129 protein-coding genes and 4 tRNA genes are annotated in these 169,091 nt (G+C 59.8%); 60 read left to right on the top strand and 73 right to left on the bottom strand.

What is annotated here, in order from left to right:
* Window positions 1-599 precede the first annotated feature (599 nt).
* Window positions 600-1,319 carry a glutathione S-transferase C-terminal domain-containing protein gene (locus tag R3175_RS06835; RefSeq protein ID WP_318943125.1) on the bottom strand — a complete coding sequence of 240 codons (720 nt, stop codon included), beginning with the start codon at window positions 1,317-1,319 and terminating at the stop codon, window positions 600-602.
* 56 nt (window positions 1,320-1,375) lie between these two features.
* Window positions 1,376-2,224, bottom strand: coding sequence for a LysR family transcriptional regulator (locus R3175_RS06830; RefSeq protein ID WP_318943124.1), 849 nt, complete (start codon window positions 2,222-2,224; stop codon window positions 1,376-1,378).
* A 114-nt stretch (window positions 2,225-2,338) separates the two neighbouring features.
* On the opposite strand from R3175_RS06830, the gene R3175_RS06825 reads away from it, so the two are divergent.
* Entirely contained in the window at window positions 2,339-3,223 is an 885-nt protein-coding gene (locus tag R3175_RS06825; RefSeq protein ID WP_318943123.1) for an NmrA/HSCARG family protein, read from the top strand.
* A gap of 608 nt (window positions 3,224-3,831) precedes the next feature.
* Window positions 3,832-4,239: a GFA family protein gene (locus R3175_RS06820; protein WP_318943122.1), complete on the top strand. Its 408-nt coding sequence runs from the start codon at window positions 3,832-3,834 to the stop codon at window positions 4,237-4,239.
* A 72-nt stretch (window positions 4,240-4,311) separates the two neighbouring features.
* On the opposite strand, the gene amt is transcribed toward R3175_RS06820, so the two are convergent.
* Window positions 4,312-6,615, bottom strand: a complete 2,304-nt coding sequence (gene amt, locus R3175_RS06815) for an ammonium transporter (protein WP_318943121.1) — start codon at window positions 6,613-6,615, stop codon at window positions 4,312-4,314.
* Between the two features lie 513 nt (window positions 6,616-7,128).
* Here amt and R3175_RS06810 point away from each other — a divergent pair.
* Together R3175_RS06810 and R3175_RS06805 are read left to right on the top strand one after the other, a co-directional pair.
* The gene (locus R3175_RS06810; protein ID WP_318943120.1) at window positions 7,129-7,650 is read left to right on the top strand and encodes a hypothetical protein; all 522 of its coding nucleotides are present in this window, start codon (window positions 7,129-7,131) and stop codon (window positions 7,648-7,650) included.
* A gap of 185 nt (window positions 7,651-7,835) precedes the next feature.
* The gene (locus R3175_RS06805) at window positions 7,836-8,696 is read left to right on the top strand and encodes a sulfurtransferase (RefSeq protein ID WP_318943119.1); all 861 of its coding nucleotides are present in this window, start codon (window positions 7,836-7,838) and stop codon (window positions 8,694-8,696) included.
* Window positions 8,697-8,716: 20 nt separating this feature from the next.
* Here R3175_RS06805 and R3175_RS06800 read toward each other — a convergent pair whose 3' ends face one another.
* On the bottom strand, window positions 8,717-8,956 hold the full coding sequence (locus tag R3175_RS06800; protein WP_318943118.1) for a hypothetical protein: 240 nt from the start codon (window positions 8,954-8,956) through the stop codon (window positions 8,717-8,719).
* A 117-nt stretch (window positions 8,957-9,073) separates the two neighbouring features.
* Here R3175_RS06800 and R3175_RS06795 point away from each other — a divergent pair, with 117 nt between their 5' ends.
* On the top strand, window positions 9,074-10,033 hold the full coding sequence (locus R3175_RS06795) for a LysR family transcriptional regulator (protein WP_318943117.1): 960 nt from the start codon (window positions 9,074-9,076) through the stop codon (window positions 10,031-10,033).
* Between the two features lie 14 nt (window positions 10,034-10,047).
* On the opposite strand, the gene R3175_RS06790 is transcribed toward R3175_RS06795, so the two are convergent.
* A complete protein-coding gene (locus tag R3175_RS06790) occupies window positions 10,048-11,262 on the bottom strand; it encodes a winged helix-turn-helix domain-containing protein (RefSeq protein WP_318943116.1) in 1,215 nt (404 codons plus the stop codon).
* A gap of 184 nt (window positions 11,263-11,446) precedes the next feature.
* On the opposite strand from R3175_RS06790, the gene R3175_RS06785 reads away from it, so the two are divergent.
* The 3 genes from R3175_RS06785 to R3175_RS06775 all read left to right on the top strand — a co-directional run bounded on the left by R3175_RS06785 (window position 11,447) and on the right by R3175_RS06775 (window position 13,791).
* Complete coding sequence (locus R3175_RS06785; RefSeq protein ID WP_318943115.1) at window positions 11,447-12,028, top strand: rod shape-determining protein MreB; 582 nt, start codon at window positions 11,447-11,449, stop codon at window positions 12,026-12,028.
* Window positions 12,029-12,061: 33 nt separating this feature from the next.
* Window positions 12,062-12,817: a pirin family protein gene (locus tag R3175_RS06780; RefSeq protein WP_318943114.1), complete on the top strand. Its 756-nt coding sequence runs from the start codon at window positions 12,062-12,064 to the stop codon at window positions 12,815-12,817.
* Window positions 12,818-13,209: 392 nt separating this feature from the next.
* Entirely contained in the window at window positions 13,210-13,791 is a 582-nt protein-coding gene (locus R3175_RS06775) for an SGNH/GDSL hydrolase family protein (RefSeq protein ID WP_318943113.1), read from the top strand.
* A gap of 277 nt (window positions 13,792-14,068) precedes the next feature.
* Here the strand turns inward: R3175_RS06775 and R3175_RS06770 are convergent, their stop codons facing one another.
* The 3 genes from R3175_RS06770 to R3175_RS06760 form a co-directional block, all read right to left on the bottom strand.
* Window positions 14,069-14,854 carry a substrate-binding periplasmic protein gene (locus R3175_RS06770; RefSeq protein ID WP_318943112.1) on the bottom strand — a complete coding sequence of 262 codons (786 nt, stop codon included), beginning with the start codon at window positions 14,852-14,854 and terminating at the stop codon, window positions 14,069-14,071.
* Window positions 14,855-15,283: 429 nt separating this feature from the next.
* Window positions 15,284-16,258, bottom strand: coding sequence for a tetratricopeptide repeat protein (locus R3175_RS06765; RefSeq protein WP_318943111.1), 975 nt, complete (start codon window positions 16,256-16,258; stop codon window positions 15,284-15,286).
* A gap of 192 nt (window positions 16,259-16,450) precedes the next feature.
* Window positions 16,451-17,101, bottom strand: a complete 651-nt coding sequence (locus R3175_RS06760; protein ID WP_318943110.1) for a TIGR02117 family protein — start codon at window positions 17,099-17,101, stop codon at window positions 16,451-16,453.
* 232 nt (window positions 17,102-17,333) lie between these two features.
* Between R3175_RS06760 and R3175_RS06755 the strand changes: the two genes are divergently transcribed.
* Window positions 17,334-17,768 (top strand): DoxX family protein, encoded by a 435-nt coding sequence (locus R3175_RS06755; protein ID WP_318943109.1) that lies wholly within the window; start codon window positions 17,334-17,336, stop codon window positions 17,766-17,768.
* Between the two features lie 232 nt (window positions 17,769-18,000).
* The gene (locus R3175_RS06750; RefSeq protein WP_318943108.1) at window positions 18,001-18,957 is read left to right on the top strand and encodes an oxidoreductase; all 957 of its coding nucleotides are present in this window, start codon (window positions 18,001-18,003) and stop codon (window positions 18,955-18,957) included.
* Window positions 18,958-18,994: 37 nt separating this feature from the next.
* Here the strand turns inward: R3175_RS06750 and R3175_RS06745 are convergent, their stop codons facing one another.
* Window positions 18,995-22,756 carry a DUF1631 family protein gene (locus R3175_RS06745; RefSeq protein WP_318943107.1) on the bottom strand — a complete coding sequence of 1,254 codons (3,762 nt, stop codon included), beginning with the start codon at window positions 22,754-22,756 and terminating at the stop codon, window positions 18,995-18,997.
* Between the two features lie 454 nt (window positions 22,757-23,210).
* On the opposite strand from R3175_RS06745, the gene R3175_RS06740 reads away from it, so the two are divergent.
* The 3 genes from R3175_RS06740 (at window position 23,211) to R3175_RS06730 (ending at window position 25,676) form a co-directional block, all read left to right on the top strand.
* Entirely contained in the window at window positions 23,211-23,588 is a 378-nt protein-coding gene (locus R3175_RS06740; protein ID WP_318943106.1) for a nuclear transport factor 2 family protein, read from the top strand.
* A 439-nt stretch (window positions 23,589-24,027) separates the two neighbouring features.
* Window positions 24,028-24,570 carry a YqhA family protein gene (locus R3175_RS06735; protein WP_318943105.1) on the top strand — a complete coding sequence of 181 codons (543 nt, stop codon included), beginning with the start codon at window positions 24,028-24,030 and terminating at the stop codon, window positions 24,568-24,570.
* Window positions 24,571-24,596: 26 nt separating this feature from the next.
* The gene (locus R3175_RS06730) at window positions 24,597-25,676 is read left to right on the top strand and encodes a calcium/sodium antiporter (RefSeq protein WP_318943104.1); all 1,080 of its coding nucleotides are present in this window, start codon (window positions 24,597-24,599) and stop codon (window positions 25,674-25,676) included.
* A gap of 64 nt (window positions 25,677-25,740) precedes the next feature.
* Here R3175_RS06730 and R3175_RS06725 read toward each other — a convergent pair whose 3' ends face one another.
* Window positions 25,741-26,430, bottom strand: coding sequence for a glutathione S-transferase family protein (locus R3175_RS06725; protein ID WP_318943103.1), 690 nt, complete (start codon window positions 26,428-26,430; stop codon window positions 25,741-25,743).
* 140 nt (window positions 26,431-26,570) lie between these two features.
* Between R3175_RS06725 and R3175_RS06720 the strand changes: the two genes are divergently transcribed.
* Window positions 26,571-27,470 (top strand): LysR family transcriptional regulator, encoded by a 900-nt coding sequence (locus R3175_RS06720; RefSeq protein ID WP_318943102.1) that lies wholly within the window; start codon window positions 26,571-26,573, stop codon window positions 27,468-27,470.
* Window positions 27,471-27,711: 241 nt separating this feature from the next.
* Here R3175_RS06720 and R3175_RS06715 read toward each other — a convergent pair whose 3' ends face one another.
* The 10 genes from R3175_RS06715 to R3175_RS06670 all read right to left on the bottom strand — a co-directional run bounded on the left by R3175_RS06715 (window position 27,712) and on the right by R3175_RS06670 (window position 40,191).
* On the bottom strand, window positions 27,712-29,367 hold the full coding sequence (locus tag R3175_RS06715; RefSeq protein WP_413231740.1) for an NADP-dependent glyceraldehyde-3-phosphate dehydrogenase: 1,656 nt from the start codon (window positions 29,365-29,367) through the stop codon (window positions 27,712-27,714).
* Between the two features lie 89 nt (window positions 29,368-29,456).
* On the bottom strand, window positions 29,457-30,266 hold the full coding sequence (tpiA, locus tag R3175_RS06710; RefSeq protein ID WP_318943101.1) for a triose-phosphate isomerase: 810 nt from the start codon (window positions 30,264-30,266) through the stop codon (window positions 29,457-29,459).
* Window positions 30,267-30,326: 60 nt separating this feature from the next.
* Entirely contained in the window at window positions 30,327-31,628 is a 1,302-nt protein-coding gene (gene eno / locus R3175_RS06705; protein WP_318943100.1) for a phosphopyruvate hydratase, read from the bottom strand.
* Between the two features lie 173 nt (window positions 31,629-31,801).
* Window positions 31,802-33,808, bottom strand: coding sequence for a methyl-accepting chemotaxis protein (locus R3175_RS06700; protein ID WP_318943099.1), 2,007 nt, complete (start codon window positions 33,806-33,808; stop codon window positions 31,802-31,804).
* Window positions 33,809-34,025: 217 nt separating this feature from the next.
* Entirely contained in the window at window positions 34,026-35,774 is a 1,749-nt protein-coding gene (locus R3175_RS06695; protein ID WP_318943098.1) for an ABC transporter substrate-binding protein, read from the bottom strand.
* Between the two features lie 252 nt (window positions 35,775-36,026).
* Window positions 36,027-36,302 (bottom strand): DUF2160 domain-containing protein, encoded by a 276-nt coding sequence (locus tag R3175_RS06690; protein ID WP_318943097.1) that lies wholly within the window; start codon window positions 36,300-36,302, stop codon window positions 36,027-36,029.
* Window positions 36,303-36,313: 11 nt separating this feature from the next.
* Entirely contained in the window at window positions 36,314-37,114 is an 801-nt protein-coding gene (locus R3175_RS06685; protein WP_318943131.1) for a carbohydrate ABC transporter permease, read from the bottom strand.
* Between the two features lie 16 nt (window positions 37,115-37,130).
* Window positions 37,131-37,997 carry a sugar ABC transporter permease gene (locus tag R3175_RS06680; RefSeq protein ID WP_318943096.1) on the bottom strand — a complete coding sequence of 289 codons (867 nt, stop codon included), beginning with the start codon at window positions 37,995-37,997 and terminating at the stop codon, window positions 37,131-37,133.
* Window positions 37,997-39,097, bottom strand: coding sequence for an ABC transporter ATP-binding protein (locus R3175_RS06675; RefSeq protein ID WP_318943095.1), 1,101 nt, complete (start codon window positions 39,095-39,097; stop codon window positions 37,997-37,999). The genes R3175_RS06680 and R3175_RS06675 overlap by 1 nt, the downstream gene beginning before the upstream one ends.
* A complete protein-coding gene (locus tag R3175_RS06670) occupies window positions 39,097-40,191 on the bottom strand; it encodes an ABC transporter ATP-binding protein (RefSeq protein ID WP_318943094.1) in 1,095 nt (364 codons plus the stop codon). The genes R3175_RS06675 and R3175_RS06670 overlap by 1 nt, the downstream gene beginning before the upstream one ends.
* A gap of 363 nt (window positions 40,192-40,554) precedes the next feature.
* Here R3175_RS06670 and R3175_RS06665 point away from each other — a divergent pair, with 363 nt between their 5' ends.
* Window positions 40,555-42,495 carry a sigma-54-dependent Fis family transcriptional regulator gene (locus R3175_RS06665; RefSeq protein WP_318943093.1) on the top strand — a complete coding sequence of 647 codons (1,941 nt, stop codon included), beginning with the start codon at window positions 40,555-40,557 and terminating at the stop codon, window positions 42,493-42,495.
* A 12-nt stretch (window positions 42,496-42,507) separates the two neighbouring features.
* Here the strand turns inward: R3175_RS06665 and glpK are convergent, their stop codons facing one another.
* Window positions 42,508-43,980, bottom strand: coding sequence for a glycerol kinase GlpK (gene glpK, locus R3175_RS06660; RefSeq protein ID WP_318943092.1), 1,473 nt, complete (start codon window positions 43,978-43,980; stop codon window positions 42,508-42,510).
* 211 nt (window positions 43,981-44,191) lie between these two features.
* Here glpK and R3175_RS06655 point away from each other — a divergent pair, with 211 nt between their 5' ends.
* Window positions 44,192-44,950: a DeoR/GlpR family transcriptional regulator gene (locus R3175_RS06655; protein ID WP_318943091.1), complete on the top strand. Its 759-nt coding sequence runs from the start codon at window positions 44,192-44,194 to the stop codon at window positions 44,948-44,950.
* Between the two features lie 228 nt (window positions 44,951-45,178).
* Entirely contained in the window at window positions 45,179-46,705 is a 1,527-nt protein-coding gene (glpD, locus tag R3175_RS06650) for a glycerol-3-phosphate dehydrogenase (RefSeq protein ID WP_318943090.1), read from the top strand.
* A gap of 174 nt (window positions 46,706-46,879) precedes the next feature.
* On the opposite strand, the gene R3175_RS06645 is transcribed toward glpD, so the two are convergent.
* Window positions 46,880-48,052, bottom strand: a complete 1,173-nt coding sequence (locus R3175_RS06645) for a porin (protein ID WP_318943089.1) — start codon at window positions 48,050-48,052, stop codon at window positions 46,880-46,882.
* Between the two features lie 492 nt (window positions 48,053-48,544).
* Between R3175_RS06645 and R3175_RS06640 the strand changes: the two genes are divergently transcribed.
* From R3175_RS06640 to R3175_RS06630, 3 genes are all read left to right on the top strand, one after another.
* A complete protein-coding gene (locus R3175_RS06640; protein ID WP_318943088.1) occupies window positions 48,545-50,224 on the top strand; it encodes an ABC transporter substrate-binding protein in 1,680 nt (559 codons plus the stop codon).
* Between the two features lie 276 nt (window positions 50,225-50,500).
* On the top strand, window positions 50,501-51,097 hold the full coding sequence (locus tag R3175_RS06635; RefSeq protein WP_318943087.1) for a TetR/AcrR family transcriptional regulator: 597 nt from the start codon (window positions 50,501-50,503) through the stop codon (window positions 51,095-51,097).
* Window positions 51,098-51,111: 14 nt separating this feature from the next.
* Window positions 51,112-52,737, top strand: a complete 1,626-nt coding sequence (locus tag R3175_RS06630) for an NAD(P)/FAD-dependent oxidoreductase (RefSeq protein WP_318943086.1) — start codon at window positions 51,112-51,114, stop codon at window positions 52,735-52,737.
* A gap of 104 nt (window positions 52,738-52,841) precedes the next feature.
* On the opposite strand, the gene R3175_RS06625 is transcribed toward R3175_RS06630, so the two are convergent.
* Window positions 52,842-53,654: an alpha/beta hydrolase gene (locus R3175_RS06625; RefSeq protein WP_318943085.1), complete on the bottom strand. Its 813-nt coding sequence runs from the start codon at window positions 53,652-53,654 to the stop codon at window positions 52,842-52,844.
* A gap of 291 nt (window positions 53,655-53,945) precedes the next feature.
* Window positions 53,946-54,242, bottom strand: coding sequence for a hypothetical protein (locus R3175_RS06620; RefSeq protein WP_318943084.1), 297 nt, complete (start codon window positions 54,240-54,242; stop codon window positions 53,946-53,948).
* A 175-nt stretch (window positions 54,243-54,417) separates the two neighbouring features.
* Between R3175_RS06620 and R3175_RS06615 the strand changes: the two genes are divergently transcribed.
* The gene (locus R3175_RS06615) at window positions 54,418-55,314 is read left to right on the top strand and encodes a LysR family transcriptional regulator (RefSeq protein ID WP_318943083.1); all 897 of its coding nucleotides are present in this window, start codon (window positions 54,418-54,420) and stop codon (window positions 55,312-55,314) included.
* A 7-nt stretch (window positions 55,315-55,321) separates the two neighbouring features.
* Here the strand turns inward: R3175_RS06615 and R3175_RS06610 are convergent, their stop codons facing one another.
* The gene (locus tag R3175_RS06610; RefSeq protein ID WP_318943082.1) at window positions 55,322-56,542 is read right to left on the bottom strand and encodes a PQQ-dependent sugar dehydrogenase; all 1,221 of its coding nucleotides are present in this window, start codon (window positions 56,540-56,542) and stop codon (window positions 55,322-55,324) included.
* Window positions 56,543-56,834: 292 nt separating this feature from the next.
* On the opposite strand from R3175_RS06610, the gene R3175_RS06605 reads away from it, so the two are divergent.
* Window positions 56,835-57,212, top strand: a complete 378-nt coding sequence (locus R3175_RS06605; protein WP_318943081.1) for an MAPEG family protein — start codon at window positions 56,835-56,837, stop codon at window positions 57,210-57,212.
* 37 nt (window positions 57,213-57,249) lie between these two features.
* Window positions 57,250-57,966 carry a class I SAM-dependent methyltransferase gene (locus tag R3175_RS06600; RefSeq protein ID WP_318943080.1) on the top strand — a complete coding sequence of 239 codons (717 nt, stop codon included), beginning with the start codon at window positions 57,250-57,252 and terminating at the stop codon, window positions 57,964-57,966.
* Here R3175_RS06600 and R3175_RS06595 read toward each other — a convergent pair.
* Entirely contained in the window at window positions 57,963-58,529 is a 567-nt protein-coding gene (locus R3175_RS06595) for a TetR/AcrR family transcriptional regulator (RefSeq protein WP_318943079.1), read from the bottom strand. The genes R3175_RS06600 and R3175_RS06595 overlap by 4 nt on opposite strands.
* 100 nt (window positions 58,530-58,629) lie before the next feature.
* Between R3175_RS06595 and R3175_RS06590 the strand changes: the two genes are divergently transcribed.
* The 3 genes from R3175_RS06590 to R3175_RS06580 all read left to right on the top strand — a co-directional run bounded on the left by R3175_RS06590 (window position 58,630) and on the right by R3175_RS06580 (window position 62,750).
* The gene (locus tag R3175_RS06590) at window positions 58,630-59,112 is read left to right on the top strand and encodes an HPP family protein (protein WP_318943078.1); all 483 of its coding nucleotides are present in this window, start codon (window positions 58,630-58,632) and stop codon (window positions 59,110-59,112) included.
* Window positions 59,113-59,412: 300 nt separating this feature from the next.
* Window positions 59,413-60,720 (top strand): ArgE/DapE family deacylase, encoded by a 1,308-nt coding sequence (locus R3175_RS06585; RefSeq protein WP_318943077.1) that lies wholly within the window; start codon window positions 59,413-59,415, stop codon window positions 60,718-60,720.
* Complete coding sequence (locus tag R3175_RS06580; RefSeq protein ID WP_318943076.1) at window positions 60,717-62,750, top strand: CocE/NonD family hydrolase; 2,034 nt, start codon at window positions 60,717-60,719, stop codon at window positions 62,748-62,750. Before R3175_RS06585 ends, R3175_RS06580 begins: the two co-directional genes overlap by 4 nt.
* Here R3175_RS06580 and R3175_RS06575 read toward each other — a convergent pair.
* Window positions 62,747-63,769, bottom strand: a complete 1,023-nt coding sequence (locus tag R3175_RS06575; RefSeq protein WP_318943075.1) for a hypothetical protein — start codon at window positions 63,767-63,769, stop codon at window positions 62,747-62,749. The genes R3175_RS06580 and R3175_RS06575 overlap by 4 nt on opposite strands.
* A gap of 157 nt (window positions 63,770-63,926) precedes the next feature.
* On the opposite strand from R3175_RS06575, the gene R3175_RS06570 reads away from it, so the two are divergent.
* Window positions 63,927-65,690, top strand: coding sequence for a BamA/TamA family outer membrane protein (locus R3175_RS06570; protein WP_318943074.1), 1,764 nt, complete (start codon window positions 63,927-63,929; stop codon window positions 65,688-65,690).
* A gap of 152 nt (window positions 65,691-65,842) precedes the next feature.
* Window positions 65,843-68,083 (top strand): OsmC domain/YcaO domain-containing protein, encoded by a 2,241-nt coding sequence (locus R3175_RS06565; RefSeq protein ID WP_318943073.1) that lies wholly within the window; start codon window positions 65,843-65,845, stop codon window positions 68,081-68,083.
* A gap of 117 nt (window positions 68,084-68,200) precedes the next feature.
* Here R3175_RS06565 and R3175_RS06560 read toward each other — a convergent pair whose 3' ends face one another.
* Complete coding sequence (locus R3175_RS06560; RefSeq protein WP_318943072.1) at window positions 68,201-70,411, bottom strand: putative bifunctional diguanylate cyclase/phosphodiesterase; 2,211 nt, start codon at window positions 70,409-70,411, stop codon at window positions 68,201-68,203.
* Window positions 70,412-70,423: 12 nt separating this feature from the next.
* Window positions 70,424-71,434 carry a phosphate/phosphite/phosphonate ABC transporter substrate-binding protein gene (locus R3175_RS06555; protein WP_318943071.1) on the bottom strand — a complete coding sequence of 337 codons (1,011 nt, stop codon included), beginning with the start codon at window positions 71,432-71,434 and terminating at the stop codon, window positions 70,424-70,426.
* Between the two features lie 1,136 nt (window positions 71,435-72,570).
* On the opposite strand from R3175_RS06555, the gene R3175_RS06550 reads away from it, so the two are divergent.
* The 12 genes from R3175_RS06550 to R3175_RS06500 all read left to right on the top strand — a co-directional run bounded on the left by R3175_RS06550 (window position 72,571) and on the right by R3175_RS06500 (window position 92,347).
* Window positions 72,571-73,116 carry a phage tail protein gene (locus R3175_RS06550; protein ID WP_318943070.1) on the top strand — a complete coding sequence of 182 codons (546 nt, stop codon included), beginning with the start codon at window positions 72,571-72,573 and terminating at the stop codon, window positions 73,114-73,116.
* A 244-nt stretch (window positions 73,117-73,360) separates the two neighbouring features.
* Entirely contained in the window at window positions 73,361-80,671 is a 7,311-nt protein-coding gene (locus tag R3175_RS06545) for an Ig-like domain-containing protein (RefSeq protein ID WP_318943069.1), read from the top strand.
* 10 nt (window positions 80,672-80,681) lie between these two features.
* Entirely contained in the window at window positions 80,682-80,963 is a 282-nt protein-coding gene (locus R3175_RS06540; RefSeq protein WP_318943068.1) for a hypothetical protein, read from the top strand.
* A gap of 542 nt (window positions 80,964-81,505) precedes the next feature.
* On the top strand, window positions 81,506-83,383 hold the full coding sequence (locus R3175_RS06535) for a sensor histidine kinase (RefSeq protein ID WP_318943067.1): 1,878 nt from the start codon (window positions 81,506-81,508) through the stop codon (window positions 83,381-83,383).
* Between the two features lie 41 nt (window positions 83,384-83,424).
* Complete coding sequence (locus R3175_RS06530; protein WP_318943066.1) at window positions 83,425-85,662, top strand: putative bifunctional diguanylate cyclase/phosphodiesterase; 2,238 nt, start codon at window positions 83,425-83,427, stop codon at window positions 85,660-85,662.
* A gap of 486 nt (window positions 85,663-86,148) precedes the next feature.
* A complete protein-coding gene (locus R3175_RS06525; protein WP_318943065.1) occupies window positions 86,149-87,957 on the top strand; it encodes a S8 family serine peptidase in 1,809 nt (602 codons plus the stop codon).
* 30 nt (window positions 87,958-87,987) lie between these two features.
* Window positions 87,988-88,467, top strand: coding sequence for a PaaI family thioesterase (locus R3175_RS06520; protein WP_318943130.1), 480 nt, complete (start codon window positions 87,988-87,990; stop codon window positions 88,465-88,467).
* 193 nt (window positions 88,468-88,660) lie between these two features.
* Window positions 88,661-89,158 (top strand): DUF3291 domain-containing protein, encoded by a 498-nt coding sequence (locus tag R3175_RS06515; RefSeq protein WP_318943064.1) that lies wholly within the window; start codon window positions 88,661-88,663, stop codon window positions 89,156-89,158.
* A 218-nt stretch (window positions 89,159-89,376) separates the two neighbouring features.
* Window positions 89,377-90,081 (top strand): hypothetical protein, encoded by a 705-nt coding sequence (locus tag R3175_RS06510; RefSeq protein ID WP_318943063.1) that lies wholly within the window; start codon window positions 89,377-89,379, stop codon window positions 90,079-90,081.
* A 72-nt stretch (window positions 90,082-90,153) separates the two neighbouring features.
* The gene (locus tag R3175_RS18100; protein ID WP_413231737.1) at window positions 90,154-90,408 is read left to right on the top strand and encodes a cysteine-rich CWC family protein; all 255 of its coding nucleotides are present in this window, start codon (window positions 90,154-90,156) and stop codon (window positions 90,406-90,408) included.
* Window positions 90,405-91,184, top strand: a complete 780-nt coding sequence (locus R3175_RS06505; protein ID WP_318943062.1) for a hypothetical protein — start codon at window positions 90,405-90,407, stop codon at window positions 91,182-91,184. The genes R3175_RS18100 and R3175_RS06505 overlap by 4 nt, the downstream gene beginning before the upstream one ends.
* Before the next feature lie 128 nt (window positions 91,185-91,312).
* Window positions 91,313-92,347: a class I fructose-bisphosphate aldolase gene (locus R3175_RS06500; RefSeq protein ID WP_318943061.1), complete on the top strand. Its 1,035-nt coding sequence runs from the start codon at window positions 91,313-91,315 to the stop codon at window positions 92,345-92,347.
* A gap of 39 nt (window positions 92,348-92,386) precedes the next feature.
* Here the strand turns inward: R3175_RS06500 and R3175_RS06495 are convergent, their stop codons facing one another.
* From R3175_RS06495 to R3175_RS06470, 6 genes are all read right to left on the bottom strand, one after another.
* On the bottom strand, window positions 92,387-93,355 hold the full coding sequence (locus R3175_RS06495) for a tRNA dihydrouridine synthase (RefSeq protein ID WP_318943060.1): 969 nt from the start codon (window positions 93,353-93,355) through the stop codon (window positions 92,387-92,389).
* 388 nt (window positions 93,356-93,743) lie between these two features.
* Window positions 93,744-93,962 carry a DUF2835 domain-containing protein gene (locus tag R3175_RS06490; RefSeq protein WP_318943059.1) on the bottom strand — a complete coding sequence of 73 codons (219 nt, stop codon included), beginning with the start codon at window positions 93,960-93,962 and terminating at the stop codon, window positions 93,744-93,746.
* A gap of 24 nt (window positions 93,963-93,986) precedes the next feature.
* Window positions 93,987-95,879: a molecular chaperone HtpG gene (htpG, locus tag R3175_RS06485; RefSeq protein WP_318943058.1), complete on the bottom strand. Its 1,893-nt coding sequence runs from the start codon at window positions 95,877-95,879 to the stop codon at window positions 93,987-93,989.
* Window positions 95,880-96,002: 123 nt separating this feature from the next.
* Window positions 96,003-96,437 carry a PaaI family thioesterase gene (locus R3175_RS06480; RefSeq protein ID WP_318943057.1) on the bottom strand — a complete coding sequence of 145 codons (435 nt, stop codon included), beginning with the start codon at window positions 96,435-96,437 and terminating at the stop codon, window positions 96,003-96,005.
* Window positions 96,434-96,904, bottom strand: a complete 471-nt coding sequence (locus R3175_RS06475; protein WP_318943056.1) for a PaaI family thioesterase — start codon at window positions 96,902-96,904, stop codon at window positions 96,434-96,436. Before R3175_RS06475 ends, R3175_RS06480 begins: the two co-directional genes overlap by 4 nt.
* Window positions 96,901-97,665, bottom strand: a complete 765-nt coding sequence (locus R3175_RS06470) for a DUF599 domain-containing protein (protein ID WP_318943055.1) — start codon at window positions 97,663-97,665, stop codon at window positions 96,901-96,903. Before R3175_RS06470 ends, R3175_RS06475 begins: the two co-directional genes overlap by 4 nt.
* Before the next feature lie 245 nt (window positions 97,666-97,910).
* Between R3175_RS06470 and R3175_RS06465 the strand changes: the two genes are divergently transcribed.
* The gene (locus R3175_RS06465) at window positions 97,911-99,191 is read left to right on the top strand and encodes a M48 family metalloprotease (RefSeq protein WP_318943054.1); all 1,281 of its coding nucleotides are present in this window, start codon (window positions 97,911-97,913) and stop codon (window positions 99,189-99,191) included.
* Here R3175_RS06465 and R3175_RS06460 read toward each other — a convergent pair.
* The gene (locus tag R3175_RS06460; protein WP_318943053.1) at window positions 99,188-100,150 is read right to left on the bottom strand and encodes an alpha/beta hydrolase; all 963 of its coding nucleotides are present in this window, start codon (window positions 100,148-100,150) and stop codon (window positions 99,188-99,190) included. The genes R3175_RS06465 and R3175_RS06460 overlap by 4 nt on opposite strands.
* 201 nt (window positions 100,151-100,351) lie before the next feature.
* On the opposite strand from R3175_RS06460, the gene R3175_RS06455 reads away from it, so the two are divergent.
* The 3 genes from R3175_RS06455 to R3175_RS06445 all read left to right on the top strand — a co-directional run bounded on the left by R3175_RS06455 (window position 100,352) and on the right by R3175_RS06445 (window position 103,110).
* On the top strand, window positions 100,352-100,897 hold the full coding sequence (locus R3175_RS06455; protein WP_318943052.1) for a hypothetical protein: 546 nt from the start codon (window positions 100,352-100,354) through the stop codon (window positions 100,895-100,897).
* Complete coding sequence (locus R3175_RS06450; RefSeq protein WP_318943051.1) at window positions 100,897-102,084, top strand: iron-containing alcohol dehydrogenase; 1,188 nt, start codon at window positions 100,897-100,899, stop codon at window positions 102,082-102,084. Before R3175_RS06455 ends, R3175_RS06450 begins: the two co-directional genes overlap by 1 nt.
* A 234-nt stretch (window positions 102,085-102,318) precedes the next feature.
* Entirely contained in the window at window positions 102,319-103,110 is a 792-nt protein-coding gene (locus R3175_RS06445) for a substrate-binding periplasmic protein (protein ID WP_318943050.1), read from the top strand.
* 42 nt (window positions 103,111-103,152) lie between these two features.
* Here the strand turns inward: R3175_RS06445 and R3175_RS06440 are convergent, their stop codons facing one another.
* Window positions 103,153-105,639: an ABC transporter permease gene (locus R3175_RS06440; RefSeq protein WP_318943049.1), complete on the bottom strand. Its 2,487-nt coding sequence runs from the start codon at window positions 105,637-105,639 to the stop codon at window positions 103,153-103,155.
* Window positions 105,639-106,313 carry an ABC transporter ATP-binding protein gene (locus tag R3175_RS06435; protein WP_318943129.1) on the bottom strand — a complete coding sequence of 225 codons (675 nt, stop codon included), beginning with the start codon at window positions 106,311-106,313 and terminating at the stop codon, window positions 105,639-105,641. Before R3175_RS06435 ends, R3175_RS06440 begins: the two co-directional genes overlap by 1 nt.
* A 92-nt stretch (window positions 106,314-106,405) precedes the next feature.
* On the opposite strand from R3175_RS06435, the gene R3175_RS06430 reads away from it, so the two are divergent.
* The gene (locus R3175_RS06430; protein ID WP_318943048.1) at window positions 106,406-107,050 is read left to right on the top strand and encodes an arylesterase; all 645 of its coding nucleotides are present in this window, start codon (window positions 106,406-106,408) and stop codon (window positions 107,048-107,050) included.
* Between the two features lie 17 nt (window positions 107,051-107,067).
* Here R3175_RS06430 and R3175_RS06425 read toward each other — a convergent pair whose 3' ends face one another.
* Window positions 107,068-108,075 (bottom strand): YheT family hydrolase, encoded by a 1,008-nt coding sequence (locus R3175_RS06425; protein WP_318943047.1) that lies wholly within the window; start codon window positions 108,073-108,075, stop codon window positions 107,068-107,070.
* Window positions 108,076-108,176: 101 nt separating this feature from the next.
* On the opposite strand from R3175_RS06425, the gene R3175_RS06420 reads away from it, so the two are divergent.
* Window positions 108,177-108,252: transfer RNA gene (locus R3175_RS06420), tRNA-Asn, on the top strand.
* A 138-nt stretch (window positions 108,253-108,390) separates the two neighbouring features.
* Here R3175_RS06420 and R3175_RS06415 read toward each other — a convergent pair.
* Window positions 108,391-109,686, bottom strand: coding sequence for a M18 family aminopeptidase (locus R3175_RS06415; RefSeq protein ID WP_318943128.1), 1,296 nt, complete (start codon window positions 109,684-109,686; stop codon window positions 108,391-108,393).
* A 118-nt stretch (window positions 109,687-109,804) separates the two neighbouring features.
* On the opposite strand from R3175_RS06415, the gene R3175_RS06410 reads away from it, so the two are divergent.
* Both R3175_RS06410 and R3175_RS06405 read left to right on the top strand, forming a co-directional pair.
* The gene (locus tag R3175_RS06410; protein WP_318943046.1) at window positions 109,805-110,290 is read left to right on the top strand and encodes a hypothetical protein; all 486 of its coding nucleotides are present in this window, start codon (window positions 109,805-109,807) and stop codon (window positions 110,288-110,290) included.
* Window positions 110,291-110,444: 154 nt separating this feature from the next.
* On the top strand, window positions 110,445-111,071 hold the full coding sequence (locus R3175_RS06405; RefSeq protein WP_318943127.1) for an outer membrane beta-barrel protein: 627 nt from the start codon (window positions 110,445-110,447) through the stop codon (window positions 111,069-111,071).
* A gap of 30 nt (window positions 111,072-111,101) precedes the next feature.
* Here R3175_RS06405 and rlmKL read toward each other — a convergent pair whose 3' ends face one another.
* Complete coding sequence (rlmKL, locus tag R3175_RS06400; RefSeq protein ID WP_318943045.1) at window positions 111,102-113,273, bottom strand: bifunctional 23S rRNA (guanine(2069)-N(7))-methyltransferase RlmK/23S rRNA (guanine(2445)-N(2))-methyltransferase RlmL; 2,172 nt, start codon at window positions 113,271-113,273, stop codon at window positions 111,102-111,104.
* A 356-nt stretch (window positions 113,274-113,629) separates the two neighbouring features.
* Between rlmKL and rmf the strand changes: the two genes are divergently transcribed.
* Entirely contained in the window at window positions 113,630-113,839 is a 210-nt protein-coding gene (rmf, locus tag R3175_RS06395) for a ribosome modulation factor (RefSeq protein WP_318943044.1), read from the top strand.
* Window positions 113,840-114,103: 264 nt separating this feature from the next.
* Here rmf and R3175_RS06390 read toward each other — a convergent pair whose 3' ends face one another.
* Complete coding sequence (locus R3175_RS06390) at window positions 114,104-115,123, bottom strand: quinone-dependent dihydroorotate dehydrogenase (RefSeq protein WP_318943043.1); 1,020 nt, start codon at window positions 115,121-115,123, stop codon at window positions 114,104-114,106.
* 404 nt (window positions 115,124-115,527) lie between these two features.
* On the opposite strand from R3175_RS06390, the gene R3175_RS06385 reads away from it, so the two are divergent.
* Window positions 115,528-116,691, top strand: coding sequence for a cation diffusion facilitator family transporter (locus R3175_RS06385; protein WP_318943042.1), 1,164 nt, complete (start codon window positions 115,528-115,530; stop codon window positions 116,689-116,691).
* A gap of 41 nt (window positions 116,692-116,732) precedes the next feature.
* Here the strand turns inward: R3175_RS06385 and R3175_RS06380 are convergent, their stop codons facing one another.
* A complete protein-coding gene (locus R3175_RS06380) occupies window positions 116,733-118,226 on the bottom strand; it encodes a RimK family protein (RefSeq protein WP_318943041.1) in 1,494 nt (497 codons plus the stop codon).
* Window positions 118,227-118,519: 293 nt separating this feature from the next.
* Between R3175_RS06380 and R3175_RS06375 the strand changes: the two genes are divergently transcribed.
* Entirely contained in the window at window positions 118,520-119,587 is a 1,068-nt protein-coding gene (locus tag R3175_RS06375; protein WP_318943040.1) for a GNAT family N-acetyltransferase/peptidase C39 family protein, read from the top strand.
* A 5-nt stretch (window positions 119,588-119,592) separates the two neighbouring features.
* On the opposite strand, the gene uvrB is transcribed toward R3175_RS06375, so the two are convergent.
* Window positions 119,593-121,653, bottom strand: a complete 2,061-nt coding sequence (uvrB, locus tag R3175_RS06370; protein ID WP_318943039.1) for an excinuclease ABC subunit UvrB — start codon at window positions 121,651-121,653, stop codon at window positions 119,593-119,595.
* Window positions 121,654-121,891: 238 nt separating this feature from the next.
* On the opposite strand from uvrB, the gene R3175_RS06365 reads away from it, so the two are divergent.
* Window positions 121,892-123,076, top strand: coding sequence for a pyridoxal phosphate-dependent aminotransferase (locus tag R3175_RS06365; protein ID WP_318943038.1), 1,185 nt, complete (start codon window positions 121,892-121,894; stop codon window positions 123,074-123,076).
* A 69-nt stretch (window positions 123,077-123,145) separates the two neighbouring features.
* Window positions 123,146-123,221, top strand: a tRNA-Asn gene (locus R3175_RS06360).
* A 165-nt stretch (window positions 123,222-123,386) separates the two neighbouring features.
* On the opposite strand, the gene pyrF is transcribed toward R3175_RS06360, so the two are convergent.
* The 12 genes from pyrF to purU all read right to left on the bottom strand — a co-directional run bounded on the left by pyrF (window position 123,387) and on the right by purU (window position 137,881).
* Window positions 123,387-124,097, bottom strand: a complete 711-nt coding sequence (gene pyrF / locus R3175_RS06355) for an orotidine-5'-phosphate decarboxylase (RefSeq protein WP_318943037.1) — start codon at window positions 124,095-124,097, stop codon at window positions 123,387-123,389.
* A gap of 35 nt (window positions 124,098-124,132) precedes the next feature.
* The gene (lapB, locus tag R3175_RS06350; protein ID WP_318943036.1) at window positions 124,133-125,302 is read right to left on the bottom strand and encodes a lipopolysaccharide assembly protein LapB; all 1,170 of its coding nucleotides are present in this window, start codon (window positions 125,300-125,302) and stop codon (window positions 124,133-124,135) included.
* Window positions 125,302-125,604, bottom strand: a complete 303-nt coding sequence (locus R3175_RS06345) for a LapA family protein (protein ID WP_318943035.1) — start codon at window positions 125,602-125,604, stop codon at window positions 125,302-125,304. Before R3175_RS06345 ends, lapB begins: the two co-directional genes overlap by 1 nt.
* Before the next feature lie 65 nt (window positions 125,605-125,669).
* A complete protein-coding gene (locus R3175_RS06340; protein ID WP_318943034.1) occupies window positions 125,670-125,966 on the bottom strand; it encodes an integration host factor subunit beta in 297 nt (98 codons plus the stop codon).
* A 132-nt stretch (window positions 125,967-126,098) separates the two neighbouring features.
* Window positions 126,099-127,790, bottom strand: coding sequence for a 30S ribosomal protein S1 (rpsA, locus tag R3175_RS06335; protein ID WP_318943033.1), 1,692 nt, complete (start codon window positions 127,788-127,790; stop codon window positions 126,099-126,101).
* A gap of 130 nt (window positions 127,791-127,920) precedes the next feature.
* Window positions 127,921-128,601: a (d)CMP kinase gene (cmk, locus tag R3175_RS06330; protein ID WP_318943032.1), complete on the bottom strand. Its 681-nt coding sequence runs from the start codon at window positions 128,599-128,601 to the stop codon at window positions 127,921-127,923.
* Window positions 128,602-128,604: 3 nt separating this feature from the next.
* The gene (locus tag R3175_RS06325) at window positions 128,605-130,800 is read right to left on the bottom strand and encodes a bifunctional prephenate dehydrogenase/3-phosphoshikimate 1-carboxyvinyltransferase (RefSeq protein ID WP_413231739.1); all 2,196 of its coding nucleotides are present in this window, start codon (window positions 130,798-130,800) and stop codon (window positions 128,605-128,607) included.
* A gap of 22 nt (window positions 130,801-130,822) precedes the next feature.
* Window positions 130,823-131,953 carry a histidinol-phosphate transaminase gene (gene hisC, locus R3175_RS06320; RefSeq protein WP_318943030.1) on the bottom strand — a complete coding sequence of 377 codons (1,131 nt, stop codon included), beginning with the start codon at window positions 131,951-131,953 and terminating at the stop codon, window positions 130,823-130,825.
* Window positions 131,954-132,040: 87 nt separating this feature from the next.
* On the bottom strand, window positions 132,041-133,138 hold the full coding sequence (gene pheA / locus R3175_RS06315; RefSeq protein WP_318943029.1) for a prephenate dehydratase: 1,098 nt from the start codon (window positions 133,136-133,138) through the stop codon (window positions 132,041-132,043).
* A 2-nt stretch (window positions 133,139-133,140) separates the two neighbouring features.
* On the bottom strand, window positions 133,141-134,223 hold the full coding sequence (gene serC, locus R3175_RS06310; RefSeq protein ID WP_318943028.1) for a 3-phosphoserine/phosphohydroxythreonine transaminase: 1,083 nt from the start codon (window positions 134,221-134,223) through the stop codon (window positions 133,141-133,143).
* A 61-nt stretch (window positions 134,224-134,284) separates the two neighbouring features.
* The gene (gene gyrA / locus R3175_RS06305) at window positions 134,285-136,888 is read right to left on the bottom strand and encodes a DNA gyrase subunit A (protein WP_318943027.1); all 2,604 of its coding nucleotides are present in this window, start codon (window positions 136,886-136,888) and stop codon (window positions 134,285-134,287) included.
* Window positions 136,889-137,026: 138 nt separating this feature from the next.
* Complete coding sequence (purU, locus tag R3175_RS06300; RefSeq protein WP_318943026.1) at window positions 137,027-137,881, bottom strand: formyltetrahydrofolate deformylase; 855 nt, start codon at window positions 137,879-137,881, stop codon at window positions 137,027-137,029.
* Window positions 137,882-138,104: 223 nt separating this feature from the next.
* Between purU and ggt the strand changes: the two genes are divergently transcribed.
* Window positions 138,105-139,844: a gamma-glutamyltransferase gene (ggt, locus tag R3175_RS06295; RefSeq protein ID WP_318943025.1), complete on the top strand. Its 1,740-nt coding sequence runs from the start codon at window positions 138,105-138,107 to the stop codon at window positions 139,842-139,844.
* A gap of 35 nt (window positions 139,845-139,879) precedes the next feature.
* On the opposite strand, the gene R3175_RS06290 is transcribed toward ggt, so the two are convergent.
* Window positions 139,880-140,212, bottom strand: a complete 333-nt coding sequence (locus R3175_RS06290) for an SMR family transporter (protein WP_318943024.1) — start codon at window positions 140,210-140,212, stop codon at window positions 139,880-139,882.
* Between the two features lie 62 nt (window positions 140,213-140,274).
* On the bottom strand, window positions 140,275-143,394 hold the full coding sequence (locus R3175_RS06285) for an EAL domain-containing protein (RefSeq protein WP_318943023.1): 3,120 nt from the start codon (window positions 143,392-143,394) through the stop codon (window positions 140,275-140,277).
* Between the two features lie 291 nt (window positions 143,395-143,685).
* On the opposite strand from R3175_RS06285, the gene R3175_RS06280 reads away from it, so the two are divergent.
* Window positions 143,686-145,365, top strand: coding sequence for an AMP-binding protein (locus tag R3175_RS06280; protein ID WP_318943022.1), 1,680 nt, complete (start codon window positions 143,686-143,688; stop codon window positions 145,363-145,365).
* Between the two features lie 35 nt (window positions 145,366-145,400).
* Here R3175_RS06280 and R3175_RS06275 read toward each other — a convergent pair whose 3' ends face one another.
* Together R3175_RS06275 and edd are read right to left on the bottom strand one after the other, a co-directional pair.
* Complete coding sequence (locus R3175_RS06275) at window positions 145,401-146,036, bottom strand: hypothetical protein (protein ID WP_318943021.1); 636 nt, start codon at window positions 146,034-146,036, stop codon at window positions 145,401-145,403.
* A 101-nt stretch (window positions 146,037-146,137) separates the two neighbouring features.
* The gene (gene edd / locus R3175_RS06270; RefSeq protein WP_318943020.1) at window positions 146,138-147,958 is read right to left on the bottom strand and encodes a phosphogluconate dehydratase; all 1,821 of its coding nucleotides are present in this window, start codon (window positions 147,956-147,958) and stop codon (window positions 146,138-146,140) included.
* 164 nt (window positions 147,959-148,122) lie between these two features.
* Between edd and gap the strand changes: the two genes are divergently transcribed.
* Both gap and pyk read left to right on the top strand, forming a co-directional pair.
* Window positions 148,123-149,127, top strand: coding sequence for a type I glyceraldehyde-3-phosphate dehydrogenase (gap, locus tag R3175_RS06265; RefSeq protein WP_318943019.1), 1,005 nt, complete (start codon window positions 148,123-148,125; stop codon window positions 149,125-149,127).
* A gap of 103 nt (window positions 149,128-149,230) precedes the next feature.
* Window positions 149,231-150,679 (top strand): pyruvate kinase, encoded by a 1,449-nt coding sequence (pyk, locus tag R3175_RS06260; RefSeq protein WP_318943018.1) that lies wholly within the window; start codon window positions 149,231-149,233, stop codon window positions 150,677-150,679.
* A 13-nt stretch (window positions 150,680-150,692) separates the two neighbouring features.
* Here the strand turns inward: pyk and R3175_RS06255 are convergent, their stop codons facing one another.
* Genes R3175_RS06255 through zwf form a run of 3 tightly spaced genes read right to left on the bottom strand, consistent with a single transcriptional unit; the run spans window position 150,693 to window position 153,555 of the window.
* On the bottom strand, window positions 150,693-151,352 hold the full coding sequence (locus R3175_RS06255) for a bifunctional 4-hydroxy-2-oxoglutarate aldolase/2-dehydro-3-deoxy-phosphogluconate aldolase (protein WP_318943017.1): 660 nt from the start codon (window positions 151,350-151,352) through the stop codon (window positions 150,693-150,695).
* Window positions 151,353-151,373: 21 nt separating this feature from the next.
* Window positions 151,374-152,093 (bottom strand): 6-phosphogluconolactonase, encoded by a 720-nt coding sequence (gene pgl / locus R3175_RS06250; RefSeq protein ID WP_318943016.1) that lies wholly within the window; start codon window positions 152,091-152,093, stop codon window positions 151,374-151,376.
* Window positions 152,074-153,555 carry a glucose-6-phosphate dehydrogenase gene (zwf, locus tag R3175_RS06245; RefSeq protein ID WP_318943126.1) on the bottom strand — a complete coding sequence of 494 codons (1,482 nt, stop codon included), beginning with the start codon at window positions 153,553-153,555 and terminating at the stop codon, window positions 152,074-152,076. The genes pgl and zwf overlap by 20 nt, the downstream gene beginning before the upstream one ends.
* A 273-nt stretch (window positions 153,556-153,828) precedes the next feature.
* Between zwf and hexR the strand changes: the two genes are divergently transcribed.
* Window positions 153,829-154,701: a transcriptional regulator HexR gene (gene hexR, locus R3175_RS06240; RefSeq protein WP_318943015.1), complete on the top strand. Its 873-nt coding sequence runs from the start codon at window positions 153,829-153,831 to the stop codon at window positions 154,699-154,701.
* A gap of 139 nt (window positions 154,702-154,840) precedes the next feature.
* Here hexR and R3175_RS06235 read toward each other — a convergent pair whose 3' ends face one another.
* The 5 genes from R3175_RS06235 to clpP all read right to left on the bottom strand — a co-directional run bounded on the left by R3175_RS06235 (window position 154,841) and on the right by clpP (window position 162,114).
* The gene (locus R3175_RS06235; protein WP_318943014.1) at window positions 154,841-156,703 is read right to left on the bottom strand and encodes a SurA N-terminal domain-containing protein; all 1,863 of its coding nucleotides are present in this window, start codon (window positions 156,701-156,703) and stop codon (window positions 154,841-154,843) included.
* 256 nt (window positions 156,704-156,959) lie between these two features.
* A complete protein-coding gene (locus tag R3175_RS06230) occupies window positions 156,960-157,232 on the bottom strand; it encodes an HU family DNA-binding protein (RefSeq protein WP_318943013.1) in 273 nt (90 codons plus the stop codon).
* A 237-nt stretch (window positions 157,233-157,469) separates the two neighbouring features.
* Window positions 157,470-159,887 (bottom strand): endopeptidase La, encoded by a 2,418-nt coding sequence (lon, locus tag R3175_RS06225; RefSeq protein WP_318943012.1) that lies wholly within the window; start codon window positions 159,885-159,887, stop codon window positions 157,470-157,472.
* 229 nt (window positions 159,888-160,116) lie between these two features.
* On the bottom strand, window positions 160,117-161,400 hold the full coding sequence (clpX, locus tag R3175_RS06220; RefSeq protein ID WP_318943011.1) for an ATP-dependent Clp protease ATP-binding subunit ClpX: 1,284 nt from the start codon (window positions 161,398-161,400) through the stop codon (window positions 160,117-160,119).
* Window positions 161,401-161,478: 78 nt separating this feature from the next.
* Entirely contained in the window at window positions 161,479-162,114 is a 636-nt protein-coding gene (clpP, locus tag R3175_RS06215) for an ATP-dependent Clp endopeptidase proteolytic subunit ClpP (protein WP_318943010.1), read from the bottom strand.
* Between clpP and R3175_RS06210 the strand changes: the two genes are divergently transcribed.
* On the top strand, window positions 162,113-162,307 hold the full coding sequence (locus R3175_RS06210; protein WP_318943009.1) for a hypothetical protein: 195 nt from the start codon (window positions 162,113-162,115) through the stop codon (window positions 162,305-162,307). The two genes, clpP and R3175_RS06210, sit on opposite strands and share 2 nt — an antisense overlap.
* On the opposite strand, the gene tig is transcribed toward R3175_RS06210, so the two are convergent.
* From tig to R3175_RS06195, 3 genes are all read right to left on the bottom strand, one after another.
* The gene (tig, locus tag R3175_RS06205; protein WP_318943008.1) at window positions 162,304-163,608 is read right to left on the bottom strand and encodes a trigger factor; all 1,305 of its coding nucleotides are present in this window, start codon (window positions 163,606-163,608) and stop codon (window positions 162,304-162,306) included. The genes R3175_RS06210 and tig overlap by 4 nt on opposite strands.
* A gap of 146 nt (window positions 163,609-163,754) precedes the next feature.
* Complete coding sequence (locus R3175_RS06200; RefSeq protein WP_318943007.1) at window positions 163,755-165,848, bottom strand: putative bifunctional diguanylate cyclase/phosphodiesterase; 2,094 nt, start codon at window positions 165,846-165,848, stop codon at window positions 163,755-163,757.
* The gene (locus R3175_RS06195) at window positions 165,848-166,504 is read right to left on the bottom strand and encodes a YfiR family protein (RefSeq protein WP_318943006.1); all 657 of its coding nucleotides are present in this window, start codon (window positions 166,502-166,504) and stop codon (window positions 165,848-165,850) included. Before R3175_RS06195 ends, R3175_RS06200 begins: the two co-directional genes overlap by 1 nt.
* A gap of 314 nt (window positions 166,505-166,818) precedes the next feature.
* On the opposite strand from R3175_RS06195, the gene R3175_RS06190 reads away from it, so the two are divergent.
* Window positions 166,819-168,750, top strand: a complete 1,932-nt coding sequence (locus R3175_RS06190) for a TonB-dependent receptor (protein WP_318943005.1) — start codon at window positions 166,819-166,821, stop codon at window positions 168,748-168,750.
* Between the two features lie 79 nt (window positions 168,751-168,829).
* On the opposite strand, the gene R3175_RS06185 is transcribed toward R3175_RS06190, so the two are convergent.
* A tRNA-Leu gene (locus R3175_RS06185) sits at window positions 168,830-168,914 on the bottom strand.
* 96 nt (window positions 168,915-169,010) lie between these two features.
* A tRNA-His gene (locus tag R3175_RS06180) sits at window positions 169,011-169,086 on the bottom strand.
* Window positions 169,087-169,091: the final 5 nt, after the last annotated feature.

Below are 169,091 nucleotides of genomic sequence, written 5' to 3'. Positions count from 1 at the left end.
GAGCACTGAATCGAGTCGTCGATGAGCTCAATAATCGCCCCAGGAAACGACTGGGGTATCGGACACCGGCAGAGGTGTTCTGGGGTGAATATTCCGGAGCACTACAAACGAGCGGTGCTGCACTTATTGTTTGAATTCAGGCCCCCTGATTCGTATGACCTCTCCTTCTGAATGGTCGAGTAGAGCAATTGTTGATTGGCCGTCAGGTAGGGAACTCTTTGCAAGTTGGATCCTCCTGTTTGGTATCTTGCCCATTGACCGGCACAAGTTCTATTTCCAAAGCATCGATGGCCAAAAGGGTTTTGCGGAAGAGTCCAACTCTTTAACAAATAGATTTTGGCATCATCGGCGGGCTATCTCTAGAAATGGGGAATCATGCAGGATCACTGATACCGTTGAATTTCAATGTAGGTTGCCCTTGCTGACATTTGTTTTGGCACCGATTTACCGAGCCGTCTTCAGGCATCGACATAAAATCCTGAGGGCACACTACGGGGGCAGCACCAGTTAAATAATAGAATATAGGGAGGGATGTTCAGAACGATTTAATAATATTTTAGGTGTCCCAAGGAAAGAGTAAGAAAGCCAACATCACTGCCTTACGAGGCATTAAAAGCCAGCTCTGGACCGCGAGGTACAATCCGTCTGGGGTTGATAAAATCGTGACTGTAATAGTAGTGTGACTTGATGTAGTCCATATTCACGGTCTCCGCCACTCCTGGATATCGGTAGAGCACACGGAGATACTTGGAAAGATTGGGATAGTCGTCAATTCGTCGAAGGTTTTTTTTGAAGTGTATGTAGTACACGGCATCGAATCGAACCAGCGTAGTGAACAAGCGCCAGTCACATTCTGTGAGACAATCCCCCAGTAGATAATTCTGCTTGTCGAGCCGTCGCTCCAATTCATCAAGCGCGTTAAAAAGCTCATCGAAGGCTTGATCGTATGTCGACTGATCTATCGCGAAACCGCAACGATAAACACCGAAATTCACGCTCTTCTGAATACCTTCGTTCAAAGTGTCGATCTCTGCCGCCCTCCCCTTATCAAAAAACCAAGGCCTGTCGTTGAACGCAAGATCAATCATTCTCATTATTTCAGCAGAGTCGTTACTGACGATGGTATGATTTTTCTTGTCCCATAGTACCGGGACACTCACACGCCCCGAATAGTCCGGCTTCGCCTTCAGGTAAATATCCCGTAGGTATCGATGCCCAAATAGCTCGTCGCAATATGCCGTGTCGGGCTCGAAAGTAACGGGGTCAGGTCTTGCCTTTTGCCCTTCCGGCCTGAGTAACAGCCAAATAGCAAAAGGCAAGATCTGACCCCAAGCTGTGCATGAGGGGGTAGCACGCCGCCGATAGCCGACCGGGACTATAGGTTGAGTAAGGTTTCTGTTTCCTCAACAAAGGCTCTGATGATCGCCTTGTTGCGATGACGCTTCGGGTAAAGCGCATGGACGGGAACGTCATTGAGCTTTGCCTGGGGGATCTTGGCGAGTTCACCTGAATCAATAAACTCTTGTACCAGGTGGGGTGGCATCTTGGCGTAGGCCAGCCCAGCGAATAAGCAGGGTAATGCGGCGGTAAAGGTAGTTAGCCTGGCAAGAACGGGCGGGTTTACATCAAACGGGGTGCCCTCCCAATGGCCCGCAACACCTGACGATATACCAAAAAACTCGATAATGGGCGTGGAAGAGAGCCTCTGCGGACTCGTAATGGTGTTCACTAAGGTCGGAGATGAGACTAGGACGAAACTGCTTGTCGTTAGCTGCTTACCGATGAGGTTAGGATCATTTATTACCCCTGTCCGGATGGCAAGATCAAAATCTGACTCAATCAACCCGAGGAGTCGATCGTCTCCCAACAGTTCAACCACCGTTTCAGGGAAGCGTTTCTGAAACCTGGGAATGGCCTTAGGAAGAAGTGAAATGGTCATTTCAAGTGGCGCGGTGACCCTGAGCCTTGTCATTGCCGAGCCTGGCGCGTAGCAATCGTCCAGCGCCAGTATGGCTCCTCTTAGTTTCAAGAGTGTTTCATGAGCTTCTTGCGCAGGGCGAACACCCCGCCCGCTGCGTACCACTAACCGTCTGCCCAGCTCAGCCTCAAGTTCCTTGACTCTCCGGCTGATGGTCGATGCCGGAACACCAAGTTGAGCGCCCGCCGCTGAAAAGCTCCCTAACTCAATTGCCAGTAATACAGTACGAATGGTGACGGTGTTCATGGGGCACTCTTCTTTTGCGCTTTACGCAAACCTTGTTTGCTCTATGACATATTACGCAAAGCCCGAGGAGATTGGTACTGTAATACGGTGATACTAACTGCTCGGAGAAAAAACATGTCGGTTCCAACTATTGCTGTATTCGGTGCAACGGGGTCTCAAGGTGGTTCGGTGGTGCATTACCTTAAAAGCAGTGGCCAGTACCATGTCAGAGCATTAACCCGTAACCCAGCCCGATACGACGGTCCGGCCGATGAGGTTGTTGCGGCAGACCTGAATGATGAACAATCCTTGTCGCAGGCACTGGAAGGGGTTTACGGCGTTTTTCTTGTTACCAACTTTTGGCAAGAAGGCACCGACGAGATCGCTCAGGCGAAGGCAGCTATTCGCGCTGCGAAGGCCGCCGGTGTAAAGCACTTGGTTTGGTCCTCGTTGCCGGACGTGGCGGCAATATCTGACGGAAAATGGAACGTCCCTCACTTTACCAACAAAGCGCAGATTGACCCCATTGTGCGCGAGGCGGGGTTCCCAGTTCATACCATCGTACAACCGGCCTTTTATTTTGAGAATTTGCTCGGCGCTATGGCGGCAAGTGATTTAGGTGACGGGACCAAGGGGTGGGCCATTCCCATCGACCCGAATGCACGGGTTATTCACATGGGGTCCGTGGCACAGATGGGGAAACTGGTAGAGCGGGCCTTCTCAACGCCTGAAAAGAGCCACGGCAAAACGCTTTCAATGGCGGCCGGCCTCTACAGCTTCTCTGATATTATTGCGGCCTTTAATAACGCGGGCAAATCATATTCCGTTGTACAGGTAACACAGGAGACATTTGCTGATCTGTTCCTGGGCGCCAAGGAAATCGGTCAAATGATGGGTTATTTCGAAGATCACACGTATATGGGGCCCGAGGCCAATGAACACCTTGCGGTAGCCGAACAGCTCAACGCAACGCCGTTGACGCCTTTAGAGCAATGGGTGAAAACCGCATTACAGGCTTGATGACTGCGAAAGGGGTCTGCTAATGAGATCGCGATTTCGGGGTCAGGTCTTGCCTTTTGCCCCCTCTCAGTCTGAAGGCCAAGCGACAAAAAACAAATAACAAGACCTGACCCCGGAAGCTGTCCACCGTTTTATAACGTCCGTGGAAACGGGGTAGAACCCATACAGGGCAAGAAGCCAAAACTCATTACAAAAATAACTCCAGCCTCAATGCGGATACGGCCAAGCTTAGCGATTGCCAATTCGGTTCTGTGGCCTGCGAGCAAGGAGCCCAAGGATCTGATACCTTCAGAGATCTTTAAGTCCCACATTAAAAAAAATAAAGAAAGTTCGTTGGCAGCAAAGGTTGCTCGTGCGGCGGTGTCTTTACCTGGTGCTATGGAGAAGGGTCTGGAGTTTGACTATAAAAATAACATGTACTGAGGTTATTCTTGCTCACCACGTAACAATTTCTGGCTCAAAATTTCTGGGTCAGATCTTGCCTTTTGCCCATCCCGAGCTGAAGCCAAACAAATATCCGGGACAGGTGTATATTGCAGCCCCTCAAGCTAGTTCGACTAGCGCTGCCCCGTTTCTTCTTTAACGATTTAAAAACTTCGGAGATAGAAATGACGTATCCGATCGACGGCTCATGCCAGTGTGGCGGGGTAACATACCAATTGTTTTCGGCTCCTCTGATGGTTGTTGCGTGTCACTGCAAAGAATGCCAAAAACTCTCTACAAGTGCGTTTAGCATCACGGCGATTGTAGATGCTGATGCCGTAGAGTTTCAGGGCAATATGGTTGAGTGGAGCAGGGTCGCGGATAGCGGCAATACAAGTGGCGCAAAGTTTTGCCCAACCTGTGGAAATCGGATTTATCATTTTGATCCGAAGGAACCCGGAAAAATCAAACTCAAACCATCAAACCTGTCAAATACCAGCATCATTCAACCGACTGCTCATGTATGGGTGAGCGAGAAGCAAGACTGGTACTCCATACCAGAAGGTGTAGCCGTGTATGACAAACAGCCATAATTCAGCTGTCGCTGTGGCCCAGCCTGCTTTCGCTCTTAGGCGTCATGTACGGACCGGCGCTGCCAAGCGGCCTCAGGCAGCGTCCTCTTTGCCCCCCTTGGCCGCACCGGGCATCTTGTCGCTCAGCTCCATCAGCGCCGAGCCGTAGAAGTCCACCTGGTCCTCAATGGGTTCGCCGAACTGGAATTCGGCGATCATTCCATTGAGTTCATTGGCGAATTTCAGTAACTGTTCGGTCTGTGCAGAGCTTTCTTTCGCCCTATCGGACGAGGTTCGGGAGATTGCGCTGATGTGCTTGATGTCCGTGTTCACCTTGCCGGTGACTTGGTCGTAACGGGACGCGGTCTCGGCAAACTGCCCCGTTACCTCACTCAAGGCCCCGATGCTCGAGAGAATCCGGTCGAGGGTCTGCTTCAATTGACCGGTTTCTTCCATACTGCGCTCGGCCTCACCGCGGCCATCGCCCATGGTTTTCACCACCTCATCGACGCTACTGACCACCCGGTCGATGGTGTCCTGAATCTGCTGGGTGGACTCCTCCACCTTAAAGGCCAGGCTACGCACCTCTTCAGCCACCACGGCAAAGCCCTTGCCTTGCTCGCCGGCTCGGGCGGCCTCGATGGCGGCATTGAGAGCCAGCAAGTTGGTCTGCCCGGCAATACCCTTGATGGCGTTGAGGATGTCCACGATGCTTTCGGTGTCCTCGCCCAACCGGTTGACCACGTCACTGGCGTGCTGGACCTTCTGACCGAGTTGATTGACGTTCTGTATGGCCTGGTCCGCCACCCTAAGGCTCTGACTGGCTTCCCCGTGGGTTTCCTCGCAGTCGCTTTTGGCCTGCTGCGAGCGGGTGCTGTAGTCACGGACCATGCGATTGAGGTCTTCCACCGTCCCCGAAATCTCGTCGAACAGCTCCAACTGCTCCGACGAACCTGAGCGGATGTCATGGGAGGATCGTTCGAGCTGGTCGACCACGGCCAACACCGCCTGGATCTGGTCGTGCAATTTCTTGACGGTGTTGTTGTAGGAAGAAACCAGGATATTAAACAGCGTACCAATGTCCCCGGCCTCGGTGCCCACTTCCACAGGGACACGCGCCTGCAGGTTGCCTTCGCCACCATGGTCCTTGGGCAGAACCTTCTTCATCGCGTCCATGATCTCCATCAGCCCGGTGGAGGTACCGTGCTCGTAGATATTGAGGCCGATTCTTTCGGCATCGGGGGGGACCCGCAGCAGCCCGGCCTGCTTCAGCAGCAAAAAGAGCACCAATCCTGTCCCGAAGGCCCATGCGAAGACGCTGGCGGCTCCCATGAGCTGGATACCAAGTTGCTCCATGAAGGTACCGGAGAAGGCCCCCTCCTCGGCAAAGAACACCAACCCGACTGTGCCCCATACGCCGGCAAAGCCGTGGGCCGGCACCACATTGATGGGATCGTCGATTTTCCAGACGATGGCCATCAGCCACTCAAAGAAATAGGCCACCACGCCACCGAAGAAGCCCAGCCACAAGGCACCCCAGGGGCTGACAATATGACAGCCGGCCGTGATCCCGACCAGGCCGCCGATGATGCCGTTGAGCAGACGGCCGATGTAAACATCGCCACCGCTCAGGGTATAGGAAAGCAGGAATCCGGCCACCCCGCCGGCTGCGGCGGCAATGCTGGTATTGACGATAATCCGGGGTACGCTTCCGTCCGCCAGCAGGGTGGAACCGCCGTTGAAGCCGAACCAGCCGAACCAGAGGATCAACACGCCGATCACCGCCATCACCTGGTTGTGCCCCTGCATCCGCACCACCCGTCCATCCTCGTTGTAGCGGCCGATACGTGGGCCCAGGACGATGGCGCCAGCCAGGCCAATCCAGGCGCCCACTGAGTGCACCACCGTAGACCCGGCAAAATCGATGAAGCCCTGCTGGGCCAGCCAGCCTTCTCCCGACCAGATCCAGTAGCCGGAGATGGGGTAAATGAAGGCGCTGGTAAACAGGGCGACGATCACGTAGCCGATGAAGCGGATGCGCTCGGCCACCGCCCCGGAGATGATGGTGGCCGCCGTCCCGGCAAACGTCGCCTGGAAGATGAAGAAGGCGTAGTCCATCGGCTCGACGGCCTCACTGAGGGCGAAATTTGAGGCGCCGAACAGGCTGCTGTTACTGGCACCGAACATCAGCCCGAAACCGAGCAGGAAATAGACCACTGTCGCGGCGGTGAAGTCGAGGATGTTCTTGAGTGCTACGTTGATGGTGTTCTTGGCCCGGGTGAGGCCAGATTCGAGCGCGGCAAAACCGGCCTGCATCAGGAAGACCAGAGCCGCCGCGAGGATAATCCAAATCAGGTTTAGGTGCTGCTGAATCGCTTCTGCCGAAGAGGGATCCACTTCAAACCTCCATAAGTCATCGCGTCCGAAATCAGAGGCCATGTCCCTATGAAAGTTCTATTGCTAAGAACCAACTTGCATCGCATTGCAACCATTTAGCAAGATTAACAACGTCTTCCCTGCTTTGCATCAGGAAAACCGGAGCCGATCTAATTTTAGGCCCGTAGAGTCAAGAAAAATTAAATCTGTCCCGGCCTCACTGTTGCGTGATGCGCCACTTGCTACGCAATTAAAGGGCCAGATTGCTTTTCCTCTGATCGATCCACCTCTCCCCCTCCTATCCTGCCAACATCGTCCCCGTCCGGTTTCCCGCTGGGAGCTAAAGGTTGACAACCAAGCCTCCCATCGACAATGATCGTGAAATGAAAACAAACTCTCAGCACCACACAGTCCGAATTACCATCATTCCATAGGAATGGTGGGCTGCGTGATGCGCTTTTGAGTTATCAAACCCACCCTTGAGGTGGGTTTTCTGTTTCTGCCTCATGGGAATGATCCATTTCAGGAGACAGCATGAGGAAGATCGCCGTATTTGGTAAGCCGGGAAGCGGAAAATCCACGTTGAGCAAAGCGCTGGCGTCAGCGACAGGCATTCCACTGCACCAGCTCGATTCGATCGTCTACAAGAAAAATGGTGAGCTGGTGGATCGCCAAACCTACGACGAGGCGCATGAGGCTATCCTGTCGTCGGACAGCTGGATCATTGATGGATTTGGCCCCATGGATTCGTTCAATCAACGCCTGAACGCTGCCGACACGCTGGTCTATATTGATCTCCCCTACTTAACGAGCTACTGGTTTGTAACTAAACGCTTGCTAAAAGGGCTGGTCGCAAAACCGGAAGGCTGGCCGGATGGCAGCTCGGTTCTCAAAGGCACGCTGGAAAGTTATAAGGTGCTACGACTGTGCCCGAAATTCTGGAACGCGGATTTTAGGGGCCGATTGGAGAAGCTATCGGCTGATAAGTCCATTCACATCGTTAAGTCGGTTTCTGAGCTGGATACGTTTATTACAGGGGTTAGATCGTCTTTTTAAAGGGCCCATCTTTCAGGGTCAGGTCTTGCCTTTTGCCCTTCCCGGCCGGAAGTCAAAGGATAGAAAGCAAAGGACAAGACCTGACTGCCGACACGTAACTTCATCAAAAATGCCCCTTTCCAGCACACCCTAGGCGTTGTAACGTCTTAACAGCGCGGTCCTATCCATCTAACCCGGAGAATGCCATGGCCTCCCCCCTCGTGACCACCGATTGGCTGCAAGACAACCTGGATAACGAACAGCTGGTGCTGATCGATGCGAGTATGGCCAACGTCGTTGGCAAGGAGCCGATCACCTATGACAGCCCCGTGTTGATCCCGGGTAGCCGCCGGGTCGATCTGGAGGGCACGCTATGCGATACCGGATCCTCCCAGATTCATGCTTTCCCGACGGAAGATCAGTTCACTGAGGAAGCCCGGCGACTGGGTATTGGGCCGGAGAGCCTGGTGGTGCTCTACGACAACCAGGGCATTTACTCGGCACCTCGCGCCTGGTGGATATTTCGGGCGATGGGTTTGAGCAATGTTTTTGTCCTGGATGGCGGTCTTCCACAATGGCTGGCCGAAGGGCGGGCCACCGTGGCCGCGCCAGTTGCGGACGCGACCACGCCTGGCCGTGTGGCAGGCAATCTCGACCCCAGCCGGGTACGAGATTCCGCCTACGTATTCCAGCATTTGGAGAACGGTCAGGTAACGGTCATCGACGCGCGCTCCCGGGCACGTTTCCTGGCTCAGGCGCCAGAGCCCCGGCCCGGTGTGCGCGGTGGGCACATTCCTAATTCCCTCAGTCTGCCGTTTACCGAGGTGCTGGATGGCTATCGCTTCAAGCCCGCCAACCAGCTGGCGGCAACCTTTGCCAACCTCGCTCCCCATCTCAAGCCAAACCTCACCCCCAACAGTGGGCACCAACTGGTCTTCTCCTGCGGCTCCGGTATCACCGCCTGCATCATCCTGATGGCGGCCGAGTTGGCCGGGTTTGAAAAGCTATCGCTGTACGACGGTTCCTGGGCTGACTGGGGAAGCGATGAGTCGTTGCCGGTGGCATAGCGCCTTCCCTACTCGCATTCTCAGCGCCGGTGCCACAGATTTCCAAGACGTTGCAGCATCGCCCGCACAACCTCTTGCCGGGCCCGGCGATGATCACGCTTGACCTGCTCAAGGTTAACGCCCCCCATGCCATCCCGATACCTGGGCGATATGCTGGACGCTGGCGAGTCAACGATGCTCCGCTCTGATACGTCGTCCTTCTCGCGGAAGACTAACGGGTTGCGGGCATGGGTGTACGCCATCTCTGCTGAAATCAACATGTCTCTGTCCTCCCGGAGCCGCACCGGATTGCGGGGCTCCCTGGTTATCTTTTGAGTTCAGGTACATGGTAATGTTGTTCTAAACTGCAAACTATTCCCTAAGTGTGAGAACAGACATTGCAAAAACGTACAGATAAACAGCCTGACAATTCCTCCGCTGCAACACAGAAAACGCGGAGCAATCTGGCGTGGAATGACTTTGAGCTGGTGCTCGCCATTGCAACGGCGGGCTCGCTGTCTGGCGCATCACGGGCATTGGGCGTAAGCCACGCCACGGTTTTCCGAAGGTTGGGCGATGTTGAACAGCGCCTGGGCGTGACCCTCTTCGAGCGAAGCCGGAGCGGTTACCGGCCGACGCTGGCCGGGGAAGAACTTGCCGACACCGCACGGATTATGGACGAGGCCGCCCTGGCCGCCGAGCGAAAAGTGGCCGGTCGCGACCTGGAGCCCAGTGGCGAGATCTGGACCACGACCACAGACTCCCTGCTGATGGGGCTACTCGCACCGCTGTTCACGCAGTTCCGGAATAAATACCCCGGCATCGTGCTGGACGTTGCAGTGTCCAACCAGTTGTTCAACCTCACACGCCGGGAGGCGGACGTTGCTATCCGACCGTCCAACCGTCCCCCGGAAAACCTGATTGGCCGGCCGCTGGCCTCCATCGGTCAGGCCGTTTACGGACACAGGGATCTCGGCCTGACGCCTGGCACCCCCATCGAGACCCTGGCCCATCAGCCCTGGATTAGCGCCGGGCCACGACTGCAGGATTCACAGGTGAACCAGTGGATGGAGACTAACGCGCTGAAGGAAGCCTGTGTCTACCGTGTTGATACCCTGGTGAGCATACTCAGCGCTGTTCGCTCCGGTATGGGGCTGGCCGTCATTCCCTGCTATCTCGCTGACAAAGACCCCGATATTATCCAGCTCACCGACCCCATCCCCGAGCTGGAATACCGCCTTTGGTTCCTGATGCACCCAGACCTGCGAGGTGTGGTGAGGATTCATGCGCTGATGGACTTCCTGACGGATGCTGTCCGGGCGCAGGAACAGCACCTGGCCGGGCGGCTTTTAGGATGATCGGCCCTAAGCCCTCAGCCCAATGCTTCCAGGGCACTGCATACGGCTTGGGTTAACTGCTTCGGATAAACCTGGGTCAGTGTGACCGAATCACAGTTCTGAAACTGACGGAACTGCCCAACGGCGTCGACCAGGGCCGAGATCACCGCATCCTGGTCATGACTGTGGGGTTCCAGATGCAGTGACTTGATTTCCAACAGCCTGATTTTCCGGTGGGCCTTGCAATCCATCCGGCCTATAAATTCATCGCGGTACAGCAAGGGCAAGCAGAAGTAGCCGTACTGTCGCTTGGCTTCGGGCACGTAACATTCGATCTGGTAGTCGTACTGGAACAGGGCCTTGAGCCGGTCACGCTGAATCACAGTGTTGTCGAAGGGCGACAGAATCTTTACCCGGTTATTCAGCCTTGGAAGGGGGGACTCAAAGGCGCCCGCTTCCATCAAGAACACGTCGCCACCATTCACCTGGGCCTGTTCCAAGGCACCCTCCGCCAGTCGGTCACTGACCTGAGCCTTCACCGCCTTGCGCAGTGCCGTATTGCGGCGAAGGTAAGTCAACCCCTTCAGTGACACCAGCCCATGGCAACGCAACTGTTGGTCAATGAGGTGCTCGGCAAACTCCTCTATGCTCGGGAGTTCTGTATTGACGTGCGCGGGCAACACCCGCTCGGTCAGATCGTAGGTTTTCTGGAAACCATCGCGGTCGCTGACCATCAGGTCACCTTCCATGTACAGCTGTTCCAAGGCCTTCTTCGCAGGCTTCCAGTCCCACCAACCGGCCTGTTTGCTGGTGCCGGTTTCCAGATCCCGTGACCTGAGAGGACCATCGAAACGGATGCGAGCCAGCAACTCCGCCATCAGTTTCCTGTCCGGGCTTCGGTACCAGTGGGTTTGCCCGCTCTTGATGGCCTGTTTGTAGGGTAAGGAAAACCGAAAATCGTCGATTGGCAGGAATGCGGCCGCGTGAGACCAGTACTCGAAGATGTCGCGGTTGCGTAACATCCGGTCGACCATCGCCGGTTCGAACCCGGGTACCCTCGAGTGAAGCACGTGGTGATGGGCGCGCTCCACCACCGAGATGGTGTCGATCTGCACATAGCCCATGTGGCTGATCGCTCTTCGTGCCCCTGCCAAGCCACTCCCGAAGGGTTGTCGCTGCAACAACCCCTGGGCGCTCAGGGCCAGGCGACGCAGTCGCGCAAGATCCTTTGGTCGTCGAACTTCAATCATAGCCCTGCCACCTTAACGTTGGCCTCACAGCCTGTTGGTATCATCACTGGGTAATTGCATAGTGATCTTACTAGCTGAAGGTCTCCCTGACTTGCAACGTGTTGGCAATTGGGCCAGTTTTGCCCTGCCCCCAGGATTAAACCCAACTCCAAGTCGCCGTCGCGAAGCATCCTCGTGAGGACAAATGTTCAGAAAATGGTTTAATCATCTTGGTACCACACTCTACGTTCAGCTGTGGGAAAATCGACTCAAAGTCACTGATAGCGGTACTGGCAGGACGTTTGATGAGACTCCCAAGATCAAGATCGTCACGAACCAAAAGGGTGAGAAAATCATCTCTGCAATTGGTACCTTGGCGGATAACACTCAGGAACCAAACTCGGCGGTGATCAATCCGTTCTCTCATCCCCGGACGTTGCTGGCAGATTTCACCGCCGCCGAGAAGGTTCTGCAACATGCGTTCAAGACGTTATCCGGTAACAAGTATCTCTCCCCCTCACCCGCCGTTGTTATCCAGCCAATGGAAAAGGTGGACGGAGGGCTAACCCAGATCGAGCACAAGGCCTTCAAAGAACTGGCTCTTGGCGCCGGCGCCCGCGATGCGATTGTATACGAGGGGGAAGAGAGCTCTCCCTCGAGCATCAACTTTGCCAAGATGGCCAATGAGCACACAGCGACGCCGGAGGCTCAAAAGTCGACGCTTCCTGCAACAGTGGTCACGGTCTTAATGGTGACGGTCTTGTTATTCATCGTTTTAGCAGGCTGAGTTCCCAGTTGAGGGAGGGATAAGCCGGACAGATTGAAGCAGTACCGGTTTTCCCCTGATTCGTTAACCCAGACAGTGAAGCCGATTTGTAAAATGCGCACTCTTAACTACTCATCAGTCGATATTTCAGGCTTTGCGGGCATCCGTGAGCGGGTTCTGGTACGGGATCGTGGCCACTTTGGCCACTCCCAGGTTGATGAGGTGCGCGATGGCTTCGGCGCCTGTGTCTATTTGGCGCATGCCTATTTTACCCCTGGTGGCAGTACCGGCCTGCATCACCACCAGGATGTGGATATCGTTTCCATTTTCACCAGGGGCGAGGTGGTTCACAAAGGGACCTTGGGCGATGGTGATCGCTTTACCCCTGGCCAGGTGTTGGTGCAATGCAGCGGCCCGAAAAGCTTTAGCCACAACGAAATCAATGCCCTGCGCGACATATCCGGCATGGTGCAATTATGGTGTGTGCCCAGCAGCGACAGTGCCAGGCAGCAAAAGCATGAGGTGGTCACCCTGCCTGAGAGCGGGCTACAGCGAATCTATGGGGGAGCGGCAAACGATCCCCTGACCCGCATTGCCAGTGATACGCAACTGGATATTGCGGTACTGACGGGCGATAGCCTCCTGGAAATCAAAGGCCCAAGCCGTCTGTATGTATTTGATGGTGAAGCACGGGTGAGTGAAGACCGGCAGCAGATTACGTTACCCCGAGGAACCTTATGTGATGGCGAAGATTTGACCCTCGAAGGTGAATGTAATGTGCTGATCCAACGACGGCTTTATCAGTCTTAGCGAATTGACCAGAAGAATGCATCGGGCTCAGGTCGTTAAATCTTTGTCGAAGACTTGAAGGATCCATGAATCCGGGATAGACCGATTCTAGGGACGGCGAAAATAGGGTCTAGTTTCCAGTAACCATCCGGCGGGTCCTACCGTTGTTATCACGGCACGACTTTGACGCTGTTGAAGCGCAAACGCTTTCCCAGAAGGCAATGAGCTTCCTAAGGTTTGCAATGCCACGGATTTAATGAGTTTATAGCGCTATGCACGTTCCTTTCTGGCTAACCACTGCCCTGCTCTTCCCGGTCCTCCTGTATCAGGGCTGGCGCACCCGGAAGAAAACGCCCCGGTTGCCTGAAGCCCAGGGGGCACCTTGCGGCCAGTACGGTGAAGGCGCACCGGATATGCGTCTTTTGATTCTCGGCGAGTCCACGGCCGCTGGCGTAGGCGTCACCAGCCATGATCAGGGCCTGGCCAGTCAGCTTGCCCGGAATTTGCATAAGCAATCCGGCCAAACCGTTGCCTGGCACACTGTCGGCCTGAACGGAATCCGTATGGGCCAGCTCAACCGGAAACTGGCAAACCTGCAGTTACCGCAGGCCGACGTGGTTTTGCTGAGCATGGGCGTCAATGACACCACTGGCTTCACGCCCCGATATCGGTTTCGACGGCAACTGTTGGCGCTTCGCAGCAGGCTTGCCGCGTGGCACGCTGGGCCGGTCTACCTGTTGAGCGTGCCTCCCATGCACCTGTTCACGACATTGCCCTCCCCGCTCCGGCAAATCCTTGGGTGGCGGGCGCGGCAGCTAGATCGGGTCTATAAGCAGTTGGCCAGACAGTCCCCCGGGGATTTTCAGTACCGAAGTTACCCGCCTGGCACCGATGCCTCGCTTCTGGCGAGCGATGGCTATCACCCGAGCGACAAGGGTTACCAGGCTATTGCAGAAGCTCTGGCTAACGATTACTTATCAATAAAGGTGCCGTAGTTTTGCAAGACGTTGTAAAACCCGAACCGATTGATTTGAAGGGATAATGGCATTGCACTGGCTTGCGCTCGGACCCGCGAGGCGTGGTGAGGATTCATGCCCTGATGGATTTTCTGACGAATGCCGTCCGGGCGCAAAAACAAAAATCCGGGACAGAGCTAGTTAAAAGCCATTCGCCATCTAGGCCAAAAACAGCTCTGTTCCGGTTTTCGACATTAGACCTTAATGCTTTTTTGGACGCTGAGTGCTGGCGTCTAGCCCCCCAAACAGGCCCTGGTCACCAGGCTGCTTGGGCTGTTGACTGTGTTGTGTTCATAATCACGAAGTTTTTCAGGAATGAGCTATAAGGTTCCATCCTACGAAGGGCTTGCTCGTATTCGGCAATGACCTCGGCGGGAACATTGCTGGAAAAAACAGTGTATAGGCCGGTTGCTTGTTCGGGCAGCTCGATGATGCGGACGTTTTTCTGGAAACCGTAGATGGCTGCGTTGCTATACAAGTCAAGGCTATCAGCAGAATACACGGCGTCGAGCCGCCCCCATTCCATAATTTGGTAGCCACGATGAATGACTTTCTCGCCATGGATACTGAAGGTTGCCAGACCCTCCAGCATCGGAGATAAATAGCCATCCGCGTAGACCCCAATTCTCAGGTCGGCTAGTGCGTCAAAATCCGTGATGTCCTGTATTCGGGAAGGTTGCATGACCATTAAGGCCGGGCGCATTTGGAAGAAGGGCTTCTCGGGAAATCGAAACATGCCGTCCCGCACCGGATTCTTCGCCATAGCCAGTGCAACGTCTATCTCGCCCATAGCCAAAGCATGCACTAGTCGGGAGAGCGGTAGCGCCCTGCTTTGAACCTCCAAGGTTACTCCCATTGAAGCGGCAATCTTGTGCAGGTATTCGATGGCTGGACCTTGCGCATGGTTCCCTGCCGATTTTGCACCGTATACATGCGGAGGCAACTCGAAAAAGCCAACTTTGAGCGACCGGCCCGCCGAGGTGGAATGCCAGCCTCCAATGGCCGCAGCCAGGACGACAATCAATAACTTTTTAAACAACATGTCGGAGTATCCCGGAGTCGCGGTCAAGGTGATGCGATACGGATCAGTTTATACTCGGGTGGTGTGGCTACCCAGAGTTTTTTTGGCATTAACAGCCTATAAAGACTCTGATTAATTCCGGATCTTCGCCCCATGCGCTTCCCACCCTGGGAACAATACAACCCACACCCGCCACAGGCACTGCAGTGCGGCTCAAGGTTCGCCTTGGCGTAGGTTGCCCGCAAACGTACGGTCGAGCAGAGCCTGTAACCACGGGAGCGGAGGCATTCCACGGCAAACCAGTATGGCCCCGGTTTCCCTCATCGCTGGCCGCGGAAAAGGTCCCTGCCCTGATGGTCCTTTTGACGAATGCCGAACGAACGCAAAAGCAGCGCCTGGCCAGGCAGTCTTTACGCCAAGCTGCCCGGCCAATAGCGAACTAAGGCCTTCCTACTCCAGCGATTCCCGAAGGCGATTCGAGGCCCGCAGCAGCAGGGCCTCTTCGGCACTGATGGCCGTCATGCCCCGGGTCTTCTCCAGCAGGGCCAGCGCCTCTTTCTCCTCGTCAAGTTTCAGCTTTGCCCGGGCGTACTCGTAATACACGCCCGGAAAATCCGGTGCTAACTGCATGGCCCTTTTGAACAGCTCTTCCATCGACGATTCTTTCGCACCGTAGGTCATCCGGGCAATCAGGCTTCCGGCCTTTTCGATGATGCCCGACTGAACGCCACCGAATAAAGTGACGGCATAGATGTTGTCGGGATCGTCCTCCAGCAGCGCTTCCAGAGTGTCGATGACCTCCGAGGTATAACCGGTACCCATGGCTTCGGAGGCAGACAGGTTCTCCAGTATCCGAGCCTTACCGTAGGCGTTGCCAAATCGGATCATCGGATGGTCTGGCGCCATGGGCATGATGTCCTCCGTCAGGGTGATAACCTCTTTGAGCAGCCGTCTTCGCGACTCCTCATCGCTTTCGATCAGCGTTGCGTAAAGCGCCTGGGCATAAAGCCCCGGGAAGTAGCCGGCCGGACCGAGGGCCAGGCCCAGGTCCCGCGCTTCCCGGAACTGACCGTTAAACAGCAGCGCCCAGGCCCGGCGCAGTTCTCTGGCGTAGGCATCAAAGGAACTGCGCAACTCACCGTCTGAAAGGGCTGCCAGGTCCGGGTGGGAACGGGCTGTCGTTTTAAGATGATTCTGGGTGAAGTCGTACATTTCGGGCCAACGTTCAGCGTCTGCCCGCAGGCTCTCAGCCGTGGGTAAAGGGCCACGAAATCCGTCGGTCAGATCCTGCCAGTGTTCAGCAAGATCCTGTTCTGTGTAACGGAAGGACTGGAGCTCGTCCGGGTAGGGTTGCCAGGTTTGGTCAGCGAAAAGCTGGGGACTGACGATAATAAGCAGGACCAGAGACAGGGCTTTTTGTAGCATTATTGTTTCTCCATGGTTTTTCACAATTCCATCACAGGAGAGAAGGTCGCCCATTGGCTCAGATTCAGGTACGCGGTGCATAAACGTCAATGCTGACTAGGAACATAAAAGGGCTCGACCTTTTGCCGACCGCGACCTGAGGGCCAAAAGACAACAGCTGACCCCGGAAGCGCCGGTTCGCCCCGGGAATCGTCACATCGCGCAGTCCTTACGATTCTCTTTGACAAACGCCATGACACTGTCCGCCGTCAGGTTGAACATCGGCCAAATCTCCATGCCGGCACTCTTCAGCCCCTTCGCGGCCCATTTGTTACTGGTGTTGAGCAAGTGATAGCGGCCCTCCCCCTCATAGAATTGGCTATCGCCATAGAGCCCGCGCTTCAGTTCGATCAGCCTACCAGCGTCATCCCGGCTAAAGCCGCTGGCCAGGTAACGCGTCAGGGACTCGGCTTCCTGGTTGGTGAGGCAGGTGTCGACCACATCGGCCACAGGAAAATACTCCACGGGTGATACCGGTATCGACGCAACATGCATGACAGCACCCCGTGACCAGAAGATTGCCTGCAGTGTTAAGCCCGTTGTGATTTCTTGGGCTTGGTAAAACGCCTCATCGCCCCACCCCAGCTCGTAGTAGGCCGCCTCATGAAATCGATCCTTGAGCTGCGGAACCATCGGATCGAGGTGGTCGGCGGCCAACATGAGCCCCACATGCCAGCCATGGCCGACCACGTACAACCTGATCGTACGGGCATCGCCTGCCCGAGCGTCCGGTTCGATGGCATGGGGTAGTCCGGTGCACCCCGAGAGGCCGAACAACATGAATAGAACGCCGATGGCTTTCATTCCGGTCCTTCATTGAGGCAGGTTCCCGTTTCCTACACTAACACCGAATTAACGGCGCACGTATCGGGGAGAGATGCCCAGGAAGCAGCCCGAGGAGGCCTGGCGGGAATAATCGCGGAAAATCCCGGTCCATACACTGATGACCTCGGTCACAACCGTTACACGCACAGTGTGCAAGCTTGCTGCGTAAGTTTGCCTGAAAAACAGACCCACCGACGCAGGGGGATATCCCATGAACTTTTTCCGGAAAATCAATCTGGCAGTTGCGGAGACATTGGCACTACCGGCCCTTGGAGGCCTCGTGGCGGTCGCCGCGAGGGTGCTAATGGCCCATATATTCCTGATCGCCGGCTACGGGAAGATAACAGGGTATGAAGGAACCATCGGCTACATGGAGTCCATGGGTGTTCCAGGAGGTTTATTGCCTCTGGTGATCATTGTTGAAATTGGCGGTGGGCTTGCCTTGCTATTTGGGTTTCAGGCACGCCTTGCGGCACTGGGATTGGCGGTTTTCTCTGTGCTCGCAGCGTTTAGCTTCCACGCTGCTGACGACATGAACCAGCAGATCCACTTCATGAAGAACCTGGCGATGGCCGGCGGGCTACTGGCGTTTTTCCTGCATGGAGCCGGACCTTTCAGCCTGGACGCTGAAGACCAGAAAGACTGACCTTAGCTTCGAACGCCAGGCCATTCCAGTGGTTGTCCATCGTCGATCAGGCCACCTACTCACAACGGACAGCCCGGTCTAACCTTCAACCACCTTGGACACACGCGCTGACTGCGTCGTGCTCTTTGACGCAACCTGGTCCGGGTAAAGGAAGGGTTACGGGGATTGACTTCGATAATTATCGAACTAACATGCAAAAACAAGTTCGACACTTATCGAAATGAGGTGAGATATGGCCAAGCAATCCCCAATCCCGTTCTGGGCGGCACAGCATGTTCCGGATCAAACCGGCAAGACCTTCCTGATTACCGGCGCCAACAGCGGCATCGGCTTTGAGGCGGCCAAAGCGCTGGCGGCGAAGGGAGGCAAGGTCATCATGGCTTGCCGCAATCTCGCCAAGGCGGAGGAAGCCCGCACCGCCATCCTACAGGCGGTCGGGGCAGCCGACCTCGACCTGATCGAGCTGAACCTGGCGGACCTGACGTCCGTGAGCGCCTGCGCCGACCAGCTCAACCAGCAGTACGAACGCATCGACGTGTTGATCAATAACGCCGGCATCGGCTGGATTCAGCGTCAGGAGACCGCGGATGGCTTTGAGATGCAGCTTGGTACCAATCACCTGGGTCATTTTGCGCTCACGGCCCAGCTGATAGGACTGCTGCGCAAGTCACCGGATGCCCGTGTGGTCTCCATTGCCAGCCTGGCGCATTGGGTGGGCAAGATCCACTTTGATGACCTGCAACCGAACCGGAAGTACAACGGTGCCACCGCCTATTGTCAGAGCAAACTGGCCAATCTGCTGTTTGGCCTGGAACTGCAGCGTCAGTTTGATAACCAGGGGGTGCCGATTCGCTCGATCATCGTCCACCCGGGCATGTCCGCCACCAGTCTCGCCAACGCAGCCCTGGCCGAACGTCACGAAGCCCTGATGAAGATTAGCGAACGCGTCGCGCCATTTGTCGCGCAGGACCCGGCCATAGGCTGTTTGCCAACGCTGTATGCTGCCACCTCGGACAAGGTCCAGGGCGGAGACTACATCGGGCCAAAACACTTCTTTGAGATATTCGGGACGCCGGCCAAGGCCAGAATTGCGCGCCATGCCAAAGACCCGCACATCGCGGCCCAGCTCTGGTCGGTGTCAGAATCGCTGACTGGCGTAAACTATCAGACGGCGCTGGCGGCAACCTGAGTCCTGCGACTTCAAAATACTGTTTATGAACAGCGCCTTAAGTGGCCGTCACAGCGACCAACCGGTCCAGCCTGCGAGGCTTGGCAATGCCATACCCCTGGGCGAAGTCGACCTGAATTTGCCGCAGGGCATCCATTATTTCCAGGTCTTCCACGTATTCGGCGATGGTTTGCATGCCAAGGAAGTGACTCAACTCGTTGATGGATCTGACCAGGGCATGATTGGTCGGGTTGGTCGTCATGTCCTTGACGAACACGCCGTCAATTTTAACGAAGTCCACTGGCAGCCTCTGCAGGTAGGCGTAGGAGGACAGGCCGGTGCCGAAATCGTCGAGGGCGAACCGGCAGTGCAACCTCTTCATCTCACTCATGAAATCCGCAGCGTAGTGTAAGCTGGCGACGGCGGAAGTTTCGGTCACCTCGAAGCACAGCTTGGGGGTCAGTTCGCGATGGCGCTTGAGGCGATATTCCAGCTCATACAGGAACGTGTCATCGCTCAACGATGACCCCGACAGGTTCACGTTGAGGGTGTGAATCCGGCTCATCTCACCAGGGTGATGGGTCATCCAGTTCAGAACCTCATCCACCACCCAAAGATCAACGCGGGAGCTGCGCCGGAACTGTTCGGCCGCCTCGATATAGCCCTGCGGTGATATTTCACGACCGGAGGCATCGGTCAGGCCCAGCAGGAGCTCGTACCGGTCGCCATTTCCTTGACTGCCGGTATCCTCCGCCAGGGCGACGATTTTCTGGGCGCGCAGGTAGAGACTACCGTCGCGAATGCTGCTGTCGATCCGGGACACCCAGGCAATGCCTTTTGCGGTGTCCTCCTGGTCCTCCGCCTTGCGTATTTCAACCCGGTTGCCGCCGAGGCGCTTTACCGCCTTCAGTGAATTGCTGGCCTCGCTCAGCAGGCTGCCGGCGGATACGCCGACGTCTTCCACCGGGCAGACACTGGCGCTCAGGGTGCAGGTATATTCCCCCTCGCCATGGCGGAACGTTTCCGTCTCAAATTGCTGTCGCACCCGGTCGGCAAACCCCTGGCTGTCTTCCGGCGTCATGGGATGAGCGACTACGGCAAACTCATTGCCACCCAGACGGCCGACCGGTGTCTCCAAGGGCAGCTCGGTGCAGGCTTCCTGAAGCAGGGTTGCACAACGTTTGAGCAGGGCATCACCAGCGTCGGTGCCGTAACTGGTATTGATCACCTTGAACTCATCGATATCAAAAGCAATCAACACACAGGCCTCTTCCCCGGAGAGATCCCCCAGGGTCTGGGACAGGTGCTTCTCGAATTCATGCCGGAGCAGACAGCCGGTCAGCGCGTCGTGGGTGGCTTCGAAATTCAGCTTCCGATATACGTCCTGCAGGACATCAAACAGGGCCTGGTCGACGAACGGGATGTCGCCCTGGTCCACCAACATGGCATCCCCGTTGGCCAACTTGGCCACGAACTCCGAAAAGCCGTAGCTCTCCTCACCCAGTCCCCGGGGCGAGAGGAATACAAAGCGAAACACGTCCTCGCCACCCCAAACCAGGCGCATACGGCGCAGTTCGCCATTGTCCAGCTTGACCTCCACCCAGTCGCCGACCTGGATCTGCCGTGCCCGCCGGGACCAGCGACCATCGACCGAGGTCTCGGGCACCGCTGCGCTATCGTGATGACCCGGCGGATAGGCCGTCAGGAAAACCGTTGTCACCTCCTTGTGGTGACGGAGCTGGTCGGTCAGCGTGGATACCACCTCGCGAACCCGGGCTACCTCACCCAGGTTGCGCAGCTCCCGTTCCACCAGGCCCAGGAGCGCATCACTCTCCAGTTCCCGCTCAAAGGCCAGGTGCGCACTGACTTTCCCTGGCACCAACCATAACCGCAGTTGATCAATCACGTTCAGTAGCTCAGTGCAGCCTTGGCTCTTCGGCCCTTCCCTCAAAGAAGCCAGCACAATGAGTTGCTCCCAGCCGCTTTCCAGGAGTTCCAGCAGCACCGTCGGTACTTCGGAGTTGCCGAGCATGGCGTTCAGGCGCCGGCGGACGTCGTTCTGGGCCTCCTTGAGCCGTTGCTTGCCCTCCAGGGTCTTGGAGATGCGCTCGGCATTCCGGATGAACGAGCGGTCCTGGCGTTCCACCAGATGCTTCAATTTCTTGCCGATGGCCTGATACCGCGCCTCGTCGGGCTCTTCCGACTGCATCAGCTCGTCGATAATGGTCGCAACCGTCTCCTCCAGGTTTTTGCTGGAACTGCGCTCGGCAAGACACAATCGCATCAGGTCGTTCACTATCTCCCGGGTAATATGGTGATCCTGGTCCAGGAAATCCGGTGCCTGCAGGAGCATCTCGAACACTGGCAGCCTCAGCTTCTCCAGCTGGCCACGCAGTGACTCGGCCAAGCCAGGCTGTTTTTCCAGCGAACTGAACAGGCGGTCCACCAGCTCCACTTGATCCCACGCTGACTCGTCCAGGGCATCGGCCAGGTCGGCATCCAGGCTGGCAAGGTTACGGATCGCCGCCTGCATGCTGGGGCCGGCCTGTTTCAGGCTTTGGATCAAATCTGATCGGTGGGGCTTGAGGCTTTGGGAAAGCTTCGGATTGGTGGCCGGCCATTCGTCGCTGGCGTGCGCCGCATCCCGCTGCAGCCTCATCATGCGGATAACCGAACGGCTGCCAATGCCGGAAGGCAAATCGGTTGGGGCCCCAGGAACATCTCCCGCTACGCTTGTCCCACCGGGCCGCTCTTCATTCTGAGCCCGTGTCTCTGCCGCCGTGACGCCCTCCGTTTCACGTTGGGACCAGTTGGGAGGCAGGTTGATCAGGTTCAGGGCGTGAAGGCCGCCCCGGAACAGGTCCTTAACCAGCGAATCGGCGGCGGGCCGCCAGACGTCCTTCAGACTGGTCTCAAAGGCCGCGTAGAGTATGCGCCGATGACGCGGTTCAATCCCCAGCCGGTCCAGGGCGAACTGCAGACAATGGCACAGGGACCAGGGTGAGATCGGGTTGATGGCGTCGTTGATGTCCCGGAACGATAGCTGGTTGAGCAACTGGTTCAAGATGAACAGCGTGTTGGTGCTGGCGACCTGTGAGGCCACGGTCTGCAATGTAAGCCAATCCTCAAAATCCGTTTTTTGCAGAACCGTTAACTCTGACGATTTGGCGGGCGCGTTCTCTGGCCTGAGGTGTTGATTGGCCTCCTGAAATTGCGCCGTAAAATCCTGAACAATCTGCGCTTCCCTGCTGCCCAGGAGAAAACGCATATCCTTTAACCGGTTGATTTCCCTGATTTCTGCCGCCGCCTCCAGTTCTTGGTCAATGCCGGTATGGGCCCCCTCGAAGAAGCTGTAAAGCAGGTGCTTGATCATGCGTGAGATGTGTTGCTGGTAAAGCTGTTTCAGGGCTCCCAGTGCCGATGGGTCGGACAAAATGGAAGCTCCGGAGTTCAATAGCGTACTGTCCAGTATCCCCATGCCAGGTACACTGTCTGCGGCGTTGACGGCGTTCTCACAGATCAGGATCAGATCGCCGTCTTTAGTGGGGGTTGTCAGTCCGCATACATGGATGTAGTCGTCCGAATTGCCCTGGTGGGGAAACAGGTAGAGATCAGCCTTAATGGCCTGGCCTTTCTGGAAATGGGCGCGAGCGGAGGGGGACGTCAGGGTGGTGATTGTCAGGGCTGTCGAGCCTTGATTTGGGGATGTCTCGCCGTGATTGCCAATGGCCCTAATAACGCAACCTCCTGGGGGCAGCCCCCGGGTGACGATGATGGCATCCTGCTTGAATCCTGCATTCGGGGATCTATTCTGCACCATTGATCGCTTCCCTGCGCACGCCGCGGGTAGATGTCCAGCTTGTGGGACCTTGCCCCTAACATAGACCACTGGCCTGAAAATTTCCGGTACCACTTGTGACACGGATGGCTGTGGGAGCCCCTGCCGGAGACTCCCACAGGCGACTTTTGCCGCTTCGTGTACTAGATTCCATAGGCGTTGCCCGTTTCTCGAGGGGATATCCGGGGGAACACCATCCTCCTTGCGTGCAGGTTGATGCCACGGTTATGACGGTGCGCAACGGTGTAGAATCTAACAATGGCCTCCTACAGAGCGATGCTCACACTGGGATGGCAGTCTGATTGCCAAGCCCGAGGAGCCGTGGGGAGGTCATTATCGGCGCCAGGCCGCTGAGTGCCCTCAGCGCAAGCGACTCACGCTGGCGAATGACAATGCTTCAATTCCGGCGATCAGGAATTGGAAATGGAGTTAATACATGCAGCCCAAGGACATCGTTGCGCAGTTCATTGCCGATATCCAGGCCCAACGCTTTGAAGAGGCAAGAGCCTCGCTGGCTACCGAGGGGTTTGAGTATGTGGGGCCGAACATGCGCTTCCTCAGTCCGGATGACATGCTCTCCTACCAGTTCGGCATGGCTGCCATTCAGAAAGACCTCATCGTCCGTCAACTCAGTGCCGACGGGGAACACGTTTTCGCGATTCTGGATTACCGGACCAACTTTGAGCCCATCGGGGATGTCCGGCTGGCCATCTGGTTTCGTGTCCGGCGCGATAGGATCCAGACGGTGGAAACCTTCTATAACGCCGCCGTAGTGGAAAACATGCTGGGGGGTATCCTGCCCTCGGCTGGCTGAAGCTGACAGGATATGGAGACTGGTCTTGCGTTACCCCGTTCCCGGCCGTGCAGGTCAGCAGCGAGGCCTGCTTGAAGCCCCCTCAAAGTACGCCTAGGCTGAAGCTATCCGGTTGCCTGGTGTGCCTCGTGGAAGGATCGGCGTTGCACCTCCTCGACGAACGTCATGGGGGCGTTACCGGCCCCCTCCTTGAGCGGCATACCACTCCGTTACGCTGACGCCGTTGCCATGCGCTCGACAACGACCTTTAGAGAACCTGGAGAGCCCTGCACCGGACCCCGATGAAGAAGCACCGAGCGACCTGAAACGCAGGCCCTGCCCTGGCGAACCCAGGGTTCTAAGCGGACGAATGGAGCCTGGGCGCCTAGCGGGCTTGGTTGGGTCCTCTAGTCAGGACAGATAGAAGCGAAGCCAAGTTTGCCAGTGGGAGCAGTGTTGAATGAACAAGCACAAGGAATCCAGAGTACCTGGTGAACGGCAGTTTGAATCCTTACTCTGGGGGTCCCGTGTATTGGTGATGCTTGCCGTCATTCCCAGCATCTTGGGGGCGACCGTGCTGTTTCTGGTCGGCACCATCGACATCATTAAATTAACCGCGGACACGTTTGTCTATTACCTCGCCGGCGGCACCGAAGACATACACGACACCGTGGTGCCCATCATCGTCACAGCCGTGGATATCTACCTTGTCGCCGTGGTGCTTTTGATATTTGGTGCCGGAGTCTACCGGCTATTTGTGTCCCCCATCGACAAGGCGGAAGATCACGCGACGAGCCATCCATTCAATGTTCAAACCTTCGATGAACTCAAGGACAAGATCGCTCGGGTAGTCATCCTGGCCGTGATCATCGAATTCTTCCGGGCGGTGGTCGATATCCGGTTTCAGACACCACTCGATGCGATCTATTTGGCGATGTCGGTACTGGCACTGGCTGCAAGTCTTTATCTGATGCGTCGTATGCACCCATCGGAGGAACACTGACGCAATAAACCTGTACAGAGGTCTGTATGGCGTTGATTCTGTTTCTTGCCGGGTTGGCGTTCTTGATTGTCGGGGCGGAGCTGCTGGTGCGGGGGGCCTCCCGCCTGGCGGCCCTGTTTGGTATCTCGCCCATTGTGATTGGTCTCACCATCGTGGCCTTCGGCACCAGTGCGCCGGAACTGGTGGTCAGCGTGAAATCCGCCTTGGCGGACCAACCGGGCATTGCTTTGGGCAATGTGGTTGGCAGCAACATTTTCAATGTGCTGTTCATACTTGGCTTGACCGCGCTGATCGTACCGCTGACGGTGTCCCAACGCCTGATCCGCCTGGATGTGCCGCTGATGATCGCGCTCTCTGTCGTCGTTTTGCTTTTTTCACTGGATGGGCAACTGGGACTCCTGGAAAGCGGGCTGCTGGTTCTGGCGCTAGCGAGCTACGTCGGTTTCACGATCTACCAGAGTCGGCGTGAAAGTGCCGCGGTGAATGAAGAATACAGCAGCGAGTTCGGGCGGGAAGGCATAGGCCCCTGGCCGCTCAACGCCGCATTCGTGGTTGGCGGACTGGCGTTGTTAATCGTCGGGGCTGGCTGGTTGGTAGATGGCGCGGTTCGAATCGGCCAGTACCTTGGTGTCAGCGAACTGGTGATCGGATTGACCGTGGTGGCGGCCGGCACGTCGATGCCGGAGGTGGTGACCTCGGTCGTTGCCGCCATCCGGGGTGAGCGCGATATTGCTGTGGGTAACGTCGTGGGCAGTAACCTATTTAACATTATGGGTGTGCTGGGCGTGACTGGCCTGGTCGCGCCCCAAGGCATTGCGGTTTCCAGTGCCGCCCTGAGTTTTGATATCCCGGTGATGATCGCCGTCGCCATTGCCTGTCTGCCCATCCTCTTTACCGGCGGCGTCATCAGCCGCCAGGAAGGCCTGCTACTGCTGGGCTATTACGTCGCCTATACGTTGTACCTGGTGATGGCGGCCACCCACCACGCCGCGCTGGCGCCGTTCAGCAGTGTGATGCTGTTCTTCGTGATTCCGTTGACGGGTATTACCATCCTGGTCATCACGCTACAGGAACACCGCCGTAATGCCCGTCAGTTCAAGCGTTAAAAAGCCAGGGCGTGCTTCTGCCCTGCACGGGCTTTACCAGCAACACCTGCAACATCAACAGCCCCTAGCAAGCCCGAACCTGCTCCGCCCCTGCGATTCGCGTGCTCAGGTGGGAGGCCCGGCGCAGCAGGAAATCCTTCAGTTGGATGGGGTAGTCATCTGCCACTGCGTTCTGAACCGACGGCCTGCGGGCCAGTTCCCCACGCCAGGCCTGCACGGAAGGGCTCCCCTCAAATGGATTGAACGGCAGGTAGGAATCCAGGGTATCGAAATAGCGGAAGATGGGACCATAAGCCGCATCGACCAGGCTGAATCGTTCGCCATTGAACCACGGTCCCTGAACCTCGGGCTCCAGTCGCTTCAGCTTACCGTGAATCACTTCCACGCCATCGTTGAATGTCGCCTCGGTGCCGGCGTTGTATAGCCGGGCAATGTCGCCGAGCAGTTGGGAACCAAACTCGATCCAGGCCCGGTGCCGAGCTTTGCCCAGGGGCTCGGATGGATGCAGGGAACCGGGTGTCACCTCATCCAGGAACTCACAGATCACCGCCGACTCGAACACCGTGGATTTGCCGTCGACCTGAAGCACTGGCACCTTCCCCAGCGGCGACAGTTGTAGGAACCACTGCGGTTTGTTGCTGAGATCCACATACCGGCGCTGGTGGGCTATGTTCTTTTCGGCCAGCGTAATCAAGGACCGCTGGACATAGGGACACAGGTGATGGCTGATCAGGAGCAGTTCATCGTGATGCATGGCTTATCCTCCAAAAAGAAACTCGACGGCCACAACCTTAGCGCTTGACCTGGCATGCCAGAACCGCAATAACTGCAAACGCTGTTTTGAGGTTTGGCGAACGACCGGCAAACCGAACTGTTGGAAGGAGTCCCAGTACAATGGAATTGCCCGAACTGAACTGGAGTGACCTGAAGTATTTCCTGGCAGTAGCCCGTTTCGGCTCACTGGCCCGGGCGGCTGAGCGGCTAAAGGTGACGCACTCCACCGTGTTCCGGCGAATCAACGCCCTGGAGTCGTCAGTGGGAATCAAGCTGTTCGCCCGGCTACCGGAAGGTTACCGACTGACCGATACCGGACTGGAAGTCCTCGCCTATGTGGAGCGGGTGTCCGATCGCATCGACGACCTGCAACGCCTGCTGGACAACCGCAATGACAGGCTCAGTGGCGTGATCAATGTGACCGCCCCGCACAACCTTGCCTATCGTTACCTGCCGCCGCTGCTGAAGGAATTCCAGGCCACATACCCCGATATTCATATCAACCTGCTGGTGGGTAACGAGGACCTCAACCTGTCCCGTCGCGAGGCGGACATAGCCATCCGCGCCACCCCGACACCCCCGGACTACCTGGTGGGTCACAAACTGGTGTCGCTCGCCTGGGGGGCCTATGCCGCCCCGACTTACCTGGACCAGCACGGTCGCCCCGATACCCTGGCGGACCTGGAGGGGCACCGGATCATTTCCTCCCGACTCGACCTGTTGCGGCTGCCCGCCTTCGACTGGGTAGAACGGAACATAGCGCCAAGCCAGATCGTCGCCCGCGGCAGCGACCTGCCCGCCCTTTCCGCCCTCGCCGTGGCGGGCGTCGGCATCGCCCCGCTGCCCGACGACCAGGCCAAGGCGGAACTGCAACGATTGTTTACCTTTGATCCCGGCCAACACAGCGATATCTGGCTACTGACCCACCCAGACCTGAGGGAGAACCGCCCGCTGCAGACACTCAAGGGGTTCCTGACGGAGCGGTTACAGGCCGACCTCCTGGCTGTGGCCGTGCCCTGAACCACTCTTTGCGCCCCGTCACCGATCAAGGGCCGGCACGATGGAGCTACACCGGCGCGATCACCACCTTTGCTCCGGTTTCACGCACAATCCCGCAAGCGATGTGTCGTCAGAGTGCCCCTCAACCTTTTCGCCGACGATTGCTGCCTGACAATCGCCTGGGTGCTGGGCAGGTATTACGCAAACGGTCCGCTCCCCTTATCACCACCAACCTCCTGGAGATCGGTGGATGGTGGCGTATTCACAAAATATAGTCCGTGGTCAGGAAGCCCGAATGCCGGTTCCTGATGATGTCACTGATCAGGTCCTTGTTTTGGGTATCCGAGCTGGAGGCCACCGTGGTGCGGATGGAAAACACCCGCAGGGCATCGGAGACCGACAGGGTACCCTCGGCCGAATCCTTGCGCCCGTTGAACGGCAGGATATCGGGACCGCGCTGGCATTGGGTGTTCAGGTTGATCCGCCCCACCTGGTTGGCGAACACATCCACCAGTCTGGCCAGTGTTTCGGGCTGGGTACCGAACAGGCTGAGTTGCTGCCCAAACTGGGACGCCTGCACATAACTCACCACCTCGTCGAGGTCCCGGTAAGGCACCACGGGTATCACCGGACCAAATTGCTCTTCATGATACACCCTCATGGTGGGCCCAACCGGATAGAGCACGGCTGGGTGGAAGTAGGTGCCGCACACGGTGCCGCCCCCTTCGTTGACGATGTAAGCGCCCCTGGCCAGGGCATCGTCAACCAGGCCCTTGAGGTAATCGGTCTTGCCCGGCTCCGGCAGCGGTGTCAGCGATACGTCCGGCTCCCAGGGCATGCCCGGTACCAGTTGGGCAATGGCCAGGGAAAGCCGGTCCACGAAGGTATCGACAATGCTTTCGTGCACAAACAGCAGTTTCAGGGCGGTACACCGCTGCCCGTTGAACGACAGGGCTCCGGTTACACATTCCCGGATGGTTCGGTCCAGGTCGGCGTCCGGCAGGACGATGGCGGGGTTCTTGGCGTCCAGGCCCAATACCGCCTTTAGCCGATGGGGCTTGGGATGCATCTTCTTCAGTGCCGCCGCCCCCTTATGAGTGCCGATAAAGGCGAACATATCCACCTTTCCGCTCTGCATCAAAGGCCCGACCGTGTCCTTGCCCCGTCCAAAAATGACGTTGATCACGCCGGCCGGGAAACACCGCTGGAATGCCGCCAGCAAGGGGCCAATGAGCAGCACGCCATATTTCGCCGGCTTGAACACCACGGTATTGCCCATGATCAGGGCCGGGATCAGCGTGGTAAACGTCTCGTTCAACGGGTAGTTGTAAGGCCCCATGCACAGGGCCACCCCTACCGGCAGGCGGCGGGTCTGTGCCACCACCCCCATCACCATCTGGAGGCGCGTGGCTTCCCGATCCAGGGTCTTGAGCTCATGGATGGTGTCCACGATGTAGTCGCAGGTCCGGTCGAACTCCTTGCACGCATCCTTGCGGGTCTTGCCGATTTCCCACATCAGCAGGTCCACGACAGCCTCACGCTGGGTTCGCATCTCGGCCAGGAATGACTCGACATGATCGATCCGCTCGGACACCGACAGACTTGGCCAGTAGCCACTTCCCTGGCCATAGGCCTCCACGGCGGCATCCAGCGCTCCCAGAGCCGCGGAGGCGTCCATCAGGGGCGTCTTGCCGATGGCCAGGGGCCGTGGCCCGTTGTTGCCCTCCCCGCTCCCCTCGTTACGAAGGCAAACCGGGCTGACCACTTCGACGTAGGCGCCGCCCCAGTCCCGGAGTTCTCCGGCAACCAGATACTGCTGCTGAATGATTTCGTTTCCCGGCCGAAACCGTTCCGGTACATCCTTGAGCGTGGGAAACAGTTCGTCCAGTCGTGCATTCATGTTCAAGCTGCTTTCCATGTTCGGGGCGTTTTCCATATCTGGGGTGTTTTTCATCTTCGGGGTGCTTTCCTTGACCGAGGTTCTTTCTTCCATTTAACAGCCTCCATTTAACCGGGTGTGCAAGGTTCTGCATTGCGGGTCACGGTGGAGTCCACCAATGCCTGGGCAATACCGGCAAACTCCTCCGCCTGCAACGACGCCCCGCCGACCAGCCCACCATCGACATCCGCGGACTGGAACAATTCGGCGGCATTGCCGGCCTTGATGCTGCCGCCATACACAAGGCGGACATCCTGGCTGGCACTCTCATCATGGGAGGCGAGAAACCGACGAATCCCCCCGTGGGTTTCGGAGACTTGCCCGGCGGCGGCCGTGCACCCGGTCCCAATGGCCCATACCGGCTCATAGGCGATAACGCCCCGAGCCAGGTTGGCAATGCCAACGGCGCTGATCACCGCCTCCAGTTGCTGTTCGATAACCTCCTGGGTGAGACCGGCTTCCCGCTGCTCCAGGGATTCCCCGACACAAAGCACCGGAATCATGCCCGCCGCCAGGACTGCTCGGAACTTGTCGGCGGTGTCGTCTGCGCTCTCGTAGTACAGGGAACGGCGCTCGGAATGTCCGACCAACACAAGGCGGCACCCCATCTCATGCAACATGGATGTACTCACCTCACCGGTGAAGGCACCCGAAGTATGGCTACTGGCGTTCTGTGCCCCAAGATACATTCCCGTGTAACTCAGCAGGTCCCGCACCTGGAACAGATAGGGCGATGGCGGGCAAACCGCCACATCAATAGCGGGGCGTAGTGGTCGCAGTTTGGGCAGCAGGCGGGTGAGCAGGGCCTGATTGGCCTCAATGCTGCCGTTCATTTTCCAGTTGGCAATCAACAGGGGTTTTCTTTTGGTGTCGTTCATTTTCTATCTCCAATCGCCGGGCATTGGTCAACGCCGTTGCCGGCATCAGGTATCGGGGAATCACGTATCGAGCGCGCAGCGAATGGCACTGACCCCGGGATAGAAAGCATGGGCGCCAAGGTCCTGCTCGATACGCAACAGGCGGTTGTACTTGGCGACCCGGTCGGAGCGGCATAGCGAGCCGGTCTTGATCTGGCCTGCGCGGGTGGCCACCGCCAGATCAGCAATGAAGGTGTCTTCGGTTTCGCCGCTGCGATGGGAAATGACCGCGGTATAGCCGGCATCCTGAGCCATGCCGATGGCGTCCAGGGTTTCCGACAGGGTGCCGATCTGGTTGAGTTTGATCAGTACCGAATTGGCGACCTCCTGACTAATGCCCGAGGAAATCAACTCGGTGTTGGTCACAAACAGGTCATCGCCAACCAGTTGGACGCGGTCTCCCAATTTCCTGGTCAGCAGTTGCCAGCCATCCCAGTCACTTTCATCCATACCATCCTCGATGGAGGCAATGGGGTACTGCATGGCCAGTGACAGCAGGTAATCGGCAAACCCGGCGGAGTCGTAGCTCTGCCCCGCACCAGTTAGGTGGTAGGCGCCATCCCGGTAGAACTCTGACGCGGCGCAGTCGAGGGCCAGCACAATGTCAGTGCCAGGGCGGTAACCGGCTTTCACCACCGCCTCAAGGATCAGCTCGAGGGCTTCCTCACTGGACCCCAGATTGGGAGCGAATCCGCCCTCGTCACCAATCGCGGTGGACAGGCCTCGCTTTTGCAGCAGGGATTTCAGGGCCTGGAAGGTTTCCGCCCCCATGCGCAGCGCCTCGCCATAACTCGGGGCCCCCACTGGCTGGATCATGAATTCCTGCAGGTCGACGGTGTTGTCCGCATGGGCGCCACCGTTGATGATGTTCATCATCGGAACCGGCAGTACACAAGGCCCGGGGCCACCGTAGAGTTCGGCCAGGTAACGGTACAGAGGCTGTTCGCGAAATTTCGATGCGGCATCGGCCACCGCCAGGGAAACGGCCAGGATCGCGTTGGCGCCAAACGCGGATTTGTTGTCAGTGCCATCCAGGTCACGCATCAGGCGGTCGATGCCGCCCTGATCGAACGATTCCTTGCCCTGCATAGCCGGCGCAATGTGGTGATTGACCGCCTCAACAGCCCCCAGCACCCCTTTTCCGTTATAGCGGGCCTGATCCCCATCCCGCTTTTCCAGCGCCTCACGGGAACCCGTGGACGCACCGGATGGTGCCCGCCCGTGCCCAACAAGGCCGTTGTTCAATTCAACGTCCACCTCCACTGTGGGAAAACCGCGGGAGTCCAGGATTTCCCGGGCAATGATTGTTTTGATACATGCCATAACACAACCTACCTAACTGCGATTTTTGTTGTTTACGAATGCGATAGCGCCATATCGAACAGCCACCACTATATTAATATTCGTTTGCGAACATTTACAAGCGAAAAAGAACACAAAATCCAGATGAATTTGTTATATAGAAAATCACCCAGATGAGTTTTGGTTGCAGCGGCCTAGACCCGGAACTTGCCGATCAGGCTTTCAATGTCTCCCATGGACGCCTTCAATTGATCGCCTGTGGCCACCAGCCGCTCGATCTCCTGAAGGCTTTCCGAAGAGGATGCACTGATCTCATTGACGTGCTGCGATACTGAGCGGCTGACGTCTTCCTGTTCGTCCATACCCGAGCGGATGTGTTCCGCGCCGTCATGAATCCGTGCAACCGCCTCACGAATTTTCTCGACACCGCCCGACGCATCGTTGATCAAGGTCTTCACCGATTCCAACCGCTCAAAACTGTCTTCCATGGAGGTGACCGCCTCGCCGGCCTCCCCCTGCAACCGGGTCACCAGCTCGCGGATGGTATCGGTGCTCTGGGTGGTCTTGTGCGCCAGTTGCCGCACCTCATCGGCGACGACTGCAAAGCCCCGGCCAAACTCCCCGGCACGCGCCGACTCGATGGCGGCATTCAGGGCCAGCAGGTTGGTCTGGTTGGCGATTTCATCGATCGCCTCGGTGATCTTGCCGATGTCGTAGGATGCGGTTTCCAGGCGCTTGAGCTGATCGGAGGTTTGCCGTACCTGGCTTTCCAGCTCGTTGACGCATTGCATGTTGGCCTCGGCGGTGGACTTGCTGTCGTCCACCTGGACATTCACCGCCGCCACCAGCTCGTGGGTGTCCCTGACCGCGCCCGCAACATTGTGGGCCGAGGCCTCCATTTCGGTCATCGCGGTGGCAATGGAGCTCAACTCGTCGGACTGGCCCCGGATCCGCTCACTGAGACCGTGGGAGAACTCGGCGTTGCTGGTGGCAATGCCGGCAATCTCACCGCCTGCCTTTTGCAGGCTTCCCAGCACCGTGCGCATGGCCTCCGCCAACTGGTTGACCGAACCGCGCAGGGCAATGAATTCCCCTTTTGCGGCAAAGTTGAGGGAGCCGCTGTAGTCGCCGGATGCCATGGCGGAAAGGTGACTCACCGTGGCCCTTAGCGGCACACTGATCAGCCGGCCGAGCCAAACCGAGATCACCAGCGCCAACACCAGCACCAGCGGCAGCAGGTAATACACCAGACGCTCGGAGAACTGCGCCGTGCTGTCCAAACGGTCCACGGTCTCAATCGCCGCTCGCTCAGCCGCCGCGACCATCGCTGCGATGCGTTCGTCCAGTGTTGCCAGCAGGGATTCCGCCTCGGTCACCGCCTGGGTGACCGCCAACACGTTCTGGCGGTAATCGTAGTACCGACTGACCATCCCTTCGTCGCTGTTCACCGAATAGAAGAACTCTTCGGCCATCGGCGCCAGGCCTTCCAGGCGGGGCACCTCATCGATGATGGCGGCAATGTCCTGCTCAACGGTCACGGTGTTGAACCGGAGATTCTCCACCACGGCCTTGAGTCGCTCGGGATCTTCCGTGCTCACCAACTGCATGATCAGCAGTTCCATGTTAGACAGATTTCCCATCACCGTATTGAGCAGGTTCTTGATGTAGATATCCGACCCGGCGGGCGCGGCGGCCTCCCGGATCAGCAGCTGTTTCATTTCCGCAGCTTTGGCCAGGAAATCCGACAGGCCGGTGTTGACCGCCTCCGCAACGCTGATCACCTCCGACTGGTACTGGTTCAACTGGCTGACCTGGTCTTTCAGGCGGGCCAACTGATCGGTAAATCCAACGGCGGCCTCGTCGAACCCCGCAAGCAGCTGGTTGTCACTCGCCTCTTCGACCAATGTGCTGACCTGGGCGTCCATCTGCGACATCAACTCGTCGACTTCGGCAAACCGGGAAGCCAGTTCGTCATTGTCCGATACCACGGAGAGCGATATCACCGCTGTTCCCGCGTTGCCGGTCATGGCCTCAACCGACTGCACGGTACGCTGAAAAGGAAAAATGTCATCCTTGACGTGGGCCGTTCCCTCGGACATCGACTTCATCATGACACCGTTGAATACGCCCCACCCCGCGATGATGAGGCACAACAGGCCGAAGCCGAGATAAAGCCGATGGATGATCGAGATATTTTGCATACCGCCCTCTTGCAACCGCACATCAGGAAGAACCGATGCTTTAAGGCTAGTACAGATTGATTTGTATAAAAAAAGGGCCGGTAGGGTGTTCCACGGAACCCCTGAACTGCGTTCGGGGGTAGGAAGAGCAGCCGGCCCTAACCCATCGTTTCATCGGTGCTTGCCTAGCGGCCTGGCAAAAGCCAGACCGCCAGGCGATCAGGGTTGGTTCAGGGAATTACGCTTCTCGTGCGTTTTCCCAACTTTTCAGGAGTTCATCGTAAGGCACGGTTCGGCCCTGGGGCTTCTCATTCTCAAGCTTGGCCTTGGGGGCACCCGGCTGGTCCAACCAGTACTGCGGGTCACGGGGTTCGTTCAACTGGGGACCACAGTTCGGCATCACGTTGGCGCGCTCCAGGCGCATCATCACCCGGTCCTGGGCTTCCGCCAGGCCGTCCAGTGCTTCCTGGGGAGTCGCTTCACCGCTTGCAGCCTGGGCGATGTACTGCCACCACAGCTGGGCCAGCTTGGGATAATCCGGAACATTGGTGCCGGTCGGGCTCCACTGGACACGGGCCGGGCTGCGGTAGAACTCAACCAGACCGCCCAGCTTGGGCGCCGCTTCGGTCATTGCATCGGAGTAGATGTCAGACTCGCGAATCGGTGTCAGGCCAATCAGGGTCTTTTCCAGGGAGACGGTCTTGGACACGGTGAACTGGGCATACAGCCACGCCGCAAGACGACGGTCTTGTGGGGTGGAATCGAGGAAGGTCCAGGAACCCACGTCCTGATAACCCAGCTTCATGCCCTCTTCCCAGTAAGGCCCACGGGGAGACGGCGCCATGCGCCACTTGGGCGTGCCGTCCTCATTAACCACGGGCAGCCCATCCTTGACCATGCTGGAGGTAAATGCGGTATACCAGAAGATCTGTTGCGCCACCTGGCCCTGGGCCGGTACCGGACCCGCCTCGGAGAAGGTCATGCCTTGGGCTTCGGGCGGCGCGTACTGGCGCAGCCAGTCAACGTACTTGGAGGTGGCGTAGACAGCAGCCGGACCATTGGTCGCACCACCGCGGGACACACTGGCACCCACTGGACGGCAATCTTCCACCCGGATACCCCACTCGTCCACCGGTAAGCCATTGGGCAGCCCCGTGTCGCCAGCACCGGCCATGGAGAACCAGGCGTCGGTGAAGCGCCAGCCCAGGGACGGATCCTTCTTACCGTAGTCCATGTGGCCGTAAACACGCTGGCCATCGATTTCCTGGACATGCTCGGAGAAGAACTCGGCAATGTCTTCATAGGCCGACCAGTTCACCGGTACCCCGAGATCGTAGCCGTAGATTTCGCGGAATTGATTCTGCAGATCCTCACGTTCGAACCAGTCCGCCCGGAACCAGTACAGGTTGGCGAACTGCTGGTCCGGCAACTGGTACAGCTTGCCGTCCGGGCCGGTGGTGAAATCGAGTCCGATAAAATCGTCCAGGTCCAGGGTCGGTGAAGTCAGTTCCCGGCCATCGCCATTCATCATGTCTTCGACAGCCACCACCTTGCCGTAGCGGAAGTGGGTGCCGATCAGGTCGGAGTCGTTGACGTAGGCGTCGTAGATGTTCCGGCCCGACTGCATCTGGGTCTGCAACTTCTCAATGACGTCCCCTTCCTGGATCAGGGTGTGATTGACCTTGATGCCGGTAATCTCGGTAAAGGCTTTTGCAAGCACATTGGATTCGTACTCGTGGGTGGCTATGGTCTCCGAAACCACGTTGATCTCCATGCCCCGAAAGCGCTCGGCTGCCTGGGTAAACCAGGCCAGTTCTTCAAGCTGTTCTTCCTGGCTCAGGGTGGAATTCCTGAAAGACTGTTCAACCCACCGTTTGGCGGCGTCGGAATACTGATCCGCGCTCACCTGAAGGCTGACCCCCATCGCCGTGGCGCCGACAGCGGCACTTAGGAGCAGGGCTTTCGGATAGTTATTGTTTTTGAACATATCCAACCTCGTTCGTCTTGCTTTGGGTTTGAGCGAAACTTTGTCTCGCCTTTCGTTAGCGTCGCTTGGCCGCTAAATTCCAAACCGGAACAGATCGAATGATCGATTCCGATCATTTCAGTCAAAATAGTTCGATTGCGAACCCATTACAATCTTTTTTTGCTGATCCGTTGCACGCCTCCGTTCCTGACGGGTTCGCCAAGCCATCCCGGCAACACCCCCGAAGGGGTGCCCATGCCGGGTTACTTTTCGTCAGCCCCAACGCAGCAGAACCAACAGCCAGATCACTGAGATCGTCAGCGCTATCCACAGGCTGACATCACTCACGGCCAGGAAGGCCAGATGGATGTAGGCTGCCGACAGCAGGCCGATAAACAGCCGGTCGCCCCTGGTGGTGGCAATCGGGAGGAACCCCTTTCGCTCGGTACAGGGAGAGACAATTTCGAACACGGTCATGACCACGAGAATTGCGGCAATCACCGCAAAGAATATGGCAACCGATGGTGTCCAGTTCATCCACTCAATCATCGCAATTCTCCTTACACTCGGCCCAGGGCAAAGCCTCTGGCGACATGGTTCCTGACGAACCAGATAACCAGGACGCCCGGAATGATGGTCAGTACGCCGGCGGCTGACAGCACGCCCCAGTCAATACCACTCGCCCCCACGGTTCGCGTCATGATGGCCGCGATGGGTTGCGCGTCCACTGACGTCAGCGTTCTTGCCAGCAGCAACTCGACCCAGGAGAACATGAAGGCAAAGAAGGCCGAGACACCGATACCCGAGCGAATCATCGGCAGAAATATCTTCACGAAGAACTTTGGAAAGCTGTAGCCATCAATATAGGCCATTTCGTCGTATTCCCGGGGCACACCGGACATAAAGCCCTCCAGGATCCAGACCGCCAACGGTACGTTGAACAGGCAGTGGGCCAGAGCCACGGCGATGTGGGTGTCGAACAGGCCGATGGATGAGTACAGCTGGAAGAACGGCAACAGGAAGACCGCCGGGGGCGCCATACGGTTACTCAGCAGCCAGAAGAACAGGTGCTTGTCGCCAAGGAACTTGTACCGGCTGAACGCATAGGCCGCTGGCAGTGCCACCGAGAGCGTGATCACCACGTTGATGGAAACGTAGATCATCGAGTTGATGTACCCGGAGTACCAGCTTGAATCGGTGAAGATCACCGCGTAGTTGGCCAGGGTAAAGTTCTCCGGCCACAGGGTCAGGCCACCGAGGATTTCCTCGTTGGTCTTGAACGACATGTTGAGCAGCCAGTAGATCGGCGTCAGGAGCAACACGATAAAAACCGTGATTCCGACCCCTTTGGAGCGTGTCATTTTCATCACTCTCTCCTTATTTTTGTTTGTCGAGGTGCGTTATGGCGGTAAAGAACAGCCAGGACACGAGCAGTACGATCAGGAAGTAGACCAGCGAGAACGCAGCCGCCCGACCTATGTCAAACTGGCCGATGGCCATGGTGGTCAACGTCTGGCTCAGGAAGGTTGTGGAACTGCCCGGGCCACCACCGGTAAGTACGAAGGGCTCGGTGTAGATCATGAAGCTGTCCATGAAACGCAACAGCACCGCGATCACCAACACGCTTCTTAGCCGTGGCAGCTGGATGTAGCGGAACACCGCCCACTTGGATGCCCGGTCGATCTCCGCAGCCTGGTAAAACGCCTCGGGAATCGCCCGCAGGCCGGAGTAACACAGCAGGGCCACCAGCGGCGTCCAGTGCCACACGTCCATCAGCAGTACCGTTAGCCAGGCATCCACCGTGTCTCCGGTGTAGTTATAGTCGAGTCCAAGTTCGTTCAGGCCCCAACCAAAAAGCCCGATGTCGCCCCGGCCGAAGATCTGCCAGATGGTGCCCACCACGTTCCAGGGAATCAGCAGGGGAATCGCCAGCAGGATCAGGCACAGCGAAGCCTTGATACCGGACTTCGGCATCATCAGGGCAACACCGATGCCCAGGGGAATCTGGATCAAAAGCACCGCTCCCGAGAACAGGAACTGTCTGATCAGCGAGTCGTGGAGCCGCTCGTCGCTCAGGACACTCTCAAACCACTCGGTGCCCACGTAGTAGGCATTGCCGGGGCCAAAGATGTCCTGCACCGAGTAGTTCACCACGGTCATCAACGGAATCAGCGCCGAGAAGGCCACCAGGATAAAAACCGGCAGAACAAGCCACCAGGCGCGATTGTTAGGGATCTTGTCCATTACTCCTGCTCCTCTACCAGAAATTCATCCACATACAGTTTCAGCCACTGCCCGGGGAAACTGAGATGAACGTCGCTGCCAACCTGTGCCTCATGGTCTTCGGTGAGGCGCACCTTGAGCTTTTGAGTACCCAATTGAACTGTCATGATCTTGTAGGTCCCCAGGTCCTCCAGATCCAGCACCTGAGCCTCAAAGGTATCGTCGGAGGCCATGCCCGAGGCCTGGATAAACTCCGGGCGGATACCAATCTTGATATTGGTGGATGGCGAACGCTTGAGGACCTCCACCTGCCAGGGGGCCATGGGCACCTGTATATCGTCGAAGCAGACGCCCCCCTGGCAACGGGTCACCTCGATCAGATTCATGCCGGGGCTGCCGATGAAGAACCCGACAAAGGTGTGGTTGGGCTGTTCGAACAGCTCCGTGGGCGTGCCGAACTGGACGATCTGGCCGCCATACATCACCGCGATCTTGTCAGCAAAGGTGGACGCCTCGAGCTGGTCATGGGTCACATAGACCATGGTGATGTCGAACTGCTCGTGGATCTGCTTCAGCTTGCGGCGCAGCTTCCACTTGAGTTGCGGGTCGATGACCGTCAATGGCTCGTCGAACAGGATGGCGGAGACGTCGTCCCGAACCAGGCCACGGCCCATGGATACCTTTTGCTTCTCATCGGCGGTGAGGTTCTTGGCCTTCTTGTTCAACTGATCCTCGATCTCGAGGATCTCGGCAATCTCATGCACCCTGGCACGGATCTGGGACGCGGGTACCCCTGTGTTCTTCAATGGGAATGCCAGGTTCTGGTATACAGTCATGGAGTCGTAGATCACCGGGAACTGGAACACCTGGGCGATGTTGCGGTCCCGGGGAGACAGTTCGTTGACCCGCTTGCCGTCAAACAGCACGTCCCCTTCCGAGGGCTGGACCAGCCCGGAAATGATGTTCAGCATGGTGCTCTTGCCACAGCCAGACGGTCCGAGCAGGGCGTACGCCCCCCCCTTCTGCCACACGTGATCGAGGTGGCGAATGGCATAATCATCCGGTCCGGACGGAACCTCACTGTAGCTGTGCGCCAACGATTTCAGGTGAATTTCAGCCATCAGGCATGCCCTCCTTTCGCACGGGTCGGGGTGTGCACCAACGTTTCGTTACAGTCAAACACGAACAGTTTGTTGATGGGCAGGTAGACCTTGATGGGGGAACCGGTGTGGTACTGGTGCACCCCCATCAACTGCAACACCATCTCGAAATACCGGTTGCGTACGTGCATGAAAGTTTCTGAGCCGCTGATCTCGCTAAGCTCCACATCCATGGACATTTCCAGGTCGTCCCCATTGGTGGGAACCAGGCCGATGTGGCTGGGCCTGATGCCAAACCAGTAGTCACCGGGCGACAGCTTCGCCAGCTCGTCGGTCAGCGCATGGTGGGAATATTCGTCGAACGTGACTTCCGTCTCCGTCACCCGGCCCTTGATCATGTTCATCGGGGGTTCGCTGAACAACTGGGCGGCCAGGGTGTTAACGGGCGTCCGGTAGACATCGGTCACCGGGCCCGACTGGACAATCCGGCCCTCATGGAGCAGCGTGGTGGAGCCACCCAAGGCCAGGGCCTCATTCGCTTCCGTGGTGGCGTAGACGGCAATGCACTGGCGCTGCCGGAACAGTTCCCGCAGCTCGGCACGCAGTTCTTCACGCAGCTTGTAATCGAGGTTGACCAGGGGTTCATCGAACAGGATGAGAGTGGCGTCCTTGACCAGCGCCCGGGCCATGGCCGTCCTTTGCTGCTGCCCTCCTGACAATTCCAGGGGATAGCGTTTCAGCAGTGGATCAATGCGCAGCATGGCCGCGGTTTCCCTGACTCGCCGGTCGATCTCGTCATTCTTCATTTTCGCCAGCCGCAGGGGCGATGCGATGTTCTCGTAGACGGTCAGGTTCGGGTAGTTGATGAACTGCTGGTAGATCATTGAGACATTGCGTTGCTGCACGCTCTGCCCGGTCACATCATCGCCGTTGTAGAGAATGCGGCCGGTGGAGGGCTTGTCGAGCCCGGCCATCAATCTCATCAGGGAAGTCTTTCCGGCTAGTGTGCGCCCGAGTAGAACGTTGAACGAACCCGCCTCAAACGTGATGTTCGCATCTCGGATATAGTCAACACCATCCACGACACGGGAGACATTCTCCAGGATTAAGGACATAGGTTTACCTTTTTGTTCTTGTGGAAACGGTTTCCGTCGAACCAGTCGACCTGGCCGGCAGAAATTCGATTTCGAATATATAAAGGCAATGCACGTACCAACCTTTCTTTAAAAACTTATCTAAACCTTATCTTATTGTTTATAAACGATTTAATAAAACTGAAGTTTTCTCAAAAGAACACCATTATGTTCGTTATCAAACTTTTTGTTCATTATGAACATTGACCTGAACACCGGTTGAGCACATTATTGAACACTGTTATGAACGGCCCTGAGGGGTCGAACACCTCCCCGTTGACGCTTTGGTGCCCATAAAAGGCCTCTGGCGCCGATAAGAGAACAAAACGAAACAGGAGGGAAAGCATGAGACGCCAGGACCAATACTCCGAATATCGCAGCGTCATTGCCGACTCATGGAGCCGGTGCATTGCCTATGGACTGGATCACGACCATCAACCAGACACCGTCTCACTCAATGAGGCTGAGCTGGCGGCACTGGAAGACAGCCACAAAGAGTTGCTGAGCACCACGGAAACCGAGGTTCTGCCCTACTACAACAACATTATGTCCAACAGCCGTTGCCTGATTCTGTTGGCTGACTGCCAGGCCAGGGTATTGCGCAGCTGGGGCGACAAACGTATTACCGAGACCCACCTGAAACCCTATTTCGAGGTGGGAAGTAACTGGCAGGAGCGTAACAGCGGCACCAACGCCATCGGCACTGCGATCGCTATCGGCGCATCGATCCAGGTTCAGCGCAACGAGCACTTCCTCAAACTCAATCGCAGCATCATTGGCTCGGCCGCCCCCATTTTTGATACCGACAAGGCCCTGGTGGGCGTACTCAGCGTTTGCAGCGATGCCTACCTGCCCCAGGCCCATACCCTTGGCATGGTACGGCTGCTGTCCCAATCGGTGGAAAACCGTCTGCTTATCCGGCGACTCGGTGGTCAGTTCTTCATCCTTACGCTCAACACGACAGCGGATAATATCGACAGTCCGTGGTCAGGGCTGATGGTTATCGACAAGACAGGACAGGTGGTGGCCTCCAACCAGCGCGCCGATCAGCTGCTGGGCGAAACCATCACCGGGCGCAATGTTGACCAGCTGTTCATTGAAAGCCGTAACCGTGTACTTAACCAGCCAGAAAACAGCCCCATCCAGCTGACCACTTCCAGGAAAGTCCGGTTCTCTGGCCTGCTGAAGCGCCCGGTTGCAAACCATACAGAAGTGCCTGGAGCCAGCCCGGCGAAGCGGGCACCAAAAGCAAAGCCCAAAAAGCGGGAGGCCGCTGCCGGCCCACTGTCCCTCGAGGATATCGAGCATGGAGAACCCGCGGTTCGGCGCTGCGCCAACCATGCCATGAAGGTATTGGACCGGGATGTCCCTATCCTGATTACCGGAGAAACAGGGGTGGGCAAGGAGGTTCTGGTCAAGGCGCTGCACGGCGCCAGCCGGCGTCACGACCAGCCCCTGGTGTCGGTCAACTGCGCGGCCATTCCCCCGGAGCTGGTCGAGTCCGAACTATTCGGTTACGAGCCCGGCGCGTTCACCGGTGCGAGATCACAGGGCTCCCTGGGGCTGGTCAGGAAAGCACACAAGGGGATTCTGTTCCTGGATGAGATTGGCGAGATGCCACTTTCGGCGCAGTCGCGCCTGCTTCGGGTGCTGCAGGAGCGGGAAGTCACGCCGGTGGGGTCCACCGAGCGTATCCCGGTGGACATTCTGCTGGTTTCCGCCACCAACCGCCCGCTGGCCGCCAAGATTGAACAGGGGGACTTCCGAGCGGACCTGTACTACCGGATAAACGGTCTTTGCGTGGAACTGCCGCCCCTGCGTAACCGCAAGGACAGGAAGGCACTTATTCAAAGGGTTTACCGGGAATACCGGGACGACACCCAGCCCGCGGAGCTGGCTCCCCAGGTCATGTCGGCCCTTGAGAACCACTCCTGGCCGGGCAACATTCGCCAGTTAGTCAATGTCGTGCGGGTGGCTGTTGCCATCGCCGATGGTGAGGAAGTGCAACTCTGGCACCTGCCTCAGGAATTCCTGGCCGAGTATGAACAGGGCGCGGAAAGGCGCGACAGACCAGAGCCTGGTGTCACGCCCCTCCCGGACTCTCCCCATACCGACGCCCCCGTTACCGACTCATCACGGGCCACCGATGCGGATCAATCCGATACGATGTCCCAGACCCTGGTGGTCTATCAGCAGTGCATGGGCAACATTTCCCGCGCCGCCAGGCAACTGTCGATCAGCCGTAACACCCTGTATAAGCGGCTAAGGGATCTCGGGGTGCGCTGAGCGAAGCATCGACTACAGTTTCTGAATCGCCTGGATCCACCCGTCATAAAGCTTGTCTCGCTGGGGTTTGGTCATCTGCGGTTCAAACTTGCGATCACACCGCCACAATTTGGCCAGGTCCTCCAACGAGGCGTACACGCCCGCCTGCAGGCCGGCCAGATAGGCTGCGCCCAATGCCGTGGTTTCGACCAGCGATGGCCGGTCTACCCGGGCGCCGAGCACATCCGCCAGGAACTGCAGTACCCAGTTGTTAGCCACCATGCCCCCATCCACACGTAAGGTGGTGGGTCGCAAGCCGTCCTTCTCCATGGCCTTTTGCAGATCCTTGGTCTGGTAACAAACGGATTGCAGCCCCGCGGTAACGATTTCCTTGATACCGGTGTCCCGGGTCAGCCCAAAGATGGCGCCGCGAGCATTGGGGTCCCAATAAGGTGCCCCCAATCCGGTGAACGCAGGCACCAGGTAAACGCCATGGTCCATCGGGGTACCCTCCGCCAGGGGTTCGGTTTCACTGGCGGCCCGAATCAGTTGCAAGCCATCCCGCAACCACTGGATGGCCGCGCCTGCAATGAAGATACTGCCTTCCAGCGCATAGATGGGAACGCCATTCAGGCGATAGGCCACCGTCGTCAGCAAGCGGTGTTCCGATTCAAGCGCCTGGGTACCGGTATTGAGTATAAGGAAGCAACCGGTACCGTAGGTACTCTTGGCCATACCGGTCTCGAAACAGGTCTGGCCAAACAGGGCCGCCTGCTGATCCCCCGCCATGCCCAGCACTGACGCGCCGGTCAGGGCACCGCGGTCCACAATTCGGCCGAAGTCCGCCGCGGAGTCCATCACTTCCGGTAACAGGGATTCCGGTATCTCGAACAGTGCCAGCAACTCGTTATCCCATTGCTGGTCGTGAATATTGAACAACATGGTACGACTGGCATTGGTGGCGTCGGTCCGATGCACCTTGCCACCAGTCAGGCGCCACAACAGGAAGCTGTCTATGGTGCCGAAGGCCAGTTCGCCATTCTCGGCTCGCCGCCGGGCGCCGGGCACATTTTCCAACACCCAGCGGATTTTCGTTGCCGAAAAATAGGGGTCTATCAGCAAACCGGTTTTGCCGTTTACCCAAGTCTCATGATGCTCTTGTTTCAGGGACTCACAGTAGGACGCGGTGCGGCGATCCTGCCAGACGATCGCCGGATACACCGGCTCTCCCGTATTGCGGTCCCACAGGACCGTAGTTTCCCGCTGGTTGGTAATGCCTACGGCCACCACCTCATCCGAGTCGGAGCACCCGGATGCCATCACCTGGTCACAGGTTTCGCATACCGAGCGCCAGATATCCTCGGGATCATGCTCCACCCAGCCATCATCGGGAAAATGCTGGGGAAACTCCTTTTGGCTGGTGGCGTGGATATTGCCATCCAGGGTGAACAGGATGGCACGAGAGCTGGTGGTCCCCTGGTCGATTGAGAGAATATATTGAGTCATAGCAAAACACGGCCTCTTCCGTTCTTATTTTTTCGTATTTTTACCTTTCTGAACATAAAAGCCAACTTTTTTGGCCTGTTTCGATCGATTCAGCGAGCCCTGAATCCCGTAACATGCTGCACAAACAGCACAAACCCTCTAAAATGTGGGTAGATTTTATTCAGGCTATAATCGTTCGTTACTGAAAAAAGATTCACCGGAGGGCAGTTGAATGGCACAGCTACGTCGGCAGGACCAGATCATGGAGCTGATCCAGCAGAACGGCTTCGTTACCACCGAGCAACTTGTTGATCAGTTTAAGGTCACCCCACAGACCATACGCCGGGACCTGAACGAGCTGGCCCGCCAGAAGAAACTTCGCCGTCACCACGGTGGTGCCGGTATCGACTCCAGCACCGTGAACACGGCCTACCAGGCCCGCAAGATCATGGACCTGGAAGCCAAGGAACGCATCGCTGAAGCCCTGGTGAAGATGATCCCCGACAATGCCTCCATGTTCATTAACATTGGTACCACCACCGAAACCATCGCCAAGGCGCTGCTGGAAAAGAACAACCTGCAGGTGGTCACCAACAACCTGCATGTCGCCTCCATTCTCTCCGCCAAGGAAGACTTCCACGTGATCATTGCCGGCGGTGAAGTGCGTAACCGGGATGGCGGCATCGTTGGCGAGGCCACACGGGATTTTATCAACCAGTTCAAGATGGACTTTGGCATCATCGGCATCAGCGGCATCCATAGCGATGGTTCCCTGCTCGACTTTGACTACCGTGAAGTCCGCGTCGCCCAGGCCATCATCGAGAACTCCAGCCAGGTTCTGCTGGCAGCGGACCACAGCAAGTTTGGCCGCAATGCCATGGTGCGCCTGGGCAGCATCACGCAGGCGGACCACGTATTCACCGACGAAACCCCTCCCGCCGAGATCCGGCACCTGCTGCGGGATCACAACGTGGAACTGCACATCGTCTGAGGCTCCCTCCCCTAACCCGCCCCCGGCTTTCAACTCAGGAGCAGGCCTATCCAGTCCGATCTGCAGTCGCAGCTGCGGTTCTCTCTCTTCGCCCTGCCCTGTTCGTTTATTTTCTTTTTTTCCTTTACGAATATGTCAAGTTTTCGCATAATACGGTTATGAGATAATTTGAACATCGGGAGGCTCACCAGAAGGCAGCCTTCCATGGGCGTCAGGAGATGACCAAAAATGACCAAGGAACAAAACGAATTTGACGTTGTAGTTGTTGGCGGCGGCGTCAACGGAACGGGCATTGCCATGGATGCGGCCGGACGGGGACTCAAGGTCCTGCTTTGCGAAATGAATGACCTGGCTTCCGCCACCTCCTCCAACAGCAGCAAGCTGATCCACGGCGGCCTGCGCTACCTGGAACACTACGAGTTTCGCCTGGTGCGTGAGGCGTTGGCTGAACGGGAATCCCTGCTCCGGAACTCGCCCCACATCATGCGGCCAATGCGGTTTCGCTTGCCCCATCGCCCTCACCTGCGCCCAGCCTGGATGATTCGCACCGGACTGTTCCTCTACGATCACCTGGCCAAGCGTGAAATGCTGGCAGGCTCCCGGTCAATCAGGTTTAACGAGTCAGACCCGCTCAAGCCTGAGATCCGCAAGGGCTTCGAGTATTCCGACGGCTGGGTGGACGACGCGCGACTCGTCGTATTGACTGCGAAAAAAGCGCAGGAGAACGGCGCCACCATCCTCACCCGCACCAAATGCATCAAGGCCGAACGGGGCGCTGACGCCTGGCAGGTATCCCTGCAGGACACCACTGACGAGTCTGTCCGCACCGTTAGCGCCAAGGTGATCGTCAACGCCTCCGGCCCCTGGGTCAGCAAGCTGTTCGACGAAACCCTGGCAATGCCGGCCCCGAAAATGATCCGTATGGTCAAGGGCAGCCACATCGTGGTGCCCAGACTGAACAAAGAGAGCGAGGCCTACATCCTGCAGAACGAGGATGAGCGCATCGTATTCGTCATCCCCTATGAAGATGAGTTTTCGCTGGTCGGTACCACTGACGTGGAGTACGAAGGTGACCCCCGCAAGGCAAAAATCTCTCCCCAGGAAACCAGATACCTGCTGGATATCGTGAATGCGCACTTCAAGCGCCAACTCTCAGAGCAGGAAGTGGTCTGGTCCTACTCCGGGGTTCGCCCGCTGATGGATGATGAATACGAATCAGCCCAGAAAGCCTCCCGGGACTACAGCTTCGAGGTCGACAACGAAGCGGGCAAGGCGCCGATTATTTCGGTATTTGGTGGCAAGATCACCACTTACCGCAAGCTGGCAGAGGCGGCTACCGATAACCTTTGCCAGTTCTTCCCCGGAGCCGGCACCGCCTGGACAAAAAGCGCAGTGTTACCGGGCGGCGATTTTGACAACAAGGAAGCCCTCAAGGCCGAGCTGGAAAAAGCGTTCCCCTGGGCGCCAGGCATGCTGATCAGCCGCTATGTACGAACTTACGGCACGGCTTCGTTCGAGATCCTCCAGGGCCTGAACTCGATAGAGGATCTCGGGCAGAAGTTCACCGGTAATCTGTACGAGCGGGAGGTGGAATACCTGGTCAATAACGAATGGGCGATGACGTCGGAGGACATTCTCTGGCGCCGGACCAAACAGGGGCTCCACGCCACCGGGCAGGATATCGAGTTGCTGGATCGTTACCTGGCGACCCACGCGACCCCTCACCCCCAAACGATTGCTCTCCACAGCGCCTGATTCACACTCAGGCATTTTGCTCCGGCCGGTTTTCCGCCCGGAGCCTTTTTGTATCCTCAGCAGTCAGTCCCCCCCGGTAAGCGGTTTTTGCTGCCTCCCCTCACTTTTCCAAAAAATTGAAAACGAAAAAAGGCCGGACACTGCGTGCACCCGGCCCCTCTTCTACCCGGTTACTCAGAAGGTAAACTGCGATCCCAGGATTAAGGCACTGTAGTCGGAGTCAGGTGCGTCGCTGGAAAAGTCCTGCAGCTCCACCATCACCGTCCAGGCGTCGGTCGCCCGGTAACGGGCAAACAACATGGCCAGATCGGTATCCACGTCAGTCAGGTCGTCCGAGCCTTCGCCATAACTGCCCCCCAACGTGGTGCGGTTGAAGTCGTACGTACCCTCAATGTACCACTGATCGGCATCCTCTTCCTGGGCGCCACCGGCCACGCCATGGCCACCAACCACGAAGTTACCGGTACCCTGGGTCATGGAGTAGTTGGCTCGAACGCCAAAACCGCCCGCCGAAACAGCACCTCCGACGTCCACACCGGACATGGTGAAATCATCAACGGCGGGATCGTTCACATCTACCGCCTGGGTAAAACCGCTGGACCAGAATGAGAGCAAGTCGCTCGACCAGACCACACTGGCTTCCACCCGAGGGCTTTCGGTACCCACGGTGGCATCAACCGCAGTGCCGTCTTTCGGCTTCTCCGGCTGGAACAGACCAACCTTGAACTGCAGCCCGCCCATGCTGGGTGTGGTGTAGATCACCCGAGGGTTGAAGTTGGCATAGAAGTAACCGTTACCGATACGCCCCGCTGTCGCATCACCCTGATTCGGGCTGAACAGACCAACACCCAGGGCGCTGCCATTGTCGCCAATGGCGGGTACACCAAAGACGCCAAAGCCCTTACCGATGTTCAGGGTGCCGAAGTCGCCGGCTACCGCCAGTTCGGCTACCCGGCTCTCGACACCGGACTGGCGGCCGAAATCCACCCGCCCAAAACCGGAGTTCTGAACGCCATCCGCACCCGAGAGATGGCTGTTCAGCTGGAAGTGACCAGACACATCGATACCACTCTGGGTCGGTGCATGAATATTAAATTGGGCGGTCGCTGGGTTGAAACCGGTGGTGATGCGAAACGCATCCTCTTCCAGGTTGTCGTTATCGCTTACCAGGGCGAAAACGGGAATATGTCCATTAACGCCGAAGGTCCAGCCACTGGCGGATTCAAAAGATACTTCAGCGGACGCGGGGGCGGCGATACTTCCGGCAATGAGTGCCATGGCAACGGCCAGGGGAGCCTTGCGATGAAAAGTCTGTTTGTTGTTCTCGGCTTTGTTGTTATCGATCATGGTAGCTTCCTGTTTTTGTTTGTGACCTGCATTGCGAGAGTTGCGCACTCACATAATTCCCATTTAATTTCAGCACCTTGCATAAACATAAGAATGCACACCTCGTCGACTACGCGAACACTCTTCATGCTCAACAGAGTACAAAGAGAACGTTCGCATTCCCCAAATTTAGCTCGCAAAGGAACATTTTGGAAGCTTTAGAACCCTAATAACCACATTTTTTTGGCGAGTCAGCGACCAAAAAACACCAAAGATACCGTTTTATCATTGTTTTTATTGGACTTTGGCATCATTTGCCAACTAATTGCGCGCGTTCGTTGACGAACATTTAAGCGAAAACTATCATCAGTAAGGCTTGCTTTCTAACAATGACCAAGGCAAGCACAGCAACCACATAGCAAAAAAACAAAAAGGTGCCCTATGACGATCTGGCAACGAACAGTCACCCTGCTCCTGCTTGGAGTGGCTTCTGCTGGATCCAGCGCGGAGTACATGGATGCTCTTTCGATCGAAGAACAGGACAGGATTCTGCACTGGATTGACACAGCCTTCCCCGCATCCACACTGAGCCCCGAACAGCAGGCCGAGGAACTGGCCTGGTTTGCACTGGCCGCCAGGCCTTTGCAGGGACGGGAAATCTCCGTCCTGTCGGAACAGCTGGCTACTCACCAATATGAGTCAGAGGTACTCGCCAGGGCGTTCACTGACATTACCGGCATCAAGGTCACCCATGACCTGAAATCCGAGGGGGAGGTCATCCGCCGGATCAACCTGCAGCGAATCATGGCCGCCAAGGGCCAGTACGACGCCTTCGTCAATGACTCGGATATGATCGGCACCCACACTCGCACCGGCTGGGCATTGGCGCTGAGCGACTATATGGAGGGCCCCGGCGAGGCCTTTACCTTGCCCACCCTGGATCTGGAGGACTTTATTGGCCTGAGCTTCGTCACCGGTCCGGACGGCAAGCTCTACCAGTTGCCGGACCAGCAATTTGCCAACCTCTACTGGTTTCGCTATGACTGGTTCCAGCGGCCGGAACTCCGGTCACGATTCAGGGAGATCTATGGCTATGAGCTGGGCGTACCATTGAACTGGTCCGCCTATGAAGACATTGCCGAGTTTTTCAGCGTTCACGTCAGGGAAATTGATGGTGAACGAGTGTATGGGCATATGGACTACGGCAAACGCGATCCGTCCCTGGGTTGGCGATTCACCGACGCCTGGTTCTCCATGGCCGGCGCCGGCGACAAGGGCTCGCCTAATGGCCTGCCGGTGGACGAATGGGGTATCCGTATGGAGGGTTGCCACCCGGTCGGGTCGTCGGTGGCCCGTGGCGGTGCCGTCAATGGTCCGGCAGCGGTCTACGCCCTAAGCAAGTACATCGACTGGTTGAACGACTTCGCTCCCCCCGAAGCCAGCTCCATGAGCTTCTCCGAGGCAGGTCCAGTGCCGGCCCAGGGCCAGGTGGCCCAGCAGATTTTCTGGTATACCGCCTTCACCTCGGATATGACCCAACCGGGACTGCCGGTGGTTCACGACGATGGTACACCGAAGTGGCGCATGGCTCCCTCTCCCCACGGCGCCTATTGGTCCGAAGGCATGAAACTGGGCTATCAGGACGTGGGTGCCTGGACCATTCCCAAAGCCATGAGCGACGAGCAGCAAAAAGCCGCCTGGCTCTACGCCCAGTTCACCGTGGCCAAGGCCGTGTCACTGCAGAAAACCCTGGTGGGGTTAACCCCGATCCGGCAATCGGATCTTGATTCGCCCGAGATGCAGCAGCTGGCTCCCAGGCTTGGGGGCCTGGTGGAATTCTACCGCAGCCCTGCCCGTGAGGCCTGGTCGCCCACCGGTATCAACGTGCCCGACTACCCCAAGCTGGCCAAACTCTGGTGGCCCAATATTGCCGACGCCATTACCGGAGAAAGCACGCCCCAGCAGGCACTGGACCACCTGGCGGAGAGTCAGGATCGGGCCATGGCGGTGATGGAGCGAAACTTCACCATGCGCACCTGTGGCCCCCGGATCCTGCCGAATGATCAGGCCCGGGGAGCGGAATGGTGGCTGAACCAACCAGGCGCTCCCAAGCCGAAACTGGCCAACGAGAAGCCCCAAGGGGAAACCATTCGCTACGAGGCGCTGTTGCGGGAGTGGGAAATGGCGCACTAGAGCCATTCCCGCTCACTCGGCATGCCCCCCTGGGCCGGTGTCTCGGCCGGTGGGCGCTTGAGGACCGTGTAGCCCACGCCGGCAGCACCGCTGGAGACCACGACACGTCCCCATGGCCATGGTCCGATGTGCGACCCCTGCCTGGTCGTCCAGGGAATCAGGACGTGGCCGGCCCACTTCTCGGCATTCTTTTTTCATTGACACCCCTCCCTGTCCATGATGTTATCTACGTTAACTTTGTTAACACCGATAACTTTGGAGAGTATCAGGTACACCATGTCCCGACCGGCCTACCACCACGGCGACCTTCCCCAGGAGGTCCTCCAACTGGCGTTGGATACCCTGCGGGCGGAGGGTGACACCGCCATCAGCCTGCGCGCCATCGCCAAACGCATCGGCGTCAGCGCGCCAGCGCTCTATCGCCATTTTACGGACCGGGAAAGCCTGCTGGCCGAAGTGGCGATTACCGGGTTCCAGTGGTTGAGGGACCGGTTGCGGCGGGTGGATCAGGCCGATCCCCGCCACGCGCTGCTGCATATCGGGCTGGAATATGTTGCTTTCGCCGAGGACGAACCCAATCTGTACCGGCTGATGTTCGGCGGCCGGATACTGCCCCGGGGCGCTCACCCGCGACTGGACCAAGCCGGGCTCGAGGCGTTTCGGGTGCTGGAGGAAACCGTCGCAATGGGCCAGAGCGTGGGCTATCTCAAGCCCCTGCCCTTACCACTGATGATGGCTACCGCCTGGTCGCTGGTGCACGGGCTCTCCGAACTGACCATCGACGGCCATCTGCCCGGTGGCGACATCGAACCTGCGTTGGCCGAAGGTGTTCTCACACTTCTCCTAGACGGCTCCCGACAACAACCCCAATAAGAGGAATCCATCCCATGAGCAGCCCCAAACCCAGCACCATCCGAGTCGGCCGCCGCTACCGGGCCAACCGCCTGGACGGCCCTTACGACGCCATCGTCATCGGCTCCGGCATCGGCGGCCTGACCGCCGCGGCCTGTCTGAGCAAACTGGGGAGGAAGGTGGTGGTGTTCGAACAGCACTACACCGCCGGTGGTTTCACCCACAGTTACGACCGCAACGGCTACGAGTGGGATGTGGGTGTGCACTACATCGGCGATATGGGCGCCGATCACACCCTTGGCAAGCGACTGTTTGACCACATTACCGACGGCCAGCTCAGTTGGGCGCCGATGGACGCCCATTACGACCGTATTTTCCTGGGTGACAAGCACGTCGACCTGGTGGCCGGCCCGGAGGCCTTTAGCGCCGAATTGAAGGCGGCGTTTCCCGGTGAGGCACAGGCCATCGACACTTACCTGGGCTACCTCAAGCAGGTGTCCAACGCCATGCCCGGCATCGTACTCGGAAAGGTCCTGCCTAACCTGCTGTCCGGCCCCTTCCGAGCACTGGCCAAGCGCAAGGCCCCGGAATTCCTGAACCGCACCACCCGGGAGGTGCTGGAAGGCCTGACCGACAACCAGGAACTGATCGCCGTGCTCGCCGGCCAGTGGGGCGACAACGGCCTGCCCCCGGCGGAATCCAGCTTCATCATCCACGCCCTGATCGCCCGCCATTACCTGTACGGCGGCTACTACCCCATCGGCGGGGCGTCGGAAATGGCCAAGACCATCATCCCGGTGGTTCAGCAAAGCGGCGGAGAAGTCTTCACCTACGCCGACGTTACCGACATCCTGATCGACGATGGCAAAGCCGTCGGCGTCCGTATGAAAGACGGTGAAGAGGTGCGGGCACCGCTGGTGATCAGCAACGCCGGCGTGTTCAACACCTTTGGCAAACTGCTGCCGGCCAATGCCCCGCATCGCGACTACTACCAGCAGAAGCTACAACACGTAAAACGCTCCATGGCCAGCGTCTGCCTGTACGTGGGCATTGAGGACACTGCCGAGAACCTGGAACTGCCAAAGACCAACCTGTGGATCTATCCCGGCCCGGATTACGAAGGCCAGGTGCAACGCTTCCTGGACGACCCGGATCACACCGACATTCCGCTGACCTACACCTCCTTCCCCAGCGCCAAGGACCCGAGCTTCGCAGAGCGGTATCCCGGCCGGGCCACCATCGAGATCGTCGCGCCCGGCCCCTTCGAATGGTACCAGGCCTGGGCTGACAAACCCTGGGGCAAACGGGGCGACGACTACGAGGCCAAGAAAGAAGCCTATGCCCAGAGACTGCTGGAGAAGCTCTATGAAAAGATGCCGCAGGTTCGCGACAAGGTGGACTACTACGAGCTGTCCACGCCGCTGTCCACGGACTACTTCTGCCGCTACGAGCACGGTGAAATCTACGGCCTGGACCACACGCCGAAGCGATTCGAGCAAGACTGGCTGAAACCGAAAACCCGCATCCCCGGTCTGTACCTGACGGGGCAGGACGTGATGACCTGCGGGGTGGTGGGCGCCATGATTGGCGGGCTGCTGACCACCGTTGCCGTCAGTGGGCTAAAGGGCTTGCCCCTGGCGAAGCGGATGTTTGTGGGTTAGGGCCGGGAAGCCGACATTCCGGTGCAGGCCCTGACTTTCGCCTTCCGCCTTAAAGGGAAAGCCAGGGCCCGGCGGCAAAACGGTCCGGTTCAGGCCTCTCTCAATCAGTACTGAATGAACTCCCAGATCTTGTAGGCCGTCGTAAAGGGCCTGGTCTCAGGCAGGAAGTGCCCCGCCAGGTACACCACTTCCAGTTCTGCGTCTGGAATGGCCTCCACGATAGCCTTGGTGTGATCGAAGCGGATGATTTCCTGCTTGCCGACCATGACCAATGTCGGCGCGTTGATGCTTTCCAGTGGCTCCAGGCAGTACTCGGGGTTAACGGGCAAATAGCAATCGGTCCGCCAGAGTGCGTAGAGCTTGTCCCTGAATACCGGCCAATGCTCGGGTTCAGGGTTAATGGCTTTATACTTCATGCCAAAGGTGGTGTCGGCGAAGGTTTTGAAGAGGAGCTCATTGCCCAGGACAGAAGAAAATAGCGGCACATAGGTGTCCCCCCCAAATGCAGCGCCGATCAGCACCAATCTGTTCACCCGTTCCGGGTGAAAGGCGGCTATCTGAGCGGCAATCACCGCCCCATCACTCCAACCGGCAAAGTGGGCATTGGAAATGCCCAACTCATCCAACAGCTTCAACGTGTCGTCGGCCATCAGCTCATAGGTGATTGGCCCATCACCATCGGTTGAACGGCCATGACCGCGACTGTCGATCTCGATCACCTGAAACGCGCTGGCCAGAATCCCGGTTTCAATGGTCCACACATCGGAATCCGTGTAACCGCCGTGCAGCATCACCAGGGGCGTCCCTTCACCGTGGATTTCGTAGTACATATCGATGCCATTGATGTTGGCGTATTCGGCCCTTGCGACACCGCTGACCAGCAGCAGGAGGGACAGAAAAGGGACCAGGATGCGCATAGAAAATTCCTTTTAGAGCGTTGTTTTCATTGTTGTCGGATTCGATGTGCAAAGAGGGAGAAACCAACGTCTCTGTTAACGTAGTTTCACTGATAACTTAATTTCACTGATAACATAGTAGAAGACCCGCCAACCTCCACGCTGACAACGGTAACGGGCCAAGTCTTGCCATTTGCCCTGCCCTTGCCAGGAAAGCAAGAAAACTCTCGAGGGCAGAACGCAGGACTGACCCCCGAAGTAACCGAAACAGTGGGGGATACTTCCCCCATGTTCCGTGCCATCAAGTCGCGCTCAGGAATTCCTCCCACCTTTCGACCGCTGCTCCCGCCATTCAATCAGCTTCGCAACGGCATCAACTCGCAGCGGCAGTCGGCTTGCCCTCAGCAGGTCTGACCGGCGGTGTCCGATGTCCTCCAGCAGGAAGTCTTCGTATTCCAGCAAACGGCGCAGCAGGCGTCGGTTGCGCCAGTGTCTGACCCGGGTTTCAAGGGCCGTAATCAACCCCAAAGGGGGCATGGCCGGCATCAGGAACTCAGGGTAGGCATTGTTCGGATGATCTGTATTTTTCGGATGGTCTGTGTTAGCCATGACGACATCTCCTCCGGTTAGCCGCCGGAATGGGCGGCTCTCCTGGTTAATAAGGTTTGATGGGTGAGTGTCGCGACCTCGGATTACAGTATGTTGCCCTGCGCATTGTTTAATCAAACTAATAAATCTAAACTCTACTTTAATATTTTCTGAACGGTGATCTGGGAGACACAGCATGGCCCTCACGACATCGACGCCGATTCCAACCAGCCTGCCACTGCTGGACACCGACGTTCTGCGTACCTTTGTCGCCATAGCCGAGCACGGCAGTTTTACCCGCGCAGCCGAGCAGGTATACCGCACCCCTGCGGCACTCAGCATGCAGATCAAACGACTGGAGGAAACCTTGGGCCAGAGCCTGTTTGTGAGGGAGACCCGCAAGGTCAGGCTGACCCCGGAAGGTGAAGTGCTGCTGAGCTTCGGGCGGCGGCTGCTCAAACTGAATGAGGAAGCGGTGGCACAGTTTCTGACGCCCCCGGTGGAAGGAACGGTCCGCTTCGGCATGCCGGATGATATCGGTACCCGCATCCTGCCCGGCATCCTTGCCCAGTTCGCCCGGACCCATCCCGCCGTGCAGGTGGATGTGGTCGTCGGCCGCAGTGTGGAGATGCAGGCTCGTATCGACCGTGATGAGTTGGACCTGGTATTGGTTTCCGAGGGTAGCGATGGCCTCGAACCTGGCCGGGGCGACCTCGTCCATTCAGAGCCCCTGGTATGGGCCGGACGCGAGGGCGGCATTGCAGTTCAGCGCTCGCCTCTGCCGGTGGCCCTCGCCAGTCACGGCTGTGCCTGGCGCGCCATGGCGCTGACCGCACTGGATCGGGCCAACATTCCCTACCGGATAGCCTATACAAGCGAAAACTGCACCGGTCAGGAAGCCGCAATGATCGCGGACCTGGCCATCGCCCCTTTCCCACTGAGCCTGATTCGGCCCCCTTTACGCCGGCTCGACCAGACTACGGACCTGCCGCCCCTGGGCCACTCCCGTATCGCGCTGATCCGCCGGGAAGGAGCCGGCCCCGCCAGTGAAGCCCTCGCCGGTTATGTGGTGGACGCATTCAGGCGCGATTAGCTCCCGCTCATCCACCCTGTGACAGTCGAGCGGCGCTACTGAAGCGGATACAGCCGTCGCTCGAATCCGCCGGATCGATCCGGAACAGGCCGGTGAAGGTAATCAGGTATAGCTCCCCAGCATTGTCTTCGGCGAACGAGGCCACATTGCGGCCGCTTTCCAGCAAGGTACGGCGCCGGTAGCTGCCATCAGACTGGGGCTCCAGGGCCCAGAGGGTTCCGGAGCCGAAATCCGAGAACAGGTAAGCGCCCTGCAGACCGGGAATTTCACTGCCCCGATAGACATACCCTCCGGTGACCGCGCTGCCCTCGCCGTGGTCGTACTCGGCAACGGGATCAATGAACGGCCCCGGATCGTCACATCCGTTGCTGGTTCGATGAAAGCCCTCGAAGCATCGCCAGCCATAGTTACCCCCCCGGGAAATCCGGTCCACCTCTTCGAACCGGTTCTGGCCCACATCGCCGGCCCACAATACGCCGGTGGCCCGGTCGAAACTCCAGCGCCAGGGATTGCGCAGGCCGTAGGCGTAAATCTCCGGCAGGGCTCCCGGAATGCCGTTGTTGGCGGGGCTACCATCGGCGTTGATGCGCAGCATCTTGCCCAGCCGGGTCGACAGCGACTGGGCCCGGTTGCCAGGGTCATTGGCGGAGCCGCCATCCCCCAGCCCGACGTACAACAGGCCATCGGGACCGAAGGTGATATGACCGCCGTTGTGGTTGGCAAAGGGCTGGGGCTGTTCCACCAGATCCATCCGCAGCAGCTCACCGGCACCACTTTCCCGCAGGCGCCGGCCATTGTCGGCGGACTCGAAACGGCTCACGAACGAGACCATGCCACTCTCGGTTTGCTCGGTAAACGACAGGTACAGGAGGCCGTTGGCCGCGAAATTCGGATCGAAGGTCATTCCCAGCAGCCCGCACTCATTGCAGCCACTGAGGGAGTAATGGTCGGTCAGGTCGACCAGCTCGCTGCGGCTGTCGGTGATCAGGTCGAGGCGGTGGATGCGGCCGCCCTGCTCGACCACATAGAACACCTCCGCTAAGGAGGGATGGGGCAGCATGAGCAGCGGAGCGTTGAAGGTAAAGTTCGGGGCAAACGCAGTGAGCTTTACCTGAAGCGACCCCGGACAATCGTCATCGTCCGATTGATCGCCGAAGCTGATAAAAAGGAAGCCACCATCACAGCCACTGACCGCCAGCCAGACCAGCAGAAGCAGGCATCGTCGCATGGGCCCCGTCCTCCTCTGGCAGAGGACTTAAGCATAGATCACTAGCTTGATGAGTGCTGAGGTTCGCTTTGTTCACCCATGGTGTCTGACCATGATTCGAACTCGGTGAGCTAGCCATTGGTCAATACCGGCCGCCTGTTCACAGGAACGGCCAGAGCCACCGCAAGGCCTTACCCCGTCACACCCTCGTTCATTGTGGCCGGCCTGCGCTGGGTTGCGGTTTTTCTGGGGAAGCAGACATAATGCCGGAGCTGTCCAGAATTGCGTTAATACACTCAATGTACGGGGAATTATGAACATATATGGAATTTACCTGGCCCTCGCCATACTACTGATTGTTCTGTTGGCCATGAATATTTCCCGGCTACGCATATCAGAAAAAATTGCGAATGGGGACGGCGGCAACAGGAAACTGATCAAGGCAATCCGGGCCCACATGAATACCCTGGAGCACATCGTTCCATTTTCGTTGTTACTGTTTTTCCTCGATTCCCAATCTCTGTCCTCTCTTCTTTTTTCCTCTCTGGCTTTTGGCTTTCTGGCGATCAGGTTCCTGCATAGCTACAGCATGTTAAGTTCAAAATTCCGGTTACGTCAGATGACGGCGGCTTTAACATACTTTGCTGAGGTGGTTGCCTGTTTGCTGGTACTTGTAACGTCGGTGGCATAACGCCTTCACACAAAGGTGAGATAGGGGGTAACGGAAGATGGACGGGTTCTCCGATGAAGCGATCATTGAATCCTGGCGTAAGAATGCCATCCCCTGGATTAATGCAATCAGGAACTCAGCGATCTCTTCGCGGGTGGACGTTACCGACAACGCCATCGTGACGGCGGTGATGAGGGGCAACCCAAAAACTGTGCTTGATGTGGGTTGCGGCGAGGGATGGCTGATACGAGCGCTTTCAGCTTTCGGCATAGACTGCACCGGTATTGATGCTGTGCCCGAGTTTTCCGAGTGCGTAGAAAAATCCGGAGGTAGGTTTCTGCACCTCCCCTACGAACTGTTTGGAGCGGAGTCTTTTACTGGGGAATTCGATGCTGTGGTGTGCAACTTTTCCCTGCTGGGGAAAGAATCGGTGGAACGGGTTATCGAGCACTCGCCACACATACTGGCGACGGCCGGGACACTGATTATTCAAACCCTGCACCCGGTTGAGGCAAGCACCCCAGAAACCTATGTGGATGGTTGGAGGAAAGGTGACTGGCGTGGTATTGGCGGAGGCTTTGTTGAGCCGGCTCCCTGGTACTTCAGGACGCTAGGAAGCTGGGAAGAACTTTTATCACAAGCGGGTTTCACCCACCTGAAAGTTACCGAGCCCCGCCACCCCAACACCGGCGCAAGGATGTCTGTCATCTTTGAGGCCACCCGTTCGGATCAATCATCCGATCGGGCCCCCCATCTGATATCCCCACACGGCTAACCACCCAACAGCCCTTGCAAACTCTTTCCTGCCTCCCTCGCCGCGTCCAGGTTGCCCTGTACATGCGCCACCGAGATGGCACCTTCTTTCAGCAGTACGATTAAACGGGCCAGATCCTCTACCCTCTCCTCTGACACAGACATTGCCTCGACGTGGCTACGAATCAGCTCCGCGACCTTCGCTTTGTGCTCAGCACAGGCCTGGTGAATGGCGCTGTTACGGTCACCATACTCTGCGCTGGCGTTGATAAAGAAACACCCCCGAAAGTGATCAATTTCCGGGACCCGGTCATGGAACCAGTCATCCAGGGCGTTGAACAGTTCGAGGATGGCCGACTCGCCAGAAGGAACAGAACCCAGGCGTTGACTAAGCCACGCCAAATAGGTGTCGTCGCGATGACGGATGGCAGCGGCAACCAGGGCCTCCTTACCGGAAAAGTGGTGATAGAGGGTTTTCTTGGCAATACCGGTTTCCTGTAGCACCAGGTTAATGCCCACTGCATGGATGCCTTGCTCATAGAACAACCTGAATGCCGCCCGGACCAGCTGTTCCCGCTTGTCCATCGTCACTCCTCCCGCCGGATTCATTCAATCCCATGTTGACAGAAGTAGACCAATCTGTCTACTTTAAGTAGACCGTTCTGTCTACTTAAGGAGACCCAGCATGTTAAAGCCATGGACGAATTCCCGTTATTTCCCCCCGCTAGTGGCCGGCATGGGAGCAATGTTGTGCATCACCGCGCTGAGCAGTTTGAGTGCCATGGAGCCATCCATGGTCTGGTTGATGGCTCCGTTTGGCGCCACGATGGTCATCCTGTTCGGGCTGCCCGCAAGTCCCCTGGCTCAACCCAGGAACATCATCGTGGGCCACCTGTTAACGACGACCATTGGCCTGGTGATCGCTTCGCTGATTGGGGTGAATGCCTGGTCAATGGGGTTGGCGGTCGGACTGGCCGTGGCCTTGATGCTGCTCACCAACACAACCCATCCACCAGCGGGGGCCAACCCCCTGGTGGTGATGCTGGCCGGTGAGCATTGGGACTTTCTGCTCATGCCGGTAGCGATTGGCGCCTTGCTGATTGTTGGGTTTGGGCTGCTCTATCACAACCTGATCTCGGGACACCGTTATCCCCAGCGATGGTACTGAAACGAGCAATCCCGGGGCACAACCGTTCGGGTTCCGCAAAGCCAGTTGAACCACCTTTCGAAGCGCCACTGGGACTACCAACCATGATCGGCGTTCTGCCGGCAATGAGGTAGAAGACGCCGGGGTGGCCGACGCCATCGACACCAGAAGCCAGATTCGGTCGGACCGACCTTGTAACCCATTCCCACAACCCCTCACTTTGGCGTTTTCCGGAATGGGTTTTTATACTGAATACAGGTACCCGAAGTCGCATTGAATAGGTCCGTTCACTGCCCATGCCGACTAGAGAGGGCTGCCACTATGGTCCGGCGTACGTCCTTTATCGATATTGACCGCATTCGCGAGAACCTCGTCTCGCTTATCCGCATTCCGTCCATCACCGGGCAAGAGGATGCGATCATCTCCCACATCGCCAACTGGCTGCAGCAGTTCGACGCCGAAATCGATTACTGGAACGACGGCATTGCCGCCCTGCAGCGCGACAAGCACTATCCCGGGCATGGGGTGGAGCGTGCCTGGGCGCCGGTGGTGGTGGGCGTCTTGCGGGGGGAGCAGCCAGGCCCGTCCGTGCTGTTGACCGGGCACGTGGATGTGGTGCCCCCGGGTGACTACGCACACTGGAGCGATGAGCCGTTCTCGGGTGTGATGCGGGGCGACCGGATTTTTGGCTGCGGTGCTTCCGACATGAAGGCCGGGCTGGCGGCGGCGATGGCGGTGTTCGAGGCGTTCGCCGAGAGCGGGCGCAATTTTCCGGGGCGGCTGATCCTGGCCGCGGTGCCGGCGGAAGAAGACAGCGGTCTGGGGACCCTGGCCGCCATTCGCGGTGGCTGGGATGCCGATGTCGCCATCATTCCCGAGCCGACCACCGGTGCCGATGGGGTGCCAGAGCTGGTGATCGCCCACGCTGGCGCCGCCTGGCTCAAGCTTCAGGTGCCCGGCCGGTCGGCCCATGCCAGCAAGCGGCTTCAGGGAGAAAGCGCCCTGGATCATTTCATCACCGTCTACCAGGCCATGCGCGAGCATGAACGCGCGATGAACCAACGGGAAACCCATCCATTGATGAAGGTGCACAAGCTGCCCTATGCCACCAACATCGGTACCATCCGTGGCGGATTGTGGGCCTCGTCGGTAATGGATTCCCTGGAAGCGGAGGTACGTCTTGGCGTGACACTGGATGAGTCCATCGAGCAGGCGATCGACGGCTTTCGGAACGCCATTCTGGACCACGTCAAGGATGACCCCTGGCTCAGCCAGCATCCGCCTCAGATCCAGCCGCTGGCGTCTGGGTTTGGCTCCGCGGAGATCCGACAGGATCACCCGCTGGTCACCTTGCTGGCCGAGGCCGCCGAGGAGGAGTTCCGCAAGGAAACCCGAATTGCCGCCGCCCCCTACGGATGCGACATGGCCGGCTGGGTGCGTCTGGCCAATGTACCCACCGTGGTCTACGGACCTGGGGAAATTGAGCTGGCCCATGCTCCCAACGAATCGGTGTCTCTGGAAGCCACCTATCGGGTGGCACGTACCCTGGTGAAGGTCACCGAGTGGTTGCTGGAGACGGACAGGGACGAACTCCGGATGCATAAGGATTCTGGAGGAATGACCCAATGAGGGTTGTTGAAACCTTCCCCGAACCGGTCAGGGTCATTGAAAACGCCTGGATTCCGATGCGGGACGGTGTCCGCCTGGCTGCCCGTGTCTGGATGCCGGAGGACGCGGAACAGAACCCGGTGCCGGCCATCCTGGAGTACATGCCTTATCGCAAGCGGGATTTCACCCGATTGCGGGACGAACCCCTGCACCACTACTTCGCCGGCCACGGTTACATCGGCGTACGGCTGGACGTGCGGGGCACGGGGGATTCGGAAGGTCTCTTGCGGGACGAATACCTCGCCCAGGAGCAGGACGATGCCATCGATGCCATTGAATGGCTCACGCAGCAGCCCTGGTGCGATGGCAAGGTGGGCATGATCGGCCTGTCCTGGGCCGGTTTCAACTCGCTCCAGGTCGCCGCACGACGTCCGGCCGCGCTCAAGGCGATTATCACCATGTGCTCCACCGACGATCGCTATGCCGACGATGCCCATTACAAGGGCGGCTGCCTGCTCAATGAAAACCTGACCTGGGGCTCGGCGTTTTTCCTGCTGAATGCCTATCCCCCCGATCCGGAAATCGCGGGCGAATCCTGGCGCGAGCGTTGGCTGGACCGCATCCGCAACAACCGGCTCTTCCCGAAGCTGTGGATGCAACACCCCCATCGAGACAGCTACTGGAAACACGGCTCGGTCTGTGAGGATTACGGGGCGATCGAGTGCGCCGTCTATGCAGTCGGGGGCTGGGCGGACGGCTATGTGAATGCGGTGGCGCGGTTGTTGGCAGGCCTGAGGGCTCCCTGCAAGGCCCTGATTGGGCCCTGGCCCCATGCCTTTCCCCATGCAGCGGTTCCGGGTCCGCGGATTGGTTTTTTCCAGGAAGCTGTTCGTTGGTGGGACTACTGGCTCAAGGGGCGGGACAACGGCATCATGGACGAACCACCGTTTCGGGCCTGGATGGAGCACTGGACAGAGCCCGCCCCCTATGTGGAGGACAAGCCGGGCCACTGGGTTGCCGAAGAGAGTTGGCCGTCGCCGCGAATCCACTGGCAACGCTGGTATCTCAATGTTCTGTCGCTGGGCGACACGCCCGACCCGGAGGATGCCATGCGGGTGCGCTCCCCCCAGACGACGGGGCTGAAAGGCGGTGATTTCTACGGTTTCGGCACGGCCGGCGACGCCCCCCTGGACCAACGCGAGGACGACGGCCGATCATTGGTGTTCGATTCGGACCCACTAGCAAAAGCGCTGGACATACTCGGAGCGCCGGCGGTCGAACTGGAACTCGCGGCGGATCGACCGGTGGCTTACGTGGTGGTGCGACTCAACGACGTCGCACCGGACGGGGCCTCCGGCCGGGTCAGTTACGGAGTGCTTAATCTCACCCACCGCGACAGCCACGAGTTCCCCCAGCCGCTGGTGCCCGGCAACCGTTACCGGGTAACGGTGCGACTCAACGATATCGCCTACCGCTTCCGTTCCGGGCATACCCTTCGGGTCGCCATCTCGACCTGCTACTGGCCGATGTTATGGCCACCGCCGGAGCCGGTCGAGCTCACGGTTTACACATCGGTCAGCGAACTCCACCTGCCCATCCGACCGTCCCGTTCCGAGGACAGAGAGCTGCCCGACTTCGAGCCTCCTGAACGCGGTCCCCGGCCTGACACCACCCCGCTGGAATGGGCGCCCTCCCACCGCCTGGTGGAACTGGACCTGACCACCGATGAAACCGTGTACACCACCTTCAGCGACGGTGGCGACTTTGGCGGTGCCGCCGTGGCCCGACTGGACGACATCGATCTGACCATCGGGTACACAATACGGCGAGTCTTCCGGATTAACGAGCAAAACCCGCACTCAGCCCATGCGCAAATCGAACAGCAGACGCTGATGAAACGGGGCGACTGGTCGGTACGCATGGAATGCCACACCGATCTCACCGCGGACGCATCGTCCTTCCACATCAAGGCAACGTTGGACGCCTACGAAGGTGAAGCGCTCATTGCCAGTCGCCACTGGGACGAGCGCCTGCCACGCAACCTGCTCTAGAGGCCATAACGCACTCGAGCGGCATCAAGCACCATGCCCAGCAGATCGCCATAGGAGTAGCCCGCCCACTCAGCCATGATCGCCATCTTGCCATCGTAGTGCCAGGTGGGATTGAAGTTGGCGTCCAGCAACCTGGGAACACCGTCCCCGCCACACCGGTAATCGATGCGGGCATAGTCCCTCAGGCCAAGCCGTTCAAAGAGCCAGACACTGTGCTCCGCCATCTTTGCATAGGTTTCCTCATCAAGAGCGGCCCGCTGAAAACGCAGGTCCTGCCAGTAGCTGGACTCCGGGTCCGCCTTCGAACCGTAAGTCAGAATGGGGGGGAGAGTCGGGTCCAGCCGGCTGTAGTCGATCTCCAGCGGTGGCAGAATGATCAACCCCTGCCCCGGATTGCCGACCAACCCCATGGTATACTCCGGACCGGTCAGGAAATCCTGGCTCAGGGCCCGTAGCCATTGCGACTCGGTGGCTAGGCGTAAGAGGTAGGCCTCTGCTTCGGCGGCATTGTGCACCACACAATCCGGCGTAATGCCCAGGCTGCCGCAGCCCGCGTTGGGCTTGATGATGGCCGGGTAGAGTTCGGGCCGGGTCAGCGGATCCGCCCGCAGGTCGATGAGCGTTTCATTGGGCACCGGAATGCCATTCGCCGCAGCCAGCAACCGCACCATGGCCTTGTCATTACACCGGTGCATGGCAGCGGGGGCGGCACCGGTGTAGGGGATATCGAGCAGTTCCAGCAGGGCCGGAACGTTGGGCTCGTTGCTCAGCCGGTTGAGATATCCCGTATCGCAGAAATTCAGGGCCAGGTCCGGGGAGTGCTCGCGCAGGTCATCGATCAGTCGGCGATGATCGCCGAAATGCCGGACCTCATACCCCTCCAACGCCTCGAGTGATTCAAGGACACGCTCGACGGCGGCAACCTCTTCCCGGCTGAAGCGACCATCCAGGCCATACTCGTTCGGCAGGCTCGCATCACCAGTGAGGACGGCGATGGTCAGGGTGCTCTTCGGTTCCATAGCTGTCACTCCTCGTCGTCGGCTGCGACGCCGGGCGCCACATTCATCGGATTGGAACACCAGGATATCTCTATTGTATCTGACGCACGCGATTACCGGCGCTATAGTTGAACAACGCACAGAACATACTGAGCCTCTTACTCGCCGGGGCCATTCCATGCCCCCCACCACGATGATCGAACAGCCAGGTACCAAAGTACGACGGACTTACTGCGCCTTGAAGGCCTTCGGTTACGCCCTTTTTGCTTCGACAACCGCCCTGTCCAGTCCGGAGGCGGGAGCACAGCCTTACCCTGGCGAGTGCATCAGCAGCGAAGTCCAGCCGGAGGCCATTGACCTGGACCAGCCCCGGGATCAGCTGCAACGCCAGGGTGACCTGTTGATTCCGGAGGGCGCCCGAATCGGGTGGGTTCGTATCGTTCGCCGGCCCATCTTCGACATCTCCGACCCGGAGCAGGACAACGTGCTGTACCGGGCACTGAACACGCTCAATACCCCCACCTGGGAATCTGCCCTGCGTGCCCAGTTGATATTTGACGAGGGCGATCTCTATCAGCCGGACCTGATCTCAGAATCTGAGCGCATTCTCCGTCAGCGCGAATACCTGGCGGCCGCCTGGGTCGGTGTGACCCGGGTCTGCGAAAATGACGTCGAGGTGAGTGTGCTGGTGCGTGATACCTGGACACTGCTGCCCAGCGCCGGAGCTTCACGGGCCGGCGGTGAGAACACCACCAGCGCCGGACTCTCCGATCCTAACGTGTTTGGTTCCGGCAAGAGCCTGGGGGTCTCCCACGCGCGGGGACCGGACCGGACCGAGACCGGAGTCAATTTCGATGACCCCAATGTTATGGGCTCCCACTGGCGAACCGGCTTTGCCTACGCAAACCGCAGCGACGGACACGGGTACAGTGGCTACCTCGAGCACCCCTTCTACAGCGAACGCACCCTCTGGCGTGTTGGCCTCAGTGGCGTGGACGACGTTCGAGAGCAATCCCGTTTTGTCGGTGCTAAGGCCATCGCGGATTACCGCCGCAACCAACAAGCCGCAAGCATCGATGTGGGTAGGCGACTGGCGGAGCGCGGTGTTCGCAAATTGCGTTTGCTTGCCGGCTACCGCTACGAGGCGCTGGAATTTGAACGCCTGCCGGACGAGCCGGCTCTGGACGTGCTGCCAGACAACCGCACCCTGAGCTACCCGTGGCTTGGCTTCGATTACCGCGAGAACCGGTTCGTTGAAATGGCGAACCTGACCCGACTGCAGCGAGTTGAGGACGTGCGGGATGGCATGGTGTGGCGAACCGAGCTGGGCTATTCGTCCCGCGGACTCGGCGCCACAGAGGACCGCATAGTTCTGGCCACGGATTTCCGCGATGCGCTGCTGGCCACCGACGCCAGTTACACCAGCTACGGCCTGAGCCAGAGCGGTACTTACCGGCTCGATGAACACCGTTTCGAAAACCTGCAGGGAACGCTCAGCCTGGACTACTTCTATGGCGGTGCGGTGCGCTCGAAACGCTGGTACACCAACCTCTCTTTTACCGCAGCGCACAACCTGACCGCAGACCAGCAGCTGTTGATTGGCGGAGACACCGGCCTACGGGGCTATCCAAGCGAATACCAACAGGGTAACCGGCGAGCGATCTGGACACTGGAACGGCGGTATTTTCCGGACTGGCACCCCTTCAAGCTGTTCCGAGTGGGCGGCCTGCTGTTCGTGGAGGCGGGACGAGCCTGGTTTCATGACGGCCGGAACAGTGGTCCGGATGACGGGATACTTAGAGACGTTGGTCTTGGGATAAGGCTGGGATCGAGCCGGATCGAAGTCCAGACCATGCTGCACCTGGACGTGGCCTTCCCTCTGGATGGCGATGACAGCATTGACCAGGTACAGGTGCTGCTTAGGGGTGGGTCGCGGTTCTAGTCGATTTCTGCTCACACACCATGTGGCTGGATCGGGGACAGACCGGCCCTTAATTTTCTCGCCACTGCCGAGACGAACGGCGGTAAAAACTGGATAATAGTTCGCCTCGGCTCGTTAGCCTGCCCAATTCTCAAAACCCGGTAGTCCCCCCAATGGAAATCAACGTCAACTTTCTCGACAACCTCCGACTGGAAGCCAAGTTTGACGACTTCACCGTCATCACCGACCAGCCCATTCGCTACAAGGGCGATGGCTCGGCGCCCAGTCCGTTCGATTACTTCCTGGCGTCGTCGGCACTGTGTGCGGCCTACTTTGTGCGGGTGTACTGCAAGGCCCGGGACATTCCCACCCACAACATCCGCCTGTCACAGAACAACATCGTTGACCCGGAGAATCGCTACAACCAGATCTTCAGGATCCAGGTGGAGCTGCCGGAGGACATCTCCGACAAGGATCGACAGGGCATTCTGCGCGCCATCGACCGCTGCACCGTGAAGAAGGTGGTACAGACCGGCCCCCAGTTCGAGATCGAGACCGTCGAGAACCTGGACGAGGACGCCCAGGCCCTGTTGATGGTCGAGCCCGATGCCGAACACCGCACCTTCATCGAGGGCAAGGACCTGCCACTGGAGCAGACCATCGCCAACATGACCGGCATCCTGGAAGAGCTGGGCATGAAGATTGAGATCGCCTCCTGGCGCAACATCGTGCCCCACGTGTGGTCGCTGCACATTCGCGATGCCGCCTCCCCCATGTGCTTCACCAACGGCAAGGGCGCCACCAAGGAGAGCGCATTGTGCTCGGCGCTGGGCGAGTTCATCGAACGGCTGAACTGCAACTTCTTCTACAACGACCAGTATTTTGGCGAGGAGATCGCCAACAGCGAGTTCGTCCACTACCCCAACGAACAATGGTTCCAACCCGGCCCCAATGACGAGCTGCCCGAGGGCATTCTGGATGACCACTGCCTGGCCATCTACAATCCGGACGGCGACCTGGGCGGCTCCCACCTGATCGACACCAACTCCGGTCGGGTCGACCGCGGGATCTGCGCCCTGCCCTTCGTACGCCAGTCCGACGGCGAGGTAGCGTACTTCCCCTCCAACCTGATCGAGAACCTGTACCTCAGCAACGGCATGAGCGCGGGCAACACTCTGTTCGAGGCCCAGGTGCAGTGCCTGTCGGAGATCTTCGAGCGGGCGGTGAAGAAGCAGATCATCGAAGAAGAGATTGCGCTGCCGGACGTGCCCCAGGCCGTGCTCGCCAAATACCCCAGCATCGTGGAAGGCATCGAGGCACTGGAGAAACAGGGATTCCCGGTGCTGGTCAAGGACGCCTCCCTGGGTGGCCACTTCCCGGTGATGTGCGCGACCCTGATGAACCCGCGCACCGGCGGTGTGTTCGCCTCCTTTGGCGCGCACCCCAGCTTCGAGGTGGCGCTGGAGCGTAGCCTGACCGAGCTGCTGCAGGGCCGCAGTTTCGAGGGCCTGAACGATGTGCCGGCACCCACCTTCAACAGCCTGGCGGTATCCGAGCCCAACAACTTTGTGGAGCACTTCATCGATTCCACCGGCGTGGTGTCCTGGCGCTTCTTCAGCGCCAAAGCCGATGTCGAGTTCTGTGAATGGGACTTCTCCGGCAGTAACGAAGAAGAAGCAGCCACCCTGTTCGGGATTCTCGAAGACCTGGGCAAGGAGGTGTACATGGCCACCTACGAAGAGCTGGGGGCGCCGGTGTGCCGAATCCTCGTGCCGGGCTACTCCGAGGTGTACCCGGTGGAGGAACTGATTGAGGATAACACCAACGTCGCCCTGGATTATCGGGAAGACATTCTCAACCTCCATGCCTTGGATGACGAGCAGCTGGCCGATCTGGTGGAACGCCTGGAAGCCAGCCAGCTCGATGACTACATGACCATCATCACCTTGATCGGCGTGGAGTTCGATGAGAACACCGTCTGGGGTCAGTTGACCGTCCTGGAGCTGAAACTGCTGATCTGCCTGGCCCTGCAATGGCATGAGGAAGCACTGGAGTTCGTCGAAACCTTCCTGCAGTTCAACGACAATACCGTGGAGCGGGGGCTGTTCTACCAGGCGGTTCGAGCCGTGCTGGAAATCACCCTCGACGACGAGCTGGAGCTGGCCGACTACATCGTCAACCTTCGCCGCATGTTCGGCGAGGACACCATGGATGCCGTCGTGGGCTCGGTGGCGGGCAGCGTGCGCTTCCACGGCCTCACTCCGACCAACATGCAGCTCGAGGGCCTGGACAAGCACCTGCGGCTGATCGAGAGCTATAAAAAGCTGCACGCGACCCGCGCCGCGCGCTGGGGCAAGACCAAGGAAGCCCCGGGCTCAGACACCGGGAACGGTTGCCAATTAGCCGCCCCTTAGCGAACCGTATCCACCGGCAAGATCGAGTGGCAGCAGGAGGGAGCCGGCCTACGGGGCAAAGCGGCCAGTGCCCCGACCTCCAAGGCGATGGGCTGCCACCCGATGGGTGCTGCAGCCCTAGCCTTTGATTGACGCGCCCCCGCATTTTACGGTCACGCAGCTTGCCCCACGTCTGTTGGTCTCAGCTAGCAGTAGCGACTCGAATTCACAAGCCGGCAGCGGTTTGTGATAGTAGTATCCCTGTACCAGGCTCCCTCCCCAAGCCCAAATCATCTCGCATTGGGCCTTTGTCTCGACGCCCTCGGCAATAATTTCAAGCCCCATTGTCAAACCCAGATTGATAATGGAGCGCACGAGAGCCTGATCATGGTCAACTTTCTCCAGGTTACTGACAAAGCTTTGGTCAACCTTGATACCCGCCAACGGAAACTGCTGCAGGTGGCTTAACGAAGAATACCCCGTGCCGAAGTCATCCAGCCAAATGGCAAACCCGAGTTCGCACAGCCGATTGAGGATGCCAATGGCCTTGTCTTTGTCCTCGATCAGCATGGTCTCGGTGATTTCCAGGTGCAGGTCACCCGGCGCAATGCCATGAACGTTAACAGCCGTGATGAGATCGTCCACCAGTTCCTCATGGTAAATCTGCTGCGCCGACAGATTGATACCAATATGAAACGGTACGTCGGTTTGGCTTTTCCAGGCCGCGATCTGCCTGGCCGCCTTGTTCAGGACCCAGTGGCCAATCTTCTGGATCTGTCCGCTTTCTTCCGCCACTGGAATGAACACCGCGGGCGAAATGAACCCATGCTCCTGGTGGTGCCAGCGGATGAGCGCCTCTGCGCCGACAATCGTGCCACTGTCCAGTGCGACCTGCGGTTGAAAGTAAAGCTCAAACTCGTCCTGTAACAGGGCCTTGTTCAGGTCTTCGCGAATCTGGGCAACCAATCGGAATTTTCTTGACAGGTTTGGATCGAAAAACTGGTAGTTGTTCTTGCCAAGCCCCTTGGCCTGATACATGGCCTGGTCTGCGTTCTTTAGCAAGGTTTCAACGTCCTGCCCGTCAGTCGGGGCCATCGTGATGCCAATGCTGGCACCAACATGCACCGGCTGCTGGTATATATGAAAGCACCGCTGTAACGACCGGATCACCCGCTGGGCAATTGCTGCGGCATGCGAGTGACAGCGTAAGCCATTCACCAGGATGGTAAACTCATCACCTCCCAGACGACACACCGTTGCCCCATAATCTTGTCTGGTCCCGGATGTGACCGATATTAGCTGATCTTCCCCCTCCCGCAGACAACGGGCAATGCGCCGTGCCACCTGTTTTAACAGATGGTCTCCTGCTTCGTGGCCGAGGCTGTCATTGATATGTTTGAAGTCGTCCAGATCGATGAACATCAACGCCGTCAGGGCATCGCTCGAATCGGGATGATGCAACGCCTCTTCAATTTTTTCTTTCAACAGCAGGCGGTTGGGAAGCTCAGTGAGTGAATCATGATAGGCAATACGTTTCAGATCGGCTTGGTGCGCTCGAATACGCCGATTCATGCCATTAAAGGCCCGCGCCAGATCGCCCAGCTCATCTTGCCGGTTGAGCTGCACTTCGTTCTTATAGTCACCGCAGCCAATCTGGTCAGCCGCCTCCGCCAGTTGCCGGATGGGACGTGTAAAGCGCCGGGACAGCAGGGCCGTTACGCCCCCGATGGCAATCAACAGGATGATCATCAGGGTGGCGGAAGCGTAAAGCAGATTGCGTAACTGCGATTGCTTTATATACTCAAGTTCAGCCTGGAACGACTGTACCTCCTGCAACTCTGGCTCCAACGTCAATTTAAACAGCGCGGCGCCAATCAGCTTATCGCCCATCATGATCGGGAAGGCACCCAGCACAAAACGGTCATCCAGTAGCAGGGAGGCGGTATTGGTCGCGCCAAGGCTCCGGATCAACGGTGCCCGCTCGTGCAGCTGGCCAAACTGAGCAATATCAGACCTGCCATCGTGGAGGATACTCCCCTCAGGGCCGGTGATGATAATCGAGTGCACGCCATAGAGGGAGCGAAACACGCTCAACTGGTCACCAATGGCAGTTAAATCGTAGGAATAGACGGGACGGGACAGGTCATTTGCCAGCATGACACCGATACTCTCGGCTCGTTCCTTGACCCGTTGTAGAAGACGTTCACGCATGGCTGCGACACTTTCCTCCTGCACCTCATCCGCCAGCTTGTGGCTGTACACCAGCCAGGTTGAGGACAGGAGCACAACCGTTGAGGCCAGAACAAGAGTGACAAACAGCTGATGTTGCGTCTGCAGGCGTAGTCTCATTTGCTCACTGTCCTATTCCAGTTCGTGTTTAACACGGCGCATCAGTTCGGCGACATCGGTGAGCATCTTCTCCGCTTCCCGATCAATGGCGGTAAACCGCGTTAGGTCTTTGAATCTCTGGATGATTTCTCTGCCTTCAGGGTCTCGGTGGGCGTTGAGCAATGCATCTTGCAGGTGCTGCCGAAACTGGTCGTTGCGTTGGGCGGTGACGAGTTCCACGGACCGGGGCACATTGTCGGTACGGAAGATAATGCGTAAATCCCTTTTCATCGCGGGGGGAACGATACCCTCGTCTTCCCAGTCCAGGTTGCTGAGCGCCGCCGCACTGACCAGCCGCTTGTGTACCCAGGCGGTTGAATTGGCCTCATCCAGAGAGAAGACGTAGTTGGTAAACGCTGGCTTGGGGGATTGCCGTACCGAGGCCAATGGCGAAAGTCTATGCCCGTTCAGTCTGAGCGATGCCGCGGGCAAAAAATACGCCGAAGTGGATCCCGCATCCTCAAAGGCTATGGTCTCACCGACCAGGTCCTGCAGCGATGAAAGTCCACTGTCCTTATGGACAAAGACCACTGAATGGTACAACTTGACGCCACCGCGCCAGCCAATGGCAACCGGCACAGCGTCGGATGCCTCTTTCAGATAAGTGGCTGAAAATGGTGACTCGGTCACCAGGTCGACGGTGCCATCCCTCAGCCAGTGCGCCATGGTCGTATTATTGTCCGCTAACAGAACCTGGCACCGGGAAATGCCCTGCGCTTGCATTTGACGAGCCAGATAACAGGCGATGTCCGCTAGTGGCGGTACGCTCTTGGCGGGATCGGAGGCAACTCTGCCGATAACCAACGTCTGTTCCCGCTGGGCATCATTCACCTCACCGGTCGGTACGAACGTCGCTTCCGCGTGTACCGGTAGCGTCGGCAGTGTGAGAAGCCAAGCCAGCAGTCCCAGGCTTAATGCCCAGGGCCTGGGCACACAGCGCAGGCTGACGGTGAGTCGTGAACAGAGTTTGGCCAGATCCTGCATGATTGGCCCTCCTTATCCTTCGCAAGGATAAAAGCGAGTGTAGGGGTGGTGCCGAAAAGCCACACCAACCAACCCTTACCGACATTGCCATGAACCTGATCACAATTCCCGGCAATTCGGGTTGATTTTGAGAATGGCAGAATTGTCTCCAAGAAGCCGTAATCATTATTTCCAATATGATGCTTATTTGTAACCGTCACCGAGCGGGTTTCTATCCGAGGTCACTTTCAATGAACCTCTCAATTACCCCCGGAAACGAAGAGCCTACCTATAGGTAAATTGCCTCAAAAACGTCGACAAACAGTCCACAATCATGCATAAATGAATAATAACGCAAATCAAATACCAAAAGGAAATAAAGCCAACCAATAAAACAAAAATAATGACGACGCCATGTTCATTTTTACTGCCCCAATAAGATAATAAACCAACATTTCTACAGAACAATTAACCAAACACATAAACACCAGGTATTCGCTTGTTTTACCTGCGTTTTAACATCCTTCTTTCACGATTGACTTAGGCGTACCTACCGCCTTTCCGAGGGCGGCGCTACATACAACTAGACCTTGTCTTACACTTTGTCACCTCCCGGTAACCGACACATTCACACTCGACCAGCCTGAGTTACCTTTAGACCTAAAGACCTATATCACTTTATAAAAGTGAGGTATTTGTAACTATTGTCGAGACCACGGTTATTATTTAACCGTATATCACACTTCCATAACCGAGCATTACCAATCTCATAAAGTAGACAAGCCTTATGTGGGGTAACTTGGCGATTACTGGATACAGGAGTTGCTGAATTACTCCTGGATTCACCTTGGAGTTTGCAGTCTCAAGCGCACAGTTTGACGGATTAACGAGTAAGGAGTGCCGCTTGTCTACTTATCACCCTCATTTCGTTTCGAGCCGGCCGCGTTCCGACGCTTCATTGCCGGCCCCCAACGTTCGACCTACCCCAGTGTTCCGCTCTACCACGGGTGAGCGGACGGCGGCTTCACTGCAGTTCAAATCAAACCTCATGAGCACCGGCGGCCAGCACCATCCGGCAGTGCCCGTGAGTCTGTTTATCTGCAACCAACCTAAGCAGGACCTTGGAGAAGATTATGGCTTTTTTAGGCGAAATTCGTATGGCGTGCTTTAACTATGCTCCCCGCGGTTGGGAGAAGTGTGACGGGCAGTTATTGATGATCAGCGACTACCAGGCACTGTTTTCCCTGCTAGGCACGCAATTTGGCGGGGACGGCAGGACCACTTTCGCATTGCCGGACTTACGGGGCCGGGTGCCCATTCACCAGGGCCAGGGAAAAGGCTTACCCGCTTTCTTTCCCATGGGCCAGTTCGGGGGGCAGTATACCGAAGAGCTGACAGCGGCCCAGCTACCCTCCCACACCCATAACCTGGCGGATGGCACCCAGGTGACTTTTCCGGCATTCAGCCAAGGTGGGAATACCGGCACCCCTGGGCCCGGAGCCGTCATGGCGGAAATCAATTCCGGGTTCTCTCCGCTGGAAGCCTACAGCACCGAAACGCCGGATACCCGCTTGAAACCGGGCTCACTGAGCGGACAGACAACGGCAACCGGAGGCAATAAGGATTTCTCCATCACGCAGCCCTATAGCGTGGTCAACTTCATTATCTGCACCGACGGTGGAGAGTATCCCCCCAGACAATAACTTCCCAAAAAGACGGCCGTCCGGTTGGCGGCCGCCTCCCTTTTAAGCTTCAGTCGATCCGCCCTCGCATGCTCGGTCAGAGCGAGAGTGGCTGTTCGGCTGCACCGTGACATGAGGCTTGAACCGATGTTGGCAATCGTTCCGATCATTCTCCCTTCCTGCTTTGTGGCCTGCAGCACAATGCGCGGCCATGGCACATCCAGTGCCTCGATCAAAGGCTCCTTGTCCCACAGTGGGGTGACCTATGTTTAAGCAAGGCATGTTTGGCCGAGTTTCCCGTATCCTGACGATTGCCTGCATTACAGCGCTCTTTAGCCAGGGGGCAATTGCCGCGCAAAGTTCCTACGAGTTCTCCTCTGGAGATAAAGCCACCCTAACGGGCGCCGCAGCCACCCTGTCAGGCAATACCACCTTTACCATCGAATTCTGGGTAAACTTTGCCGGCGCCCCCTCGAGTACGGTAAACCTGATCGACTTTGATGTGGAAGGCACCGTCTATGGGGATGCCGGTGGCATCGTCATGTTCAACGACACCATCACGGTGGACCTGGGCAGCAACTTCGCCAGCCTGACGCAAAGCATACCCCTGACACTGAGCAGCGGTACCTGGTATCACTTCGCAGTGGTCTTTGATAACGGCTACTGGGATTTTTATGTCGATGGCGCCGCCCAAGGAACAGATGTTCAGGATCAGGGAGCAAATACCAGTGTTCCTGGCTACTCCACCGTCGAATTTGTCCTGGGTCCTCAAGACCTTAGCACTGTGGATAATTTTACCGGCAAGATGGACGATGTCCGGCTCTGGTCCACGGCCCGCACCCAACAACAGGTCCAGGACAATAGAAGTGTCGAGTTGGCTGGCAACGAAGCGGGCCTGGTCGGTTACTGGAAGTTGAATGAAGCCAGCGGCACAACGGTGACCGACAGCCAAGCCAGTGGCCTGTACCACGGCAGCCAGTCCGGGGTGACTCTGGGAGTAGACGGCGCCTTCGTCGCGGGGGATAGCACCCCTCCAAGCTTTGAAAACAGTACGCCTGCCGTTTCGGGCACGACCCTCTCCCAAACCACGCTAACGGTACGCCTGAACGAAATCGGCACTGCCTACTACGTAGTGGTGGCCGATGGCGCCGGGGGGCCCAGCAGCGCCCAGGTCAAGGCCGGCCAAGACAGCGGCGGCAGCGCGGCGCTGGCCAGCGGCAGCCTCAATGTCAGTTCCGCCAGCACCGACTTTACCGACACGGTTACCGGCCTCAGCGCTGCCACCGCCTATGACATTTATGTGGTGGCGGAGGACGATGAGGGCACTCCCAACCTCCAATCCAGTGCCACCAAGGTGGATGTGACCACCGACGCTCCGGACAGCGATGGCGACCTGACCGCAGCCGGGTCGGTCAGCGAGCCGGTGGGACTTGACACCACGGTGGATACCGTCGGCGAAGCAGTGGACGTGTTCGACTTCACCCTGAGCGACGGTGGCACCAGTGACGGCCTGCCAATGAGTGTGTCCCAGCTTGTGGTCAATGTCTCAGGCACCAGTACCGACACTGAGCGAAGCCAGATTACCTGGCGCCTGAACGGCCCGGATGCCAGCAACGTCGCCGGTACCTATAACGCCGGGGCCGATACCCTGACCTTCTCGGGCCTGGGCATTGCCATTGCCGACGGCGGCAGCGAAACCTATACCGTCAACGCCTACTACAATGACAACACCAACCTGACCGAAGACCACACAGTCATCCTCTCCGTGGACGGCGACACCGATGTAACCTTGGGTACTTCCGGCACGCTGATGGGCGCGACAAGCGCCGTCACCAACGGCACCGGTACCACCCTGGATGTGGTCGCCACGCAACTGGTCTTTACCACCCAGCCTGCCGGCTCGGTGTCCGGCAGCGCGTTGACCACCCAACCGGTGGTGGCCGCCCGGGACGCCTTTGGCAATACCGACGTGGACTTCAGTGAAACCATTGCGCTGACGGAAACCAGCGCCGGCGTCTTGAGTAATACCACTCAAACCGCGACCGGTGGTGTGGCCACGTTCACCAGTGTTACCTACACCGCCACGGCCGACCAGCAAAGCTTTACTCTCACCGCCAACGACCAGGACGGCGTGGGCACCGATCTCAGCACAGTCGACGCCAACTCCGTCACTTCCGATGTGGTGGCCACCAAGCTGGTGTTCGGTACCGAGCCGGCGCCTACCAGCATGGTTAGTGAGGAAATCACCCACTTCAGTACCGTGCCGGTGATCCGGGCGGTGGATGCCTTGGGCGCAGTGGATACCGGGTACAGCACGACTTTCACACTCAACGTAACCGACCCCAACGACGGCACCCTGGACGGCACCGTCAACAGCATGACGGGCACCGGCGATACCGATGGCAACGGAATCACCGTCACCCTGTCGCCCAGTTCCGGCCAGGCAACCTACACCGGATTGTCGCTGACCTACACCAACAGCGGCCCAACCGAGACCCTGGCGTTGAGGGCGACGTCAGGCGGCCTTACCGCCACCAACAGCACCGAGATCACCTCAACCGTCAATAACGCGCCGGTTATCGCCAACCTGGGGGGCGACAACGTCGCCTGGGCGGGTAACGGAGACACCGTGACCCTGGATGTCGATGGCAACGCAACCATCACCGATACCGAACTGGATGCCCTCAACGGCGGCAACGGCGACTATGCCGGTAGCTCCATGACCTTACAGCGGTCCGGCGGGGCGGTCGCCAACGATGTGTTCGGGTTCGATAGCAGCGGCGCCTTGTTCACCGTCAGCGGTAGCAGTCTGCAAGATGGTGGCCAGACCTTTGCCACCTTCACCAGCGACAACGGCGTGCTGACCATCGATTTCGACAGCAGCCAAGCCACCGCGACCAGCGCCCTGGTTGCCGAAGTCGTCCAGCGCGTTACCTATCGCAACGACACCCTGACAGACGATGCCACAGTCCGTTTCACCCTGAGCGATGGTTCCCGGACAGCCTTCGCCGATGTGCTGGTGGATGCCGTTCGACCTTCCGTCAGCACGGTCGGCGTGCCTGTCGACAGCACCTATGTGGCCGGCGACAACCTCGACCTGACGGTCAATTTCGACGACAACGTAACGGTAAACACCGACGGCGGTACGCCGCGCATCCCCCTGACCATCGGTGCCACCATCCGTTATGCCGACTATCAGTCCGGCTCTGGTAACAGCGCGATGGTGTTCCGCCATACCGTGCAAAGCGGCGATCAGGACACGGATGGCATTACCCTGGGTGGGGCCATCGACGCTAACGGGGGCACGCTGGAAGACGCCGTCGGTAACGATGCGCAGTTGACCCTGAACAGCGTCGGCAACACCAGCGGCGTGCTGGTGGATGCAGCGGTGCCCAGCGGTCACAGCGTGAGCTTCGATGACGATTCCCTGAACGCCAGCGAGGCCATCGGCACCAGCTTTACCTTTGCCAATGCGGAAGTCGGGGCCAGCTACAGCTATACCATCAGCAGCAGCGGCGGGGGCACCGATGTAACCGGCTCCGGCACGATCGCCAACGCGGACCTGCAGGTCAGCGGCGTTGATGTCAGCGCCCTGGGCGATGGCACCCTGACACTGTCCGTGGTGCTGACCGATGCGGTGAACAATGCCGCCAGCGCCGTCACCGACACCACTGCGCTGGACACCACCGGGCCGGCCCTGCAAAGCTCGACGCCGCTGAACAGCGCCAGCGATGTCCCTTACGATACCGGCCTGACCCTGGTGTTCAACGAGTCTGTCCAGGCGGGCAGTGGTCAAGTGGCGGTTTACGATGCGGCGGACGACAGCCTGCACGAAGCCATTACCATCGCCAACGTTGAGATAGCGGGTCAAACGGTCACCGCCACCCTGAGCGAGTCGTTGACTCCCACCCACACCTACTATGTGACCGTCGACAGTGGTGCCCTGACGGACGCAACGGGCAATGGCTTTACCGGATTCGCCGACTCAACCGGTCTGCGCTTCACCGTCCAGAACAGCGCCCCCACGGCGGCGAACGATGCGGTGGCGGTCCGCCAGGGTGAATCCCTCGCCATTGAGGTATTGGCCAATGACGGCGACCTGGAGGGGCTGTTGACCCCCGCCAGCACCCAGGTCACCGCCCCCCCCGCCCATGGCCGGGTGTCGGTGGACATCGGGACCGGTGTGATCACCTACACGCCGGATGCCGGCTACAGCGGCGCTGACAGCTTCGCCTACCGGGTTGAGGACGAGTTTCAGGAACTGTCCAATGTCGCGACGGTGGCGCTGGACGTTACGCCGTTGAACCAGTCTCCCCTCGCCTGGCCCGATGTGGCTACGGCGGCACCGGGCCAATCGGTGGTCATCGACCTGCTGGCCAATGACGAATCCGGTGACAGCGGCGATCCCCTGGATGCGGCCAGCATCCAGCTGGTTAACCGGCCCCTGAATGGCACTGCCAGCCTCGATGGCAGCGAATTGAGCTACACACCGAACGAAGGGTTCAGCGGCACCGAGAGGATGCGCTACACCGTACTCGACCAGGACGGACTCGAGTCCAATATTGCCGACGTACTGATCAACGTGTCTGCCGGTAACCAGCCACCGGCCGCCAGCGATGACAGTGCGGCCACCCCCGGCAACACGCCGGTAACGGTGGACATCCTGGCCAACGACAGTGACACCGACGGCACCCTGGCGCCGAACTCCGTGCGGGTACTGGTACACGCGCGTCACGGGTCGGTTGAGTTGGACAGCACGACGGGCGAGCTGACCTACACACCGGACGCGGGTTACCGGGGCGAAGACAGGGTTGCCTATAGCGTCAGTGACGACCAGGAAGCGGTATCCGAAACCGCGGTAGTCACTCTTTCCGTAGGAGCCAGCGATGCACCTATCGCCCGAGATGATCGGGTCCAACTGGTGGGCGCCCGCCAGCACACGCTGAACGTGCTGGGGAACGACCGGGGTGCGAATGCGCTGGTCCCGGGCTCACTGAGTGTGACCTCCGGACCGGCCCAGGGCAGCGTGCTGGTCGATGCCACCACCGGCCAGTTGCGGTACACGCCGGATGAGGGCTTCAGTGGAACCGACCAGCTGAGCTATACCGTCAGTGACGATCAGGGGCGGGTGTCCAATACTGCCACGGTCACCATCGGCTTCGAGCCGGTGAACCACGCGCCGATCGCCAATGCAGACTGGATCGAGCTGGACGAAGAGACGTCGGCTGTGCTGCCCCTGACGACCAACGACCAGGATATCGAGGGGAGCCTGGATACGGCCAACATCACCCTGCTGACGCAACCCACTTCGGGGCAGGTCAGTGTGGACGACGGAGGCAGTCTGATTTACACGCCGGATGAACACTTCGCCGGGGAAGACCGCTTCACCTATCACATTGCCGATGCCGCGGGTTCTGAGTCCCACTCTGCGATCGTGCGTCTGCGAGTCACCCCCGTGGCCGATGTTCCCCTGATCAGCGGTACCCCGACAACCACCGTGCCTGCCGAGGAGTCCTATCGGTTCACCCCGGTAGCCAGGGACATTGATGGCAACCCACTGACCTTCAGCATCGGCAACAAGCCGTCGTGGGCCAGTTTCGATGCCGTCACCGGCCGGCTTGCCGGCACCCCGGGCCTGGAAGACGTGGGTTTGACGGAAGGCATCGTGATTACCGTGAGTAACGGTGACAAGAGTGCCACGCTGCCCACCTTCAGCCTGCGGGTAACGGATAACTCCGGCGGCTCCCAGGTTGTCGAGGACGACAGCGAGCCCAGTGGCCCGACCGGCCCCAACGGCGACGAGCAAGGTGGCGAGCTGTTCCAGGTGAATCCGGACATGCCGGTACTGGCGACACCGGACACCGGCTGGCCGGACCTGGGCGACGGGCAGTCCACTGCCCCCGCCTACAGCATCGCCTTTATCGACCAGTACGGGGCCCCTCGGCGGGTCCAGGTGACACAGGGTGAAGGCGTTGCCGCACCCGTACCCTCGGGGCCCGACGGTGATGGCCGCCAGCACCTGGCGTTCACCCAGGCCGACGGCAGTGAGCAACGGGTGACGATCACCCCGCAAGGCGAGACCCTGGTCAGCGTTTACGCCCAGGGTGGCGATCCGGCACCGGTCAGTCGTCTGACCAGTGAAGCGGCAACACTGCAAACCACGGTCACTGACGGTGGCGATGTGATTAGCCGCACCACCGTGGCGCTGACCAGCGGAGGCCTGGCCAAGGTCGCCCTCACCCAGTCCACCGCCAGTGGCGTGCTGCTGACGATCACCCCGGTCTCCACAAAAGGCATTGACGCCGCACCCACCCGATTCCAGTTTGACGTGGTGCCGGCGACGATACGGCTGGCACGGGATGGTACTGTCACCGCCAAAGCCGAATCCACCAATGGGACTGGGGACACCGTCGCGCTCAGCGTGCGCCTCGACGCACGCGGCTACCTGACCGCAAGCACCACCGTGGACGATGGCGCGGGTGATCCCGGCACAAGCGCTGTGGTGGCCTCGCTGGTCGGCGTGGTGGGTGAATTCGACACCGACGCCAATCTGCTGGTGGCCCCCGACCTTGCCGCACTGGCGGAACAGGTGGTCACCGTGGACAGTGAAGGCGTCCTCCGCTATGACGACGATGGCACCCCGGTAGCCGGGTCCCTGGGGACCAGCGTTGTGCTGGGATCGGACGGTGTCAGTACCATCACCCGCAATGGCGACCCGGACCTGAATGGCCTGCGCCGCGCTGCTGAAATCGGCTCCTCGGCAGGCGGCACCGCCACCCTCAGTCGCCTGGAGGTGACCGATGTCGCCAGTGGTAACGCCGACGTGCACATCGAGCCCGCCGGGGACGGCGATGGCTACAGTGCCACCCGAGACCTGGGCGACGGCCTGCTGCAGTCCCTGCTCAGGCTCGATGGCAGTGCCGTGCACCAATTCTCACGCCCGGGGCGGCAAACCAACGAAGCCAGGGCCCTGGTTGCCAACACCCTGTCAATCCTGTTCGAAGACCGAGCAGTCTCGGTGGCCGAGCATGCCGCCTCCACGTTGTATGTGGAGGCGCATACCGATGGCAGTGTCCGCCACGAAGTGGCCCGCGCAGGATGGACAACCCAGGCCATCAGCCGGGCCTCCGGATCCCGCACCCGGCTGGAGAGCGTGGACGACTCCACCGATGTACAGGTGGTAACCGAGGCCGAGCTCGAGGGGCGGCAAATCCGCGTGATCGCTCGCGCCGATGGCTCCGCCGAGCATCGCCTGGTTAACCAGGCCGGCCAGGTTACCGAATCGTCGTTCGACCTGGCCGGGACCACCACCTCCATCTCCCCTCTGGGCAACCTGAAGAGCCGGGTACGGCTGGGCGATGGATCGGTGTGCGCCTGGGTGGAGACCTTCAGCAATGGCGAAACCAGCACCGGCTTTGGCCGATACGGCTCGGACAGCGCAAGCTGCATTGACATCCAGCGGCCCACGAACCTGGACAGCGCCTTCGAGGCGGGTAATCAGGTGGAGGTGAGAAACGATGGCGCAGGCTACTCCATTATTGTTGAAACCCAGCTAACCCGCCCGATCCGGTTCTAAGGAGAAGACGATGACTCACAGTAAGCGCAGACTGAACATAGCGGCCATCGGCTTGCTGGTGGCGGCCCTGGCACTGACCGGCTGCAGCAGCGATGACCACACCGCCTCCCCGGCATCAAAGCAAGAGGCGGTCGCTTTGGCACTGGGTGAGGAGACCGAGGTGTTTTCCGGCGACCAGGTCCTGGACACTGGGGGCGATACCAGAATACGGGTGCGCCACGACGACGCCAGCGACCGGAAGTTTGTCACATTGCTGTCCGGCTCCGCAGAACTGATCCAGGCCTCGGATTAACACCGTTGTGCCGGCCAGGCAACATCGTGGTTGGGCGAGGCGCAGTGGGACAGCGATCACTCTTGCCGTTGTCGTTCTAGCAATCGGTGCGGGCCCTGGCCATTATTCGGCCCATGAGTTTATTCGCAACCTGGCGGACACTGGCTGACTTGGGCTTTTGCGTCTAAGTTGACTAGGGAGCCTTGATTCCGGATCGCCTTCGGCTTCCGGGGCCATTTCCCATCAAGTCGTGACTCTGCGGGGGGATCTCGAGACCATGCAAGAAGTCGCAACCGGAGTGGGGATGGCTCTGAAAGCCCCGCGGGCCCGCTCTGAAGGCCGCACCTGCAACGTTGCGGCTCCTGCCAAGGACTCCGGCCATTAGCCGCGAACCGAGGCGGTGTGCCGTATCACTGGCAGCGACAGCCTTCCGGGCACGCAGAGGCGTTTTGGGGGGGGAACCAGAGGCTCCCTGGTATCCATGGAGGGCCTTGCCCGCCAAGCGCTGAATACAGGGCGAACAGATGGCGGAGGCTTCCAATCCTGACGAGTAGCAAGTGTCAATGGCTAAATCAGACGCCGTTCGGGTATCGATCAGCACTCGCTTCCTGCTGATGGTGTTGCCGGTCATGTTGTTGGTGTCGCTGGTATTTATGGGCGTGCTGGCCCACACCGAGCTGCGCCATATCGAGCAGTTGAATCAACAATCGGGGCAGGCATCAACCCGACAGCTGGCGGCGATGCTGTCCGGTCCAGTCTGGACGATCGATTTGCGGCAGGCCGGCCTGCTGCTCGAAACCGCTTTGGAAGAAGAGTCCCTGGTTTGTGCCCAGCTTCAGTTCACCAACGATATAAAAGTCATCAGCAAGGGTGACTGCCCCGCTCCAACCGACACCGTGGAATTCTCAGCTCCGATCGAGCATGCCATTGGCGAGGAGGCCGACACGATTGGCACCCTGTCCCTCCACATAAAGGTTGCGTCACGCTGGGCGGGTATCGCCGACGAGTTGGGTAACATTGCCGTCATCACGGTGATTCTGTTCGTGGCGCTGATCGTGTCCGCCGGCTTTGCCTTCCGCATGACCATCTTCCGCCCCCTGCAGCGGGTGTCCGATTCGCTGCGGGAGTACAGCAAGACGGGGATCCGTCAGTCGGTCGATTGGCAGGCCCGGGACGAACTGGGCTTGTTGATCCGAGAGTACAATGACAGCCTGGAACGCCAGGCTGAAACGGAAAGGAGCCTGGAGAACCAACTCCGATTTGAGCAGACTCTCAAAGACACCCTGCCCATCCCCATTGCGGTGGTGACCCTGGACCAACATCTCCGGGACATGAACCCGGCGTTCCACCGGCAATTGCACTTGGCACCGGACCACAGTGAGCCGCTGCTGGTCACCGACTACCTGCCCGGGTTGGACTGGGAGGCCATGCTTGCGACGCCGATGAACGAAATCATCCAGCTTGAGACCACACTGGATAGTGGACCGTTAACTGGCCAGACCTGGATTGTGCACGCCTCACCGGTAACCGGAACCGCAGGCTTTCGATTCGGTATCGTTGTTGCGTTACTTAACATTACCGAGCGAATGGCCGCCGAGCGGCAGGCCCATATCGCCAGACAACAGGCTGAGCAGGCCCTGGCCGAACTGGAAGAGGCGCAGGAGAGCCTGGTTCAGGCCGAGAAGATGGCTTCACTGGGCAGTTTGGTAGCCGGTATCGCCCATGAGATCAATACACCGATTGGCAATAGTCTCACGGTGGCCACCACCCTTGAGGACCGAACCCAGGACTTTCGCCAGGAACTGGCCAGCGGGGCACTGCGTAAGTCCAGCTTGGAATCGTTTCTGGAGAATATCGACGAAGCAGCAACGATTCTGATCACCAGCCTGCGAGCCGCCGCTGAACAGGTTAAGAATTTCAAACAGGTGGCGGTGGATCAGGCCAGTTCCCAGCGTCGCGAATTCAATTTGGCGGATGTCATGGACGAGGTCATTTATACCCTGCGTCCGCGCATCAAGCACACACCCCACCGGGTGGAACTCGACATTCCGGACGATATCACCATGGACAGCTTTCCCGGTCCCCTGGGTCAGGCGATCACCAACTTGTTCAACAATTCCCTGGTCCATGGGTTCGAGGGCGTCGAGCATGGTGTGGTGAGTATTTCCGCGGAACGGGTCGGTGAGTCTGAGGTGTTGATCAGGGTACAGGATGACGGCTGCGGAATTCCGGAGTCGTGCCAGCACCGGGTGTTCGACCCGTTCTTCACCACCAAGATGGGGAAAGGGGGGTCGGGGCTCGGGCTGAATCTCGTCTACACCCTGGTAACCGGGGTCCTGGGCGGTGAAGTTAGCCTCACCAGTGCGCCCGGCGAAGGTTGCTGCATTGAACTCAAACTTCCCCTGCAAGCACCCGAAGCCATCCAGGTGGCGGAGGAATAACAGCCAGGGATGACTAACAGGTTTTGTCCGAGGAGATGCCTATGCCGGACGTGGAAGATGAAGAACTCGTCCAATTCGCGGACGATGACGACTTCAGTGCTGCCTCGACAGCCGAGGATGCGCCTTGGCGGATACTGATTGTTGACGATGAAGAGCAGGTGCACCAGGCCACACGGTACGCCTTGAAGGACACCCTGATCCTTGGGCAGCCCTTGCATTTCGTCAGCGTGTACTCCGCAGCTGAGGCCAGACAGGTACTGGCAGACGAGGCGGGATTCGCCGTCATCCTGCTGGATGTGGTCATGGAGTCCCCCGACGCGGGGCTCGGGCTGGTGAGCTTCGTTCGCGATACCTGCAACGACCCATGCGCCAGGATCATATTGCGCACCGGGCAGCCGGGGTATGTCCCCGAGCTGGAAGTGATTCAGAAATATGACATCAACGACTACAAGTCCAAGGAAGAACTAACCCGGGTACGGTTGGTTACCACCGTCACCGCCGCTGTCCGCGCCTTCCAGCAGCTGCAGACCATTGAAGCCAGCCGCCGCGGCCTGACTGAGATAGTCAGTGCCGCCAATCAGCTATTCAAGGAACGGGGGTTGCGCACTTTCTCCCAGGGAGTTGTCATGCAACTGTGCGCCCTTCTGCACATCCGGGAAGAAGGTTTTGCCTGCTGTCACTTCGAAGGTGCCGATATTAACACCCTGAACGTTTTGGCCGGTGGCGGACAGTATGCGGCCGGGATGGACCTGGACCTGGACGAGTCAGGAGATGACCCCCTGATACAGCACATCCGGGAGGCCTACCGGGCAAAGCAGAGCAAGATTCTACCGGACCGAGTGGTGCTCCATGTCATGTCGCCCCAGGGTGACGAACTGGTGATTCACGTGCAGACCCGGAAACCCTTGAACGACATCGACCAGCAACTGCTGGAGTTGTTCTCGGTGAACATCGCCGTCGGCTTTGACAATGCCCGCATGTTCGAACATATCGAACGGCTGGCCTATACCGACACCCTGACCGGTCTTCCGAACCACGCGTCCCTGTCCGACGCCCTGGGCGTGCGGCTGAAAAAGGAAGCGCCCTGTATCCTGGTGCTCACCGACCTGGATAATTTTCAGGGTATCAATGACGGGCTTGGCCGGCAGGTGGGGGACAGTGTCTTGCGAGAGGTCGCCGGCCGGCTGCGGCAGGAATTTGAAGATGGCGGTGGTCTGGTTGCCCGTGTCGCCGCCGACAGTTTTGCGGTGCTGATTCCCAGTGACGACCGGACTGCCGCCGAGCGGAGGCTGCAACGCCTCATCAAGCGGTTCGAAAGGAATCTGGAAATCGCAGGAAACGAGATTCCGGTCAGCCTGACGGCCGGCCTGGCAATCGCGCCGGAACACGGTAAACGGGCCGAGGCCCTGCTGCGAAACGCCGGCATTGCCCTAAAGCAGGCAAAACGTACCCAGCGCTCGTCCTATTGCACCTTCGATCCCAGCTATGAGGCGGCCCTGAAGCATCGCCTGCATATCGGTCGGGAACTGCGTCATTGTGTGGAGCAGAATGAATTGCGGCTGTATTTCCAGCCCCAGATTTCCTTGCGTCGGCAGCGGGTGATCGGAGCCGAGGCGTTGGTGCGCTGGCACAAACATAATCGCGTCCTGGCGCCGTCGGAATTTGTGCCGGTGGCCGAGGACTCCGGCCACATCATTGCCATCGGCGCCTGGGTCCTGGAAGAGGCCTGTCGCACCCAAGTGGCCTGGCGGGAACAGTTGGACCAGGACATGGTGATGGCGGTCAACGTTTCCATGCGCCAGCTCACGGATCCGGATTTCTTCAGCGTGCTGGACGATGTTCTAGCCCGCACCGGTATTGCTCCACAACAGCTGGAACTGGAAGTAACCGAAACGATGATGATGACCGATGCCGAGACCTTGAAGGAGATTCTGTCGTTGGTGCGTGAGCGGGGGATCAAGGTGGCGATCGACGATTTCGGGACCGGCTATTCCTCCCTGGGATACCTGCAACAGTTGCCGGTGGACCGCCTGAAGATTGACCGCTCCTTCGTGCAGGGCCTTGATGAGCGTTCGGAAAGTCAGGTGATTGCGGCCCTGGTGGTGGAAATGGGCCACCAGCTCAAGCTCGAGGTGATCGCCGAGGGCGTGGAAACAGAATCGGAACTGGCTCTGCTCCGCCGTTTGGGCTGCGATGACGCCCAAGGCAACCTCTATGCGGAGCCCCTAGCCAAAGACGAAGTCGTCACCTTCGTGCAGCAGTTTGGCCAGGTTTGGTAGGCACTGAAGCGCAGCCTGGCGGCATCCGAGCCCAACAACCTTGTTGAGCCCTTCGTCGATTCAACCGGCGTGCTGTCCCGGCGCCGCTTCAGTGCCAGATCGGATACGGCGTCCCGCGAACGGGAGTGGTCCGGCAGCAACCAGGAAGAAGTGGCCCCCTCATCCCACTCCGGAGCCAGCCCCGGAGATTTTCTGATGATGGGTCATAGTGCACGGCGCCATGGCAATACCGTCTCCTGTACCACCTGTTTAGTTTGGTTAACAGCGTTTGGGAAAACGTCGAGTAAATATACAGGCCCCATCGATGGTCCTCTCAAAGGATTCGATAACCCCTTAAATCACTGTCGAACATTCCAGGGTGACACGGAAATTGCTGTCTTAATTTGGTAGTGAGCTGACGGGAATCGAAGCCATCCGGCCGGTGAGCTCATTCCGTAGTCCACAGCGGTGAAGACCCGGGCCGGTCCAGTCTTGTGGGGAGGTCGTATGAAACGCAGTGCTGTTATCGGATTACTGGTGGCGGGCGTCGCTGTCAGCGCCATGAATACCATGGCCAAGCCTCTGGAACGCGATCGTTATATCGTGGTGCTCAACCCCGATGCTGGGCCGCCAGCCGCCGTGGCCGAAGCGGTTGCCCGGAGTCACAACGGACGGGTGGGATTCGTCTACCAGCATGCCATCCAGGGCTTCTCCATCCTGCTCCCGCCGCAGGCCCTGCCCGGCCTCCATCGGGACGGGCGCATCAAGTACGTGGAAAGCGACGACCCGGTGCAACTGTTTAGCCAGCTCACCCCGACCGGCATCGACCGCAGCTACGATCCGGACACCAGCAGCTCCGATGCAGCGGGACTCTCCATCAATGGCATCGATGATTACCGCGTGGATGTGGACGTGGCCATCATCGATACCGGAATCGACTACCAGCACCCGGACCTGAACGTGGTGGCGGGCACCAACTGCACCTATCTCAGCGGGGGCGGTCCCCCCTGGATGCGTAATGCCTACTGTGTCGACGGCCTGGCCGAGGGTGACGACGATCATTACCACGGCACCCATGTGGGCGGTTCGGTCGGCGCTCTGGATAACGGCATCGGCGTGGTGGGCGTCGCCCCGGGCGCCCGCCTCTGGGCGGTGAAGGTGCTCGACAGCAGCGGTAGCGGCTACGAATCCAATATCGTGGCCGGCATAGACTGGGTCGTCAGCAAGGCCGGGGAAATCGAAGTCGCCAATATGAGCCTGGGCGGGGCTGGCCACAGCCAGGCGGAACAGGACGCCATCACCAGCGCTTACGATGCCGGGGTGGTTGTCGTGGTGGCCGCCGGGAACAACAACGACAACGCCGCCAACTACAGCCCGGCCGGATTGGACAATGTAGTCACGGTTTCGGCACTGGCGGACTTTGATGGCCGCTCCGGCGGCAGCAGCGCCTCCACCTGCCGCGACGACCAGGACGACACCCTGGCGGATTTCAGCAACTGGGGCAACAGCGTCGACATCGCGGCCCCCGGCGTCTGCATCACCTCGACCTATCCCATTGAGAAGGGGGAATACGGCACCATCAGCGGCACCTCCATGGCCTCGCCCCATGTGGCCGGCGGCGCCGCGCTGCTGGCCAGCGGCAATGCCCCCACCAACGGTGGTCAGGTGGATAACCTGGTCTCCACGCTGATCAGCAGCGGTAATTTCAATTGGACCGACGACTCCGGCGACGGAGTCCTGGAGCCGCTGCTGGAAGTGACCAACTTTCAACCCACCCTGGTCGCCGGTGGTGGCGGCAGCGGAGGCGACACCTCAAACACTGCGCCCACGGCCAGCTTTACCTACAGTTGCAATGAGCTGGCCTGCGGCTTCGACGCCGGCGGCTCCAACGACAGTGATGGCACCCTCACCCGCTACGACTGGGATTTCGGCGATGGCACCTTGGCCTCGGGAGTGAACGCTTCCCATACCTACGCCACTGACGGCACCTATACGGTCACCCTCACGGTCACCGACGATGACAGCAGCACCGACACCGATGTTCAGGAGGTAACCGTCAGTAGCGCTGCATCCGGCGATTTCAACCTGACCGCCTCTGGCTACAAGGTTAAGGGGCTGCAGAAAGCGGATCTGGCATGGAGCGGCGCGGACGGCGCCAACGTCGATGTCTACCGCGACGGTGCGCTGATAACCACAACCGTCAATGACACGGGGCACACAGACCCGATCGATCAGCGCGGCGGTGGCGATTACCGGTACCAACTGTGCGAGGCGGGCACCAGTACCTGCTCCAATGAGTCTCTGGTCACGTTCTAACCGGGGGAATCAGCAAGCCGAAGGTGTTCAATCGACTGTAAGCCAGATTACAGGAAGGAACTAGAAAGGATACCCCAACAATCCAGGGAGACCCGATATGAGCGAACTGTTCGATTTTGGCCAACGCATACTGGCGTCCCAGCCCTTCAGCCGCCTGCTGGCACCCGGCTGGACTCCTTCGAGTCCGGCAAGGCCGTTCTCACCCTGCCGGTTCGGAAAGAACTCAAGCAGCAGCATGGCTTCGTCCATGGCGGTGTGGTCAGCTACCTGGCCGACAATGCCCTCACCTACGCCGGCGGGTCCGTCCTGGGGGATTCGGTCACCTCGGAGTACAAGATCAACTACCTGCGCCCTGCCCTCGGCGACACGTTGATCGCGAGGGCTTCGGTGCTTTCTGCTGGCAGGAAGCAGGCAGTCTGCCAATGCGAAGTCGTCGCCCTTCACCAGGACGAGGAGCGGATGGTGGCCTTTGCCCAGGGCACCATCAACCGGGTTGGAGCGAGGGAGTAAGGTCCAGGTAGGAGAAGTGACGGCCCAGAGAACCCCATTCCCCACCACCCGCTATTCTCGAACCAGGGAAAGTGAGGTAGGGTTAACGATTACACGCAGGCTCGGCAGCGCACGGTTCAAGCATTGCCCCACGGCGATGCAACAACGTTTTGTCAGAGTCAGGGATCCGTTGCCATGTTTCAAGGAGGAGACCATGCCCCAATACCATCTGGCCCAGCTCAATATCGCCAAACTGGCTGCGCCCCTCGATTCGCCCCGGCTCGCGGATTTTGTGGCCAACCTCGATCGCATCAACGGATTGGCCGACCAGGCGCCCGGCTTCGTCTGGCGCTTGCAAACCGAAGAAGGCGACGCCACCGGCATTGACGCCTTCGGTTCGGATTACCTGGTCAACCTGTCGGTCTGGGACTCGATCGAGTCGTTGCACGATTATGTGTACCGGTCCGCCCATGTGGAGATCATGCGCCGTAAAAAGGAGTGGTTCCATAAACTGGGCGAGGCCCACATGGTGCTGTGGTGGGTACCCGCCGGCCACCGGCCAACCGTTGCAGAAGCCTCGAGCAAGCTGGACCAGCTGCGTAAGCTGGGCCCAAACGGAGAAGCGTTTACCTTCAAAAGACCGTTCGCCCCCCCACACCAGGCACCGGATACGTTGCCTGACGTCCGGGGCGGGGAATGTCCTGCCACCTGAGGCAACCGCAAGGACGGAGCCTGAAAGATGGAACCTTGAAAAAACGAGCGGAGTTCCCCCACCCTACTGCGCACCGCCGACGACCCTGACTTGCGGGACTCCTCGCGCGCGTTACGAAGCCAAGGGAATGGCACCGGTTGGACGCTACCATGCGCCGCCCGACCCAATGTTTCCGGTGGCACCAAGCACCGTTTGCCTTTATTCAGATGAATGGCCCGATGAATCAACTCGAATCACAGTCGTCGTTTCTTACAACCGTTATCAGGGAACAGGCGCCCCAGGAAGTCCTGCAGGTAGGCCTGGGCAACTTTGACCTGACCCTGTCCGTGTGCCGGGCACTCAATGACCTGGACAATTCAGCACTGACCCTGCTCACTCCGAACCTGATCCAGCACTCGGATTTCCTCAAGGAGGTAACGAAACGGGGGGTGGAGACCCTGATGGAGCTGGTGGAGCTGAACCGGACACCCGCCGATGAGGTATTGCCGGACCTGTACTTCCAGAACCGCTCCATCAACATGGCCATCGTTAACGACATGGGGCAGTTCGACCAGGCCCTGGTTGCCCTGTATTACGTCGACAAGATGCTGGTGTCGCGGGGCACGCTGGTCATCAACAACGCCAACAATCCGGTGATGAGAAAGCTGTGCCACTACCTGGTAGCAGAGCGGGAATACAGCCTGCAGCGAACCTTCGGCGGTGCCAAGGGCGAAGCCCTGCTGCCCCGGCTGCTTCGCAGCCAATTCCATAAAGCGCCCGAGTTTGTGAAGAATACCATGAAGACCCTCATCAACCCGGATCTGCTCAGGCTGGATGAAGACCCCAGGCTTCAGGGCTCCATGGTGGTGCTGACAAGGCGCGTTGAGGAGGGTGAGATCGACATGGATTTTGATACCCTGCTGGAATCCATTATGAACGAGTGAATCCGGACAAATCGATACCCCAGGCAATGACAGCCGTTTGCGGGGGGCACGAACTCTGCGACACTGATTGCCATGACAATGCACTCACCTTCACATCACGCTCCCTGTAACGCCGAGGCGGCTCACTGCCCCCTGTGCGGCCAGGAAAATCGCTGTGCCGTTACCGCCGGCCGGGAACCCGCCAGTTGCTGGTGTTTCGCACCAGACATCGAGTTTACCGAAGCGGTCAAAGCGGCCATTCCACCGGCAAAGCGGCTGACCGCATGCCTCTGTGCAGACTGCGTCGTCCGCCTGACTCGCCCAGCCCCAACGGAGCCAACCCCATGAAAGACCACATACTGCAAATCGCCGATTCGTTCTGGAACATTCGTGGCGAATTCAAGGTGGGCGGCATCGTGAACATCGGGACCCATGCCTCACTGGTGAGGCGCGGGAACGGCAAGTTCCTGTTACTGGATGCCTATACCCTGAACGAGGACATCAAAGCGAGGGTGGACGGGATGACCCACGATGGCGCCGACATCGAGGCCATCATCAACCTGCATCCCTTCCACACGGTGCACGTACAGGCCATGCACCGGCAATACCCCCATGCCCGGCTGTACGGCACCAAACGGCACCTGGAGAAATTCCCGGACCTGCCCTGGGAGCCCGAGCGTTCCGAATCCGAGGCCTGTGCGGCCCTGTTTGCGGATGATCTGGAATTTTCCGTTCCCGCCGGCGTCGACTTCATTTCCAGCAACCAACACCTGCACTTTTCATCGGTTTTGGCTTACCACCGGGCCTCGAGCACCATTCACTCGGATGACACCCTGATGTACCTGCGTTTGCCGGGTCCCTTGGGCAAGCTCAAGCAGCCGGAAATCACCTTCCACCCGACCCTGTCGAAAACCCTGGAGCGGCGGGCCGGCGCGGCGGGAGAGTTTCGCCAATGGGCCAAGGCCCTGGCCGAGCAATGGAGCGATGCCGAGAACCTGTGTGCCGCCCATTCCGCCACCCTGCTGGCCAGTGAGAACCGGACAGAGTCGATTGCCAACCGGATTCTGTCGGCCCTGCAGAGGGTGGAGAAAACCCTGCAGGCCCACGAAAGAAAATTTGGCTAGAAGCCCTGCCATGCGCCCCCCTGCCCGGCTCACTGCCGATTGCCGTTGATCCATATCCATTCATGTCGTCCTGGCCGCGTCTATACTTTGGCCTATAGACACCTGCCCTAATGCCCAGGAGGTACGGTATGACCATTCAGGATCAACTCGAGAGCACCATCAAGGCCCTGGTCCAGGACGGCAAGGGTATCCTCGCCGCCGACGAGAGCAGCCCCACCATTGCCAAACGGTTTGCCGCCATCAACGTGGAATCCACCGAGGAGAATCGCCGCGCCTACCGCTCACTGATCCTGTCGACCCCAGACCTGGGGCAGTACATCAACGGCGTGATTCTGTTTGAGGAAACCCTGGGGCAGAGAGACGAACAAGGTACGCCCCTGCCGGACGTGGCCGAGCGTCAGGGCATTGTGCCCGGCATCAAGGTGGACAAGGGCAAGGTGGCGCTGGCCAACGCGCCGGGGGACGAGATTACCCGGGGGCTGGATGGACTGGAGGCCCGCCTGGAGGGGTACATCGAGCAAGGTGCCCGCTTCGCCAAGTGGCGCTGTGTCTACCACATCGGTGGCCACAACCCGGGCCGGCTGGCGGTGGAGGCCAATGCCAACGTACTCGCCAGCTACGCCGCCATCTGCCAGGCTCAGGGGGTGGTGCCCATTGTCGAACCGGAAGTGCTGATCGATGGCGACCACACCATCGAGCGCTGCGCGGACGTGATGGAGGATGTGCTGCACGAAGTCTTTCACGCCCTGCACCGCCACCGGGTGAGCCTGGAGCACATGCTGCTCAAGCCCAGCATGGTCACCCCCGGCAAGGACCACCGCCCTCAGGCGACGCCGGAACAGGTGGCCGACTATACCCTGCGGATCTTCCGCCGCACCGTGCCCGCCGCGGTACCGGGTATCAATTTCCTGTCCGGTGGCCAGACTCCGGAGGAGGCCACCCGCAACCTCAACGCCATCAACTGCCTGTCCGACCGGCCGTGGAACCTGAGCTTCTCCTACGGCCGCGCCCTGCAGGAACCGGCGCTGAAAGCCTGGCAAGGCAATCCCGGCCAGGTACAGGCGGCCCAGCAGGCCCTGTTCCACCGGGCCCGCATGAACGGCCTGGCGGTACAGGGAGAGTATGGCGATACCGCCGAAAAAGACGCTTCCTGGGAACTGTAGCGGCGTATAGCTGAAGATGGGGACCTGACCAGGCTGGGATCAGGCCGCCGAACGGGCAATCTGGGCAGACTCCGCCAGAGCGGCGTAGAAGGGAGCCACATCGCGAATCTTGCGGGCCCTGGGCCACACCTGTTCGGCTTCGCAGTAGCCGCGGCGAAGGTAGTTGAGCCACTGTTTGAGCCGCCCGGTGACGTAACGGTCCCCCAGCCGCGGCTCCAGCTCGGTGCCGTAGGCCTTGATCAGGCCAACCACCTCGGCCCAGGTCATCTCCGGCACCGACTCGCCCTGCTGGCTGGCCTTGATCTGCCGCGCCAGGTCTGGCCGGGTAATCAGGCCACGGCCAATCATCACGTCGTCGCATCCGGTCACCTCGCGACAGCGCCAGTAATCCGCCACGGTCCAGATCTCGCCGTTGGCAATCACGTGGCTGCTCACCGCCTCCCTCACCCGGGCGATCTCCTCCCAGTAGGCGGGCGGCTTGTAACCGTCCACCTTGCTGCGGGCGTGAATCACGATTTCCGCGGCACCGGCCGCGGTCAGGGCCTCGCCACAGGCTACGCCCATGGAGCGGTCGTCGTAACCGAGGCGCATTTTTGCGGTCACTGGAATGTTCCGGGGCACGGCCTCACGCACGGCGGCGGTGATGGCATGCATCAACTCCGGCTCGCGCATCAGCACGCACCCGCCCTTATGGCGGTTGACGGTCTTGGCCGGACAACCGAAGTTGATGTCCACCTGTCGGGCGCCCAGTTCCACGGCCTTGACGCCGTGCCGGGCCATCATCGCCGGGTCGGAGCCCAACAACTGCACCGCCACCGGCACCCCTGAACGGGTCAAGGCATCCTGGTGCAGCTCCGGGGCGTACTTGTAGAAGATCCGCGGCGGCAACATGCCCTGGGTGACCCGGATAAACTCGGTCACGCTGCGGTCGATTCCGCCTACCCCGGTAAGGATTTCACGAATGGGGGCGTCGACCAGCCCTTCCATCGGGGCGAGGATAATTCGCATGGGTGCTCCGCAAACCGATCAAATGATGAACAGGCGCGCATTCTAACGGTTTTCGGATCAAAAGAAAGCCGCAACCCCGTTCCGGGTCATGGCTTGAGGGGATTGGCGGCGGGCTACTGGCCCAGGGCGTAGTTGACCCAGTAATCCAGCATCAAGGCCATGGATGAGCGAGTTTTGGCAGGCTTGGTGTGGTCGTTTCTCTTCATGACAAAGTCCTCTTCATCACTGTCAGCCGGGACAGGGTTCTACGATAAATCTAGAAGAGAATGGAGAGTTTGTGTAATCGAAGAAATCGGGCCAGACGAAAGGCCCTGGCTATCAGGGATGGTAGTGGGGGGCACGGATAGGCAATCTGTCTCCGTGAAGCTCGTAAGCTTGCAGTCCCGGTTTAGAGCCGATCGATGCCGGCAAACTTGCCCTGATCGTCGAACCGGATGCGAAAACTGCCGTGAATGCCGTCGCGGAGGAAGTACGGGGAGAGAATGCGGGCCGGGAAGCGGACGGACCGTCCGTCCCGGGCCCGGGCATGGACATCCCGGGCAGCCCCCTGATAGAGCTTGATCCACTCATCCGGGCTGATCGAGATGTCCACGACGACTTGCTGCATGATCGCTCCTGACCAGGAACCCGATCAGTTGGCCAGCTCAAGCAGCAGGCGGTTCAGCCGGGCCACGTAGGCACCCGGGTCCTGGATTTGCTCGCCGCTGGCCAGGGTGGCCTGGTCGAACAGCACCGCGGACAGTTCACCGAAGCGCTCCTCGCCCTGCTCGCTCTCCAGGCGCTGGACCAGCGGGTGCTCCACGTTGATCTCGAAGATCGGTTTGCTGTCGGGCACCTTCTGGCCCGCCGCCTCCATGATCTTCTTCATCTGGGCGCCCATGTCGTGGTCACCCACCACCAGGCAGGCCGGCGAATCGGTCAGGCGGTTGGTGACACGCACTTCCTGCACCCGGTCTGCCAGGGCCTTCTGGATACGCTCCAGCAGGTCCTTGTGGGCCTCGGTGGCCTCTTCCTGATGCTTCTTGTCCTCTTCGGTCTCGGTCTCACCCAGGTCCAGCTCGCCCCGGGCCACGTCCTGGAACTGCTTGCCGTCGTACTCGTTGAGGTAGCCCATCATCCACTCGTCGATGCGGTCGGACAGGATCAGCACCTCCAGGCCTTTCTTGCGGAACACTTCCAGGTGCGGGCTGCTCTTGGCCGCGACGTGACTGTCGGCGGTGATGTAGTAGATCTTCTTCTGACCTTCCTTCATCCGGCCGATGTAGTCATCCAGGGAAACGTTCTGGGTGGCCTCGCCGGTGTGAGTGGAGGCGAAACGCAGCAGGCTGGCGATCTTCTCCCGGTTGCTGAAATCCTCCGCCGGACCTTCCTTGAGCACGGTGCCGAACTCGTCCCAGAACTTCTGGTACTGCTCCGGCTCCTTCTTGGCCAGCTTGGACATCATGTCCAGCACCCGCTTGGTCAGGGCGGACTTGATGCTCTCCACCGTCTTGTCGTTCTGCAGGATCTCGCGGGACACATTCAGCGACAGGTCGTTGGAGTCGATCACACCCTTGGTGAAACGCAGGTACAGCGGCAGGAACTGCTCGGCGTCGTCCATGATGAACACCCGCTGCACGTACAGCTTGAGGCCACGGGGCGCTTCCCGGTTGTACAGGTCAAACGGCGCGCGAGCCGGCAGGTACAGCAGGCTGGTGTAGTCGAGCTTGCCTTCCACCTTGTTGTGGGACCAGGTCAGCGGGTCCTCGAAGTCGTGGCCGATGTGCTTGTAGAACTCCTTGTACTCTTCGTCCTTGATCTCAGTGCGCGGCAGGGTCCACAGCGCGGTGGCGTCGTTGACGGTCTCGTCCTTCGCTTCCTCGCCTTCTTCGGTGGTCTCCGCCTTCATGATGACCGGGAAGGAAATGTGGTCGGAATACTTCTTCACCAGGGAGCGCAGACGCCAGCCGTTGGCGAACTCTTTCTCTTCCGCCTTCAGGTGCAGGACGATCTGGGTACCGCGGGTTTCCCGAGTCACCGGTTCGATGGAAAACTCGCCGTCGCCGCGGGACTCCCAGTGCACGCCCTCTTCGGCCGGGGCACCCGCCTTGCGGGTAAAGACTTCCACCCGGTCCGACACGATGAACGCAGAATAGAAGCCCACCCCGAACTGACCGATCAGCTTGCTGTCCTTCTGCTCATCGCCGGAGAGCTGCTTGAGGAACTCGGCAGTGCCGGACTTGGCGATGGTGCCCAGGTTGGCGATCACATCGTCCCGGGACATCCCGATGCCGTTATCGGTCAGGGTGATGGTGTTGGCCTCCTCGTCGAACTCCAGACGAATGTTCAGGTCAGGGTCACCCTCATACAGGCTGTCGTCCTTGAGGGCGGCAAAACGCAGCTTGTCTTCCGCGTCGGAGGCGTTGGAAATCAGCTCACGCAGGAAGATTTCCTTGTTGGAATACAGGGAATGGATCATCAGGTGGAGCAGTTGCTTCACCTCGGTCTGAAATCCCAGGGTTTCTTTCTGTGATTCAACCGTCATGGCTTGAAGGTCTCCTGACTGCAGTGGAACACATCGAAGGCGGCCGACAGGCATCGGTCTACCGCCTCCATCATGATTCAATGCAATCAAAAGTGGGGCCGGGTTCGGGCTTTTCAAGCCCCGCTAATCTTCCAGCAGGAAATGGGCCCGGGCGGTGGCGATGGGTTGGTTGCGGGATTTCTGCCAGGCCGTGATCATCACGTTGGCCACCCGGTTGCCCTGGCGGGTGAGCCGGCATTCGGCGAAGGTCTCCCGGTCCAGCCCGGCCCGCAGGTAATCCAGGGAGAAATCGACGATGCGGGGCATCCGCAGCACCTCCTGGGACATCATCAGGTAGATGGCCGCCGACATTTCCATGAAGCCACCGATCACCCCGCCGTGGATGGCCGGCAGGATCGGGTTGCCAATGTTGGACTCCTTGCGAGGCAGGCGGAAGATCAGGTCGTCGCCAAAGCGCTCGCACTGCAACCCGATGAAAGTGGCGTAGGGAATGTCGCCGAGCAGGCGGGAGAAATCCCCGGTTTCCTGGGTATATTGCAAAACCTCGGCGGTGGTCATGCCTCACCTCCAATGATCAGGTCGCGAAAGGATTTGGGGGTGGCTTCCTGGCCGATGCGCATGAAGGTGCCGACGCAGTGGGCAATCACCTTGTCGTTGTCCTGGTAGGCCTCACAGCGGGTAAAGATGATGTTCTTGGTCACCCGGTAGGCCTCGGCCCGGGCATACACGGGCCGGCGAGGCTCCGCCGGTCGCATGTAGTCCACCCGCAGATCCAGTGTCGGGCACAGCTCGAACTCCGGCAGGGCACAGATCATCACCGAGCCGGAGGCGGTGTCCATCAGGGTGGTGATGGCACCACCATGGATGACGCCGGTGTCCGGGTTGCCAACAATCTGTTCGCTGTAGGGCAAACACAGCACCAGCCGGTTCTCCTCGGCGTCTTCCACGGTCAACCCGAGCGCCCGCGACTGGGCCAGGGTCTCGATAAACCGGGTAACCCGGTCCATGCGTGTGTGATCGGTCATGGTTGTCGGCCTTCAGGTCTTTTTTTAACGTCAGCTTTCGCCGCCTTGTCGGTGGCACTCTCCGGCTCCTCGAACACCTTGCCGGAGCGCAGGGCCGTCAGTGCCTCGGAACGGAATTCCCGGCGGTAGAGTACGATCACCACCCAGGTGGAGGCGGCAATGAACGCCGCCGGGTGGATAAACCAGGCCACCACCGCCAGCGCGTAATAGTAGGAACGCAGCCCCAGATTGAAGGTGTCCCCGGCCATGTTGCACACCCGGGCGGCGCTGCGGGCAAAAGCTTCCCGGCCCGCCGGGCTGACCTGCCTGTCCCCGGGCGGCGGCGCCCCGCCGATCAGTACCGAGACAAAGTTGTACATTCGCATCGACCAGGTGAACTTGAAGAAGGCATAGATGAACACGATGAGCAGCACCACCATGCGCAGTTCCCAAATCTCCCGGCTGGGCAGGTTGCCAAAGGGCATGGTGCTGAACACTTCCATCACTTCCTGGGTGTACCCCAGCGCGGTGATGATACCGGCCAGGATCAGCAGGCTACTGGAGGCGAAGAAGGCGCCGTTGCGCTCCAGGTTGCCCACCACCGAGGCGTCGGAAATGCGATTCTCCCGACGCAGCATCACCCGCATCCAGTCCTCCCGGTAAAGGTCGAGGGTATTGGACAGACAGGGACGGTCATCGGCCCGGCGTTTGGAATAGGCGCTGTAACCCAGCCAGCAGATCAGAAACCAGACAAGCGCCAGGACATCCAGATATTCGGTCATCACAACAGGTTCCGGGGCCAGAACTGAAACTTTGGGGGCGAGGCGCGCATCATACCCGAAGGGGCCACGCCACTCCATACGGGCCCGGGCGTTCCTCTTACCTCTTCCAGGAATGTGGTATAAAACGCCGAGGGTGCGTTGGATTCAGGGCGTCTTTGACCATGGCGAAGTGCCTCTGCGCGCCTTTCTCTCACCTTAGATGGTGACTGGGGACAATACCAATCGAAACGGAAGGGAGTACGGGAGTGAGAAACCGCGTTTACCTGCGCTGGATAGCGCCGATATTTGCCTTGGGACTGGTCACCGGGTGCGCCGTCAACCCGGTCACCGGGGAGAGCCAGCTGTCGCTGATCCCGGAAAGTCAGGAATGGGCCATGGGGGCCGAACAGTATGTCCCCACCCAACAGACCCAGGGCGGCCAGTTCTATCTCGACCCCGAGCTCTCCGTCTACGTCCGGGAAGTGGGCCAGAAGCTTGCCGCGGTCAGTGACCGGCCGGACATGCCCTACGAATTTGTGGTGCTGAACAACAGCGTCCCCAATGCCTGGGCCCTGCCCTCGGGCAAGATTGCCATCAACCGGGGCCTGCTGGTGGAGCTGGAGGACGAAGCGCAGCTGGCGTCGGTCCTCGGCCATGAGATTGTCCACGCGGCGGCCCGACACAGCGTCCAGCGTATGCAGACCGGCATGATCCTCAATGCGGGCATGGCCGGCGTGGGCATGGCCGTGGCGGACAGTGAATGGGCCCAGATGGTGATGGGCGGTGCCGCCATGGGCGCGCAGCTGGCCCTGGCCCAGTATGGCCAGGGGGATGAACTGGAATCCGACCATTACGGCATCCGCTACATGGTGGAAGCGGGCTACGACCCGATGGCGGCGGTGGAACTGCAACAGCTGTTTGTGGAGATGTCCGAAGGCCAGCAAAGCAACTATCTGGCCAGCCTGTTCTCCACCCACCCACCCTCTCAGGCACGGGTCAACCGTAACCTGGAGCTGGCCCGGGAACTGGGTACCGGGGGCTATCGCGGCCGGGAAGTGTTCCAGAAACGCCTGGCCTTCCTGAAGAGCCGGCAACCGGCCTACGACGCCTACGATGAGGCGGTCAAACAGGTTCAGGCCGACAACCTGGAAGGCGCACTGGCCAGTGTCAACAAGGCCATCAAGCTGGAATCCGGCGAGGCCATGTTCTATGCCCTGCGCGGCCAGCTGAAGGAAGCGATGGACAAACCGGCCGCGGCGGCGGAAGACTTCGACAAGGCCGTGTCGCTGTATCCGGAAATGTTCCGTTACCGCCTGCAGCGGGGCCTGAATGCCTACGCCAGGAACGACCTGGCACGGGCCAGGACCGACCTCACCGAGGCCAACCGGGTGGTGCCAACGGCCATTGGTTACCTGCGGCTGGGAGACATTGCCGCGCGGGAAAATCGCCGGGACGACGCCATCGCCTTCTACAGCACCGCCGCCGAGGCTGGTGGCCCGGTGGGCGAAGAGGCCAGGAAGAAACTGGCCAAACTGAGCCAGAACTAAGCTGCTCGCCCGCCACCGCCCACGCTACACGTCGGGTGACCGAGGTTCAGGCGGCCCACAATCAGGGCCGCCGTCTCCTCCGGCCGCTCCAACATGAAGCAGTGACCGCCGGGTACTCGCTCCTTGGAAACCCAGGGCGACTGTTGCTGCCACCGATGTGCGGACTGCCCCACAAACGGGTAAGTCTTACTGCCAAAGAGGATGTGGGTTGGGGCCTTTACCCGTCGCAGCAATGGCCAGAGTCGACGAGGGTAGGAGCCAAACACTTCCGATTCCCGTTCCGGGCGGCACTTGAGCGTGACGCCGCCCTGCTCTGCCGGCTCCAGGCCATGGTCCAGATAGCTTTTCAGGCTGCGTTCATCCCAGCCACGGAAGCTACCCCGGTTGTGAAAATTGTGGTACGCATGCCGTTTCTCTTGCCAATGAGCCCGCCGTTTTCGCGCACGGCTGGCCATCGTGTTCCGTTGCCAAAGGCCGACGGCGCTTGAGAGCGCCATGATCCGCAGCATATTCGGTGAAAACAGGACCGGATCCAACAACACCGACTGCTGGAATAAGTCCGGCGACCGGGCCATCATCAATGCCGTCATCACCCCACCGAAACTGTGCCCCAACCCATACACGGTCACCGGCCCACCGGATTCGTCACGATAGTCGGGCAAATGGTGGCGCAGTACTTCCTCACACAGCGCCGCGGTGCCATTCCAGCCGCAGAACCGGCCCCCATGGTCACTGTCACCATGCCCCTGCACATCACTGATGAACAGATCGGCGTGGTCCAGCAGGGGCGACAGCATGTGTTCGTAGACCAGACCGGCATAACCATTGCCATGGACAAAATGGATCAACGGCCGGCCAGTCGGTTCATTACGCCACCCACGCAGGGTAAAGCCAAATGAGGTTTGGTAACTCCAGGGCTCCAGTTGATGGTGGAGGGAACTGATTGAATGCTGGGCCACGACGTCGTGCTCCTATTTGTTCAAACCGGCTGATTCGTATGCTCTTCCAAAAGTGCCATGCAAACAATTGCCTTTACTAAATGGTTGGCCCATAGCCAGCGGTTGCCCCATTGACGCGGCCAGACTGTCAGCTTTTGCATTGACAACTAGAGCAAAAACTCTAAAAATCGAAATTACCCTTACAACAACCGGACGAATTCCATGTTAGCCAGACGAATGCAACCCATGGCGTTTCAAGCCCGGCGCCTGTACGTGGAACTGATGTTCCAGGTGATGGGCAACGCCCTGCAGGCCATCAGTGAAGTTGACGCGACGGTTCAACAGGAGGCCAAGGCCCTTCCCGAGGGATTCCTGTTCGAGATGATGGTGATGCCCAACGGCGCCAGCCTGGTCATCGAACACCTGGGCGAAGGCCGCTTCAAGTACCACGGCAGCGACGCGCCGCGCCCGGTCGATCTGTCCATTCAGTTCAAGCACATTGCCCACGCCTTCCTGGTGCTCTCTTTCCAGGAGAAGACTTCGGTGGCCTTCGCCAACGATCGCATGCTGGTGGATGGCGACATCAGCTACGCCATCCGCATGACCCGGGTGCTGAACCGGCTGGAAGCCTTCATCCTGCCCCGCCTGATTGCCAAGCGCGCGGTCAAGGAATACCCGAAGAACCTGCACCTGCCCGAGAAGGTCCTCAGTGCAGCGAGGATCTACCTGAAAGTGGCAACCCAATTCTTTGAGACGGTGGTAGCGTAATGACCAACAAGTACTACGAGTTTTTCTGTCCGGTTAAAGTCATCGCTGGCAAGGCGGCCCTGGAACACATTCCCTATGAACTGAGCGGGCTGGGCGCTCAGCGTCCCATGATCATCACTGACAAGGGCGTGCGGGCCGCGGGTCTGCTGGAGCCTGTGGTCGCGGCCTGTGAAGAGAGCGACCTGGAGATCGCCAGCATCTACGACGATGTTCCGCCCGACTCGTCCACTACCGTGGTTCGGGATATTGCCGATGTCTACCGCAGCGAAAAGTGCGACTCGATCATTGCCGTGGGCGGCGGTTCCGCGATTGATACCGCCAAGGCCGTCAACATCCTGGTCTCTGAAGGCGGAGATGATATCGCCGAATACACCGGCGCCGGCGTACTGAAGCGAGCCCTCAAGCCATTTTTCGTGGTACCGACCACCGCGGGCACCGGCTCCGAGGTAACGGCGGTCGCGGTGATCGCCGACACCGAGAAGTCCGTAAAGCTGCCGTTCACATCGTCCTTCCTGCTGCCGAACGCGGCCATCATCGATCCCCGTATGACGCTGACCCTGCCGCCGCACATCACCGCGGCGACGGCCATGGATGCCATGACCCACGCCACCGAGGCGTTTACCTGCATGGCCAAGAACCCGCTCAGCGACGCCTACGCGACGGCCGCCATCAAGAAGATCAGCACCTCCCTGCTGACCGTCATGAACAACCCCAAGGATGCCGATGCCCGGCTGGAACTGGCGCAGGCCTCCACCATGGCCGGTATCGCCTTCTCCAACTCCATGGTGGGCCTGGTGCACGCCCTGGGTCACGCCACGGGCGCGATCTGTCACCTGCCCCACGGCCTGTGCATGAGCCTGTACCTGCCGTACGTGCTGGAATACAACCTGGAGAGCATCCGTGGGCCGCTCAGCGAGTTGCTGCTGTACCTGGATGGGCCCGAAGCCTACGCCGCCACACCGGCCAACCGTCGGGCCGAAGCCGCCATTGCCGCCATCCGCCGGCTGCGGGACGCCCTGTATAAGGAGTGCGAACTGCCCCGCACGCTGAAAGAAACCGGCAAGGTGGAAGAATCCCAGCTTGATGATATCGCCGCGTTGGCCCTGGACGACGGCTCCATCATGTTCAATCCCCGCGAGGCCGATCTCGAAGACGCCAAGGCGATCCTGCGCAAAGCCTGGGCCTGATCGCCCCTGCCCTGCCCCATGGCCCGGCCATCGAAGCCGGGCCATGGCTTTCCTGTCCTGCCGTTCTTTTTATTGCAAGCCATTGAAATCAACCTGGCAGTCCGTCATATTTTCGGTATTGGTGCATGGACGCAACCACACGCAAAAGCTCACCGGTGAGTCTCAGGAAGCCTGTCACGGGCTAAATCCGGCCTCAGGGCCGAAACCAATCAAGAACTTAGGGTCCCTGCGTCTATGCCTGCTCTTTCACGCGGACTTCAGGCTTTTGTCGTTACCGTTGCACTGTTGCTGTCAGCGGCAGCCTGGGCCAGCGAAGCCACGCCAGCCAAGGGCGCCACTGCCGATCTCGACGGCATCCTGCGGCTCAATGTCTCACCCAACGGCTATCCGCCGTACCTGATTGTGGAGGACCACAATCTGTCGGGCATTATCTGGGACGTGGTATCGCGCATTGCTGGAAGACTCGAGTACGATGTCGCCCCCATCCAGATTCCCCGCAAACGGGTCGATGAACTGGTGCTCAGGGGATACATCGACGCCACACCACGGGCAATAGAGTGGACCAAGCAACCGGAGCGTTTCCTGTTCACCGACCCCATCGTGAATGTGGAAGAAGTGTTCTTCTACCCCGCCAACACGGACTTCCGCTACCAGGCGCCCATGGACCTGGAAGCCAAGACCATTGTGACCCACCTGGGCTATCAGTACCCGGCCCTGCGACAGGTGTTCGAGTACGGCATGGCGGAACGGTTTGACGTCAATAACGACGTCGACATGTTCCGCTACCTGCTGGATGGGGATCGCTTCGACGCAGCCATTGCCGACCGCCTGGTGGGCCAGTGGATTATCCGCAACCACCCCAAGATGGACGGCCTGCTAACGGCCACCGACAACTCGGTGAGCAACTACGGCTTCCGCTTGATGGTCCGCCAGGATCTGGCAGAGTTTGTTGACGCGTTCAACGCCGAACTGGCCCAGCTCAAGGCCAGCGGAGAGCTGGATCGCATTCTGTCCGAGTATCGCTAGCTGGCCTTAACACGAGCGCTTCGCAGGTCCGAGCCCCCCTGGTTATTCCAGACGCCGCAGCAGGAGCATGGGCGAGACGCTCAGTACCGGCGCCAACTGCCAGCGGCCAAACACCGCCAACACCACCGAACTGATCACCGGCTCGGGCAGGATCACCGACCAGTGCCATTGAAACGCCCCTTCGAACATGCGCTGCTGCAGGGCCCACACCGCCGCCTCGGCGGCCAGCACCCCCAACCCCCCGGCCATGAAACCCAGCAGTGCGAATTCCAGCACGGTACTGCGTACCAGCAGTCGCTGACGCCCCCCCAGGGTGCGCAGTAACGCGCCCTCGCGCAGGCGGTCCCGGAGCGTGGCACTGACCACCGCCGCCATCACCACCAGCGCTGCCGCGAGGATCAGCGCCAGGATCGTCTCCACGGCCTGAGTCACCTGACGGACAATGGCCTGGATGCGCTCGATGATGTGGTCCACCTCCAGGACCGACACGGTGGGATAGCGAACGGCAAACTCGTTGAGGGCCGGTTTCTGAGTCGATGGCAAATGAAAGCTGGTGATCCAGGTGGCGGGCAGGTTTCGCAGCGCGCTGTCTGGCGGAAACGCCATGTAGAAGTTGGGCTTCATGCTGTCCCACTGAACCGTGCGAATGCTGGTGACCGGTTCGGTCAGGGTTTCGGCCCCAATGGTGAAGCCCAGCCGGTCCCCGACCTTCAGCCCCAACCGGTCCGCCAGCTCCGCCTCCACCGAGACACCGCTGGTCGCCCCGGCCGCAAACCAGCGCCCCGCGACGATCCGGTTGTCTTGCGGCAGGGTGTCCATCCAGGTCAGGTTGAGCTCACGGTTCAGCGCCCGCACCTCCCGGTCCTTGCTCACCGCCTGTCTCACCGGCTGGCCGTTCAGTTCGGTCAACCGGCCGCGGACCATCGGGTACAGGGCTTCCAGTTCATGACCACGCTCCCGCCAGAAGGCAGCCACGTCCTCAACGTCCGCCGGGGCGATGTTGATCAGGAAATGGTTGGGAGCCCGCTCCGGCAACTGGGCCTGCCATTCGCTCAGCAGGGAGGTGCGAACCAGCAACAGTGTGACGGCCAGCATGATGGTCATGGCAAACACCGCGATCTGGGACAGGGTACTGCGTCGGTGCCGATACAACGCCACCAACGCCAGCCGCCAGGCACTGCCACCGCCGGCCACCCGGCGCAACACCAGAATCAGCGCCCAGGCCGCCAGTGCCATTCCCCCCAACAGCAGGGCGAGTCCCGCCAGCAACGCCAGCACCAGTGACACATCCTGGGCGTACATCCAGACCAACGCAGTGATGGCGGCACCCGCCACCAGCATATCCGGCCAGGCCCGGCGACTCGATTCACCTGGCTCACTGCGCAGCACCCGCATGGCAGGCACACCCTGCAAGCGCCGCACCGGCGGATAGGCAAACGCAAACAACGATACTGATGCGGTGATCAATGCCGGGACCAGCCCACGGAGCTCCAGGCTGCTGTCGATGGGCCGGGCCAGCACCTGTTCCAGCACCACCGCCATGGCCCAGTACAGGGGCAAGGCTAGCAACAGACCGCCGGCGCAGCCGGTCAGCCCCCAGAGCACCAGCCGTCGCAGGTACAGACGGCCTATGCCCAGACCGGTCATCCCCAGGGTTTTCAGCAGGGCCACGGTGTCCCGCTGGCCCAGGGCGTATTCGCGACTGGCCACGGCCACCGCCACCGCCGCCAGCACCACCGCCAGGCTGCCGCCCAGCAGGAGGAAGCGCTCTGCCCGCTGCAAGGAACGGGACAGGGTTTCACCGTCGCGGATGCTTTCCCACTCGTGGCTGGGCTCAAGCCGGGGAACCAGCCACCGGTAATAGTCGTCCAGGTCAGGCTCGTCGCCGGCAAACAACGCGACGTACTCCACCCGACTGCCTTCCTGCACCACGCCGGTGGCGGCGACGTCGTCCGCGTGCATCATGATGCGCGGTGCCAGGGCGGCCATGCTGAAGCCCCCATCCGGTTCCCGCAGCAGCAGGCCGCTGATGGTCAGGCTGAGGTTGCCCACTTCGAGGCTGTCGCCAACCGACAGGCCCAGCAGACTCATCAGGCGGGGGTTCAACCAGACCTCCCCCCGCCGGGGCCCCTGCCCCACCCGCTGGCGATCGGCCTCGGCGTGCGGCTGCATCTCGATCTCGCCCCGCAGTGGATAGTGGTCATCAACCGCCTTGACCGACACCAGCTGGAACCGGCCTCCACCGAAGGCCATGGTGGAGAAGCGAACCATATGGGCTGTGCGAATGTCCCGGTCCTGCGCCTCCTGCCACCAGGCCTGGGGTATCGGCCGGCCGTGTTCGGCTTCCAGCTGGCGATCAGCGGCAAGGAAGGCGCTGGCGGAGGAAACCAGGGTTTTCTGGAGCAACGCGGCGAACAACCCGATGGTGGCCACGGTGGCGACCGCCACCACCAGGGCCATGATGACCACGCGGACATCCCGCTGCCGCAGGTCCCGTCTAACCGAAGCCAACTGGTGACGGCTGTCCATCAGTCCATCTCCCGGAATTCGGTCACCCTGCCGGCATCGATGGCAAAACGCCGCTGGCAGCGACCGGCCAGCTGTTCGTCGTGGGTGACCAGCACCAGGGTGGTGCCCTGCTCCTGGTTCAGGGCCATCAGCAGTTCGGAAATGGTCTGGCCGGTGTGGTTGTCCAGGTTGCCGGTGGGCTCGTCGGCGAACAGCACCGCCGGATTGGACGCAAAGGCCCGGGCAATGGCCACCCGCTGCTGTTCCCCCCCGGACAGCTGCCTCGGCGTGTGACGCAGGCGCTCCCCCAACCCCACCCGATGCAACAACTCCCGGGCCTGTTCGGCCGGTGCGGCCTGCCCCGCCAGTTCCAGCGGCAGCATCACGTTCTCCAGCGCCGAAAGCGCCGGCAACAGCTGAAACGACTGGAACACAAACCCGACCCGTTGTGCTCGCAAACGGGCCCGCTGGTCTTCGTCCAGTTCGCTGATCGCCTCTCCGTCGAGTTCGATGAGCCCTTGCGATGGGCTGTCGAGCCCGGCCATCAATCCAAGCAGCGTCGTCTTGCCGGACCCGGATCGGCCGAGAATCGCCACTGACTCGCCGCGGTTGATTTCGAGACTGACCCCTTGCAAGATCGTTATCGTATCGGCTCCCAGGCTCACCCGATGGGTCAACCCCGCCACTTTCAACATGGTGCGCCGGGATACTGGGGAAAGACTGGGAGAATCGGTCACTGCCACTCCTTGTGTGCTGATGCGGCCTGGAACAAAGGAAGCTACTGTCGATGCAGGTACTTATGGATACGTTAAGAACCGCCCTCAGATCAACTATTTTTCTGATGCTGGCACTGTATGCCCTGGTCCTGCAGGCAAACCAGAGCACAGTACTGGTGCTCGGCGACAGCCTCAGTGCGGCCTATGGCGTCCAGGTGGAGCAGGCCTGGGTATCCTTACTGCGGGACCGGCTCACTGAGGAAGAATTGGCCCAGTGGCGAGTAATCAACGCCAGCATCAGCGGCGAAACCACCGATGGCGGCCTGCGGCGGCTCCCGGAATTGCTGGAGCTGCATTCCCCGGATGTGGTGATCATCGAGCTTGGCGGCAACGACGGCCTGCGGGGTTTTCCACCGTCAGTGATCGAGGCCAACCTGTCGCAACTGATTACCCTTTCCCGAAACGCCGGCGCCACCCCCCTGCTGGTGGGGATACAGATTCCACCCAACTACGGCCCCCGCTATACCTCCCGGTTTGCCGACATCTACCCGACGCTGGCTGAACGCCACGACATACCGCTGGTTCCATTCTTCCTCGAGGGCATCTACAACCAGGACGGCATGATGCAACGGGACGGCATCCATCCGACCGCCGATGCCCAGCAGCGGCTGTTGGACAACGTCTGGCCGCACCTGGAAGCCCTGCTGAGATCCTGAGCAACCGCGAGCGTCCCTTAACCGGTCACCGTATCCAGGAACGCCACCGCACGGCGCTCCGACCAGTAATAACCATCCCGGGCGTGCTCCACGAATCCCACGTGCCCCCCCCAGCGAGGAGTCTCCAGCGTCACGCAATCGCCCAGCACCCGGCGTTCTTGTGGGAAGCATTGTGGCGACAGGAAGGGATCATCGATTGCATTGACGATCAGCGACGGCACCCCGACTGCGTGCAGGTGGGGCAGGCAGGAACATCTGGCCCAGTAGTCCTCGGCATCCCGGAAACCGTGCAGCGGCGCGGTGTAACGGTCATCAAATTCCCGGAAGCAGCGGATACGTTCGAATCCCTCCACATCGATGACTCCGGGAAAGCGTTCCGCCTTGATCCGCATCTTGCGGTGCAGGTCCCGCAGGAACCGCTGCATGTAGATACGGCGGGAGGGCCTGGCCAGCACTTCGGCACTGCTCCCCAGGTCACAGGGAACCGAGAAGGTGACCGCCCCCCGGATCCGCACATCCAGTTGTGAGCCCTGCTGGGCCAGATAGAGCATGGTCAGGTTGCCTCCCATGCTGAACCCACACAAGGAGAGGCTGAGGTAATTCCGGTCCAGGGCATGGTGCACCACCCGGGCCAGGTCCTCGGTGGCGCCACTGTGATAGAACCGGGGCAACCGGTTTATCACCCCGCCGCAGGACCGGAAATTCCAGGCCAGCACGTCCCAACCCGCCCGCATCAGGGCCCTGGCCAGCCCCAGCATGTAGGGACGCCGGCTGTGACCCTCCAGCCCGTGGGAGAGGATGGCAAGCCTGCGACTGCCGGTACGGTACCAGTCCAGGTGGAGTTCATCACCGTCACTGGTTTCGATCCGTTCCGGTTCTGGCTCAGTCAGCGCGACGGATCGGAACAGGGTAGGCCACACCGATTGCAGGTGACCACTGCGCAGCCATCCCGGCGGACGATAGTGGTACACCCGGGCGCCGCTGCCGGCCGGAATCGGATGGGGTTCGGAAGAAAGACTGTTCATCGCTGCCTGCACGCCCACAATAGGACAAGTTTTAACCAATCAATTCAGGGGGTTGACCCGGACCAACAAAGCTCTTATCATGCGCGCCTCGTTGATGCTGTTCCCCGATAGCTCAGTTGGTAGAGCAACGGACTGTTAATCCGTTTGTCGCTGGTTCGAGCCCAGCTCGGGGAGCCACTTATTCCAAGAAAGCCGCTGCCAGTCAGCGGCTTTTTTATTGGCCAGCACTGAATACTCTACTTTTACGCCGTTTCCTGCCTGCCAGGCAAGCCCCATCCAGACGATCGGACCGGCCCGGCGCATTGCCCGCCGGGATCAACCAACCTCTGGCCGATTCATAAACTCCCGCAGTACCTGAAACAAGGTAACACTGTCCCGGCTGCCCGCCAGTTCACGGATCGAGTGCATACCAAACTGGGGCACCCCGATATCCAGGGTGGTGACCCCCAAGGCCCCTGCCGTCAGCGGTCCAATGGTGCTGCCGCAGGCCATGTCACTACGAACCACGAAACTCTGGTGAGGTAACCCCAGCTCATCGCTGATGTGGCGGTACAGGGCGGCCGACCGGCTGTTGGTGGCGTAGCGCTGATTGTGGTTGATCTTGATCACCGGTCCCTGGTTGAGCACCGGCCCGTGGTTGGCGTCGTGCCGGTCCGTGTAATTGGGATGGATACCGTGGGCGTTGTCCGCCGAGATCATCATCGACCGGGAAATGGCCCGGTCCCTGGCCTCGCCGCCACACCAGCGCTCCAGCACCGAGGCCAGGAACGGCCCCTGAGCCCCTTCCGCCGACACACTGCCCACTTCTTCATGGTCGTTGCAGACGAACAGGGACGGCTCCTTGCCGTCGCTGGCCAGCAGAGCCTGGATGCCGATGTAGCAACTGAGCAGGTTATCCAGGCGCGCCGAGGCGATGAACTCCTCACGCAGGCCCACGAAACCGGCGGGCTGCGTGTCGTAAAAGCTGAGTTCATAGCCCAGCACCTTGGCCACGGCCAACTCCGGATGCTCCTGCGCGATCTGTTCCTTGAGCAGATCGGCGAAGGTGGTGCTGTCGCTCTCGGGCACCTGCATCATCACCGGAGGCAAATCGGTCTGGGCGTTCACCGAACGGCTTTCGTTGGCTTCGCGGTCCAGGTGAATCGCCAGGCTGGGAATGAACGCCACCGGCTTACGGAAATCCACCAGGGTGTCGGTGACCTTGCCCGCCTTGTCCAGGTAGCTGACCCGACCGGCCAAGGACAAATCGCGGTCGAACCAGGGATTGAGCAAGACACCACCGTAGGTCTCGACCCCCAGTTGGAAGTAGCCCTTACGGCGCAGCTCCGGATTGGGCTTGACCTTCAGACAGGGGCTGTCGGAATGGGCGCCCACCATCCGGACCCCCCGCTCCACCGGGCCCTGCGCCCCGGTGCGGAACGCCACCAACGAAGAACCGTTGCGAACCACGTAATACCCCCGGGACGATTCCAACTGCCAGGCATCACGCTCCTCCAGTCGCACAAAACCGGCCTCATCCAGCAGGCCGGCCATTTGCCTCACCGCATGCCAGGGCGTGGGCGAGCATTGCAGAAAGGTGAGCAGGTTTTGGTTAAAATCCTGGTGTTCCATGATGCCTCTAATTCGCTGAAAATCGGTGTAATAATCGGTGTAATAGTATGGCATGATGCCATGTCTTGCGATAAGACAGAAATTGCTTAGCCCAAGCCGCTACCGGCAGGAGTCTGCGTTGTCCATTCCCCGTTTTCTCGATCTCGAATATTGTCAGTCCGATGAGGTGTTCTTTCCCACGGCCATTGCCTGGTCCCTGGCCGATGGCCGCATGAAAACCGTCATGATTGAGCCGGACGAGAGCTGGTTGCCCGGCGATTTCGATCCGCCGGATGTTGACGTTCGCCTGCTCCTGGAGCAGGGCGTGCCATTGATTGAACTGGTCCGGGCCCTGCACGAAGACCTGCCAAACGAGACCGTCTACACCGACGGCCTGGACCCGGATGAAACCCTGGTGGACCTGATCTTCGAGGCCGTAGGCATGGAAGCGCCCTTCGAGCTGGCGCCAGTCACCGAGCTGATCACCAGCCTGGACAGTCAGGCCATTGAAGACCGGCGCCGGCACCTGATGTTTGAACAGGGCCTGGAACCCCAGTTACCGGAAAACGGCGTCTACGCCCTGCTGCTGCTGGCCCAGGAGGAGGGATTGATCGACCCATCCTGAGCAGGCTGGCAACCGGACGGTCACTTTCAAATCCATCGCCACTGCTTGTGGCCCCTTCGGCAACCCGCTAATTGTGACCTGGGTCGACGTAACATTCGGTTACAGAAGGCAGAATCTGCCGGAATTCCGCGTATTTTCAGGAACCACCGTGACCATGAACAAGCTGTTGCAATCCCTGCCACTGGTGCTCGCGCCCCCCCTGCTTCTGCCCGTTCCGTTGCAGGCCCTGGCCGACAACGACGTTCCCCGGGAGGAGCTGAACTACGTCGGCCTGCTGGCAACCGCACTGAATCACCGCTCGATTGGGGGTGACACCAAGGGCAAGGCCTGGAGCAACGCCGGCACCTTGGTGATTGGCGGCCATATTACCGACCTGTTCCATGCGGAGCTGCGGGCCGGCGGCGGCCTCTCGGAAGGGACGGTCGATGGCGAACTGGAGCTGGATATTGAACACTTCGCCAGCTGGTACATCGGCCTGCACTATCCGGTCACGGACTACGCCAACGTGTATGGCCAGTTTGGCTTTTCCCATATCCAGGGCGAGGCCAGCCTGACCGCAAAAGGTCTGGCCCGGGAAGCCGACCCGGAAGACGGCTCCCCCTACGCGGATCTGGCGAGCAAATACCCGGACAGTGACTTCAGCGTGAGCTGGATCATCGGTGCCGACGTCGAAGTGCTGGACAATGCCTACCTGGTCTTCGAGGGCGGCCGCCTATTCAAGGACACCGGTACCGGCGCCAACACCTTCCAGTTCTCCAGCGGCCTTCGCTACGAGTTCTGACATCGATCCCCCCGGTGAGGCCGTCCCCTCTTAGCGGTGGCGAATGTGCCAGCACCGGTGGATCTTTGGGTTGCGCTGGAAATCCCGATCGATGGTGGACGGACTCACCTCCTTGACGGCAAACGCCTGCTCCAACTCGGCGTCCAACCTGAACCGCCGGAAGTTGTTGGAAAAGATCAGAAGCCCATTCTCAGCCAGCCGCGCCATGGCCTGACGAATGAGGGTGCCGTGGTCCCGTTGAATATCCAGCACATCGGCCATTCGCGCCGAGTTGGAGAAGGTGGGCGGATCCATGAAGATCAAATCAAATTCCTCACCCGCGGCCGGCCGCTGGGCCAACCATTTCAGGCAATCCGCCTGGTCCACCCGGTGCGCCTTGCGGTCGACCCCATTCAGGGCCAGGTTGTCCCGGGCCCAACGCACGTAGGTGTTGGACATGTCCAGGCTGAGGGAGCGGCTGGCGCCCCCCACGGCGGCATGCACCGAGGCGGCGCCGGTGTAGCAGAACAGGTTGAGGAACCGTTTGCCGGCAGCGTGCTGCTGTATCCAGTGACGAACCGGCCGGTGGTCCAGGAACAGCCCGGTATCCAGGTAGTCCTTCAGGTTGACCCGCAACTGGCAGCCGTGTTCGTGGACGGTCAGGAACTCACCGGTAACGGCCTGCTTTTCGTACTGGCTGGTTCCGGACTGGCGTTGGCGCTGCTTGCACACCATTCGGTTGGGGTCGATGCCCAACGTCTCAGGGATCACCGCCAGGGCCTCGGCCAGGCGGTCCCGGGCGGCCCGGGCGTCCACCGACTTCGGAGCCTGGTATTCCTGAACGTGCACCCAACCGTCGTACAGATCAATCGCCAGGGCAAACTCCGGCATGTCGGCGTCGTACAACCGATAGCATTCAATGTTCTGCTTTTTTGCCCACTGCCCAATCGCTTTCAGGTTTTTCTTCAAGCGATTTGCCAGCATGGCCGCCCGCTCCGGGTTGCGGATGCGCGGGATCAGTTCGCCCGATTCCGCCCCTTCCCGCGGCGTCATCTCGCTGGCCTCATCAATGTTAAACAGCAGCAATTGGGCCGGTAGCTTGCCGTTGTAGAGCTTGTACTGCTTGTAGCTGCGCAGGCCGATGTACTTGCCGTATTCCGGTGCGCCGGTGAACACCGCCAGCTGCCACCCCATGGCGCCGCGTTTCACCGCGGCCCCCAACTGACGGTAGAGCTCCGGTAGCTGACGGCGCTCGCTCAGGCGCTCGCCATAGGGAGGGTTGGTCAGCACCAGGCCTTTCTCCGCCCACTGGCCGTCCAGGCAAAATGCCTCTACCGGGCGGCACTCCACGTGCACCACACCTTCCAGTCCGGCACGCTGGATATTACGCCAGGCGGTAGCAATCACCGGCTTGTCGCGGTCAAACCCCGCCAGCTTGAGAGCCGTATTGGATCGTCCCTCGTAGGCGCGACGTTCCGCCTCCTGCCGCAAGTCACGCCATAACTCGGGCTGGTGCCCAAGCCATCGCTCAAAGCCGAACCGTTGACGCTGACGCCCCGGGGCCAGGTCCAGGGCCATCATCGCCGCCTCGATCACCAGCGTTCCGGAACCGCACATGGGATCGGCGAAGTGGCCTCCCAGGCGCGCAATCTCGGGCCAACCGGCACGCAGTAACAGCGCGGCGGCGAGGTTCTCCTTCAGGGGCGCGGCACCCTTTTCGGTGCGATAGCCCCGTTTGTGCAGGCTTTCGCCGCTCAAATCGATGCCCAGCGACAGCTTGCCCCGATGCAATCGGGCTGAAATCAATACGTCTGGATCCCGCGCGGCCACCGCTGGCCGCTGACCAGCGGCATTACGCAACCTGTCCACCACCGCATCCTTCACCCGCTGGGCGCCGAACTGGGTATTGCGAATGACCTGGTTCTGGCCGGAGAAGGCCACCTTGAACGACCCTGTTATAGCCAGGTGCTGGCTCCAGTCCACGTCGAGGACCCCCTGATACAGACTGTCGACGGAATCGGCGTCGATCTCGGCCAGGTGAAGGATGACCCGGTTTGCCAACCGCGACCAGAGACAGGCGCGATAACCCGAGGCCAGCTCACCCCTCACCCAAACGCCCGCCGGCGTATTGCGCACCGGCTCCATCCCGAGGGACGCCATTTCGTCCGCCAGCAAATATTCCACGCCCTTGGGGCAGCTCACAAAGAACAGTTGGTTGGACAAGTCTCACTCCTCGGGTTTTCGACAGAGAGCTGGTGATCAAAAAGGCGCCCTAGTCTGCCAGAAAAGCAGGGTCACCGCCCTTGCAACCGGCGCAATCGGGTCATCTTTATTTCATACAAACATAAAGAACCCGAAATATAGATGAAATAATTAGTGTACATCGGCGTCTGGTTCATCTTACCTTGTAAGTGACGCGTTAGATATTGGGGCCCAGACAGTGTCCCAATCAAAGGATCCTGACTGCCTTGGATGTGCCGGGTACAGCCGTGTGAGCTCGTTAACGAGCAGAGGCTTCGAAGGTCACCTTGGCAGGTGTGCACACGCTTGTTCTGAAAACCCATCATGTGAGGAACGGCATGAAGAGACAGAAAAGAGATGTGTACGCTCGCGCATTCAAACGGGGTTACATGGCCGGAGTGTCCGGAAAATCAAAAGACAGCTGCCCGATTGAACAGGCTGAAGTAAGACAGGAGTGGCTGAATGGGTGGCGAGAAGGCCGAACAGATAACTGGGAGGGCATGACCGGAGTTTCAGGCATCCATAAAATGTCCAACGTGACCGCCTGAGCTATCAGCAACGAACCCTGATTACGAGTGTCTGAGTCGTTCAATTCATAAACCGGGCGTGGGAACGCCCCAGAAGAACGAAACAATCCAGAAGAAACTTCGCGTAAAAAGCAAAACGGGTCCTCCAGACCCGTATCACACCAAGAAGCGCCACGGGGTTTGTTCCCCGCAAGGGCCCGCTAAGCGGGCCCACTCTTTTTTGGCTTCCTGTTTTAGTCTCCCGGCTGACAACCTCCCCAACCCGTCAGCCTGCGTTCCAGGCCACTATTTCAGGGTCCGTATCGCTTCCACCGCCTCCGAGATCAGCTCCGGTCCCCGGTAAATAAAGCCGGTGTAGATCTGAACCAGTTTGGCCCCCGCCCGGATCTTTTCGGCCGCTGACGCGCCGTCGGTGATGCCACCCACACCGATGATGGGCAACCTGTCACCCAGTTCCGCGTACAGGCCTTCGATCACCCGAAGCGAAGGCCCCCGCACCGGCGCGCCGCTCAGCCCGCCGGCCTCGCCCGCCAACCGGTGCCCGGCCACCGCATCCCGGGCAATGGTGGTGTTGGTGGCAATCACTCCATCCATCTCCGCCTGGCGGAGCTCATTGGCCACAAAACGAATCCCCTCTTCATCCATGTCCGGAGCGATCTTCACGGCAATCGGAACGTACTTACCGTGTTTCTCATGCTGGATGCGCTGTTCTTCCTTGATGGCGGCCAACAGACCCTTGAGTGAGTCGCCAAATTGAAGATCACGCAGCCCTGGGGTATTGGGTGAGGACACATTGACCGTGATGTAATTGGCCCGGCTGTACACCGCCGCGATCCCCTTGCGGTAATCACTGTTGGCCTCCTCGGCCGGCGTCAGTTTGTTCTTGCCGACGTTGATTCCCAGCACGCCGGGATAGCGCATCCCGTCGACCTGGGCGATCAAATGCTCCAGGCCCTCGTTATTGAACCCCATCCGGTTGATGATGGCCTGGTGCTCTGGCAGGCGGAACAGGCGAGGCCTGGGGTTACCTGGCTGGGGCAAAGGAGTCACCGTGCCCACCTCCACGAACCCAAACCCCAGCGCCCCCAAGGCATCGGCGTGGTCGGCATTCTTATCCAGCCCGGCCGCCAATCCGACCGGGTTGGGAAACTTGAGTCCCATGACTTCCACTGGCAGGGGCTTGACCTTTGGCACCAACGCGGACAGCAGGCCGGTCCGGTTGGCCAGATCCAGTCCGGAGAGGGCCAGGCTGTGGGCAGTTTCTGGCGGCAATCGGAACAACAGGTGACGAAGCAGGCCGTACATTACATAACTCCTCGCAGTGATCATGGGCGCCTAATAACGGGGAAAACCGCGCCGGCAATGAGGGCGCAGTATACCGAAAGTTTTCCACAGACGCGCCTACCCCACTTAAGTGACGGCTAAATGTCTGTGTGATTAAGGTCCCGTGATGTTTTCCACGATTTCTGTGGATAAGTCTGTTGAAAATAGGTCGAGATTTTTTGCCAAGCCTTGGGGAACGCGCCAGCCTGCAAATTGGTTGTTTTTTGATCAATTATAACCGGCTGAAATTTGGCCTTTTTTGCAATCTAAGGTCCTAGTGTTTCCTATAGATGTAATCAATTGTCATCTCTATGTAACACGGGGGGATGTGCATAAAGATGACACTTCCATCACACTTTAAGGAGTTCTCCCAAGGGAAATTTGCAATGAAGGAATCCGTCTCGATACCGGACAGATCCGGTGATTATGCCCGTGAAGCCGCAGCCGCTGGCCGGGTTACGCTCATTGGCATGGTTCTGGACCTGGTGCTGGGCGCGATCAAGTGTTTGGGGGGCGCCCTCTTCCATTCCCAGGCACTGTTGGCCGACGGCATCCACTCATTGTCCGATGCGGCCTCCGACCTGATCGTGATCGGCGTGATGAAGGCCGCCCGCCGCGAACCTGACCAGGGCCACCCCTACGGCCACCAACGCATCGAGACCATGGGCACCATGCTGTTGGGCAGCGCCCTGATAGCCGTGGGTGCCGCGCTGGCATGGGACAATATCCTGCGCCTACTGGAATCCGGCGCTGCGCCCCTGCCCCAGTGGCCGGTACTGGCCGCTGCCACTGTCTCCATTGCCGCCAAGGAATGGATCTACCACTATACCCGGCGTGTGGGCGAGGCCATCCGCTCGGAACTGATCATCGCCAATGCGTGGCACAGTCGAACCGACGCCTTCTCCTCCATTCTGGTGCTGGTTTCCGTCGCCGGAGCGATGGCTGGTCACGTCTGGCTGGATGCGCTGGCGGCCATTGCCATTGGCATCATCGTCGGCCATATCGGCTGGGGCTTTACCTGGCGCAGTGTCAAGGAACTGGTGGACACCGGCATTCCCCAGCCGGAAATCGACCGCCTGAAGGCCATCGCCCGGTCCACCGAAGGTGTGCGCAATGTGCACGACCTGCGCAGCCGCCGCATGGGCCAGAACATTCTGCTGGATGTGCACCTGGTGGTCAGCCCGGATGTCAGCGTGTCGGAAGGCCATCAGATCGGCATGCAAGTGGTGGAGCGGATGCGGGAAACCCTGCCAGACATTGCACAGATTACCTTCCACATCGATGCGGAGAATGATGAGCAGGGTCCGCCCACCTCGATCCGGTTGCCCAATCGCCAGGCCATCGAGCGTGAGATCTGCCGCTACCTGGGTGAAACACCCAAGCATGACCGGCTCCGGCTCCATTACCTGCGCAACAAGGTGCACCTGGAACTGTTCATCGAAAACGAATTGGCCGAGCACCGACAACTCAGCCTGGAACAGTTGCGCAGCCACCTGGAAACCCAGCCCTGGTTTGGCAGCCTGCGCATCTGGCGCTCACAGCATCACTGAATTCTGTTACGATGCTGCCCGGTTAACGCCCCGCCGGACCACTATCGTCGGCGCTTGTCCTCCATCCGCACCAGGAATTCCTGCATGATCAGGGAATACAGTTCCCCGCCCAGGAAGCGGTCCTCCACACCGGCATCGATGCTGGGATTATCGTTGACCTCGATCACGGCGATCCGGCTACCAGCCTGCTTGATGTCGACCCCATAAAGGCCGTTGCCGATCAGCCTGGTGGCGTTCAGTGCGGCCTGGATCACGTTGCGCGGTGTTTCGTAGGTGGGCAGGGTTTCGAAATCGCCGCTGTCGACCTGCTGGTTGCCACCATGCTGGTAGATTTGCCAATGCCCCTTCACCATGAAGTACTTGCAGGCATAGATGGCCCTCCCGCCCAGCACGCCGATGCGCCAGTCGTAATCGGTATAGAGGTACTCCTGGGCCAATACCAGCGCAGACTGCCGGAACAGCTCGGTCAGGGCCACCCTCAGGGACGGTTCGTCTTCCGCCTTGATCACGCCACGGGAGAAGGCGCCGTCCGGAATCTTCACCACCGGAAAGCCGATCTGCCGGGCGATCTGACCGACCGCATCCTTCTGGTCCCGGGAAAGGATCAGGGTCTTCGGGGTGGGTACCTTGTTGTGCCTCAACAGGTCCGCCAGGAAGACCTTGTTGGTACAGCGCAGGATGGACACGGGGTCGTCGATCACCACCATTCCTTCCGCCTGGGCCTTGCGGGCAAACCGGTAGGTATGGTGGTCTATGGCGGTGGTCTCCCGGATGAACAGACCATCGTACTCCGGCAACCGGCTGTAGTCCCGCTTGGCGATCTGCTCAACGTGGATCCCCAGCTTGCTGCCGGCCCTGGCAAACCGTTCCAGCGCCATGGCGTCACTGGGCGGTAACGCTTCATCGGGGTTCACCAGTACGGCCAGGTCGTAACGGTACCGCTTGCGACTGCGAGGCGGTCGCCAGACGATACTGCTGTACCGGTCCAGTGCCTCGGCAAAGGCATCCTGTTCAGTGTCGGTCAGGTCCACCGGCGACAGGGGTTTCATCGTTTCGATCTGCCAGCCTCGGCGGCGCTTGAACACCACCTCCAGGATCGGGCAGGGAAAACGCTCGAACAGGCTGCGGGCCACCCGCTTGAGTTCCGGCTGTGAGGTTTCTCCGAAACAGGTGCGAATGCGGACCTTATCCACCGGCGACGCGGACCGGTCCGTGTTTCCCGCGGCCCACCTGTCCAGCCAGTCCAGCGCCTGCGAGTCCAACTCGCTGAGCTCCAGGGAAAACAGTCCCTTGCGGCTCAGGTCATTGAGGGCGGCGACCGACGGCAGCACTTTGTGGCGACGGGCCTCCGCCAACAGCGAACAGTAATATCCGCGACTCAGGTAGCGGGCACTCTGGCACAGGTTGATCACCCGGGTGCGGTTACCCTCGATGGGTGGCAGGTTGAGGTATTGCTCGAAAGTCATCACGTCTTCGCTGGGGAAAAACGGTGTCCAATCCTTCTGGTGATCAACCACAATCAGCAACTTCGACATCAGTAACAGGCCCTCCCTGAGGCAGACGCCGACTGGGCCGCCGGCGGGGGCCCGAAGCGCGAACAATACACCCAGACGCCGTCACCGGGAAGTCCCGAAAATGCGTGCATCTACGCATGTGCGGCGCACTATCCCCGGAAAGAATTGTCGATAATAATGAGAAATTCCACTTGACTGCGGATACCGCCGTGCACCCGACCCAACCGAAGCCAGACCCCGTGCTCGCGGAACCTTCCCCTGGACGCGCCACTCCACAGCTGAGACCGGCCACCAAGGCCGATCTGGATGCCCTGGTGAAATTGGAGCACCGGTTGTTCGATGCGGACCGTATCTCCCGTCGCAGCTTTCGCCGGTTCATCGACATGCCGCGGGACTGGTTGGTGGTGGCACTGGTGGACGGTGCCCTGGTGGGGTACTGCCTGGTCCTCATGCACGCCGCCACGCGCCTGGCCAGGATCTACTCCATCGGCGTTGCCCCAGAGGCTCGGGGCTGCGGTGTTGGTGAAGCCCTGGTTCGCGAAGCCGAGCGCGTTGCCTCCAGGGCAGGACGCATCGTCATGCGGCTGGAAGTGCGAACCGACAACACAGCTGCCACTGCTTTATACCGAAGGCTTGGCTACCGGCTGTTCGGCACCTATCAAGATTATTACGCGGACCACGGCGATGCCCTGCGGTTTGAGCGGCGCATCCTGTTCTACGAGCCGTCACGAGCGTTCCCACCGGTGCCCTACTACCCGCAGACCACCGAGTTTACCTGTGGCCCCGCCGCCTTGATCATGGCCATGGCGGCGGTGGATCACAGGCAGTCGCTCACGGCCCTCGAGGAACTGAGCATCTGGCGGGAGGCGACCACCATTTTCATGCTGGCCGGCCACGGAGGTTGTGGCCCCCATGGCTTGGCCCTCGCGGCTTGGTCCCGAGGGTTTCACTGCGCGGCCTACGTCAGCCAGGCAGGGCCCCTGTTCACCCAGACCGTGCGTAACCCGGATAAGAAGCGGGTGCTGGAACTGGTTCACCAGGGCTTTCTCAACGACATTGCCCGGACGGGGATCGAGCTCCATCACGAATACCTATCCCTGTCCCAGATTTCCGCAGCCCTGAAGCAGGGACGAATCCCGGTCATCCTGATCAGCAGCTGGCAGTTGAGCCAAAGCCGGGTACCGCACTGGGTCACCGTTTGCGCGGTGGATGATCAGTTCGTCTACCTGCATGATCCGGAAGTGGACAGCAAGGGCGGCGAATCCGTCGCCGACAAGCAGTATGTGCCGGTGGACCGGCGCATCTTTGAACGCATGAAGCAGTATGGCAGACAGTCGCCCCTGCAGGCAGCAGTGATTGTCGGCCCCCGACGGAACCACTGACGCACTCAGGCGGTGCGGATGGCCGCCTCTTTCAGCTCCGCGATCTCGTCCCGCAGGCGGGCCGCGTTCTCGAAATCCAGGTCCGCTGCAGCCTTGTACATCTGGTCCTCCAGTGACGCTATCTCCTTGAGCAGTTCCTCCGGAGAGTGACCCGCTGCTTTGGCGCGGTACTGTTCGGCCTCTTCCGCTGCCTTCTGCCCAGGACGCTCCGCCCGCCGCCGTCCGCGACCGCCGCCGGCAGCGCCTTCCATGATGTCTGCAATTTTCTTCTTCAACCCGGTCGGGGTGATGCCGTGCTCCTCATTGTGGGCCTGCTGCTTGGCACGACGGCGCTCGGTTTCATCGATGGCCCGCTGCATCGAGCCGGTGACCCGATCGCCGTAGAGAATGGCCTTGCCATTGACATTCCGCGCGGCCCGGCCGATGGTCTGGATCAGCGAGCGCTCGGAACGCAGGAACCCCTCCTTGTCGGCGTCGAGGATGGCCACCAGGGAGACCTCGGGCATGTCCAGCCCTTCCCGCAACAGGTTGATGCCCACCAGCACGTCAAACTCGCCCTGGCGCAGGTCGCGGATGATCTCTACCCGCTCCACGGTATCGATATCGGAGTGCAGATAGCGAACGCGGATGTCGTGCTCCATCAGGAAGTCGGTGAGGTCCTCGGCCATGCGTTTGGTGAGGGTGGTCACCAGCACCCGCTCATCCACCGCCACCCGGGCCCGGATCTCCGACAGCAGGTCGTCCACCTGGGTGGATGCCGGGCGCACCTCGAGTTCCGGATCCAGCAGCCCGGTGGGCCGCACCACCTGCTCCACCACCTGCCCCGCATGCTCGGCCTCGTAGTCACCCGGTGTGGCCGAAACAAAGATCATCTGGGGGGCAATCCGCTCCCATTCGTCGAACCGCATGGGCCGGTTGTCGAGGGCCGAGGGCAGCCGGAAGCCATACTCCACCAGGGTTTCCTTGCGGGAGCGGTCGCCCTTGTACATGGCGCCAATCTGGGGAATGGTCACGTGGGACTCATCCACCACCAACAGGGCGTTGGGTGGCAGGTAGTCAAACAGCGTGGGCGGCGCTTCCCCGGGACAGCGACCGGACAGGTAACGGGAATAGTTCTCGATGCCGTTGCAATAGCCCAGCTCCAGCATCATCTCGACATCGTAGCGGGTGCGCTCCTCCAGGCGCTGGGCCTCCACCAGCCGGTTATTGTCCCGTAACTGGGTGAGCCGTTGCTCCAGCTCCGCCTTGATCTGCTCCACCGCATCGAGCACGGTCTGACGGGGGGTGACATAGTGCGACTTGGGATAAATGGTGACCCGTGGCACCCGGCGCAGCACCTCACCGGTCAGGGGATCGAAATAGCTGAGGTTCTCCAGCTCGTCATCGAACAGCTCGATGCGGATCGCCTCCCGTTCCGATTCCGCCGGGAACACGTCGATCACATCGCCCCGCACCCGGTAGTTGGCGCGATGGAACTCGACGTCGTTGCGGGTGTACTGCAGCTCCGCCAGCCGGCGCAGGATGAAGCGCTGGTCCACCTGATCGCCCCGGTCCAGGTGCAACATCATCTTCAGGTAGGACTGGGGGTCCCCCAAACCGTAGATGGAGGAGACGGTCGCTACGATGATCGCGTCCTGACGTTCCAACAGCGCCTTGGTGGCGGACAGGCGCATCTGCTCAATGTGCTCGTTGATCGACGCATCCTTCTCGATAAAGGTGTCGGACGACGGCACGTAAGCCTCCGGCTGGTAGTAGTCGTAGTAGGAAACGAAATACTCCACCGCATTGTGGGGGAAGAACTCCTTGAACTCGCCATACAGCTGGGCCGCCAGGGTCTTGTTGTGAGCCATGATGATGGTCGGACGCTGCACCTGCTCGATGACGTTCGCCACCGTGAAGGTCTTGCCAGACCCGGTCACCCCCAGCAGGGTCTGATGGGCCAGACCGGACTGGATGCCATCCACCAGTCCGGCAATGGCCGTGGGCTGGTCCCCGGCCGGCTGATACGCGGAATTCACTGTGAAAACCTGACGCTTGGACTCTGCGTCCAGATTTGAAGTAGCCATTGGGGCGGCCTATCCTCCGTCAATCGGTGGTTCGCATTCACAAGACAACTTATCGTCTGACAGCCTTCATGGTACCATCTGCGGGTTAAGGAGCCTCTGAATAACTCTTTCGATCTCTTATTGCCATACCCAGGGGCGAAAAGGAATTATTCAGAGGCTCCATAAACGCCAGGTTCCCCGTTTTTCGCGCGGGTTACCGACGTAGCCTCATCAGACGCAGCTTTCAAGGAGCGCAAGTTTGGACCTTCAACTATCCAGCCGAGTACAGGCCATCAAGCCATCTCCCACTCTCGCAGTCACCAACAAGGCCGCAGAACTCCGTGCCGCAGGGCAGGACATTATTGGCCTGGGTGCCGGGGAGCCGGACTTTGATACACCGGATCATATCAAGAACGCCGCAATCGAGGCGATCAATGCCGGTCAGACCAAGTACACAGCTGTCGATGGTACGCCGGCGCTGAAGAAGGCGATCATCGCCAAGTTCAAGCGGGATAACGGCCTCGATTACGAGCCCAACCAGATCCTGGTCTCCAGCGGTGGCAAACAGAGCTTCTTTAACCTGGCACTGGCAACTCTGAATCCCGGCGACGAAGCCATCATTCCGGCGCCCTATTGGGTTTCTTACCCGGACATGGTGCTGGTCGCCGAAGGCAAGCCGGTGGTCATCGAAACTTCCGCGGCAACCCGCTTCAAGATCACCCCGGAACAACTGGCAGCGGCAATCACCGAGCGCACTCGGCTGTTCGTGATCAACAGCCCGTCCAATCCCAGTGGCATGGCCTACACGCTGGACGAGCTGAAAGCCATTGGCGAGGTGCTCAAGAAGCACCCGAACATCATGATCGCCACGGACGACATGTACGAACCGATCCTGTGGACCGGCCAGCCGTTCTGCAACATCCTCAACGCCACGCCGGAGTTGTACGATCGCACCTTCGTGCTCAACGGCGTTTCCAAGGCCTACTCCATGACCGGCTGGCGCATCGGTTACGCCGCCGGACCGGCCAAGGTCATCGGCGCCATGAAGAAAATCCAGTCCCAGAGCACCTCCAACCCGGCCTCCATTTCCCAGGCCGCGGCCCAGGCTGCCCTGGAAGGGCCGCAAGAGTGCGTTGGCGACATGGTCAAGGCGTTCAAGGAACGCCACGACTATCTGGTGGAAGCGCTGAACAGCCTGCCCGGCGTGGAATGCCTCAAGGGCGATGGAACCTTCTACGTATTCCCCAGCTTCCAGGGCGCCATCGACGCCGCTGACGATGTCAGCAGCGACGTGGAACTGGCCGAGAAACTGCTCCAGGAAGCCGGCGTGGCCCTGGTACCCGGCTCCGCCTTCGGCGCACCGGGCCATATGCGCCTGAGTTTTGCCACCAGCCTGGACGTGCTGAAAGAAGCCGTTGCCCGCCTGCAGAAAGCGCTGGGCTAAATCGGCAAAAAAGGGGTTGACGAGGCGCCGGCCTGCCCTTAATATACGCGCCTCGTCACATGACGACGTTCCCCGATAGCTCAGTTGGTAGAGCAACGGACTGTTAATCCGTTTGTCGCTGGTTCGAGCCCAGCTCGGGGAGCCACTATTCCTGAAAGCCGCTGACTCCTTGAGTCAGCGGCTTTTTTCGTTGCTCAACGCACGGCTTATGGCCCAGACAGCCCCCTCACCTCAGCGGGCGGCAGAAGACGCCCCCTCCATCGCCCGCCGCCGCCAATCCCAAAAGGCCAGGGAATCCCGAGGGCTCGTCTCAACTGGCGACAATCTCCTGGTGAATCGCCTCCAGCGCCGCCAAGGGATCGGCAGCCTGAGTGATCGGCCGCCCAATCACCAGATAATCGCTACCGGCAGCCAGCGCATCCGCCGGCGTCATCACCCGCTGCTGATCCCCCTTGGCAGCGGACAGAGGCCGAATCCCCGGCGTCACCAGCGTGAAGTCCACCCCCTGCTCTCTCTTCAGAATGGGGGCCTCCTGTGCCGAACACACCACTCCGTCGAGCCCACAGCGCGCCGTCAAGGCGGCCAGGCGGGATACCTGCTCCTGGGGCGATGCCGCAATACCAATGCCCTGCAGATCCTCTGCCGCCATGCTGGTAAGCACGGTCACCGCAATCAACAACGGCCGGTCGGTACCGAAGGATTCCAGCCGGGCGCGACAGGCCTCCATCATCTTCGCGCCACCGGCTGCATGCACATTGACCATCCACACGCCCAGGTCCGCCGCCGCCGCAACCGCCGCCGACGTCGTGTTCGGAATGTCGTGAAACTTAAGGTCCAGGAACACCTCAAACCCCCGGTCCTGAATGGCCCTGACAAACTGCGGGCCGGAGCGGGTGAACAACTCCTTGCCCACCTTCAGCCTGCACAGTTCCGGGTTCAGGGTATCCACCAGCGCCAACGCAGGCCCCTCGGACGGAAAATCCAGGGCCACGATAATCTTCGGATCAGCTACCTTCTGCACGTATTATTTCCCACAGTTCATTCAAGACAATCGGCTCACTCCGCTTCCACACCCTGAATCGGACGCACCGACTCCCAGGTTTTACAGCTCGGGCACAACCAATGCAGCTGCCGCCCGGAGAAGCCGCAATTCACACACCGGTAGATCGGGCGGTTTGCCAGCAACAGGTGACCAATACGGCTCACCAGCCGGCCCTCGTCGGTGGTCATCCCCTTCTCATAGCCAGCCAGCTCCACCAGCCTCAGCAGCCCCCGAACACTGGGACGAAGCTCCAACTCCTCCCGCAGCAGGTCAATGGCAGCGGGTCTCCCCGAGGCCTTCTCCACCGACTCGACAACCGCCAGCAGCAGACTGGTGCTCGGCCAGCTTTCATAGAGCTTTTTCAGCTTCCTGGTCAGCCGCTTGATATCACCGTGCTCCCGTTCCAGGCTCATCAAGCGCTCGATGGCCTCTGAACCAAACGCGGTATTCTGCTCAAAGACTTTGAAACACTGGCTGGATGCTTCCTTGTAGCTGCCCTGACGCACCAGAATCTTGACCTGGATAAACGTCGCCCGAACACAGGAGCGATCATGCTCGAGGGCTTCCTTGACCAGCTTGCCGGCCGCCCAGCGATCGTCCTTTTGCAGCGCCAGGTCCGCCATTTCACAGGTGATGTAGGCCAGCACCTTGTCCAGCTCGGGACTCACCCCCCCAGCCCGGAGTGTGCGGGCCACCTGCCCCGCTTTGCTCCATTCCCGCTCCTGTTGATAGAGCTCGATCAGCTGGCCAGCCGCCTTACCGCCGTACTCCTTGTCGCCCATGAGCTGGTGGAAGAGAGATTCGGCACGGTCCAGCAGACCGGCGTTCAGGTAGTCCAGCGCCAACTCAAAGGTTACCTGGGGAGAAAACCGCGTTGGCAGCTCTGGACGCGCAAGCAGGTTCTGGTGAATGACGATGGCCCGATCGGTTTCGCCCTTGTTCCGGAAATGGGCGCCAATGGAGAGATGGAGGCCTACGGTGTCCGGACTGACCGCCAGGGATTGGACAAAGTTTTCAACGGCCTGGTCTGAATAGTTGGTGAACAGGAATTGCAGGCGGTCACGCAGTGACGCCTCATCTGAAATGGCCCGACGGGATCTGGCCGAGGATCGACCATAGCGCCCCATAAACCAGCCAGCAGCGACTGCGGCCGTTAACAGCAGCCACTGGAAAACAATATCCATCAAATAGTCCGGTTACTCTGTGCCCCTGAATCCGCGAGCGCCCGCTCCGCACGGGTCAGCCGCTTTTGCAATTGCCGACGTGACACCTTTGAACGCACCGTCGCCAGCAGGGTTATGAGAATGCCAGACAAGGCCCCCAGAATGAAAGCAAGAATGATCCAGACCGCAACACCGTGGGGTGGCGTTTCAAACAGCAAGAAGTTCAGGGAAACAGCCATCTGGTTGTTCAGGGAAAACACCAGGGCCAGTAGCGCCAGGAACAGCACCACCAGTAAGATCAACACCTTGCGAAAGCCGGCCATATAAACCTTACTCCTTCCAACTCAACGGCAATCGCCGGACAGCGACAACAGATGCCGGGATGCAGCTAGAACCCCTGCTTCATGCTGTCATTGACCTGCTCCCGAAGCTCCTTGCCCGGCTTGAAGTGAGGCACGTACTTCGCCGGCAGCTGCACCGCATCGCCGGTCTTGGGGTTGCGGCCAACCCGGGCGGCACGATGATGCAGGGAGAAACTGCCGAACCCGCGGATTTCGATTCGCTGCCCGTTGGCCAACGACTGAGACATATGCTCGATGATGGTCTTGACCGCCAACTCGACATCTTTTACAGACAGCTGTGTTTGTTTGGACGCTATCAGCTCAACCAGTTCAGACTTCGTCATGAGGCTAATCCCTCTGTCATTACCATGGGGAGCCACCCAAGCCAGCTCCATGCCTCTAGTTTAGCCAAACCTAAAAAAAACACAAAAAAAACGGGCTGTTACAGCCCGTTTTTTATAACCCCAAAAGGCGAATTAGTCCTTGTTGGCGTTTTGCTGCTGCATCTGCTCCTTGATGAGATCACCGATGGTGGTCGCACCAGAAGTTTCCGCCGCCTTGCTGCGAACGTTCTCAAGCGCCTGCTTGTCCTCGTCAACGTCCTTGGACTTCACAGACAGGTTGATAACGCGGTTCTTGCGATCGATGCTGATGATCTTCGCTTCTACCTCGTCGCCTTCGTTGAGCGCGTTGCGAGCGTCTTCGACACGGTCGCGGCTGATCTCGGAGGCCTTCAGCACCGCTTCAACCTCGTCGTTCAGCGCGATGGTCGCCGCTTTGGCATCCACAGAAGAGACGGTACCCTTCACGATGGAGCCCTTGTCGTTCAGCTGAACGAACTCGGCGAACGGATCGCTTTCCAGCTGCTTGATGCCCAGGGAGATACGCTCACGCTCCGGATCAACCGACAGAATGACGGTTTCGACTTCGTCGCCCTTCTTGTACTCGCGAACGGCTTCTTCGCCAGACTCGTTCCAGCTGATGTCGGACAGGTGAACCAGACCGTCAATACCACCTTCCAGGCCGATGAAGATACCGAAGTCCGTGATGGACTTGATCTTGCCGGAGATGCGGTCGCCCTTGTTGAAGTTGCTGGAGAACTCTTCCCAGGGGTTGGCCACACACTGCTTGATACCCAGGGAAATACGACGACGCTCTTCGTCGATATCCAGAATCATCACGTCCACTTCGTCGCCCACCTGGACAACCTTGGACGGATGGATGTTCTTGTTGGTCCAGTCCATTTCGGACACGTGCACCAGACCTTCAACCCCTTCTTCCAGCTCCGCGAAGCAGCCGTAGTCGGTCAGGTTGGTCACACGGGCCTTGACCTTGCTGTTCTCCGGGTAACGGGACTTGATATCCACCCAGGGATCTTCGCCCAGCTGCTTCAGACCCAGGGAAACACGGTTACGCTCACGGTCGAACTTCAGCACCTTAACGGTGATCTCGTCGCCAACGTTCACGATCTCGCTCGGGTGCTTGATGCGTTTCCAGGCCATGTCGGTGATGTGCAGCAGGCCGTCAACGCCGCCCAGGTCAACGAAGGCACCGTAGTCGGTCAGGTTCTTGACGATACCCTTGATTTCCAGACCTTCGGTCAGGGTTTCCAGCAGCGCATCGCGCTCTGCACTGTTCTCGGCTTCCAGAACCGCGCGACGGGACACAACCACGTTGTTGCGCTTCTGGTCCAGCTTGATCACCTTGAACTCAAGCTCTTTGTTTTCCAGGTGCGCAGTGTCGCGAACCGGACGAACGTCAACCAGGGAGCCAGGCAGGAAGGCACGGATGCCAGACAGATCGACTGTGAAGCCACCCTTAACCTTGCCGTTGATCACGCCCTTGACCACTTCCTCGGCCTCGAAGCACTTCTCGAGTACTTTCCAGGCTTCAGCGCGCTTGGCTTTTTCACGGGACAGACGGGTTTCACCGAAGCCGTCTTCAACAGCGTCGAGAGCTACGTCGACAACGTCACCGATCTGGATTTCCAGTTCGCCCTTGTCGTTCAGGAACTGGGAGGCAGGGATAACACCCTCTGACTTCAGACCAGCGTTAACAGTAACCCAGTCGTTGTCGATATCAACCACGGTCCCCTGGACGATGGAACCCGGTTGCATGTCAATTTCTTTCAGGCTTTCTTCAAAAAGATCCGCAAAGCTCTCGCTCATTATGTGTCCTATGATCAACGCAAGTTAACTCCGTGCTACCAGCAACACGGTCTGTTAGCGATTTACCGAATACGGCCAAGGGCTGGCTGTTTATCACCGCAAACGGCATTCCAACGACAAAAAGGTGCAGTCAGGCCTGACCTGACGCGGCCATCACCCTGTCCAACACCTCTTCAATGCTTAAACCAGTAGAGTCAATGACTTGCGCATCCTCTGCCGGTTTAAGCGGGGCCGCAGAACGGTTCATATCCCGCTCATCACGTGCCCGTATCTCTTCTAAAAGGGCGTCAATATTAACACTGAGCCCCGCGTCCTTCAACTGACTGTAACGCCTCTGGGCCCGCTCCTCGGCACTGGCGGTCAGGAATATCTTGGTGGGTGCATCCGGAAAAACCACGGTTCCCATGTCCCGACCATCGGCCACCAACCCTGGCGGCTGACGAAAATCCCGCTGGCGCTGCAGCAACGCCTCTCGGACCGCCGGAATCACCGCCACCTTGGAGGCGTTATCGCCGCACCTCTCAGTGCGGATTTCATCGGTCACGTCTTCTCCTCCCAGAATGACCTTTGCAGGCTCTCCCGGCGGTGTGGGCTCGAAGGACACATCCAATGAAGCGGCCACCCGTACCAAGCCCGCCTCATCATCAAATTGTACGCCTTGTCGGGCCGCGGCTAAAGCCGTCAGACGGTATAAAGCACCACTATCCAGCAGATGCCAACCGAGCTTTCGAGCCACCATCTGGGTAATGGTGCCCTTCCCGGAACCGCCGGGGCCATCAATCGTGATGACCGGAACAGAGCACTGGGACATCGGTCAGGCTCCCTGTGCCGTAATCTGGATGCCGGTCTGCCGTGCCAACTCGACGAACCCCGGGAACGAGGTCGCCACGTTGGCACAGTCGGTCACTTCAATCGGCCCCGTGGCGCGGAGCGACGCCACGGCGAAGGACATGGCAATGCGGTGGTCGCCATGGCTGTCCACCTTGCCACCGACGATGGCCTGCCCCCCCTGGATCACGATGCCATCCGGGGTCACAGTGGATTGGACGCCCACGGCCTCCAGACCATCGGCCATCACCTGGATACGGTCACTCTCCTTGACCCGGAGCTCCTCGGCGCCGCGAAGTACGGTCTCGCCCCGGGCGCAGGCCGCGGCAACGAAGAGCACCGGAAATTCATCAATGGCCAGCGGGACCTGGTCCTCGGGGATATCGATACCCGACAGCTCGGCGGCGCGGACGCGCAGGTCAGCCACCGGCTCACCGCCGATTTCCCGAGCGTTGAGCACCTCGATGTCGGCCCCCATCAGCTTCAGGATGTTGATCACCCCAACCCGCGTCGGGTTCATGCCCACGTGACGGAGGGTCAGATCCGAGTCGGGTGCGATGCTGGCTGCCACCAGGAAGAAAGCCGCGGATGAAATGTCCGCCGGCACATCGATCGCGGTTGCGGTCAATCGTCCGCCACCACTGACGCTGGCCGTCGCGCCTTTGCGATGAACATGATAGCCAAACCCTTCCAGCATGCGCTCGGTATGGTCCCGGGTGGGCGCCGGTTCGGTGACCGACGTGACACCTTCGGCATAGAGCCCCGCCAGCAACAGGCAGGATTTGACCTGCGCACTGGCCACCGGCATTTCATAGTGGATACCGGTCAGGGCCTGGCCCCCGTTAATCTTCAGCGGCGGGCGACCGCCATCGGCGGTGTCGATAACCGCCCCCATGGCCCGCAGCGGGTCCGCCACCCGCCCCATGGGACGACGGGACAGGCTTTCATCCCCGGTCAGCTCGGAGTCGAATTCCTGGGCCGCCAGCAGTCCGGCAAACAGTCGCATGGCGGTGCCGGAATTGCCCAGGTACAGGGGTCCGCGGGGCGCCTGGAGACCATCGATCCCTACGCCGTGAATGCGCACAAAACCATTGTCCGGCCCCTCGATGGTGACCCCCATGTCGCGGAAGGCCTGCAGCGTCGCTAGGCTGTCCTCGCCTTCCAGGAAACCATTGACCTCGGTCACCCCGTCCGCCAGCGCGCCCAGCATGATCGAACGATGGGATATGGATTTGTCCCCCGGCACCCGGATATCGCCGGTCACGCTACCGCCGGGCTGGAGCTGGAAAGTCACTTGATTCTGGCTCATGTCTGTCACGTACGCCTGTCCTGAAAGCATCTTGGAAAAATGTTCCCGCGCCGCCTTGGCACGGCTGAAAACCCGCAGCAGCGTGGCACTGTCCTGCGCCTCAATGGCCGTGCGGAGCTGCCCCAGGTCACGGGTAAAATGATCGATCACCCGCAACACCGCCTGGCGGTTGGAAAGAAAAATATCGTGCCACATCACCGGATCACTGGCAGCAATCCGGGTAAAGTCCCGAAACCCGCCGGCGGCGTAACGGAAGATGTCCATGTTCTCATCTTCGCCCGCCAGCGTATCCACCAGGGAAAACGCGATCAAATGCGGCAGGTGGCTGGTGGCCGCCAGCACCTCGTCGTGGTAGGCCACCGACATGGTCAGCACCGTGGCGCCGCACCCTTCCCACAGGCGCTTTAACCGGTTCAACTGCGCCGGGTCAGCACTGTCTGCCGGGGTCAGGATAACCTTGTGATTGGCAAACAGCTCGGAATTGGCGGCACGTACACCGCTCTTCTCCGAGCCCGCAATGGGGTGGCCGGGAATGACGTTCGGCCCGACCTCCCCAAACACCGACGCCACGGCATCGACGAAGCTGGCCTTGGTGCTGCCCACATCCGTCAGCAGGGCGTTCGGGGACAGGTGCGGGCGGATCTCCTGCAGCACCGCCTCGGTTGCCCTCACCGGCACCGCCACCACAACCAGATCGGCGTTACGCACTGCCTGCTCAACGGTTTCCGCAGTCTCATCAATGATCCCGATCTGGTGACCAGCGACGACATCATCGAAACGCCGGTCATAGGCCACCACCGCTTCGGCCAATCGATGCTCGCGCACCGCCGCTGCCAGGGAACCGCCGATCAGCCCCAGACCGATCACCGCCATCCGACGAAAAACAGGTCGAGAATCAGGCACCCGGGGCTCCTTGATACACTTCGTCCAGGGCCACCGCCAAGGCATCCAGTAGCCGGCGGTTTTCCTCGGGCAAACCTATGGACACCCGCAGGTGATTGGGCATGCCGTAGCCCGCAATCGGGCGAACGATGACGCCCCGCGCCAGCAGCTGTTGGTAGACCTCGCCAGCCTTCTCCCCTACATCCACCGCAATAAAATTGCCGGCGGACGGGATGAACGTGAGTTCGAGCGCCTCAAAGCCCTGATCAAGCTGCGTCATGCCGGCCTGATTGACTGCCCGGGAACGCTGGAGGTAATCCTCGTCGTCCAGCACCGCCGCGGCAGCCGAGAGGGCAATGGTGTCGACGTTGAAGGGCTGACGCACCCGGTTGAGGATATCGGCGATGGCCTCGGAACTGATGCTGTACCCCACCCTCAGGGCCGCCAGCCCCCAGGCCTTGGAAAAGGTGCGGGTGATGATCAGGTTGGGGAACCGGGTCAGCCACTGCAGGCTGTCGCCCTCGCCTTCGGTCAGGTATTCGCAGTAGGCCTCATCCAGCACCACCAGCACCCGCTCCGGCACCTGCTCGAGAAAGGCCTCCACTGCCGACAGGCTGTGCACGGTTCCGGTGGGGTTGTTGGGATTGGCAACAAAAATCAGCTTGGTTCGTTCGGTGACGGCCGCCGCCATGGCCTCAAGGTCATGGCCCCAGTCCCGCGCCGGCACGCACACGCCCCGGGCGCCAATGGCCTGGGTCACCAGCGGGTACACCGCAAAGGCATACTGGGAGTACACCACCTCCGACCCGGCATCGGCAAAACAGCGTGCAATCACCTCGAGGATGTCATTGGAGCCATTGCCCAGCGTCAGCTGTGACGCCGTCACGCCAAGCCGTGCAGCCAACCGGGTCTTCAACCGGAAGCCATTGCCATCGGGATAACGGCACAGTTCCGAGAGAGCCTGCTGGGCGGCCTCCAGGGCCACCTGACTGGGCCCCAAGGGGTTCTCATTGCTGGCCAGCTTGACGATCCCGGCCGGATCCAGCCCCAACTCCCTGGCCAGCTCTTCAATGGGCTTGCCCGGCTGATACGGTGACAGCGCCTGGACACCCGGCACTGCCAGCGCCTGATAGTCGATGGACATACGTTACGCCTCCCGGGCCGGACCCCCGGGGTCCGGCGGAAAAGTTTCAATTCTGATACAGAGCCCCAAAACGGTCAGGCTCCTGGTTCAGAGCACTCCGATGGGATAGGAACCGAGCCGCTTCAGCTCCACCGCCTCGTCATCGATCTCTTCCAACACCTTGCCGACATTGGGATCGTCCATGTGCCCCTCGAAGTCGATGTAGAACACATACGCCCAGGTACCACTGGGTGAGGGGCGGGTCTCGATACGGGTCAGGCTGATGCCATGCCGATGGAACGGCTCCAGCAACTGGTACAGAGCGCCTGGCTTGTTGCGCATGGACACCAGAATGGAGGACTTGTCGTGACCGCTGGGCCCGACACTCTCCCGTCCGATGATCAGGAACCGAGTGGTGTTATCCGGCCGATCCTCGATACTGGCTGCCAGCGTTTCCAGACCGTACAGCTCGGCGGCCATATCACCGGCAATTGCCGCGGCCCCCGGCTCCTCCGCCGCTCGGCGTGCAGCCTCGGCGTTGCTACTGACCGCCACCCGCTCGATGCCATACCGGTTGGCGTCCAGCCACTGCCGGCACTGGGCAAAGGACTGCTGGTGCGAGTAGATACGGGTGAGCTTGCCGTCCACGTTGTCCGGGGATGTGAGCAGGTGATGGTGGATGCGCAGCTGAACCTCGCCACAGATCTTCAGCGGCGAGGACATGAACATGTCCAGTGTGTGGTTGATCATGCCTTCGGTGGAGTTCTCCACTGGCACCACCCCGTAGTGGGCAGCGCCGGACTCCACCTCCCGGAACACCGCATCGATGGCAGCCAGGGGTACGCTGATCACCGAATGACCGAAGTGTTTGAGCGCCGCCGCCTGGGTAAAGGTACCCGCCGGCCCCAGGAAAGCAATGTGCATGGGCTTTTCCAGTGCCAGGCACGCCGACATGATTTCCCGGAACAGACGGGCCATTTCTTCACCGGACAGGGGCCCCGGGTTCTGCTCCTTGATCCGCCTCAGCACCTGGGCTTCCCGCTCCGGGCGGTAGAAGAACACGTCCTGACCCGGGTTGTGAGCCAGCTTGACCTCAGCGACCTCCTGGGCGCAGCGGGCCCGGGCGCTGATCAGGTCCATGATCTGTTGATCGAGATCGTCGATGCGGTCCCGGAGTTCTCCCAGTCGGGTCTGCTCGTCGCTCATGATCAACCCCGCTCCCTGGCAAAGGTGTCCATGTAGTCGATCAGGGCGTCCACACCGGCTTCCGGCATGGCGTTGTAGATACTTGCCCGCATACCGCCCACAGAGCGGTGACCCTTCAGGTTCAGCAACCCACGCTCGTCCGCCCCCTGCAGGAAAGCCCCATTGAGGGCTTCATCCGCCAGCGTAAACGGCACGTTCATCCAGGAGCGGAAACGGGGCTCCACCGGATTGGCGTAAAAATCGTTGCCATCGATAAAGTCGTAGAGCTTCTTGGCCTTGCGCTGGTTGAGCTCACCCATGGCGGCCACACCTCCCTGCGCCTTCAGCCACTTGAACACCAGGCCGGCGAGGTACCAGGAGTAAGTTGCCGGCGTGTTGTACATGGAGCCGTTATCGGCGATCACCTGGTAGTTCATCATCGTCGGCGTTGCCGGCCGGGCCTTGCCCAGCAGGTCCTTGCGGACAATGACCACCACCAGACCGGAAGGCCCGATGTTCTTCTGGGCACCGGCGTAGATCAGCCCGAAGCGGGAAACGTCCAGCGGTCGCGACAGAATGGTCGATGAGAGATCGGCGACCAGCGGCACACGGCCGCTGTCCGGGATGAAATCGAATTCCACACCACCGATGGTCTCATTGGGCGTGTAATGCAGATAGGCGGCTTCGGAATTGGTGTTCCAGGACGATTGATCCGGGACGGTGGTGAAGTTCTGGTCGGCGCTGCTGGCCACCACGTTGACCTCGGCGTACCGACTGGCTTCAGCGATGGCCTTCTTGGACCAGATGCCGGTGTTCACGTAATCGGCAGCGGATTTATCACCCAGCAGGTTCAGCGGGATGGTCGCGAACTGACTGCTGGCCCCGCCCTGCATGAACAGGACCGCATAGTCGTCGGAAATCCCCGCCAGCTCCCGCAGATCCCGCTCGGCGGTTTCGGCAATCTCCACGAACTCGTCGCTGCGATGGCTCATCTCCATCACCGACATGCCGCTGCCTCGCCAATCCAGCATTTCATCCCGTGCCTGGGTCAGCACGGCTTCCGGCAAGGTGGCCGGACCCGCACAAAAGTTATACGCCCTGCTCATGCTTCTCTGATCTCTCAACTGTTCGGTGTTCGTGCGCCCTGTCCAACGGGGCGCTGACGACTTATTCCTCGCCGCTCTCTTCGGCAACTTCCTGCGGCGCGGCGTCCCCGTCGTCGCCATCCACGGGTTCGTCATCGCTTTCGGCGATTCGCTCCACCCCCACCAGGCGTTCATCTTCCTGGGACAGTTTGATCAGCCGCACCCCCTGGGTGTTACGGCTCAGGATCGAGACCTCGTCCGTGCGGGTACGCACCAGGGTGCCCTTGTCGGAGATCAGCATCATCTCGTCGCCGTTGAACAACTGCAGCGCCGTCACCAGGTTGCCGTTCCGCTCGGAGCACTGCATGGCGATAACGCCCTGACTGCCCCGGCTGTAGGTGGGGAACTCGTCAATGGCGGTGCGCTTGCCGTATCCGTTCTCACTGGCCGTCAGAATCACGCCGTCCGGCTGTGGAATGATCAGCGACACCACGTGGTGGCCTTCCGGCATACGGATGCCGCGAACGCCCCGGGCGGTCCGGCTCATGGGCCGCACCGCTTCCTCGTTAAACCGCACCGCCTTGCCCGCGGACGAGAACAGCATCACTTCCGCGTCGCCCTCGGTAATGGCGGCACCGATCAGGGTATCGCCCTCGTCCAGGCTCAATGCGATCAGGCCGCTGCTGCGGGGACGGGAGAAATTGGGCAGCGGGGTTTTCTTGACCACGCCGTTGGAGGTGGCCATCAACACGTAATGGTCTTCCGGGTAATCCCGCACCGGCAGGAAGGTGGTGATGCGCTCCCCGTCCTCCAGCGGCAGGATGTTGACCATCGGCCGTCCCCGGGACGCCCGGCTGGCGCGGGGAATTTCGAACACCCGCAGCCAGTACACCTTGCCCCGGTTGGAGAAACACAGGATGGTGTCGTGGGAGTTGGCCACCAGCAGTTTCTCGATGAAATCTTCCTCTTTCATCGAGGTGGCGGCCTTGCCCCGGCCACCACGGCGTTGGGCCTGGTAGTCGGTCACCGCCTGGGTCTTGGCGTAGCCACCGTGCGAGATGGTGACCACCAGGTCTTCTTCATCGATCAGGTCGGCAACGGTCAGGTCGCGACGGGAACTGGTGATCTCGGTACGGCGCTCATCGCCGTAGTCGGCCACAACCTGGTTCAATTCGTCACGGATCACCTGCAGCAGCCGCTCCGGGTTACCGAGGATATCCAGCAGGTCCGCGACCTTCTCCAGGATGTCCCGGTATTCGTTCTGCAGCTTTTCGGTTTCCAGGCCGGTCAGGCGGTGCAGACGCAGGTCCAGGATCGCCTGGGCCTGTTCCGGGGACAGGTGGTACATGCCATCCCGCAGCCCGTAGATCTCCGGCAATTCGTCCGGACGACAGGCATCCTCACCCGCCCGTTCCAGCATGGCGAGCACGTCGCCGGGCGCCCAGGGCCGGGCCAGCAGCTTCTCTTTGGCTTCCGCCGCCGACGGCGAGGTCTTGATCAGTTCGATGATTTCGTCGATGTTGGCCAGTGCAACCGTCAGGCCTTCCAGGATATGGCCTCGTTCCCGGGCCTTGCGCAGCTCGTAGATGGTCCGCCGGGTCACCACTTCCCGCCGGTGGCGCAGGAAGGCGTCCAGCATTTCCTTGAGGTTCAGGATCTTTGGCTCGCCATCGATCAGCGCCACCAAGGAGATACCCAACACGGTGACCATCTGGGTCTGGGCGAACTGGGAGTTGAACAAGACGTCCGGGTTCTCATTGCGCCGCAACTCGATCACCACCCGGATGCCTTCCTTGTTGGACTCATCGCGCAGCTCGGAAATGCCTTCCAGCTTCTTGTCCTTGACCAGCTCGGCGATCTTCTCGATCAGGCGCGCCTTGTTCAGCTGGTACGGCAGCTCGGTGATGATGATGGCGTCCCGTCCGGTCTTCTTGTCGTGCTCGATCTCGTGGCGGGCACGGACGTAGATACGGCCACGACCGGTCCGGTAGGCTTCGACAATGCCGGCGCGGCCATTGATGATGCCTTGGGTCGGGAAATCCGGCCCGGGAATGTATTCCATCAGCTCATCGATGGTCAGGTCCGGGTCGTCGATCAGCGCCAGGCAGCCGTTGACCACCTCGGTCAGGTTGTGGGGCGGGATGTTGGTGGCCATCCCCACGGCAATGCCCGAGGAACCATTGACCAGCAGGTTGGGAACACGGGTGGGCAGCACGTCCGGGATCTGTTCGGTGCCATCGTAGTTGGGCACGTAATCCACGGTTTCCTTATCCAGATCCGCCAGCAGCGAGTGGGCAATCTTCTCCATACGGATTTCGGTGTAACGCATGGCAGCCGCGTTATCACCGTCAATGGAACCGAAGTTGCCCTGGCCGTCCACCAGCGGGTAACGGAGCGAGAAGGGCTGCGCCATCCGAACGATGGTGTCGTATACCGCAGAGTCGCCGTGGGGGTGGTATTTACCGATCACATCACCCACCACGCGGGCAGACTTCTTGTAAGCCTTGTTCCAGTCGTTGCCCAACTCGGACATGGCGAACAGGACACGCCGGTGTACGGGCTTGAGACCATCACGAACGTCCGGCAGTGCCCGACCAACGATGACACTCATGGCATAGTCGAGATAGGACTGCTTCAGCTCGTCTTCAATGTTTACCGGCAGGATCTCTTTGGCTAATTCACCCATCGAGAAAGGTTCCTTTGCATTACTGGAAGTCGTGTTGGGGAACCCACCCCTTGCCCCGGCACATCACGCGCGCCGACCGCGGCAGGTTCCTAGTTATTCTTAACAAGCGACCGATACTACCACATTCGGGCAGTCGGCTCAGTCAAAAACCACGGTCTTGTTTTCGAAGGTGATCACCCGGTCCTCGATATGGGCACGCAGGCCTCGGGCGAGCACGTTTTTCTCCACATCCTTGCCCAGGCGGACCATGTCTTCGATGGAGTCACTGTGGCTGATCCGGATCACGTCCTGCTCAATGATCGGCCCCTCATCGAGATCCTGGGTCACGTAGTGACAGGTGGCGCCGATCAACTTCACTCCACGGCTGTAGGCCTGGTGATAGGGGCGCGCGCCGGCAAACGAGGGCAGGAAGCTGTGATGGATGTTGATGACCTTGCCGGCGTACCTCTCGCACAGTTCCGGTGGCAGGATCTGCATGTAGCGGGCCAGCACCACCACGTCGGCCTGGTAGGAGTCAATCAGGTTGCTGACCTCACTGAACGCCTCCTCGCGGCTTTCCCGACTGACCGGTACGTGGTGGTAGGGAATGTCGTGCCATTCCACCATGCGACGCAGGTCTTCGTGGTTGGAAATCACCGCCACCACCTCGGCGTTGAGCTCTTTGCTGTGCCAACGATGCAACAGGTCGGCGACGCAATGGGACTCCTTGCTGCACATCAGCACAACGCGCTTAGGCTGGGCGGTATCGGACACATGCCAATGCATCTCGAATTCCCGGGCAATCGGCTCAAAGGCGAGGCGGAACTGGTCCAGCCCAAAGGGGATGGAGCTGGCCTTGATTTCATGGCGCATGAAGAACCAGCCGGTCTGGGTGTCCGAATGATGGCTTGCCTCGGTAATCCAGCCATTGTAGGTGGACAGGAAGTTACTGACCTTGGCAACAATGCCTACCCGGTCCGGGCAGGAAATCACAAGACGATATCTACGCTCCATGGGGCCTTTCCTTTCTCTACCTGGGAAAGCGGGCCAGCAACCAGACAGACCCGTGAAAATGACCGGCTATAATAGCCTATCTAGATGCCAGAAACGAAGGCTTGCTGCCTCGCTGAATCAAACTGGCCGGCCATCCGCGCAAACCACGGGTCAAGACCAACACTCGTGGCTCCCGGGAATGGCCGGCCACTCGTGCGTCAACCCGCCACAAGGACCTGTCGCCATGACGACCAGCCTCCATTTACCCCCGTTAATACGTTGCCTGACCCTGCTCGCTTTGCTGTGCGGGATACCTCTCCAGCATGCCTCAGCCGCCGCGATACTGGAAGGCGAACGCCATCATCCTGCGGAGGGTCGTAACGGCATGGTGGCCACCAGCCATACCCTGGCCACCGAGGTCGCCCTGCAGGTGCTAAAGGACGGCGGCAACGCGGTCGATGCCGCGGTCACCGCCGGTTTTGCCCTGGCGGTCACTCAGCCCCGCTCCGGCAACATTGGCGGTGGCGGCTTCATGCTGATCGCGCCGGGGGATGACCGCCCGGTCACCGCCATCGACTACCGGGAGACGGCGCCCGCCGCCGCCACCGAGACCCTGTTTCAGGACAGTGACGGTGAGGTCGTGCCAGAACGCAGCCGTTTCACCCACCTGGCGGCAGGGGTGCCGGGTACGGTTGCCGGCCTGGCCTTGGCCCTCGAGGAATACGGCACCATCACCCTGGCCCAGGCGTTGGCGCCGGCCATTCGCCTGGCTGCTGACGGCTTCGTGGTGCCACCGCGGTTTACCGAAGGGCTGGAGAGTGTCCGCGAGCGACTCCAGCGCTGGCCGGCCAGCAAGGCCACATTCTACAAGGCCGACGGTTCCGCCTATCAGCCGGGCGAAGTGTTTCGCCAACCGGAACTGGCCGCCACCTTGCAACGCATCGCTGACCTGGGTCCCCAGGGGTTCTACCGGGGCGAAACCGCACAGCTGATCGTCGATGAAATGGAACGCCACGGAGGCCTGATCACCCTCACCGACCTCCGCAACTACCGACCGGCGGTTCGCCAGCCGGTGCATGGCCGCTACCGGGGCTACGACATCTATTCCATGTCGCCGCCCTCGTCCGGCGGCACCCACATTGTCCAGATCCTGAACATTCTTGAGGCCTACCCCCTGGCGGACTATGGCCACAATTCCGCCCGAAGCCTCCATCTGATGGCCGAGGCAATGAAGCTGGCCTACGCCGATCGTGCCGAGTACCTGGGGGATACCGATTTTGTGGAAGTGCCCCTGCAGGGCTTGACCTCCAAGGCCTATGCCGAGGAACTGAGGGCCGGTATAGATATGGACCAGGCCCGTCCGTCCAGCGACATCCGCGCCGGTGACCCTGCCCCCCATGAGAGTCACGAAACCACCCATTTCTCGATTGTCGACCGCTGGGGCAACGCCGTTTCCAACACCTACACCATCAACTTCAGTTACGGCTCCGGCATCACCGTGACCGGCGCCGGCTTCCTGCTAAACAACGAAATGGACGATTTCAGTGCCAAACCCGGTGTTCCCAACGCCTATGGACTGATTGGCGGCGAAGCGAACCGGATCGAGCCCCACAAGCGAATGCTCAGCTCCATGTCGCCAACCATCGTCCGCCGTAATGGCCGGAATTACCTGGTGACCGGGAGCCCCGGCGGCTCGCGCATTATCACCACCACCCTGCAGGTGCTGCTGAACGTGATCGACCATGGCTTGAACATCCAGTCCGCCGTTGCCGCACCGCGCGTTCATCACCAGTGGTTGCCGGATGAGATCCGGATTGAACAGGGCATCAGCCCGGACACCACTGGGTTGCTGGAGCAGAAAGGACACACGGTGACGGTCAAACCGGCAATGGGCGCCATCCAGAGCGTGCTGATTGGCGAAGATGGCAGGTTGTTCGGCGCAGCGGACCCGAGACGCAGCACTTCCTCCGCACGGGGTTACTGACCGGTCGATTTCCTGGAGCCGGGGCCTGGCCCCGGTCAATGGGGGACGGATTGCGAAAAGACGTTCATGACCACCACTCCGGACACGATCAGCGCCATGCCGACCACCGCGGGCCAGTCCAGGCGCTGGTCGAACACCAGCCAGGCAATCAATGCGATCAGTACCACCCCGGCCCCGGACCAGATAGCGTAGGCCACGCCCACCGGGATGGTCTTCAGGGTCAGCGCCAGAAAATAGAAGGCGGTGGCGTACCCACCGAACACAACCAATGATGGCAACAGACGGGTAAACCCCGCGCTGTATTTCAGTGCCGATGTCGCCAGGACCTCCGCCGCAATCGCCACCCCCAAAAACCACCAGGTTTTCATAAACTCACCCTACCCGGATCCACTGAAGCGTTTCGGAGCGGGAAACTAACGTTCCGAGCGGTTTATTTCAACGGAATTTCAGTACGGGAAGCCTGCACCAGATCGTAGATCTCGACCTCCGGTACCGGCCTGCTGAACAGATAGCCCTGGCCGAAGTCGCAGCCCTGGCTTTGCAGGAAGCGCAGTTGACGCTCCTCCTCCACCCCTTCGGCGACCACGTCCAGGCCCATGCTGTGAGCCATGGAGATCACCGCCCGGACAATGGCGGAATTGGTGCCATGATCCGGTACGCCGCGAATGAAGCCCTGGTCGATCTTGAGGGTGTCCACCGGTAACTGGGTCAGGTGGCCCAGCGAGGAATAGCCCTTGCCAAAGTCGTCGATGGCCACCACGGCCCCCATCTGCTGGAGCTCGGCCAACGCCGATACGGCCCGTTCGCCGGATTGCAGGATGGTCTCGGTGACCTCGAACTCGATCGCCCCCGCCGGAATCTCCGCATCCAGGGACTCCAGGCAATCGCGGAACACGGCGGGAACATCGCCATAAATCAACTGGCGACCGGACAGGTTGATTGCCACCTTGAGCGGCGCCAGCCCCTGCCTCTGCCAGACCGCATACTGGCGGCAGGCTTCTCGCAACACCCAGATGCCGATATCGTTAATCAGGTTGCTTTCCTCGGCGACGGGAATGAACTGGCCGGGGCCGAGCAGACCACGATCGGGGTGGCGCCAGCGAATCAACGCTTCCACTCCCACTACCGACAAACCATCCAACGCCCACTGGGGCTGGTAATGCAGCTCAAACTCGTTGTTCACCAACGCCTGGCGCAGCGCCGCCTCGGTCTCAAACCGCTGGATCGCCTGGCTGGTCATATCCGCCGTGTAGAACTCGTAGGTATTGCGGCCCTGGGATTTGGCCCGATACATGGCCGCGTCCGCCGCTTTGGCCAGCTCCCCGGCGCCACGGCCATCCCGCGGGAACAGGGCAATGCCAATGCTGGCCGTGGTGATGAACTCCTGCCCTTCCAGGGTGATGGGTTTGTCCAGCACCCGGATCAGGTTGTGTGCGATGGTGGCCGCATCGTCCGGGCTGTCGATATTCTCCACCAGCACGGTAAATTCGTCGCCGCCCAGCCGGGCCAGCACGTCCTCGGACCGCACACAGCCCTCAATGGCCTCCGCCACCCGTTGCAGCAAGCGGTCCCCAACTGCATGTCCCAGGGTATCGTTGACCAGCTTGAAACGGTCCAGGTCCAGATACAGCAAGGCCAGCTGATAATCGTGGCGCCTGGCCCGGTCGATGGCCTTGTCCAGGGCCAGACCGAAGGCCCGGCGGTTGAGCAGCCCGGTCAGGGAATCCTCATTGGCCAGCTGCACCAGACGGGATTCGGCATCCTTCAGCGTACTGATGTCGGAAATGATCGAGATGTAATTTTCCACCTGCCCGTTGCGATCCCGTACCGAGGCAATGTTTTCCCAGGCCGCGTACACCTCTCCGCTCTTGCGGCGGTTCCAGATTTCACCGGTCCAGCTTCCCTCCTGTTCCAGGGCCCGCCACAGGTTGCGGTAGAAGGCCTGGTCGTGGTGACCGGATTGCTGGATACGCGGATTCTTGCCGATCACCTCCTCCCGGGAATAGCCGCTGATCTTGGTGAAGGCCGGGTTCACGTCGACGATACAGCCGTCGCCGTCGGTGATGATGATGCCCTCGGCGGTGTTCAGGAAGACCGCTTCCGCCCGCAACAGGCCTTTCTCCGAAGCCTTCCGTTCGGATATGTCTCTCAGAAACCCCTGCCACCGGCCATCAGGCAGGTAGTGGGAGCTGATCTCCACCGGCAGGGTCTCCCCATTGCCCCTTTCAATAACGATTTCAGAAACCTGAATGTTGTCCCCTGCGCTATCCTGCCCTTCATTACCGGGTCCCGGGCCGTGAACCTGCGCCACCAGTTCCGCCATGGGCTGGCCCACGATGTCACTGCGCTCGCGGCCAAAGATTACGCACGCTTCCTTGTTAATATCCAGACATCTGGAATCGGCGTCCAGCACAATGATGCCGTCCGGCGCATTGTCGACCAGCGCCCGGGATTGGGCCTCACTGAGCCTCAGTGCGGCAAGGGATTGCAGTTGACTGGTGCGGATACGGGCAAACAGCAGGCTCACCAACAGCGTTAACAGCAGCGCCCCCTTGGCCAGCCAGGAATTGGCCGCTGCCTGCAGGTGATCAATCAGCAGCGCGCCCGTGGCGAGTTGGCTGACCAGAATCCATCGCTGCTCGGGGTCCGGTTCCGCCTGACCGATTCCGTCCACTGCTTCCAGGGGGTTCAGGATGAGGTAGAGGAACTTGCCCTCCGGGGCCTGTATCACCCCCGAGCCCGATGCTACTGCCTGCAACTCTGACCAGGCCACCGGAAAATACTTGCCGAACCGGGTCGACGGTTCCAGCATGAAGCCCCACCGCAGTGCCTCATCCCGATGGAACAGCCAATAGCCCTCGCCGTTCAGCAACATGGGGCTGCCCGGCCCCTCGGCCAGGGTGTCGCGAAAGGCATCCAGCAAATGCTCCGCGGAGTAATTCAGCACCAGGACACCCTGCGGCCTTTCGTGTTGGCCGTACAGCGGGGTCGCAACCCGCAGCATGGGGCGGAACGGGCGTTCGATTTCACCTCGCTCTACATTGAGATCCAGCGGCGACAGGTAGATTTCTCCCGGAGCAAGAGCCAGGGCTTCGCCAAAGTAGTAACGTGCGGATTTGTCCTGCAACGACGTCGGCGCCACCACCACCGGCCCGCCAGACCCGCCCTGTACCCGGATCAGCTCCTTGCCGGTGTCACTCAGAATACGAGCCTGTTGATACTGAGGGGAGTAACGGATCAGATTCTGAAACAGCCGAATCACATCCGCTTGGCTGGAAGGGCTGGGCATCTGAAGAAAGCTGTCCACGGCCTGACTGCGGCCGATTCGCTGCAAGTCGGCATGAAGCCGCCCTATTTCGTGGGACATCCGGGCATGGGCATACCCTAACCTGGAGGTTTCCTGGCGCTCTATCTCGCTGACGCTGGCGCTGGCATTCAGATAGGCCAGAAGTAGCCCAGCGGATGACACAGCCAGGAAACTGAAAAGAAAATAAACAACAAACCGGAACGCGAACTCCCGAGCCCCCGTAGACTTCAAGAGTTCTCTCATTGAGCATACCCCAACACACTGTCACCTCTAACTTCAGTATAGACGTGCATCCTTGCCCAAGAGACCGACTTCCATACGGAGCTATGACTTAGCTCAACCTATAGTATAGTTTTTTATGTTCAGGAAGCAGTAACTTGCCTCACCACTGTGCCCCCTTGTCTTCTACTATTCACGAGTCCTTTCAGGTCAAAGTGGGCCAGGACCGTCTTGGCCTATCCGGTAAAACTGCTAGTATCCAATAGGCACAAACCGTGACAACAACAGAATCAGTAAAAAACAAAGGATGGCTCCATGAACGCGGCAACACAGCTGTCGACTTCCCTGCACTATTTCACCCACTGGGCCCGGAAAAAGCCCGACGAGACCTACCTGATCCAGCCCTTTCCCGATGGTCACGTCGAGGAAATCACCTGGGGACAGGCGGCGGACCAGGTGGCCCGCATGGCCACTTACCTGCGTTCGCTGAATCTTCCGGAGCACAGCAACATCGCCCTGCTGGGCAAGAACAGCGCTCACTGGATCCTCGCTGACCTCGCCATCTGGGCCGCCGGACACGTCTCCGTGCCACTATACCCCACCCTCAATGGCGACACCGCACGCTATATTCTGGATCACAGCGAAAGCAAACTGCTGTTCCTCGGCAAGATGGACGGCACCGTCGATGGCTGGAACGATATCAAGGGCGTTATCCCGGACCAGCTTCCCGTTATCTCCTTGCCCATGTCCCCCCGGGATGACACCCCAACCTGGGCCGGCGTTGTCGCGGAGACAGATCCGCAGCCCATCCAGTATCCCTCTGCCGGCGACCTGGCCACCATTGTTTACACCTCCGGCAGTACCGGGCGGCCCAAGGGGGTCATGCACAGCTTTGAAACCATCATTTCCGTGGGCGATGGGCTCAAGCAACTGTTCCCGGTAGGCGAAGACGACCGTATGCTGTCGTACCTGCCGCTGGCCCACGTGGCCGAGCGTGCCGCAGTCGAGACCATGTCGCTGTTCTACGGTTTCCGCCTGTACTTCGCCAACTCCCTGGATACCTTCCAGGAAGACCTGCAGCGGGCGCGTCCCACCCTGTTCTTTTCGGTGCCACGCCTGTGGATGAAGTTCTACCTGGCCATCAATGACAAACTGCCGCCGAAGAAACAGAGAATCCTGTTCAAGCTGCCACTGCTTAACCGCCTGGTGAAGAAGAAGGTGCTTACCCAGCTGGGCCTGAACCATTGCCGGGCCGCCCTCACCGGCGCCGCGCCCCTGGCACCCGAGATTGTCAGCTGGTATCGCAATTTGGGCCTGGAGCTGCTGGAGGTATACGGCATGTCGGAGAACTTCGGTTACTCCCACAGTAACCGCCCCGGCCAGGCCCGCATCGGTACCGTGGGCGTGCCCAATCCTGGCGTAGAACAGCGCCTGGGAGAGGGCGATGAGGTGCTGGTCCGCAGCCCGGGCCAGATGCTGGGCTACTTCAAGAATCCGGAGAAAACCAAGGAAGACCTCACCGACGACGGTTTCCTGAAGACCGGCGATATGGGCGAGATCAAGGACGGCTACCTGCGCATCACCGGCCGGGTAAAGGACCTGTTCAAGACCTCAAAAGGCAAGTACGTGGTCCCGGTACCCATCGAGGGCCGCTTCAACCACCCCAAGGCCGAAGTCATCTGCGTGGCCGGCGCCAACCACCCCCAACCCTGTGCCCTGGTGCTGCTCTCCGATGAAGCCCGGGAAGAACTGGCGGCCGGCGCCAGCCACGACGAGCTGGAGCAGGAACTGGCGGAGGTGCTGGATCAGGTCAATGCGGAGTGTGAGGCTCACGAAAAGCTGGCCTTCGCCGCTGTGGTCAAGGAACCCTGGACCATGGAAAACGGCATGTTGACCCCGACCATGAAAATCAAGCGCAATGTGATCGAAAACCACTACGCGGATCGCATGGGCGACTGGTATGGCCAGCGGAAAAAGGTAATCTGGGAACAATAACCCTCGCAACAAGCCCCCGATTGCCGGGGGCTTGCTCAATCTCCGCCACAGCCCCCGCCACAACCGCCGGAATCACCACTGCAACCGCCGCCACAGCCAGAACCACAGCCGATGTGGCCCGCACAATAACCGTCGGCCCCGGCCTGCTTGCAATCCAGCTCGTAACGAAAACCGTCCGGGATGTTGAGCTGGGTATCCAGCGCAAAGAGCAGCGGCAGGGATTGAGGTGACCTGGGGGTAATGTTTTCCCGCTGACAGGCCAACTTCCAGGCCGTCCTGATGCCCTTCTGGGCCACCGTTGGGGAACGCATTGCCTCGGCGGGGGTGTGGTGAAGGAAACGGCCCAAGGCCTTTTTGCAGAACAGTTGGTACTTGCGGGTAAACAGGATGAACTCGTGCCAGGCCACATCCACCACCTGGGAGGGCATGGCGACCATTCTGGGCCCCGCCAGGTTGCACAGGTGGAAGTACTCCCGCAGGCCCGCCATGACCTGGTCGATCTCCCGGGCCTGCAGGTGGGGGTATTTTTCCGCCACCTTCGCAGCAATCGCCTCGGGGAAGCGGAATGCATCGATCAGTCGCTCCCGCCGGGCCATGGCAGCGCGCCGATAGAGGCCATACGCCAGGGAAACCGTGACAACCAAGACGAACACAAACGCGACAAACGCCATCAATCCTACCCTGTTACTTGCAGCCCTAAGACCGACCCATTAAGCCCAAAATGAGCTCCGGGCAACAAGTACGAATCTGTAACCGGGTGAACGGCGTGGCATTAAGCATCGTGGTTCCAGAAATAGCTCGCCCCCTGTTCCGGCGTACTTACCTCTCTTCGCAGCCAGCCAAACAGCTCACGCCCCAGCCCGTGCCGGTTCGCCGACAGGTCTTGGGACGCCGGACTGCGGCTGGCCCACTCGGCCTCGGCCACGTCCACGGACAGCTCCCCGGCGATGGCGTCAACGCACACCCTGTCGCCCTCCCGCAGTCGGGCGAGCGGCCCGCCCCTGGCAGCCTCCGGATAAACATGGATCGCCGCCGGAACCTTGCCGGACGCTCCCGACATGCGGCCATCGGTCACCAACGCAACCCGGTAGCCCCGGTCCTGGACGACCCCCAAATAGGGAGTGAGCTTATGCAGCTCGGGCATGCCATTTGCCGTTGGCCCCTGGAACCGGACCACCACCACACAGTCACGATCCAGCAGCCCCTGGTTGAATGCCGCTTCCAGCTCGTCCTGATCATGAAAAATCACGGCCGGCGCCTCCACCCGGTGATGCTCAGGCGCGACCGCCGAGACTTTGATCACCCCCCGGCCGAGGTTCCCGTTCAGCACCCGCAAGCCGCCGTCCGGGGCGAATGGCTCGGTGGCGGCTCGAAGCACACCGTTGTTACCGCTGCGCTCGGCCACGGGCTCCCACACCAACTGGTCGTCCCGCAGCGCAGGCATTCGGGTGTAGGCCTCCAGCCCCCGCCCCAGCACCGTCTCCACATCGTCGTGCAGGTAACCACCGGACAGCAGTTCACGAATCAGGAACGGCGTGCCCCCGGCTTCGTGAAACGCATTCACATCCTCCTGACCGTTGGGATAGATGTGGGTCATGGACGGCACCACCGCGGACAGCTCGGCAAAGTCGTTCCAGTCAATCAGGATGCCCGCAGCTCGGGCGATGGCAACCCAGTGCATGGTGTGATTGGTGGAGCCGCCGGTTGCCAACAACGCCACCAGGGCGTTAACGATGCTGTTCTCATCCACCATGTCGGCCAGCCCCAATTCACCGCCGTTGGGTCGCGACAGCCGGATCACCTGTTCGGTGGCGAACCGGGTCAGCGCATCCCGCAAGGGCGTGTTGGGGTTAAAGAATGCCGCCCCGGGCAAGTGCAGGCCCATCACCTCCACCAGCAACTGGTTGCTGTTGGCGGTGCCATAGAAGGTGCAGGTGCCGGGACTGTGATAGGACTTGCTCTCGGTTTCCAGCAGCTCCTCCTTGCCCACCTTGCCCTCGGCGTAGAGCTGCCGTACCCGCTGCTTTTCCTTGTTGGGCAGGCCGGTGGGCATGGGGCCCGAGGGAATCAGGATGGTGGGCAGGTGCCCGAAGCTCAAGGCGCCGATCATCAGCCCCGGCACGATCTTGTCGCAGATGCCCAGCAACACCGTTGCATCGAACATGTTGTGGCTCAGCGCCACCGCCGTGCTCATGGCGATGACATCACGGGAAAACAGGCTCAGTTCCATGCCCGGCCGCCCCTGGGTGACGCCATCGCACATGGCCGGCGTCCCCCCGGCAAACTGGGCGACCGAACCCATGCCATGGGCGGCGGCACGGATCAGGTCAGGAAATCGCTGATAGGGCTGGTGGGCCGACAGCATGTCGTTGTAGGCCGAGACGATGGCCACGTTGGCCTTGTTCATGAGCTTGAGGGTGTCCTTGTCCGAAGCCGGACAGGCGGCGAAACCATGGGCCAGGTTCCCGCACGAGAGGGTGCTGCGTTGGGGGGACTGCCGTTTCAGCGCCGCCATGCGATCCAGGTAATCTTGCCGGGTCCCCCGGCTGCGGTCCCGGATACGCTCGGTCACCTTTACCACCGCTGGATGCATGCTTGCGTTCCTCCTTCCCCCGTTGCGACCTTGAGGGGTCCCTGATCAACGGAAAGTTTACTGGTTATTGCCCATCCTAACACGGCGAAATCCGTTACAGGGCCCGTGCAGATTGATATAATTACTACATTCCTCAACTGTTTTCGCTACAGTGGAGACGCACCATGACCGTACGCATCGCAATCAATGGTTTCGGTCGGATCGGTCGCAACGTTCTTCGCGCGCTGTATGAGAATGGTTACCGCGACCGGATCCAGGTAGTTGCCATCAACGACCTTGGCCCCGCTGAAGCCCACGCCCACCTGCTCAAATACGACAGTGTCCATGGCCCGTTCTCCGGCATTGTCGGCCACAATGCCGAGTCCATCTCGGTGAACGGCGATCACATTGCGGTGACCGCCATCGCGAAGCCGGAGGAACTGCCCTGGCGCAGCTTCCATATCGACGCAGTACTGGAGTGCAGCGGTCGCTTCACCAGCCGGGACAAGGCCCAGGGCCACCTGGCCGCCGGCGCCCGCAAGGTGATCATCTCCGCCCCCGCCAACGATGTTGATGCCATGGTGGTGTATGGCGTCAACCACCAGGAGCTGAAGCCCGAACACCAGATCATCTCCTGCGCGTCCTGTACCACCAACTGCCTGGCGCCCGTGGCCCAGGCCCTGCACGACGCCATCGGTATCGAGAGCGGCCTGATGACCACCATCCACGCCTACACCCACGATCAGGCGCTGACCGATGCTTACGGCGGCGACCTCTACCGCGCCCGGGCGGCCGCCCAGTCGATGGTTCCCACCCGCACGGGCGCCGCCGGCGCCATCGGCAGGATCATTCCGGAGCTGGCGGGCAAGCTCGATGGTATGGCTGTCCGCGTGCCCACCCTTAATGTCTCCCTGGTGGATTTCAGTTTTGTCGCCAACCGGGAGACCGATGCCTCGGAAATCAACCAGATCATGAAGCAGGCCGCCGACCGTTCGCCCGTGCTGGGCTACAGTGAGGAAAAACTGGTCAGCGTGGACTACAACCACAATGCCCGATCCGCTGTCTTCGACGCCAATCATACCCACGTGTTGGGCCGTCACGCGAAGGTCATGGCCTGGTACGACAATGAATGGGGATTCTCCAATCGCATGCTCGATAACACCCTGGCGCTGCTTCATGGCGAACGTTGATCACGAACCCGGCACCCCTTATCCGACACGCAGCTTCACGGTCCGCTAATCGCCAGCGGATCGTGACGCCCTTAAAGACCACTTCTCAAAAAGGATTTCCCCCATGCTGAGGCGCACCAAGATTGTCGCCACCCTAGGCCCCGCCACGGACTCTCCGGAAGCCATGCGGTCCATCATCCAGGCCGGGGTCGACGTCACCCGTCTGAACTTTTCCCACGGCAGTGCCGACGATCACATTCAGCGGGCACGACGGGTCCGCGAAACCGCCCAGGCACTGGGACGCTATACCGCCATCCTGGCCGACCTCCAGGGCCCCAAGCTGCGCATCGCGCGCTTCCGGGACAACAAGGTGACCCTCAAGAGCGGCCAGACGTTCATCCTCGATGCGGCCATGGACAAGGCCGCTGGCGACAGCAACCGGGTCGGTATCGACTATGAACAGCTGATCCAGGACGTCACGCCGGGTGACATCCTGGTGCTGGATGATGGCCGGATCGAGATGGAGGTGACCGCCGTCGACGACCACCGTATCACCTCCACCGTGCTGATCGGCGGCCCGCTCTCCAACAACAAGGGCCTGAACAAACGCGGTGGCGGGCTCTCGGCAGAAGCGCTGACCGAGAAAGACCGGACCGACATTCAGACCGCGGCACGGCTGGGCGCTGACTACGTGGCGGTGTCCTTCGTTCGCACCGCCGAAGATATGCACACGGCTCGCTCCCTGCTGCGGCAGGCCGGCTCCGAAGCGGGCCTGGTCGCCAAAATCGAGCGGGCCGAACTGGCCCACGACCCGGCGGCACTGGATCAGGTTATCCTGGCGTCCGACGCGGTGATGGTGGCCCGGGGCGATCTGGCGGTGGAAATCGGCGACGCGGAACTGGTGGGGGTCCAGAAGCACATCATTGCCCGTGCTCGCGCCCTGAACAAGGTGGTGATCACGGCAACCCAGATGATGGAGTCGATGATCGACAACCCCATGCCCACCCGGGCCGAGGTATCCGATGTGGCCAACGCGGTCATGGACTACACCGATGCCGTCATGCTGTCGGCCGAGACCGCGGTGGGCGATTACCCCACCGAAGCGGTGAAAGCCATGGTGCGGATCTGCCTGGGCGCGGAGAAACATCCCTCGATGGCCCAGTCCAAGCACCGGATCAACGAGTCCATGGGCCGGGTGGATGAGGCCATCGCCCTCTCCGCGATGTATGCCGCCAATCACCTGGAGGGGATATCGGCACTGATCTGTATGACCGAAACCGGTGCCACACCGCTGTTGATGTCGCGGATCAAGTCCTGCCTGCCGATATTCGCATTCTCCCGCCACCCCAGTACCCAGCACCGGGTCTCGCTGTACCGGGGCGTGCAGACGGTCCCCTTCGACACCACAGCCATCCCCAACGACCAGACCAATGCCCGCGCCGTGGCGAAGCTGGTGGAACTCGGCATCGTCCGGGACGGCGATCTGGCGATCATCACCAAGGGCGATTACGCCGATGCCCAGGGTGGCACCAATACCATGAAGATTGTACAAGTGGGCCAGGAGATCCGCTGACCCCCGATTGGGGTCAGGTTAACCGTCCCAGGGACACCAGGCTGTCGCGGGTGAGTTTGGAGATTGCCCGCCAGTCCCCGGCGGCAATGGCGTCGGATGGGGTCAGCCAGGTGCCACCGACCCCCAATACATTGTCCAGGGCCAGGTAGTCAGCGGCGGTATCCGGCCGAATACCGCCGGTGGGACAGAAACTGACATCCGGAAACGGCCCGGCAAAGGCCTGCAGGGCGTCCGGCCCGCCCGCTACGGAGGCGGGAAAGAACTTGAACTCTCGATACCCCATGCTGTAACCCAGCATCAGCTCAGACACCGTCGCTATGCCGGGAAGCAGGGGCACGCTGGAGGTCAACCCGAAATCCAGCAGGGGTTCCGTTACCCCCGGACTCACCACGAACTGGGCGCCGGCGCTCTCCACCTCGCGATACTGGGCCCGGGTCACTACGGTTCCTGCTCCGACCCATATCTCCGGCATGGTCGCCCGCAATCGCTCAATGGCCGGCAGGCCGTATTCGGTTCTCAGGGTAATCTCCAGCGCCCGGATTCCTCCGTCCACCAGCGCCTGACACAGGGGCAGCACCTGGTCGGGATGCTCGATGGTAATCACCGGTATCAGCGGGCCACTGTGAAACAGGGCGTGAATGCGGTTGCGATGCACCTCGGACAACTGTTGCATAAGCGCCTCCAACTCTGCCTCTCAGGCACTCCAGTAAACCACCAGGCCCAGCTTGAGAAACACCCGAATCGGCATCTCTGCCACGTCATCCAGCCGTTCGCAAGCCAGCTTCAGGGTTTCCGCCTTGTCCATCCCCTGCAAGTGCAGGGCACGGTGCCTGGCCCCCGCCAGCGCCCGTAGCGTCAGCGACAGCCGCTTCTGTGGCTGGGACGGCGGCGTAAGGGCAATGACATGTCCCGACCGCTTGGCATCGAGGGCCTGGAACAGCTCCGGGGCATCCGGAAACAGCGAGGCGGTATGGCCATCATTGCCCATCCCCAGCACCAGCGCCGTCAGCGGCCATTCGATGCCCGCCAGGGCCTGCTCGGCCGCGGTACAGGCTTCGGCAAGGGAGGCTTGCCCCTGCCAGAGCGGCACAAGCCTGGCCGTGGCCGCCGGTCCCTGCAGCAGGTAGCGCCGGACCAGGGCGGCGTTGCTGTCCGGATCGGATTCGTCGACACACCGTTCATCGACCAGCACCACATCCACCCGCTCCCACGGAATCGGCTTGCGCGCCAGTAACTCGAAAAACGTAATGGGGGTTCGGCCGCCGGAGACCGCCAGACTCGCCCTCCCCGGCTGCCTCAGCCGTTCCGCCAGAACCCCGGCTATCTTTTCGGCCAGCATGCTGGCGACGGTATGGGCATCGTCCGCTGTGACGATATCCACCCCAAGCGGTGCATCAATATCCAGTGTCTTCATACCAGCTCCTGCCATCCCTCGTGATCAGGGCAATGGATGCCACCGGCCCCCAGGTGCCGGCGGCGTAACGCTTCAGCGGCGCCCCACGCCCTTTCCAGTTGGCGATAATGCCGTCCACCCAACGCCAGGCGCATTCCACCTCGTCGCGCCGCACAAACAGATACTGATTCCCCTTCATCACCTCCCACAGCAGCCGCTCATAGGCATCGGGGATGCGGTCGTTGGCAAACGCCTCCGAAAAGGTCAACTCCAGCGGCCCCTGACGCAGGCGCATGCCCTTATCCAGGCCCTGGTCCTTGGTCAGGATCTGTAGCGTCATGCCTTCGTCCGGCTGCAGGCGAATGATCAGCTTATTGTGGGCCAGGTGCTTCTGGTCCGGGTCGAAGATGTAGTGAGGGGCGGGTTTGAAGTGAATCACAATCTGGGACAGCTTCTCCGGAAGCCGCTTGCCGGTGCGTATGTAAAACGGCACGCCCACCCATCGCCAGTTCTCGATCTCCACCTTGAGGGCAACAAAGGTTTCGGTGGTGCTGCAGCGGTTGGCCCCCTCCTCTTCCAGGTACCCGGGAACAGCGCGGCCGCTACTGGTGCCGGCGCTGTACTGGCCACGAACCAGGTGGGTTTCCAGGATGTCCGGGGTGATCGGTCGCAGGGCCTTCAGCACCTTGACCTTCTCATCCCGGATGCTGTCCGCCGAGAGATCCGCCGGCGGATCCATGGCGATCAGGCACAACAGCTGAAGCAGGTGATTCTGGATCATGTCGCGGACCTGACCGGCCTGGTCGAAGTACCCCCACCGGCCTTCGATGCCGACACTTTCCGCCACCGTGATCTCCACGTGGGATATATGGTTCTGGTCCCACTGGGATGAGAACAGGTTGTTGGCGAAGCGCAGGGCAATCAGGTTCTGCACCGTTTCCTTGCCCAGGTAATGATCGATGCGAAACAGCTGGTCTTCGTTGAACACGTCGGCCAGCTGATCATTGATCCCCCGGGAACTCTCCAGGTCATGACCAATGGGTTTTTCCACCACCACCCGGGTCTGCTGATTGCAACAGCCGGCGGTGCGCAGGTTACGGGCAATGACGCCATACAGGTCCGGCGGGGTGGCCAGGTAGACGATCAGGGCATTGTCGCTGCCGCCCCGCCATTGCGCCACGGCCGCAAAATCGGAGGCCTCCTTGAAGTCGAGCCGATGGTACTCGACCCGGGCGAGCAGCGCAGCCAAACTCTCGTCACTGAGTTCATCTGCTGGTATAGCCTGCCTGAGGTCTTTGGCCAGCTGCGTTCGTACCTCTGCCGTCGTTCCCTGCCGCCTGGCCAGCGCCAGGATACGGCTCTTGCCCGGCAGCAATCCGGAGCGTTCGAGTTGGTACAGCGCCGGAAACAGCTTGCGCCGCGCCAGGTCCCCCAGCGCCCCGAAAATCACTAGGTCACTGCTGAAATCAATGATGTCGTCCATGAAGCGCTCGCTCACCCCGACTCCAATAATCAGGTCCGACTGTCAACCACCAGCCAACCGCGTGGGCATGGGATCGGCCATGGCGGCAAATTCAGGCCATCGCCATGTAGTAATTTTATCTAAATAATGACACTCTCCGGCGCTAATGCCAATGCATAAGGCCGGAGCTGACAACTTTACTACCGCATTCTTCACTAAAAGACGGTATAATTCGCCGACACATTGCCTGACCCCTGCAACGAGGCAGGGAGACCCAACCCGGAGAGCAAGCGAATGTCAGCGCCCCACACGCGCCGAGACGAGAACCTGCTGGAAGACATCCAGGACCGACTGGATTCCCTCAACAAGTCCGAGCGGAAAGTTGCCGAAGCAATTCTCCGCGACCCTTCCGCGGCGACCCGTTACAGCATTGCCGCCCTGGCCCGCACCGCCAATGTCAGCGAACCCACGGTCAACCGTTTCTGCCGCGGCTTTTCGGCCTCGGGCTTCCCCGACTTCAAGATCCGGCTTGCCCAGAGCATCGCCACCGGCACCCCCTACATCGGTCAGAATATTGAACCTGACGACACGGTGGCGGAGTTCGCCGACAAAGTCATGCTGACCACCATGGCCAATCTCGACAAGGCCCGGCAGGCGCTGAACCCCAAGGAACTGGCCACCGCCATCGACTACCTGATCCAGGCCAAACAGATCAATTTCTTCGGCATGGGTGGCTCCGCCCCTGTAGCGCTCGACGCCCAGCACAAGTTCTTCCGCTTCAACATTCCGGTGATGTGTTACGACGACGCGCTGATGCAACGCATGGTCGCCGCCGGGAGCGGAACCGGTGACGTGATCGTGATGATTTCCTATACCGGTCGCACCAAGGAATCCATCGAAATTGCCCGTGATGCCCGCAACAACGGCGCCACGGTGATTGGTATTACCACCCCTGCGTCGCCCCTGGCCGAGGTGTGCACCGTTGTACTGGGGGTTACCGCGTCCGAGGACACGGAGGTCTATATGCCCATGGCCTCTCGGATCATTCACCTGTCCATTATCGACATCCTCGCCACGGGCGTGACCCTGAAGCGTGGCGAGGACTTCCGCGAACATCTGAAGAAGATCAAGGACAGCCTCAAACCGACACGCCTGCCCCCTTCTTAACAAGGCTTGATTCGCCGTGCTTCGTGCATGAGGCCGGTGAGCAAACCGCGCAAGGCAAGCCACAGCGAAGACCATAAAAAAAGCCCGGAAGTATCAACCTCCGGGCTTGCTTTATGCAATCAACAGTTTTTTGTCGGGATCAGGGCCGTTCAACGTCCGCCTGTTCCCGCAGGTACTGTTGGTAAGCGGTGTATTCCCGCTGCCCCTGCAGGGTGGCCATGAAGCGACGGAGCTGTTTCAACTCCGAGCTGTCGCTGCCCACCTCGCCCTCATTAACCGCATCCAAGGCGATCACCACCATTTCGGAGCGGCCGGTCAGCGTCTGACCATACACCGGCGCATCGGCCTCCGGTCTTGGCAAGGCAAACACCGCCCCCACTACGGCCGGGTGCAGCTCGGCGCTGTTGCGGCCCTGCTCACTGTAGGACTGCCACTGGCCGCTCACCGATTCAATCTGCGCCAGGCTCTGTCCGGATTCGAGCGATGCAACCACCGCCTCGGCCCGGGCCTCCAGGGCCTCACGGGTTTTCTCCTCGGTCAGGGCGGCGCGAATATCCGCTTCCACTTCTTCCAGCGGCAGTTGCCGGGCGGGGTGGTGCTCCTTGACCCGTGCGACCACCGACACATTATCGCCTACATCGATCACCTCGGTGTTGTAGCCATCCGCCAGCACATCCTCAGAGTACAGCTGACGGACCAGGCCGGCGTGGTCGAAGGGCGCCTCGCCACCCTCCCGGGTCACCCCGCTGCGCTCGTGAATCTCGAGCCCCAGCGCTTCGGCCGGCGCCGTCAGGTCGTCGGACTCGTAGGCGATGTTGGACAGCTCGGTTCGTGCGGCCGCATAGGCCTCGTCGGCCTGGGACATCGCCAGCTCCGTCCGCAGCTCACCCTCCAGCTCCTCCAGGGACGGGGCTTCGCCCTTGCGAACGTCCAGAAGCTTGATCAGGTGGGTACCGAACTGCGTGGTCACGGGCTCGGAGACGTCTCCCACGTCCAGCGCAAACATGGCTTCCTCATACGCTGGATCGAACAGGTTTCGACCGGCAAAACCCAGGTCCCCGCCGTTGGCTGCGGTAGCCACGTCCGCCGAATAGGTCTCGGCCAATTGGGCAAAATCTTCTCCGGCGGCAAGTTTTTCCTGGACCTCCGCCAGGGTGGCCTCGGCCTCGTCGCCATCCTCGATCAGAATATGCGCGGTGCGACGTTCCTCATCCACCAGTTCGGCGGCGCGTGTTTCGTACAACGCCTCCACAGCCTCGCGGGAAACGCTTTCCGGGTCCGCCAGGGATTCCAGACTGAGCGCAATGTACTGGGCGTCTACGGTTTCGGGACGCATATACTGTGCTGCGTTGGCGTCATAATAGTCAGCAACCTCTTCCTCCGTTACCGACACCTGGGCGGCCACGTCCTCGGCGGACAGGGCCACGGTACGGAAATCCCGGGTCTGGTTTTGCAGACTCAGCAGCATCTCGGCTCCGGCTTCCGCCACGAAGCCGCTCTGGCTCACGCCGGTACGGATCTGGTTGATCACGTATTGCTTGCGCATGGCTTCGCGGAACTCGGCAACGCCCATGCCCAGATTGCGAACCGTCGAAACGAACCGGTCGCGGCTGAACTGACCATCCACCTGGAACTGGGGCATCTGGGTGATCAGGGCGTCCACATCGGCGTCTGATAGTGCCAGCCCCTGCTCCGCGGCATCCTGGGTCAGCACCCGCTCCTGAATCAGCGACTCCAGCACCTCCCGCCGAATCTGCTCGTCATCCAGCAGGGTCGGATCCGGCCTTTCCATTTGGGCCAGACGACGCTGGCTCTCAATCTGGACGAGACGCAGGAATTCCCGCTCGGTGATCTCCTCACCGTTCACCGTGGCAACTTCCGGCTCTCCGGAGAAGCCACCGATAATGGCATCCATCCCCCAAATGGAGAGCGAAACAATCAATACTGCAATGATGATCTTGGCAATAGTGCCTTGGGCATTTTCCCGAATATTCTGAAGCATGTTCCTCCCGGATCGCTGAGCCGTCTGTGCCCAGCTGGGCCAGAGTCTGCCAGCGTCAGGCCTCTGTTCCGTGTCGTCTGAAATCTCAGTGGTCCCGCAAAGGCTGCCGGCACGTCCGGTGTTTTGCGGGTTCTGAACGTAAAAAGGCGCACCCTGTTCGGAATGCGCCTCCTCTGGATCTGGAGTAATGACCGGCGAGAGAGTCAGCCACTACCCCCGCAACACCCGCTAGTGGGTGCTGCCAGGCGAAAGAGCCTTACTTGACGGCGTCCTTCAGAGCCTTACCGGCTTTGAAGCCAGGCACTTTGGAGGCCGGAATCTTGATCTCTGCGCCAGTTTGCGGGTTACGACCGGTACGAGCCGCACGCTCTTTAACCGAGAACGTACCGAAACCGATCAGAGTCACCTGATCGCCTTTTTTCAGAGCGCCAGTCACGGCGTCAGTCATCGCATCCAGAGCACGACCAGCACTTGCCTTGGAGATATCGGCAGACTCTGCAATTGCATCGATTAGTTCGGACTTGTTCACACTAAACCCCTTCGATTTCAGGTTGAAGATGTTATCGGTTGGTTTGTTTTTCTAGGACGTTCCCGACTATCGCATAAGCGGTCAGAGAATTCCATTCTTCACTTTTCTTATTCCATTCGGTTACATACCGGAATTCGGAATAGGCATCAACTGCGCGGGAGCCCTTGGTATTGGCTGCTTCACGGCGAAACAGTTATACCAACGGGCTCTCGCGCGTGTCAACAAAACAACGCGGCTTTAATGAGTATTTATGCGCTCTGACGCGTCGCCCTCATCGTCCCGGGGTTTCCCGGAAGACGATTCGGTGGACACGCCTTCGCCGATGGGTTCTGGCGCGTAGGCCAGCGCAATGTCCAGCACTTCGTCAATCCACTTGACCGGCCGGATCTCAAGAGATTCCTTGATGTTGTCCGGTATCTCCTTGAGATCTCGAACATTTTCATCCGGAATAATCACGGTCTTGATGCCCCCGCGATGGGCGGCCAGGAGCTTCTCCTTCAAGCCACCGATGGCCAGCACCCGACCCCGCAGGGTGATCTCACCGGTCATGGCAACGTCTGCGCGTACCGGAATCTGGGTCAATGCGGACACCAGCCCGGTACACATGCCGATGCCGGCACTGGGACCGTCCTTGGGTGTGGCCCCTTCGGGGACATGCACGTGAAGGTCGTGCTTCTCGTGGAAATCGTCGCTGAAGCCCAACCCGGTTGCCCGGCTGCGAACCACCGTCAACGCGGCCTGAATGGATTCCTGCATCACATCCCCCAGGGAGCCGGTCTTGACCACGCGACCCTTGCCCTTGGTTAATGCGCATTCGATGGTCAGCAACTCACCGCCAACCTGGGTCCAGGCCAGCCCGGTGACCTGCCCGATCTGGTTCTTCTCTTCCGCCAGACCGTATTTGAACTTCTGGACGCCGGAATAGTCCTCCAGCATCTCCGGAGTGAGGGTCAGGGTGGGCTTCTTGCCGAGCTCGACATGCTCTCGAACCACCTTCCGGCAGATCTTCGCGATTTCCCGCTCCAGCCCCCGCACACCGGCTTCCCGGGTGTAATAGCGGATCAGGCTGCGCAGGGTATCCTCCGGCAGCTCCAGTTCCTTCTTGCTCAGCCCATTGGCCTTGATCTGCTTGGGCAGCAGGTAGCGCAAGGCGATGTTGACCTTCTCATCCTCGGTGTAGCCCGGGATACGAATGATCTCCATCCGGTCGAGCAACGCCGGTGGAATGTCCATGGAGTTGGAGGTGCACACGAACATCACGTCGGAGAGATCGTAATCCACCTCGAGGTAATGGTCATTGAAGGTGTGGTTCTGTTCCGGGTCGAGCACCTCCAGCAACGCGGAAGCCGGGTCGCCGCGGTGGTCCATGCCCATCTTGTCGATTTCATCGAACAGGAACAGCGGGTTCTTCACCCCCACCTTGGACAGTTTCTGCAGCAGCTTGCCAGGCAGTGCGCCGATGTAAGTCTTGCGGTGACCGCGGATCTCGGCCTCGTCGCGCACCCCGCCCAGGGCCATCCGGGTATACTTGCGGTTGGTGGCGCGGGCAATGGACTGCCCCAGCGAGGTCTTACCCACCCCGGGAGGCCCAACCAGGCACAGCACCGGTCCCTTGACCTTCTTGACCCGGCTCTGCACCGCCAGGTACTCGAGGATACGCTTCTTGACCTCTTCCAGGCCGTAGTGATCTTCGTCCAGAATCTTGCGGGCCTTCTCCAGATCGTGACGCACCCGGCTGCGCTTCTTCCAGGGCACCGCCAACATCCAGTCGATGTAGCCGCGCACCACGGTGGCCTCGGCAGACATCGGTGACATCATCTTCAGCTTGTTCAGCTCGGCCTCGGTCTTCTTGCGGGCCTCTTCCGGCAACCCCGCCTCTTCCAGCTTCTGCTCCAGCTCGTCAAAATCGCTGGCGCCCTCGCCGAGCTGGCCCATTTCCTTCTGGATGGCCTTCATCTGCTCGTTGAGGTAGTACTCGCGCTGACTGCGCTCCATCTGCTTCTTGACGCGGCCGCGGATGCGCTTTTCCACTTCAATCAGGTCGATTTCGCCATCCAGCTTGCCCAGCAGCAGATCGACGCGATTGCGAACATCCAGCGCCTCCAGCAGTTCCTGCTTCTCGGGGATCCGCAGTTCCAGGTGCGCCGCCATGGTGTCCACCAGGCGCTCCAGCTCGTTAATGCCGGTCAGGGCATTGGACACCTCGGAAGGCACCTTCTTGGACAGCTTGACGTATTTCTCGAACTCCTCCATCAGGGTCTTGACCAGGACATCCCCTTCCCGGTCCGGGAGCGAGTCTTCGTCCATCAGCACGGCCCGACCGGACAGGTAGTCCCCTTCGGCGATGGACTCAATGCGAGCGCGGATATTGCCTTCGACCAGCACTTTCACGGTGCCATCCGGAAGACGCAGCAGCTGCAGGACCGTGGCCAGTGTGCCCATCTCGAACACGTCTTCGGCGCCGGGCTCATCGGTGCCCGCATCGCGTTGTGCCACCAGAAGGATTTCCTTGGTCCCCTCCATCGCGGCTTCAAGCGCCTGAATTGATTTGTCACGCCCCACGAACAGCGGAACCACCATGTGCGGGAACACCACCACGTCCCGCAATGGAAGCATGGGGTATTCTTGCACAGATTCTTCAGGAATCAGGGTCATAAGGAATCCTCTGACTTTGTTTCTTTCAGCTTAACACCGATCATTGGGGCACTTCGCCAAAATGCAATATTTTTACGGAATGAAAGCGCTAGGCCCTGCCAGGTAGGCGCATAGATAGGGGATTGATTTCATGGCGTCTCCGGTCAACGGCGACACCTTTCCTGGCGAGCAGGCAAAATGCGGCACTAAAAAAAGGGCGTTGCCGCCCTTTTTTCAGTTACCCGACCAGTCAGTCGTCCGACGCCGCCTTGGCATGGTCGCTACTCGCGTAGATCTTGAACGGTTCGGAATCCCCGTCGATCACGCTTTCATCAATAACCACCTTGGACACATCGGTTTCCGAGGGAATCTGGTACATGGTATCGAGCAGCGTGGCCTCCATGATGGAACGCAGGCCACGGGCACCGGTCTTCCGTTCCATGGCCTTGCGAGCCACGGCACGCAGGGCGTCTTCACGGAAGTCCAGTTCCACCCCTTCCATGTCAAACAGCTTCTGGTACTGCTTGGTGAGGGCGTTCTTCGGCTCGGTGAGGATCTGCACCAGCGCCGCTTCATCCAGCTCGGTCAGCGTTGCCACCACGGGCAGACGGCCGACAAACTCCGGAATCAGGCCATACTTCACCAGATCTTCGGTTTCCACGTCCTTGATGACGTCACCGGTGCTCTTGCTGTCGTCCTGGCTGACCACCGACGCGGAGAAGCCAATGCTGCTGCGCTCCGAGCGGTCGCGGATGACCTTGTCCAGGCCGGCGAAGGCCCCACCACAGATGAACAGGATGTTGCCAGTATCCACCTGCAGGAAGTCCTGCTGGGGATGCTTGCGGCCGCCTTGCGGCGGAACAGAAGCAACGGTCCCTTCGATCAGCTTGAGCAATGCCTGCTGCACGCCCTCACCGGATACGTCACGGGTGATGGACGGGTTGTCGGACTTCCGGGAAATCTTGTCGATCTCATCGATGTAGACAATGCCGCGCTGGGCCTTGTCAACGTCGTAATCACACTTCTGCAGCAGCTTCTGAATGATGTTCTCAACGTCCTCACCCACATATCCGGCTTCGGTCAGGGTGGTGGCGTCGGCGATGGTAAACGGAACATTCAGCATACGCGCCAGGGTCTCAGCCAACAGCGTCTTACCACTACCGGTGGGACCGATCAGCAGGATGTTGCTCTTGCCGAGCTCCACGTCCGCCTTGCCCTCACCGTACCGCAGGCGCTTGTAGTGGTTGTAGACTGCGACAGAGAGAACAATCTTGGCCCTGTCCTGCCCGATAACGTATTCGTCCAGGGTGTGGCGAATCTCGTCAGGCGTGGGAAGACGATCACTGGCTTCTTCCTGTGCACTCTCCTGGATCTCCTCCCGGATGATGTCGTTGCACAAGTCGACACACTCGTCGCAGATGAACACCGAGGGCCCTGCAATGAGCTTACGGACTTCATGCTGGCTCTTTCCACAAAACGAGCAGTACAGCAACTTGCCGTTATCGTCGCCTCTGCCGTTTCTATCATCTGCCATTGACTTACCTCTGTTCTGGATTTGCCGACGTATTCAACAGACATACGCCGGCCTAATTTCAAGCGATCAGCACCAGTATTATTTATTCGGTACGCGCTTATCAAGTATAGAATCGATCAGGCCATACTCCTTTGCCTGTTCCGGGTCCATAAAAAAGTCGCGCTCGGTATCCCGTTCGATGGTTTCCAGATCCTGGCCGGTGTGCCTCGCCAGAATGGTGTTGAGGGTGTGACGGATCTTCAGGATTTCCTTGGTATGGATCTCGATATCCGTCGCCTGCCCCTGATAGCCGCCCAGCGGCTGGTGAATCATCACCCTGGAATTCGGCAGACAGGCACGCTTACCTTCGGCGCCACCGGCCAGCAGGAAGGCGCCCATGCTGGCGGCCTGTCCCACGCAAAGCGTCGACACGTCCGGCTTGATGAACTGCATGGTGTCGTAGATGGACATCCCCGCAGTGACCGAACCACCGGGGCTGTTGATGTACAGATGAATATCCTTGTCCGGGTTCTCGGACTCAAGGAACAGCAGCTGGGCCACAATCAGGTTGGCCATGTGGTCTTCAACCTGACCCACCATGAAGATCACCCGCTCTTTGAGCAGCCGGGAATAGATATCAAAAGAACGCTCGCCACGAGCCGTCTGCTCAATAACGATTGGCACCAGGCCAGAGTTGGTAACCATCGCGGGACCATCAATCGGTTTTTGCATCATGATGCGCCTGAACTCCTTCTGGACGTTAAGTGACCATCCGGCCACTGAGTTGGTACTGTTATTGGTTATTCATACTGCTTTTTATATTACCGGAGCCCTACTTTGCCACCCTGAGCCCAAGATGAAAACAGCCGGACGTGCCGGCTGTTTTTTCTTCTTTGCTCTGGGACTGCCTGGCAGCCTGGCAAATTAACGCTGAGGCTGACCAGCCTGCACCGCCTCTTCGTACTTCATCTTCTTCTCTTTGACCTTGGCCTGCTCGAGCACCAGGTCTACCACGGCCTCTTCCAGAACCACGGATTCGATCTGGGACTTCTGATCCGGACTGTTGTTGAAGTGGGCCACCACCTCTTCCGGCTGCTCATAGGTAGACGCAATCTCCTGGATCTTCTCGTCCACTTTGCCCTCGTCAGCCTTCAGGTCGTTCTTCTTGACCAGTTCCTGGAACAGCAGGCCGGTCTTCACACGACGGACAGCCTGTTCTTCGAAAAGTTCTTTCGGCAGCTGCTTGAAGTCCACCTGACCACCGAAACGCTGCACGGCGTCCTGACGCAGACGGTCAATCTCCTGATCCACCAGAGCCTGGGGAACCTCCAGCTCGGTGGTCTCCAGCAGACCGTCGATCACGTCGTTCTTCACCTTGTTGGTCACGGCCTGCTTGAGCTCGCGCTCCATGTTCTTGCGGACTTCGGCACGGAAGGTTTCTTCGTCTTCGGCGTCGATTCCGAACTTCTTGAAGAATTCTTCGTTCAGCTCCGGCAGCTGCGGCTCCTGAACCTCATGAATCTTGATCTCGAACTTGGCAGGCTTACCAGCCAGCTCTTCGTTGTGGTAGTCCTCGGGGAAGGTCACTTCGATTTCCAGCTCTTCGCCGGCCTTACCGCCCACGATGCCTTTCTCGAAGCCCGGGATCATCTGGCCGGACCCCAGCGTCAGACGATGGCCTTCAGCGGAACCGCCCTCAAACTCCTCGCCATCGATCGTGCCCTTGAAGTCGATGGTCACGATGTCCTTGTTCTTGGACTTGCGCTTGACGGACTTCATGGTGGCCTGCTGGCGACGCAGGTTGTCGATCATGTTGTCGACGTCTTTGTCGGTGATTTCGGTGTTGGGTTTCTCCACCTTGATCTTGCCGAGGTCGCCCAACTCAATCTCCGGCAGTACCTCGAAAATGGCCACGAACTCGAGGTCCTTGCCCTCTTCCATGGTTTTCGGCTCGAACTTCGGCCAACCCGCCGGCACAATCTCCTGCTCTTCCAGGGCCTTCATGTAATTGTCACGCATAACTTCGCCAACGATTTCCTGGCGAATGCTATCTCCGAAACGACGCTTTACAACGCTCAGAGGTACTTTGCCCGGGCGGAAGCCGTTCAGGCGAACGGTGCGCGCAGTCTCCTGAAGGCGTTTCTGAACCGCCGCGTCAATTTCCTGGGCGGGCACACCGATTGTCATACGACGTTCGATGTTGGATGTCGTTTCAACAGACACTTGCATGGAAGTTCCTCGAATTACCGGTCAGTAGTGAGTGAAAGATTTGCCACGTCTTGCAGGGCCGGACCCAGAAGAGCGCGAAAATTAAAAGGCGTAGTCTACCACGGTTTTACAGGCGGAGAGAATCACCTGGCCCGCGTGAATGCGAATTACCGCTGGCCGGCCTGGGCGATGATCTGATCGAGTGAAAATTCTTCCATGAACGCCAGGAAATCCTCATCCCGAAGACCGCCGCTTATCAGGAAACCCTGAATTTCGTCACAATGGTGCTCCGAGAGGAACGACCACTGTGCCGGCGTCTCGACCCCCTCGGCAATGACCCGCAGCCGGAGACTCCTCGCCATGGAGATGATGGCCAGAGTGATGGCGGTATCGTCGCCATTTAGTCCCACCTCGTCCACGAAGGACCGGTCGATCTTGAGCGAGTCCAACGGGAACTTGCGCAGGTAACTGAGAGAAGAATACCCGGTACCAAAATCGTCGACGGACACCCGCAATCCCAGCAACTTGATACGACGGAGCATGCGAATGGCCTGCTCGACATCCCGAACCAGCATACTCTCGGTGATCTCCAGTTCCAGCGACTGCGGCGGAATGTCGTACAGCTTGAGCAGATCCGCCAGTATCTCCACCAGATCCGCCTGCCGGAACTGCGCTGCGGACAGGTTCACCGCCACCGTAAGATCGTCGTACCCCAGCTCTCGCCACCGCTTCAGGGAGAGGCAGGCCTGCTCCAACACCCAGCGGCCAATGCGCCGGATCTGCCCGGTATGCTCCGCCACCGGGATGAAATCCGCCGGCGAAATCGCCCCCATCTCCGGGTGGTGCCAGCGCAGCAGCGCTTCCGCTCCGCTGATTCGGCCATCAGCCAGGCCAATCTTGGGCTGGAACACAAGGTAGAGCTGATCCCGGTCAATGGCCTGCTGCAGCTCACTGCCGAGCTGCTGCCGCCACACCGCCAGCTGGTTCATCCTGGCCTCATAGAAGGCGTAGGTATTGCGCCCCACCTCTTTTGCCTTATACATGGCGGTATCCGCCGCCTTCATCAGGGCTTCGACACTCTCGCCATCGTCCGGGTAGACGCAGACCCCCACGCTCACTGTGGATTGCACGGAATAACCGGAAAGCCGAAACTGACGGTCAAAGTTGTCAACAATCTTGCTCACCACGGGGATCACATTGTCCGCACTGTCGATGTCGGTCATGATGATGACGAATTCATCCCCGCCCAGGCGAGCCAGGGTATCCTCTTCCCGCAGCAGTTCAGTCAGACGCTTCGCTGTGGCCTTAAGCAGTTCATCACCGATGGCATGCCCCAGGGAATCGTTGACGTCCTTGAAGTGGTCAAGGTCGAGATACAGCACGCCGGTGCAGGTGTTGGTGCGGTTGGCATGTTTGATGGCAATGGCGATCCGGTCCATACACAATGCCCGGTTCGGCAGGCCGGTGAGCGAATCGTAATTGGCCAGGTACTGCAGCTCGGCCACGGCACGCTCGAGCCGCATTTCCTTGTCCCTCAGCTCCTTTTCGACCTGGTCACGAATCTGCTGCTGCTCGGAAATGGTTTCCAGCATCTCATTGAAGGTGCTGGACAACACGCCGATCTCATCCCGGGACTCCACCGGCACCCGCAGGTCGTAATCGTGACTGCTGGTGACCTGACGGGTAAAGTTGGCCAACCGGAGGATGGGATCAGAGATATAGCGCTGCATGGCCTGGGCCAGGACATAGGCCAGGGCAACCATCGCCAGCAGCAGCGCCGCCAGCGTCAGGACGAAACCTTCCAGCTTCTCGGCCAGCCCGGACTTGGAAACCTTCAGGTACAGGGTCCCCAACTGCTCGTCGAGCGAATCCATCACCGGCTGGTAGACATGGAGCCACCGGTCGTCCCAGATCACCTCAGAAGCGTGCCGATAGCCGGCTTCCGTTATCTCCCCCGCTCCCCGCTCGATGCGGGCGAAAATGCCGCCATTCTCGTTGAACAGGGCCACGCTGTGGGGCGCGCTCAAAACCGTCTTGCCCAGCAGGTCCTCCCGGGCCTGCCCCGCCAGCCCCAGCGACATGTAGGCCACGCTGTCTACCGCCAGGCGCCGGGCCTGGGACACGGAGTCGTTTTCCAGGGAATCTTCAAGGGTATGGGAAAAACTGATGGTAACCACGAAGAATCCCACCAGAATGGTCACCAGGGATATGCCCGCGATCAACAACACCAGCTTGGACCGAATGGAACCGAGGTACGCCATCAGGGTCGCCCCCCATTGACATCATCCATCGACCCATAGACCTTGCCAGCCAGCTTGACGAAGGCGGCGGATGGCTCGTTCCCCCCAGCGGCGAAGGCCGAACGATTGATCTCGATATCGAAGGTATCCGACGGCCCCAGGTAGAGCCGGATATGCAAACCGGCGGAAGCACTGTTGCGGCTGCTGCCCACAAACACTGTCCGCTCCAGCAGGCCCGCGCTCACAATGCGATCAATTTCACGCTCGGAGACATCGCCCAAATAGGCGACATGACATTGCCCCAGGGCCTCTAGATTATCGGCGGCAATCAACTCAACGGGCTTTCCGGTAACGTCCTGGTTCCCCAAAAAACTCCGCATTTGCCGCATAAACTCCCGATTCCGGTAGATGCAGAGACGGTAGGGGGTATTTCGATTATTGAGGTCAGACTCCGGCGACCAGTAAATCTGGCCAGCCAGCCGCAACAGGATGAAGGCCCGCACCTGGGATTCAGACGCCCGATCCTGAGCAGACAGCACAGGCACCACACCAACAAGCAACCCCACCGCCAGCGCCCAGGCGGCCGAACGAAGCCTTCTCTTGCTAGCAGCTTGCCCACGGCTCAGGGCTATACGTCGGCTGGCAATGCCAGCAAGGGTGGCCGGTTCCTGGTTCATATCGGCTTACAGTCTGCGCTCGGTGCTGGTCGTTTCATTGTTTTTGCGCGGCTTTTCTCAGCTCAGTATAGGCTGTACTGCTCAAAGCTGTCAGATCAACACTCCAGTCTTGGGATCGCGACCTTTTCACGACGAATGCAGATTGATCTGACAATCAAGATGAATCCAGTTAGACTCGACTTTAACACTCGGGGAACCTTGCAGTCTCTAGCCACTCAATGAAGTAAAGCAAAGCGATGCCTAAAACAAAAAAAAACGCCAAAGAGAAAGAGCCACTTCGCCTTTCGGGGCTTCTAAGCGCCACTGTGTGCCTCATGACCGTGGCCTGCCAGGCTCAAAGCCAGGCGGTGTCCGAACTGGCGGCACTGCCCCTGGACCAGTTGCTCAGTATCAGCGTTTCCACAGCCTCCAAGCTACCCAGTACGGTAACTGATTCGCCAGGGATCATCACGGTCTACAGCGCCGAGGAAATCGAGTTGTTCGGCGGGCGCGACCTGGGGGAAGTACTGGCTCGCCTCCCTGGCATCGCCCCCTACAATTCCGCAACCGGCCATAAGTTTCGCGTTGCCGCCCGGGGTGACGCTCCCCGTTTGAGCAACAACCATATTCTGGTGCTCCTGGATGGCATTCCTTTCAACCGTGAAAGCTACACGGGAGGCCTTTGGACACAGTCCGTTTTCACCACCATGCCACTCGAAGCGGTTCGACAGATCGAAGTGATCCGAGGACCAGGATCCGTGCTCTACGGCACCAACGCCTTCAGCGGCGTCGTCAACATCATCACCAAACATGCCGATGAGCTTGAAAACGGCGTGACCCTCGGCGCCGGCAACAATGACGCCGTGGCCGCCCGACTCACCTATGGCGCCAAGTTGGATGACGCCGACAGCGAGGTAGTAACCGCCCTCCGTTACTACGACACCGAAGGCGCGCCCCTGAGTCCGAACGACTCCACCGGCCCCTTTCGAGGCCAACCAGAGGAGCGCTCCCCCGGCGGCCTGGTGAGTGCCAGAAGTAAGGGGTTCCACGCCACCTTGCACTGGGGCAATGCTGATCTGGCTAACATACGAGGCTCGGATGCCGCCCTGGCCGACGGCAATGAAGACAATGAACGCCTCTTTGTGAATCTTGGCTACGAACACCAGCTTTCCAATCAATGGCTGGCCAAAGCGGATGTATCCCACGTGAACGTGCGTACCGAGCTGATAGAGCCAACCGCTGGAGTGCTGGGCCCGATTAACTACAAGACCGATGACAGCCGGATTGAATTGCAATTGCAGGGACAGTTCAGCGATGACCTGCAATTGGTGGCCGGGATGACCTACGACGCCTTCTTCGCAAGAGTTGATGACCCTTACCCCTTCCTGAGCGGCTGGCGCAGTTATTTATACGGGGCCTACGCCCAGCTCGAGTACCAATGGCGAAATACCCGGTTTACCGGGGGACTGCAATTCAACAAGGTGGAAGGCATCGCTGACAAGACCGTGCCCCGAGTCGGGCTGATCCATCATTTTACCGAGACCTTCGGCGCAAAGATGATGTATGCCGAAGCGTTCCGGGCACCGTACGCCGTGGAAACCGATGTTGCGCTTATCACACCCGGCGTCTCGGTGGTGGGCAATCCGGACCTGCGGAGGGAACTCGTCGAAACCTGGGACTTGCAGCTGTTCTATAACCGGCCCAGCCTGCAGACCGCATTCACCCTTTTCCATACGCGCCAGGAGGACCTGATTGTCCGGGGCCTACAGGCCCCGGGGGTGATCAGTTTCTTTAACGAAGGAGAACTGGATACCAAAGGGGTCGAACTGGAGGCGAAATACACCCCGCACCCTAACTGGTTCTTCACAGGATCGGCCACCTGGCAACGGAGCGAGGACGGCAGTGGGACCGAAGACGTCACCCTGCAACCGAACTATACGCTCAAGGCAGGCGCGGGTTACCGGGGGGACTCCTGGTCACTGGCCTTATTCGATATCTACCAGGATAGCTATCAGGACAACGTCGTCGTGTCCCCGGCCCGCCTGGAACTGAACCCCGCCTCCCGGGCCACCCACCTGTTAAGCCTCAACGGTACGCTCGAACTCCAACGGATCCACAACCTCAAGCTGGGACTCTATGTGCATAACCTGCTGGATGAAGAAATCTGGCTTCCGACCGCACCAGGGTTCACCACCTCCAACATCAACACCATGCCCAGCGTCGAGTCCGGACGGACCTTCTTGATCACCGCCAAGCTGCCCTTCTAAACAGACAAGGTGAAACAGGTACTGCGGGTTCCGCCGGGAGGGGGCGGGAAACATTCGAAGCTTTACGGGAAAGGAAAAGTGGTGCGAAAGGAGAGACTCGAACTCTCACGGGTTGCCCCACTGGAACCTAAATCCAGCGCGTCTACCAGTTCCGCCACTTTCGCACTGCGGACACAGAACAAGGACAGTTCCCTTGCAGGAACATCTTAAAATTCTGCGTTTGCGGAAATCAAGCCAAGAAACAACTCGAAAAAGAAAAGTGGGGTGGACGAAGGGGTTCGAACCCTCGACCGCAGGAGTCACAATCCTGAGCTCTACCAACTGAGCTACGTCCACCACAT

It is taken from the genome of Marinobacter sp. (assembly GCF_033722735.1).
In the GTDB taxonomy this organism is placed as follows: domain Bacteria; phylum Pseudomonadota; class Gammaproteobacteria; order Pseudomonadales; family Oleiphilaceae; genus Marinobacter.
This window is presented reverse-complemented; position numbering and strand designations above follow the sequence as displayed.

Excerpts from the sequence above, each read along its gene's own strand:
- R3175_RS06830 (WP_318943124.1), bottom strand. The coding sequence starts at position 2,224 with ATGAACACCGTCACCATTCGTACTGTATTACTGGCAATTGAGTTAGGG.
- R3175_RS06825 (WP_318943123.1), top strand. The coding sequence starts at position 2,339 with ATGTCGGTTCCAACTATTGCTGTATTCGGTGCAACGGGGTCTCAAGGT.
- R3175_RS06820 (WP_318943122.1), top strand. The coding sequence starts at position 3,832 with ATGACGTATCCGATCGACGGCTCATGCCAGTGTGGCGGGGTAACATAC.
- R3175_RS06810 (WP_318943120.1), top strand. The coding sequence starts at position 7,129 with ATGAGGAAGATCGCCGTATTTGGTAAGCCGGGAAGCGGAAAATCCACG.
- R3175_RS06805 (WP_318943119.1), top strand. The coding sequence starts at position 7,836 with ATGGCCTCCCCCCTCGTGACCACCGATTGGCTGCAAGACAACCTGGAT.
- R3175_RS06800 (WP_318943118.1), bottom strand. The coding sequence starts at position 8,956 with ATGTTGATTTCAGCAGAGATGGCGTACACCCATGCCCGCAACCCGTTA.
- R3175_RS06790 (WP_318943116.1), bottom strand. The coding sequence starts at position 11,262 with ATGATTGAAGTTCGACGACCAAAGGATCTTGCGCGACTGCGTCGCCTG.
- R3175_RS06785 (WP_318943115.1), top strand. The coding sequence starts at position 11,447 with ATGTTCAGAAAATGGTTTAATCATCTTGGTACCACACTCTACGTTCAG.
- R3175_RS06775 (WP_318943113.1), top strand. The coding sequence starts at position 13,210 with ATGCGTCTTTTGATTCTCGGCGAGTCCACGGCCGCTGGCGTAGGCGTC.
- R3175_RS06770 (WP_318943112.1), bottom strand. The coding sequence starts at position 14,854 with ATGTTGTTTAAAAAGTTATTGATTGTCGTCCTGGCTGCGGCCATTGGA.
- R3175_RS06765 (WP_318943111.1), bottom strand. The coding sequence starts at position 16,258 with ATGCTACAAAAAGCCCTGTCTCTGGTCCTGCTTATTATCGTCAGTCCC.
- R3175_RS06760 (WP_318943110.1), bottom strand. The coding sequence starts at position 17,101 with ATGAAAGCCATCGGCGTTCTATTCATGTTGTTCGGCCTCTCGGGGTGC.
- R3175_RS06755 (WP_318943109.1), top strand. The coding sequence starts at position 17,334 with ATGAACTTTTTCCGGAAAATCAATCTGGCAGTTGCGGAGACATTGGCA.
- R3175_RS06750 (WP_318943108.1), top strand. The coding sequence starts at position 18,001 with ATGGCCAAGCAATCCCCAATCCCGTTCTGGGCGGCACAGCATGTTCCG.
- R3175_RS06745 (WP_318943107.1), bottom strand. The coding sequence starts at position 22,756 with ATGGTGCAGAATAGATCCCCGAATGCAGGATTCAAGCAGGATGCCATC.
- R3175_RS06740 (WP_318943106.1), top strand. The coding sequence starts at position 23,211 with ATGCAGCCCAAGGACATCGTTGCGCAGTTCATTGCCGATATCCAGGCC.
- R3175_RS06735 (WP_318943105.1), top strand. The coding sequence starts at position 24,028 with ATGAACAAGCACAAGGAATCCAGAGTACCTGGTGAACGGCAGTTTGAA.
- R3175_RS06730 (WP_318943104.1), top strand. The coding sequence starts at position 24,597 with ATGGCGTTGATTCTGTTTCTTGCCGGGTTGGCGTTCTTGATTGTCGGG.
- R3175_RS06725 (WP_318943103.1), bottom strand. The coding sequence starts at position 26,430 with ATGCATCACGATGAACTGCTCCTGATCAGCCATCACCTGTGTCCCTAT.
- R3175_RS06720 (WP_318943102.1), top strand. The coding sequence starts at position 26,571 with ATGGAATTGCCCGAACTGAACTGGAGTGACCTGAAGTATTTCCTGGCA.
- R3175_RS06715 (WP_413231740.1), bottom strand. The coding sequence starts at position 29,367 with ATGGAAAGCAGCTTGAACATGAATGCACGACTGGACGAACTGTTTCCC.
- tpiA (WP_318943101.1), bottom strand. The coding sequence starts at position 30,266 with ATGAACGACACCAAAAGAAAACCCCTGTTGATTGCCAACTGGAAAATG.
- eno (WP_318943100.1), bottom strand. The coding sequence starts at position 31,628 with ATGGCATGTATCAAAACAATCATTGCCCGGGAAATCCTGGACTCCCGC.
- R3175_RS06700 (WP_318943099.1), bottom strand. The coding sequence starts at position 33,808 with ATGCAAAATATCTCGATCATCCATCGGCTTTATCTCGGCTTCGGCCTG.
- R3175_RS06695 (WP_318943098.1), bottom strand. The coding sequence starts at position 35,774 with ATGTTCAAAAACAATAACTATCCGAAAGCCCTGCTCCTAAGTGCCGCT.
- R3175_RS06690 (WP_318943097.1), bottom strand. The coding sequence starts at position 36,302 with ATGATTGAGTGGATGAACTGGACACCATCGGTTGCCATATTCTTTGCG.
- R3175_RS06685 (WP_318943131.1), bottom strand. The coding sequence starts at position 37,114 with ATGACACGCTCCAAAGGGGTCGGAATCACGGTTTTTATCGTGTTGCTC.
- R3175_RS06680 (WP_318943096.1), bottom strand. The coding sequence starts at position 37,997 with ATGGACAAGATCCCTAACAATCGCGCCTGGTGGCTTGTTCTGCCGGTT.
- R3175_RS06675 (WP_318943095.1), bottom strand. The coding sequence starts at position 39,097 with ATGGCTGAAATTCACCTGAAATCGTTGGCGCACAGCTACAGTGAGGTT.
- R3175_RS06670 (WP_318943094.1), bottom strand. The coding sequence starts at position 40,191 with ATGTCCTTAATCCTGGAGAATGTCTCCCGTGTCGTGGATGGTGTTGAC.
- R3175_RS06665 (WP_318943093.1), top strand. The coding sequence starts at position 40,555 with ATGAGACGCCAGGACCAATACTCCGAATATCGCAGCGTCATTGCCGAC.
- glpK (WP_318943092.1), bottom strand. The coding sequence starts at position 43,980 with ATGACTCAATATATTCTCTCAATCGACCAGGGGACCACCAGCTCTCGT.
- R3175_RS06655 (WP_318943091.1), top strand. The coding sequence starts at position 44,192 with ATGGCACAGCTACGTCGGCAGGACCAGATCATGGAGCTGATCCAGCAG.
- glpD (WP_318943090.1), top strand. The coding sequence starts at position 45,179 with ATGACCAAGGAACAAAACGAATTTGACGTTGTAGTTGTTGGCGGCGGC.
- R3175_RS06645 (WP_318943089.1), bottom strand. The coding sequence starts at position 48,052 with ATGATCGATAACAACAAAGCCGAGAACAACAAACAGACTTTTCATCGC.
- R3175_RS06640 (WP_318943088.1), top strand. The coding sequence starts at position 48,545 with ATGGATGCTCTTTCGATCGAAGAACAGGACAGGATTCTGCACTGGATT.
- R3175_RS06635 (WP_318943087.1), top strand. The coding sequence starts at position 50,501 with ATGTCCCGACCGGCCTACCACCACGGCGACCTTCCCCAGGAGGTCCTC.
- R3175_RS06630 (WP_318943086.1), top strand. The coding sequence starts at position 51,112 with ATGAGCAGCCCCAAACCCAGCACCATCCGAGTCGGCCGCCGCTACCGG.
- R3175_RS06625 (WP_318943085.1), bottom strand. The coding sequence starts at position 53,654 with ATGCGCATCCTGGTCCCTTTTCTGTCCCTCCTGCTGCTGGTCAGCGGT.
- R3175_RS06620 (WP_318943084.1), bottom strand. The coding sequence starts at position 54,242 with ATGGCTAACACAGACCATCCGAAAAATACAGATCATCCGAACAATGCC.
- R3175_RS06615 (WP_318943083.1), top strand. The coding sequence starts at position 54,418 with ATGGCCCTCACGACATCGACGCCGATTCCAACCAGCCTGCCACTGCTG.
- R3175_RS06610 (WP_318943082.1), bottom strand. The coding sequence starts at position 56,542 with ATGCGACGATGCCTGCTTCTGCTGGTCTGGCTGGCGGTCAGTGGCTGT.
- R3175_RS06605 (WP_318943081.1), top strand. The coding sequence starts at position 56,835 with ATGAACATATATGGAATTTACCTGGCCCTCGCCATACTACTGATTGTT.
- R3175_RS06600 (WP_318943080.1), top strand. The coding sequence starts at position 57,250 with ATGGACGGGTTCTCCGATGAAGCGATCATTGAATCCTGGCGTAAGAAT.
- R3175_RS06595 (WP_318943079.1), bottom strand. The coding sequence starts at position 58,529 with ATGGACAAGCGGGAACAGCTGGTCCGGGCGGCATTCAGGTTGTTCTAT.
- R3175_RS06590 (WP_318943078.1), top strand. The coding sequence starts at position 58,630 with ATGTTAAAGCCATGGACGAATTCCCGTTATTTCCCCCCGCTAGTGGCC.
- R3175_RS06585 (WP_318943077.1), top strand. The coding sequence starts at position 59,413 with ATGGTCCGGCGTACGTCCTTTATCGATATTGACCGCATTCGCGAGAAC.
- R3175_RS06580 (WP_318943076.1), top strand. The coding sequence starts at position 60,717 with ATGAGGGTTGTTGAAACCTTCCCCGAACCGGTCAGGGTCATTGAAAAC.
- R3175_RS06575 (WP_318943075.1), bottom strand. The coding sequence starts at position 63,769 with ATGGAACCGAAGAGCACCCTGACCATCGCCGTCCTCACTGGTGATGCG.
- R3175_RS06570 (WP_318943074.1), top strand. The coding sequence starts at position 63,927 with ATGCCCCCCACCACGATGATCGAACAGCCAGGTACCAAAGTACGACGG.
- R3175_RS06565 (WP_318943073.1), top strand. The coding sequence starts at position 65,843 with ATGGAAATCAACGTCAACTTTCTCGACAACCTCCGACTGGAAGCCAAG.
- R3175_RS06560 (WP_318943072.1), bottom strand. The coding sequence starts at position 70,411 with ATGAGACTACGCCTGCAGACGCAACATCAGCTGTTTGTCACTCTTGTT.
- R3175_RS06555 (WP_318943071.1), bottom strand. The coding sequence starts at position 71,434 with ATGCAGGATCTGGCCAAACTCTGTTCACGACTCACCGTCAGCCTGCGC.
- R3175_RS06550 (WP_318943070.1), top strand. The coding sequence starts at position 72,571 with ATGGCGTGCTTTAACTATGCTCCCCGCGGTTGGGAGAAGTGTGACGGG.
- R3175_RS06545 (WP_318943069.1), top strand. The coding sequence starts at position 73,361 with ATGTTTAAGCAAGGCATGTTTGGCCGAGTTTCCCGTATCCTGACGATT.
- R3175_RS06540 (WP_318943068.1), top strand. The coding sequence starts at position 80,682 with ATGACTCACAGTAAGCGCAGACTGAACATAGCGGCCATCGGCTTGCTG.
- R3175_RS06535 (WP_318943067.1), top strand. The coding sequence starts at position 81,506 with ATGGCTAAATCAGACGCCGTTCGGGTATCGATCAGCACTCGCTTCCTG.
- R3175_RS06530 (WP_318943066.1), top strand. The coding sequence starts at position 83,425 with ATGCCGGACGTGGAAGATGAAGAACTCGTCCAATTCGCGGACGATGAC.
- R3175_RS06525 (WP_318943065.1), top strand. The coding sequence starts at position 86,149 with ATGAAACGCAGTGCTGTTATCGGATTACTGGTGGCGGGCGTCGCTGTC.
- R3175_RS06515 (WP_318943064.1), top strand. The coding sequence starts at position 88,661 with ATGCCCCAATACCATCTGGCCCAGCTCAATATCGCCAAACTGGCTGCG.
- R3175_RS06510 (WP_318943063.1), top strand. The coding sequence starts at position 89,377 with ATGAATCAACTCGAATCACAGTCGTCGTTTCTTACAACCGTTATCAGG.
- R3175_RS18100 (WP_413231737.1), top strand. The coding sequence starts at position 90,154 with ATGACAATGCACTCACCTTCACATCACGCTCCCTGTAACGCCGAGGCG.
- R3175_RS06505 (WP_318943062.1), top strand. The coding sequence starts at position 90,405 with ATGAAAGACCACATACTGCAAATCGCCGATTCGTTCTGGAACATTCGT.
- R3175_RS06500 (WP_318943061.1), top strand. The coding sequence starts at position 91,313 with ATGACCATTCAGGATCAACTCGAGAGCACCATCAAGGCCCTGGTCCAG.
- R3175_RS06495 (WP_318943060.1), bottom strand. The coding sequence starts at position 93,355 with ATGCGAATTATCCTCGCCCCGATGGAAGGGCTGGTCGACGCCCCCATT.
- R3175_RS06490 (WP_318943059.1), bottom strand. The coding sequence starts at position 93,962 with ATGCAGCAAGTCGTCGTGGACATCTCGATCAGCCCGGATGAGTGGATC.
- htpG (WP_318943058.1), bottom strand. The coding sequence starts at position 95,879 with ATGACGGTTGAATCACAGAAAGAAACCCTGGGATTTCAGACCGAGGTG.
- R3175_RS06480 (WP_318943057.1), bottom strand. The coding sequence starts at position 96,437 with ATGACCACCGCCGAGGTTTTGCAATATACCCAGGAAACCGGGGATTTC.
- R3175_RS06475 (WP_318943056.1), bottom strand. The coding sequence starts at position 96,904 with ATGACCGATCACACACGCATGGACCGGGTTACCCGGTTTATCGAGACC.
- R3175_RS06470 (WP_318943055.1), bottom strand. The coding sequence starts at position 97,665 with ATGACCGAATATCTGGATGTCCTGGCGCTTGTCTGGTTTCTGATCTGC.
- R3175_RS06455 (WP_318943052.1), top strand. The coding sequence starts at position 100,352 with ATGTTAGCCAGACGAATGCAACCCATGGCGTTTCAAGCCCGGCGCCTG.
- R3175_RS06450 (WP_318943051.1), top strand. The coding sequence starts at position 100,897 with ATGACCAACAAGTACTACGAGTTTTTCTGTCCGGTTAAAGTCATCGCT.
- R3175_RS06445 (WP_318943050.1), top strand. The coding sequence starts at position 102,319 with ATGCCTGCTCTTTCACGCGGACTTCAGGCTTTTGTCGTTACCGTTGCA.
- R3175_RS06440 (WP_318943049.1), bottom strand. The coding sequence starts at position 105,639 with ATGGACAGCCGTCACCAGTTGGCTTCGGTTAGACGGGACCTGCGGCAG.
- R3175_RS06435 (WP_318943129.1), bottom strand. The coding sequence starts at position 106,313 with ATGTTGAAAGTGGCGGGGTTGACCCATCGGGTGAGCCTGGGAGCCGAT.
- R3175_RS06430 (WP_318943048.1), top strand. The coding sequence starts at position 106,406 with ATGCAGGTACTTATGGATACGTTAAGAACCGCCCTCAGATCAACTATT.
- R3175_RS06425 (WP_318943047.1), bottom strand. The coding sequence starts at position 108,075 with ATGAACAGTCTTTCTTCCGAACCCCATCCGATTCCGGCCGGCAGCGGC.
- R3175_RS06415 (WP_318943128.1), bottom strand. The coding sequence starts at position 109,686 with ATGGAACACCAGGATTTTAACCAAAACCTGCTCACCTTTCTGCAATGC.
- R3175_RS06405 (WP_318943127.1), top strand. The coding sequence starts at position 110,445 with ATGAACAAGCTGTTGCAATCCCTGCCACTGGTGCTCGCGCCCCCCCTG.
- rmf (WP_318943044.1), top strand. The coding sequence starts at position 113,630 with ATGAAGAGACAGAAAAGAGATGTGTACGCTCGCGCATTCAAACGGGGT.
- R3175_RS06390 (WP_318943043.1), bottom strand. The coding sequence starts at position 115,123 with ATGTACGGCCTGCTTCGTCACCTGTTGTTCCGATTGCCGCCAGAAACT.
- R3175_RS06385 (WP_318943042.1), top strand. The coding sequence starts at position 115,528 with ATGAAGGAATCCGTCTCGATACCGGACAGATCCGGTGATTATGCCCGT.
- R3175_RS06380 (WP_318943041.1), bottom strand. The coding sequence starts at position 118,226 with ATGTCGAAGTTGCTGATTGTGGTTGATCACCAGAAGGATTGGACACCG.
- uvrB (WP_318943039.1), bottom strand. The coding sequence starts at position 121,653 with ATGGCTACTTCAAATCTGGACGCAGAGTCCAAGCGTCAGGTTTTCACA.
- lapB (WP_318943036.1), bottom strand. The coding sequence starts at position 125,302 with ATGGATATTGTTTTCCAGTGGCTGCTGTTAACGGCCGCAGTCGCTGCT.
- R3175_RS06345 (WP_318943035.1), bottom strand. The coding sequence starts at position 125,604 with ATGGCCGGCTTTCGCAAGGTGTTGATCTTACTGGTGGTGCTGTTCCTG.
- R3175_RS06340 (WP_318943034.1), bottom strand. The coding sequence starts at position 125,966 with ATGACGAAGTCTGAACTGGTTGAGCTGATAGCGTCCAAACAAACACAG.
- rpsA (WP_318943033.1), bottom strand. The coding sequence starts at position 127,790 with ATGAGCGAGAGCTTTGCGGATCTTTTTGAAGAAAGCCTGAAAGAAATT.
- cmk (WP_318943032.1), bottom strand. The coding sequence starts at position 128,601 with ATGTCCCAGTGCTCTGTTCCGGTCATCACGATTGATGGCCCCGGCGGT.
- R3175_RS06325 (WP_413231739.1), bottom strand. The coding sequence starts at position 130,800 with ATGGCGGTGATCGGTCTGGGGCTGATCGGCGGTTCCCTGGCAGCGGCG.
- hisC (WP_318943030.1), bottom strand. The coding sequence starts at position 131,953 with ATGTCCATCGACTATCAGGCGCTGGCAGTGCCGGGTGTCCAGGCGCTG.
- pheA (WP_318943029.1), bottom strand. The coding sequence starts at position 133,138 with ATGAGCGACGAGCAGACCCGACTGGGAGAACTCCGGGACCGCATCGAC.
- serC (WP_318943028.1), bottom strand. The coding sequence starts at position 134,223 with ATGAGCAGGGCGTATAACTTTTGTGCGGGTCCGGCCACCTTGCCGGAA.
- gyrA (WP_318943027.1), bottom strand. The coding sequence starts at position 136,888 with ATGGGTGAATTAGCCAAAGAGATCCTGCCGGTAAACATTGAAGACGAG.
- purU (WP_318943026.1), bottom strand. The coding sequence starts at position 137,881 with ATGGAGCGTAGATATCGTCTTGTGATTTCCTGCCCGGACCGGGTAGGC.
- ggt (WP_318943025.1), top strand. The coding sequence starts at position 138,105 with ATGACGACCAGCCTCCATTTACCCCCGTTAATACGTTGCCTGACCCTG.
- R3175_RS06290 (WP_318943024.1), bottom strand. The coding sequence starts at position 140,212 with ATGAAAACCTGGTGGTTTTTGGGGGTGGCGATTGCGGCGGAGGTCCTG.
- R3175_RS06285 (WP_318943023.1), bottom strand. The coding sequence starts at position 143,394 with ATGAGAGAACTCTTGAAGTCTACGGGGGCTCGGGAGTTCGCGTTCCGG.
- R3175_RS06280 (WP_318943022.1), top strand. The coding sequence starts at position 143,686 with ATGAACGCGGCAACACAGCTGTCGACTTCCCTGCACTATTTCACCCAC.
- R3175_RS06275 (WP_318943021.1), bottom strand. The coding sequence starts at position 146,036 with ATGGCGTTTGTCGCGTTTGTGTTCGTCTTGGTTGTCACGGTTTCCCTG.
- edd (WP_318943020.1), bottom strand. The coding sequence starts at position 147,958 with ATGCATCCAGCGGTGGTAAAGGTGACCGAGCGTATCCGGGACCGCAGC.
- gap (WP_318943019.1), top strand. The coding sequence starts at position 148,123 with ATGACCGTACGCATCGCAATCAATGGTTTCGGTCGGATCGGTCGCAAC.
- pyk (WP_318943018.1), top strand. The coding sequence starts at position 149,231 with ATGCTGAGGCGCACCAAGATTGTCGCCACCCTAGGCCCCGCCACGGAC.
- R3175_RS06255 (WP_318943017.1), bottom strand. The coding sequence starts at position 151,352 with ATGCAACAGTTGTCCGAGGTGCATCGCAACCGCATTCACGCCCTGTTT.
- pgl (WP_318943016.1), bottom strand. The coding sequence starts at position 152,093 with ATGAAGACACTGGATATTGATGCACCGCTTGGGGTGGATATCGTCACA.
- zwf (WP_318943126.1), bottom strand. The coding sequence starts at position 153,555 with ATGGACGACATCATTGATTTCAGCAGTGACCTAGTGATTTTCGGGGCG.
- hexR (WP_318943015.1), top strand. The coding sequence starts at position 153,829 with ATGTCAGCGCCCCACACGCGCCGAGACGAGAACCTGCTGGAAGACATC.
- R3175_RS06235 (WP_318943014.1), bottom strand. The coding sequence starts at position 156,703 with ATGCTTCAGAATATTCGGGAAAATGCCCAAGGCACTATTGCCAAGATC.
- lon (WP_318943012.1), bottom strand. The coding sequence starts at position 159,887 with ATGACCCTGATTCCTGAAGAATCTGTGCAAGAATACCCCATGCTTCCA.
- clpX (WP_318943011.1), bottom strand. The coding sequence starts at position 161,400 with ATGGCAGATGATAGAAACGGCAGAGGCGACGATAACGGCAAGTTGCTG.
- R3175_RS06210 (WP_318943009.1), top strand. The coding sequence starts at position 162,113 with ATGATGCGCCTGAACTCCTTCTGGACGTTAAGTGACCATCCGGCCACT.
- clpP (WP_318943010.1), bottom strand. The coding sequence starts at position 162,114 with ATGATGCAAAAACCGATTGATGGTCCCGCGATGGTTACCAACTCTGGC.
- tig (WP_318943008.1), bottom strand. The coding sequence starts at position 163,608 with ATGCAAGTGTCTGTTGAAACGACATCCAACATCGAACGTCGTATGACA.
- R3175_RS06200 (WP_318943007.1), bottom strand. The coding sequence starts at position 165,848 with ATGGCGTACCTCGGTTCCATTCGGTCCAAGCTGGTGTTGTTGATCGCG.
- R3175_RS06195 (WP_318943006.1), bottom strand. The coding sequence starts at position 166,504 with ATGAACCAGGAACCGGCCACCCTTGCTGGCATTGCCAGCCGACGTATA.
- R3175_RS06190 (WP_318943005.1), top strand. The coding sequence starts at position 166,819 with ATGACCGTGGCCTGCCAGGCTCAAAGCCAGGCGGTGTCCGAACTGGCG.